Origin of the sequence: Undibacterium sp. Ren11W, assembly GCF_049340485.1 — a bacterium.
In the GTDB taxonomy this organism is placed as follows: Bacteria; Pseudomonadota; Gammaproteobacteria; order Burkholderiales; family Burkholderiaceae_D; genus Undibacterium.
Genome location: NZ_JBMPPB010000006.1, coordinates 115,344 through 289,688 on the forward strand (window position 1 = coordinate 115,344; position 174,345 = coordinate 289,688).

The following is a 174,345-nucleotide window of genomic DNA, read 5'->3' on the forward strand; positions in this document are numbered from 1 at the left end:
GCAGAGTAATTGGGGTTGTGCCGCTTAAAAATAGTAGCGCAGCAGCGCCTGCCAGCTGTATTTTTGCAAAGCGGCACCGTAGGTGCTGCTGAGTTCTCCACTGTTGCGCTGCCATTGCAGGGCGAGGTCCACGTGCTCCAGATGGTAGCGCGCTTCTAGCCACGACAGGCGACTGTGGTCGGCCAGATTGAGTTTTTGCATGGCGCTTAGATCGAGATGCTGGAGCATGGCATCTGGCCAGCTGGCATACAAAAATACTTCCTCTCTGGTGGCCAGTTCTTGTTGGTTTTGCTGCCACTGCCGGTATTGCAGATAGGGTAGCGCGGCGCCATGCTTGATGCCGTTTCGCAAGGCACTCCAGCCCTGATCGTTGAGGGCGCTGCCGTTGTATTCATATTCCAGCGTCAGCGACAGCTTGCTGGCTGTGGTGTAGGTGAGGCCGCTTGCCAGGCGATTGCGAAACGCACTATCGTCTTTGCCATGCAAAGCTTGCGACAGCATGGAACGGCTGCGGCCGCCCGAATATTCCAGGTACGCTACTGTAGCGTCGTTGAGCAGGGTGGTCAGGTTCATCCCGATTTGGGGCGCAGCCTGGGCCGCTCCATGGATTATCCATTGCGGAGTGATATCGCCCACAATACCGTCAGGCAGTTTTTGGCTGAGCGCGATCAGCCAGCGATCTTGCGAATTGGTCGCGCCCAGATCGGGATTAAAGCTGCCGGAATTGGGCTGCTGCGCTAATTGGGGCGAGTACAGGGCGGTGACGGAGCCGCTATCCCACAGATGTTGGCCGCGCAGCATGACGCTGCCCATACGGTTCTTTTTCAGGCTGGCGGGATCGACCGAGACTACCGAGCGCACCGCATTGCCGCGAAAAAAATCAGTTGGGTTATAGCCGCTGGCGACCCCGTAGGGGACGTTGATGCGCCCCAGATCGGCTAACTGCTGCGGCTGTGGCTGCCAGCTCAGATAGGCTTCTCTCACCGTGTTGACGTCGTTGGCAAGCGACTCATGAGCTTGTTGCTGTTGCCGGTTGAGATCGAGGCGGTCGGAGAAGACGGCACGCCAGCCGGGTGCAAAGCGCTGCTCAAATTGTAGGTCTAGCGAGATGCGTCGATTGCTGTTGTGCTTGCCCTGGCGTGGCTGGCTTTGCCCAAGCGCGCCTTCGATAAAGCTGTGCCAGTCGCTGACCGCAGCGGGGGCCTTATCGGCCGCGCTATCGGCTAATGTCAGGGCATCAAGATCATCAGGGGCTTGCGCCAGCGCCGTTGAAAAAAACGCCGACAAAAACGTAGAAAAAAACGTAGGAAAAAACGCAAAAAGACGGAACTTAAGCATGGCTTAATCGGGCTTGAAGCGTGACAGATAATCGCGTTGTAACCAGGCTTCCGGCACTTCGCGTTTGGCGTAGTCGGACAGGCGCAGTAGCGTGACCCATTGCGGATCGAGGCCGTCTATGATCACGGTTTCGGTAGGGCGCTCTTGTCCCAGCTGTTTTTGGTAATGGCGGAAATACGCCGTTTTCAAGAGCCGTGCGCTTTCTGTGTAATAGCGTGCCTTGATCGGGTGGTTGTTACTGGTGTCTATCCACAACTCGATGTGATGGTAGGTGACGTCTGGTGTGATGGCCGCCAGCGCCAGTTTGTAGCAGTGGCGGGTCTGGCGCTCGCCGTCTTGGGTATCTTCTTCGGCAGCCAGGCTGGCCTGATAATCCTTGGCCAGATTGACGGTGACAACGTCGCCGTTGGCGGCTTGCCCGAGTAGTCTTTGTTGCGGTGAGATCCGTATGCTGGCCTTGTTGGCAGGGTCGTAAAACCACAAGTCATTGCCGTTTTTCAGCATCAGTTTATTCGCGTCACGCGCCGGTGCCACAAAGCGTATCAGGTTGCGAAATTGTCCGCTCTTGGTATCAGCCCTGGAATATACCGCCAGCGTACTGCTATCGGTTTGTTTGCCGTTGCGATATTCGATCAGGGTAGTGGTCAGTCCAAACGGAAAATCGGGATTGCGCACTGCATCGCTGGCCGCTAGTATGCTTTGCGCATCCGGGGGCGCGGCGATGGCCGGGCTTAGTGTCAGACCCAGTGTCAAACTTATTGTCAGACTTATTGGCAGACTCAAGCTCAGGCTAGCCAGCGCCGATTTACTGAATAAATTTTTCATCATGATCTCTTTCTATACGTGGCGTAAGGCGTCAACGATCATCATTTTGGCGGCGCGATTGGCGGGCCACAAGGCTGAGATCACTGCCACCAGAAACAGGCCGCTGGCGCTGCCAAAGATCAAGCCCAGATCGCCCCAGATCCTGACCTTGAGCGGATAAGCGTACACATAGCCGGGTGGGGTCCAGGTTAAGCCGGCATGGTTGATCAGATAGGCGATCAACAAGGCCGCCAAGACACCCAGAACGGCACCTATCACGCCCAGCAACATGCCTTCGCAGACAAATAGACGGCGGATGCCGCCGCGCCTTTGGCCGATGGCACGCAGGGTGCCGATTTCTGTGGTGCGCTCGACGACCGCCATGCTCATGGTATTACCCACCGTGAACAGCACTATCACGCCTATCAGGGTGGCGATGAAGCCAAATACTGAATCAAAAAATTGTATGGTCTGGCCATAAATCGGTGCCAGCTCGGCAAAGCCCAGTAGCTCCATGGGGGCCGCGCTCTGTTTCAATAGTTCTGCCAGACGTGCTTTAGCGAGGGGCATCTGTGCCGTATGCTGCAGCTGTATTTGTATTGCGGTTACTTGCGGTGCATCGGCACCAAAGATCAGCCTTTGTGCCTGCGCTAAATGCATGACCATGTAGCTGTCATCGAATTCCTTCAGCCCCCAGTTCTCGGCCTTGATCACATTTAAGCTGGCGACATTCGGTGCGCCATGCAGATTGGCTGCCAGCATCTCTATGCTGGTGGCACCCTTGTGTTGTTCCTGATTGGTTTCCAGCTTTGAAAGCGCGGCGATGTCATCTGGCAGTGCCGCATTGGTAGATGCTGCTGCTGTGCTTGATGTAGTAGCGGTCTGGCTGCAATTGCTGACCTTGAGCGGGCCACACAGTTGCAGCATACGCGCCACGCCAGTGCCTATCACGACCGCGTCCTGGGCTGTGCCTGCCAGTGCTATCTGCGGCGTGTAGCTAGCGCTACCGTAATCGTCCCACAGGCGCATCTTATTTTGATCGTCTACCAAGACACCGCTGGCGATCACGTTCTTCGAGACCCCGGCGGAAAAATTGCCGGCGATGCCGCCCAGTTGCAGCTTGGGCGTGACCATGGTCAGCATCGGTGCCAGCACCGGGTCTTTTTTTACCTTATCCATCATGTTCTGATAATCGGCGATACCATACGCGGCCGGGTTACCGCTGCCATACAGAAAATAATCCTTGTGTTGAATTTGTAGATGGCCGTGCAATTGCACATAGCCGGTTTGCATTGCAAAGATCACGTTACGACTATAGCCGCCAAATACCAGAATGGTGACCAGGCCGATGATCATGGCAAGTAAAGTGGTCAGAGAGCGACGGCGGTTACGCAGCAAATTACGCAGGGCTAGCGATAGGGTCTTCATGCGGATACTCCGGCGGCGGCAACAACTGGCTTACGCTGTTCTATGTGGGTAATGCGGCCGTCGCGGATAAAGATGGCATCGTCGGCTTCGGCCTGCACTTGTGGGTCATGCGAAGAAAACACAAACGAGACCTGATGCTCACGCTGCATCTGGCGCATCAGCGCGATGATGGCGGCACCGGTCTGGCTGTCCAGATTGGCAGTAGGCTCGTCGGCTAACACCAGTCTCGGTGAAGTTGCCAGGGCCCGCGCAATTGCCACGCGCTGGCGCTGGCCGCCAGACAATTGGCCGGGACGGTTTTGCGCCCGATCCGACAAACCTACCGCGTCCAGCAGTGTCAGCACGCGTTGCTTGCGCTCGGCCGCTGGCATCTTACTCAGTAGCAGCGGGTACTCGATATTCTCATAGGTACTCAGCACAGGCAGTAAGTTGAAGTTCTGAAAGATGAAGCCCAGATGCTGGGCACGGAAATCCGATAAAGCGTCGTCGCTCATGCTGTTGATGTTTTGCCCTGCGACGATGACTTCGCCCTGATCTGGCCGGTCTATGCAGCCTATCAGATTGAGCAGACTGGTCTTACCACTGCCTGATGGACCGGAAATAACGGTGAAGCAATTGGGACGGATTTCCAGGTTGATGTCAGTCAGGGCCGGCACTGCAACGGCATCCAGATGGTAGATCTTGCTGACGTTTTTAAGAACTACGGGATTCATCATGCTCTCCAAAATATAAAAATTCTATTGCGATCAATAGTGCGGATTCTAGAGAGACTGTTGCGTAATTACTTGTATGGATCTGTCAAATTTGTACCGACCCGACATCAGACCGGTAAAAAAAGTTTCCTGGTATCTTGCTCGCTGAGGCGGTACAGCCAGTAGGCGGGATCGTCGCTGGCAATTTTTTGCAAGAGGGCGATCGGCGAGATGCCAGCCAGTTCCAGATATTCTTTATGCATATGGGCTTGATCGTAATAACCGGAGTCGTGTGCAATACGGGTCAGGTCACCCCAGCCTACCGGCATGCCTATGATGCGCAACAAAGACCAGCCAAAGCGCACCACTCTGCGGGTATCGCGCAAATTGACGCCGAAGGCTTCGCGCACACGGCGCTCCAGTTGCCGCTCGCCTATGCCGAAGGTCAGAGACAGGTCGATTAAAGGGGAAAACATTTTCTGATGCGCCGCCAAAAAACTGGCACCCATGCTGGGCTTTTTCTGGTGGTCCAACGTCTCCAGCAAAAAATCCTGAAACAGTGCGACATAGTCTGCGATCTCGCGCGCCTCATCAATGGCAGCTAGCAAGCGGCCGACTCGCAGGGGATCAGTCACTTCTTGCATAGGCAGATAACTCGATAGCACCGTGGCCGGCAGTATGCCGGTGGCCTGATGCAGCATGCCCGGCCGCAGCCCTACCGAAATCGACAGGGTCTTGGGTGCAGAAAATGAATGTACGACCCGATCGAAGGGCCCGCGCAAAATACAGCGTGGAACAGTCAGCAGGCTGCCGTCCGCTTGTTCCACTTGTACGCTGCCGCGTATCAGTAGCATTACCGACGGCGACAAACTGGCCGGGATAGATGATTCGCAGGCATCCAGTTCCAGCACCAGAATATGCATGAGTAGTTTGGCCAGTTTCGGGTGCGGCGGAAAAACGTGGAGTGTCATGGAGTCAGGGTGGGCCGGGCCAGAGTTGGTGCATGGAATGAATGGGCCTATTTTACCTAAGCGACGCGGCCAGCGATAGCTAGTCTGCGCAATGCTTGATAGCCAGGGGTAGAGCGGCGCTTGCAGGCCAGTTTTTGGCAGGTAAGATCAAGCTTCTTCTGGCTGCTCGGCACTTAAGGAGCGAGCCAGGCGTATCCCGCTCATTTGCCAGCGCGTCGTGGCCGGGAAAAAATTTCTGTAGGTGGCACGCGTGTGATGTGCTGGCGTTAAGGCCGAGGAGCCGCGCAATACATATTGGTTGACCATGAATTTGCCGTTGTACTCGCCTATCGCGCCGGCCGGTATCTGATAGCCGGGGTAGGGCGCGTAGCTGCTGCTGGTCCATTGCCAGCAATGATCGAATAATTGCTGTGGCGGCTTGGCTTGCTGCGCCGCGTATTCCCATTCGGCTTCGGTGGCCAGACGCGCCCCAGCCCAGTGCGCATAGGCGGCCGCTTCGAAATAACTGAGATGACAGACTGGCTTATGCAGATCCAGATCTTGTAGCCCGTGCAAACCAAATTCTTGCCATTGCGGCCCGTGTAAGTGCCAGTAAAGCGGATGGCGCACTTGTTCGGATTTGATACTGTCCCATCCTTCGGCCAGCCATAGCGCGGGATTTTGATAGCCACCCGCTTCTATAAAGGCTAGATATTCGCCATTATTTACCAGCCGGGTCGCTATTTCAAAGCCTTCGACAAATTGGCGATGGCGTGGGATCTCATTGTCAAAGCAAAAGTTCTTGCCACTGTGGCCTATCTCCAACAAGCTCGCCTGATAGCTTTGCCAGGTGAAAGGACTGGCCCAGTGCGGCTCCGGTAAAGCTGTGACAAACAGCCCCGGCAGCAGCGGGTTGCACGAGAACAGATGTTTGATATCGCTTAACATTAACTCCTGGTGTTGTTGTTCGTGCTGCAAACCCAGTTCCAGCAAATCGGCCCAAGGTGTTGACGTCTGTTGTTGCCACAGCGCTTGCAGGCGAGCATCTACATCATGCCGATACGCGATCACTTGCTCCAGGCTGGGGCGCGTCAATAAGCCGCGTTGTGCGCGTACTTGCTTTTCGCCGACCGCATCGTAGTAAGAGTTAAACAGCATACGAAATGCCGGATGAAAAGGCTTAAATCCAGGTTCCAGTGTTTCCAGAATAAAGGTTTCAAAAAACCAGGTGGTATGCGCCAAATGCCATTTGACCGGACTCGCTTCGGGCATAGATTGCGCCTGGCAATCTTCGGCTGACAAAGTCTCGGCGATGGCAAGTGAGCGGGCCCTGACTTGCTGCCAGCGCTTGAATAATTGCGTGTCCTGATTCATGTTTTGCTCGCTTAAAAAGCCTGAGCGTAGAACACGGCAAACCAGCCTGCAGGGTCGCACCAGTAACGCGCCCTGCCAAAGCCGGCCTGCTCTAATAAGTGTAGGAAAGAAGGGATGCTGTATTTATAGCTGTTTTCGGTATGGATGCGCTGTCCTTGCGCAAAATGGCGCTCTGCACCTGGCCAGCGTACTGTCACCTCTGAGCGCGCTTCCAGATACATTTCTATACGCGCCTGATCAGGATTAAAAAAGGCCACATGCTGCCAATCGCTGACCTTAAAATCGCTGGCTAACACGCGGTTCACATGACGCAGTAAATTCAAATTGAAGGCGGCGGTGACACCGAGCGCATCATCATAGGCGGCATCGAGTAGCTTGTGGTTTTTAATCAAATCCACGCCTATCAGTATACCTCCATCGACAACCGACCCATTGCCAGCAGTGTCAGTGACTTGGCAGGCGGCGTGCATCTGGCGTAAAAATGCGAGTGCCTGATCCTGGTCGAAATTACCTATCGACGAGCCCGGATAAAAGAACAGACGCTTATCGGGACGCACTTCATCCGGCAAGGCCCAGGGCGTAGAAAAATCTAGCCCTAAGGCGGTCATTTCTATATGTGGAAAACGCTGTTGCAGACGCTTGACCGATTCTTGTAAATGATCGACAGAAATATCGATAGGAACATATTGCTGAGGATGCAGTTGCGGAAACAGGCGTGCCGCTTTAGCGCAATTGCCCGCTCCCATATCAATGAGGGTGGTGCCGCTACCGATGACATGCGCCATTTCTGATAAGTGGCGGCTAAAAATATCGGCCTCGGTGCGGGTGGGATAATATTCCGGCAATTCGCAGATGGCCTCGAACAAGACCGATCCCACATTGTCGTAAAAATATTTTGGCGAGGTATGCGCCTTTGCTGCCAGCAAACCTGCTTGCAATTCTCGCTGTACGGAGCTGGCTGGCGACAAAGTGGCGGTGCTTGGTGGAGAAGCATGTTCTGGCGATGAGAAATGGTTCATAAATTAATCCTAAAGTAGAACTAAAGAAACCAGCTTAATTAACGCCCTGCCCATAATCAGCATGTAAAACGCGCATCAGGCAGGCTGCAAACTGCATCCAAGCGCCTATAATACATGGCAATTAGCTACTTGGTTTTTTTGCTACAAATTATCAGCTAGCTGCCACTACCTGCCTCCGCCTTGCTGATGCTAATTTCTAAGTTGCGCTGCTTTGCGCTAGCGCGTTGTCAGATGGTAATCTGCAGCGCGTAAAATACCCTTGCATGAATTTTTAATTATTTTTTTTACCTGTGTGCTATTGCCGGCTTAGAAAGTGAAAGTATGACGCTGTATGTATCTGATCTTGATGGAACCTTGCTGGACAGGGATGGTAAGCTCTCGGCACGTAGCCGCGCGGGGCTGACTAGCTTACTGCAGCAGGGTTTGTTGTTTACTGTGGCCAGTGCGCGCCATGTCTCGTCTATCCGCAGCATACTGGGCGATCTGCCTTTGTCCTTGCCTGTCATCTCGGGCAATGGCGCGTATATCGGGAATATGGACAGTGAGCGGCATGAACTAGTGCATGCAATGGAGCCAGCGCTGGCACAGGCTATTTTTGCGTTGATACGGCGCTTAGGGATGATGCCGTTTTTCGCCACCCACAACGGCGTGCGTGATCAATTGTTTTATCAGGTGGCGCAAAATCAGGGCCAGCAAGGCTTTGTCGACGAGCGTCTGCGTAATGCCGATCCGCGCCTGCGCCATACCGCGCGCTTGCAGGATCACTTGCACGATCCGGTGGTCACTTTCGTCATCATAGACCGTGAGCCAGCCTTGCTGGCGCTGCAAGCCGAGATCGTCGCCTTATGCGGCGATGCGGTCGAGACCCATGTGGCCGACGATCTGTATCTGCCCGGTTGGCCCTGGCTTACAGTGCACGATAAACGTGCCAGCAAAGATCAGGCGATACAAACGCTGGCGCAGCGCTATGGTTTGGCCGAGCGTGAGATTGTGGTGTTTGGCGACCATGTCAACGACGTCAGCATGCTGCGCGCCGCCCACCGTGGCATCGCTATGGAAAACGCGATCGCCGCCGTCAAACAAGAGGCACACACCGTAATCGGGCCACACTACGAAGACAGTGTGCTGAGCTTCATCGAAAGCGACTGGCGACGCTAGTTCTTGCACATATTTAGAAAAATAAAACAGGGTACGGCCAGCGCGCATATTCCATGCGCTTCTTCATACATGCCGCCAGCAGGCGCATGGGATATGCGCGTTGGGCCATGCCCATTTTCAAAATACCGGCAATCTGCTGGGCTTGCTTACTAACAGGGTATAAAAGTTAACTATTCTTTAAATTTTATTGGTGAAAGTGATACGTTTACTGGTATAACACGGCTCTAGCCCTAACAGCGATGGCCTAAGGCTATGCCCGGGTTTACTTTAAAAACTACTTTTAACTATGATGAAAAAATCGATACGCGTGTTTTCCGTGGCTGCTGCTTGCCTTTTGGCCTTATCCCTGATGCAAGGCTGCGCTACCAAAGTCAAAGCCAGCACTGCGACCAACCCAGCCCCTAGCGAGGCGTTTTCTTCCTATAGTCGGATTACTGTTAAACCAGCCGTGTTTAAAGCCGGCTACAAAGGTAGCGCTGCTGGCCTGGAAAAAATCCAGGCAAATCTGGCAAAAGATTTAGCACCATCTTTGGAAAGCTGGAACCAAAAGGCAGACAACGGACGCAGTCTGACCATAGAGCCTATCGTTGAAGAGCTGGAATTTACCCGTGGTGCTACGCGCGTATTCCTGGGACCGTTGGCAGGAAGTTCAGGCGTGCTGATGCGCGTCAAAATTACCGATGCGGATGGAAAAATAGTGGCGATACCAGAATTTTTTCAACGTGCAGATGCCATGGCTGCAGGCTTCCTGTTTGGCGTGCATGACAATCTGATGCTGACTCGCGTCGCGAACTTGGCCAGTGCCTATATCGTCACCAATTATGGTCGCGCCCAAGGTGGCCCGACTGGCGCTGATGATAAAGCGATCGCGCTGAAGTAAAAAATAGGTTCATTTGCTGGCGCCACTCTTTATCGACTATTGATGAATCAGTGTCTCCAGCAAAGCATTTGTCATAACTATTCCTGCTTACAATATTGATTTTCCATTTTCATTTATCCACCTATGCCCGCATTAACGATACAGCCGCCCACGCTCGCTGACATTGAAGCATTGTATGCATTCGAGCTAAGTAACCGGAGTTACTTTGAAACCTGGATCAACGCCCGACCGGCTGACTATTATTCCCTATCTGGCGTGGCGCAAGCCATAGAGAGCGCGCAGCACGATGCTGCCAAGGACCTCGCTTATCAGTTTTTGGTAAGAGAAAATGGTGTTCTACTAGCCAGAGTCAACCTGACGCAAGTTAAACGCCCGCATTTGCAGCAGGCCGCTTTGGGTTACCGGGTCGGCCAGGAGCATCAAGGCCGTGGTGTAGCCAAAGGAGCGGTGCGCCTGGCTTTGCAACAGGCATTTTCTGAGCTGGGCTTGTGGCGTGTAGAAGCGACTTCCAGGCCAGAGAATCCGGCTTCCGTCAAAGTACTGTTAGCGAATGGCTTTACGCAATTTGGTCATGCCAAACGCTGCTTTCAGTTGGGCACATGCTGGTATGATCTTTTGCATTTTGAAGCACACGCGGAACACTGAGTCAGCTTAACTTGTTGTAGTTAATCGGGATATGAAACTTCGTTTTTTTCAATTGTAATTTTAAGGAGAAATGAATCATGAGCGTGATCAATACCAGAGTCGTCAACATCGACGAATTGGAGCTGGAGCATTTTCAAAAGGGCGATATGTTCGAATGCAACGCCGTCCGTATCGGGCCGCAACTGGGTGCGAAAGAGCTGGGTTACTCCTATGATGTTGTGCCACCTGGAAAACGCTCATGTCCTTTTCACAGCCATAGAGCGGAAGAGGAGATGTTCTTCATCGTGAAGGGCAGTGGCTTGCTACGGTATGGTGAGGAGACACGAAAAATCCGCGCCGGTGACGTCATATGCTGCCCGACCGGAGGGCCGGAAACGGCGCATCAGATTATCAATGACTCGGCCGAAGAATTGGCCTATATGTCAGTCAGCACCATGCTGCCGGCCGAAGTCTGCGAATACCCTGATTCGAAGAAGATAGGTGCGTTCGGAGGCGGACTACGTCACATGACACGCACCGATAGCGATCTGGACTACTGGACCGATGAAGTTCCTTTGCTTCGATAATTACACTAAATGACAAGCGAGTTTTAAGAGTTTTCTCTTGAAATATTCTGCAAGCAAGGTCCAATTCGCCAAGCACGGTGGCGGACATTTCTAGGTATCGGAGATTCACAGTGGCACTTCCAGCGTCTTCTACAACTTTTTTGACTATCGGTATCGGCGCGCTCGTTGTCTGGCGTATTTACTCTCGCATTCGCCGCATGCTAGGTCGTCAAAAATTCTCGGGTGTGCGAGCCTGGATCACGATTGCTTTATTTCCTAGCTTGCTCGTGTTCTTACTTTTTTCTTCGCTGTCTGATCCCGTCAATGCCCTAGTCTTGCTATTGGGCGCAGTAGTCGGCGCAGCCTTGGGCCTATACGGTCTTCGACTAACAGTGTTCGAAGACCAGCCCGCTGGTAAGTTCTACACGCCGAATGCTCACCTTGGTATTGCGCTCTCTGTTTTATTGTTTGGCCGTATCGCCTATCGTCTGGTGCAACAGTACGGCCTTATGGCGTCGAGCGCAGCAATGCCTGAAGACTTCTTGAGGAGCCCAATCACTTTGTTGATCTTCGGTACTTTGGCCGCTTACTATGTCAGCTACGCCATTGGTCTGCTGCGTTGGCAATGTAGCTTGAGAGTCAGGGATTCCTCACCGTCCCAGCTACATTCATGAAATGCTCGCTCAGTTTATTTCTGAGTTAAAGCACGACGGAAAGAAAAAGGGCCAGTGATTTTCACTGGCCCTTTTCACACTTCAATCGACATTAGTTTGCAGTGGAATTAACCGCAAGCACCTACATAGCCGCAAGAAACGCAACGGCTGCAGCCGTCGATTTTTTGCAAGGCGTAGGCACCGCAATCCGGGCATTTTTTACCGGTTGCTGTATAGGTGATGGGTGCCGCATCTGCTTCGTAGGCAAGGTCGTCCATGCCGTAGGCTAAGGTTTTGTTTTTGAATTTGTCTGCCAGGACGGTGATCGGTACCTGGTTGCCAGCTGCATCCAAAAAGCCGCGTTTCATCAAGATGCGTTGCAGCGAGTAGCCGATGGCGGCTACTTCGGACTCATGGAACATTGGCGCTTGTGATCCGTCTTCTTTGGTGATCATGCCGCAACGTACCGTGCCCTTGTCCCATACCACTTCACGCATGTCGGCCAGCGCTTTGGCGATCGAGCCACCCGAACGGGCAGCCATCGACAATAGACGCATACTGGCCGAGATCCATTGCTGGCCATCATTCTTCTGACCAGCTGGCATGAAGAACTCGAAAGGCCTTTCGATAGTGGCGCGTTCACCGCCTACCATGCCCTGGATGTGGATGAAGCTGACCGTCAGATAGACCGTTTTCTTGCCTTCGTAAGTCATGTACTGCACTTTAGAGGTGACTGATTCTAGGTCGCCGAACGGGCGTCCATCGAATTGCTTGCGCAGCAAATCATCATCCGGCACGGTATTGACGACCGCTGCTGGCGTTGCCGACGCGACTGACAAGACGCTACCTAAAATACTGTTAGGGCGGTAGGTGGCGAGGCCTTTCAGACCTGCACGCCAGGCGTCCATGTACAGATCTTGGAAGTCTGCATAAGGGTAATCAGCCGGCACGTTGACGGTTTTTGAAATCGCTGAATCGATAAAGGGTTGCACCACTTCCAGCATCTTCATGTGATCGCTGGCCGACATATTGAGGGCAGTGACAAATTGATGCGGCAACTTACTGTCATCGCTAACGTCGTTACCCAAGTGGCGATACAGGCGCCAGGCGTGATCGGCGACTTCATAGATTTTGCTGTCGCCAACGGCCATACGTTTCTTACGGTTGTAGACCCATGAGAAAGCTGGTTCTATACCGTTCGAGGCATTGTCGGCGAAGGCCAAGGTGATGGTGCCGGTAGGCGCGATAGACAGCAGATGCGAATTGCGCAGACCGTGTTTGGACATGGCGCTACGGATAGCTTTTGGCAGACGCTTGGCGAAAACGCCAGCCAAGTATTTAGTGCTGTTAAACAGTGGGAACGCGCCTTTTTCTTTGGCCAGTTCTATCGATGCCAGATACGACGTGTCGCGCATGACCTCTGAGATTTTTTGTGCTAGGGCGCGGCCTTCGTCAGAGTCGTAACGCAGACCCATCATCACCAGCGTGCTGCCCAGACCCAAAAAACCCAGGCCGATACGGCGTTTCGACATGGCTTCGGCTTTTTGCTGTGGCAATGGCCATGCAGTGGCTTCCAGCACATTGTCCAACATGCGAATCGCCAACGTGACGACTTCTTTAAATGTTTCAAAGTCAAAGCTGGCAGTATTCCCGAATGCCGCTTTGACGAAACGCGTCAGATTGACCGAGCCGAGGCAGCAGCAGCCATAATCGGGCAAAGGCTGCTCGGCGCAAGGGTTGGTCGCTTCTATGGTTTCGCAGTAGTACAGATTGTTTTCTGCATTCATGCGCGACAAGAACAAGATACCTGGCTCTGCGTGATCGTAAGTCGACTTCATGACTTCGTCCCACAGATCGCGTGCTCTGACGGTCTGGTGTACCCACAGGCCATCTTCACGCAGATAGGCACCGGTTTCTTTTTTCTCGTCGCCAGGTTCTGCTTTGTGCACCAGACAGAAATCGGTGTCGTTGGCGACGGCGTTCATGAACTCGTCGGTAACGCCGATGGAGATATTAAAATTAGTCAGGCCGCCCTGGTCTTTGGAACGGATGAATTCAAGAATATCAGGATGGTCGCCACGCAACACGCCCATTTGCGCACCACGGCGCGCACCGGCCGACTCTACCGTGGAGCAGGATGCGTTAAAGACTTGCATGAAAGAGACCGGGCCGGAGGCGCGTGAGCGGGTGCCGCGAACCAAGGCGTCTTTTGGACGTATGGTGGAGAAATCGTAACCGACACCGCCGCCGCGACGCATGGTTTCTGCCGCATCGGACAAGGCGGTATAAATGCCAGGCTTGCCATTGGTGGTGGACGAGACCGAATCGCCTACCGGTTGTACGAAGCAGTTGATCAGGGTGGCGTGCAAATCCATACCCGCGGCGGAATTAATCCGGCCAGCTGGGACGAAACCATTTTTTTGTGCCCACAAGAATTTTTCTTCGTAGTAAGCCTGGAAATCGGGCTGCTCTACACTGGCTAAGGCGCTGGCAACGCGCGCTTGTACGTCCTGGATACTGCTTTCTTCGCCTTTGGCATATTTTTCGATTAATACATCGAGAGAGATTTCTTGTGGCGACATTTCTGTCAGTCCTAGCATTTTTTCGTTGGCGTTCATCTGGATGGAGTGGTAATGGTAAGTAGGGCGCTGTAATCTTAGTTGAATAGCGGGCAATTAACTTGTTACTGTGTAAATAGCAAAGGAAAATCTATGTATATCTTGCGGATGATCAATAAATAATAATGAACAAATAAGAGATAAATAATTTAAAAGTAACAAATAAAAACAGGTAAAAAGCGAAAAAATACCGGAAAAATAGTTCGGTATTTTATTTAATGTCGTGATTGTTTTGATTGAGTATTTAAGAGCATGTATTTAGGGCAATTGCCGCAAAACAAAGCTTGTTAAATTGCTTATTTTGAAGCCCGCTCGCGTCTGGCATTATAACCCTAGGCCCCCGCTTTTCCTTGATAGACCTCAAGAAATTCTGGGTACTTGGTATGCCGGAAAGATAAGTTAGCGTAAGCTTATTCTATGAAAAATTTGAATTAACACTAGGAAGAACATCGTGGAAATTAGCAGTTTTACCGATCTATTAGACGCCGCCAAAGCGCAATCGCAGCCGCAAAGACTGTTGTTTATGTTTGCCAAAGCCGAGCTGCCACCGGGGCTTAATGCGGAAGAAAAACAAGCGTTTGAAAACCGTCAGGGGGGCGCACTCACTGCCGTCATGTGTGTCGATAAATTGACGACTGAATTGCGCGATTTTGCCCATCTGGCAGCCGAGTCTGCACATACTGGCAAGCCTTGGGATATCGTCTTTGTGACGACGATGTCAGGCAAAAATGGACTTGCACCGAGCACGGAAGAAGCGAATCGTCCACTGGACATGATGGTGCAGTCTCTACGTAATGGCAATATCAGCCAGTATCTGGCTTTCAATCAGGCCGGTGAACTGGTGCAACTGTCTTAGATCCTTGTCATTTGTCAGGCGTAACTGTTCAGTCGGCTTATAAATTATTTTTGATGAAGTTCCATCTGGCTTTTTGCAGTGACCAGGTCTCCCAATCACCACGCACGCTGTGATCGCTATTGGGGTAGAGCTGCAACTCGTAGTCTTTACCATTTTTGATCAATGCATCGATCAGCATGATGGAATTTTGCGGGTGTACATTGTCATCCATGGTGCCGTGCATAATGAGTAGCTTGCCGCTCAGGTCTTTGGCGGCCTTCAATACGCTGGCCTGATCGTAGCCTTCGGCATTGTCTTTCGGCAGACCCATATAGCGCTCGGTGTAGATGCTGTCGTACAGACGGAAATCGGTGACTGGTGCACCAGCCAGACCGATCTTCCAGGCCTGGCTATGCGTCATGGCATACGAGGTGAAATAGCCGCCATAGCTCCAGCCATTGAGGGCGATACGTTCCATATCGGCCCAGCCCTGGCTCGCTAACCATGCCAACCCATCGAGTTGATCTTGCAGCTCTAGCTGGCCGAGTTTTTTGTGGATGGGCCAGGCGCTGGCAACGCCCTTATTGCTGGCGCTGCGGTTGTCGAGTATCCAGACTATATAGTCTTGTTGAGCTAAAAAGTGATGCCACAGATTGCTAGTCCAGCGATCGATTACTTGCGGCGCCATCGGTCCGGCATACAGATGCTGATACACCGGATATTTTTTTCTCGGGTCAAAATTGGGCGGTAGAAATAACAGGCTTTCCAGTAAGTGGCCATCGCGCGCCTTGATTTGCTGCTGCTTGACCGTGGCCAGTTTTAGTCCTCGCATGTTTTCAGGGATACCCTGATCGTCGACCAATTTGAGTAATGCACCGTTGTCGCTAAATAAGGCTTGTTTAGGCGTTTGCCTGAGGCCGCTCCAGCTATCGAGGTACTGGGTGTAGGTAGCGTTCCAGCGCACTTTATGCACGCCCCCTTCGGTGCTTAATCTTTGCGGATCGCCACCTTGCAGATTGACGGCGTATAGATCAACGCCGATAGGATTATGCGCGTTGGCGGAGAATAAGACTTTGCCCTTGCTTTGGTCTATGCCGTAGACCTGGCGCACATCCCAGTCGCCCTCTGTGATGGCTGCTTGCAAGGTGTATTTGCCTTGATCTAATCGATAGCGATACAGATGACGATGGCCAGTGCGATCCGATTCCCAGATAAAACTGCCGTCCTTGAGAAAGTGCGGCAATGGCAGGCGCTCGGTCCAGGCGGGGCTGGTTTCGCGCAGGATCAGCTTACTGTGATCGTTGAGCGTATTGATGCGCAAATCCAACCAGGTTTGTACGCGATCTTGCCAGGCGCTGATTAGTTTGCCATCGGGTGTCCAGCCGACCTGAACGATTAGACTTTCCTGGTCTGGATAGGGATCTGCGAGCCAGCTTACTCTGGCTTGCAGATCGACCACGCCTAGTTTGGCCAGCGGATTTGGATCGCCCGCTTTGGGATAGCGAGTGAGATTAGTTTTGAGTGGTTGTGCATGCTCGCCCGCCAGTGTGTAGAGCGGCACCTTAGTTTCGTCTAAGCTCAGAAAGGCGATGCGTTGCGAATCCGGCGACCAGTAGAAGGCGCGGAAAGAGCCGCGTCCGTAAACCTCTTCCTGATAGACCCAGTCTAGCCTTCCATTAAACACGGTCTCGCTGCCACCCGTAGTCAGGCGGGTTTCCTGGCCGCTGGCCAGATCGGTAACATATAGATCATTGCCTTTCAGGTAGGCGACAGTCTTCAAGTCGGGCGAGAGTAAGGGCTCATCTTCCGCTACCTCCGGAGTGCTAGTTAAGGCGCGAGCTTGCTGATTTTTTAGGTCGAGCAGCCAGATGTCGTTCCTGTAATTGAAAATGTAGACGTTGATTTCCGGGCTAATCTGTGGTGCGAGTTTTTCTGTAATTTTGAGCGCCTGTTTCTCTTCGATAGCGGCGCTCTTGAGTAGGTGCAATAAATTACCATCCAGAGGCAGTGCCTGTTTTTCCCAGGTCTGAGTATCGATCACGAATAACTGTAAGGCACCATCCCTTACTTGTGACTCTATCAGACGGTCTTGCTTATCCCAGGATAATTGCGTCAACGCAGCCATCTCGAAGCTGAGTTTTTTGGTGGGGTGATACAAGTTCTCCAAACTGAGCATGCCTTGCTTGATAGCGGTCTGCACAGGCGCTTTACTCGGTTCAGCGTCGCTGGCAATACTACTTGAAGTTGCGCAACTAAGTAGACACAATAGCGCGCTCATTGCGCTGCGTTTAATTGAAAAGCGTAGTGACATGCTTGGTAATCCAAAAATTGTTAAGCTGAGTTTAAGCTCAGTTCGAGGACGCGAATTTTACGCCTGCCCTGGCCATAGCTCTAGGATTTTATGTCTTGCTGTGCGATTGGCGGCGCTAAGTCATCAGAAAGTCTTGGAAGCACGGATCGACTTAAATGATATTAATTCTCATTTACACTTCAGTTAGACTTCGTTACAATACTAAAAATCGCAGCACCTTCCCGCCAGCCAACGAAGTATCAACGCCTGTCATTCGTCAGGCGTCGTATGTGAATAGCCAGCTACTCTTTTAACATTTTCAGAGAGATTTCATGGCTTTCATTACCAGTCGCAAGCACGCAACTAACACTCCCAAACAAAAAATTTCGGTACAGATGAGTAGCGCAGTAGCGCTGATGCTACTGCCTTTAGCGGCGCAAACAGCGCTGGCCGCCGATGTGCTTGCTAGCCCCGCAGCGACAAAAAACGAGAGAAGTACGCAGAGCCTGAAAGAGATCAGTGTCTCTGGCGAAAGAAGCAAAGCGGGGGTGAATGATTTCAAAGCCGATAAGGCTGCCTCGGTCAAGTACACCGAAGCGCTGGTCGATACTCCGCAAACCATCACCGTCATCAAGCGCGAGCTGATAGAGCAGCAAGGTGCAGTAACCTTGACCGATGCGCTGCGCAATACGCCTGGCGTGGGTACGTTTTTCTTGGGTGAAAATGGCAGTACCAGTACTGGTGACGCGGTCTACATGCGTGGCTTTGATACCTCGGGCAGTATTTATGTCGATGGTGTGCGCGATCTCGGTTCGATCTCGCGCGACATGTTTAATATTGAGCAGATCGATGTCTTGAAAGGCCCGGCAGGTACCGATAGTGGACGTGGTTCGCCAACTGGGTCTATCAATTTAAGTTCAAAACAGCCGACACTGGAAGATGCTTTTTACTCGCTGCTCACCGCCGGTAGCGGCAGTAATAAACGCGTTACGGCGGATTGGAATAAAGTCATTAACGCCGAGACCGGCACCGCCTTTCGCCTCAATCTGATGGATCAGGATAGTGGCAATCCAGCGCGTGACGAAGTGAAAAACAAGCGTTGGGCCATTGCTCCTAGTCTAGCCTTTGGTTTAAATGGCGCGACCCGCGTGAATCTGAATTATCTGCAAGTGAAGCAAGATAATTTACCCGATGGCGGTGTGCCTACCATAGGCTTGCCTGGTTACGCTAGTCCGGACCCTAAACGCCCGTTCATCGCCGCTGCACCTAAGGTCGACCCTAAGAATTTTTACGGAAGCTTGACTGATTTTAATAATGTCACTGCCGATATGGCGACGGTACGCGTAGAGCATGATTTTTCAGCTACTAGCAAATTGCAAAATACTAGCCGCTACGGTAAGACCAGTCAGAATTATTTACTCACTTCTTATCTGGCACGTGCCGACACTGTATTGACGCCATCTGCCACTAATTTGGCTAGCTGGGCCCTGATACGCACCATTCCTACCGTGAAAGATCAGATCAACGAAATACTCGCCAATCAGACCACGCTGAGCACACAATTTATCACTGGTGCCATTGCGCACTCCTTGGTGACAGGCCTGGAATTTATCAACGAGAAGCAAATAAATTATTCGTATAGCGGATTAGGAACTTTAGCGACGGTCAATTTGTATCACCCTGACCCCAGTGCTCCGGTTGCCGGTCTGAAGCTGCAGCGCAACGGCGCTCGCAGTGATGGCAGCACCAGTACCCAAAGTGCCTATGTGTTTGATACGTTGAAGCTGGGTGAACAGTGGCAATTTAATCTAGGCCTGCGCGCCGATCATTACAGCACTACTTATACCAGTATCACGGCTTTGACTGGCACTGGGATCCCAGCAGGCACCATGAGCGCGCTGGCAATCGACACCAGCGGTACTTTGATCAACGGCAAGTTGGCTGCTTTGTATAAACCAACTGCCGACAGCAGCGTATATGCGATGGTGGCGACTTCGAAACTGCCACCGGGCGGGAATAGTTTTGCCTTGAGTGCGCAAGCTAATAGTGCCGCAAATCCTAAGTTTGATCCGCAAGAAACCATCACCAAAGAGATCGGTACCAAATGGGATTTCTTGCAGCAAAAACTGGCATTCACGGCGGCGCTTTACCAAACTGAAGTGAAGAACGAAGTTGAGCAAGATCCGCTCGATTTGACCTATCGCCAGACCGGTAAAAAACGTGTGCAAGGGTTGGAGTTAGGCGTCACTGGAGAGGTGTTCCGTAATTGGCTGATCAGTGCCGGCTACGCGTATATGGATACCAGTGTGGAAGCGGGTAGTGTGGTCACCGCCAGTGGTGTAAATAATCTCAATTACACACCTAAGCAGACCTTTACCGCCTGGACCTCGTACACATTGCCTATGGGCTTGAAGCTGGGCGGTGGCGCACGCTTTGTAGATCAGCTAACGCGTGGTAAAGACGGCGCCGTTGGCACTCCTGTCAATACCGAAGCGTATTGGGTGTTTGATGCAATGGCCTCTTATCGCGTGACTAAAAATCTCGATTTGCAACTGAATCTATATAACCTTGCCGATAAAGAATACGTGGCATCTATCAATAAGAGCGGCTATCGCTACACACCGGGTGCGCCGCGCTCTTTTAGTGTGACGGCCAATGTCGCGTTCTAATCGAGCCTGAGCTACATCTATAGTGAGACGTAATTACTGCCCCAACGATGTGTCGTTTTCATTGTTGGGGCTTTTTGGTTTTTCAAGGAAATTTTTATGATGTTACATATCCCTCAGGTCTTGAGTGCCGAGCAGGTGGCGGCAATCCGTAGCAAGCTTGCGAATGCGGATTGGACCGATGGCCGCGCCACTGTGGGCGCGCAGGGGGCGCAAGTGAAGCAGAACCGGCAGTTGCCTGAACACTCGCCATTGAGTCTGGAATTAGGTCAGATCGTACTGGCAGCGCTGGCAAAAAATCCCCTGTTTTTCGCTGCCGCCTTGCCACGCACCACGATACCGCCGCTCTTTAACAGTTACGAAGGTGGTCAACATTACGGTTTGCACGTTGATGGCGCGGTGCGCAAATTGCCCGGTAGCGGCGTGAGCTTACGTACCGATGTATCATCCACGCTTTTCTTGAGTGAGCCGGACGAGTATGAGGGTGGCGAACTGGTGGTGGTCGATACCTATGGCACGCATGAGGTGAAGCTGCCCGCCGGCGATCTGATCGTGTATCCATCGACCAGCTTGCATCAGGTTTTTCCGGTGACGCGCGGGGCGCGGGTTTGTTCCTTTTTCTGGACCCAAAGCATGGTGCGCGACGATGCGCAGCGAACAATGTTGTTTGAGCTAGACCAGAATATTCACAAGCTCAGAGCCCGTTTGGGTGATTGCGCAGAGGTGATCGCTTTGACTGGGCATTATCACAATCTCTTGCGACTATGGGCCGAGCTGTAAGTACTTTTCTTGTTTGAAAACAGGCCGACCTGTTGCGCATATTCCATGCGCCTTGCAGGCCAATATGCCTTGGAAAGCCGCATGGAATATGCGAGTTGGCAGGGATGCTTTTGAAAAAATAATTCAGCGAAATTTACAGAAACTGTTCCAGCATCTGCATAGTTCTTGCAGTCGCACCCTGATGTTGCAGGAAGAAGGCGTGGGCATTATTCCCCATCGCATTACGCTTGTTCTGGTCGGCGATCAGTTGCTGTGCCAGTGCCATGAGCTCAGTAGCATCGGCGGCGCGCAGTGCGGCCTTGGCGGCGATCGCTTGCTCGGTGATTTCAGAAAAATTAAAGGTGTAGGGACCGGTGAGTACCGGTTTGCCCATGGCGCAGGCTTCAATCAAATTATGTCCACCTAGATTGACCAGACTGCCGCCGACGAAGGCGACATCGGCCGCTGCATAATACATATACATCTCACCCATGCTGTCGCCGAGGACGACGTCGATGGTATCCGCCAGCGCGCCTGGTGCTTGTTCCAACGCAAGTGCGGAGCGCCGCAGATAAGTGAGCTGATGTGCTGTCAGCATGGCCGCAACCTGATCGAAGCGCTGTGGGTGACGCGGCGTCAGTATCAGTAGCGGGCGAGGTTGAGCTAGTGCGACGAAGGCCTTGAGTATTAGTTCTTCTTCGCCGTCGCGCGTGCTGGCGCAGATAAACACCGGGCGCGTCCCTAATTGCTGGCGCAAGCGAGCGCCACGTTCTGCCATCTGCGGTGGCGGGCTTACATCAAACTTCATATTTCCAGTGACGCAGAGTCTTTGTACGTCGAGCTTGAGTAGTCGTTCTGCATCCGGTCCGGATTGCGCGGCGACGTAATGGATAGCTCTGGCTGCTGGCAAGATGAGGGAGGCAAGCTTGATCGCTTTTTTTAGAGATTTTTCCGAGAGGCGGGCATTCACCAGAGTCACCGGCAATCTGGCACGCTGGCATTGCGCCACCAGATTGGGCCAGACTTCTGTCTCTATCAGTATGCATAGCCGTGGCGAAAAATGGCGTAAAAAACGCCGTATCATAGAGTCGATGTCGTAGGGTAGAAAGACCGGCGTGATGCGCCCGGCGACATCGCTAAACAGGCTGATGCCAGTGGCGCGACCGGTTGGGGTCATGTGACTGAGTAAAATACGGTGATCCGGATAGCGCTGCAATAAGGCGCGTATCAGCGGCTCGGCAGCGCGGGTTTCGCCCGCCGATACCGCATGGACCCAGATCGTCTTGGTGTTGCGATCTGGTTTTCCAGAATAAAACCCGAGGCGTTCAAAGATGTGCTGGCGGTAGCCGGGTTCCTGGCGGCCGCGCAGCCACAGACGCAGTAAGACTATCGGTAATGCCAGCCACCAGACGAGAGAGTAAATAAGACGCATAGGGGAAACAGGTGGTGTCAATTTTTAAGAAGTAAGGCTGAAAGACGATACTTCCTTATAAGAAATTCTCGTGAAGCGTGGAATATACCCTAAAAGCAACTGCTTGTTGCGATTGTAGTCCGGCTTGCGCGGCGCCTTCGAAAAGCTGTACCAATGCCCGCCAGATCTGTCCTATTATAGCTGCTGTAATACTGCGTAAGCTATCCACATTTTCCGTAGAGCATTGCTCCTAAGTACGCCTATTTGGGGGCGATTCGCTTGCCAGTAGTGCAGTTTGTCTTTATCCTAGATTTAAAAAATAATACGTCCGTTCGTTTTTTAATGTTTGGCCTATTCTTGGGGGTAGTATGAAATTTGGGATTTGTATCAATCGTCGCTTGGCACAGTTATTCGCTGTATGCGCATTGGCCGTTGCCGTTCCGGCAGGCGCGCTGGAGTTGGCAGGTGTCAAGATCGAAGACTCGGCTCAGGTCGGCACGCAGCAACTCAAGCTCAATGGTGCAGGCATCCGCTATAAAGTGATTTTCAAGGTATACACGGCAGCGCTGTATATGACAGAAAAGAAAACCACGACGGCTGAGGTGCTGGCTTTACCGGGCGCAAAACGGGTGTCACTGGTCATCCTCCGGGATCTGAGTAGCGATGATCTTGGTCAGCGTTTTATGGATGGCATACGCAAGAATGCGGAAGTGGCTGAAAGAGCGAAATTGGTGAATGCCATGCTCAGCTTTGGACAGATGTTTGCCACTATTCCTGAGATGAAAAAAGGCGATGTCTTGACGGTAGACTGGCTACCCGGTACCGGCGTGGTGAGTCAGTACAACGGCAAAAAAATCGGCGACACCATACAAGATCCGAATTTTTATAACGCCTTGCTGAAAATCTGGTTAGGCGTCAGTCCGGCCGACGACAAACTTAAACATGCTCTTCTGGGTGAAGAGTCAAAATAAATAGAACCTACGCAAAACCGCTCCAGCGTCGTTGCATCCGCCTTGCCGTACTAATGTACTGTCTTCGGCGGTACGCCTAGCCGGAGCAATTTAGCGTAAGTTCTAATAAACCCAAGGCTACACGAATAAAAACGCGCTCGGAAGAGCGCGTTTTATTTTATTCAGACTTCTATTTAGCCTGGTATTTGGGTCGGGATTAAGCGTTGGATGGCACGTTCAACTTCTCCTACGCTGGCCGGTTTGCCCTGGTCGCCTAGATTGATAATCTTAGGCGACCAATTGCCCTCAGTTTTCCAGCGTGGCGAGTCGCAATAAATTTCTATGGTCGGGGTCTCGTAGGCCGCCGCGATATGTGTCAAACCGGTATCGACGCCTATCGCCAGGGCGGCGCGTTGCGCTAATACAGTCGCTTCTTGCATAGTTAATTGCGGCAAGACGCTGGCGTTCGGCATCTGTGCCGCCATCTGCTCGGCCTCGGCTTTTTCCGCCGGATTACCCCACGGTAGCAAGATGGGCATGCCAGTTTGCTTCAGTGTTTGAGCGATACTGATCCAATTGCTACGTGCCCATTTTTTAGAGGCACCAGCGGTGCCATGAAAAAACACCGCGTACGGTTTATCTGGCATCCATGCAGGATGCAGTGCTGAACCACGCAAACCGAAACTGGCCGGCGTAGTGACGCGGTAGCCGCAAGCTTGCGCCGCTACCAGGCGGCCACGCAAGACGGCGTGCGTGCGGCTATTCACTTTCACACTCTCGGTATGAAAAACACGCGAGATGGCTTCATAACCTGAGCCTTCGGTACCATTGGCCAAGCCGACTTTTTTGCCACCGGCTTTGATGCGCGCCAGGCCCATGATCAGACCGGTCTTCAGTAAACCTTGCGTCTCCAGTACCAGATCGTATTCTTCGCGGCGTAAATCCTTAAAGAAATTTTGTAGCTCTTGCTTGCCCAGTGCATCACCCAGATTTTTACGCCAGCGCCGCAAGGCAAACGGAAACACTTTGCGCACGCCGGGGTTGAGTTTGACCAGGTTGACATAGGCTTCCTCGACCACCCAATCGATCTGAGCCTCTGGGTAGTGCTGCAACAGGTCATCCACGATGGGCATATTGTGGAGGACATCGCCTAAGGACGAGACGCGAACAAGTAGAATTTTCACTATATGGTGGCTGAAAAAATGCTAGGAATTTACATATACTCCCCCGAAAATATTTAAAATCTAGTTGAATGCGCACGTATCTAGTGCGCATTCAAAAAATACCTGGGGGGAGTATGTTGTTTACACGTGCTGACTAGTTAGTATGGGAAGGCTGCATCGGGTTTCACCGCCAGCACCGCTTGCTTGATGGCTGCTTGTATGCGCGCCAGCGCTGCTGGTGTTTCGGCTTCAAAACGCATCACGATCACCGGTGTGGTATTGGACGAGCGGGCCAGCCCGAAACCATCCGGATACTCGACTCGCAAACCATCGATGGTAATGACTTCATCGGCACCTGGGAAATTGGCATTGGCTTGCATCTGCGCGATGATGGCAAAATTTTCACCTTCGCTTAATTGCAATTGTAGTTCTGGGGTACTGGCAGATTGCGGCAAGTTATTGAGGGTAGCAGTCATGTCGCTTACTTTGCTCAAAATTTCCATCAGGCGCGCGCCTGCGTACATGCCATCGTCAAAACCATACCAGCGGTCTTTGAAGAAAATGTGGCCGCTCATCTCACCGCCCAGTGGTGAACCGGTTTCGCGCAACTTGGCTTTCACCAGTGAGTGACCGGTTTTCCACATTAGGGGCACACCGCCGCGCGCCTTAACCCAGGCCGAGATATGGCGTGTGCATTTAACGTCGTACAAAATCTGCGCACCAGGATTGCGGCTTAACACATCTTCGGCAAACAGCATTAATTGACGATCCGGATAAATGATCTGGCCGTCTTTAGTCACTACGCCGAGACGGTCGCCGTCACCATCAAAGGCCAGACCGATTTCAGCGTCGCCATTTTGCAGGCAGCGTATCAGGTCTTGCAGGTTTTCAGGATGCGCCGGATCAGGATGGTGATTCGGGAAAGTGCCGTCGACTTCGCAAAACAATTCTGTCACTTCGCAACCCATGGCGCGATACATCTCGCCGGCGAAAGCACCTGCCACGCCATTGCCGCAATCAATTGCGATCTTCAAAGGACGCGCCAGTTTGACGTCATCTACGATGCGTGCCAGGTAGGCGGCCTTGATATCGTGCGTGCGGTAGCTACCGCTGCCAGTAACGACGTCGTTATGCAAGATGCGCTGATACAGCGCCAGTATCGCATCGCCATAGATCGCTTCACCGGCCAACACCATCTTGAAACCATTGTAGTCGGGAGGATTGTGGCTGCCGGTCACCATGATGCCGGAGGCCGCACCGAGTATATGCGTACCGAAATACACCATAGGCGTTGCGACGATACCCAGATCAATCACATCCACACCGGTCGATTGCAAACCTTGCGCCAGCGCGGCAGTCAGTTCCGGGCCGGAAAGACGACCGTCACGACCTATGACCACGGTTGGTTCGCCTTTTGCCAGGGCGGCCGAGCCGAAGGCCTGGCCGATTTGATAGGCGACTTTGGCATCGAGGGTTTTGCCGATAATGCCGCGGATATCGTAGGCCTTAAAAATACTAGGGGAGAGCAGGGACATAGTGGTTTACCAAGGGTTGAATTTTAGGTTGAATTTTAGGTTGAAATAATATTGGTGTTCTGAGAGCGAGCTAGTGGGGCCTCAATGCAGAAGGGCACTAGCGAGCGCCTGTTCGGCCGGTGCCAATTTGGCCTGCCAGATGAAATCTTCTATGCCGCATTGTGGCTCGTACTCGAGTACTAATTGTTGCAATAGCGCGCGTACTTGCTGGTGATCAAAGGCGCCGCAAGCCGCGTCTAGCTGTTGCAAAGATTGCTGTAACAGATCCCAGGGGATTTCTGATTCTTGGGCGCGCATGATGAGCGGGTGGCTGGTGCCTTCGACGTCGTCACCAATCAGCAATTCTTCATACAGTTTTTCACCGGGGCGCAGACCGACATGATTGATTTCTATGCTGCCTTCTGGGGTGCTTTCTGATTTTACTTCCAGTCCGCACAGATGCACCATGCGGCGCGCCAGATCGATGATGCGCACCGGTTCGCCCATGTCGAGCACAAACACGTCGCCGCCTTCACCCATGGCACCAGCTTGTAGCACTAATTGTGCCGCTTCCGGAATGGTCATGAAGTAACGTGTGATTTCCGGGTGGGTCAGAGTGATCGGTCCGCCTTGCATAATCTGCTTGCGAAACAGCGGCACTACCGAGCCGGAAGAACCGAGTACATTGCCGAACCTGACCATGCAAAAACGGGTGGCACTCTGACGCCGCGCGCAGGCCTGTAATATCAGTTCAGCCAGACGCTTGGTGGCACCCATCACATTGGTTGGGCGCACCGCCTTATCAGTAGAAATTAAAACGAAATGATTGACCTGCGCCGCCATCGCAGCCTGTGCCAGGCGCAAAGTGCCAAACACATTATTGCGTATGCCTTCGATCGGGTTATGCTCCACCAGAGGCACATGTTTATAGGCGGCTGCATGGTACAGGGTATTGATGTTATAAGTTCGGAAAATTTTGTCTAGTTTGGCGGCATCATGAATATTGCCAAGAAAGGGAATAATCTCGCAATTGATCTGGGTACTTTGGCGTAATGCGCTCAGTTCTTGTTCTATCGCATACAAGGCAAACTCTGACATCTCCAGCAGCACCAATTGGGCTGGGCGCTGGGCTAAAATCTGGCGACATAGCTCAGATCCAATAGAGCCTCCGGCACCGGTCACCATCACGTTCTTGCCTGTGATGCAGGCAGCTAGCAAGCGTGCATCGGGCTCTACCGTATCGCGGCCAAGCAAATCTTCTATCTCTACATCGCGTATATCTTGTACGCGTAATTCACCGTTGACCAGACTCTTGATGGAGGGGGTAACTTTGATACGAATTTTGTAGGCTTCCAAATGATCCAATACCTGTTTTTGGCGGGCTTTGGAAATGGTCGGCATGGCGAGTAATACTTCCTTGATATTTAAACGTGTGATCAGTTCACCAAGCTTATCGGGAGAGTGAATCGTGATGCCTGCAATTAAGGATCCATGCAAATTTTTATTGTCATCGATGAAGGCGACGCAGGTATAGGCACCGCTGCTGCGTAGTGCGGTGGCCAAATGCGCACCGGCTTGACCAGCGCCATAAATAGCGATTTTGACGGTATCTTCATTGCGGTCGACACCTACCAGATAAGCGCGCGCCAGAAAACGGCTAGCACCGACATACAGTAAGGCCCCAGCCCAATAAATCCCGAATACGGCACGCGAAGGCGCGATGATATGGGTCATGATGCCGATGAAGGCCAAGCCAAGTACCGACAGGGTGACGCCTAGCAATACCACACCGATGATTTTTTGATCGATATAGCGGATGACGGCACGGTAGAGTCCGATACGGATAAAAATCGGAACTGTCACCAGAGGCACCGCTGCGATCAGCCAAAAATACTGAGAGAATAAAACGAGATTGAAGCTGTCGTAGCGCAACCAGATCGCCAGAATAAAGGTAATGGGCAGACAGATGGCATCTACCATGGCAGTGATGAGCTGCTTTTTAAAGCGCGGTAGTACGAGAAGAAATTCCATGTGTTAGGTGTCCGAGTGCTGCAATAATCATATTGCCTTAATTATACGTGTGCTGCGTGACATACAGGTGTCTTTGCCGGTTAATCATCGATTAAGCCGCGACAAATGCGTATCAATGTGTAACACCATCGCGTTTGATTACTTTGAAAAACGTCAAGAGCAAGATGCGCAGATCCAGCCAGAAAGACTGATGCTCAAGATAGTAGGCATCCAGCAAGACTTTTTCCGGGATAGGCAGTTCATCGCGACCGTTGATTTGAGCCCAACCGGTTAGGCCGGGAACGATCAGGTGCACCTGCTTTTCTGTACGCAAGGCGATCAGATCGTCCTGATTATAGAGCGCGGGCCTGGGACCGACCAGACTCATGTCGCCCTTGAGTATGCTCCATAACTGGGGCAGTTCATCTAGACTCGATTTTCTGAGGAAAGATCCTATAGGCGTCAGATACTGATCCGGATTGCCTAATAAATGGGTGGCGACAGCGGGAGTATCGATGCGCATGCTGCGAAATTTTGGCATGCGGAATATGGCGTTGTTACGACCGACGCGGTCTGACCAATATACGGCAGGGCCGCGCGATGTCAGTTTTACGCATAACGCCACCAATAATATGGGTAACAGTAGCAGGCTGCAAGCGAGCAGGGCGATGATCAGGTCAAATAGTCGTTTTAAGTTCATGATGTCTTTATATTTTTTACTGTAGCCAATAAACCTTGCGCTACCGTGTAAGGCGGCACCCAGTCTAAGACCTGTTTGGTTTTACTGATATCAACTTGTAAGGACTGGCAAAGCCGATCGGCCATGGATTTTTTTCCGATTAAGCTGGCGGCGAGGCTCAGTAGCTTGGCTGGGAACGGGATTAAGCGGGATGGCACGTCCAGTGCTGTTGCACAAGCTTGCAGTAGTTCTGTGGTGGAAAGATCATGACCATCCGATGCCAGAAATATCTGGTTGTTTGCCTTGGGATTATCCAGGCAGCACAATACCAGGCTCACCAAATTATCGAGATAGATGAAACTGCGTTGGTTATGAATACTCGCCAAAGGCAATGGTATCCCGCGCCTGACACTTTGCAGTAAGCTCAAAAAGTTGGCACGCACGCCAGGCCCATAGACTAAAGGCGGACGGATTATCGTGATCGCCATGCCGGTATTTCGCCCTAATTCTAGCAAGGCAAGTTCGGCCTCATATTTGGAAATGCCATAGGCATCCTCAGGCTGGGGACTGCACTCTTCAGTGTAAGGCTGCCCAGGCGTGGTTTGCTCGCCATTCACCTTCACCGAGCTAATGAAAATAAATTGACGCACACCTGCTAACGTCGCCTGCCGTGCCAAGTTTAAGGTAGCAGCTACATTTACTCGCCGAAACAGAGTAAGTGGATCTGCACTTGTTTCTTCCATCACGTGTACGCGTGCAGCGCAATGAATTACGGTACTGATGCCGGATAAGGCGGCACTCCAATCGGTATCGGGTGCCAGTTCAGGCATGAGGATATTACGCATATTTCCGGTCGTGCCTGAGATCATTTGCATCGCCTTGCGGCTGACGCAGCATACATCTATTGATTGCAGTAGGGCTTGTTTGAGTATGCCTTGCCCGACAAAACCAGTGGCACCTGTCAATAAAATGGACGCATTTTGCTTAGATGTATTCATGCTCGTTTATCGAATTGCAGCACGTGCCGCATGTCTGGAATAGACGAAATATCTACGAGTTAAAAACGTCAAAAAACTCTGTATAAACCAAGATGCGTGGGGCGAGAATAAATTTCTACTCTGACGCGCTGCCAAATGCGTAGCTTTAAATTGAGGGTAGTAACGCACCCCTGAGTTAAATAATTTTTTGGAACGGTAACAAAGATCGACGTCTTCAAAGTACATAAAATAGTGCGTATCAAAGCCGCCTAATCTGGCGTAATGCTCAGCATCAAAGGCCAGCAAGGCACCAGATGCCCAGTCAACTTCACAGGCGCTGGTGATCTGCCTCTTGTCATAGGTTTGAGTCAGGGAGCGACTAAGGAGCATGCGAAAGGCAGAGCAAATATCAGGAAAGCGCCGTATATTGAGGTCTGGGTTTTCGTGCTCAGGATCTCGAAACAGATTGATGCTGGCAAGTAGTACATGGTCTTGCCGCATTTGTGCAATCAGCGTCGATATAGTTTCTGCTGCTATCGTGATGTCAGGGTTCATGACGACAAAAGCGTCGCCTGATTGAAAGCCCTGTTCTTGTTTGACATGATCGAACAAGTAATTGTTATTCTCACCAAATCCCAAGCCGGGGCACTTGTCGGTATAGGTAACGCCATGCTGCTGGCAATAGGCTTTTAGTTTTGCTGACGGCTTATTGTCCTTGACCCACACGCGAACTGGTTGCGGTGCATTCTGCAAGCCACCAAGTTGACTGGAAATTAACAAGTCTTCATGGCCGTGACTAATAATTGCGACGTGGATCATACTAAATCTGCTCTGGCATAGTGGGTGATGTGACTGCTGCTTGTTTTTGCGTTGTACGCAAGCTATGTTGCGTTGTTTCTGTTTAGCCAGTAGCCGATAAACAATCGCAGTAGAAGAATATTCGGGAGGGTGTGAACTGGCATGCTAAACAGTTTTTGATTACGCCAAATTTTTTCATAAAATTGAGTATCTATAGCGGCTGGATTGTCCCATAAGGTTCGAGCTTCCAGTTCTGTTGCACTCGCTGCGATCGCTACTCTAGCCGCCACTTTATCAGTATCGTGCGCTTGGTAAACCTGCTCCATCACCTCATCGAGATTGATGCCGGGGCGTTCCTGCGTAGCCAAAAAGTGCAAAAGCTCATCGGACAGTTTTTGCATGTTTGCTGACTTCAGTCTGTCTGCCGGTGTGTAGCCATGCGCGCCAGTTAATACGCCAAAACAGGGTACGCCGAGACTGAGAATTTCTGGAAAAGCAGTGCCACCTGTCATAGGAAAACTGTCGATATAAGCACTGGCATTACTCAGGTAGCTCACATATTTTTCATGCGACATTTTATTTGCAAATTGCAACCTAGGTTTGGGTTTAAATTTTTCTTGAAAAAAAATTGACCACCACCAAGGGCTATTCCAGGGATCTGCTCCAATTAAGATAAACGGTAGCTGGATTTTTTCAATCAGGCTAGCTACAAAATTCGGGAAGGAATAACCTTGCCCAGGTTTGAATTTATAGGCGGAACCGGCACTGGCAATATAGGCATCGCTTTCCGGTATTTTAGAGACCGTCGATTTCTTTGGAAGTGCCAGCGGTATACCGGTAAATGTGGACTTATTTTCCGACTCGCGTTTGTGACGTAAGGCCCAGCCAAAGTGACTAAGTTCGAGAGTCCTGTCGGCCACTCCATGACCAAAGGAAAAAACATGGTCGGCATGGTTGTAAAACAATACGCGAATGTTGAATTTTTTTTTCGCAATTGCTACTGCAATCGTCGTTTCAATATCGTGTGGATGTAAATGTAAAATTGCGACCTGACACTTCGCCAATTCATGAATAATCGCTTGGATTTTTAGCTGGCTATTGCCCTGTTTTTCAAGTCTGATACAGCCGTGTTTTGCATTAGAGAGTTTTTTTAAGGCACGTGGATCTACGCTCTCGGTCACTAGAATGGCAGAAGATTTCAAGGCATCCGAGTGTATTAGACGCTCGACAATGCGAGTATGCCCACCAGTCTCATAGGCTTTGGTGAGGAGGTGCAGGTAAGTGCTGCGATTCTCTATTTTGAAATCAGTGTCAAATAAATGGGCATATTTCTCTACGAGCGCATTTTCTAAGCTCGTTAGATGGTATTGCCCAAGATTATTTTTCCACAAAAGCTCACCAAAAAAACGTGCCATCTTGATGGCAGCGTTGAAATTTTTGGCTTGAAGTATCAGGGCCTGCGATTTTTCTATGTATGTTGTTAGCATGCCCTATTACCGATAATCTGTTTTATTTAAGATGATGGCGATACTGAGCCAATAAAGTACATAGTTGATGAAAAAAGCGATGACCGTGGCTTTCAATCCAAACCATGGTGTCAAGGCATAAGTAATAACGACTAATGTAATGCTGAAAATGATTTCCGTCAGAATATAAGCTTTTGTCATGGCTCTCGCTAGCATAACGAAACCCAAGACCCAACTGCCGATTTTGATTACGTCACCGGCTAGTTGCCACGCGAGTAAATCGAGCATGGGCAAAAAATCAGGCGTGAATAAAAATGAAATTAACCAATTTCGCAGCAAGTATACTGCAATTGCTCCGATGATCGTGATCGGTAAAATAAAGCGATAAACTTTGGCAATCTCTTGTCTTAATTGACCACGATCTTCTATCTCAGAAAGCCGCGGTAAGTAATACACAGTTAACGTGGTGGTGATCAGCATTAAGTACATATCACTTAATTTGGTGACCGCCTGCCAAAGGCCGGCATTGTCCCAACCAAATGCAAACACCAGATGGTTGCGTATCAATACCTGGCTTAATGGAATGGCAATTGCCGTGACAATTGCCATTAAGGCATAACTGGCTAGCTTGCGGGCTATTTCTATATCGATACGTCCAAATAGATGCTGCACTCGGAACCAGTCGCTACGTAGACAGAGAGATAGTGTAATAAAAAATACTATGGATTGGTTGATCGCTAATGCTACCAAAGCACCATACAAACCCCAAGCACGGGCTAAAGCCCAGGTCGCTAGGAGAGTTACGATACTGGTGCTGATATTGGCAATGATGTACAGGCTTACTTCTTTTTTTCCATTAAGAATTGCCATTAACAGCGCATTTAAAACGAACAACAAAAGTGTTGCAGAGAACCATAGAAAAACACCGCTCTGTTCCGCATCTTTTAAAACAATCAATGCTAATTGTTGATGGAATACTGCGATGATTGCGGATGCAATCGTTGCGCAAAGAATAGAGATGGTTCCCGCGGTGCGCCACACATTTTGCTGGGCGGTGATGTCAGCATGATATTCCGCAGTATATTTGGTGACGCCCGTGTTGATCGCGCCGCTGGCAAAGGACGTGATCATGGTAACGGCATTTTGAAACTGCCCTATTGCTGCATATCCAGCCGGACCGACATACAGTGCCAATAATTTGTTTAATCCCAGCATTGCCAGCATACGTATAGCAACGGCAATCGCATTGAGAAAACTCGTGTGTAACAGTGACATCAATACATCGGTCAGGCGTGGAACTGACGCACAGCTGTAATCACGCTAGTGACATCCTCTGTCGATAAATACGGATCTAGTGGCAAACTAATCACTTCAGCATGAATTTTTTCAGAGATCGGTAAAGAACCAGGACCCAGATTGAGTTCTGAGTACGCGCCTTGCAGATGCGGCGCAATCGGATAGTGGATGACGGTGCCTATGCCATGCGCGTGCAAATACTGTTGGAGTTCATCACGTCGCGTACTGCGAACTACGTATAGATGCCACACCGGATCGGCCCACTCTGGTACAAATGGCAGTGTTAGCGATGCGATGCCCTGCAATTCTCGCTGATAAATGGCTGCCAGTGTTTTACGTCGTTGATTCCAAAGTGTGAGTTTATGTAATTTAACTCTGAGAAACGCAGCTTGCATTTCATCTAGTCTAGAGTTAAATCCCTTCAGCTCATTTTTATACTTAACTTGAGATCCATAGTTGCGCAACATGCGCAGCTTGTCCGCCAAGGCATCATCGTTCGTTGTAATGGCTCCACCATCACCGAGTGCGCCGAGGTTTTTCCCTGGATAGAAGCTATGTCCTGCTGCGTCACCAAGCCCTCCGGACAAACGGCCCTTGTACAATGATCCTTGCGACTGTGCCGCATCTTCAATAACTTTTAGACCGTATTTGTTAGCAATATTATTGATCGCATCCATGTCAGCCACTTGGCCGTATAGATGAACCGCAATGATTGCCTTGGTGTTCGGAGTAATCGCTGCTTCTATTCGTTCCGCTGAAATGTTGTAGGTTGTCAGATCTGGTTCCACCGGAACCGGAGTAGCACCAGCATAAGATGCGGCAAGCCAGGTCGCAATATAGGTATTCGATGGAACAATGACCTCGTCACCAGCACCAATATCGTAGGCGCGTAAGATCAAATGCAGGGCATCCAAGCCATTGCCAACACCTACGCAATGTTTTGTGTTGCAATAAATTGCATATTCTTGTTCGAATAGAGCAAGTTGATCACCTTGAATGAACCAGCCCTTATCAAGAACCTCGGTGAAGGCCTGAGTCAATTCAATTTTAAGGTCTTGATGTTGTGTTTTTAGGTCAAGAAATGGGATAGTCATTTTAAAAGCTTATTTTTTGTGCTGCGGGCGGGATTGCCGACAACAATAGTGTTATCGGCAACATTTTTGGTCACCACGCTTCCAGCGCCTATCATTGCGTTAATCCCAATTGTAATGCCAGGAAGAATTGTTGCGTTAGCTCCGATGGAAGCGCCTTTCGAGATCCTAGTTTTTGAATATGACTCAGGGTAAACCTTAGATCTTGGAAAAATATCATTTGTAAAACTTACATTCGGTCCTACAAAAACATCATCCTCTATTGTCACGCCATCCCAAATTTGAACGCCACTTTTAATGGTTACTCTATCACCTATAACAACGTCATTTTCTATCAGGCAGTGAGAACAAATATTGCAGTCCTGTCCAATCGTCGCGCCGGGTAAAACGATGACGTATTGCCAGATTCGTGTGCGATCGCCAATTTTTGTGCTTTGTACGTCACTGTTTGGGTGTATCACTTAAAAGCTCCAAAAAATCGGAATAATTGCGAATGTAATCGCTTTCGATGTAATGTTGATCTGCAAATACTAACAATACGCAGTCTTCAGTAAAATTTTTCATAAAGTGCCAGAGCATGGTGCCAATATATAGGCCTTGGGTCGGATTGTTCAATTGAACTTCGACTTTTTCTACTCCATTATCCAGTACCATAGTGCATGACCCGCGCACCGCAACAGCAACTTGTTGTAAATTTTTATGCGCATGAAAACCTCGTTCTACACCCTCTTTTGTGCCAAAGATGTAATAGACGCGCTGAAGTTCAAATGGTAGGTCTTGATGTGTTTCTACCGCGACAAGACTGCCTCTATCGTCACCCATCATACGTAAAGGAATGATTTTTGGTTTCAATTAATTAGATTTCCAGATTGCATTTTATTTTGAATTGCACGTAGGCAATTTAACATGAATTTTGGCTAAATAGCGAGCAGTTCAGCATTAATGAAGTTGTACTCGATCGTTAGAGGAGACGGCTACTCAATTCAATTAACTCGGAATTTATATAAATTTGAAATTCACGCGAATCAAAATTAACAAAGTAACCCGTAATTTTACGCCAGAACTTGATAATTCCAGCGTGTCAATCCAACATATTATCGATTTATTGGAGGCGCAGCAGAGAGTAAATGCCAAAAGCTCTTAGAAATTTTCAAGAATTTCTCGGCTAGCCCTTGAAATGACATGAATATCCCCCCATTTCTGCCTCAATGTTTTTAATTTTGGAGATTGTTGATGCAAGAGCAAGAAAATCCGGTGGAAAACACCAATCCAGTTGAAGCTATCGTGGCTGACGTAGAAATCATGGCTGACGTTTTAGAAGTGTCAAAGGACACTTTGGCCCAGTTGGAGGCTAAGGTGTTGGAATTGCAAGATGCTTTCATGCGAGCTAAGGCCGAAGGTGAAAATATCCGACGCCGGGCACAAGAAGATATTTCTAAAGCGCATAAGTTTGCGATTGAGAGTTTTGCCGAAGCTATGGTTCCTGTGAAAGATAGTCTGGAAATGGCATTGAAAGTTGAAACTCCGTCTCTGGAATCAATTAAGGAAGGCGTCGAAATGACGCTGAAGCAACTTATTTCCGCTTTTGAAAAAAACCGATTAATAGAAATTAACCCGACTCAGGGCGAGAAACTTGATCCTAGCAAGCATCAGGCTGTTTCCATGGTTCCTGCGGAGCAAGACGCGAATACGGTAGTAGTAGTTTTGCAAAAAGGTTACACCATCGCAGATAGATTGTTGCGCCCCGCCTTAGTCACTGTCGCGCAAGCAAAATAATAAGAAGCTCGAAAAAATAGGCAAAATTATCTTGAAAAAGGGTGGTCTTGCCTAATATTAGAAATAAGCGGGTTCCAGTGACTCAGCAAAAATTCAAAAATAATATTAAATTTATAGGGAAATATCATGGGAAAAATGATCGGTATCGATTTAGGTACAACTAATTCTTGCGTAGCTGTCATGGAAAATGGCAAGCCTAAAGTAATCGAAAATGCTGAAGGCGCACGTACTACGCCATCAATTATCGCCTATCAAGAAGATGGCGAGATTTTGGTCGGCGCATCTGCCAAGCGCCAGGCAGTTACCAATCCTAAAAACACCTTGTACGCAGTGAAGCGTTTGATAGGTCGTAAATTCGACGAAAAAGAAGTACAAAAAGACATAGGCATGATGCCTTACGCAATTTCTAAAGCAGACAATGGTGATGCATGGGTGAGTGTGCGCGATAAGCGTTTAGCGCCTCCTCAGATCTCGGCTGAAGTTTTGCGTAAGATGAAAAAAACTGCAGAAGACTACTTGGGTGAAGAAGTGACCGAAGCCGTTATCACGGTTCCAGCTTACTTTAATGATGCGCAACGCCAAGCAACAAAAGATGCAGGTCGCATCGCTGGCTTGGACGTAAAACGTATTATTAATGAGCCTACTGCAGCGGCATTGGCTTTTGGTCTCGATAAAAAAGAAAAAGGTGATCGTAAGATTGCTGTTTATGACTTAGGTGGCGGTACATTCGACGTATCTATCATCGAGATTGCTGACGTTGATGGTGAAATGCAGTTTGAAGTATTGTCTACAAATGGCGATACATTCTTAGGCGGTGAAGATTTTGATCAGCGCATCATTGATTACATCATTGACGAATTCAAAAAGATTAATGGTTTGGACTTATCCAAAGATCCTATCGCTTTGCAACGTATCAAGGCGTCTGCTGAACGCGCGAAGATCGAATTGTCTAGTGCACAGCAAACAGAAATCAATGAGCCGTATATTGCGATGGCCAATGGCGCGCCGGTACATTTGAATTTAAAAGTTACCCGTGCCAAGTTAGAGGCTTTGGTAGAAGAATTGATCAAAAAGACCATAGAACCTTGTCGTATGGCAATTAAAGATGCAGGCGTTAAGACATCCGATATCGATGACATCATTCTGGTCGGTGGCATGACCCGTATGCCTAAAGTGCAAGAATTGGTAAAAGAGTTTTTCGGTAAAGAGCCGCGTAAAGACGTTAATCCAGATGAAGCGGTTGCTGTCGGTGCTGCAATTCAAGGTTCTGTATTGTCTGGTGACCGTAAAGATCTGCTGTTGTTGGATGTGACGCCTTTATCTTTGGGGATAGAAACTCAAGGTGGTGTGATGACCAAAATGATACAGAAAAATACCACGATCCCAACGAAGTTTAGCCAGGTATTCTCAACCGCAGATGACAATCAGCCTGCCGTCACTATTAAGGTTTTCCAAGGCGAGCGCGAAATCGCTGCAGGCAACAAGGGCTTGGGTGAGTTTAATCTGGAAGGAATTCCTCCAGCAGCACGTGGTACACCACAGATTGAAGTGACTTTTGATATTGATGCCAACGGTATCTTGCATGTGGGCGCGAAAGATAAGGCCACAGGTAAAGAAAATAAAATCACCATTAAGGCAAACTCAGGTTTGACTGAAGAAGAAATTCAAAATATGGTGAAAGACGCTGAGTTGAATGCGGAAGAAGATAAAAAAGCCAAGGAATTGGCTGAGTCCCGCAATCAAGGCGACGCTTTGATACATTCGACCAAAAAAGCATTGGCTGAACATGGTGAAAAGCTCGATGCTGGCGAGAAGGAAAAAATCGAAGCGGCAATTAAAGACGTAGAAGACGTTTTGAAATCGGGCGATAAGGTTGAAATCGATACAAAATTGGCTGCCTTATCTACTGCGTCACAAAAATTAGGTGAGAAAGTCTATGCTGATATGCAGGCGCAGCAAGCTGCGGCGGGTGCTTCTGGCGCCTCAGGTGCTGGCGCAACTGAGGCGCAAGCCAAGGATGATGATGTAGTTGATGCTGACTTCAAAGAAGTTAAAGACGCTAAATAATTTGTCCGGCGGCTTAGTCCCGCTATGACTCGCCGGGTAGTGTGATCGTGAATTCGACACTCTACTCGGCGTTTTTGCTTAATTTATGCAAGAGATAACAGGGTGTAATTGAGATGGCGAAGCGTGATTTTTACGAGATTCTGGGAGTAGCCAAGAATGCCTCAGAAGATGAGATAAAAAAATCTTATCGTAAGTTGGCGATGAAATACCATCCGGATCGTAATCCAGATAGCAAGACCTCAGAAGATAAGTTTAAAGAGGTCAAAGAAGCATATGAGATGCTTTCCGATCCGCAAAAACGTGATGCCTATGATCGCTATGGTCATGCTGGTGTAGATCCAAATATGGGCGGCGGAGGTGGCGGCGGCGGAGCTGGATTTGCTGATGCTTTCGGCGATATTTTTGGCGATATTTTTGGTGGTGGTCGCGGTCGTAGTTCGGGACCTCAAGTATTTCGAGGCGCGGATTTGCGCTATAACTTAGAAATATCCCTAGAGCAGGCGGCTAACGGTTTTGATACCACAATTCGTGTCCCTAGCTGGGATACTTGTGAGCCTTGTCATGGCTCTGGCGCCAAGCCTGGGACCTCCCCGGTCACTTGTACGACTTGCGGTGGGCACGGCCAGGTACGTATGCAACAAGGTTTGTTTAGTATTCAACAGGCCTGTCCGAAATGTCACGGCACTGGAAAAATGATCGCCGAGCCTTGCACCAGTTGTTCTGGTGTTGGCCGGATTAAGCGCAACAAGACATTGGAAGTGAAAATACCAGCTGGTATCGATAATGGCATGCGTATCCGTTCTTCTGGAAATGGTGAACCTGGCGTCAACGGCGGACCTCCTGGTGATTTGTATGTGGAAATTCACATTAAGCAGCACACTGTATTCCAGCGCGAAGGTGATGATCTGCACTGCGAAATACCAATTTCTTTTGTTAAGGCGGCACTTGGTGGTGACATTGAAGTACCAACTTTAAGTGGTAAAGCATCTTTTACGATACCGGAAGGAACGCAATCTGGAAAAACCTTCCGCTTGCGGAGCAAGGGTGTCAAGGGAGTGCGTTCTGGATATGCTGGCGATCTATTTTGTCACGTAGTCATAGAAACACCAGTCAAGTTGACAGAGAAACAGAAGGATTTATTGCGTAATTTCGAAACCTTGACGGTGGAAGGTGGCGCTAAGCATAATCCGCAAAGTAAGAGCTGGATGGATAAGGTCAAAACTTTTTTTGAGTAATTGGCGCTAATTATAGTTTAGCGTTATTCCTTATTTTCTTGCAAAATGCCTCGTCACTCTTTAAGTGAGGAGGCATTTTTATTTATGAATGAAAATTGTAATTTCGTCTGTTTTTCTCGCTTTATTTTGCAACTTGATCGCAGGAGAAATGAGTATTTCGAATGCGTTAAAACGCCTACATTTCGCAAGGCTATCCCTGTTTTTCGGCATAATTGCGCTAGACTAACAGCACTTTAACGGAGAATTGCATGAGTGCTACATTAGAAGATATCAAAGCCGCCTTATCCCTGGTCATAGATCCAAATACGAATAAAGATTTGATTTCATCCAAGTCAGCTAAAAACATTAAACTTGATGGTGCTGATGTGGCGCTCGATGTGGAGTTGGCTTATCCCGCCAAGAGTCAGTTTGATTTAATACGTAAGAGTGTGATTTCTGCTTTACGTACTTTGCCTGGAATGGGCAACGTCAGTGTCAATGTGAGTTCGAAAATCGTTGCACATGCTGTCCAGCGCGGCATTAAGTTGATGCCTAACGTAAAAAATATTATTGCGGTCGCATCCGGCAAAGGTGGTGTGGGTAAATCCACCACTGCTGTGAATCTGGCGCTGGCGTTGGCCGCCGAAGGTGCTGCGGTAGGTATTTTGGATGCAGATATTTATGGACCTTCTCAACCAATGATGATGGGTATTTCCGGGCGTCCGGAAACCATCGATGGCAAGACTATGGAGCCTTTGGAAAATCATGGCCTACAAGTATCTTCTATTGGTTTTATGATTGATCCGGACGAGCCTATGGTATGGCGTGGCCCTATCGTCACTCAGGCTTTGCAGCAATTGCTGGAGCAGACCAATTGGCGCGATCTTGATTACCTGATCGTCGATATGCCACCGGGCACCGGTGACGTGCAGTTGACCTTGTCGCAAAAAGTACCTGTGACTGGCGCTGTGATCGTCACCACACCTCAAGATATCGCCCTGCTGGATGCGCGTAAGGGTTTGAAAATGTTTGAAAAAGTTGGTATCCCTATTTTGGGTATAGTCGAAAATATGAGCACCCATATTTGTTCCAATTGCGGACATGCCGAAGCTATTTTTGGAGAGGGTGGCGGCGAAAAAATGTGCGCAGAATATGGTGTCGATTTTCTTGGTGGGTTGCCGCTTACGATGGAAATTCGTCAGCAGGCCGATTCCGGAAAACCTACTGTAGTCGCCGATCCTGATGGAAAAATTGCGTTGATTTATAAAGAAATTGCGCGCAAATTGGCGATCAAAGTAGCTGAGAAGGCTAAGGACATGACAAGTAAGTTTCCGAATATTACGATACAAAATACTTAATGGTGAGAGTGGCGAGTGTGATGATGGCGGTGACGGATGTTGAGGCGGATCTTGGATTCATGCAGAGGGCATTGGAACTCGCTTCCCGTGCCACGATGGCCACATCTCCGAACCCCAAAGTCGGCTGCGTTCTGGTCAAAGATAAGGTAGTCATTGGCGAAGGGTGGACGCAAGCCCTTGGTCAGGCGCATGCTGAGGTACAAGCTATGCGTGATGCTGCTCGGCGCGGTATCGATGTGCGTGGGGCCACTGTCTATGTGACGCTAGAGCCTTGCAGTCATTTTGGACGCACTCCACCTTGCGCGAATGCCTTAATTGATGCCGGAGTCCGACGCGTTGTTGCGGCTATTCAAGACGCCAATCCACAAGTTGCGGGCCGTGGTTTTTCTTTATTGCGCGATGCTGGAATATTGGTTGAGTCTGGCTTATTAGGCGACCAAGCCAGAGAGTTGAATATTGGTTTTTTCAAGCGTATGGAGACTGGGCGGCCTTGGGTGCGAATGAAAGTTGCAGCAAGCTTAGACGGACGCACTGCATTGCCAAATGGACATAGCCAATGGATTACCGCTCCTGAAGCGCGTCAGGATGGGCATTTCTGGCGCGCCCGAGCAGATGCAATCTTGACCGGTATAGGCACTGTGTTGGCAGATGATCCACAAATGAATGTGCGGGCGGTAACTAACTCGCATCAGCCTAAGAAAATTGTCGTGGATAGTAATTTACGCATTTGTCCATCCTCGAAAATGTTTCAAGACGGTGGTGCGACGGTGGTCTATGCCAATGAGGATGTGGGAAAGCGTGCTGTGCTGCAAAGTGTCGGGGCTGAGCTCTTAATGTTGGGAAATCAATCGGGTCAGGTTGATCTTAAAGAATTAATGCTAGAGCTTGGTCGGCGGCAAATCAATGAGTTGCATGTTGAAGCGGGCGCAAAACTAAATGGCGCTTTAATAGAGCAGGGTTGCGTAGATGAGCTGCTGATCTACCTTGCGCCAAAAATACTTGGTGATGGCGCAGGTCTCTTTGACTTGCCAGAAATGAGCACCTTAGATCAAGCCAAAAAAGTAACGTTCCATCAAGTTAGTACTGTGGGTGAGACAATCCGGATCGTGGCTAGATTTGTGGTGTGAATGCGCAATGCTGAATTAACTAGCGCGGATGTCGATAGATATGCAAATAAGAAAAAAGGATAGTAGAGAATTAACTCGACTATCCTTTTTATTTGGTCGGAGTACAAGGATTCGAACCTTGGACCCCCTGGTCCCAAACCAGGTGCGCTACCGGACTGCGCCACACTCCGAAACTGATGCGAAACTTGTTTAAAAACAAATTTCTGAAATTTTGTAAATTAAAAAGGATCACCAAGTTTTATCTCGATGATCCTTAAAATTTGGTCGGAGTACAAGGATTCGAACCTTGGACCCCCTGGTCCCAAACCAGGTGCGCTACCGGACTGCGCCACACTCCGAAGAGCAAGATATTACTCTGGCTGTTCAGTACTGTCAATAGATTTGTCGCTGGCCATGCATCTGCTGTGGCCACTTATGCTGTGATTACAGACTTTGTTGGCTTTCGAAGTGGCGTATTTCAGCGTTAATCGGATCGGTAAAAGAAATGGACTTTGCTAGTAGTTTTAACGGTCTAGAGAAGTCATCGCCTTTGCAGGGGAGCGCTATGGGATAAAAGCTATCGTTGACTATGGGGGCACCTAAGCTGGCTAAATGGACGCGTAACTGATGTTTTTTTCCTGTGCTTGGGTGTAGTCGATAGAGGCTTAATTCACCGCGACGTTCTATGATATCGATCTCGGTTTCAGAATTTGTGTTTCCTATGCCTTCCTGCATGACAAAAAATTGTTCGCTTTCCAGCATATGGCTGCGATAGATTAGTGGGAAGTGCAGGTTGGGCAAGTGCGGGGCCAGAGCGTGGTAGGTTTTTTGGATAGCGCGCTGTTGAAATAAGCGCTGATAAATTCCACGGCTTGTTGGCTCACATGAAAACAGGATGACGCCGGCGGTTTCTCTATCCAGCCTATGGATGGGAGTCAGATGTTCCAGTTTAAGTGTTTTCTTTAGGCGAACGAGTAGCGTTTCGTGCAAAAAACGACCGCCTGGTGTTACGGGTAAAAAATGTGGTTTGTCGACTACTAGTAGGTGTTTATCTTGGTGAATGATACGTGCTTCAAAAGGAATGGCTGTTTCGGCCTGCAATTCACGGTAGTAAAAAATACACATTCCACGTTTTGCCACGCTGTTTGCTTGTAACGTATTCCCCTGAGCGTCCAGAAGTTCATTTTTTTCCATGCGCAGACGCCAGGTGGATTCCTGTACATCAGGAAATTGCGCTAGCAAAAATTCCAGCATATTGTTCCAGCGTCCTTCCGGAAGCCATAGATAACTCGCTGCAACGCCATCGCGGATGGGGAGGGGGGATTTAAATTGCATAGGTGATTTTAATTCTCTGGACTAAACTTTCTGTACTCTGCAATACTAGCAGCTATGGATAAAAATACCTCGCTTCCTTTTGCTGTCAGCATCGTGATGCAGCGTGAAATTTTGCAAAATCGCTGGCAATCTTTTCAATGGAAGTTGATGGAGATACTACCGATCACATCGATTGCTCTTGAGCTTGAAAATGTTAATGTAGCGAGTCTGCAATTTGATATGCAAACCGGTCGTTGTGTGTCGTCGGGTTTTTCCGTTGAGCTCTTTGTCGACGAAACTCCTGGCTACTTCTTAAATCTCAGCGCGGATATGCCCTGTTGGTTTGTGATGTGGAGAATGGAGCCGGTGGGCGGTGAGGAATTGGCCGTTCCTAAGGCCATCACGCTCTCCTATAATGAGGCAGCGCGCTGGATGGACGCTGGGGAGCAAGTCGAAACTCTGGAACTTTCCGAGGAAATCGCGTCATGGTTGGCTGCATATACTCAGGAATATTTTCAGCCAGAAATTAAGAAAAAACGCAAACGCCCTTCATTTGAAGGTGGTGCTGGTGTAGATAAAATGGCACGCGCTGAAATGGATCGGGGTTAGGTATGGCTGCGGAGGAGTTCTTCAATCGCTGGTCTAAAGCGAAAAATAAAGCAGAATGCAAGACTACGGACCCGCTAGCCAGTCCACAGTTAGCTGTAGACAATGGTACAAAAGAGGCGCAGGTCGCAGAATCGCCGCCCTTGCCGCAAATGCATGATGTGGAGCAGCTCCATGCAGAGTCAGACTTTTCAGTGTTCATGCGTGATGGCGTGGATGAATCGGTGCGGCGTTCCGCGATGAAAAAACTATTTACCAATCCGCATTTTAATGTCATGGATGGTTTGGATATTTACGTTGCTGATTACAGTCAACCTGATCCGCTCCCGGAAGGAATGTTAGGTAGTTTGCGTCATGCAGAGATGTTGTTGAATCCATTGCGACAACTGGCCCAGCCTCTGCAGAGCTTATTGCAGCGTGTAGTAGAGCCTTCTGAACCTTCAGAATCGTCAAATGAGACTGTTAATCTCGATTTAATTGCCTTACCGGATATAGCTTCAACCCCGGTAGCGTTGCAGAACGTTGAGCTTGAGGACGAACTTAAAACAAAGGTCGATGCAACGTATTTAGCCAACTATAACGATAAAGACCCGATTCAGGTATGAGTACCCAATTTAAAATTTGTAGTTGCAATAAAACGATGCCACTTGATGCGGGCTCCGCCATTGAGTTGAAACAGTTTTTGGGTACAGAGGCAGTCACTGTCAGTGACGCTCTTTGTAGACGTGAAACTGGGGTCTATCTGGATGCGATCAAGGGCGCAGATGATGTCGTGGTTGGCTGCAGTCAGGAGCGAGCCCTATTCTCGGAATTGGCCCAGCACTCGGTGGCACCGCTACGCTTTGTGAATATTCGAGAAACTGCTGGGTGGTCTAAACAATCTAACTTGGCGCTGCCAAAAATGGCTGCATTGCTAGCGGCCGCTGCTTTGCCAGATCCAGAGCCGGTTCCAACTGTAAGTTATCGCTCGGGCGGTAATCTATTAATCATAGGCGGGGCGCAACAGGCCTTGGCATGGGCGAAACGTCTGGCGACACAGTTGGATGTGAACGTGTTACTGACTGATGGCGTAAGCGGTAATGAACGTTTGAATGCTAGAAGTTTCCCGGTGTTTTCAGGAGCCCAAATTGCTATCTCTGGCTATCTGGGTGCTTTTAAGGTGAAGTGGCAACAAGCCAACCCTATCGATCTGGAAAGCTGCACCCGATGCAATGCTTGCATAGAAGTATGTCCAGAAAGCGCAATCGATTTTTCTTATCAAATTGATTTGAATAAATGCAGTAATCACCTTGATTGCGTCAAAGCCTGTGGCGCTATTGGTGCCATCGATTTTAACCGCACACAAATTGCAAGAAGTTCCGAATTTGATTTGATTTTGGATTTATCAGCTCAGCCTTTGCTGCGCATGTCGCAGTCCCCGCAAGGCTACTTTGCTCCGGGCAAGGATTTGGATGAGCAATTTGATGCGGTTTTACGCATGACGCAAATGGTGGGTGAGTTTGAGAAACCAAAATTTTTCACCTACAAAGAAAAGTTATGCGCGCACAGCCGTAGCGCAAAAACTGGCTGTAATGCCTGCATCGATGTCTGCTCAACGGCAGCGATCAGTTCCAAGGGCGATAAGGTTTTGGTTGATCCTAATCTTTGCGCCGGTTGTGGTGCATGCACTACGGTGTGTCCGACGGGCGCTATGAGTTATGCGTATTTGCGTCCAGTAGATCAAGGTTTGCGACTAAAAACTTTGCTTTCTACTTATGCTAAAGCTGGCGGTAAAGCGCCAGCGCTATTGTTTCATAGCAAGCAGCAGGGCGCTGAGTTGTTGCTGCAAACTGGGCAAAATGCCGCGAAAAAAGGAAGAGGCTTGCCAGCGCATGTGATACCTGTGGATTTACATCATACGGCCTCGCTTGGTATTGACTTGTGGATGGCAGCGATAGCCTTTGGTGCTAGCAATATCGCCGTGCTAATGACTGACGAAGAAGCTCAAGAGTACCGACAAGCCGTGCAAAATCAGATGGAAGTGGCGCAAACTATTTTGACTGGTTTGGGCTACGTGGGTCAGCATTTTCATCTAATTCAAGCAGAAAGCGTGGCGCAATTAGATCAGGCCTTATTTGGCATGCAGCAAGCTCAGACTCCTGCAGTCACAGCGCTATTTAATGTCGCGGCTGAAAAACGGGGAACTCTCGATTTTGCGCTTGAGCATTTGTATAAGCATGCGCCCGTTAAAGCGGAAGAAATTGCTTTGCCAAAAGGCAAGGGTGCTATGTACGGGGAAGTGAAGATCAATAAGGACGCCTGTACGCTTTGCATGTCCTGTGTCGGCGCATGCCCGTCCTCGGCCTTGATGGATAATGCAAATGCACCGCAATTGCGCTTTATTGAGCGTAATTGCGTCCAGTGTGGTCTTTGTGAGAAAACTTGCCCCGAGAATGCGATTCAATTGCTGCCGCGATTATTGCTCACTGATGTCGCCAGTGAGGCGCGCGTATTGAACGAGGCGCAAGCCTTCCATTGTATAAAGTGCCAGACTCCGTTTGCCACAGCGAAAATGATGGAGACTATGTTACTCAAACTCGCTGGGCACGGTGCTTTTTCCGGCAATCTTGATAGGCTAAAAATGTGTTCGGATTGCCGCGTGATCGATATGATGCAGACTAAGGAATTAAGTCGGCCGCATTAATTACCTGATTATTTCTAGGAATTTAGTTGAGAAAAAAAGAAAGCTTCAATGACATCTGCACACGCTATTAAATTTGAAACTCAGGATCACGGCGAAGAAACAGCGAGGGCCGATCTATATGGTTTGCTAGCGACTTTGTTTTATGCGCCACCATCGAGCGCATTATTGGCGACATTGTCTTCTGCGCAGACCAATGGAGAGGGAGTGCTTGGTGCCGCATGGGCCGTATTGGTGGAGGCTGCGCGCATTGCTAATGCCGAAGCACTGAGAGAGGAGTATGAGCAGCTTTTTATTGGTGTCGGCAAACCTGAAGTGATGTTGTATGGCTCCTATTACCTGAGCGGTTTTTTGATGGAGAAACCTCTAGCGGCTTTACGCACCGATCTGGCACAAATGGGTTTACAAAGAGCCGACGCTATTACTGAAAGCGAGGATCACATTGCCTCACTATGTGAGGTGATGCGCTACCTGATCGCCTCGGATGATGTTTTACAAGCGAATGTGCTGAATCAAAAAAAATTCTTTGGCACACATATGCAAACTTGGATTTTGAATCTGTGCGATGCGATTAGCAGTCATCCAAATGCAAAATTTTATGCAGCGTTGGCTGGATTGAGTAAGGTATTTTTTGAAGTGGAGATGCAGGCCTTTGATATGGACTGAGATCTTGCCCTGAAATTTTCGATCGAATGAAAGCCAATAGTAAGTATTTTTAGTTATGGTGTTGCGGAGATGAAAAGGTTTCATTGTAAATTAATGTTCGTTGGGCAATTTCTTGTAATATGATGCAAGTAAGCTATATTTAGAAAATGTTGTTTAACCTGCTCAAAAATTTGTACAGTAAGGTGCCCAATAAGCACAGAGTGACGCGGAGGCACGGTATGCAGTATGCAAACCCTATCAGTCAGTTTTTGACGATCTGCCTCTAACCTTATTATCGCGCTAGAAAGAGATAAAAATGGAACAGAAAATCAAACGACGTGGTCTGTTAGTTGGATTAGGTGCGGCGGCCGCAGCAATCGTGGCGGTAAAAGTCACGGCAAGCCCGCAAAAATCAATGAATGACGTAATTGTTGCCAGTGAGCCTGAAGGCGATGGTTATCGCCTGACCGAGCATGTCAAAAAATACTACCGCACTACAACCATCTGACCAACGGGGTAAGCCATGTTGTTATCTCGCAAGGGTGACGCCGGATCGCGCGCACAAAATCGTTTTTCATCTAGTCTCGCAGACACTTTGTCGCGTGCCTTACCGACCATGGACAGACGCGGTTTTTTGAAGCGCTCGGGTATTGGTGTGGGGGCTGGTATTGCCGCCTCACAGTTGGGCTTGATACAAAAAGCTAAGGCTGCCGTTGGTGCAAAGGACGCTGGCAGTAAGATAGAAGTGCGGCGTACCGTCTGCACACATTGCTCGGTTGGTTGCGCGGTAGACGCGGTGGTGGAAAATGGGGTATGGGTAAGGCAGGAGCCAGTATTTGATTCGCCGATTAATCTCGGTGCACACTGTGCCAAAGGTGCCGCATTGCGTGAGCACGGGCACGGCGAATACAGGCTGAAGTACCCGATGAAACTGATCAATGGCAAATATCAGCGCATTAGCTGGGATCAGGCCTTATCAGAAATTTCTGCAAAATTATTAGATATTAAGAAAGTCTCCGGTCCGGATTCGGCTTTCTTCGTTGGCTCTTCCAAGCACAATAATGAACAAGCTGCTTTGCTGCGTAAATTTGTCTCGTTTTATGGAACCAATAATACCGATCATCAAGCGCGTATCTGTCACTCGACGACAGTAGCCGGGGTATCAAATACCTGGGGCTATGGGGCGATGACGAATAGTTACAACGACATGCAAAATTCCAAGGCCGCGATGTATATAGGCTCGAATGCGGCAGAAGCGCATCCGGTCTCTATGCTGCACATGCTGCACGCCAAAGAAAATGGCTGCAAGATGATCGTGGTCGATCCTCGTTATACACGTACCGCCGCCAAGTCCGACCAATATGTGCGGATACGTTCAGGCTCTGATATTCCCTACCTGTACGGCATGTTGTATCACATTTTTAAAAATGGCTGGGAAGATAAGCAGTACATCAATGACCGTGTGTATGGGATGGAAAAGGTCAAAGAAGAAGTCATGAAGTGGACGCCGGAAAAAGTCGAAGAGGCTTGTGGTGTGCCGGAAGCCGAAGTTTTCAAAGCGGCCGAAACCATGGCGAAAAATCGCCCATCTACGGTAGTCTGGTGCATGGGGCAAACCCAACACAGTATTGGTAACGCCATCGTCCGGGCCTCCTGCCTGTTACAACTTGCCTTAGGAAATGTCGGAAAATCCGGTGGCGGCACGAACATTTTCCGAGGTCACGATAACGTTCAGGGTGCCACCGACGTTGGCCCGAATCCTGATTCTTTGCCTGGCTACTATGGTTTGGCAACTGGTGCCTGGAAACATTGGTGCAATGTTTGGGGTGTCGACTATGAATGGGTGAAGAAGCAATATCCTTCGCAAGCCATGATGGAAAAATCCGGCACGACAGTGTCGCGCTGGATCGACGCGGTACTCGAAAAAAGCGAACTGATCGATCAGGAAAACAGTGTCAAGGCGATGGTGTTCTGGGGCCATTCTCCAAACTCACAAACCCGTGGTCTGGAGATGAAAAAAGCCTTTGATAAGCTAGATTTACTGGTGGTAATCGACCCGTACCCGTCCGCGACTGCTGCGATGGCGGCGATGACGACTGAAGGCCAGGAATTAAATATCAATAGACAAGTGTATTTATTGCCAGCAGCTACCCAATTTGAAACTTCGGGTTCGGTCACCGCCTCGAATCGCTCAATACAATGGCGCGAGCAAGTCATAGAACCCTTGTTCGAGTCGCGTACCGATCACATGATCATGTATCAGTTGGCGGAAAAACTCGGCTTTGGAAAAGAGCTGGTGGCCAAACTCAAATTGGTGCCAGGAAAAGGCGGCATGATGGAGCCTGAACCTGAATCGATGCTGCAAGAAATTAATCGCGGTACCTGGACTATCGGTTACACCGGGCAATCACCGGATCGCATCAAGTCGCATATGCGCAATATGCATTTGTTTGATGTGAAAACCCTCAAATGCAAGGGCGGTAAGGATGCCATCACTGGTTACGATATGACTGGTGATTATTTTGGACTGCCTTGGCCTTGTTATGGCACACCTGAGTTGAAACATCCAGGCACACCGAATCTTTACGATACCTCCAAGCACGTAATGGATGGCGGCGGTAATTTCCGCGCCAACTTTGGGGTAGAGCGCGAAGGTGTCAGTTTGCTGGCTGAAGATGGCTCCCATTCTTTGGGTTCTGACATCACAACTGGCTATCCCGAGTTTGATCACGTGCTATTGAAAAAATTAGGGTGGTGGAGTGACTTGACCGAAGCCGAGCAAAAAGCGGCGGAAGGAAAAAATTGGAAAACTGATATGTCAGGCGGTATTCAACGTGTGGTAATGAAGGTGCATGGTTGCTATCCTTTTGGGAACGCCAAGGCGCGAGCGGTGGTCTGGAACTTCCCTGATCCGGTGCCGTTGCATCGCGAACCTTTGTTCGGGACTCGTCCTGATCTGGTGGCGAAATACCCTACGCATGACGATAAAAAATCTTTCTGGCGTTTGCCTACCTTGTACAAATCGGTGCAGCAGAAGAATGTTGAGACCAAGATGCATGAGAAATTCCCTATCGTGCTGACCTCGGGTCGTTTGGTCGAATATGAGGGCGGCGGTGAAGAGACGCGATCTAATCCTTGGCTGGCTGAATTGCAGCAAGAAAATTTCGTTGAGATAAATCCTAAAGCAGCGGCCGATCGTGGCATCCGTGATGGCGAGTTCGTGATTGTGTCGACCCCGACTGGCGCGCGTATCAAGGTCAAAGCCCTGGTTACGCCGCGGGTAGATGCCGGTACTGCGTTTATTCCCTTCCATTTTTCCGGCTGGTGGCAAGGTAAGGATATGAAAGAATTTTATCCTGAAGGGGCAATGCCTATCGTACGAGGTGAAGCGGTGAATACGGCAACCACCTATGGTTACGATTCCGTCACCATGATGCAGGAAACCAAGACGACGATCTGCAACATCGAAAAATTCACGGCTTAATCGGACCGGGACAGGAGAATAAAATGGCAAGAATGAAGTTTATCTGCGACTCAGAGCGTTGCATCGAATGTAATGGCTGCGTAACCGCCTGTAAGAATGAAAATGAAGTGCCTTGGGGCGTGAATCGTCGTCGTGTCGTGACTGTCAACGACGGCGTGATAGGACAAGAAAAATCGATGTCGGTGGCCTGTATGCACTGTTCGGATGCGCCGTGTATGGCAGTGTGTCCGGTCGACTGTTTTTATCGCACCGACGAAGGCGTGGTTTTGCATAATAAGGATATCTGCATAGGTTGTGGTTATTGCTCTTATGCCTGCCCGTTTGGCGCGCCGCAATTCCCTTCGAATGGCGCTTTCGGTTTGCGCGGCAAGATGGATAAATGTACTTTCTGTTCCGGCGGGCCCGAAGAAGATGGTTCGCAAGCTGAATTTGAAAAGTATGGCCGTAATCGCTTGTCTGAAGGTAAATTACCTCTGTGCGCAGAAATGTGTTCTACCAAGGCCTTGTTGGGTGGCGACGGCGATGTGATCTCGGATATTTTCCGTAATCGCGTGGTGCGACGCGGTAAAGGCAGTGAGGTGTGGGGTTGGGGCACAGCCTACGGCAAAGCACCAAATTCCGACGCCAAGCCGGAGCTTGTATCTACCGAGAAAAAATTATGAAAACCGTGAAGAGTCTGAAAGGGCTGGCGGGGGTGACGACTATGGGCTTAGTTTTGTTGCTGAGCCTGACTGCTTGTGGTGAACGCAATCAAGCATTGAGTAATAAGACCGGCTCGCGCGGTGAAAAGGCGTGGGCTGGAGCGAAAAACGAGTATGTGGTTGCAGGTTGGACGGCAGGCAATGAAGAGAGTTGGCGAGCGCAAATTCGTAGTCGCGGGCAGAACCAAAACGAGTATCTCAAGACCAACTAGGATGGAATTTAATTGCGAGTTGACATGAAAACTTTATTTGCCGTTTTGAGCCTTGTGTGGGCCAGCACTACTGCCAGTTTGGCCGTCGCGCAGAACGCCGCTGTCAGCGCCCCGTCCGCAAGTGCCAGTGCCGTGGTCGCGTCCGGCAATTTGGGGGCGGTCGACTCTATTGATATTCTTAAGCAAAATCAAGCCGAACGTAGTCGCGATCAACCGGGTAATGCGGCGCCTACTTTTCGACTCGTCAACGACGGCACAAAACACTACTCCAGTTTGCCGGCATTAGAGGCGGGTGTTTTGATACAGGGTAAAACGCAATTTCCCGGGCAGGCGAGGGCGACCACTGCGGGCGAAGCATGGCGTCAATATCGCAATGGCCCTTTGACTATGATAGGTGGCTGGATATTGCTGATCGTTGCCACAATGATCGCGGGCTTTTATTTCTGGCGTGGCGAGATTAAGTTGCAGACTGCGCTCACTGGTCGCTTGATCGAACGCTTCACGCCGGGCGAGCGAACTTTGCATTGGAGTATGGCGCTGAGTTTTGCCTCGCTTGCTGTAACAGGCATCATCATTTTATTTGGCAAACACGTGTTACTGCCTGTGTTTGGATTAACTCTGTTTGGCTGGTTGGCTTTTTTGTGTAAAAACATACACAATTTTGTTGGGCCGATATTTAGCATTTCCATCATCTTATTCTTTATTAAATTCGTCAAAGATAATTTACCGAATGCCACGGATCTGCCATGGCTAGCAAAATTTGGCGGCTTGATCAGTGGCGAGCATGTCAGTTCTGGGCGCTTCAATGCCGGCGAAAAAATCTTATTCTGGGGCGCAGTGGTCGGTCTTGGTTTAGTCGTGAGTGCATCCGGTTTGGTGCTCGATATGCTGGTGCCTGCTTTGGAATATAGCCGTGCCAATATGCAAATCGCCAATATCGTTCACGTCGTCGCTGCGATTTTGGCGGCATCTATGGTGATGGGGCATATCTATCTCGGTACGCTAGGTATGGAGGGGGCCTACGCCTCTATGCGTACTGGTTATGTGGATGACGCTTGGGCTAAGGAGCATCATGAAGCCTGGTATGCCGATATAGAAAATGGCAAGATCGCACGCATTCGAAGCGAGCAAGCTACTGGGCAAAGCGAGGTAAGCGCTAATGCTCAAACTACCAATGTGAGCTCTTTGAGCGCTTGATGGAATCAACATGAAAAAAATAATTTTGTTCGTCGGTTTTTGTATTGCCAGTTTAGGCCTCGCCACTAGCAGCTTTGCCAAATTAGCGGCGCCTAGCGAAGAGGCCAAGTTAAAAGCCGCAGAGACTAAAGCTAAGACTGCCTGGTCGGATAAAGTGAGTGCGTATCAGTTGTGTAAGGCCCAGGATAAAGTGGCCGCAGGTTATTTGAAAGCCAAGGGCAGTGCGGCACCTACACCTCTAGCGATGCCAGCTTGTGCCGATCCTGGGCCGTATGTTGCCGCTCCTACAGTGCCTGCGCTAGTTGCAGCTGCGACGCCTGCATCCGCAGCGATGGTTACGGCTAGCCCTGCGGCTAACTCGCTGAAGAAATAAGTGTTTTAATCTGAATAATGTTTCTCTTAGGCCGTGCTCAGGAATTATAAATAATAGGGCTTTATATATACCCCCCTTAAATATTTTTTAATTCTGTCATTTGCGCATGATGTACGTGCGTGTTGAAATAATACTGGGGGTGAGTATCTGCTGTGCTTACTTTATTCTCTTTCTTAAGTGACTTATGCCAACCTTGCCTAGCCTGACGCAATCCCAGACGGCACTGACCAAAGAGGTAACGGTGCTCGATGAGCGCGGCCGCTCCTCGATCATTTCGATTCCTTGTGAGCGTGCCCTTACCGTGTATTTGGATAAGCGCGAGTTACTCACTTTGATGACGATAGGCGCGAATCCAGAAGCCTTAATCCTCGGATATTTGCGCAATCAACGCCTGATACGCTCGCTTATTGAGATCGCCGCGGTGCAGGTCGACTGGGAGGTGAATGCGGTAGCGGTAACTACGCATCAAGGTGTCAGCGACATAGAAGAGCGCACTGCCAAACGGGTGGTGACCACGGGTTGCGGGCAGGGCACGGTGTTTGGTGGCTTGATGGATGAAGTCGATCAAATCCATTTGCCGCTCGATGCCAAAATCACCCAATCTGCGTTGTACCGTGTGATTGACTGCATACGCACCCATCCTTCGATTTATAAAAAAGCCGGCTCTGTGCATGCCTGCGCCCTGTTTTCCGCTAAGGGTGATTTACTGTATTTTGTCGAAGATGTCGGCCGCCATAATGCGGTCGATGCGATTGCCGGCAAGATGTGGCTAGATAATATGCAGGGTGGCGATAAAATTTTTTACACCACCGGTCGGCTCACCTCTGAGATGGTGATTAAAGGGGCTCAAATGGGTATACCGGTTTTGTTATCGCGCTCCGGCACCACCGAGATGGGGCTGCAAGTGGCTGAACAGGTCGGGATGAGCTTGTTTTCACGCTGCACCGGACGCCATTTTTTACTCCTGACGCATCCACAGCGACTCGAGTTTGAATTAGAGGCGCCATCAGCTGCGCTTAATCCAGATTTGTTTAAAGTCTGAGGTGCTTGCGTCCACACGCAGGTGTCGGACGCAAGGCTTCACAGTGCAATTGTTCTACTGCCTAGGCCGGCTGCGCCTATCATCTGCTCTCCGAAAACGGTAAAATGGCGCTTTTAACTTTTACCGTCTTGCTCGCGCCTTTGATCTCTGTACTTGCCCAAGTATTTGATTATCGCCTTGCTAGCGCACCATCCCATGACTGCAGCCATCCCAACTACTCCCGTTCGCACCCGTTTCGCGCCTAGCCCGACGGGCTATTTGCATGTGGGTGGCGCACGTACCGCCTTGTTTAGCTGGGCCTACGCGCGTCACTTTGGCGGTACTTTTGTCTTGCGGATAGAAGATACCGATCTGGAACGTTCCACCCCCGAGGCGGTGCAGGCAATTTTGGATGGTATGAGTTGGCTCGGTTTGCAGCACGATGAAGGCCCGTTTTATCAAATGAAACGCATGGAGCGTTACCGCGAAGTGCTGGCCAAGATGTTAGCGGATGGCACTGCCTACCATTGCTATTCCTCGCCAGACGAAGTCGAAGCGATGCGTGAACGTCAGCGTATCGCAGGCGATAAGCCGCGCTACGATGGCACCTGGCGTCCTGAGGCTGGCAAGGTCCTGCCACAGGTACCAGCCGATCGTAAGCCCGTCATTCGTTTTAAAAATCCACTGGACGGTGATGTCAGCTGGCTCGATGTGGTTAAAGGTCAGATTACGATCAGCAACCGTGAACTCGATGATCTAGTGATTGCGCGCCCTGATGGCACGCCTACCTATAATTTTTGCGTTGCGGTCGATGATAATGACATGCAAATCACCCACGTGATACGCGGTGATGACCACGTCAACAACACCCCGCGTCAGATTAATATTCTGTTGGCGATAGGCGCTAAGCTGCCGCATTATGGCCATGTACCGATGATACTTGGTACTGATGGTCAGAAGTTATCTAAGCGTCGTGATGCGGTCAGTGTCATGGATTATCTCGATAAGGGTTACTTGCCTGAGTCTATGCTCAATTACCTGGCACGTCTGGGTTGGAGTCATGGCGATGACGAGGTGTTTTCTATAGAGCAGATGTGCAACTGGTTTGATCTTAGTCACTTGTCGGGATCTGCGGCGCAATTCAATCCAGAGAAGCTGGCGTGGCTGAATAATCATTACATCAAGGCTGCCGATAATCAAAGACTGGCAGAGTTGATCCGCCAACAGATGTTGGGTTTGGGAGCTGAATTTGAGAATGCCCCGGATCTTGCCGCGGTGGTCGGTTTAATGAAAGAGCGTGCCAACACCACCTTGGAGTTGGGCCTGGCTGCCATGCTGTTCTACCGCCAGCCACAAGCTGACGCTGCTTTGCGCGAGCAGCACATCAATGCCGCTGTTTTACCCGCCTTGCTTGAGTATGCGCAGGCCTGCCAAACGGTAGAGTGGAATAAAGCTGCCTTGGCTATCATGATGAAAGAAATTCTGGCCAAGTTTGCACTCAAGATGCCGCAATTGGCGATGCCTTTGCGCTTGCTGTTGACGGGGCAATTGCAGACCCCGTCTATCGATGCGGTCGTTGAGTTGTTCGGGCGCGAAGTGGTTCTGGCGCGTTTGAGTAAAATCGCCGAATAGTTCGAGATAAGCGCGACTAAGCCTTTACAAAACGAGAGAAATATTGGTATACTCTCGTTTCTGTTTTGCGCTGGGGGTGTAGCTCAGTTGGTAGAGCGCTTGCATGGCATGCAAGAGGTCAGCGGTTCGATTCCGCTCACCTCCACCAGTTCAAAGCAGAGTTTCATGCCTCTAGTTAAATGCAAGTAGTTTGCTAGTATCAAGAAAAGTGGTATATAATATTGCTCTTGCTTGTTTCAGTGCAGAGCAAGTTGTAAAAGGTCAGTAACACGGACAGATTATTGTCCCCATCGTCTAGAGGCCTAGGACATCACCCTTTCACGGTGAGTACAGGGGTTCGAATCCCCTTGGGGACGCCAAATTACTTTGATTTTTTAAATCAAAGTTTAAAAAAGCCCTGTTAGGTCGGGGCTTTTTTTATTTATGTCGACATGGCATAAATTGCTAAATAATATTTAGCTTGCAGCAAACAGGTCAGTAATACGGACAGATCATTGTCCCCATCGTCTAGAGGCCTAGGACATCACCCTTTCACGGTGAGTACAGGGGTTCGAATCCCCTTGGGGACGCCAAATTACTCTGGTTGAAGGTTGCATCAGAGTGTAAAAAAGCCTTGAGAAATCAAGGCTTTTTTATTTTCAATTTCATTTTTTTCGTCAAATTAAAGCCAAACCCATCGCCGACTAGTTTCTCGCTGAGACTACCGCCAGCGCGTTAACAGATGCGAAAAAAATATCCAAACGCATTCCTGCACTCTTGTTACACTTAGAACTTACACAAAATTGTACCAGCTAGGAGTACGCTTAAGTATGACATGGCGCTAGCAACAACCCTGCCCAACAAACGTTCAGAGATATGAAATTAATTTCGATAGTAGTTGCCACTAGCTTAGCTTTGGCTTATCCAAGTTTTGCTGCAGATCCGATCTCTGCAAAGTCTGAAAGCGCTGTGCACGCAGACATAGAATGGCGCAAAGATAATGATGTCGATGCTGCGTTTGCTTTCGCAAAGGCCAATAACAAGCCCCTGTTTTTATATTGGGGCGCGGTTTGGTGTCCGCCGTGTAATCAGGTCAAAGCGACTATCTTTAATCGCGCGGATTTCATCGATAAGTCGCGTCATTTCGTACCGGTTTATCTCGATGGCGATAGTCCTGGCGCGCAAAAGCTGGCGGCGCGTTTTAAGGTGCGCGGCTATCCTACGATGATTTTATTTAAGCCTGATGGTAGCGAAATCACACGTTTGCCGGGCGAGGTAGACGCCGAGCGCTACGTGCAGGTGCTGACGCGCGCCATGAGCGCTAGTCTATCGGTGTCCGATACCTTGAAGCTGGCCTTGGCAGGTAGCAAAAAACTCAATGTCGAGGATTGGAGTTTATTAGCCGATTATTCTTGGGATGATCCTGAGCAAAAACTCATTAGTAGTAAAGATTTAGCGTCTAGTTTGCTGCGCCTGTCTGACGCCTGCCCAGACAAGGCCAGTGCCACGCGCCTGTATCTGAAGGCACTGGTGCTTAGCGCTAGTGTTAAACCTGTTGAATCTGCGCCAGCGATCGATAAGCCGCAAGCGCTTGCCAAAGTGATTAAAGCGCTCTCCGAGAGTCGGGTTGCCAGAGAAAATATCGATCTTTTTACTGCGGCACCTGGCGAGGTCATAGTATTTCTCACAGCCGTCAATACCGAACCGCGTCGTAAATTAAGTCAGACATGGAATCTCGCTTTGATTAAATTGGCCGACGATACCAGCCTATCTAAAACCGATCGCTTAGGTGCGATCAGCGGGCAGATTGTTATTGCGACCTTAGCCAGCGCGCGCCCTGAGCTGTCTCTGCAAAAGAGTGTAGAAAAACGTGTAAATCAGATAGAGCGGGCCACCACCGATAGCTATGAACGTCAGTCGGTCGTCAACGCTGCCGCGCATGCTTTAGCGGATGCCGATTTACTCGATGCTTCCGACGTCTTGTTGAAGGCAGAGTTGAGTCGCTCACATTCGCCCTATTATTTCATGTCGAGTTTGGGTGCCAACGCCAAAAAACGCGGGGATAATTCGACTGCTCTTAATTGGTATGAGCAAGCCTACAACGCGGCTAAAGGGCCAGCGACACGCTTGCAGTGGGGTGTCAGCTATGTCAATGGCATTATCGAGTTGAGTCCGATGGACGAGGCCAGAATAGAAAAGACCGCGCAACAAGTCCTGGCAGAAGTGGCGACCACAGAAAATGCCTTCTTCGAACGCAATCGGACTGCCATGGAGCGAATGAGCAAAAAAATAGTCGAATGGAGTAAGGATGGAAAGCATCAGGCTACGCTGCAAAAATTGCGTAATCAACTCGATGGTATTTGTTCTAAATTACCAGCCAATGACAGTCAGCGCACTAGTTGTATGTCGTTGATGCAGAAGTCCTGATGAGCCTGCGTTAAAGAAAAAATCAGAAAAAAATCGAGTGAGTTGAATGTAAAAAAATAGCGGGGGACTATGGTTTTTTTTCAATGGACCGATGACATGAGAGTGGGAAATGGCTTGATTGATCAAGACCATTTGGAACTGGTGACGCTGGTCAATGAACTGTATGAGGCGGCCCGGGCGGGCAAGAGTGAAAGTCAGATAGCGATTACTTTGCAAAAGCTGTTTACCTATACGCAAGAGCATTTTCAGCGAGAAGAGTTATTGATGGAGCATATTCACTACTCTGAAATTGCAGAGCATAAAGAGCAACATCAGAAATTAATCGATCAAGTCTTGGTGCTGCAAAATGCCTTATCACGGGGCCGCGGTGAAGTCGCAAGCAGTACCGCTGAATTATTGCGTTACTGGTTGTTACATCATATACAGCGTACCGATAAAAAGTTAGCTACCGCGATCCAGCTTGCTGGATTGCCGGATTTGTAAAGCGCAGCTGACTAGATCACTGTTCGGCTAGCCTGGCTGTTTAGCGCACAGAATCAACACCGCGATTCGCGAGCTGATCGGCACGTTCATTGCCGGGATGACCAGAATGCCCTTTTACCCATTTCCAGTCTATCTTGTGGGTATTTCTTGCCTGATCCAGGGCTTGCCATAAATCGACATTTTTAACCGGCGTTCTGGCAGCTGTTTTCCAGCCCTTTGCCTTCCAACCTTGTATCCATTCGGTAATACCTTTGAGCACATACTGGCTATCGGTATGCAAAGTGATCTCGCAAGGACGTTTTAAAACTGTCAGTGCCTGTATGACTGCCATTAATTCCATACGGTTATTTGTACTGTCTTTTTCGCCGCCAAATAATTCTTTTTCTTTTTCTCCTGCGATCAATAGCGCCCCCCAACCACCGACTCCGGGATTACCTTTGCATGCGCCATCGGTGTAAATACTAATTTTATCCATCCTTAAAGCATCCTTTGTTCGTGTTCTGGTTTGTCAGTGCTTACTCAAAGCTACACCGCTGCAGGCAGTTTTTGAGACCTGCTATTTAGGTGTAAATTTATTCGCTTCGTTTGTTTTATTGGTCGCTGGTAATGCGCGCCCCCGCGGGAAGCGCTGAGTTTTCCATGCCGGGCCAATTAAGTGCATGCCTTTAACTCTTTTAATTGCCTGCATCATATACACAGAACCTAAATACGGCCACCACCGTGCGCCGAGATTTTCCATGAAGTTGAAGCGCTGCAGCCATAGTTCGGTTTGGAAAGGTGGTACATAGCATCCAAATTGGGCTGGCATGACCTCCATATTGAGTAGTTTTAGCCAATCCTTCATACGCAATGCGCTGATGAATTCGCCCTCTTTCGGCAAAAAATGATGACCCGTCATACGCCCCGTCAGTTGCCTGGCACCCCACAGGCTGGTGCGACTAAAGCCGCTAATAATTACGCGGCCCTCGGGTATGAGTATGCGCTCAACCTCGCGTAGGACTTGATGTGGTTCCGCGGCAAACTCGAGGACATGCGGCAATACCACCAGATCGATGCTTTGCGAGGCAAAGGGGAGTTCAGCAAAGTCGAGCAATAGGTCGCTCGTGGTAATGTTTTGCATGCTGGTGGTGGTGGCTAACCATTTGTTTGGCATGCGGCTGGCCGCGAGCGCTGCAATCTGTGGTTGCCCTATCTGTAGTGCGTTGTAGCCAAAAATGTCGGCGGTCAATTGATCCAGTCGCGCTTGTTCCCAAGCGCGGATATAGCTACCTGCTGGCTGCGCTAACCAAGTGCCTAAGTCTATAATGGGATGATTCACAGTTTCCAATATTGATAAGACCGTCTATGAAGAGTTCCCTCAGCATCTTAACCGTCCCTGCATTTGACGACAACTACCTATGGATTATCCATGATGGTCAACATGCTGTCGTAGTCGATCCGGGTGATGCGACTCCGATCTTAGCAGCATTGGCGCAGCATCGCTTGCAGCTCAGCGCTATTTTACTGACGCATCACCATGCAGACCATATCGGTGGTGTGCCAGAATTATTGCGACACGCTAAAGTGCCGGTGTACGGACCTAAAAATGACAAGATCGCTGTTGTTACCCATGCTTTAGTGCAGGACGATAGCGTCAGAATAGAGGACTTGGGTTTAGTTTTTAGAGTGCTTGATGTGCCAGGCCATACCGCCGGGCACATCGCTTATTTCGCGCCTGAGCAGCACTGGCTGTTTTGTGGTGACACCTTGTTTGCCGGTGGCTGTGGCCGCCTGTTTGAAGGCACGCCCAAGCAGATGCTGGCATCTTTGGATAAACTGGCGGCCTTGCCAGACGATACTTTGGTGCATTGCGCGCACGAATACACCTTATCCAATTTGCGCTTTGCGCTCGCGCTTGAACCTGGGAATGTCGCCTTGCAACAGCGCATGCTAAGCGCACAGACCATGCGTCAGCATGGCATCGCTACCGTGCCAAGTTTATTGGCATTGGAAAAACAAACTAATCCTTTTTTACGCAGTAGAGAAGTATCCATCGTCGCTGGCTTACTGGCTGCAGGGAAAATTCCCGCTATCCAGGATGAGCTTAGTCATTTTGCCGCCATACGCGAATGGAAGAACAATTTCGCGTAAGTTAAGAAACCCATCCTAATGAATATTCTTAGGCCAACGGCAAATAAAAAACCTTATCAGTTTCATCAAAAATGCATTTAGAAAAAGATACAACAAAATCCCTGGCGCTATTTTGTAAAGTCGTTGATAACTATGGCGACATCGGAATTTGCTGGCGTTTTGCCAGACAGTTGCAGCAGGAGCATGGCATCGTCGTGAGTTTATGGGTGGACGATTTAGTCAGTTTTCAACGCATTTGCCCGCAAGTCGCTATCGACCTCGAACAGCAAGTGATTGCTGAGGTACTGGTCAGGCATTGGCGCGATCAGGATGGGCGGTTTACGGTAGCTGATGTGCCGGATATCGTGATCGAGTTTTTTGCCTGCGATATTCCGCTGGGCTTAATTAGTGCCATGGCTGAGCGTACACCGCGTCCGGTCTGGCTCAATCTGGAGGGTTTGACGGCTGAAGAGTGGGTAGAAGGCTGCCATACTCTGTCGTCGCCGCATCCGCGCTTAGCGCTCACAAAATATTTTTTCTTCCCTGGTTTTACTGCAAAAACCGGGGGCGTGTTGCTGGAATCCGGCTTGCAGCAGGAGCGTCAGCAATTTCAGTCCGATCCAGTGGCTATGCATGCATTTTTGGCACAATTTGGTGTCACTGCGGCGCAGATGGAGAGTTTTAAGATCGCTTTGTTTTGCTATCCGCAGGCACCTGTCGCCGCTTTATTCGAGGCCTGGCAAACTGGTAATCGCCCGATTACTTGCCTGGTGCCGCAAGGTGTTGCGGTGGCGGCGGTGCAAGCCTTCTTGGGTGGTGAAGCGAGCGTGGGAGCCAGTGCCACGCGCGGCGCACTCAGTCTGCATGTGTTGCCGTTTATTCCCCAGACCGATTACGACAAGTTACTGTGGGCCTGCGATCTTAATTTTGTGCGGGGCGAAGACTCTTTCGTGCGTGCCCAGTTGGCTGCTAAGCCCTTTATCTGGCATATTTATCCGCAAGACGAAAACTTGCATCATATTAAATTACGCGCTTTCTTAGGTCGTTATGCGCTGGACGCCGAGCACTTATGCGCTCTGTCCTTAGCCTGGAATGCTGCCTCAACTGCAGACGCCAGCACCCTGGAGTGGTCGGACTTATGGCAACAATTCCTGGACGATATGCCAAAAATGAATGTGATGGCACTAAATTGGCAGCGCCAACTAGCCGCAAATGGTGATATGACCTCAAATTTACTAGACTTTGTCGACACACTTAAATTAGCTGGCGCGCAAAAATGAGGTAAAATGTGCGGTTAAATTTTAACGTATTTTAAAATTCAATCAAACGTGAGCTTGCGGTGTTGTTACCAGTAGGCGACAGATGATTTTTACGCAACCTACTTTTTACGTATATTTATTATGAAACCTGCAAAAGAAATTCGTGTTGGCAACATTATTATGGTCGATAGCAAGCCTATGATCGTGCTGCGTTCTGACGTCAATGGTTCAAGCCGCACGGGCTTCACCTACAAGTGGAAGATGAAGAGTCTGTTGACCAATAGTCCACAAGAAAACGTGTTCCGCGGTGATGACAAGTTTGATGTCGTGGTACTCGACAAAAAGCCAGTAACGTATTCTTATTTCGCTGATCCTTTGTACGTTTTCATGGATGCGGACTACGAACAGTTCGAAATCGAAGAAGAGAATTTGGGCGATGCACTGCATTACCTGAAAGATGGCATGGAATGCGAAGCGATTTTTTATGATGGCAAAGCAATTTCTGTTGAATTGCCAACTACTATTGTGCGCCAGATTATTTACTCTGAGCCTGCAGTCAAAGGTAATACTTCAGGCAACGTCTTGAAAGACGCGAAGATTGAAAATGCGGTTGAAGCGCATTGCCATAATGTTCAAGTGCCATTGTTCGTGAGCCAGGACGATATGATTGAAATTGATACTCGCACTAACGAGTACAAGCGCGTGATCCGCAACTAATTTTTTGCATTAAAAAACGCTGCCTATCCTTGCGATAGGCAGCGTTTTTTTTCGTCCGTCGCTTTCTGGCGGGGTAGGCGAATCTGGATATACTCCCCAACTTTTTTATGTAGATATCGTGGATGCGCATATCCTTTGCGCGCATTCAAAATATACTGGGTGGGAGTATTGCGGAGTAGGGGGTGATGCGCGACTGTAGCAAAGTAAAGGCTGATCGGACGAATTTAGCGGTAATGGCAGTTAACTTGAACATTCGCAAGAACTCTTCTATGCTGAATCTAGGCATTCCTCCGATCGCATTAGATTCAAAATAAGGGTGAGCATCATGGCAATCTCAGGCATTCAGGCAGCGTCAGCGCCACCTCCTGTCAAATCAGTTAGCACCACCGATATACAAAAAGCGGCGGCCGCCAAAGTCAATGCTCAGGTCAAACCGCCTGAGTCTACCCAAGCACCGGCAAAGCAAGCAGCGCCTGCTGCCAAGGCCGAACAAGTAAATAATCAGCCAGCGCCTAAACCGCCTGTGCCTTCTGTGAATACCAGCGGCCAAGTCACAGGGACCCGCATCAATACAACCGCATAAGCGCACTCTCAGCACTCTCCAGTGGTACCAGCAGGCATGCCGAATTAGCATCGCCTGTTTTTTTGTGTGCCTATGTTGGCTTGTGTGCGCTTATGAAAGCTTAAATTTAGGCTTCGGTATCCAGTGTCATCCATTCTTTCAGCCCATTTACCCAATACGGCGCCGGCAATTTGTAATTGACACGGATAATCGCGGCACGCTGGTAAAGGATAGTAAAGTCGATCGCTGGCGCACGTTTGAAGGCCAGCACCACAACATTGGCATCGTGTACTTCCGGCAACCATACTACTGCATCAAAGGCCGACTCCATCGCTGCCAGATTTTTAATGCGGTTCTTGGCACTGGAAAATAAATTCACCGTCATCATGCCGTCTTCGCTGAGACAATCGGCGCAGGCCTGATAAAACTCGGGGCTATCTAACACCGGGCCTTGTGCCTCAGCATCATACAGATCGACTTGCAGGATATCGAGCTTGCCATGGCGCGCCGGATTCATCACAAAATCGAGGGCGTTGGCTTCGATTACCTGCAGACGCGCATCGTTTTCGGGTAATTGAAATTGTTCATGGCAGATGGCGATCACATGCGGGTTGAGCTCAATCGCGCTTACTTTCGCTTCTGGAAAATAGCGGTAGCAAAACTTGGTCAGCGCCGCTGCGCCCAGACCGAGTTGCACGATGTGCGCCGGATTTTCTGCAAATAACATCCACATCATCATTTGCTGCACGTATTCCAGTTCTATCTGTTCGGGTACCGCCATGCGCATCGAGCCTTGGATAGCGGCATATGCGGTATCGCCGCTAAAATCATCGTTCAGGTGCAGCGAGCGTACGCCCCGAAATTCTGAGATGGACACTTCCGGATGGGTGGGATGTAATTCTGTTTTAGTACGAGATTTGCTGGACATGAGGTCTATCGAAGGCTGTCAATGGGGATACCGGGCGTATCCGCTGAAAGCGTAATTATCCCGTAAATTAAGGGATTCTAAAAAATATCGCACACATGGTGTTAAAAAGTTAATCAGTGTAAAATTCCTTCGCCAATTCACCTCCTTAATGATAGAAGCTGACATCCCATGACTGCGACTCCATCTGCGCCACCTTCGGCATTAAAGCAATTAAAAATCGACCGCGCTGGCAATGGGCCGGTCAAGAAACGCGCTTGGGGACGCTGGATAGCTCTGGCGCTAGTGTTGCTGGCGGCGGCAGGTTTTGTCCTCAAGCCGTCCAAGAATGAGGTGCAGGTGACTTCGGTAGTGACCACTTATCCCTCGCAGCAATATGCGCAATTAACCGCTTCCGGCTATGTCGTGGCGCAGCGCCGTGCAGCTGTTGCAAGTAAGGCAACCGGACGCTTAGTCATGCTCAATGTGCGTGAAGGCAGCCAGGTCAAACAGGGCGAGGTGCTGGCACGTCTGGATGCCAGCGATGTGCAGGCTGCTATCGCGCAAGCGCAGGCCGGCATCCGTCAGAGCGAGGCCGCAGTCGCGCAAGCCAATGTTGAACTGCTCAATGCTGAATCAGAGTTAAAACGTGCCATGGGTTTAAAAGCGCAAGGTTTCGTCTCGCCGCAAGCCTTGGATAGTGCGAACAATCGCGTCAATGCGAGTAGAGCGGCAGTGCGATTGAGTCAGTCTGCGGTGGCGGTGGCACAGGCGCAGCTTAAGGTGCAGCAGGTCAATCAGGATTTTACCGAGATTCGCGCCCCTTTTGATGGCGTAGTGCTTATCAAGAACGCCAATGTGGGCGACATTATCACGCCCTTTTCCAGCGCAGCCGGCAGTCAGGGCGCGGTCGTCACGATGGCCGATATGAGTACCCTGGAAGTCGAGGCCGATGTCTCGGAAAGCAATCTGGCCAAGGCCAAGATAGGCCAGCCGGTAGAAATTACTTTAGATGCCTTACCCGATACACGTTTTCGCGGCAGCATCGTCGGTATCGTGCCCACCGTGGATAGAGCCAAAGCGACTGTCATGACCAAGATCCGCTTTGAAAAACTGGACGCCCGTATCCTGCCTGAAATGAGCGCCAAGGTCACTATCCTGTCGCAAGCGGTAAGCGACGCCGATCAGCAAGCTTTGCTGGCGCTGAATCCCAAGGCGGTAGTCGAGCGCGATGGCAAAAAATGGGTGTTTCGCATCAAGGACGATAGCGTAGAAGCGGTTGCGGTGAGCTTGGGGCGTAAGATCGGTGACAATAGTGAAGTGACAGGTGCGCTCAAATCCGGTGATAAGCTCGTGCTGTCGCCCTCAGAAAAAATCAAGACCGGTGCAAAAATCGTGGTGGGGAGTAAATGAGCGCCAGTAGCGTCAACAGCGCCGACGCGCTGATCCGCATCCACCAACTCAATAAATCCTATGTGCGCGGCGGACAAGTCATTCCTGTGCTGGAGGGAGTCGACTTGGAGGTGCAGTCCGGCGAGTTTATCGCTCTGATGGGGCCTAGCGGCTCAGGTAAAAGCACCTTGCTCAATCTGATCGCCGGCATCGACAAGCCCACTAGCGGCAGCATACTAATCGGCGGCGTGAATATCGCCAATTTAAGCGAAGGCCAGTTGGCCGACTGGCGCGCCGCCAACGTCGGTTTTATCTTTCAATTCTACAATCTGATGCCAGTGTTGACCGCATTTGAAAACGTCGAACTGCCTTTGTTACTCACCAGTCTGTCACGCGCGCAGCGCAAGGAGCATGTCGAGGCGGCATTGGGGATGGTGAGTTTGACCGATCGCATGGATCACTATCCGAATGAACTTTCAGGCGGCCAGCAGCAAAGGGTGGCAATCGCGCGTGCGCTAGTCACTGACCCCACCCTGATCGTAGCCGATGAACCGACTGGCGATCTGGATAGGGTCACGGCGGGTGAAGTCTTGGATTTGCTGGAGGAGTTGCATAGCGATTTGGGTAAGACCATCGTCATGGTGACCCATGATCCTAAGGCGGCGGCACGCGCCAAACGCTTGATTCATCTGGAAAAAGGCGTCCTGGTGCCGGATGAAGCGGCCGTATCTGCGCACTAACGAAGCCGACCATGTTTATTTTTCGTCTGCTGCTCAAAAACGCTTTCCGGCATAAGCTGCGTACCTTGCTCACCATGCTGGGTCTGATCGTGGCGATCTGCGCGTTTGGCTTGCTGCGCACCATTATCGATGCCTGGTATGCCGGTGTGGACGGCACCTCAAGTACGCGCCTGATTACCCGCAATGCGATTTCGCTGACGTTTCCGCTGCCGCTCAATTATGCTGAGCGTTTAAAAACCGTTGAGGGCGTCACTGGCATCAGCTGGTCTAACTGGTTTGGTGGTATTTACATTACCGAGCGCAATTTCTTTCCGCAGTTTGCGGTCGAACCGGCCAGTTATCTGGCGCTGTATCCTGAATACGTGCTCAATGAGGACGAAAAAAAAGCCTTCATACTAGACCGTCAGGGCGCGATCGTCGGGCGCAAACTGGCCAATCAATATGGCTGGAAAATCGGCGATCAAATCCCGCTGCGCGGTACGATTTTCCCCGGCACCTGGACCTTTACCTTGCGCGGTATCTGGGATGGGGTAGACGCTAAAACCGACGAATCGCAGTTTCTGTTTCACTGGCAGTTTTTGGCGGAATCGGTACGCAAACGCAGCGCTAAAGGGGCAGATTATGTCGGTGTCTATGTAGTGCGCATCAATGAACCGAATAACGCGCCACTGATCTCAGAGCGTATCGATGCGCAATTTAAGAATTCGCTGGCAGAGACCTTGACCGAAACCGAGAAAGCGTTTCAGTTAGGTTTTGTTTCCATGAGCGAAGCCATCCTGGTGGCGATTAACGCCGTTAGTTTTGTGATCGTCATCATCATCATGGCCGTCATGGCCAATACCATGACGATGACGGCGCGTGAGCGCCTGGCTGAATACGCAACGCTCAAGGCGCTGGGGTTTTCACCTGGATTTGTGGTGAAACTCTTGTTTGGCGAGAGTCTGGTGATCGCCCTGATGGGCGGCGGGCTAGGCATGCTATTGACTTTGCCTATCGCTGCCGCTTTTGCTAAAGCCGTTGGTACTTTGTTTCCTAGTTTCGTGGTCTCGGAGACGACCATGGCACTGCAATTACTTGCCAGCGCGATAGTCGGCGTGGTGGCTGCCGCCTGGCCTGCCTGGAAAATGAGCCGCATCGATATCGTCAACGGCTTACGGCACGTTGCCTGAGGTCTTGCGCATGAACACGATATGAAAGCGACATGAAAACGACATGAAACAAATTCCTATCTCTTACATCGCTCGCAACCTCTGGGTACGCCGCGTAACTACGTTATTGACCGCTGGCGGCATGGCGTTGGTAGTGTTTGTGTTTGCCACGGTGCTGATGATGAGCGAGGGCATACGCGCCACCTTAGTGGCAACTGGTCAGGTCGATAATGTGCTGGTGCTGCGCAAGGGCGCAGGTGCCGAGATCAATAGCGGCATAGACCGGGGCCAAGCCGCCATCATCGAAAGCTTGCCCGGTATCGCGACCAACGGCAATGGTCTGCGCCTGCTCAGCAAGGAGCCGGTGGTGCTAAATAATCTGCCCAAGCGCAGCAATGGCAAACCGAGCAATGTGACGGTGCGCGGCACCTCGGCGCTGGCACTAGAATTGCGTCCGCAAGTGCAGCTAAAGCAAGGCCGTATGTTTCGGCCAGGCAGCTCGGAGATCATTGCGGGCCAAGCGATAGCTAGTGGTTTTCGTGGCGCGGGTTTGGGCGAGACTCTGCACTTCGCACAACGCGATTGGCTGGTGGTGGGTATTTTTGACTCAGGCAAGACTGGCTTCGACAGCGAGATCTGGGGCGATTCCGAGCAAATGATGGCAGCGTTCAGACGCAACGCTTACTCCACCATCGTGTTCCGTTTGGCCGATCAGTCTGCCTTCGATCACCTCAAAAGCGCGATCGAAGCCGACCAGCGTTTGCAAATCGAAGCTAAGCCAGAAATACAGTTTTATGCCGAGCAAAGCGAAGCGCTGGCCACCTTCATCCGCATCCTCGGGCTGAGTCTGTCGGTGATCTTTTCTATCGGTGCCGTGGTCGGTGCCATGATCACCATGTTTGCCGCCGTAGCGCAAAGAGTGGGCGAGATCGGGACTTTGCGCGCCCTGGGATTTCGGCGTACTGCCGTGTTATTGGCGTTTTTACTGGAATCTTTATTGCTGTCGCTGGTCGGTGGCCTGATCGGCTTGTTTGCCGCATCCTGGATGCAAACGGTCGATATCTCCACGACCAATTTCCAGACCTTTAGCGAGCTGGCATTTCAATTTAAGCTGACGCCGGAAATCGCCTTGAAAACTTTACTGTTCTCGCTATTCATGGGGTTTGTCGGCGGCTTCATCCCGTCCTGGCAAGCCGCCAGAATGAAGATCGTCGATTGCCTGCGCGCCAGCTGAAACCAGATAAGGTTTTACCAAGTGCCTGGCCGCACGCGCAATAAGCATGCGGGTTTCCAGCCAGTCTGGCTCGCAGGCCGCATGTGGTATGCGCGTTGGCGGTGGCTGCCTGCAAACCCGTATGGACGATGCGCACTGAGCCTATCCATAATTCGTTATCGCATAAAAAAAGCGCCGAAACATCCGGCGCTTTTTTTTATACAGTGAATGCTTAGAAATTCACTTTAAACTGCACGCCGTAGCTGCGCGGCTCGTTCAAAATACCGGTCAGATTATTGAAATCAATCGCCGCGATGACTTGCTGTTGATTGGTGATATTGCGGCCATAAGCAGCCACTTCGTATTTGCCATCAGCCCATTTATAACCTACGCGTAAACCACCTTCCAATAAGGATTTGGCAGTGTATTCCTTGGCTTCATACAAGAACATATTGTAGCTATCCTTGTAGGACCAGTCGGTGTAGGCATAGATCTCACCATCGCCCAAAGGTGCGTTGTAACGCAGCGTGAAGTTACCCACCCATTGCGGTGCGCGTGGTAACGGATTGCCACCGATTAGTACGGTACCCGCAACCGGTCCAGCTGGATTGGTCACGGTACAGCCGTTACCACAAGGAGCGACAAACAACTTGCCATCCTTGATCTCAGTATCGTTATAGCTCAGGCCAACGGTAGTCTTGAAGTAGCGGTTCAGGTTGGCTTGCAATTCTAATTCAAAGCCCTGGCCGCTGGCTTTTTCGGCATTCACCAATTTGTTTTGATTCACTGCGCCGCTGCCTGCCGTTAATTGCAGATCCTTGACATCGTAGTGAAATACCGTGGCGCTGATACGGGCGGTATTGTCGAATAAATCTTGCTTGATACCTGCCTCAAACGACATATTTTTCTCGGAATTGGCAACCGAAATATTGTCGCCAAACAGTACCCGACCTTGGATACTAGGAGCGCGATAACCGGTCGCTATACGACCATACACACTGGTGGCTTTGTTGACCGTGTAGTTGGCGCCCAGATCCCAGCTGACATTGGTGGATTCTGGATTTGCCGTCAATAATGGCGTGTTCTTGCCACCGAAAGGTGTCATGGTGCGTTGCGCATCAAAGTCTTTTTTGTCGCTGGTGTAACGAACGCCACCGCGCAGTTTTAGACTGTCTGTTAAAGCGTAGTTTAAGGAACCGAAAGTGGCCCAAGATTTAGCATTTTGATGCTGAAAAGCATAACCATCTTGTACATTACCGCCCAAAGAATTGAAGTCAAAACTGTCGACTTGTATTTTCTCGCTGAAGTAATACAGGCCCGCGATCCATTGCAAGGCATCTTTGGTATTTGACTCTAAGCGGAACTCTTGAGTCATTTGTTTCAGGTCCGGTAAGCCATCGGCGGTTTCTGCTGGGAACGGAATGAAACCAGGGCCCATGGTCGGCGCAAATGACGCGCCATATCCACCATCGACGTCAGCACGGCTATAAAATTTCGCCTTGTCGTAAGCGGTAATCGAATGCAACGACATGCCATCGAGATCCCAGCGCAGACGCATGCTGACGCCGCTAGAAGTCAGGGTCTGGGTATTGATACCGTCAGTAGGGTAACTGGCGTAATCGAAACCTGGTACCAGATCATTCGTGCCTTTTTTAATGATATTGGCGCGGAACAGAGTGGCGCTGCCGTCCATGTCACGTCCATGGGCATTGAAAAGAGCGCTGAAATTGCTGGTTTTGTACTGAAATTGCAGACGGGCCGCGTTATCGTGGTAACCCTCGAAATTTTTGGTGCCGGTGCTAAGTGGGTTGGTTACTCTATCATTGCGACTTTGTGCCTGGCCAGAAAAGCGCATGGCCCATTCTTTGTTCAATGGGACGTTGATGGCGCCTTCCAGGTTCACCGCCTTGTCATTGCCGTAACCGATGTTGGCATAGCCTTCAAAACGATTGCTCGGCTTGGCTGAGTCAAATTTAATCACACCAGCTGGCGAGTTGCGCCCAAACAGCGTGCCCTGTGGACCGCGCAAGACTTCGATCTGGTCTACGTCAAAGATAGGGAAGCCTTTTAGCATAGGACTTTCCTGCACCACGTCATCGTAGATCAGACCGACTGGTTGCGAAGCATTCAGATCGAAATCGGTATTGCCCAGACCACGGATGTAAAAACGCGGGAAGGAACGACCGAAATCGGATTCGACGTTCAGACTAGGAACGCGACTAGCCAGAAAACGGATGTCTTGACCGCTGGCGTTGTAAGTGTCCAGCGCTTCGCCTTTGATAGCGGAAATCGACAAAGGCACATCTTTCAGATTTTCTGAGCGACGTTGACCAGTAACGATCACTGTTTCCAGTTGTGTTGCCTGGTCTGAATCTGATTTCGCGCTTTGCGCAAAAGCTGCTGAAACTGGGAAGGCAGTGGCGAGCGCGATCGTGAGTAAAGTAAGCGTATGCTTCGTTGATCGAGGTGTGCTGCCGTCTGGGTGTGGCAAGCTAGGACTGGTATTACGCATGGGGTCAAACTCCGGTGGTGTGAATGACAAACATCTAAATGAGTGGGTGCGCCATTTTGGGGCGATTTATTAAGGTGCTCTAATGCTTAATTGGTGATTTATTAACAGCTAGCAATCCTTTGCGCAAACGTTTGCGTAGCCGATAAGTGTTTATCTCTTCTTGCTTGAGTCAAGTCAAGAATTTTCCTATGTGACGTTGATTTTTTTTAAGCGCAGACTTAATTCGTTGCGAATTGAAGACAATTTATGGTTGATTGATTATGTTTTCTCGGTGTGCAGCGATGCCAGCATTCGGAAATTTGTGCAAGCGCGCCTCTAAAGTGACGCACTGTTTTGTAGCAATTGTCATGTTCAATCGTAGCAATTAGTTGAGGTCATCCATTTTTACATTCACTTACAAAGTTGCCAATTTTAGGTCAACTCTTTACTGCATTGCAGCGTTTATTCAGGCATGCTGCACCCATTCATTTTTTTCAGGATTTACCATGACAGAGAACGCTACTTCTAAACGCATACACCCACTGGTCGCTGGTGCCGCCGTTTCCGTTATTTTAGTGAGCATGGTCGGCGTGGCAGCCATTACTGGTCTGCTTCCTAGTTCTAGCAGCACGCCCGCAGCTAATTTGCCTTTGGCCGCCTCGCTAGGGCCTAATGCGCAGCAGGGTGTGCCGGAATCTCAGTTGGCGTCAGCTGCAGAGCGTGAGACACAGCCCCAAGTTGCGCATGACGCAAATACAGAAAGCAAAAAAAATGCCAATCATGCAAGCAGCAAGCCTGTAAATCAACACGCGGCTAAGCCGGCTTATCAGTCTGACAATGGCTATGCAGCGAATTCAGCGCCAGTCCAGCAAATTTGCGAGTCTTGTGGCGTAGTTGAATCGGTGCGCGCAGTCGAGCACCAGGCAGAGCAGGGCAGTGGTCTAGGTGCTGTTGCCGGTGCGGTTTTAGGTGGCGTGCTAGGTAATCAGGTCGGCGGCGGAAATGGTCGTACCCTGGCAACAGTCGCTGGTGCTGTGGGCGGTGGTTATGCAGGGAATACAATAGAAAAACGCACTCACACTACGACCACTTATGAAGTCCGTGTCAAAATGGAAAATGGCAATACCCGCACCTTTACTCCGTCAACTCAGCCTGAATGGCATGCTGGTGACCGTGTCAGGGTGAATGACGGACGCTTGATTTCGCGCGGTTAATAATCTCAATGTAAGCGAAGCGCCGGCAGTGAGTTGGCGTTTCGCGCCGCCGGGCGACACTTTAAGTTCGGTAACTTCGCTTTGGTCGCAATTTACTCGCATCGACCAACCGCTGCAGGCAAACTGGGCTCCTTCATTCACTTCTAGGGACCACATCATGCTTGCTCAAATTCTCGCCAATACACCACGCTGGGTCTGGATTTTACTGATCGCTTTGTTGTACCTGGGGCTAAGCCAAACCCGCAATCGCAGCGTGTCCTTGAGAAAAATCACGATCATGCCGCTAGCCATGCTAGGTTTTTCATTATTCGGTATTTACAGCGCTTTCGGTAGTGGCTCCATGATTTTGCTGGCGTGGTTGGCTGCCGGCATTATCGTGTTTACCTCGATATTGAGTGTGCCCTTATCCGACGATGTCCGTTACGACGCCCAAACCAAGAAATTTGATCTGCCAGGAAGTTGGGTTCCGATGGCGCTTATTCTCGGAATTTTCTTTACGAAATACCTAGTCGGTGCGATCGCATCTAGTCATGCTGCGCTACTACATGAGTTGGGTTTTAGCCTGAGTTTCTCTGCGTTGTACGGGGCTTTCAGTGGCGCTTTTCTGGCGCGGGCTGCACGCTTTTGGCGCCTCGCCATGCAATCGCCAGATCTAAGCAGCGCACAAGCTGTCGTATCGTCATAATTTTCCAGTACCCTCGCCAGTGCGCATATTCCATGCGGCTTTCCGGCCTGCCTGCCCTGCAGCCCACATCCTGATTGCGTGTGCGGGCAGCCTGTTTTTTTATTGGAATTAGCTTGCTAGTAAGACGTAGGTACGAGTCGGCAAAGCTGAATCAGCTACAATCACGCCTGAATTCTATTTGAAGAAAAGCAGGCGATGACTAAGTTGGATACCAAGCTGGACAATAAGTTGGACAATAAGCATCATTACGATGTCGCAGTAGTTGGCGCCGGTGCTGCTGGAATGATGTGCGCGGCAGTGGCGGGCCAGCGCGGCTTGCGCGTGCTAGTGATCGATCACGCCAGTAAGTTGGCCGAAAAGATACGCATCTCTGGCGGCGGGCGCTGCAACTTCACCAATATAAATGCCGGACCGAATAATTTCATTTCTGAAAATCCGCATTTCTGCAAAAGCGCTTTATCGCGTTACACCGCGCAGGATTTTTTGAATTTGGTGAAGCGCTATAAAATTGCTTTTCACGAAAAACATAAAGGCCAATTGTTTTGTGATGAGAGTGCCGAAGACATTATTCGTATGCTCAAAACCGAATGCGATGTTGGTAAAGTCAACTGGCGTATGCCATGTAAAGTAATGCAAGTGCGCCAGGACGCTGCGGGCTTTGTTTTGGAAACCGAGCAAGGCGAGATACATGCTACCAAAGTGGTGATTGCCACCGGCGGTCTGTCCATCCCTAAAATTGGCGCTACCGATTTCTCATATAAAGTGGCGCAACAGTTCAATCTGAAAATCGTCGCACCACGCCCAGCCTTAGTGCCTCTGACTTTTGATGCGATAAGCTGGGAAGCCTTCGTTCCTCTATCTGGTATTTCGTTAGAGGTGGATATAGAGACTGGCGAAAAAAAGAACAAAGTGGTGTTTCGTGAGGATTTGTTGTTCACGCATCGCGGTTTATCTGGACCGGGCGTTTTGCAAATATCGAGCTTTTGGCAGGAGGGGCAGAGCATAAGGGTAAATTTATTGCCCGAAGTTGATCTCGCTCAGGATTTGATCGATGCTAAAACCACCAGCAAAAAAAATCTGGCAAATTTTTTATCCGCTTATCTGCCGGCGCGCTTGGTGGACGGTTTATTGCTGGCGCATGGCTTTGCTGGCGATTTGAAAATTGCGGATATGCAAGATAAACGACTGCGCCTGCTGGGTGAAAAAATCAACCGATGGGAGTTACTGCCGAATGGCTCTGAGGGGTATCGTAAGGCCGAAGTGACCAGAGGCGGTGTCGATACGCTGGAATTATCGCAGCAAAGCATGATGGTAAATAAAGTCCACGGCTTATACTTTATCGGTGAAGCGGTTGATGTCACCGGTTGGTTGGGAGGGTATAACTTTCAGTGGGCCTGGGCCTCAGGGGTTGCTGCCGGCCTGGCAATTTAGTGAATGACATGCTCTGGGTGGGCCCAGGAGAATAATTATTTTCGTTCTTCTGGCGCTATATCCTAGAGTGATTTTTCGGATTTTCGATGTGGGGTATTTGAGTAAGATTTAATCAATCTACTTCCCTATTTTAGAATTTACTGCTATTATCTCTTTCTTCCTATAATTTTTCATTGGTTCGAACTTACATGACCACAATTCGCCTTAAAGAAAACGAGCCGTTCGAAGTCGCAATGCGTCGCTTCAAGCGTACCATCGAAAAGACCGGTCTGTTGACCGAATTGCGTGCGCGCGAGTTCTACGAAAAGCCAACTGCAGAGCGCAAGCGCAAGCTGGCTGCCGCAGTTAAGCGTCACTACAAACGTATTCGTAGTCAGCAATTGCCTAAGAAGATGTATTAATTCAGAATTGCTACCAAGGTTTTCCTTGGCGCTTTTCATGTCTTAGTCTTCATTAGACTTGCATGCCCGCTCCGGTTTACCGCAGCGGGCATTATCATTTATATTTACTATTTTTGTTCGCTTACCTCGTGATTGGCTGAGGCGGCGGGGCTAAAAAAATACTTTTTCAGAGGATACTATGAGCTTAAAAGATCAGATCACCGAAGACATGAAATCAGCTATGCGCGCCAAGGAAGCAGTGAAATTAGGCACGATACGCCTGATTACTGCAGCCATGAAGCAAAAAGAGGTCGATGAGCGCATAGAGTTGACCGATGCCTTGGTATTGGCAATTATTGAAAAAATGATCAAACAGCGCAAAGATTCAATTAGTCAGTTTGAGGCTGGCGGTCGCCAGGATTTGGCGGATATAGAAAAAGCTGAATTAGCGATTTTGTCTGCGTATATGCCAGCCGGTTTGAGCGAGGCCGAAATGCAAGCGGCGGTGATTGCGGCGGTGCAGGAAACTGGCGCAACGGGCCCGCAGGATATGGGTAAATTGATGGCAGCACTCAAGCCTAAACTCGCTGGGCGCGCCGATATGGCGGTGGTTTCAGCGCTGGTGAAGGCTGCGTTGGCAGCGCGTTGATTTTGCTATTAGAGAGACCTTAGTTTGATTCCTCAAACTTTCATTCAGGATTTGCTGGCGCGCGTCGACATCGTTGATGTGGTGGGTAAATATGTGCAGCTCAAAAAAAGCGGCGCAAACTTCATGGGTTTGTGTCCCTTTCATAATGAAAAATCTCCCAGTTTTACGGTGAGTCCGACTAAGCAGTTTTATCACTGCTTTGGTTGTGGTGCGCATGGCACTTCGATCGGCTTCCTGATGGAGTATTCAGGAATGAATTTCGTTGATGCCGTAAAGGATTTAGCGCAAAACAATGGCATGATTGTCCCTGAGGATGATCGTATGCTGCCCGCGCAACGCGCCGAAGTCAATGCAAAGAGCCTGGCTTTAAGCGATGTTATGACTCGGGCTTGTGAGTTTTATCGCCAGGCTTTGCGAGGCGCTGAACCAGCGGTTGCCTATCTAAAACGGCGCGGTTTGACGGGTGAAATCGCGGCTCGTTTTGGTATGGGTTATGCACCCGATGGTTGGGATAGCTTGCGTAGCGTATTTCCGGATTATGCCTCTCCAGCATTGGTTGAGGCGGGTTTGGTTATTGATAAAAGCGATGAAGATAATTCCAATCGCAAGCGTTACGATCGCTTTCGCGAACGCATTATGTTTCCGATTCGCAATACTAAAGGCCAGGTTATAGGATTTGGTGGTCGTATCCTGGATCAGGGTGAACCTAAATATCTGAATTCGCCCGAGACGCCTCTGTTTCAAAAAGGCTATGAGCTGTACGGTCTGTTTGAGGCGCGACAAGCGATACGTGATGCCGGATATGTCCTGGTTACTGAAGGATATATGGATGTTGTGGCATTGGCGCAGTTAGGGTTTCCGCAAGTGGTGGCGACTCTGGGTACGGCTTGTACGCCAACTCATGTGCAAAAGTTATTACGTCAAACTGATCACGTCATTTTTAGTTTTGATGGCGATAAGGCCGGGCGGCGTGCAGCGCGCCGGGCCTTGGATGCTTGCTTGCCGCACGTGAATGACAATAAGGTGATTAAATTTCTATTCTTGCCTACTGAGCATGATCCGGATAGTTATGTGCGTCAGTTTGGTACTGACGCCTTTGAGGCTCAGGTGCAAGATGCGATGCCTTTGTCGGAATTTTTTATTAAAGAAGTTGTCGGTGACAGTGATTTGGCAACGGCAGAGGGGCGGGCTAGGGCGCAATTTGACGCGAAACCCCTTTTGCAGCAAATGGCTGCATCTAGTTTGCGCTTGCAGATGGTGCGCAGTTTAGCGCAGATGACGCAGACCACACCGGCGGAAGTGGAGGCATTGTTTGAGTTGGTGCAACCGGTGGCGCGCGCGAAACTGGCTCCGCCCAAAAATAAGCGTAGTGCACCTGTGGGTTTGGAGCGTCAGGTCATGCGCATTTTGGTGGCGCATCCTTCGTTGGCGAGCATGTTGACTGATGCAACCCTTGCGGATGCTGCAATGTTAGCGCCGGATGGAGCTGAAATGTTGATGCAGTTGGTTGGGGTGGCGCAGCAGATGGGCGAGCAAGCCAATTTTGCCGCATTGGCAGAGAATTTACGAACTACGGGTTCGGACTATGATCAATTGATTGCTGAAATCGCGGAGCAAACTGAAACTGAATTTGATGTAGTGAAGTTGGAGTTGGCCGGGGCTTTGCGTCAAATTAGCCATCAAGTATTGAAAAAAGAAAGTGAACAATTGGCCGCCTCAGGTCTGGCGGATCCTGTGCGCGCAGCTCGTTACCGCGAGATAATTCAATTGCAAAGTGCCATCCGGAGAGAGGCTGAGGCCGAAACGGCGCGTTAATCATGCTCAAGTACTTATGTTAAAAAGCGTTTAGTTAGATAGGATTTATTGTTTTTTAGTTAGTGTTTTACCTTAGTTGCGGCTCGGGGCTAGAGAAAATTTCCACCACGTGCTACAATTAAAGGCTTTCGATTCAAGGTCTTAGGTTGTTTTCGTTCTGCACGTGACCTTTCGGGTCATCGTTTGGGATGTGTTGTTTAGGTGAGCATGTGCTCCTCCGAGTAACCCAAAACACTGGCGCTGAGACTCTGGTAGTCTGACATTGAAAAATTTATTGCGCTGTACTGCAGGTCGCCAGACCTGAAGGCAGTGCATTATTTTTTATGCTGCGGGCTAAATCTCGGTTCCTGTTGGTTTGATTCAATGGCTAACGCAATGAAGAAACCCGCAAAAAAACTGGCATCTTTAACTGCACCGACTACAGAAAAAGTTGCTGCTATCAAGCCTGCAAGCAAGATGACTCCGAAATCTGCCGCAGCTGCGGCGGTTGACAAGCTCGTCCCAAAAAAGATGCCGGCAACAGGCGCAGTGAAGTCGTCCCCGCTTAAATTAGCTGCTAAAAAAGAACTTGCGAAAGATGTTAAAGCGCCTAAAGTGATAAAGACAGCAGTGGCGCGGTCGGTGGCTAAAGTCGCAAGTGATGTGGTTAAGACGGCAAGTAATATCAGTCAAGAACCAAAACCAGTTTCCAAAGTAGTCAAGCCAACTGGCAAGGAAATACAAGGCAAGAATGCAAAGCCAGCGGCGAAGCAAGCGCAAGAGCTTATAGCTCATACTTCAGGCAGGCAAACAGGTAAAAATGCAGACAAGCCACAAACTGCACCATTGAAAGCTTCTGTGACAATTAACAAAACCGACTCAAAGACCGTGATCAAGCCAACCAAGAGTTCAGCTAAGACTGAAAAAACACCAGAAGTGCAAGAGATTAAGACTGGTTCAGCTCCAACTGTAAGCCAGACTACCGATGCCGCTGTGTTGGCTGCTATTGATACTTCCGGCTATATTTTGCCTGGTGTTAAAGTGCCTGGTCGCCGTGGTCGTAAGCCTAAAGAATATCAGCCTGAGAATGAAGAGATGGCCGCGCTGAATGCTGTTGAGCGCGCAGAGATGAAGGCCATCGATAAAGCAAAAGCGAAAGATCGCAAAGCCAAAGAGAAAGCCTTGCTTAAAGATGCATTTTCAGCCGATCCAGAGACCACTGAAGAAGAATTAGAGCGTCGCCGTCAAAAACTCAAAACCCTGATTAAATTAGGGAAAGATCGTGGCTATCTGACGTTTGCCGAAATCAACGATCATTTACCTGAAAACGTTTTTGATCCGGAAGCGATCGAAGGGATTATCGGTACTTTCAATGATATGGGTGTCGCGGTGTATGAGCGCGCACCAGATGCTGAGGCTCTACTCTTATCCGATAATGTCGTTACTGTTACCAGTGATGATGATGAAGTTGAAGCAGCTGCCGAAGCGGCTTTGTCCACAGTCGATTCTGATTTTGGTCGCACCACTGATCCTGTGCGCATGTATATGCGTGAAATGGGCACAGTAGAGTTGCTGACGCGCGAAGGCGAGATCGTTATCGCGAAGAAAATTGAAGAAGGTCTGAAGGACATGATACAGGCGATCTCTGCCTGTCCTACTACCATTGCTGAAATCCTGACTGCTGCCGAACGTATTGCTAACGACGAAATCAAAATTGACGATATCGTCGATGGTTTAGTTGATCCGAATGCGGTCGAAGAAGTAGTCGTTAAGCCTGTCGTCGTAGTCGCTGAGGTCAGTGAAGAGGACGAAGAGGAAGAGGAAGAAGAAGAGGAAGAAGACGATGAGGGTGTCGAAGATGCTGCTGGCGTCTCAGCGGAGCAATTAGCTCAAATGCGACGCGATGCCCTTGCGAAATTCGATATTATTTCTGTTAATTTCGATAAAATGCGTAAAGCCTTTGAAAAAGAAGGCTATAACTCGAAAACTTATGTCAAGGCACAAGAAGCGATTTCCAATGAACTTCTGGGGATACGTTTTACGGCCAAAGTCGTAGAAAAATTATGCGATACCTTGCGCGGTCAAGTAGATGAAGTGCGTCACGTAGAGAAACAAATACTCGATGTTGCAGTGAATCGTTGCAATATGCCACGCGCTCATTTTATCAAGGTCTTTCCTGGGAATGAAACTAATCTGAATTGGGTCGTTGCTGAAGTCAATGCCGGGCACTCTTATAGTGCGATACTTGGGCGCAATGTGCCAACTGTGCAGCAATTGCAGCAAAAACTCATAGATTTGCAAGTACGTGTGGTCTTGCCTTTGCCTGATCTGCGCAGCATCAATAAAAAGATGTCGGCCGGTGAAATGAAGGCGCGCCGAGCCAAGCGTGAAATGACCGAGGCCAATTTACGTCTGGTTATTTCTATCGCGAAAAAATATACCAACCGTGGTTTGCAATTTCTTGATTTGATTCAAGAAGGTAATATCGGTTTGATGAAGGCGGTCGATAAATTTGAATATCGCCGCGGCTACAAATTTTCTACCTATGCCACGTGGTGGATACGTCAGGCGATCACGCGTTCGATTGCGGATCAGGCGCGTACCATACGTATTCCAGTGCATATGATAGAGACCATTAATAAGATGAATCGTATCTCTCGGCAAATTTTGCAGGAAACCGGCGCTGAGCCTGATCCTGCAACTTTGGCGATCAAGATGGAAATGCCTGAAGAGAAAATACGTAAGATCATGAAGATCGCCAAAGAGCCGATCTCCATGGAAACGCCTATCGGTGACGACGACGATTCTCATTTGGGTGACTTCATTGAAGACAATCATACGTTGGCACCAGCGGACGCGGCATTGCACGCTTCCATGCGTAATGTTGTGAAAGATGTTTTGGATTCCCTGACACCACGCGAAGCGAAAGTATTGCGTATGCGCTTCGGCGTTGAAATGTCTACCGATCACACTTTAGAAGAAGTCGGTAAACAGTTTGATGTGACGCGTGAGCGTATACGTCAAATAGAAGCAAAGGCCTTACGTAAGCTGCGTCATCCTTCACGTTCGGATAAGCTCAAGAGCTTCCTCGAAGGTAATTAACGCGACTGAATTTTCATTGCTTGGTGCTGCCAAGGTCCTATTCGTGCGGCACCAGTTTACGCGGTTTATCTCCCGCTATGTCAGCTCAGGGCTTGTGCTGATGCTATGAAATGTAATACAATGAGGGCTGAATTTTTTATAGCTTCAATTCGTTTTCTCTACTAAATCATTTAGTTCAAATTAAGTAAAAAACAGCTAAAAAAAATGGGCCTCTAGCTCATGTTGGTTAGAGCAGCGGACTCATAATCCGTTGGTACCGTGTTCGACTCACGGGAGGCCCACCAGAATATGTAGTAAAAACAAAGGGTTGCAGAGATGCACCCCTTTGTCATTTCTGCTCTTGTGACGAAATTGTGCCATAGAGTAGAGAGCCAACCACATCAGCGTGTTTCGACATTTGCGCTGGGGCTAAATGTGCGTACCTCCGCACCATTTCCGTGGACTTCCAACCGCCCATTTCCTGCAAGTCATACATAGGCGTGCCATTTTGCACTAGCCAACTTGCCCATGTATGCCGCAGGTCATGCCACCGAAAATTTTCAATCCCAGCACGTTTCAATGCTTCACGCCACGTTGTCGTGTTGATGTAGTTGATTGGCTTCCCAGCGTAGGTAAATACGCGTTCTTCATGCTTACCTAGCTGCCGTTGTAGTAGCTCAACTCCGAATTTACTCAATGAGATGTGAAGGTCTTCGTTTCCTTTCGCTTTATCGGCAGGTATCCATGCTGTATGCCTGAGTAAGTCAACTTGTTCCCAAGTCAGTCCCAGAATATTGGCTTGTCTTAATCCTGTCGATAGTGCAAAAAGTGTCGTATCTCGTTGATGCTGTGGAAGCTCTTGGCGCAATAAATTAACTTGCTCTGGAGTGATCCACCTCACGCGTCGTTTTGTTTCTTTGTATAGCCTTACCTTGGGTGCTTTTTCAATCCACTCCCACTCATAGCAGGCTTTACGAAGAATGGCCCTGATCAACGCTAAAAAACGATTTGCAGTTGCGCCACTTGATGCCAGTCTCTTTTTTTCACCAATTGCCGCAATTTCTTCACGTCCAATTTCTGCAAGAACACGACCTCTAAGAAATTGTTGAAGCCAAACCAATTTTCTAGCGTCTTCTAAATGCGTTTTTTTATGGCTCGTTTCGATTAACCATTGGCGTCCAGCGTCATCCCATAAGTATTTGCGCTTGTCGCCAAGTTTTTCAACTCGCCATGTCTCAGCCTTTAGCTTGTCGTGTAATTCTTGTGCTTGGATTTTGTTACTTGTTCCAGCAGAACGTCTAATGCGCTCGCCTGCTGGCGTGGTGAAATCGACCCACCACGTGTTACCGCGTTTGATAAGTGACATGATTGTTGCTCCTTTCGTGGAGTCACTTGCAACGCTTGCCGAGGTACAGCATATAACGAACGTACATACTCGGCAAGATCGTCCTCAAGAAAGATCCATGATTTCCCCGGTTTCGCACCAGGGAGTAGGCCCAATTTGGCGCGACGACGCACTTCCTCTGGGTGCATCTTGAGGAATGAAGCCGCTTCAATTAGGTCAAATGTGCGCATAGTGAGTGATAGATTGGCTTGTTTTTACTAGATTTCCAAGCCATGCGATTGAACATCTAATGCTGCTTCATTTTCTATTTCTCGACTCATTGCAAACGGCAATAGGTCGCGGTCGTCGGTATATATTTGTGCTTGATTTCGAGCGCGACTGATAGCAACATAGAATGTGTTTTCATTCGCAGTCAAGCTATGTGCATCTGCTTCAATCAATACTCTATTGCAGGTTTGCCCCTGACTGGCATACACCGTTGAACAGTACCCATGATCCAGTGCCAAAGGCCGTCGACCATCAAGTACCACCGTGCGCCCATCATCAAATTGCAAGGTCAACGTTTGCCTTTCCGCTGCGATGTCGCTCACTCGCGCCAGGTCGCCGTTGACCAGGCCGCGCGTGCGGTCGTTGGCGGTAACGCGCACCAGGTCACCAACTGCCAGCGAGCGCTTCACCGGCACATATCCGGTCAGCTTAGTGGTCAGCGCCGGCTTCCATGAAACACGTGAACCATCGCCTCGTTCGAGCATGATGCAGTGATCCAGCCGCTCCACCACAGCAGCCGTCTCGCCGCGCTTCATTCCCAACGAGGGGTAATCCATTTCCGCCAGCACCAGGTCGGCCGCCTCATAGCTAAGAATCGAACGCGCCTGCTGCGCCGTCAGGTCCTTACGATCTAGCAGTACGAAATCGTGGCCTTGCTCCGTCATGCCCAGCTTGGCCTGGATGCAGCGGTTAATCTCGGCACGTGCGTAACGCGTGCCGGCAATAACACGGGTCGCTGCACGTTCCGATTCTGACAAAGTTACATAATCGCTGGCAATGCGCTCGAAACGGTCTGACGCTTTGATGATCTCAATGATGTGTTTGTCCAACACTTCAATGGCCATAGAGGTCTGGCCGTCCACTGCCAATTCGACCGCGTGTTTCAGTAGTTGATTTTTCTGGCGCTGGATCTGGCTGACGGCAGCGGTGTGCATGCCGTGTGCCTGCAACTGCGCAAACGGCTTGCCAGCTTCCACCGACTGTAACTGCGCCGTGTCTCCGACCAAGACGACCCGGCAACCAGCGGCTGCGGCTTCACTGAGAATCGCGTGCATCTGACGGCTGGAGGCCATACCGGCTTCATCAACAATGAGTAGCGTGCGGGCGTCGAGCTTCTTTGCTTCCCGATGGCTGAATGCTGCAATCGTTTCCGCATCGATACCAGCACCGGCCAACTCACGCGCAGCACTGGCGCTCGGAGCCAGTCCCTTGACGATATAGCCGCACGCGCCCGCCTGCTCGGCTGCAATTTTAAGCAAGGTCGTTTTTCCGACGCCGGCGCGCCCCTGGATACCGATGATCTGGTTAGCCGTCAGCAGGACGCCCAGCGCGGCATCACGCTGCCCATCGGACAAGCCTGCCATTTGTTCAACCAACGTCGTGCGCTCGCCCTGGTAGATGGGGCTTAATGTCGCTCTCCCTCTTTTTTCAATGTTCAGGATATCGCGCTCTAGTTGCTGTGCTTCTGGTGTGGTGTAGCGCTCGCCTTCCCGCACCACCTGACCAGATCGGATCGCATCCTTTAGTGCCTTCTCAATGTCGCTTAAGGTTGCAACGCCCACGCCGCGCTCCAACGCAGTTTGGACGATGCCCTGTTGGCTAAACACGGATTGCCGCTCACTGACATGCGCGAGCGCTTGAACCAATATCGCTTTGGCATCCGGTTCAATGTTCAGGCTAGCGGCTGGTACCGGCACACTGTAGTCGATGCCTTGCGCTGCGCTCAAGTTATTCCACTCCTGGCGCAGGTCAGCTCGAGCCACAGCAGTTTTTTTTTCACGTGTGCGCACGGCCACCATTTTCTTGTCCCACGCGCTGGCCTCACTGCGCGCCAAACCATGATGCGTTTTCAAATACGCCTCGATGGCGGCGCTGCGCTGGCTGAAGGCTTTCACCTGGCGCTCGTTGATGTGACCAAGCTCGAAGCGCCCGTCAATGTGGGTCAGGCGCACCGTATAGCCAAGCACTTGCAGTTCACGCGCCAGCTCGGCGCGGTACAGTGCACCGAGCAGCATCTTGTGGCGGTAGATCGCCTCGTTATTGCTCGCCCGCCACTGCCCATCGGCGCGCCGTGTCGCGTTGATCATCACGCAATGCGTATGCAGTTGCGGGTCGCAAGCGCGGCTCAAGTCGTGATTGAAACGTGCCACCACCAGATTGCCGGTACGCTCGCTGCGCGTGATACCGTTCTCGGTAACGCGGCAGGCGACCAGGGTTTCAGCATAAGCCAGCGCCCGGTCTACGGCCAGACGATGCGCCTCAATGATGCGCCGGTCGCCACCGACCAACGCTTGGAGACTGACCGACTTTGGCGCACTAAAAGTGCCATCAGTAGCACCTCGCCTGCCCGCTGCAGCGTGGTGCAGAGTTCCTCCATTGGGTAGCCGACCATCGAGTAGTGCGGCGAATTCGCCCGAGCTCACTGCGCCTTGCAATCCCAGGTTGGTAGCACCAATTCCCCACCATTCACTCGGGCCATGGTCGCCCGTGTAGTAATCGTCGGCCGCTTCGTAGTAGCTGGCGGCCGTGCCGCCGTTTCCGACATTCGATAGACTCAACATATCAACGCTCCACGAATGGTTTGGCGTGCACAGGGTAGTCCTGATGCACCAGACGGATTTTGCCAATCGGGTAGTCACCGGCAAACTTCAGGAAACCATGCAGCGAGGGCAAGGACATCAGCTCGGCAGGCAACACGGCCGGTTCGACACTGTGCTGCTTGCTCGTCGAGCTGGTACTGCCATTTTTTTTATCGCTATAGGTTGTTTGGATGCGCTCGATTTCGCGCTGCCCCAAGCCATCCGAGATCTCCTTAGCTGTGTGCGGATCAGCATTCGAGCAGCCCAATGCAAGTAGATTTCGGAAGCAACTGCGCAAGGTTTTGGCATTGTGCGCGCCATACAATGTATCGAGTTGTGAGACTGATTGCAGGCCAGCCACCACGCGCAGGCCATGCTTGCGGCCCTTGGTCAATCCGGCCTCCAAACTGGTCAAGCGCTCAAGGCTGGCCAGCTCGTCCAACACCAGCCACAGCGGGCGCGAATGATCATCTGGCAAGGTCAAGATGGACGCAATCAGGATATCGGCCCATGCGCTCACCAGCGGGCGCAGCGTGGCCAGCATGTCTTCGCGCCAGGTGATAAATAGATTGCCTTTCCCTGATTCGAGCCAGGTGCGCAAGCTGAAGTCGCCAGGCTGCAAATATTGGAATGCTCCAACGTGATGCGACAAGATGAACCTGGTACTTGCCAGCGCCTTTTCTGCACCAGGCTCGAACAGGCCGCTGGCGGCAGAACCGGCCAGCAATACCTTCAGCTCTTCGGCCGGTGCTTGCGTTAGCCAATACAGCAGACGCTCTGTGTTTGTTTCACCGGTTTGCGTTAAGGCACGCGCCGTTTCTGCGAACAACTGCTGCGCATACCCATGCCATTGTTGTGCGCTCGAATCACCACTATCCGGGATCACGCTTTTAGCGAAGCGCTCTACGTCATACGGTTTGCGCAGCTCGTTGAAGATCGACCAGCCTGGTGCGCGTTTGTCGAAGGGATTTAGTACCACATCTCCCTTGCGCCCGAACCTCGCCAACGCATGCCCATTCGGGTCGATCACGATGGCACGGTCGCCACGCAGCAATGCAAAGTGCAGCAGTTCATTAATAGCCGTGCTCTTGCCTGTGTTCGTGCTCCCGGCCAGCAGCAGGTGATTCGGTTCGCAAGCCAGCGGCATCGCCACGCCGGCGATCTCGATTTGCGCCTGGCGTGGCTTGACCCTGGTCTTACGCGCCAATTCTTTGTCGCTGATGATGCGTGCGCCGCGTATCACGCGCACACTACGGCCGGTGTCGTCCAGCGCCTTGACTACATACAGAAAAGCAAACGCCGACCCGAATCCCTTGAGTAGCGACCATAGGGCCACAGGGAGCAGATTAGGATTGTTGAACGTGTGGACCAAGCTAACCGGCAATGAATGCCACCATGGATCAGGCACGGCAAAGGTATGGGTGACTGTCCAAGTCCAGCAACCCAGGGAAATGAGCAGACCGGCCAACAGAGCCAGGCCGATTAGAGGAAGTGTAATTTTCATACGAGTGCTCCTGGTTGTTGGCTTGCGAGTCTGGCGCGCACTTGCGCGACCAGTTGGGGGTTGAGGTGGGCGGCTGTGGCACGGCTGAGCAACAGGATTTCATCGAGTGCCGGCGATTGCGTTGTACTGACCAGTAGAGCTGCCATCAAACGGTTGAGTATGGCTAACAGCTCAATGCGCAAATTGGAAATTTGCGCGGCGTCGTGCTCCTGTTCGATCAGGCGGCGCACGTGTGCGGAAACGGGTACGCCCAGTTCGGCAGCGTTGGTGCACAGCTCGGAATACATCGGCACCGGGATGCGAATGGTAAGAATTTTGGTCGTCATCCTTAACTCCTTTATTTGGTTAATGTTTCGCTTTGTATGCTCCTCGCAATAGTTGCTATCAAGCTGCACGCTATACGGGCTGTAGCTTTACTCCGATTCAGCCAATTGCGTCCGGTGTGGAGTATTCACGAAATTTTTTTTGATTTAGATCTATTCTCAGAGTGGATTTACATAGACTCTATGCCGAATGCGCTAGCCACCATTTCAAAGTCTTGTGCGTTGATTAGACTTGAATATTCATGTCGAAATGACTGCTTCTTAGCATGAAAAAATAGAAACCGAGTTGGATTGAAAAATGTTGAAAATACCCATTCGTAAATTTCGGTTGGTTTACCTGGGCATGATTTTGGTAAATAAAAATAGCGAATTCTATCTTTCCGTAGTCCATTGAATTTATGGCTCATCAAGCTATTGATAATAAAATCAGGAATCCACAATGTATCGGTATTAGTTCCTTTTTCCGACTGATGAATTAAAATCAGCAATAACGGATTGAAGTCCGAGGGGGATGTCTGGATCGCAGTTTCGTAAACCGTACTGCAAGGGAGGTGGCAAATACCAGGATAAAAAATTTTTTCCATTTCATTCTCCACAAAAAATATCGATCCCGGAACTAGCGTTTGTTAATCCCGTCGATAGATTGGAGAATAAAAAATTATTTAAATTGGGTCTGGATACTTCTAATTATTTAGCCCAGAGATATTTTTTAATTAGAAAGGTTATTTCTATGAGTAGCACTTCCACTAGAGTGAAACTCTTCAAGGAAAGCTCCAATGATTCGAATGCCAACAGCGCCAGTGAGGAAGATGTTTACGATTGGCAAATTGAGTTAATTGAAAAAAATTGGAAAGAAATTGAAAAGGGTGACCGAAGAGCTTTGCTGGATCCGATAAATAACGAAAAACAGATGGATGATTTAATTTCGAGAACACTAATATCAGATTCGAATGAAATGCCTGATTGCTATTCTGATTGGTGTGATACGCACGATCGGTTAAAAGAAGTCAAACGAGAAATTAAAGTCCTAAATCATGAGCAAGTACTATTGGAACGAGAAATTAGATCTATATTGAAGCATTTGAAATTTGTAAAAACTAAGCATGATGGTCCAGGGAAACCAAAGCCGACAAAGGAAAAGGATCAATTTCTGAGAGCATGCACAAGATTATGGGCACATCAAATTATGATAGGACTAGAAGCTGAAAACCCAAATCAGTTATATTTAAAATATTCTGAGCTGCATCAACAGCACACAGTTAAGTTAATCGCAAAAAATGATTCAACTAGCAAAGAGCCGATTCCTGCAAGCAGATGGAGGGGGTATTGGAATGGCAAAGTTAAGGTGAGCGAGACAACCATGAGAGAAGTTGACGAAGTACTGGCATTGAGCTTACCTCTTGATAAACTTGCTGCCATTAGGAGGGTTGCAGTGATCATCTGAATAAGCTGAATTCTCATATATTTAGCCTAATATTTTTACTGATATCCGATTTTCACCCATTAACTGGGGATGTTTTTCTTGGCGTGATTACGTGGCTATCCGCTGATTTGTCGATTCTATATGCGCAAATAGCACCCTTCTTTTGCCATGTGTTTGCGCGCATGTTTCCAGTTATATCGACAATGGTCCTAATATTATCTAAATTGAAGTATTTTTCCGAGCAGATCGAAATACCGGATCCCCGAATGGCCGATCCTTATCACGCGATGATAAAATACAACGAATTCAAACTGAGTCTCAATTAATCCTATGAATCGTTGCCTAGTTGGTATTCGCCATTCAAATCAAGATACGTTTTGTAGTGCAGATAAAAATGCACCAACCGTCTGGTTTACTTCAATGGCGTCCTTAGCTGCAGTCTTATCTGAAGATAACCGCGCCTTGCTTCGCACTATTCGCGAGACGAAACCACGTTCACTGACAGAACTTGCCGAACTCACTGGCCGCAAGGTACCCAATCTTTCGCGCACGGTGAAGACCATGGCAAATCATGGCCTACTCGATCTGATGCGAGATAAAGGTGGGGTTAGACCTGTCGCCCTAGCGACCGAATTCACAATTATATTGGATTGAATCAGTCCCTGTACTCAATAACAATAGCCAATAATAATCAAGGAAACACCCATTAATGTCCGTCGCCAAACTTACTCTTGCAAAGCTAGAAAATCTGCTACTCACCGCCTGCGATGATCTTCGTGGCAGTATGGATGCAAGTGAATACAAGGAATACATCTTCGGCATGTTGTTCCTAAAGCGCGCCAGTGATTTATTTGATCAGCGCCGTGAGGAAATAAAACAGCAAGGAAAAACACAGGGTTTAAGCAGTGCTGACATCGCCACTCAGTTAGATGATCATGACCAATACTCAGGAAAATATTTTTTTGTACCTCCCCGCGCACGCTGGAGTGAAGCCTGGACTGATGAAAACGGAGCACAACAACCGGCACTTAAGCACACCAAAGAGAACGTGGGCTCTATGCTTAATAAGGCACTTGAAGAGCTGGAAGACTGTAACGTCGATGCATTGCAAGATGTATTGAAGGGGACGATCAACTTCAACCGCAAGATTGGTCAAAATACGCTTGACGACGATACGCTATCCAACTTCATTCAAAACTTTGACAAAATTCCCCTTAGAGATGATGACTTTGAATTTCCCGATTTGCTCGGTGCTGCGTATGAATGGCTGATTAAACATTTCGCCGATTCTGCCGGTAAAAAAGCGGGTGAGTTCTATACTCCGGCTGAAGTCGTACGTGTTTGTGTAGAGATCTGTGACCCACAAAATGATATGCGCGTTTATGATCCGACAGTCGGGTCGGGCGGCATGTTAATTCAGGTACGTGACTATGTACGTGAAAAAGGCCAGGACGCCACCAAAGTCTCGCTGTACGGCCAAGAAAAGATAGGTACTACCTGGTCCATCTGCAAGATGAACATGCTGCTGCATGGCATTCCAGACGCGAATATTCGCCAGCAAGATACCCTGCGGGAGCCGCAACATCAAGCAGAAGATGGTCAGCTAAGACGTTTTGATCGCGTACTCGCCAATCCCCCGTTCAGCCAAAATTACATTAAAAAAGACATTAAATTTCCCGGTCGCTTTCCGGTCTGGATGCCAGAAAAAGGCAAAAAAGCTGACCTCATGTTTGTACAGCACATGCTCGCAGTGCTCAAAGCGGATGGCCGCATGGCGACGGTCATGCCGCATGGTGTGTTATTTCGCGGCGGTGAAGAACGCGAAGCGCGGCAATATTTTATCGACAAAGGTTATCTGGAAGCGGTTATTGGCTTACCGAGTAACTTGTTCTATGGCACCGGCATCCCGGCTTGTATTTTGGTACTCAACAAAGCAGGCAGCCAGGAACGCAATTCGGTTTTATTTATCAATGCCGACCGCGAATACCGAGAAGGTAAAGCACAAAATCATTTACGCCCAGAAGACATAGACAAAATCGTCCATGCTTACCGTGCAGGGCACGACATACCAGCCTACGCACGCCGGGTAGCGATTAGCGAAATCAAGGCAGAAGAATACAACTGTAATATCCGACGTTACGTCGACAATGCCCCGCCGCCAGAACCACACGACGTACGTGCCCATCTGCATGGTGGTGTGCCGGTCAGCGAGATTGATAGCCTTGCACACTTTTGGCAAAACTATCCTGGCTTGCGAGAAAGCTGCTTTGTTCCCCGCTCCGCGCCAGCGGCAAATAGTACCCACGCTCACTTCGCAGACTTTGCTGAAAACGTGCAAGATAAACGTGCTATCGCTGAACATGTCAGCCAACACACCGGCATGACGCAACGTCAAACACAATTCATGGCTGAATTGCAGACTTGGTGGCAGCAACACTTACCACTGATAGAAGCTTTAGCGCCGGATGCAGATAATCAACATGCCACAACCCGCAATGTCTATGCGGTACGTGCCGCATTACTCGCCAGCATAGAACATCAATTTGCGGGTCAGCATTTACTGAATCGTTATCAGGTGCGCGGTGCGTTTGCCAACTACTATAAATTATTAGCATCCGATCTAAAATCGATTGCAGCCAGTGGCTGGGGGCCAGAACTAATTCCCGACGACGATATTCTGCAAAGTCAGTTCCCAGTGGTGCTGGTTGAATTAGAAGAAAAGCATAATCGTCTTGCAGAGTTGCAATCCCTGTTCGCGGCAGCGAGTGAAGAAGACTTTGAAGACACCGATGAAATCGGCGTGCTTCCTGCAGATCAGGTAAAGACGCTGAAGGATGAATTAAAAGAAAGTACCGGAATTTGGAAGGCACAACTGAAGTTGCTCAAAGGTGCAGCGACTGATTTATTTACTGAAATCAAGGTGGCAGGTAAGCTCGATAAGACCACGAATAAAACCTATTACTGCACTGATGGGTTCAATTTAAAAGAAGCCTTATTCGCAAACGGACAACGTGTACTGGAACTTGCTAAATCAGTAAAGCATAGTTCAACGTTCACCCCTATCGTTCAACAAGCGATAGAAAGCGGACAATTGGCGCGCAGTGCGGCATTGCAGATTGAAACAAAATTAGCTAAACATAAAGCCTTAGAAGACGAAGTAAAAACGATTAAAACGGCAATTAAATCGACAGAAACCAAGAAAGATGAATTGGTAGAGCAAGCACGCCTAAATATCAGCAAAGATGAAGCACGTGTAGTTATCGTAGAGCGGCTGGGACTAGTCCTATTTAACAGTTACCACCAATACCTTCGCGCCGATCAACGTGCCAGTGTCGCAGCGATTGAGAACCTTTGGAACAAGTACGCCGTAACTGCGAAGCAGATTGAAACTGAGCGCGATCACGCTGCTCAAGAATTGCAGGCGTTTTTGGTGGAGTTGGGATATGAGTGAGTTCAATGAAATTCCTGTTGGCACTTATCTTAAACTGACAAGTGGATTTCCCTTTGCATCCGAAAAGTTTTCCGATGAGGGTTTTCCTCTAATTCGTATTCGTGATGTTCTTACATCAAAAACGGAAACTTATTTTAACGGTCCATTTCCTCCGGGGTACGTCATAAAAAAAGGAGATATTCTTATTGGCATGGACGGCGATTTTCATGTCGTCAAATGGTTTGGTTGTGATGCGCTTCTAAACCAGCGAGTGTTAAAAGTGAATGTTTTCAACGAGTCCAATGTGATCTTAGATTATGTATTTCACTGGCTTAAGCCCTTTATAAAAAAGATCAATGACATCACTGCGGCGACTACCGTCAAACATTTATCGGTCAAAGATATTTTCAAGGCAAAAGCAAAATTCCCATCGGTTTCTGTGCAGCAACGTATCGCAATAGTTTTGACGAATATCGATACAGTGATCGAAAAAACAGAAGCGTTGATTGATAAATACCAGCAGATCAAAACAGGGTTGATGCACGACCTGTTTACCCGTGGCGTACTTCCTAACGGCAAACTTCGCCCGCAACGTGATCAAGCTCCAGAAATGTATCAGGAAACTTCAATTGGTTGGGTTCCTAGTGATTGGGATATTCAAACAATTGGGAAAACTCTAGAATCAATTTCCGATGGGCCATTTGGCTCAAATTTAAAAACTGAGCACTATGTAGTCGATCCTGGAGTAAGAGTTGTTCGCCTTCAAAATGTTGCAGAATACGTATATAGCGATCGTGATAAAGCATATATATCGGATCGACATGCGAGATTTTTATTGAGAAATAAAATAATTGGTGGTGACGTGTTGATTGCAGGCTTGGGTGAAGAGCGATATCCGGTGGGTCGGGCTTGTATATACCCCCTTGATCTTCCTCCTGCAATTAACAAAGCAGACTGCTTCCGTGCCCGATGCAATCCGGCGACGATGAAAAATAAGTTTTTCATGCTATTTCTTAATAGCGAAATGGCGCGTAGGCAAATACGTCGTTATGAACAAGGTGTTACTAGACCTAGAATCAATACCGGCAATATGAAGCGGCTCTCAGTTTGCATACCAAGTATTGATGAGCAAGTTCGTATTATTGAAAAATTTGAATCAATTCAGTTAAAAATTAGCATTCAGCATACGAACGTCAATAAGTTAAATCAACAAAAACACGGTCTTATGCAAGACCTATTGACTGGCAAAGTCTCCGTCAAAGTTGAAAAGCAAATCGCGGAGAGCGTAGATGGCTAACCCCTATCCAAGCCTAAATCCAGAAAAAGCCTTAATCTGGCGCATCGTTCATCGCGATAACTTGCCTTGGATTTTGGATAAAGGTTTGCATAGTGCTAATGCTCGCATACAGGCGCCCAACTACGTCAATATCGGCAATGTTGAATTGATTGATAAACGTAGGCACCGCGTCGTACCAATTGCGCCAGGCGGATGTTTAGCGGATTACGTGCCGTTTTATTTCACGCCATTTTCGGTAATGATGAAGAATATTCATTCTGGACGCGGTGTTCTTCAGCGTAAAAATGAAGAAATTGTTATTTTAGTATCAAGTCTGCCAAAATTAAGCAAACTCAACATTCCATTTGTTTTTACTGACGCGCATGCTTATACAGATTGGACTGATTATTATTCTGAGTTAAGTGATTTGCAAACGATCGATTGGGGTTTATTGCAACGCAGAGATTTTAAACGCGATGATGAAGATCCTCGTAAGATGGAACGTTATCAGGCAGAAGCTTTAGTGCATCAACACCTCCCCATTCTTGGACTACTTGGTATAGTTTGCTACACTGAGGCATTACAACAAAATATTGAACAGCAAGTGCAAGCTCGCGGCTTGACTTTGCCCGTTCATGCCCGACCAGGCTGGTACTTCTGATGATGAAATTTATACAAGGCAACTTGCTCGAATCTGACGCTCAAGCGTTAGTCAACACCGTTAACACAGTTGGTGTCATGGGCAAAGGCATTGCTTTGATGTTTAAAGAGCGTTTTCCAACTAATTTCAAACGCTACGCTGCTGCGTGCAAGGCTAAGGAAGTTCAGACCGGGCAGATGTATGTTACCGAAGTCAACGAATTGGATGGCCCACGTTGGATAGTTAATTTTCCGACCAAACAGCATTGGCGCGCAGCTTCTCAGATGACTTGGATCGTGCAGGGTCTGCAAGACTTACGCCGATTTTTAGTCGACAATAAGGTTAAGTCTATCGCCATTCCTCCCCTTGGGGCTGGCAACGGTGGCTTAGACTGGCCAGCAGTGCGCGAACAGATCGAATTGTCCTTGAGCGATTTGCCGGATATCGACATCATCGTATTTGAACCAACGCAACAATACCAAAACGTCGCTAAGCGAGCGGGCGTAGAGAAGCTCACCCCTGCGCGCGCATTAATTGCAGAACTCGTACGCAGGTACTGGGTACTAGGTATGGAATGCAGTTTCTTAGAAATTCAAAAATTAGCTTGGTTTTTGGAGCGTTCTATTGAGCACTTTGGGCTTGAGAACCCACTGGACCTACAATTTAATGCGCATAAGTTTGGCCCTTATGCTAATCGCTTGAATCATTTACTCAACAACTTGGATGGTAGTTACCTGCATTGCGACAAGCGAATTAGCGACGCCGACCCTTTGGATGTAATTTGGTTTGACGATGATCGCAAATTATTCTTGGACGCCTATATTAAAAGCGAAGCTAAACCTTACGCTGAAGCCTTGGAATATACGGCAAAATTGATCGATGGTTTTGAATCACCCTTTGGTATGGAGTTGTTAGCTACGGTTGACTGGCTACTATCAAAAGAAGGTGTTCCTGCCACGGTACAAGGTGTACAAGAAGGACTTAAAAATTGGCCCGCAGTTGGGGCTGCCGAGCGCAAAACACGTTTGTTTGATGCACGGGCAATTGGTATCGCACTCGATAGGCTAACTCAAAATGACAACCATGCCGTTGCCGCTTGAAATAGCACATGTCAGAATATACTGAAGTTGAACTCCCATTTCTTAAGCAACTTGCCGAGCAGGGCTGGACAATTGTCGACCTTGGCAATGGTGTGCCGCAAGATGCTTCTCTTAGCTTGCGCAATAATTTTCGCCAGTGGCTGCTTCCTGAAGTATTTGATGCGTCTGTACGTAGGATTAACCGCATTAATGATGGCTCAAATTCAGACAAGGAATGGCTGCTAGATCGGCAGCTTGAAGACTTACGCAATCAACTGCTACGCCAGCCTAATCGCACACTACTCGAAGCAAACGAAGCCATACAAGCACTACTATTTAAGGCGCAAGTTGATGTCAATGAGTTGACTGGCGAGAGCGATCCAGTGGTGCGTCTGATCGATTTTCATCATCCTGAAAACAATCAATTTCATGCGATTAATCAATTTCGCATCGACACGCCGGGCTGTGTAAAAAGCTTTATCATTCCTGACATCGTACTGTTTGTGAATGGCATTCCGCTATGTGTGGTCGAGTGTAAAAAAGGATCAGAAACCTGCGCTAACCCCATGCAAGAGGGCTTTATCCAATTGCAGCGCTATATGCGGAAGCGTAAAGAAACAGAGCTTGCAGGATTAAAAGAAGGTGAGCCTGGGCTTTTCCATACCAACATGGTGTTGATCCGAAGCAGCGGCAATGAGGCTGACTACGGCACGATCACTTCAGGTGATGAGCATTTTTACGCATGGCAAACACTTTACCCGCAAGATGATGTCGCTCTAGAGGGTAAAAATGCACAGCAGCGCCTCATCGCAGGCATGCTTACCAAACATAATTTATTGCAAATTCTACGCACCAGTGCGGTCTTTATGGATACCGATGGTGGCCCGCGAATTAAGGTGGTGTGCCGCTATCAGCAGTTTCGTGCTGCGAACAAAATTATGCAACGCTTGCGCACCGGCGAATCTGCCTTGGAGCGTGGAGGCGTGGTCTGGCACACTCAGGGTTCTGGTAAATCACTGACGATGGTCTTCTTGGCGCGGATGCTGCGCACCAGCCGCGATCTGAATGACTACAAAATTATATTGGTCAACGACAGGCAAGATCTAGAGGAGCAATTAGGTGCTACCGCAACTCTCATTGGCGGCAGAGTTAATGTTATTGAAAGTCGCCAGGAATTGCGCGACCATCTAGCGACCGATAGCTCTGACATCAATATGGTGATGGTGCATAAATTTTTGGAACGCAAAGAAGTATTAACCAATGCAGTGGCTGAGGCTTTGGGTACTTATCTTGCAATACCGTCCGGTAAAACATTTGGGGTCGTCAATACTTCCGATCGAATTATCTTGATGATTGATGAAGCGCATCGCACACAAAGCTCTGACCTTGGCGACAATCTATTTGAAGCTTTCCCCAATGCGACCCGGGTGGCGTTTACAGGCACGCCCCTTATCACAGAGCGCCACGGCGAAAAGAAAACCAATAAACGTTTCGGCGAATACATTGATACTTACCGGTTAATGGATGCAGTCAACGATGGTGCGACGCTGCAGATCCTTTACGAAGGAAAGACTGCAGACAGCGCTCTCAATGAGAAACATGCATTCGATGAAGCGTTTGAAGATTTGTTCAAAGACCGTAGCGAAGAAGACCTGCTAGCGATCAAAAAGAAGTACGGCGCTACTGGCGATATTTTAGAAGCAGAAAATAGAATCAACGCGATCGCCCGCGATATGGTGAATCACTATATCGATAATATCTTGCCCAATGGTTTTAAGGCTCAGGTCGTTTGCCATTCCAAGTTAGCCTGCGTGCGTTATCAAGTAGGAATCAAGGCAGCTCTTGCAGAACGAATTGAACAAGAAAACAATAAAGCTTCACTTGATCTTGATTTGATCAAACGTTTAACGTTCTTAAAGACCGCTGTCGTGATTTCATCAGATGGTACCAATGAAGCTGCTTTTATCACCTACGCGCGCAAGGAAGCTTCGCGTATGAACGCGGTCGATAATTTCTGTAGAAATTTCGATTTTGATGATGCGGATAAGGATAATACCGGCATTGCTTTTCTGATTGTCTGCGATATGTTATTGACGGGCTTCGATGCACCAATTGAACAGGTGATGTACATCGACAAAAAGCTGCGCGAGCATACTTTATTGCAAGCGATTGCCAGAACCAACAGGGTTAAAAAAGGCAAGAAACGCGGCTACATTGTGGACTACATAGGTTTGTCGAATCACCTAACGGATGCATTGACGCTGTATGCTGCCAGCGATGAGTTAGAGGAATTGCATAGCGGATTGAAAAACATTACATCCGAATTGCCCATTCTGGAAGAGCGTTATCAACGCTTGCTGCAGCAATTTGATGATCTTGGTGTGAAACAGATTAAGGCTTTTGTTACTGGTGCATTGCCAAGTCTGGAAGCGGATGCAGCGGTGGTACACGCTGCAGTAACTGTGCTTAAAGATGAAAAACACCGCGCCGACTTTGATGTTTATCTAAAAAAATTCCTGATGAGTATGGATATCATCCTTCCTCACCAAGCAGCGCAACCATATCGAGTACCGGCTAGTCGTTTCGGTTATATTTTGCAGGTAGCAAAGGAACGCTACAAAGACACGAGTCTCGACTTGGGAAGTGCTGGAGAAAAAGTTAAGGCGCTGATCAATGAGCATTTAATCAGTCTGGGGATCAATCCAAAGATTGCCCCAGTTGAGTTATTTGCGGCAGATTTTCTTGAAAAATTATCGGCACATGCAGGCAAAAACACAGAAGCAAAAGCGAGCGAGATGGAACATGCTATTCGCAAGCATTGCACCGTGCATCACGATGAAGATCCTGCATTTTTCAAAAGTTTATCCGCTAAAGTGGACGCACTGATCGAAAAACACCATGATGAATGGGACTTGCTTGCTGAAAAATTAACCGAGTTGCGAGGTATCGCGATAGCGGGTCGTCAAAAAGGTGAAGATGGCATGAGCAAGGAAGCGACAACCTTCTTCGATCATATCGTCCAGGTTGGTTTTACTGGTGGTGTAATAAGGAATGAGATCAAACCACAATTCAAAGAACTGATGGAAAATGTGGTGGACATTCTGCAGGAAACAATCGGCAGTATTGATTTTTGGGATAATACGGATAAACAAAAACGTGTTCGTGGCCTGATTAAGAACGAGATCAGCAAGACCAATATTGATGAGTTAAAAGAGAACCGCGAACGGGTTGCGATTGAGGTGATGAAGCTTGCCAAAAATCGCCATAATGAACTGATGCGCCCAGGTCATGCGGGAGGGACATAAATGCAACTACGTCAAATAAGAGACATTAAATATCAATTACTGCCAGGCGCTGATCGGCAAACGACGGATATTGTGATTGAGCGAGATGGATTAATTAGTGTACGCCCACCATTGCGAATGACCCCAGAGCAGGTGGACGAAACTGTATTTAGTAAGCGCATGTGGATATATCGCAATCTGGCCGAGTGGCGCGATTTGAATGCAACGCACGTCATCCGCGAATGGGTCAATGGTGAGTCTTTTCGATATTTAGGTAGTAGCTATCGCTTATTGTTTGTTAACGATCAAGACGAACCGTTGAAGCTGAAGGATGGGCGATTTCAACTGCAACGCTCTATCATTGAATCCGGCGGCAAAGATGCTGCACACCAATCGTTTATTTCCTTCTACAAGGAAAAAGGCTTAAGCCGATTAACGAAGCGAGTTTCGTACTTCGCTAGTAAAGTTGGAGTGATTCCCGGTTCTGTAACAATCAAAGATTTGGGTTACCGTTGGGCTTCATGCTTAAAAGGTGGGGATCTGCATTTCCACTGGAAATGTCTGATGGCACCCCTGTCGATTATTGACTACATCATTGTGCATGAGTTATGCCATCTACATCACCGTGATCATTCGGATGCATTTTGGAACGAGGTTGATAAAGTCATCCCAGATTACAGGGAGCGCAAAGAGTGGTTGCGGATTCGGGGAGTGGAACTGGATCTTTAATTTAAGTAAATAAACGTGAATCGCAATCAAACGCAATTTATTGTAATTTAATTAAATACAAGTTTTTAAGCCCCATTTACTCGTTTAAATTGTATTTCTAACTATTTTTTGAAGTTGCTTTTAAGGACATTTACGAAGGCGGTTGTTGAATTTAAATTGAACAGGCGCTGAATATAAGTTGAAATAGGTTTGAACACTGATGTGCCGTATTTGTGCCGGGAGAAGTTTGTCTTTGGTTCTGTCGTCCTTGGGTGATATTTGAAATGACGCTTGGCAAGCGATGTAAGTGATTGATTAATTTAAGTAAATTTTAAAGTATTTCTGACTCATAATCCGTTGGTACCGTGTTCGACTCACGGGAGGCCCACCAGAATTTAATGGCTTAGCGTTCGCGCTAAGCCTTTTTTATTTTCGAGAAATTATTTACATCATTAAAGTCATTTAACTTATTAATGCCGGAATGATTTTTTTGCGCGGCGCCGGCATGTTCTTGACTTCACTTTCCCCTGCTTTTATCGATAAAATAGGGCTGAGATACCGACATTATTCGGGTATTTTTTATGTGATGGTATAATATAAGGCTATTGTATTACTTCTACGCCTATACCTCTTGCGAGGCAAAAATAAAGGAAAGTTTTTCTATTCCCGTTTTATGCTTTGTTAGACCTACGAAAGGCTCACCCTGCAGACCATGACCGATACCACGCCGCATCCCGAGCAAATTTCTGAAATAACTCCTGACCCTGTCCGCTTTGATTCTTTCGGCTTGTCTCCCGATATCCTGCGTGCTCTGAATGATCAGGGTTATGTCCATCCTACCCCGATCCAGGCCGAGGCGATTCCTATCGTCTTGCAAGGGCGTGATGTGATGGGGGCAGCGCAAACTGGTACCGGTAAAACGGCTGGTTTCTCTTTGCCTATCATTCAACTTTTATTGGCGCATGCCAATACAAGCGCTTCGCCGGCGCGTCATCCGGTACGCGCCCTGATTTTAACGCCTACCCGCGAGTTGGCTGATCAGGTTGCTGAAAACGTCAAAGCTTATTCCCGTCACACGCCTTTGCGCGCCACTGTGGTGTTTGGCGGTGTCGATATGGGGCCGCAAAAAGATGCCTTGCGGTCAGGTATAGAGATTGTGATTGCGACCCCAGGGCGTTTATTGGATCACGTGCAGCAAAAAACGATTAATTTGTCGCAAACGCAGATTCTGGTGATGGATGAAGCAGATCGCATGCTCGATATGGGTTTCCTGCCCGATCTGCAACGCATCATTAATCTGTTGCCGGCGAAGCGACAAAATCTAATGTTCTCTGCGACTTTCTCGCAAGAAATTAAGAAATTGGCTGCCAGCTTTTTGACTAATCCAGTGACGATAGAAGTTGCGCGTAGCAATGCAACTGCAGAAAACGTCACACAGATTTTGTATAAAGTGGCGGAAGAAGAAAAGCGCGATGCCGTGTCCTTCATCATCCGTGAACGTGGCCTGAAGCAGGTCATTGTGTTTTCCAATACTAAAATTGGCGCTTCCCGTTTGGCTGTGCATTTGGTTAAGCAAGGCGTTAAAGCGTCTGCGATTCACGGTGATAAATCACAGGCTGAGCGCATGGGCGCGCTCGAGGCTTTTAAGCGCGGTGAGGTCGAAGTGCTGGTCGCGACTGACGTGGCGGCCCGTGGCTTGGATATCTCAGAAATGCCTTGTGTGATTAACTTCGATTTGCCGTATAACGCCGAAGACTATGTGCATAGGATAGGCCGTACCGGGCGCGCCGGTGCTAAAGGTGATGCGATTTCTTTGCATACAGATAAAGATGAACGTCTCTTAGTCGACATAGAAAAACTTATTAAGCAAAAAATCACGCGTGTGCAATTGGCGGGCTTTGTAGCGGCGTCATTGATGCCTGCGGTACGCAAACCGCGCGCGGCTGAGCCTGAAAAGAGCAAGCCCTACGAGCGTCCAACCCGTAGTTACGCGCCGCCGCGAGAGAAAGTTGATCCTTGGTTCTTGAAGCCTTACGAACCTAGTGTCAGCGCAGCGAGTTCGAATGCGACAAATGCTGCTACTGCCTCGAGTTTGAGCGCAAAGCCGCAAAAGAAAGCTTTCTTGTTGGGCGGGGCTCACAAGTAATATTATTCTTTAGGCTAGACTTGCACTACAATTTTAGTGTCAGCTAACTTGTCGGGGCTCTTGTCAGTTCGCTTGTCAGCTCACTATAAAAATCCATCAATACGTATTTGTTTGATGGATTTTTTTTGTCTTAGTCGCACTGTCCCAAACCGCTTGTTCAACAACATTATTTTTAAGGTGACAATATGCTGATCCTACGTAAATCTGAAGACCGCGGTTATGCCAATCATGGCTGGCTGGAGTCTTATCATAGCTTTTCTTTTGCTGATTATTATGACCCGGCTCACATGGGTTTTGGTCCTTTGCGCGTCATCAATGATGATTGGATAGATGCCGCTATGGGTTTTGGTACGCACGGGCATAAGGATATGGAGATCATTACCTATGTGCTGGAAGGTGAGATCGCGCATAAAGACAGTATGGGCAACGGCAGCACGATACGTCCTGGCGATGTGCAGCGCATGAGCGCTGGAACCGGCGTTCGGCACTCAGAGTTTAATCCTTCAAAAGAGCATAAAACCCATCTGCTGCAGATTTGGATACAGCCTGCAAAGATAGGGAATGCTCCCGGTTACGAAGAGAAAAATTTTAGTCGTGAGCAAAAAAATGGACGCTTATGCCTGGTCGCTTCGCCCGATGCCGCCGCAGGCTCGGTGCAAATTCATCAAGATGCGCGCGTGTATGTGGGTTTGTTTGATGCGGCCCAAACAGCAGGGTTGAGCCTGGCTAAAAATCGTCTGGCCTACGTGCATCTGGCGCGCGGTGCTCTGACGGTGAATGGACAGAGCTTGCAAGCTGGGGACGCCTTGATGCTGCATGACGAAGCGCAGCTTGATATTACCGATGGCGTCGCCGCAGAGGTGCTGGTATTTGACCTGCCTCAATAGGGCTAAGAGGGGAGTATAGGTAGGTGTCGGGTGTTTGCGCACGTGCTGATTGCGTAATCAGCTAGCGTTTACCGATACTGCGGGAGAGTATCCTGTAGCCGCCCGGTCTGGATAGGGGCTACAGGACGGGCGGGCCAGGTTTAGACTTGGGCTTCGACGGCATTTTTTTCTACCGACATTTTTTGACAATGCGGGCAGGATTTACCTTCTACGTACCAAGGTGAAATTTGTTCGCGTGGCGTGACGACAGCGCGGCAGGCGTAGCACTGGGTGGTATCGGTGGCTTGCAGTTGTGGATTGAGTGCGGTGCGATAATCAAACACAAAGCAATCGCCATGATAATGTGCGCCGCCGACTTCTTCGAAGTACTTCAGGATGCCGCCTTCGAGTTGGTAGACGCTCTCGTAGCCGACATTTTGCATGTGGATCGCAGCCTTCTCGCAGCGTATCCCGCCAGTACAAAATGTGACGACGGTTTTGTCATTCAAGGCATCGCGATTGGCTGCTATGACTGCCGGAAACTCGGTAAATTTAGTAATCCGATAATCTATCGTGTTATCGAAACTGCCGACATCGACTTCAAAATCATTGCGCGTATCCACCATCACCACCGTTTTGCCATTGTCGTCATGACCCTGGTCTAACCAGCGTTTTAAAGTGTGGGCATCGACCGATGGTGCGCGGCCATCTTCTGGTTTGATCAAAGGCATGCGCATGGTGATGATTTCGGCTTTGAGCTTGATCAGCAACTTGGTAAACGGCTGGTGATCTGACAGACTTTCCTTCGCGACCACATCGGCGAAACGCGGATCGGTATGCAGCCATGCCATATACGCATCGATCTCGTGGCGTAAGCCAGCCAGAAACATATTGATACCTTCAGGGGTCAGCAAGACCGTGCCTTTGAGGTTCAGTTCTTCACACTTGGCAATAAATTCAGGACGTTTTTCGGCGGTATCGTCGAAGGTGATGAATTTATAGGCGGAGATATTGACGTAATTATTCTCGCGTTTAGGTGTTGCAAGATCAGCGGAAGTAAGGGCAGAGGAGGGCATGTGAAATTCGGTAAGGTGTATAAGTCTTTGATTCGACAGCATTATAAGCCAAAACCCTAGCTCTGCGCCAGAGCCAGCAGCAAGCACGAAGTAGTGGATTTTTCGCTGCCAGGAATAAATTAATTTTTAAGACGCAAGTCCTTGCCAACGACAGAGCAAAAATACCTGGATGTCAAAACACTTTTTGCGGTGCGCAAACATGCAGACAGGCGCTAAATTTCGACTCAACACGGTAAAATAGCGGGATGAACACAGAACTCACACTTTCTAGCAATCCGGCTGTTGCCAGCGCCGTAGCAATAGTAAAAAAATCGCCGCAATTCGTCCACCTGCGTTTGCACTCCGAATATTCTATCGTCGATGGTTTGGTACGTATCGATGACGTCGTCAAGGCCGCCGCCAAAGACATGCAAGTCGCCTTAGCCATGACGGATCTGGCAAATTTGTTTGGTTTGATTAAATTTTATAGAGCGGCGCGTGGCAAGGGCATTAAGGCGATTGCCGGTTGCGATGTCTGGATCACCAACGAGATTGATAGAGATAAGCCTAGCCGTTTATTATTACTGGTAAAAAACCGTGCCGGTTATTTGCAGCTATGTGAATTGCTGGCTCAGGCTTGGTTAGAGAATCAACATCGCGGCCGCGCCGAACTGAAGTTCGAATGGCTACAGGCGATTTTTGAAAAAGGCGCGGAGCCTGGCCTGATCGTTTTGTCAGGCGCGCATTTTGGCGATGTCGGTATTGCTATCGATAACGGCAATCTGGAATTGGCCGAGTCGCATGCGCAGCGCTGGGCCAGCATCTTCCCCGGACATTTTTATATAGAGATACAACGCGCCGGTCAGCCGAATATGGAGGCGCATGTGCGGCAAGCGGTGACACTGGCGCATAAGCTGGGCTTGCCGGTCGTCGCCACTCACCCGATACAATTTATTCACAAAGAAGATTTTACGGCGCATGAAGCGCGCACCTGTATTTCGGAAGGCGAGATGCTGGCCAATGGACGACGCGTGCGGCGTTTCAATGATCAGCAATGCTTCAAGACCCAGGATGAAATGGCGGCCTTATTTAGCGATTTGCCAGGCGCTTTGCAAAACGCGGTCGAGATTGCCAAACGCTGCAATCTGACCCTGGTGTTGGGTAAACCTCAGTTACCGGATTTCCCTACGCCAGACGGCATGAGTATTAACGATTTTCTGGTGGCAGAGTCGAAAAAAGGTCTGGAATACCGGCTCTCGCAGATTTTTTTGAATGAAGAAAAGCGCGAGCAAGTTCGGCCGCGTTACGAAGCCAGGCTCAAGTTTGAGACCGACACCATTATTAAAATGGGCTTTCCCGGTTACTTTTTGATCGTTGCCGATTTTATTCAATGGGCTAAAAATAACGGCGTGCCGGTAGGCCCAGGACGCGGATCTGGAGCTGGTTCGCTGGTCGCGTACTCGCTGTTGATTACCGATCTCGATCCGCTCCAATACAATTTACTGTTTGAGCGTTTCCTTAATCCTGAACGCGTCTCTATGCCCGATTTCGATATCGATTTTTGTCAGGAAGGGCGCGATAGAGTCATCCAATACGTAAAAGATCGCTACGGCAAGCAAGCGGTGTCGCAGATTGCCACTTTCGGTACCATGGCTGCCAAGGGCGCGATCCGCGACGTCGGGCGTGTGCTCGATTTTGGTTATATGTTTTGCGATGGCGTCTCCAAGCTGATCCCTTTTAAACCGGGTAAGCCTGTGACGATTGCCGAGGCCATCATCGAAGAGCCTTTGCTGGCCGAGCGTCAGGAAAACGAAGAAGAAGTAAAAACCTTACTCGATCTGGCGCAGCAGGTAGAAGGCATTACCCGCAATATTGGTATGCATGCCGGTGGCGTGATTATCGCACCGGGTAAGCTCACCGATTTTTGCCCTCTGTACACTCAGGGCGGCGATTCCGGCGTGGTCTCGCAATACGATAAGGATGATGTGGAGGCCGTGGGCCTGGTGAAGTTCGACTTTTTGGGACTGACCACACTGACCATTCTTGATAGAGCGGTGCGCTATATCAAGATGCTCGATCCAGCGCAGGCCGATTTCGATCTGGCGAAATTGCCGCTTGATGATAGAGGCTCGTATGAACTGCTGACCAAGGCGAAAACAGTCGCTGTGTTTCAGCTGGAAAGCCGCGGCATGCAGGGCATGCTAAAAGATGCGCGCCCCGATCGATTCGAAGACATTATTGCGCTGGTAGCTTTGTATCGCCCGGGTCCTATGGATTTGATCCCAGATTTTTGCAAACGTAAGCACGGCGAAAAGTTCGATTACCCCGATCCTCGTACCGAAGGCATTTTGTCTGAAACCTACGGCATCATGGTGTATCAGGAACAGGTTATGCAGATGGCGCAGGTGGTGGGTGGTTACTCACTCGGTGGTGCCGATATGCTACGCCGTGCCATGGGTAAGAAAAAAGCCGAAGAGATGGCCGAGCATAGACAGATTTTCCGTGATGGTGCCGCCAAAGATGGATTGGGCGAGCAAAAGGCCGACGAAATTTTCGATTTGATGGAAAAATTCGCCGGCTACGGCTTTAATAAATCGCATGCCGCCGCCTATGCCTTATTGTCGTATCACACCGCGTATCTCAAGGCGCATCATCCGGCCGCGTTTATGGCAGCGAATATGTCGCTGGCGATGGACGATACCGAAAAAGTCAAAATTTTAGTCGAAGATGCGATCGATATCTGCAAGCTGAAAATGCTGGCGCCTGACATCAATGAATCGGAATACCGGTTTATCCCGGTCGGCGAAATCGGCAAGAAAGCCACGCAGATCCGTTACGGGATGGGCGCAGTTAAGGGATCAGGACAAAATGCGATAGAAAGCATAGTCGCAGCGCGTAAGGCCGATGGCCCATTTAAGGATTTGTTTGATTTCTGTAAGCGCGTCGACAAGCGCCAGGTGAATCGTCGCACCATAGAATCCTTGATACGGGCCGGTGCCATGGATTGTCTCAAGCAAGACCGCGCGGTGTTATTGGCAACCGTTAATTACGCGCTGGAAGCGGCAGTGCAGTTTGATGCGGCGGCCAACCAGGTCAGCCTGTTTGGCGACGACGACGACATGATACCGCCGCCCGAATACATCAAGGCCGAGGTCTGGTCTGATCGCCAGCGCTTGCTGGAAGAAAAATTAGCGCTGGGCTTTTATTTTTCCGGCCATCTGTTTGATGCGTATGCGCCGGAGGTAAGGCAATTCGTCAAGACCACCCTAGCCAAGCTCGATCCCTCGCGCGATTTGCGTTTGCTGGGCGGTGTGATTTCTGGCGTGCGTACCCAGATGACGCAGCGCGGCAAGATCTTGATCGTGACTTTGGATGACGGCACCGCCACGGTCGATGTGACGGTGTATAGCGAATTGGCGGACGAGTACAAGAAAATTTTTAAGGAAGACGAATTTCTGGCGGTGCTGGGCAAGGTCTCGGAAGACCGCTTCTCGGGCGGCTTGCGGATTACTGCCGAAAAAGTCATGGATATAGGTCGCGCCAGGGTGCAGTTCTCGCAAGGTCTACGCGTGACGTTGACTGATAATGCCGAGCCGGTAAAACTGGCCGAGGTGCTCAAACCGCATTTGAATCAGGATGGCTGCCCAGTCTTGATACGCTACCAAAATCTGGATGCCAGTGCCGAGTTGTATTTGTCGGATCAGTGGCGGGTGAATCCGGATGATGAGCTCAGACTCAAACTGGGGCAGTGGCTGGGACGTCAAAATGTACAGATAGAATATACCTGATGATGACTACCGCAAATAATCAAAATCAACTGCGGACTCAGTCGTCCTGGCGGGCCGCTTTGCCGCAACAGGTGCTTAGCTGGCTACCCCTGAGTTTGTTTTTTCCGGTTGGCGTTATGTATGCTGGCGTCTTGCTATTCGCACTGAGCCTGCTGATCTCAGGAGATTACGCGCACAAATGGCAGCGCATCAAAGCCAGCCCCATGCTGTTGCCGGTGCTGGCTTTGAGTGCGGTGACTATCGTGGTGGCGTTGTTTCAAACCAGACCAGTTGGCGAATTTTGGTCAGCGTTTTGGCATTATCAGACCTACTTGTTTTTACTGCCGTTTTTGGCAGTGGGCACCGGTGTCGTGGATGGGAAAGCCGGATGGCAGTCACGCGCCCAATTGGTATTCTTTGGCGGCGCGATTTATGCCGCTACGTTATTTTATCTGGGCGCTGCCGGCTTATTGCCACCGACTACTCTGTTCCGTAGTTATGTGGTGTACGAAGGGAATAAATCGATCTTGTTGGGGATCTTGCTGGCGATCAGCGCTGGCTGGATGCTGCATGCATGGCGCTGGCATAAGGATCATCAACTATTGCGCTTGTTGGCGCTGGCCTATGTGGTGCTTGCCTTGCTGTTGTTCGCTAAAACCCGTACCGCCAGCCTGATTTTTGTTTTGCTTTGCGCTCTCATCTTGTTGCGTAATCTGCGACTTAGCTGGCGCAGTATGCTGGCCATCGCTGGGTTGGGCTTACTGCTGGCCGCGGCCGTCCGTTATGTCGCTAGTTTGCCGCCACCGGCCACCTGCATCACCAAGCTCATGGTAAGCGAACAGCACCTCAATCCCGGCTCAATTTTGCTGCAAAGGGGCATCTGTACCGTGCATCAAATTCGCGATTTTAATCAAGGCAAAAAAATCGCTGAAGATGGCATGCGATTGGAAATTTACCAAGTCACCGCCGCTATCATTGCAGAAAAACCCTGGACAGGTCACGGTATAGCCAACTGGTTACTGATCTATAGGGAGCGTGCCAAAGGCATGATGAGTGAGGCCATGACCACGCCGCATAATGACTATCTACTGTATAGCACCGAACTGGGTGTGTTTGGCTTGCTGGCATTGGTATGGATTTTAAGTCAGCAATTGTGGGTGGCTAAGCAAATGGAACATAGCGAGCATCCCGAGCGCGCCATGTTATTGGCGATGTTGGGCGTAACGATGATCGTTGGCGCGATGTTTAACGCCATACTGCGCGATGGCGTGTTCGGCATGGCCTTCATGATCTTGCTGGCGATACCCTTGGCGGGTGTGGGTAAGAAACTCAAGTAGTAGACGTTCCCAAAAGTGATTGCGCAGTATCCATGCGGCCTGCAGGCCTAAAATGGCTGGAAAGCCGCATGGATACTGCGCAATAGAATTTAAAATGTGTACGTGCGCGCTGTATCCTGCGAAGGGTTGACAGCTGGCAATCTCAAGTAATCTCAAGTATTAACAACGGAAGCAATGAATAAACTTACTCTAGCCATCTTTCAGCGCCTGTGGCTCTCGATGCGTCAGCATCAACAAAAATTGTGGATCAGTTTGATCACCATGCTTGGTACCGCCCTGACCGAAGTCATGTTCCCTCGGGTGCTGGGCTATTTGCTTGATCATGGATTTAAAGGCGAACATACCACACTGGCCTTATGGAAAATCCCGGCCGCTATCATCGGCATATTTTTATTCCGCGGTATCTGCACCTTTACTACTAGTTATATGATGAGCTGGACCTCGACCCGCCTCCTGAATGATTTGCGGGCGCAGATTTTCGCCAAAATACTCAGCGTGCCAGTGCAGTTTTATCAGTCCGAATCGAGTGGGCGCATCATCAATACCATCATGACCGAAGCGCAGCAAATCGTCGACATGGTGAAAGTGTCGATCACGACCTTGATTCGTGATTCTCTGACCGTCATTGCCTTGCTGAGCTTTTTGCTCTGGCGTAACTGGCGCCTGACGCTGGTCACGCTAGTCTTGATACCAGCGATGGCTTACCTGGTGCGTAGCGTCAGCAAGCGTTTACGCAGGCTGAATAAGGATCAGCTCGATGTCAATGGCGAACTGACGCAAGTGATAGAAGAGGCAACCCGCGCGCATCAGGTGATACGCATCTTTGGTGGCCAGGACTACGAGCAACAACGTTTTGACGCCAAGAATGAGAAGCTGCGCGGCTTCACCATGAAGACCACGGTCGCGGTTTCCTCCACCACGCCGGCGACACAACTGTTAGCCGCCATTGCGGTGGCGATCGTGATTATGCTGGCGGTGGTGCAGGCCAAGTCAGGTGCGACCACGGTCGGTAATTTCGTTGAATTTATTACCGCCATGATGATGCTACTGACGCCGTTGAAACATCTGGCGGATTTGAACGGACCTATGCAACGCGGTCTGGCGGCGGCCGATTCGGTGTTCGGCATGATCGATGCACAAGGCGAGCAAGATAGCGGTCAGGCTTTGCAAGCCCGCGCACTAGGCAAACTGGAGTTCGTGCACACGCGTTTTACGTATCCGCAGCAAGAACAAGCGGCCTTGTCGGATATTAATCTGTGCATACAACCGGGAGAAACCATCGCCCTGGTCGGCATGTCGGGTGGCGGCAAGACTTCGCTGGTGAATCTGGTACCGCGTTTTTATAGTCCGGACTCCGGCGCTGTGCTGCTCGATGGCGTCTCGCTGCAAGATATTTCTTTGGCCAGTCTGCGCGAGCAGATCGCCATGGTGGGGCAGAACGTCATTTTGTTTGACGACACTATTAGCGCGAACATCGCTTATGGCGATGCCCAGCCTGACCCGGCCCGTGTTGAAGCCGCGGTACAGGCAGCGCACTTGAGCGAGGTGGTGCGCGATCTACCGGAGGGCCTGGCGACCACGATAGGCGATAACGGCATGCGCCTCTCCGGCGGCCAGCGTCAACGTCTCGCCATCGCCAGAGCAATCTATAAAAATGCGCCTATCCTGATACTCGATGAAGCCACTTCGGCGCTCGATAGCGAATCTGAACGCGCCGTGCAAGAGGCGCTCGATGAATTGATGTTAGGTCGCACCACCTTAGTCATCGCACATAGGCTCTCGACTATCGAGCGCGCTAGCCGCATCGTGGTGCTGGTCGACGGTGCCATCGTCGAGATCGGTAGTCATACAGAATTGTTAGCCAAAGAGGGCGTGTACGCCAATCTGTATCGTTTGCAGTTTGCCGGATGAGCCTCAAGCTCAATACGGATCTGATCGCTATGAAAAAAACCAAAGCTTTGCTGGAAACTGCGGCCGGCGTCGCCTTACCCGAATGGCAGACATTGCAAGCGTCGTTTCAGCTGCAGGCGTTTAGTAAAGGCGAGGACGTGTTCGCGCCCGGTGAATGGCAGCCGTATCTGTATGTGGTGCGCAGTGGCATCGTCAAGCTGACCTACCTGAGCGAAGACGGTCAGGAGTGGATTAAATCTTTCATCGGCGAGGGCGATTTTTTTGCCTGCCCGAATGTCCTGATTGCCGGATTAAAAACCGATTATTTCGCCACCGCTGTGGAAGACTGCTGGCTAGAGCAGGTTGATTACGCGCAACTCAAGCAATTGATGTTGCGTTACCCGGACTGGCAGAAAGCCACCCATCAGTTGCTGGAGTGGCATATCGTGCGTAAGGAGCAGCGTGAACGTGAGCTATTGACGATGTCACCGGAACAGCGCTATCAGTCTTTTTTAAAAACCTATCCGCTGTTGTCAGAGCGCATACAATTGCGCGATGTGGCGCATTATCTGGGGGTGACGCCGGAAGCGCTAAGCCGGATACGCAAGCGCTTACGGGCTGAAAAAAATTAAGCACTCTGCCAGCACGCAATCTACATGCGGCTCGCAGCAGTGATAGGCTGAAAAGCCGCATTCAAACAGCACTGTGTTACTGTAAATGGCCGAGCGCGGAGCTGGTTGAAAGATGTGTTCGGCACGTGCCTGGGACAATCCCGGCAGTATCGAAGTAGGCACTAAGTATCTGGCTCACATCCTGAAGAATAAGCCGTTCTCGAAAAATAAACCCTTGAGACGTTTGCGAAATAAGGCGATGGCAGCAGCTAGCATTACGACAATCAGATTAAAGCCAAAGATTTTTCTGCCACCAAGATCGACAAAGGGAGTGGCATTGGACGGCATGGTGGCCGCGTTCATGCCGTGATCGTATCGTGCGCCTATCACTTGTCCGGCGTCGTTAATCGCATTGGTCAGGTACAGACTTTTCCCAGCCGGGTGCAGAGCCATTTTATTATCCCGCCAGACGAAGCTTAAACGCATATCTGCACTATCAACCACCCCGACCACGTGGCCTTCGTTATTGATGCCCGTGGCGTAGCTGTTGCCAAAACCGATTTTGTTGCCCAGATCTATCATCTGGGTTCCGTCATGAACAAAGGCATGCAAGCGTCTGTCTTTCGTTTCCGAAGAGCCAACTACCACACCCTGGTCATTAATTGCAGTCGCCGAACTGTAGCGCCCACCCAGGGTGCCAAGGTCTGCCATGCCTGTGGTCTCGTCGTATAAAAAGGCGTGACGCGAACCATCGCTGGTTGTCGCCGTTCCAACCACTTTCCCTAGATTATTAATGCCGCTAGCGTAGCTGACTTTGCCACCCAAGGTGCCCAGATCTTTCAGTGGCTCACCAGGCGTGTATAGGAAAGCATGCCAGTCACGATTGGCGGTATCAGAAAATCCTACCGCCACGCCAGCGTTGTTGAGTGCCATACCATAACTATTGGGCCCCCCTAATGTGCCGAGGTCTTGCATGCCACGGCCACGAATGAAAGCTCGCCAAGTCTGGCCTGTTTTGGAAGAGCCGACAACCTCACCTTTGTTATTGATATGATTGGCTTCGCTTTCGGTTTCGCCCGGTATTTCAAGCTTAATCAGTTTGCCGTTTTCAAAAAACACGGCATGTGGCGTCCCATCCTTTTCCTTGATTACCGCTGCCACCTGCCCTGCCACATTCATATCGTAGGCGATAGATTCGCCATATTGTTTCGACTCTATACCCAGTAAATGACTCGTCGCAGCAGCATTGTTACCAATTAGAACAAGCAGAGAGAAACAATTACGCAAAGCATTATGCATACAAGTATTCTTTCGATAGGAGTTTTTTCGTTGAAAATTTCTAACGAATATACAGGATGCTTAATTATCAATAAAGATAAATTGTTGTTAATGTAGTTATTGTTGTTGTGTAATATCAACTACCCGTTTTGTACGCACGAGCATGATTATCTATTTGATTTATAAGGGTAAATGATTTTATTGCGGCGACGGATGGAATAACGGGGTTAAGTTCTAAAATTCCAATATCTTTAAATTACATTTTCGCAGCGTGTACTGCATGATTTAGCGTCAAGGAAACGGCTAATGTGGGGCTGCTTGCATATTACCTGGATTGGACGGTCATCTAGCTCCGCCTAGCTGAACACGCATATTCCATGCGGCTCGCAGCAGTGATAGGCTGGAAACCCGCATGGAATATGCGCGCTGGGCTAGGCGATACTTATTGCTGTGATCTAAAAACGCTGCAGTTCAGGGCTCCAGCACATAGCTGCCTGGTGCTATGCCTAATTCAGTATGTTCTTGCGGGTAGCGGGCTTTGATTTGCTTGGTTGATGAATGTTGAGCCAGCCATTGCTGCCAGTGAATCCACCATGAGCCCGGTTCGGTTGTGGCCGCCCTTAGCCATGCCTCCGGCGCGCTGTAATTCTTGCTGCGCGCCTCTGCTGGCAGATACTGATAACTGCGGCGCGCGTGACCTGGTTCTGAGACGATGCCGGCATTATGGCCACCGGAAGCGAGCACAAACTCTATCGGTGCATCGCTGAGTAAATTGATTTTATACACAGAGCGCCATGGCGATACATGGTCACGCGCCGTACCCACCACAAACATCGGCACGCGCAGATCGTTGAGTGCGATGGCCGCGCCATTGACTTCGTAACGTCCCTCGGCCAAGTCGTTATGCAAGAACAGATGTTTGAGATATTCGCTATGCATGCGATACGGCATGCGGGTCGTATCGGCATTCCATGACATGAGATCGTTGGCTGCAGTGCGGCTGCCTAACTGATATTCGCGCATGATCTTAGACCAGACCAAATCTCGCGAATTAAGAATCTGAAACGAGCCCGTCATCTGGTCGCCATCCAGATAGCCTTTTTCCCACATTTGGGCGTCTAACATGGCTAACTGACTTTCGTCGATAAACAGGCCTAGCTCACCGGGCTCACTAAAATCAGTCTGGGCGGCCAGTAAGCTGACGCTTTTGATGCTGGCACGACTAGGTTTTTGTGCCGGACTGGCTTCTTTCGCGAGTGCCGCAGCCCCCATCGCGAGTAGCGTGCCACCCAGACAATAACCAACAGTATGTATTTCTTTATGCGTCAGTTCGGCTACTTCGGCAAGCGCAGCGAACAGGCCGCTACTGAGGTAATCCTGCATGCCAAGGTCGCGTGCTTCTTTGCCTGGATTTTTCCAGGAAATCATGAACACGGTATGGCCTTGCGCCACCAGAAAACGCACCATGGAATTATGCGGAGACAGATCAAGGATGTAATACTTCATGATCCAGGATGGCACGATCAGTATTGGTTCTGCGTACACCTTATTGGTTTGCGGTGAATACTGTATGAGTTCGATCAGATGATTGCGAAACACCACTTTGCCAGGTGTGATGGCGACATCACGGCCAACTTGATACGCCAATTTTTTGGTTCCGGCATGGCCGCTGGCGTCTGTCGTCGCGTTCAACTCCAGGCCCTGATCTTGCAGCCAATGCGAGGCTCCGGATAGTAGATTTTTGCCACCCGTTTCTACGGTGGTCTGCAGCACTTCCGGATTTAACCATGGCAAATTCGAGGGCGAAAACATATCGAGCATTTGTCGCGAAATAAAATTCACGACATATTCGTGATGCGCCGACATGCCGCGCACACCGGTAGTGGCGGTCTGCCAAAATTGCTGATTTTTTAAAAAGCTGCCGCTGATGAGGTTGTAGGGCCAATTGTTCCAGCTAGTATGGGCGAAGCGTGTGTCGGCATCGGCTCCTGATTCCGAACTGGCAGGCGGGGTAGCAGGCAGGCTGAGCGTACTTGGTTTTTGCAGTAAAGCGAGCAATTCCATTTGTTTGCCAGGTGAGGCTGCCAGATGCATGACCCAATCGACAAATGCCAGAGTCACGCTGGTGGGCGAGACGCCAGCGGTGAATTTAGCGATCTGATTGTGCAGCAACATATCCAGAGGATTAGGCTCGGCTTCGTCGCCACTGAGGTAGCAGATGTGATGCGCAGGCACCGCATTGTGTGCATGCACTTCGACTGCGCTGCTTGGTGGCGTCATGGTTTTGCTGTTCATCTGCGATTCCTCATTGATTATTCTTCATTGTGGCGAACAAGTCATGCATACGGATTGATCCGGATCAATTCAATTGTGCAATTGCAGCAATACACTCAGTGTACCTATTTTTGTCTGACCATGATGAATCCTCTACTTACTTACTTTGGCGCTCATTTTGATGCTCATATTGATGTGTCTGCTCACGCACGTCGTGTTTTCTTTCATCGCTTGTTACGTAAACGGTGCCAGCATTCAGCTATATTTTCAGTGAAAAACACTCACTTACTCAAGAAAATAAGACGAAATGCAGTAAGTTTGATTTGCATCAATCTTTTTTGTTGGCCGCAAGTTTCTATCGCATCCGAGACCCTTGAACAAGCTTGGGTGATCGCGCTGCAACGCGATCATACGCTCGCTGCAGCACAGCAAAAAGAACGTGGCGCAGCACATCAAGTTGCTGCGGCACAAGCCAATTATTTACCGAAACTGGCCTTGGATGCTGGTTATCTCAGAACCGAGTCGGAACCTGCCGCCAAAGTGAATATCCCAGCCTTGCCTTTCTTAAAAGGCGCGGTGCTGCCATTCGCCCAAGATGGCGCGTATTTCGGCGGGGTGTCAGTGTCCGCTCCGCTGTATACCGGAGGCAAAATATCGTCCGGGGTAGGAGCAGCACAGGCACAGGCTGAAGCGGTGCAGGCGCGTAGCCAACTCAGTAAAAGTGAGCTCAAGCTGGCGCTGGCACATGCGTATATCATGGTCTTAAGAGCCGAGCACGCTGTCACTGTCGCGAATAGTCATGTCGCGGCGGTAGCCAGGCACGTGAGCGATGTGCAAGCTTTGTTCAATCAGGGCTACGTGGCGCGCCACGACTTATTGGCATCGCAGGTAGCGCTGGCAAATGCCCAGCAACTTGCTCTTCAAACCGACAATGGACTTGCCATGGCGCGCGCCGCGTATAACCGCTGGCTAGGCCGGCCGCAAGACGGTATGGTCGATATTCTCGATATCGGTGTCAGCAGCCAGCAAGCCGCGAGCGGCGATCTGGCCAGCTTGCTGAGTGCCGCCGATAGCCAACGCAAAGAATTGCAGGAACTAGATCAGCAAAGTCTGGCGTATAAAAAACAGGCGGCCAGTGTGGCGGCCGGCCATTTGCCACAAATTGGCATCAGTGCTGGCTGGAGTAAATTGGAAAACCGTTATCTGGCCGAAGACAAAGGTTGGTGGGTCGGCGTGGTGATGAAGTGGGAATTGTTTGATGGAGGCCTGATACGTCATCAGGCGGCGCAATTGAGTGCCACCTCGCAGGCGATACAGGAAATGCAGGAGGACACCAGAGAACGTATTGCCTTGCAAGTGCGGCAGTCGTGGCTGGCGCAGCAGGAGGCGCAAGCGCGTATGGCGCTGGTCGGCAAGGCCAGCGAGCAAGCCGACGAAACCCTGCTGCTGGCGCGTGAACGTTATCGCTCGGGTCTGGCGCCGAACAGCGAGGTACTGGATGCCGAAACCCGGCGTTTGCAGGCTTATTCAAATCGCGACAATGCTATTTACGACCGAGAGTTGGCACGTCTGCAGTTGCAGTATGCCAGCGGCCAACTATAATATTTTTCGAGAAATATAATGCAAACAAACATACAAGACAAACGTAAATGGTTAGGCCCTGGCCTGTTGGGGTTGGCCTTGGTAGTCATCGTGGGCGGATTTTTTTATTATCTGGCTCAGAGTAAAAAATTACCAGAAGGCCTGATCGCTGCCAGCGGCCGCATAGAGGGCGAGCGTATCGTGGCTGCCGCCAAATATCCGGGGCGAGTCGTGACCATTATGGCTAAGGAAGGCGAGACTGTCCGTGCCGGCGCGGTAGTGGCGCAACTGGAAGATACGACGTTTCAGTCCAGAGTGGAGCAGGCCAGGCAGGCGCTGAACGGCAGTGAAGCGCAATTGCGTGGCGCGCAGGCGGCACTCGACGTTACTCAAAAAGAAGTGCCGATGGCGATCAATGGAGCGCAGGCGGCGGTGAGTCAGGCGCGGGCTATGTCCGGCAAGGCTAGTGCGGTAGAGTTGCAGGCACGCCGCGATGCGCAAAGACATAAAGACTTATTTGAGCGTGGGGTGATAGAGCGCCATCGTTACGAACAAGCTGATCTTGCCTGGCAAGTGGCGCAAGCCGATCTGAAAGCGGCACAGGAAAGCGTTAGCCGGGCACAGCAAGGCGCTTTGCAGGCCGGTCTTGGCGGTGATAAAGTCAAAGCCAAACAACAGGAAATCGGCGCCTTGCAGGCGCAGCGAGAACGTGCGGTTGCCGCCGTAGCTGAGGCCAATGCGATCTTGGGCGATCTGGTAATCAAGGCACCCGCTACCGGTGTGGTGCTGGCGCGTTTGCGCGAGCCCGGTGAGGTCGTCATGCCTGGTAGCGCGATTCTCGATATGGTTGATCTGGATGCCCTGCATCTGAAAGTGTATGTGCCTGAATCGAAAATCGGCCAGCTGCGTCTGGGTTTACCGGTGCGCATTTACATCGATGCGCAGCCCGATCAATTTTATACCGCAAAAGTCAGTTTTATCGCTTCGCGTGCCGAATTTACCCCGAAAGAAGTACAGACTACGGATGAAAGGGTCAAGCTGGTGTATGCAGTGAAGCTGGCGATAGATAAAAATCCGGATCACAAGCTGACACCGGGTTTACCAGCTGATGCGGTAATACGCTGGAAGGACGATGCCGTCTGGCAAAAGCCTAGCTGGAAATGAGCTGGTTTTTACCTCCGCTGAAAGCCGCGCTGGCGTTGCCGCCTACCGACTTGGAGAACGGCCTTGATTTGGTGGTGGACGCGCAGGGTTTGTTCAAGCGCTACGGTGCCAGTCTGGCGATGGATGGCATCAATTTGCAAGTGCATTCCGGTGAAATTTATGGCTTGATCGGCCCCGATGGCGCAGGTAAGAGTAGCCTGCTGAAAGCGGTGGCCGGAGTATTGGCGCACGATGACGGTGATTTGAGGGTGTTCGGCTGTTTGCTCGACACTGAACGCGCCTGTGAACAGGTCAAGGACAGGATAGGTCTGATGCCGCAAGGTCTTGGGCAAAATCTGTATGGTGATTTGTCGGTAGAAGAAAATATCGATTACTTCGGTGGCTTGCGTCTGCTGACGGACGAACAGCTGAGTAGCCGTAAGGAAGCCTTGTTGCGTAGTACCAGGCTGGAGCGTTTTCGCGATCGTCCCATGAAAAATCTGTCGGGCGGTATGAAACAAAAACTTGGGCTGGTCTGCACCCTGATCCACGAGCCCAAGTTAGTGATCCTTGATGAACCCACTACCGGAGTTGATCCGGTATCGCGTCGCGAATTCTGGAGCATTCTGGCGCGTCTGCTTAAGGAAAAAGGCATCACGGCCCTGGTCTCTACGGCCTATATGGACGAGGCCAGTCGCTTTCATAGTGTGTCACTGATGCATGCCGGTAAGATACTCGCCTCCGGCGATCCTGAGCAGATCAAGACCATGGCCAGTGGTTGCATCGTCAGCACCGTGTGCCAGGACGCAGCGCAACAAGTAGAGGCGGTAAGGCGTCTGTCTGCGCAATTTCCGCAGATGGAAGTGTTGGGGCAAGACCTGAGAGTTTTTGTCGATGATGCTGATGCAGCTAAGGCACAGGCCGCGGTGCAGGTTTGCCTGCAAGGACTAGCACAAAGCGCGACCGAGGTGCTAGAACCGGAACTGGAAGACGTGTTTATCGCCTTACTGCGGCAACGCAAGCTTAGCGAGAGCAATACAGATGCCGAGCCAGTTGCGCTCAATGATAGCGCCTTGCACCGCCATGCCGATAACGGCGCGGCGATCGAGGCGGAAAATCTGAGTCGTACATTTGGCGAGTTTAAAGCGGTCGATCAGGTCAGCTTTAGCGTGCCGCAAGGCGAAATTTTTGGCTTGCTGGGGGCGAATGGTGCAGGTAAGAGTACCGTGATTAAAATGCTGACGGGAATCCTCAGCCAGACTGAGGGTAAAGGTCGGGTTGCCGGTGCAGATATGCGCACTGCCGGCCGTCAGATACGCGAGCGTATCGGCTATATGTCACAGGCATTTTCGCTGTATCTCGATTTGACGGTGCTGGAAAACATACGCCTGTACGCCGGCATCTACGGTCTGACGCGTCAGCAAACCGCAGAGCGTATGGACTGGATACTCGACATGGCAGGGCTGCGTCCTTTCGGTAAGGCGCTGGCGGCGAGCTTGCCTATGGGCTTGAGGCAAAGGCTGGCGCTGGGTTGCGCCCTGATACATAGACCCCAGGTCTTGTTTCTCGATGAGCCTACTTCCGGTGTTGATCCTTTAGGGCGACGCGCGTTTTGGGACGTACTATTTCGTTTGTCCCGCGAAGAAAACGTGACTATTCTGGTGACCACCCATTACATGTCGGAAGCCGAACATTGCGATCATATCGCCCTGATGTATGCCGGTCGCGTGGTAGCCGACGCATCGCCGGATCAGCTCAAGCTGGATGTGGAACAAGAGGCTGGAAAATTGTATGAGGTGCATGTAGCGCAGGCGGCGCTGGCACCGCAGGTGGTCGAGAAGCTGCAGGGCGCGGGTTTTGGCTCTGCCGCCTTGTTCGGCGCGCGCGTGCATGTTTTGTTGCTAGACCCTGAGCAAGAGTTGCCACGGGTTCATGCTGCTCTGCAGGATTTGCAGATACAGAAAATTTTGCCTAAACGGCTATCGATGGAAGATGTCTTTGTCCACATCGTTACCAAGCTAGAAGCGGCCGACGCCAAGGCCAGAGGAGAGCAAACATGAACTTACGCCGGATACGGGTAGTTGCTTACAAAGAGTGGCGCGAGATCGTACGCGATCGCTTATTTTTCGCTTTGGCGTTTGTGGTGCCGTCTTTGCTGATGCTATTGTTCGGCTATGGTTTGTCGCTGGACGTGGAAAATATACCTTTGGCCATTGTCGACTACGATCAGTCCGTGCAATCGCGTGACTACGCCCACAAATTTACCGATTCGCGTTATTTCTCTTTTCAGGGTTACGCGCAACGTGAACAGGAATTAGAAAAGCTGGTGATCGACAATAGCCTGCGTGCGGTGATTATCATCCCGCCGCGTTTCGGCGAAGATCTGCGTGCCGGGCGTTCGACCTCGGTGCAAACTTGGATAGACGGTACCTTTCCGTTTCGCGCCCTGACTGCCAAAGGCTATGTCACGGCGATCAATGCGGCGATCAACCTGGATGCCTTATCCGCGCATTTTTCCGCCTTGACGGGAGCTAGCCGCGACAGCATACGCGCTGCCTTACAACCGGTGCGTATGGAAACCCGCTACCTGTATAACCAGGAAGTGAAGAGTATCTGGTCGATCGCGCCTAAGCTGATCATGGTGATCCTGATGCTGTCGCCGCCGTTTCTGACCGCGCTGGGAGTGGTGCGCGAAAAGGAGTCCGGTGCAATTTATAACGTGTACTCCTCGACCTTGTCGCGTGGTGAATATCTGATCGGCAAGCTGCTGCCGTATGTCGCGATCTCGGTAGTGAACGCTTGTGCCCTGACGGCGTTTGCTTTGCTACTGTTTGGCGCGCCTTTTAAGGGCGATCCCTTGTTCTTTTTGTTGTCTACCATCCTGTATGTAGTGTGTACTACAGGCATAGGTTTGCTGGTGTCTGTGATGGTGAATACCCAGGTGGCGGCGATGGTGGGAACGGCGATAGTGACGGTGGTACCGGCGGTGCTGTATTCGGGCATGATCATACCGATTCCGTCCTTGTCTGCCGTGGCTAGTGTGATCGCCCATTTGTTACCAGGCATGTATTACGCGGAGATTGCTATGGGCAGTTTTCTCAAAGGCGTGGGCTTTGCATCGCTATGGCTAGACCTGCTGATACTGGCGCTGTATGCCACTGCTTTGTTTACGGCAGGCTTTCTGGCGTTTCATAAACGTCCTAACACTTGATGCTTGCGGAAGCTAGGAAAGGACCATATGGGATTTATCGTTGACCGGATTTGGTGGAGCCGCCTGCAGGCCATGATCTGGAAAGAGTTATTGCAGTTGTTGCGTGATCCGATATTGCTGGTGTTTGTCATGTATGCGTTTTCTGCCGATATCTACAATGCGGCTTCGGGGGTCTCGTTTCAGCTCAATAATGCGGCGCTGGTGTTGCTGGACATGGATAGGAGTGCCGCTTCGCGTGAGTTGGCGGGGCGTTTCATGCCGCCGGAATTTCACTGGTCGGGCGCGATACAACACGCTACGCAAGGACAGAAATTACTCGACGATGGCAAGGCCATGGCGGTGCTGGATATCCCGCCTGGCTTCGGTGCGGCTTTGGCGCGTGGCGAGGGCAGTGCAGTCCAGTTGCAGATAGACGCCTCCAATTCCGTCCAGGGCTTTTTAACCTCGGTCGATGCAACCCAAATCGTTGCCAGATTTGGTCTGGAACAGGCAGCAAAACGGCTAGGCGTCGGTCTTGGTGATACCGGTTCTATTGATGCGCCCATCATCAATAATCAATCACGCGTCTGGTTTAACCCAAATCAGAACGATGCCTGGTTCATGGGTATCTCAGAATTGCTTAATGTGATCACCTTATTTGCGATGTTGCTTCCAGCCGCTGCTATGGTCAGGGAAAAAGAGCGTGGCACCATAGAGCAATTGCTGGTATCACCCCTTTCCCCCTTGCAGATCATGATGCCTAAAATTATCGCGATGGTGGCGGTGATTTTAGGTGGAACCGCACTGGGCCTGTTTGGTATCCTGGTGCCGTTATTTGCTATTCCTATACAGGGTAGTCTGTTGCTGTTTTTTGCGCTTACCACGCTGTATACCTGCACGCTGGCTGGCATCGGTATCCTGATTGCGACGATGACTCGCAATATGGCGCAGGCTGGCATGATGGTAATCCTGATTCTGGCACCGATGATGTTTCTGTCCGGTGCCTGGACTCCGCCGGAAGCTATGCCAACCGTAATGCGCTGGGGGATGTATGTTTCACCCCTGTATTACTATATCAACGCCAGTTACGGCATTCTGATGAAGGGTGCGGGCCTGGCAGTACTATGGCCTATGATGTCTGGCATATTCTTGATCGCCGTATTGGTCAGTAGCGCCACCATCATGCGCTTTAAAAAACAGTTTGGCTAATGCTGAAAGTGACGATGTTAGATAATAATTGTGCATACCTCAATGAGCTTACCGACCAAGCTGGCGATCCGTCTAGAATCTGCGGTAAATTTTAGACAGTCTAGAAATTAAATAGTTAAATAATTACATAAGGAATACTCCATGAACGATGAAAAAAAATCTGATGGCATAAGCTCGAATGAGTCACAGAATCTGATCGTTAATGTGATCTATGACGATATTTATCTGGGACAGACAGCGACCCAAAGTCGCACCTTGAGCCAAACGGATATTCAGGCATTTGCGACGGTTTCCGGCGATGTTAATCCGGCTCATCTGGATGCCGAATACGCCAATCAGACCCTGTTTCATGGGGTGATTGCGCATGGAATGTGGGGCGGCGCTCTGATTTCGACCGTGCTGGGCACGCAATTGCCCGGGCCGGGAACTATTTACCTCGAACAAAATCTGCATTTTGTGAAACCGGTCAGGATAGGCGATACCCTGACTATTTCGGCAACCGTTACCGCCAAAGATGATGCAAAAAAACGGGTCACCTTAGATTGCCAGATCGTTAATCAACATGGTGAGCAAGTGGTATTTGGAAACGCGCTGGTGATCGCGCCGACCGAGCGTGTAAGCCGCTCGCGTACCCATCTGCCCACCATGACCATGTTCGATCTGGGCGCACGTCAGGCGGCTTTGTTAGCTAGCGTACGACAACTGGAAGCAGTGCGCTGCGCGGTGGTTCACCCATGTGATGCAGACTCACTGCAAGGTGCCCTCGATGCCGCCAGACAGGGTTTGATTATTCCTGTGCTGGTGGCGCCACTGGCAAAGCTGGTTGCAGTAGCGCAGGAGGCACAACTCGATATCAGCGGTTTTGAGCAGGTCGATGTCGCACATAGCCACGCGTCAGCCGATATGGCGGTTGCCATGGCGGCTGACGGTCGAGTCGAGGCACTCATGAAGGGCAGTCTGCACACCGATGAGCTGATGCGCGCTGTCGTAAATTGCGCCGCCTTGCGCACCAAACGCAGGTTATCCCATGTGTTTCATCTGGACGTGCCGATGTATCACAAGGTTTTGCTATTGACCGATGCTGCGTTAAACATCACACCGAATTTATTGGAAAAGGCCGATATTCTGCAAAATGTGATCGATCTGGCGCATGTCCTTAACATCAATGAACCTAAAGTGGCAATTTTATCGGCGGTAGAAACCATTACCCCGCAAATTGCCTCGACGATCGACGCTGCGGCCTTGTGCAAGATGGTACAACGCAAGCAGATTACCGGGGCTATTGTCGACGGTCCGCTGGCTTTTGATAACGCAATTTCTGTTGAGGCGGCGCGTATCAAGGGTATCGATTCTCCGGTTGCCGGTCATGCAGATATCTTGATGGTCCCTGATCTGGAATCGGGCAATATGCTCGCCAAGCAACTCGATTATCTGGCCGGTGCATCGAGTTGCGGCGTAGTACTGGGGGCAAGGGTGCCAATAGCGCTGACTAGTCGTGCCGATGGCGCCGCGTCTCGGGTGGCGTCAGCTGCCTTGGTAAAGCTGCTGGCGCATCATTACCGTAAGCTGGCACCGTAAGCCTATTTGCCTCCGGCTACTGTACAGATAAGGTGGAATATAGTGCTTGCTCTTGATTTCTGAATTACAAATAAAAAAACCGGTTCCCTTGAAAGTGAATCCGGTTCTTAGCGATAAGTACTTTTCAGACTTACATCAGAATAATGTCGTACTGTTCTTGATGGAATACATTTTCGACCTGCAGAGAAATCGGTTTTCCTATGAAATCGCCGAGCATCGCCAGATGTTGCGATTCTTCTTCCAGAAACATATCAACCACCACTTGTGACGCCATGATGCGAAATTCACGTGGGTTGAATTGTTTCGCTTCGCGCAGTAATTCTCTTAAGATTTCATAACAAATCGTACGTGCAGTTTTGACTTGGCCTTTGCCGACGCAGGCAGGGCAGGTCTCGCAGAGCACATGGGCCAGCGATTCGCGGGTACGCTTGCGGGTGACTTCAACCAGCCCTAATGCAGAAAAGCCCGAAATCGATAGTTTGGTACGGTCACGCGACAGTGCCTTATTTAACTCTGCTAACACGGCAGTTTTATGCTCTTCATTCTCCATGTCGATGATGTCGAGAATGATGATGCCACCTAAATTACGCAGGCGTAGTTGACGTGCAATTGCGTGTGCTGCTTCCAGATTTGTCTTAAAGATGGTGTCGTCAAAATTGCGTCCGGCCACAAAACTACCGGTGTTGACGTCTATCGTCGTCATTGCTTCAGTTTGATCGATGATCAGATATCCGCCTGATTTCAGATTGACCCGGCGACCCAGTGCCTTTTCAATTTCTTCTTCTACGCCATACAAATCAAATAGAGGTCGTTCGCCTGTGTAGTGCTGCAATTTGGGTAGCACTGAAGGTGTATAGGTTTTACCAAATTCGACCAGCATCAAATGGTTTTCTCTGGAGTCGACCTGGATGCTGTCAGTCTCTTCATTGACGAAGTCACGCAAGACGCGTTGCGCCAGATTTAGATCTTGATGCAGTAAGCTCGATGGTGGCCGAGTCTTGGCCAATTGCGTAATGGTGGACCAGGTACGGCGTAAATATTCGACGTCGGATTTCAGATCTTGGTCGGATGCGTCTTCCGCCATGGTACGTACGATGAAGCCACCTTTTTCATCTGGTTGCTGTAAAGCTTTTACTTTGTTGCGCAGGGCTTCGCGCTCAGCCTCATTTTCGATTCTTTGTGAAATGCCTATGTGGGAATCTTGTGGCAAATACACTAGCATACGTCCTGCGATCGATACTTGGGTCGAAAGCCGCGCACCTTTAGTGCCGATAGGATCCTTCACTACTTGTACCGTGACCGATTGCCCATCGTAGAGTAGTTTTTCTATCGGTGTCAGCGGTGTATTGCTGCCGTTGCCGTCTTGTGAACGTGCATCCCAGATGTCTGCAACATGTAAAAAGGCAGCGCGTTCCAAGCCTATGTCGATAAATGCCGATTGCATACCCGGTAGTACCCGTACTACTTTGCCCAGGTAGACATTGCCCACCAGACCACGCGATAGAGTACGTTCTATATGGAGTTCTTGTACTGCGCCTTGAAAAATGAGGGCGACACGGGTTTCTTGCGGAGTGATGTTGATGAGGAGATTTTCGCTCATAAATTAAAGAATTAGGGGAGTCGGATACCTGCCTGTCGTAACAAAGCAGTCGTCTCAAATAGAGGTAAGCCCATGATGCCAGAATAACTACCGCTAATGTGAGAAATATAACGAGCGGCTATCCCCTGTATGCCGTAGCCACCGGCTTTATCGTAGGGTTCTTGAGTTGCGCAATATGCCTGCAATTGTTCTTCGGATAAAGTCGCAAACGTGACTTCAGATGCCTGCGTGCAGTGTAAATTTTGGTCTTGATAATGTACCGCCAGGCTAGTGAGTACCTGGTGGGTTTGCCCCGAAAGTTGTCTAAGCATGGCGAGAGCCTCTGCTTGGGTAGCAGGTTTTCCGAGTATCTGTTGACCCAGCACTACTGTGGTATCTGCTGCCAGTACGGGGCGCAGTGGTAGGTGCCGCATTTGCAGGATATTCCATGCGGTGCTGGCTTTTTCCTGGGTGACTCTGGCAACGTAGATTTCCGGTAATTCGCCAGGCAAGACTAGTTCGGTGACATCCGGTCCGCGTGGTAGAGTATCGCGTAACAGTAGCAATTCAAAATCTATGCCAACCTGACGGAGCAATTCACGTCGACGAGGGCTTTTCGAGGCCAGATAAATTTTATTTGGGGCGGGAAACATATGCCCTCCTGCAAAATATACTGATAGTTAAGATCATACTCTATGATAGGGATGATTTTGTGTGATAGACCAGGCACGATACAGCTGTTCCGCCAGCAAGACTCTGACCATTCCATGTGGCAAGGTCAGGCTGGAGATGCGTATTAGCATATCCGCTTTGGCTTTGAATTGAGGATCTAAGCCATCGGCACCACCGATCACAAAGACGACGTCACGTCCGTCTTGCTGCCAAGACGTCAAATGCTGTGATAAAGCCATAGAGGTAAGGTCTTTACCATGCTCGTCTAAGGCGATGATGCGGGCATTCTTGGGAATCACCGCTTCGATTTTGGTGCTCTCCAAAGCCATCACGGTCTCTGCTGTTTTGCTGCCAGAGCGCTCTATAGGTTTGATTTCTTTGATATGGACACGGCATTCTGCGGGCATACGTTTGACGTATTCCTGATAACCGGTTTCTATCCAGGAAGGCATTTTGTGACCAACGGCGGCGATAATAAGCTGCATGGCGTGAAAAAAGAGTGAGGGGAGTGATTATGCTAAGGCTGGCTAAGCAAACAGGGAATAAAGCAGCGATGGACTACCTGCATCATTAAAACAGCAGCATCTACGCGGGATTTAATGGACGCCGACCGAGGGTCGGCGTCCGGCATCATTAGCCTGCTGTTTTGCTGCGTGTTGTAGCGCGCTTGGTAGCGGCTTGTTTGGCGGATGCTGTTGCTGTTTTAGTCGATGCCACTTTAACGCGGGCACCGGCTGGTGTTTTTACGCGTGGTTTTTTTACTGCTGGAGCAACGCTGGAGCTAGTTGTGCCAGCTAATTTTCCGGTGGCGGTTTTACGTGCTGGTTTAACCGGAGTCACATCGCTGGCGGCTTTCACTGCACGCGGTTTACGAACCGGTTTTTTGACATCGTCATCCAACGTGGTCTGGATTGCCATCATGTCTGGTGTGACTTCTACAGGTGCAGCCTTGCTGCGGCTAGCGCGTTTAGGTTTTGCATCAGCATCTTCAGTGTCGTCAGAGGCTTTGGCTAGACCCTTAGTAACGCGCTTAGCTGCGCCCAATTTAACTTCTTTATCGCCCCAAAGTTCTTCCAGTCGATAGTAAGCACGGATCGCAGGTTGCATGATATGGACCACGATGTCGCCCAAATCTACCAATACCCATTCACCGGTCACTTCGCCTTCGATGCCGACAATTTCGCCACCGTTTTCTTTAACTTTATCGCGCACCGAAGCGGCTAATGCCTTGGTTTGACGGTTCGATGTACCAGACGCGATCGCGACACGATCAAACAGGCTGGTCAGGTGCATCGTGTCGAATACTTGTATATCTTGGGCTTTGACGTCTTCGAGAGCGTCAACAACTAAGGCTTGTAATTTTTTGATGTCCATATTTTTCATGCTTATCTGTATAAATGATGTTGTTGAATGTAGTCTAACACCTCGGGCGGTATTAGCGATGTTGTTTGTTGAGTCTGCGGAGTTTGCGAAGTCCGTTTTAACTCATTTCGGATACTGGTTGCCGATACGTCCCACGAAAGATCTTGCGAAAAATACGATTTGCCCGATGGAGAATTCCGTATTTCTTGCAACGACCCTGCTCTTTGATTCCATTCCTGGGCTACTTCAAGGTTTAATCCAGCTTGGTCTAGTGAAAACCCTGGTCTGGAGGCAGCACAAATATGTGCTACATCAAACAATTGCCGCCACTGTCTCCAACTAGACAGGTTTTGCAATTGATCGGCACCAATCAAAAAAACGATGGAAGTATCGTCCCCCAATTCCTTGCGCAGATTTTCCAAGGTATCGATAGTAAAACTTGCTTCATGTTGTACAGCGCGTTTGATTTCCTGCTGGTCTATCACTACCGGCAGCTTAAAGCCAGTTTCGAAGGCTAGCTTTAACATTTGCACACGTTGCTCCGCATCTGCGATGAGGCGGGTTTTTTGCCAGGGTTGCCCGGCAGGCACAAGACGCAACTCTTGTGCCTGTAATAAATTCACATAGTGCTGAGCCAGAGCGACATGACCACCGTGTACGGGATCAAAACTACCGCCGAGTACCAGCACACAAGGGGCTGGGTTTATACCCATTCCTTATGCACCAAAAAATCTGTCGCCAGTTTCGCTTCTGCGCTACCGGCGTCTGGTTTCCAGTCGTAACGCCACTTCACTATCGGCGGCATGGACATTAGTATTGATTCCGTCCTGCCGCCTGATTGCAGCCCAAATAAAGTGCCGCGATCAAAGACTAAATTAAATTCTACATAGCGGCCACGACGATATGCCTGAAAATCACGCTCGCGTTCACCATAGGCGATATCTTTACGTTTTTCAAGGATAGCGGCATAGGCAGGGACAAATGCATCTCCCACGCTTTGCGTCATGGCGAAGCTAGTTGCAAAATCTAACTCGTTAAAGTCGTCAAAAAATATGCCACCTACACCGCGTGCTTCTTTGCGATGTTTCAGGTAAAAATACTCGTCACACCATTTTTTAAAACGTGGGTGCAAATCCTCACCGTAAGGCCTTAAGGCATTTCTGCAGGTCTGATGGAAATGCTGCGCATCCTCTTCGAAACCATAATAGGGCGTTAAATCCATGCCGCCGCCAAACCACCATATTGCGGGGCTACCCTCAGCATAGGTGGTGAAAAAACGGACGTTCATATGCACGGTGGGTGCGTAGGGATTGCGTGGGTGCAGTACCAATGATACTCCCATTGCCTCCCATTTTCTTCCCGCCAGTTCTGGCCGACTTGCCGCGGCAGAAGGTGGCAGATTATTCCCCATCACATGTGAGAAGTTCACACCACCACGTTCGAATACTTTGCCTTCTTCGATGACGCGCGAAACTCCGCCACCACCTTCAGGTCGTTCCCAACTATCGGTCAGGAAAGCCTGGCCGTCTATCGCTTCCATCGCAGCCACGATGTTTGCTTGCAAAGCAAGCAGGTATTTTTTTACGGATGCGGAGTCGGTCATTGTCTATATGAATGCTTATTTAATACTTACTTAGTGCTTTTTATTCAGTGCACGCCAGCCGATATCGCGGCGGTATTGTGCACCCTGAAAGCGGATTTTTTCTACCGTATCGTAGGCATGTTTTTGCGCTAGTTTGACAGTGTCACCCAAGCCAACCACGCATAAGACACGACCACCGTTACTGAGCAATTGCTTATCCATGATCGTGGTACCGGCATGGAAGGTGATGCAGTCTGGCGTTTCGTCCGGAATGCCAGAAATGACATCGCCTTTGCGCGGATCATCCGGATAGCCAGCGGCCGCCATAACAACGCCCATCGCAGTTCGCCTATCCCATTCCAGTTCGACCGCGTCTAAGGTGCCATTGACGGCATGTTCCATCACGTTGACCAGATCGGTTTTTAAACGCGCCATGATAGGCTGGGTCTCAGGATCGCCCATACGGCAGTTAAATTCTAAAGTCTTAGGATTGCCGTGTTCATCGATCATTAAACCAGCGTACAAAAAGCCAGTGAAGACTATGCCATCCTTGGCCATGCCTTGTACCGTAGGCTGGATGATTTCGCGCATCACACGTGCATGCAATTGCGGTGTCACGATAGGTGCAGGTGAGTAAGCCCCCATGCCGCCGGTATTCGGACCCTGATCATCATCTAGCAGACGCTTGTGATCCTGGCTGGTGGCCAGCGGCAAAATATTTTTGCCATCGACCATGACGATGAAACTGGCTTCTTCGCCCACCAAAAACTCTTCGATGACGACGCGTGCACCAGCGTCGCCTAGCTTATTATCCGACAACATCATATCGACTGCCGCATGTGCTTCGTCTAACGACATTGCCACCACAACGCCTTTACCGGCGGCCAGGCCATCGGCTTTGATGACGATAGGCGCACCTTTTGCGCTGATGTAGGCGTGTGCCGCCTGCAAGTCGGAGAATGTTTGATATTCTGCAGTTGGTATTGCATGTCTTTGCATGAAAGATTTAGCGAAATCTTTCGAACTTTCCAGTTGCGCCGCTTCCTTGCTAGGTCCAAAAATCTTTAAGCCCTTATCGCGGAAAATATTTACGATGCCAGCGGCCAACGGTACTTCTGGTCCAACTACGGTGATCCCTATCTGTTCTTGGATCACAAACTCAGCCAAAGCGACCGGGTCAGTGAGAGGGATGTTGATCAGGTAAGGATTGAGTTCTGTGCCACCATTGCCAGGCGCGACAAAGACGCTCTGAACGCGTTCAGATTGCGTCAATTTCCAAGCTAGTGCATGTTCACGACCACCGGAGCCGACTACCAGAATTTTCATATTGTGCTCTTGTTTTATCTTAAAAATTTCTAAAAATTGCCTACTGAATTGAAGACCAATTTTTTGATTAATCTTCGATGATGACGTTGGTATACACTTCCTGAACATCGTCCAGATTTTCCAGTGCATCGATCAGTTTTTGCATCTTTATTGCATCGTCACCGTTCACGATCGTTTCAGTTTGCGGCTTCATCGTTACTTCTGCCACTTCCGATTTGAAACCAGCTTTGGTCAATGCATCTTTGATCGCCGACAAATCGTGCGGTGGCGTGAGTACTTCGATACCGCCTTCTTCGTCGCTCGTAATATCGTCGGCGCCAGCTTCCAAGGCAGCTTCCATCAGCGCATCTTCATTGGTGCCTGGCGCAAAATACATTTGTCCGCAATGCGTGAACATGAAAGCTACTGAGCCTTCATTGCCCATATTGCCGCCATTTTTATTGAAGGCATTGCGTACTTCTGCCACGGTGCGCACCCGGTTGTCAGTCATGCAGTCAACAATGATGGCGGCGCCACCAATACCGTAACCTTCATAACGTACTTCTTCATAGTTCGCGCCTTCGAGCAGCCCGGCACCGCGCTGTATCGCACGTGTGACGTTTTCTTTCGGCATGTTCGCATCTGCTGCCTTATCCACCGACAGACGTAAGCGCGGATTGGTGGCGATGTCGTCACCGCCCATACGCGCGGCAACCGTAATTTCTTTAATTAAGCGCGTCCAGACTTTGCCTCGTTTGGCGTCTGTCGCTGCTTTTTTATGCTTGATGTTGGCCCATTTGCTATGTCCTGCCATGATCACTCTCTCTGGTTTTGCAATAGTTCACCGTAGCCTACCACCAGTTGTGGCAATTTTTCTAAGCTTTGGTTTTATAATGAAGGGCGCTATTCTAACATATTGATTTTATTCGAATTCCATAATAGAACTTTTAATACCATGTCAAAACCATTATATATAGCAAAATCTGTTGCGAAAAATCAAACTAGTGAACTAAATTTGCTGTCCGATTGGGCTAATCGACATGGTTGCATCACTGGTGCCACTGGTACCGGCAAGACCGTGACCTTGCAAGTGATGGCGCAGGCTTTTTCTGATATCGGTGTGCCGGTCTTTATGGCGGATGTCAAAGGCGATCTTTCTGGCATGGCGGGAGCCGGACAAATGTCGACGAAAATGCAGCAACGTTTAGACCAGTTGGAGCTGCCGGTGCCGCAATGGCAGGCATGCCCGGTCACTTTTTGGGATGTGTTTGGCCAGCAAGGGCATCCGGTACGTGCCACGATTTCAGATTTGGGTCCGCTTTTATTGGGCCGCATGCTCAACTTGAATGAAACGCAAGCTGGCGTTATGCAATTGGCCTTCAAAATTGCCGATGACCACGGCCTGCTATTACTCGACACCAAAGATTTGCGCGCCATGTTGCAACATCTAGGCGAAAACGCCAGTGAGTACCAAACCGAATACGGAAATATCTCGGCGGCCAGCATAGGTGCAATACAACGTGGATTGCTGGCAGTGAGCGAGCAGGGCGGCGATCAGTTTTTTGGTGAGCCCATGCTCAATCTTGACGATATGCTGCAAACCGATGCCAATGGCAAGGGCGTGGTGAATATCCTGGCGGCCGATAAACTGTTGCAATCACCGCGTCTGTACTCGACCTTCTTGCTGTGGATGCTGTCTGAACTGTACGAACATTTGCCCGAAGTGGGCGATCTGGATCAGCCTAAGATGGTGTTTTTCTTTGATGAGGCGCATCTCTTGTTTGATGAGGCGCCCAAGGTTTTACTGCAAAAAATCGAACAAGTGGTGCGCCTGATCCGATCTAAAGGCGTAGGCATCTATTTTGTCACGCAAAACCCGCTGGATATTCCCGATACGGTGCTGGGGCAATTGGGCAATCGCGTGCAGCATGCATTGCGCGCGTATACGCCACGCGATCAAAAAGCAGTGCAAGCGGCAGCCGCAACCTTTCGCCCCAATCCTGAACTCGATACTGCTCAGGTGATTGGTGAGCTGGCTGTCGGTGAAGCATTGATTTCTTTTCTTGATGAGAAGGGGCGACCGAACATTGTGCAGCGTGGCTTTGTGTTACCACCGGCTTCGCAGATAGGCCCGCTCACTGCAGAGCAAAGACAGAGCATTATCGCCAATTCGATGGTCGCCGGGATCTATGAAAAAGCGGTTGACCGGGTATCTGCCTACGAGAAATTAAAAGGTCGGGTGGCCGGAACGGCTGCGGATAGTCGCGCTACGACACCAGGCACAACGGGTAGCTTGAGTGACGGCTGGGGCAATTCTGGTGGCGCGCCTGCTCGCGATAGTGCTAACCCCGCTGCGGGCCAGCCGCGGACCTTACCAACGCCGACGGCAAGCAATCCTGAGCAAGGTGGGATAGGAGATGCCTTCAATTCCATGTTCGGCAATCTGTTTGGCGGCGACGATAGCGTACGTCGTAAGGATAATGTGGCGGAAACTATGCTGAAGTCGGCCGTGCGCACCATGGGCTCGCAGGTGGGACGAGAAATCATACGCGGCGTGTTAGGTTCGATTTTAAAAAAGCGCTAGGACGGCAGGCAGCACTTTAAATCAGACGGACCTGCAGCGCGAGTGAAGTAGCAGATTTGAAACGACCATGCCCAGCACGCATATTCCATGCGCTTCTGCGGGCATGCCGGCCTGAAAGCCGCATGGAATATGCGCGCCAGGCCGGCCTTGATTTGAATTTCATCATTCATCATACTAGATAGACCGCGCCCAGGCGTTAGCCTTTACAATGTGGGCTATGAGTTCACCCCTTTCCCCAACGCATGACCGGCGGCAATATCTGATCGGTCTGGCAATCGCGATTTCTGGCGCTATCCTGTTTTCCACCAAGGCCATCGTCGCCAAGCTGATTTATCGTTATCCAGTGGATGCGGTGACCCTAATCGCGTTTCGTATGCTATTTTCTCTGCCGATTTTCGCCCTGATCGCGCTATGGCAGGCACGTCAAGGACCACGTTTATCTAATGCCGATCGCTGGCGTCTGGTAGCTTTAGGTCTGGTTGGCTATTATTTATCCAGCTTTCTCGATTTTATGGGTTTGCAATATATTACTGCCGGATTGGAAAGACTGATATTGTTCCTGACCCCTAGCTTTGTGCTGTTGATTTCCGCGGTATTTTTGAAGCGTAAAGTACGGGCTATAGAATGGGCTGCGTTGAGCCTGTCGTACATGGGAATCGTGCTGGTTTTTGTACATGATTTGAAATTCGGTGGAGATCAAGTCTTGTTTGGCTCGGCTCTGGTACTTGGTGCGGCACTATCTTATTCCTTGTATCTGATACAGTCGGGGCAATTAGTCATGCGGCTAGGCTCGTTACGACTGGTGTCGTATGCGATGTGCGTCTCTAGCGTGGCCTGTATCGCGCAATTTTTTGCTTTGCGTCCGGCCAGTATGCTAATTCAACCGGCTCAGGTGTATTGGCTGTCGCTGATCAACGCGATTTTTTGTACCGTGTTGCCCGTGTTCCTCACTATGTTTGCTGTGCAAAGAATAGGCGCCGCGACCGCGTCGCAGGCGGGGATGATAGGGCCGGTGTCAACGCTGTTTCTGGGCGCGATATTCTTAAATGAGGCGGTCACCAGTTGGCAATTGGCCGGTACCGTTTTGGTTATTGGCGGCATGTATTTACTAAGTAAAAAATAGTGCGCGATCAGGTCGTCGCACCTGGCGGCTATATCGAAATACACGAAAAACAACAGCATGCTGTTGTTTCGTTCTGTAAATCAATAGTTTTTTTCCAGAGCTTTGCTCTGGTCTGTTAACATCCTCCGATTGAAATACCGAGACAGCAGATATAAAATGAATCAAACATCAGGATCAAAAGAGAGTAATAATTCAGCTTCAGTTCCAGTATCTGCCGAAGCGCAACAAGCCGCATTAGAGCCAGACGCTAGCCCTAAATTTGGTCGTTTGTTGGCGGTACTGTTTTTTGCGGTGATGCTCATTGTTGTGATTACCTTCGCCACAGAAGCGTATTATTCAAATTGATCTAGGCCTTTTACTTCCATCCCTTGGGTGAATCATGGATAACATACCGCTATCAAGCACGGTAAAAAAAGGCGAAGCTTCTAACTCCAGTCGCTTATTGATTTTGCAGGCCTTGGTGCCTATCGCAACGCATTTAGTGTCATCTCAATTAGAGGCATTTTCCGCGCGTCTGACTGATGCGCTTTTTAAACTTTCAGATCAAACCATACGACCGGAAGAAGCGAGCGCCAGTTTTCAGGCTTTTCAACTCTTAAAGCGAAACAATACTGCGTTTTATCGACTGGTGGTTGGTCAAATCAATGCTGCACTCACCAAAGAAGTTAGCACCATCAATGCCAAGAAAAAACCGGTGAAAAAGGAAGCGCAAGATTTTTCACTGGTGTCATTTGATGAGATGGAGAGTAAGCTCTTAATCCGAAATTTAAGCCAGGCCCTGGAAGTAAATAATGCGGATATTCTGGTCGCACTCAATATCCGCATTGGAAATGTGCTAAGACGCACACCGATCAATATTTCGCAAAATCCATTTCGTCCCGATGTTTTTGTACATGCGGTGTACCAGGCTTGGAAAGAATTTGATGCAACCCCAGACTCGCATCATTTAGTGTTGCGTTTACTACAGCCAAATATATTTTTGCAGTTGAAACCTATTTTGAATGAAATTAATGAAGGCTTAATCGCGCGTGGCATCATGCCCGATATTAGCGACGTTTATCGCAGTAAAAATAAAAATTCTGATCCGAATAGTGCGGACGAGATCGATGATAGAGATCCCTATTTGCATAATAAACTGAGAAGCATTTTCTCTGGACAGCCAATTTCTGGCGCTGGGAAAAGAACTGCAGGATCACTGGAGTGGAGCGGAACCGGCGGTGGTTTTTCGGGAGCGGGCAGCGGCGTGAGCAATGGTGCCCACGGAAATGCCGATACAGTCACGATAGACCGGCAGTTTTTCAATTACCTCACTAGCATACAAAAGAGCGGTCCGCTAAGCGAACAAGACATGGATCACGATGCTAGTGTTCAACCTGGTAGCCGAGGTGAGTCACCTCTGCGTCAGTTGTCGCGGCAAGCTCCGGCGGACAGTCTGACCGATGTTGATCAGAGCACGATAGAGCTGCTGGCCAGGATTTTTGATTTCGTCTTCAATGATCCGACCATCCCAGAAGATATCAAAAACCTGATTGGGCAATTACAGATTCCAACCCTAAAAGTGGCCTTGCTGGATAAAGATTTCTTTTTTAAAGAAACCCATCCGGCACGGGTCTTGATCGATACTTTAGCTAAGTCGGGTGCTTTACTCGATGCTGATGCCACCAGTGAAGACCCCTTGTACCACATGATAGAAGGTGTGGTAGAGCGCGTGCAAACCGAGTTCGATGAGCAAATTGATTTGTTCTCGGATGTGGTAGCGGACCTTGAGGCTTTCCTGCAAGAGGAAGAAGATAAAACCGAAGAGGCCATTACTCTACCGGTAGAGACAGCACTAAAGCAGGAAAAAATGCGACTGGCGCGCGAGTTTGCCGAGCATGATGTGGCGATTCGGGTAGAGACCGGCGAAGTAGCAGGTTTTCTTGAAACCTTTTTGCTGGAGCAATGGATACGCATCCTGACGATAGCTCATAGCGTTAAAGATAAGAAACCGCATGCGCTTGAGAATGCACTCAAGACCATGGATGACTTAATCTGGAGTCTGAAATCAAAAAACAGCGCGGAAGAACGTAAAGAACTGGTCAGCAAACTGCCCTCTATGCTGTCTTTGCTCAATGCCTGGCTCAATGCGATTAAGTGGGACGAGCCAGATCGAGTTTTCTTTTTCTCTAAATTAGCCGAGCGGCATGCTGCAATCGCCCGCGCCCCTTTGGAGTTGTCACCTAGACGGCAAGTCGAAATCGCGGTGAATATCGCACAAAGAGCCAGCGAACGTCGCCTTAACCGGCATGTGCAAAATCAGATTGATAAGCATCCAGACGAGTGGTCGCAGCAGGTCGAAATACTTAATCGTGGTGTCTGGCTTAATTTCGTTCAGCAAAATGATGCTCAGGCACGTTATAAGCTGGCATGGGTTAGCCCTAAGCGAACCCGCTATATCTTCACCAATCGTCAGGGGCACGACGCTTTTTCTATCTCAGGCGAAGAGCTGGTAGCAAAGTTTCGCTCTGGAACAGTGACGCAGATTGTTTCCGACTCCGTGGTCGACCGGGCCTTGATCGACGCCTTAAAAGACCCTATCGAATAAGGCTCGCCAATCAGCCCCCTGGGGACTTCTAAAAAACCTTAATCGAGATGCAGCGCAAGGCGCAAACCGGAGCTAGACGTCAGTATTGCGAGGATTTGCAACGCCGCGATGCGCTCGGGTATGGGGTTTTTAGAAGCTCAGTCCTGCCAATGCGCACTATTTATGCGCCTGTTGGCAGGTTTTCGGGCTGCAGGCCGCATAGGGATTGCGTACTGGCCTGTCTATTAGAATGTTTCAGAAGAATTCGCCTGTGCGCTTTTGGCTAACGGCTTTCTTGCTCTCACAAGTCCACCTAAGTCCACCCAAGGTCACTTCGGGTTTGACTTATCAGCCTCGGCTCTAAAATCAGTCAGCCGTAGGCTTATTTTTCCTAAGAGTTCAGAAATTGGTGTAAATACCAAATATTCTTTGCTTATGCGATATTCCTGTCATGTAGCCACGCTGGGCTTGGTAAAATAGTCGGCTAAGCAAAGCTTTGTTGAAACTTGAGTAAAACTTTGACTCTCATCTGACATTTACGAGAATATTCCCCATGCGCACAGACATCGCCAGCCAACCCCTTACTATTTTTCGCAAAGACTATGTTGCCCCAGGTTTTTGGGTCGATACGGTAGAAATGGGGTTTGATCTTGATCCGGTTGCTACCCACGTTGCTACCCGGATGACCATGCGTCGTAATCACGATAGTAGCGAGAAAAATCTGGTTTTATTCGGTGAGACGATCAAGCTCTTACAGTTACGCATGAATGGCGTGAACCTGAAAAAAAGCGCTTACAGCATCGCGGATGGCAAGCTGACTATCGTCAACGCGCCCGATGTGGTGACGCTGGAAATCGAGACGGTGATTGCGGCAGGTAAAAATACTTCGATGTCGGGCTTGTACGTCTCGAACGGTAATTTCTTTACCCAATGTGAGGCCGAAGGCTTCCGTAAAATTACTTATTACCCTGATCGTCCGGACGTCATGGGAACGTTCACCATCATGTTGCGCGGCGACAAGAAAAAATATCCGGTCTTGCTGTCAAACGGCAATCTGATCGCTGAAGGCGACTTGGGCGACGGCCGTCATTTTGCCAAATGGGAAGACCCATTTAAAAAACCTTCTTATCTATTCGCCTTAGTCGCCGGTAAATTGGTCTGTCAGGAAGAAAAATATAAGCTGAAATCTGGCCGCAAGGTCTTGTTGCAGGTGTGGGTAGAGGCCGGTAATCTGGATAAGACCCAGCATGCCATGGATTCTCTGAAAAACAGCATACGCTGGGACGAAGAGCGCTTTGGCCTTGAGCTCGATTTGGATCGTTTCATGATCGTTGCGACCAGCGATTTTAATATGGGCGCGATGGAAAATAAGGGTTTGAATATTTTCAATACCAAGTATGTCCTGGCCAATCCTAGTATTGCTACCGACGTCGATTACGCGGGCATAGAATCGGTAGTCGGTCATGAATACTTCCATAACTGGACCGGTAACCGTGTCACTTGTCGCGATTGGTTTCAGTTGTCGTTGAAAGAAGGTTTGACGGTATTTCGCGATCAGGAATTTTCCGCTGATCTGGTCGGTACAGAAACTGGCAGGGCGGTCAAGCGTATTGAAGATGTGCGCGTGCTGCGTCAGGTACAGTTTTCTGAAGATGCCGGCCCGATGGCGCATCCTGTGCGTCCGGATTCTTTCGTTGAAATTAATAATTTTTATACGGTCACGATTTACGAAAAAGGCGCGGAAGTGGTGCGCATGTATTACACCTTGCTGGGCCATGATGGCTTCCGCAAAGGCATGGATCTTTACTTTAAGCGCCACGATGGTCAGGCCGTCGCCTGCGATGATTTCCGTGCTGCCATGGCAGACTCCAGCGGTTGCGACCTGACACAGTTTGAGCGTTGGTATAGCCAGGCCGGTACGCCGCGCGTCAAGGCAGAAACCAGTTATGACGCTGACGCAAAAGTCTATCGAATAACTTTGAGTCAAACTTGCCCCGACACGCCAGGGCAAAGCAAGAAACTGCCTTTCCATATCCCGGTTGCGATCGGCTTGTTAGGTGCGGATGGTAAAGACCTCAAGCTGCAATTAGACGGGCAGGCTGCGACCAGTAACAGCACACTGGTACTGGAGCTGACGGCAGAGAGCCAGACTTTCCGCTTCAGTGGCGTCATGCAAAAACCTACACCTTCGATCTTACGCAATTTCTCCGCGCCGGTGGTGCTTGAGTACGCTTATACAGACGAAGAATTGGGGCATTTGTTGGCTAACGACAGCGACCCGTTCAATCGATGGGAGGCTGGTCAGCGCTTGGCAACGCGTCGTTTGGTGAAGCTAACTATTGCCGTGCAAAAAGGTGAGGAGCTGGAACTCGACGCGATGTTCATAGAGGCCTTACGTGCCACATTAAACGATAAGACTTTAGATCCTTCTTTCCGCGAAGTGGTGCTGACCTTGCCGTCTGAAGCAATGATCGCCGAAGAATTCGCCGTGGTTGATCCGCAGAGCATACATACGGCACGCCAATTTGTTCGCGCAAGCTTAGCGCAACATCTGAAATCGGATCTACTGAGTGCTTATGAAGATAATCTGACACCGGGTAAATATAGCCCGGATGCGGTTTCTGCGGCAAAACGTGGTTTGAAGAATGTCGCCCTTGCGTATTTATTGGCATGGCCGGATGATGCGACCTTTATGCTGGCCAAGACCCAGTTTGATGAAGCACAGAATATGACAGATAGACTGGCTGCATTGAGCGGCTTGACTAATTTTTCAGGCTCAGCCAAAAATGCCAAAGCCGCCGCGCAGTCTCTGCAGAAATTCTATAAAGACTTCAAGAACGAAGCTCTGGTAATCGACAAGTGGTTTATGCTGCAGGCCAGTGCTTACACTTGCGATGTCCCTAAGGTCAGAGAATTAATGAAGCATCCAGCCTTCACTTTGAGTAATCCGAATCGTGCGCGTAGTCTGATCTTTAATTTCTGCAATGCCAATCCAGCCCGCTTCCACGCGGCCGACGGCAGTGGTTACGTCTTATGGGCAGAAATGGTCATCGCATTGAATAAACTCAATCCGCAAGTTGCGGCACGCTTGGCCCGTAGCCTGGATAGATGGAAAAAATATCCACAAAATCTGCAAACGCATATGAAAGCGGCATTGCAAAAAGTGGCAGAGACTAAAAAACTCTCGAAAGACGTACTGGAAGTCGTTAGCAAAGCATTGGCGTCCTGATTTAATAGTAGAAATTCAAAGGAAAAACATGAAACGAGTAAGTCTGACGCAGCATCTGGTCGAAGAACAACGTTTAAACAATACGATACCGGCCGAGTTACGGCTCTTGATCGAAGTCGTCGCACGCGCCTGTAAAACTATTAGCCATGCGGTCGGCAAGGGTGCCTTGGGAGAAGTGCTGGGCACTGCCGACACCGAAAATGTGCAGGGCGAAGTGCAAAAAAAATTAGATATACTTTCCAATGAAATTTTACTCGAGGCCAATGAGTGGGGCGGCCATTTAGCCGCGATGGCATCAGAAGAGATGGAAAGCATACATCCGATCCCAAATCGTTATCCTATGGGCGAATACATGCTCTTGTTTGATCCACTCGATGGCTCTAGCAATATCGATGTGAATGTCTCTATTGGCACTATTTTTTCTGTACTCAAAGCGCCAGAAGGCATGGGCACGCCGACGGAGCAAGATTTCATGCAAGCCGGTAGTAAGCAGGTGGCGGCGGGCTATGCCGTGTATGGCCCACAAACCATGCTGGTCTTGACCACTGGACATGGCGTGAACTGTTTTACTCTGGATAGAGAAATGGGTTCCTGGGTGCTCACCGAGCGCAATATGCAGATCCCGGAAGACACTCAGGAGTTTGCCATTAATGCTTCAAATACGCGTCACTGGTTTCCTCCAGTCACCCGTTATGTTAATGAAATGATGGCGGGTAAGACCGGCCCTCTGGGCAAGGACTACAATATGCGTTGGGTTGCCTCGATGGTGGCGGATGTGCATAGAATTTTGAATCGCGGCGGTATCTTTATGTATCCAGCCGATGCGCGCGATGCCGACAAGCCTGGCAAATTACGCTTAATGTACGAGGCCAATCCTATGTCCATGATCGTCGAACAAGCTGGTGGCGCGTCCACAGACGGTAAGCAGCGTATGCTCGATATCGTACCGACTAAGTTACATCAGCGTGTACCAGTATTCCTGGGTTCGAAAAACGAAGTAGAGCGCGTGACGAAATATCATCAAGAGTAAGATCAAGCTTAAGATCAAGCTTAAGATCGAGATCGAGATCAAGATCAAGATCAAGATCAAGATCAAGATCAAGATCAAGAAGGACTGAGCTAGCTCTCCACTGCGTGGGCGTGGCGTAAAAAAAGCGGAGTTAGGATGCTCCGTTTTTTTATTGCTTATTCATATGAAAAACGTCTTAATGGCCTCAATAATTGCTATTTGACATATTGGTCTTGGCAGGGCAAGCTGTACTCATCACGACTAAGTCTAATTTTTGGAGAGTAAGCATGCCTGTATATCGTTCACGCACCACCACCCACGGCCGCAATATGGCTGGCGCCCGCGCGCTTTGGCGTGCCACCGGCATGAAAGACGGCGATTTTGATAAGCCTATCGTCGCCGTCGTCAACTCATTTACCCAATTTGTGCCCGGACATGTGCACCTCAAGGATCTCGGCCAGATGGTGGCACGTGAGATTGAGGCTGCTGGCGGTGTGGCTAAAGAATTTAATACCATAGCAGTCGATGACGGTATCGCCATGGGTCATGGCGGCATGTTGTATTCGCTGCCTTCGCGTGAATTGATTGCCGATTCAGTCGAGTACATGGTCAATGCGCATTGCGCCGATGCCATGGTGTGTATCTCGAATTGCGACAAGATTACCCCAGGCATGTTGATGGCGGCGATGCGTCTGAATATCCCGGTAGTGTTTGTTTCGGGCGGCCCTATGGAAGCCGGTAAGGTGCTAGAAACGCTACATCCTAAGCAAAACGGCGTACAAAAAATCATGAAGATTGATCTGGTCGATGCCATGATCAAGGCTGGCGACAGCAGTGTCTCGGATGAAGAAATTGGACGTATCGAGCGCTCGGCGTGCCCGACTTGCGGTTCCTGCTCAGGGATGTTTACGGCAAATTCCATGAACTGCCTGACCGAAGCTTTGGGCCTCTCTTTGCCGGGCAACGGCACTATCCTGGCCACGCATGCAGACCGTAAAGAGTTATTTTTACGCGCTGGTCGCGTGATCGTTGATTTGGCGAAACGCCATTATGAACAGGATGACTATACCGTCTTGCCGCGTTCGATCGCGACCAAGGCAGCGTTTGAAAATGCGATGGCGCTTGATGTCGCGATGGGCGGATCCACCAATACCGTTTTGCACATGCTGGCAACCGCCCACGAAGCTGGGGTCGATTTCAAGATGGCCGACATCGACAGGATTTCGCGTAAAGTACCATGCCTGTGCAAAGTAGCACCGATGACGGATAAATATCATATCGAAGACGTGCATAGAGCCGGTGGCATTTTTGCGATTTTGGGTGAGCTGGCACGCGCTGGTTTGCTCGATACTTCACTGCCTACCGTGCATAGCGAGACGATGGCGGCGGCGATTGCCCACAACGACATCATGGTCAGTAATCATGCGGCGGTACGCAAATTATTTAGTGCCGCACCGGGCGGTATCCCTACCCAAACCGCTTTCTCACAAGAACAGCGTTTCGACAGTCTGGATATGGACAGAGCAGAAGGCTGCATACGCGATAAGGCGCATGCCTATTCGCAAGACGGTGGTCTGGCGGTTCTGTACGGTAACTTGGCAGAAAAAGGCTGTATCGTTAAAACTGCGGGTGTGGATGAAAGTATTTTGAAATTCACCGGCAAAGCGCGCGTGTTCGAGAGTCAGGATGATGCGGTGGAGGCGATCTTGGGCGATACCGTGCATGAAGGCGATGTCGTCATCATCCGTTATGAAGGGCCAAAAGGCGGTCCGGGCATGCAAGAGATGCTGTACCCGACCTCGTATATCAAATCCAAAGGCCTGGGCAAGGCTTGTGCTTTGTTCACTGATGGCCGCTTCTCTGGTGGCTCCTCTGGATTGGTCATCGGCCATGCCTCACCGGAAGCCGCAGAAGGTGGCGCAATTGGTCTGGTAGAAGAGGGCGATATCATAGAAATTGATATTCCCGGACGTAGCATGCATCTGAAAATCAGCGATGCCGATCTGGCCGCCCGCCGGCTTGCCATGGAAGCCAAAGGCGATCTGGCATGGAAGCCTGTGAGCCGAGAACGTTATGTTTCGCAAGCTTTGCAAGCCTATGCGGCGCTGGCTACTTCGGCTGATCGTGGTGCGGTCAGAGATATTTCGCAGTTAAAGCGATAAAAAATAGTTGTATCAGTTAGCTGGGCACAGGATGGCGCGAATACGCTTTTCCTGTGCTTTTTTGTTGAACTTGTAATTTTGAATAATGCCCATAAATAACTTTAGCTAGTAGAAAAAATAGGACGACCGTTCGACTGACTTTAGTCAGGCTGCCGCTTTCGTTTATACTGTGAAGGTAAAACAAAATGGTTTGGTTTATTTCATTTTGTTTTGTTCGATGCAATTAATATAAGTTTTAAATAAGCTTTAACCCTCAAAAAGAATCCGTGAGAATTGTTATGCCTAGTAAGGACCTGTCTGTCAGTAGCCAAGATCAAACATTGGAATACGTCACGTCCTGCCAATTGCCAACGACCTGGGCAACTTTTCAGATGCATGCGTTTGTGGAAGTCGCTACCGGTAAAGAACATATTGCCCTCACTTTAGGCGATGTTGCAGATGGCAAGCCTGTGTTGGCGCGTCTGCACTCAGAATGCCTGACAGGCGATGCTTTATTTAGCCAGCGTTGTGATTGCGGTCCGCAGCTTGAGATGGCGATGCAAAAAATTGCCAAAGAAGGTCGTGGTGCCTTGCTGTATCTGAGGCAAGAAGGGCGTGGCATAGGCTTATTAAACAAAGTGCATGCCTATCGTTTACAAGATCAGGGCGCTGATACGGTAGAAGCGAATCAACAACTCGGTTTTGCAGCGGATTTGCGTAGCTATAGCTTGTGCGAGCCTATGTTGAGGCATCTAGGGATCGGTTCTTTACGGTTGATGACGAATAACCCTCGCAAGATTTCGGCGATGGAGGGGATGCAGATACGGGTTGAAGAACATATCCCCTTAATCATAGAACGCAATCAGTACAATGAGCGCTATTTAAGTACCAAGGTTAGTAAGCTTGGTCATTTGATGCAGCCGGATCTTTAATTTACTCAAACTCCGGATTAAGTAGCGAATGGTATTCCAGATCGATGTAATGATCGTGTCTCCATTCGCATTGCCTGCGTCGGCCCTCGAAGTGGAATCCGAGCTTGCCTAATAAAGCTACGCTGGCAAAATTTTCTGGCTCTACTTCTGCCTCAACTCGGTGCAAGTTCATTCCTGAAAATGCATACGCTAGTATGGTTGATAGACACTCGGACATTATCCCTTGCCCCCAACACTCCTCGTGTAGCCAATAACCCATATCGGTATTTCGATTATCTTTGTCGTAGTGATAAAAACCGCAAGTTCCCAATAGTTCAGTCGGATTTTCGGCGTGACAGATTGCCCACCAAATTCCAGTTCGCTCTTTTAGTATGCGGCGATACCATTTCATTTGGCTTTGTGTGGCACGTTTACTCGTGTAAGAAATTCCATACCAGGCGCTTACGCGAGGATTTGATAAGCCCTTGAAAATACTATCAATATCGCTACGTCGTATTTTTCGAAGGCGGTAGCTTTGTGTCTGTAGCACTGGGAAAGACTTCAGTCTGGACTTGAACATATTTTGATGCGGAATTTGTTCGCTTGCAAAAAAAGCGCCTGAAGCGGCGCGGTTTGCTGATTTAGCGATTAACGAATGTGGTGTCCCATGTAGTGCCGCGTGGTGTCGATATCTGTAAAAATCTTTCATTCTCGCCCTGGATATCGGTGATTTCCTTAATCACTTCTGCGGGAAATCCAGCGCGCTCTACGCCCCGGTCTTGCAAGAAGAGCGAGGCAAGGTATTTCTTGAGATGCTTGGGCTCGGTACTAAATAGACAAATACGCTGCCAGACGTGCGGGTAACGTGTTTTAAGATGTCCGTTTGGCGCAAGCTTTTCAAGTGCCGCTACCGACAAACCCATGATGTTACTTGGTTCAGGATCGGACTGATACATGACCTGTACTGTGTCTAAAGTCTTAGGCGCTTCCACATAAGAAGTTTTGATGATGGTGCTGGCTGCAATGTCTGGTTTCGGTGAAGCCAGGGAGGAAAATGGCGCCAGCGTTCTCAAAATCTGATCCGACGAGGGGAGTGGATTTTGGTTCCAGCGTATGCTTTTAATTCCCGCGCTTTTTAAAAATTCAGTGTTCGAGAGGTGATTATCCTCAGAATCGGCTTGTGTACTTAGCTCAATTACACACAGCAGGCCTAGACTAGCATCAAAAATTGCGTAGTCAACCTTGCGGCCTTTGAGTAGCTCAAGTTCGGCCACTCTTTGTTTCTCGCTCATGCTAATGGGTTCCATTAACGCGGATAACTCAACTTTTGGAAAGATATAGCAATTTGGCAATGCTCGCCGTAAGCGACCATAGAAAATTTCGTCTTCGTGACGAAAAAATCGTTTTTCTTCGTATGCAGGGGTGCTAGATTTATTTTTCTTCAGAAGGCGCGAAAACATGGAGAAGCTCAAATTGGGTTAAATAGCAAAAATTGGCCTCGTACTTTTCCGAATGGTAATGAAAAGCGAGTAACGCAAGTGTGTATTTATTTAGTTTCAAAAGCAAGACTAACTCTAAAACTGTTGTTATAAGAACTAACAATATTGTCTTTTTGAGAACTTAACCCGATATTTCATCTCTAAAACAGGAAAATATAAGAAATGACCTAAATTATTTAAATTTCGGTCATTACTTATATCCGTAGTGCTAAATTAATTCCTCAAAAATTAATATTGCCCCATGTAGTCACGTTTGCCGAGTTCTACACCATGATGCCTTAGGATGCCGTAAGCGGTCGCGACGTGGAAGAAAAACTGTGGTAAGCCATAGCTTAAGAGGTAGGCTGAACCGATTAAGGTCTTTTCTTTTGGCGTTCCCGGGCGCAATGTAATTTCGCGTGATTCAGCTCCTTCAAACTGGGCAGGAGTTAAATTTTCGATAAAGGCCAAAGTCTTGGCGATGCGCCCACGTAAGTCGGCGAAGCTGGCTTCATCATCGGCAAATTCTGGCAGTTCTGCACCGGCTAAACGTCCGGCTACACCTTTGGCAAAATCAGCTGCAATTTGCACTTGTCGTGTCAGCGAAAACATATCCGGGCTAAGACGTGCCTGTAAAAACACATTGGCATCGATGTTTTTTGCTGCTGCATGCTCTTCAGCTTTGCTCAAGATCACTTGCAGGCTATTTAGCATTTGCTTAAAGACAGGGATAGAGCTGGTGTACATCGCTTGATTCATAATTCTCTTTCAGTGGAAGGTAGAAGAATTATAAGAGTGTTTGCGATTTGCGTTTTTTTATGCGGGTTTTTACATAATAGTGTTAGCTGTTATTCTCACAATTTACTCGAAAATAGCTGATAAGATAGCTGAAAATAGTGCAAATTTACATAGGCTGCGCGCTTTTTGTGATGTCATATTTCAAACAATTAATCGAAATATAGAAGGACGCTTGAAATGATTTTTTTTAGATGTTGTTTATTTCTGTGCTTGATGTGTTGCGCGTTAAGCAGCAATGCCGTCGATAAAGCGCTCGTTGACGCGCAGAATACACAAAATACGCAGAGCAAAGAGAAGGAGGCCAGTCTTAGTATTTTTAATCGTGACATTCTGAGTTTCCGTGCATCCGTGCTAGGGATAGAGCCGGCTGATAGGGTCGCGCGCGCTCAACGCCGGATAAAGCAACAACTCAGTCCGAATGGCAATCACAAGGTGACGGCCTTGCCGATGCCACCAGGTATCCTGATACAAATTGATGGCGCGGGCAGTTTTTATATCGCACCAGATGACATCGATCAATTTCAACAGGAGACGCTGGAGGGAGTCGCTAAAGATGTGGTCGCAAAACTCAGTGCGGTAGTTGCGGAAACTCAGGAAAGCCGTAGCGTGGAAAATATGCTGCGTGCTGCTGCCTACGTTTTAATTGCCAGTATTATTTTCATCGTCTTGGTCTGGGGCGTACAGCGCCTACGACGCCTGATAGAAGCACGCATCTTGTCGTTCGCTAGTGCCAAATTGGATGACTTGGATTTAGTGCATGCAAAACTAATCAATCGCGAGCGTACCCTGTGGATTTTGCATCGTTTGTTTCAACTATTGTTATGGGTAATTGTTTTTTTACTGACTTACCAATGGCTCAGTTTAGTGATGTCGCAGTTTCCGTTCACCCGTCCTTGGGGCGAACATTTAAACGACTTCTTATTTAATTTGATTGCAAATATTGGCACCTCGATCCTTAAAGCGATACCGGATATATTTACTGCTCTGGTTATTTTCTTTTTGGCCAAGCTGGTCAATCAAGGACTGAGCGGCATTTTTGACAGCATACAAAACGGCGTGCTTCGCGTTTCATGGCTGGATGCCGATTTGGTTCGCCCTACGCGGCGGATCGCGACGACTGCCGTTTGGTTGTTTGCACTGGCTATGGCTTATCCATATTTACCTGGTGCCGGAACCGAGGCGTTCAAAGGTGTGTCGGTCTTGGTTGGCTTGATGATTTCTTTGGGGGCATCTAGTTTGATCGGTCAGGCGGCGAGCGGCTTGATTTTGACCTATTCACGGGTTTACCGTAAAGGTGAATTCATCCATGTGATGGAGCATGAAGGTACGATTAGTGAAATGGGGATGTTTACCACCAGAATTCGCAACGGCATGGGGGTGGAGTTGACCATACCGAATTCTCTGGTACTGGGCAATGTGACTAAAAATTATTCCCGGGTGGTGCAGGGCCAGGGTTTTGTGGTCGATACCAAGGTGACCATAGGCTACGACACACCATGGCGGCAGGTGCATGCGATGTTGATACAAGCGGCCTTACGTACTCCTGGCGTGTTAATAGAGCCGACTCCTAAAGTGTTTCAGACCGCCTTGTCGGATTTTTACCCAGAGTACTTGCTGATCTGTCAGGCCGTCCCTAGCGAGCCACGTCCCAGGGCTGAAGTGATGAATTTGCTGCATGCAAATATTCAGGATGTTTTTAATGAATATGGCGTACAGATCATGTCTCCGCATTATCTGGGTGATCCGGCGCAAGAAAAGCTAGTGGCCAAAGAGAATTGGAATCGTGCTCCTGCTGCTGCAAAATAAAATCGGGGGCTGGAAGAATACTCTTCCAGCCCCCGATTTAATGGTATTTGCGCGGACTAAAAAGCGGGAAATTGATAGCCTTCTACTTTTGCTGCTGCCAACAATTTTGCCAGATAGGCGTGGGTGGCTTTGCGACCGGCCATGTCAGTCAAAAATTCTTGCAGTCTTTCTTTGACATCGTCGTAGCTGACAGCTTCGCCGCCTTCACGCTCTGTGACTTGAATGATGTGATAACCGAACTGAGTTTCGACCAAACCAGGAGCGATCGCGCCGGGGGCGGTGCTAAACACCGCAGTCTCGAATTCAGGAACCATCTGGCCACGGCCAAACTTGCCTAAGGCACCGCCTTCTTTACCAGACGGGCAAGTGGAATGCTCGCGCGCCAGACTGGCAAAGTGACTAGGATTGGCCTGTACTTGCTCCAACACACCTTCAGCTTTTGCTTTGACTAAGCCAGCGCTGGCATCGTCATTGATCGCGAATAAAATGTGGCTAGCAGCAGCCATTTCGCCTTGTTGGAAATTGGAGGGGTTTTGATCGTAAAAGGCGCGGCATGTGGCATCGTCCGCATCTTCAAAATCAACTTCTTGATCCAACAGGGTGCCAACTGTTTCTTCATCGCTGGCAGCGCTGATGCCCAGGCGCGCTGCTTCATCGAGCATGAGCTTGCGCAAAATAAGTTCCTGGATGGCGCCATCGCGCAGCTCATCGCCCTCAGGTTGGCCGGCTGCGACCGCTTGGGCGATTTCTGTGGCGATATTGGCTTCGCTGATTTCAGTGCCGTTGACGCTAATTACCATGGGAAGTTTCCTATCTATGAATGAGGTTAGTGTGAGTGTGGGACATATTTAATTTTTACTAATTTTGCCAATTGCATGAAACAAAGTGGGTAAATCATGAAAATCTCGCATCCAATTATGGGCGAAAACGAAATTTTCAAGAGTAGGACTTACGCAAAACCACCCCGGCGTTGTTGCACTCGCCTTGCCGTACTAGCGTACTGTCTTCGGCAGTGCGCCTAGTTGGAGCGATTTTGCGTAAGTCCTAAAGAGTTCAGCGCAATTTGCCTCACTCACTTTAAGCGCTAATTTACGCCGCTTCGCGTGCGGCTTTGAGTGCCAAAGTTAATTCTGCTACCTGGGCTTTGAGTGATGTATTTTCCGCTACCAGAGAGGCCATTTTTTCATCCGCTGCACTGAGTGGTGCTGCTGGTTTTTCTTCACGTGGTTTGCTGCTTTGATTTGCCGCGCGCATTTCGCGTACTTGCTTGGCCGCTTGTTGCAATTCTTTTCTGCCACCGGCAACGGCGGCTACTTGTTGTTCGCTAGGCAGGGAGGCAACAGTGGCGGCCGCATTGATGGAGATGGTGCCGGAGCGCACCGCTGCGACTAATTCTGGGGTTGCGGTGCGCTGAATTTTTTCTATCTGGTTGATGGCGTTGCTACTGATGCCAGCGATTTTTGCCACCTCTTCGCGCGTCTGTTTAGGCGCAACTTCGACTGCCGGACTCTCGGCCGAAGCAGGCACTTCGTTCTGCTTGAGGCGGGCTGCGACGATTTCCTTTTTTCGCAAAGCCAGTACGCCGCGTTGAAAGTCGGAGACGCTACGGCGAGCCAGGTGATTATCTATCATCCAGAGCATCACATCTTCTATGCTGGTGAAGCGGGTATTTTGTACCGTTTTAAATTCTATACCGTGTTTTTGGCATATCGCATAACGGTTATGTCCGTCGATTAATACTTCGCCCCAGAGTACCAGTGCATCACGGCAACCTTCGGTCTGTATGCTGCGCTCCAAGGCCTGATACTCGTTGAACGTTAAGGGATCGATGTAAGCGCGTAGCTCTTCGTTGATGATGATAGTCATGGTTTTCTATGGTGGCTTGCGATGGCAGTGCTGATAGCTGCGAGTATACCGCTGATGCAAATTCGAGAGACGCTATCCTAACGAGGCTGGTAGGTTGATGCAAGCGCTTTACAGACGGGGCAGCGATTTTCTCAATTATTTTAGAGGCAAGCCCAGCGCGCATATCCCATGCGGGTTTCTAGCCTGCCTGGCCTGCAGCCCGCATGGGATATGCGCGCTGGGGCAGGTGCTAATATTTTTGGAAGTTCTTTTTTGGCTGGTTTAGTCAAAATACGACAAAAATCGCTGGATCGCGCTGTCAGGGATGAATATTTATCACTTATGCCATTTGCCACGGAGTAAAGCAGCGATTTGCTAGTAAACTAGAATGCATGCTCGGTATGATCTGCTGGCCGTTTTTTGCTGCTGACAGAACGGAATAGCCCAAGCTATTAAATCGATTTAAATAAAACTGTTTACACGGCTAGGCCAGAAGATTACCCCCATGCGTATTTTGCTCGCGGAAGACGATAGTGTACTTGCAGATGGTTTGACCCGTTCACTGAGGCAATCTGGTTATGCTACCGATTGTGTCAACAATGGACAAGAAGCCGATACCGCGCTGTCTACGCAAGATTTTGATTTGCTGATACTCGATCTGGGCCTGCCTAAGCTGAGCGGGCTAGAAGTTTTGCGCCGCTTGCGGGCCCGTAATTCACATTTGCCGGTGTTGATCTTGACGGCCGCCGATTCGGTTGAGCAGCGCGTCAAGGGCCTTGATTTGGGGGCCGACGATTACATGGCCAAACCTTTTGCCTTGTCCGAGTTGGAAGCGCGCGTACGAGCGCTGACACGGCGCGGTGCTGGCGGCGGTCCGGCTCTGATCACACATGGCCCGCTCACCTATGATCAGGTCGGGCGTATCGCCTACATCAACGATCAAATGCTGGATTTGTCGGCGCGCGAGCTCGGCTTACTGGAGGTTTTGCTGCAAAGAACCGGTCGCTTAGTCTCGAAGGAACAACTGGTCGATCATCTGTGCGAGTGGGGTGATGAGGTCAGTAATAATGCGATCGAAGTGTATGTGCATCGCTTAAGAAAAAAAATCGAAGTCGATGGAGTGCGTATCGCGACTGTCCGTGGTCTCGGTTATTGTCTGGAGAAAATCTTCACGCCAACGCTCACGACGACTCCGACTGCCGTGCCGCCTGCTAGCACTAATGAAACTTCATGACGAACAGCAGTCGCCTGGACGCCTCGCTTAATGGGGCGCATGCAGCATCTGCTTCCGAGTTAGGCTTGACGTCAGTTAGCGCTCACGAGCCAGACATAGATAACAGCGAGCATCCCGAAAATCAGCACGGGCAGCCGGCCGAAAAAATCCAGCGTTCGCTGTTTGGTGAGATCTTGGATTGGATGCTGGTGCCACTGCTGCTGCTGTGGCCGATGAGTATCGCCATTACCTATCTGGTCGCCAAGGCGATCGCGAATCAACCTTTTGACCGGGCACTGGAAGATAAGGTGCTAGTCTTGTCGCAACAAGTGCGGCAGGTCGACGCCAAAGTGGTGGTGCAATTATCCAGTCCCGCAAGCGATATTCTCAGGGCTGACGATCTTGATAATGTGTATTATCAAATCAAAGGCTACCAGGGCGAACTGATAGACGGCGACCGCGAACTGTCCTTGCCGGTGGATGAGGATAGACCGAATCCCGGCAATATTTTGTTTCGCAACGATAAACTGCATGGCATCGAGATCCGGGTCGCGTATAGCTATATTGACCTCAATCGCGCCAGCCCTGGCAATCCTGTGACGAGCAATTTTGAACCGCGTCTGGCGCTCATACAGGTGGGCGAAACGCTGGAAAAACGCGCCGTGCTGGCCAACGAAATCATCAAGGGTGTGATTTTGCCGCAGTTTATTATTTTGCCGGTGGCGCTGGCGCTGGTCTGGTTTGCTCTGAGCCGTGGACTGTCTCCGCTGGCAGAGTTGCAGCAACGCATACGTGCCAGAAAACCGGACGATCTCAGTCCTATCGATTCGCATCAGGTACCGGAAGAAATTACCCCGCTGGTACGCTCATTAAATGAGATGCTGGCGCGGCTCTCATTGACGATCGCGATACAGAAGCGCTTTATCGCCGACGCCGCGCATCAGATGAAGACGCCGCTGGCCGGTATGCGTATGCAATCAGAATTAGCCTTACGCCAGACCGATCAGCAAGAAATTCATCGATCCTTGCTGCAATTGTCTAAGAGTTCAGAAGCTGCTACCCGCCTCATTAATCAATTATTGAGTCTGGCACGTGCCGAAAATGCCGCTCCCGCCACCCAGCCTCTGGAATTGATCGCGCTTTCCGATCTGGCGCGCAGTACCGTGCAAGACTGGATACCCGCCTCATTTTCTAACCGTATCGATCTCGGGTTTGAACAGGCTGATGAAGCGATACAGATCTTTGGTAATGCGGTGATGCTGCGTGAACTCTTGAGTAATTTGATCGATAACGCGATCCGCTATACGCCGCAGGGGCATAGCGTGACCGTCAGAACGGCGCTCAATAAAGATCAGGCGTTGGCGATCCTGGAAGTGGAAGACAACGGCCCTGGCATACCGGAGAGCGAACGCGAACATGTGTTTGATCGTTTCTATCGCATCCTCGGTAGCAATGTTCAGGGCAGTGGCTTAGGTTTGTCGATAGTGCGTGAGATTGCCCAGCAACACTATGCGCAGATAGAGATAGTCAGTAATCCTCACAATCAAGATCCGCAATTTCCAGGATGTATTTTCAGAGTGTCGTTTCAGTTAAACCCACATGACAGTCTGATAGACGATGTGACTTAACAGTGTCATTTGCTCGCGTAATTTAGTAACGTAAATTAGTAACGTAAATTAGCAGTGTAATTTTGCAAGGTATAGACGTGAATAAAGAACCTAGTGCGTATTGGCGGCAAACACGGCGCTTGACTATGAGCCTCTTGCTCAGCTGGTTGCTATTGAGTTTCGGCATCTTGTTTTTTGCACGTGAGTTGAGTGGCTTGAGATTCTTCGGGTGGTCGTTTTCTTTTTACATGGCGGCGCAGGGTCTGACCTTGATATATGTGTTGATACTGGCGATTTTCTCCTTGAAGTCCCACCGCATCGCGGCCAGACAAAAAAATATGACGCTGCTTGCCGCCATGGAAAATCAACATGAGTGAGCGCGCATTTACCAAGCGGCTGGCGATTTATTATGGTTGGTACACCCTGCTGTTCGTCACCTTTCTCATTAGTTTGGCGGTGTTAGAAAAAGAAGGCGTACCACGTGCCTGGATAGGTTACCTGTTCATGTTCGCCACCATTATTTTGTATGCTGGTATTGGCGTGATGAGCCGCACTTCAGATATCTCGGAATATTATGTGGCGGGTCGACGCGTGCCTGCCATCTTTAATGGCATGGCGACTGCCGCCGATTGGATGTCGGCTGCCAGTTTTTTGAGCCTGGCTGGAGGCTTGTATTTACAAGGTTTTGATGGTCTGGCCTACATCATAGGCTGGACCGGCGGTTTCTGTCTGGTGGCGCTGCTGATCGCGCCCTATATACGCAAATTTGGCCAATACAGTATTCCAGATTTTTTAGGCACGCGTTTTGCTGGCCCTCACGGCAGCAATGTGGTGCGGGTACTAGCCGTGATTGCCACCGTGATTATTTCTTTTACGTATGTCGTGGCACAAATTTATGGAGTGGGCTTGATCACATCCCGGTTTACCGGTGTGGATTTTTCCGTGGGTATATTTTTAGGTCTCGCCAGTATTTTGGTCTGTTCTTTTTTGGGTGGCATGCGCGCCGTGACCTGGACTCAAGTCGCGCAATATATTGTCATCATTATCGCCTACATGATTCCGGTCACCTGGCTTTCTATCAAGCATACCCAGGTGCCGGTACCGCAAGTGGCGTATGGCGAGATAGTACCTAAGTTAGAATTTTTTGAAAAAATTTTTGCCCAGGAGCCCAAAGAGCAAGAAGTTAGACGAATATTTAAACAGCGCGCCGAGTCGTATCAAGTCCGAATTAATCAGTTGCCTGCCTCGTGGGAAACCGGGCGCTTCGAGTTACGTCAGCATTTAGATGAGCTCAAGTCGGGCAATGCTACGCTGATACAAATCAAGGCTGCCAGTAAGGCACTCGCCAATTACCCCAAGTCGCCCCAGGAGGCGCAAGCGGTTTGGCTGGAAGCGAAAAATGCTAATCTGGCGCGTGCTGAGCCGGTCGAGTCCAATTACACGCCATATGCAGCAAAAACAGCGGCAGAGTCGGATATCAAACGGAATAATTTCATGGCGCTGGTATTTTGCCTGATGGTGGGGACTGCCGCATTGCCGCATATTTTGGTGCGCTATTACACCACGCCATCGGTGAGCGAGAGTCGTGACTCGGTATTTTGGTCATTGTTTTTCATCATGCTGCTGTATATCAGTATCCCTGCATTGGCGATTTTGGTGAAGTACGATATTTATACTTCGTTGGTGGGCATGGATTTTAACAAACTGCCTTCATGGGTCACCTATTGGGCGAGTATCGATAAAAGCAATCCGCTGGTAAATATCGTCGATATTAATCATGACGGCATTGTACAACTGGCCGAAATCGCGCTCGACGCTGATATCGTGGTGTTGGCTACGCCCGAGATTGCAGGTTTGCCGTATGTGATTTCCGGTCTGGTGGCGGCCGGTGGCTTAGCCGCCGCGCTGTCGACGGCGGATGGTTTGTTGCTGACGATTTCCAATTCGCTCTCGCACGATATTTATTACAAGATGGTCGATCCCAGTGCATCGACCCAGAAGCGGGTCACCATCTCTAAATTATTATTATTGGTGGTGGCCTTGGTGGCGGCATATGTGGCGTCTCTTAAACCGGCCGATATTTTGTCACTTGTTGGTGCAGCTTTTTCCTTGGCGGCGTCCACACTTTTTCCTGCACTAGTTTTGGGCATTTTTTGGAAACGCGCCAATCAACCGGGTGCCATCGTGGGCATCATCACTGGTTTTGCGGTATGCGTGTTCTATATGCTCAGTACCCACCCCTTATTTGGTGGCAATGCGAATAATCAATGGTGGCATATAGCGGCGATCTCGGCAGGCGTGTTCGGCGTGCCTTGCGGTTTTATCACGATGTTTGCGGTGAGTTTGCTGACTCCGCCACCTGATGCCAGAACGATAGCTCTGATCGATTACCTTCGAGAACCCTAGTGTGCTGGTGCTGGATTTTTAAACTTGTAGGACTTACGCAAAGCCGCCCCAGCGGCCTTGTACTCGCCTTGTCGTACTAAAGTACTGTCTTCGGCGTTACGCCTAGCGGGAACAATTTTGAGTAAGTCCTAACTTGGCTTGCTTCTTGCTAGTAAAGTGTGAAACAACAGCGATCACACATCATGGCAAAATTCTTCAATGAAATGACGGCGGATGGCACTGGCTTCTCTGCCTTGACGGCGGCAGCGACGCGTGAACATTATCGTGAGTTCGCAAGCTGGCTCAGTGAACAAGCGCCCGAAACCATACAGCGTCAGCGTGCCGAGGCCGACATCTTGTTTCGCCGGGTCGGTATTACTTTTGCGGTGTATGGAGACGATGCCGGCACCGAGCGCCTGATCCCGTTTGATATCGTTCCGCGCATTATTCCGGCGACCGAATGGGCGCATCTGCAGGCTGGATTGGTGCAACGGGTAAAAGCCTTGAATATGTTCATTCATGATATTTATCACGATCAGAACATCATCAAGGCCGGCATTATCCCGGCCGAACAAATCTACAAGAACGCGCAATACCGGCCAGAGATGCACGGCATCTCGGTGGCGTCTGATATTTATGCGCATATCGCCGGCGTCGATATCGTGCGTGCCGGGCAAGGCGAATTCTACGTGCTGGAAGACAATCTACGTGTGCCCTCCGGGGTCTCGTATATGCTGGAAGACCGCAAGATGATGATGCGGTTGTTCCCTGAATTATTTGCCCGCAATAAAATTGCGCCGGTCGATCACTATCCCGATTTGCTACTCGATAATCTGCGTTCGGTGGCCCCGATGGGGGTAGAAAATCCTACCGTCGTGGTGATGACGCCTGGCATGTATAACTCTGCCTATTTTGAGCATGCCTTCCTGGCGCAGCAGATGGGGGTGGAGCTGGTCGAGGGTAAAGATTTATTCGTCAACGACAATGCCGTGTACATGCGCACCACGCGCGGGCCGAAGCGGGTCGATGTGATTTATCGTCGCATCGATGATGACTTTATGGATCCGCTAGCGTTTCGCGCTGATTCCAGCATCGGCGTACCAGGATTGTTGTCGGTGTATCGCGCTGGCCGGGTCACATTGACCAATGCGATCGGTACCGGGGTGGCGGACGATAAATCGATTTATCCCTTCGTGCCGGACATGATTAAATTTTATCTGTCGGAGCAAGCCATACTCAATAATGTCCCGACTTATCAATGTCGTAAGCCCGAGGATCTGGCCTACACGCTGGCGCATTTGCCAGAGTTAGTGGTGAAAGAAGTCCACGGTGCCGGTGGTTATGGCATGTTGGTCGGACCTGCTTCCAGCAAACAACAAATAGAGGATTTCCGGCAACGCCTGATCGCCAAACCAGATGCTTATATCGCCCAGCCGACCTTGGCCTTATCCGCTTGCCCTACCTATGTCGATAGCGGCATCGCACCACGTCACATCGACTTGCGTCCCTTCGTTCTGTCCGGCAAGAACATTACGATGGTACCTGGCGGCCTGACACGGGTCGCGCTGGAAGAAGGCTCGCTGGTGGTGAATTCATCACAAGGCGGCGGCACTAAAGACACTTGGATATTGGAGAATTAAGATGCTTAGTCGCACCGCAGATCATTTATTCTGGATGGCACGCTACACCGAACGTGCCGAAAATACCGCGCGTATGCTAGACGTGAATTTACAGACTTCGCTGTTGCCGCAATCGGCTGAGGATGCCGAAAAAGGCTGGCGTGCGATGCTGGGGATTTCTGAGTTACAAGCCGCCTATGACTATAAATATCCGCTGCTCAATGCCAAAGATGTACTCAATTTTATGGTGCGCGATCCTGACAATCCTTCCTCGATTGCTGCTTGCCTGACGGCGGCGCGCGAAAATGCGCGGGCTGTGCGCGGCACCCTCACCACCGAGGTGTGGGAGACCCAAAATGCAACCTGGCTGGATATGCAAAAGCGTCTGGATGGCGGCCTGCTAGAGCGCGACCCCAGTCAATTTTTTGAATGGGTCAAGTATCGCTCGCACCTGTCGCGTGGTGTCACCATAGGCACGATGTTAAAAGACGAGGCGATACATTTTATTCGCCTCGGCACTTTCTTAGAGCGCGCTGACAATACCGCGCGCATACTCGATGTGAAGTTTCATGCCGCCAAAGACAACGGACAAAGCGAAGAAATGACGCCGAGAGATTTCTATTATTGGGCGGCGCTGTTACGTTCAGTTTCGGCCTTCGAGATTTATCGTAAGGTCTATCGTGATGTGATTACGCCAGAACGGGTGGCTGAATTACTCATCTTGCGGGGCGATATGCCGCGCTCGCTGTTGGCGTGTATGGACGAAGTGGTGAGTAATTTACGCGAAGTGAGAAACGACGCTTCTGCCGATACCGAGCGTCTGGCTGGAAAACTGCAGGCCGACTTACAGTTTTCGCATATCGAAGAAGTCCTGGCGCATGGTTTGCATGACACCTTGAGCCAATTTTTAGAGCGTATTTTTGAACTTGGAAAGCGCATCAGCCGGGATTTTCTTGTGCCTATCGCGGTTTAACCGGAGCATTACTCCCTTATGCAGCTATCGATCAAACATCAGACTAACTATCGGTATACCGCGCCGCTGGCCTATACCATACAGCAGTTGCGCCTGACGCCACGCCTGGAGTCGCATCAACGGGTATTGTCCTGGCATATGCACACTTCTGGCCACCGGCATGGATACACCGATGCTTACGGCAATCTCTGCCATACCCTGACCATCAACGGTGTACACAAGGAAGTTGCTATCGTGGTGCAAGGCCTGGTCGAGACCACGCGCCCGCATCTAGGCCGCCTGATGGATGCCGAAACCCTGCCGCCACTAGTATTTACGGTGGCAACCCGACTGACCGAACCGAGCCCCACCATACGTGAATTTGTTGCCAAAGCCTTGCCTGATGCGAGCTCTTTTCATACCAGAGAATTACTCGCTCTGGCCGAGCAGATCTGTGCCGCCGTGGCGTATCGCAGCGGCTCCACCATCGTCACCACCAGTGCCGACGATGCCTTGCAACTGGGCTCGGGGGTCTGCCAGGATCATGCCCATTTATTTATCGCCTGTTGCCATGCACGTGGGATTCCGGCACGCTATGTGTCTGGTTATATAGATCCGGGTAACACCGAGCATGCCGCTAGCCACGCCTGGGTTGATGTCTGGGTCTGCGAAAAACTCTTCGCTGGCTGGGTCAGTATCGATGTCACCCATGCCCGCCTGATGAGTGATGCCTATTGCCGCCTGGCGGTGGGCCGTGATTATGATGCTGCAGCTCCGGTGCGAGGGGTCAGACACGGTGGTGGTAATGAGATGTTAAGTGTGCAAGTACAGATCGCCGCAGTGAGTAACGGCCACTCCCTGGTGTAAAATTGCGCCATTCACTCAACCAAGGATAGGCGAATTCTTCCGGCGCATAGTATCCAAGACCGTACGCCGGGCTCGTCTCATTCCGTAAACACTGACTATCATGACTTACTGTGTTGGCATGCGGCTGGACCATGGCCTGGTTTTTCTTTCCGATTCACGTACCAACGCCGGGGTTGATCAGGTCGGCAGCTTCCGCAAAATGAGCGTGTTTGAAAACCCTGGCGATCGCATGATGGTCTTGATGACAGCCGGCAATCTATCGATCTCGCAATCGATACGCGAGCTGGTGTCCGAGCATGTAAGCGAGGATGGCCGTAGCATTTGGAATGCCCCGAATATGTATGAAGCCGCCCGTATTCTAGGCGAAGCGGTGCGCAGCATCCATCAGCGCGATGCCAAAGCGTTGGCCGATTTTGGCATTGATTTTAATGTCAGCATGATTTTTGGCGGACAAATCAAGGGCGAGCGTTGCCGCTTGTTTCAGATTTATTCGGCCGGCAATTTTATCGAGTCGCATAACGAAAACACCTATTTCCAGATTGGCGAAGCCAAGTATGGCAAACCCATCCTCGATCGCGTAGTCACGCCCGCCACGACGCTGGACGAAGCCGCCAAATGTGCCTTGATCTCTATGGATTCCACTTTACGCTCTAACGTCTCGGTAGGTCTGCCGCTCGATTTGCTGGTGTATCAAAATAATAGTCTGGCAGTGAGCCGCTTCGTCACCATCGATGAGAAAAATCAATATTTTCAAATGATACGCAGCAGTTGGGGGCAGCAGCTCAAAACCATCTTTGAGGGAATCGCTGATCCGGTCTGGAATGCCCAACCCGAGGCCGGCGATAATGTGCTGTCCAGCGCAAATCGGCAGAGTGCGCCGGTACGTGTGGCCTTGCCAGAAAACCTTAGCGCTTCCGTCAACCTCGATGCCGCGCCACTGCAATCGCTGGCGCAACAATTCACTCACGCACAACATTGATAGCCATGCGCAGCCCCTCATGCAGGCTTGCTTGCGTATTTTTCACCTCGCCAAGGCGCATATCCCATGCCGCTTGCAGGCCAGGCAGGCTGGAAACCCGCATGGGCTATGCGCGCTGGGCTAGTGCCTAGTTTGAAAACCAGGTCCAGGCTTAAATCTTACTATTTTCTACAGTTTTCACCCACTGCCGCTACGGCTGCCTGGCGCATTGGAGTATAGTGAGTAAGTGTTTTTACTCGTTCGCGGTGGTTTTGTGCGACCATGGGTATAGTGCTCAACAGAATTAATGGCGATGTTTTCTATGCCTACTCCAGAGTCCCCACCAAGTATGCCGCTATGACAGCCATCGTCGATAGACTGAGTATCTTTTTTCGCTTGCGCCGGATCGGGGTGCGGCTGGCGCTGAGCTATGCCTTGCTGTTGGGGATTTTTGTGGTAGTGGCCAGTATCAGCGTGGCGCAGATACACAAGATGGCTGACCTGAGTGAAAAATTTGCCCGCAACGATATGCAGCGCCTGCTTAATGTGCAGGCGCTGAGCCTCTCCACCGAGGGCGCCAGCAATGCTTTATTGCTGTTATTGACGGCAGCGCGGACCCAGCGTGAGTCTGAATACGCAGCGGTCGATGAAAAAAATCGCCAGATCGATACCTTGATTACGGCACTCGCCAAGTCTTTTGAGGATGAGCAGCAAAAGCAAACCCTGCAAGCCTTGGTGCAATGCCGCGCGCAATATCAACGCGGTTTTTTTACTACGGTAGATCAATTAGAAGATGAGGGCCCGGAAGCTGCTAAACGTACTTTTGTCAAAGACGTGCAGCCGGCATTGTCGGCTTTACTGGCGGAGTCGAATTCTTTGCTGGCTCGTGAGCGTGACAGCATACAGGCGCATCAGCTGCAAGCGCAGCAAGATCTTGAACGTACCGGCCGCATCATCAGTTTGTTGGCGCTGTTGGCAGTGCTGGTCGCCGCTGTGCTGGCCTGGCTGACTACGCGCAGTGTGGTGCGCCCCCTAGCGCGCATGGAGAGCAGCGCCTTGCAAATTGCCGGTGGCGATTATGCAGCCAGAGTGCCGCCCACTAAAACCGAAGAAGTCGCACGTGTCGGCCTCGCCTTAAACACCATGGCCATTGCGATTGCCGCCAGAGAGCGCGAGATAGCGCATCTGGCGTATTACGATGCATTAACCGATTTACCTAATCGCACCCAATTGGTGAGTCAGTCTGAGCAGGACGCTTTTCCGCATAAATCGCTGATACTGATGGATCTGGCGCGCCTCAAGACGGTTAATGAGACCCTGGGTTTTGATACCGGCGATACCGTCATCAAGCAGACCGGTTTGCGTATCGCAGAGGTCTTAAGTAAAGATACTGCGCTGAGCAGCGCCCACGCAAGTTTGTATCGATTATCCGGGAATTGTTTTGCGATTTTGAGTAGCGGGCCGGATCGGCCAAAGATAGAAAATTTTAAAGAGTCGGTACAGGCAGCGCTGGTCGAACCTATTCGTTGCGGCCCACACACGGTCGATGTCAGCCTGGTGTTTGGGATTGCCGCTTCCGGCGAAGTGGCCTTGCCAGTGGTGGCCTTATTACGCAATGCCGAGATCGCCCTGTACGCGGCCAAACGTAGTGGTAACAGCACGGCCTGGTATAGCGATGCACAAGAAGCGTCTCGTCTGAGCCATTTAAGTCTCTTGTCCGATTTGCGTTCGGCCGTCAAGGCATCAGAATTGCAGATGTGGTTGCAACCGAAATTTACACTCGCTAGTGGCGAGGCGTATGGCTTTGAGGCACTGGTACGCTGGCAACATCCGCAGCGCGGTTTTATTTCGCCTGTCGAGTTTATTCCGTTTGCTGAGAGCACCGGCTACATAGGCATGATTACGCAATGGATGCTGGAGAGCGCCTTACTCACTTTGGCATCATGGAAAACCAGTCATCCTGCATTGAGCATCGCAGTCAATGTCAGCACTCATGATTTACGCGATCCACATTTTGCCGAACGCCTTAGCGCACTGATGCAGCAGTTTGGGGTCAAGCCCGCCTTATTAAAACTGGAGATCACCGAGAGCGGAATTATGGAAGATCCTAGCGCAGCGATCGCCTTGTTGCATCGCCTGCGTGCTACCGGCATCGGCTTGTCGATAGACGATTTCGGCACCGGTTATTCGTCGCTGTCTTATCTACAAAGACTACCGGTCAGCGAGCTTAAGATAGACCGCAGTTTTGTGATCGACATCGATCAACATCCGGCTACCCAGCGGCTGGTAAAAACCATAATAGAACTGGGACACGGCTTGGATTTAAGCGTGATTGCCGAAGGCATAGAAACCCAGGCCGAGCGCGACACCTTGCTCGCACTTGGCTGTGATGCCATGCAAGGCTATTTCGCCAGCCGTCCGCTGCACGGGCAGGGTTTGCAAAGCTGGTTAGATCAGCTTAATACCTAATTATTTTGCCAGTCCCAGCATGGCTGAATGTTTTTTAATGCTCCTCAATTAAACTCGCGAAATTAAACTTGTGACTTTAAACTGCTGCTTTGCGCTTGACTTAGAGTGCACTCTAACAAATACACTGTTTGCTATGACCACTTCTCTGACGATACAACAAGCGGCAGCCGCTACTGGCCTGCCTGTCCACACGCTACGCTATTACGAGCGGATAGGTTTGATCGATGCAGTGCCGCGTCAGGACAATAGCCACAGACGCTACCGCGAGGAAGATATTCTGTGGATAGAGTTTTTGCTGAAAATGCGCTCTACCGGTTTGCCGGTTAAGCAAATGTTGCGCTACGCCGAACTGCGCAGGCTAGGCAATCATCAGGAAAGTGTGTCTGAGCGCAAGGCGATGCTGGAGCAGCATACCTTGTCATTGGAAGTGAGGCTGGCAGAACTGCAGGGCAATTTGCATGTGATGTATAAAAAAATTGCCATGTATGCTGCTATGGAGGCCGATTTTAAATCTCAGCCCGAATAGCTTGCGAAGCCCACTTCATCTTTTGAGTGATTTTATCGAAGAAGGATGATGAGCATGAATACGAACATGAGCACGATCAATACCAGCAATACCAGCAATACCAGTAACATCAGCAATTCTGACAAGGACGTTACGGCTAGCGCAGCCATGCCACAACGCCAATTGGGGCGCAACGGCCCCATGGTGTCAGCCATAGGTTTAGGCTGCATGGGCATGAGTGACTTTTATGAAAACCGTGACGATGCCGAATCGCTCGCCACCATAGCTAGGGCGCTAGAGTTGGGCATCAATCTGCTCGACACGGCCGATATGTATGGCCCCTACGCCAATGAAGAGTTAATCGCCAAAGCCATCAAGGGCAAGCGCAGCCAAGTCTTTATCGCGACTAAATTTGGTATCGTGCGTAACAGTGCCGATCCGCATGCGCGTGGTGTGGATGGCAGCCCTAAGTATGTGCGTCTAGCGGTCGAAGGCAGTCTGCAAAGGTTGGGAATAGAGACCATCGATCTGTATTATCAACACAGAATAGACCCGCAAACACCGATAGAAGACACCGTAGGCGCGCTGGCCGATCTGGTTGCCGCAGGCAAGATCCGCTACATCGGCCTGTCCGAAGCGTCGTCGCACACCCTGGAGCGTGCGCATCAGGTGCATCCCATCACGGCCTTGCAAAGTGAATACTCTCTGTGGAGCCGCGATCCCGAGCAAGATGTATTGGCGACTTGCCGCCGCTTAGGCGTAGGCTTTGTGCCTTACAGTCCATTAGGTCGCGGCTTTTTAACCGGCGCGATACAGAGTCCCGAGCAATTTTCTGCCGATGATTTTCGCCGGCATAACCCAAGGTTTCAGGGAGAGAATTTTTTCAGCAATCTGGCGCTGGTAGAAAAAGTGGCAGAATTAGCCGCCCGCAAAGGCTGCACCCGCGGGCAACTGGCATTGGCCTGGGTGCTGGCGCAAGGCGACGATATCGTGCCTATCCCCGGCACCAAACGGCGCAGCTATTTGGAAGAAAATGTAGCGGCGCTGCAAGTGCGCTTAAGCGTTGCTGAGCTAGCCGAACTGGAAAATATTTTCCCGCTAGGCGCTGCCAGTGGTACCCGCTACGCCGAAGCCAGCATGCAGATGCTAAATCGTTGAACTTGCTTGGACCTTGGTTTGAACTTGCAAGAAGGCGGGCGGCCTGGTTTGCCAAGGCCGCCCGCGTAGGCGCGATTGCCCTTGGGTAAGCTGCTGCAGCTGATGATGGAATAAATAGTCATCCGCATCCGCAAACGCAGGACGCGGCAACCTACCAGTTCTGCCAAGCACCCCCGCCAGCGCGCATATTCCATGCGGGTTTCAAGGCAATGTGCTTGAAGAAGCGCATGGAATATGCGCGGTAGCCGTGCCTGGTTTTTAGAAAATTAATTCGCAGCGAGATTTAGATGTTGCTGCTTTTTTGGGGCTGCATACGGCGCGATGGATGAAGGTCATTGTGCCTTGCCGTATTGAGGTTTAACGTTTTATGTAAAGGGCGGCTCGCTTGCGGGACGGCCAGCGGAGGCCAAGGGCCGTAGCGGCTTTGACCGTAATGTTATGCGACATTTTTTGAGATGAACTCATCTAGTTTGTGCAACAAGCGCTCGCGATGGCGTTTGACTACAACATGCTTGGGAAGCCTACTAAGAAAGTAACGGTAGAGGCCGTCTTGCAAACACAGTTGCCGTTCAAAAACGCGGTCTCCGGCAACCTTGGCGCGAAGCACGAGCAGATATTTTTCGTTCCAAGCCCAAACACTACCGCCAGCGATTTCAGTTTGAAAATAAGCGTCTGTTGGCCACGAGATTTGCGAGGTTTGGTGCGCACATTTTGAACAGGCGCCTTTGCCTTGGATTTGAGTGTTGATTGGCTGCTTTATAACGGAATAGCCTCCGGATATTGGGTCTTTGACGTAGTTCTCGGGAGTGACCGCGTTGAATTCGATGCGACTGCGGCATTTTGGGCATTTTGCAACTATGTTTGTAGGCCACGAGTAATACTCATAGCGGTAGTCAATTGGGTGCCAGAAGCGATGCTGCCCTCGGCGCCTCAGGTCTAAATTAGGTGTGTTCATGGCGAAGGCTTTGTCGCATAACGTTAAGCTACCCGGGTCAACGGATTCATCGTTGATTCCGAGTTGAGCGGCAAGTTAGGCCGTGGCACGCTGTACACCGCAATGATCCTATAAGGACCTGGCTCCCCTGCGTTCTCAAATTTTTTCGTTTCAATTGCTGATTTAGCTTCTTCAAAGGTATCGAACAAGCAGTGTTTATTCGTCGGTATGCTTTCGGCCAGCGAGTTACACGATAGAGGCGAGCATTCTGGAGAGGTATGTGCCGTGAAGTTCGTAACGTCAAAACCTTCCAGCTGACATTCGCTAGGCTTGCGGACGTCCGTCTCGAATGAATTTTCTGGTTCATAGGGTACCCATTGATCAATTCTGTCGTCGAATTCTTCCTCGGACCCCTCGTAGTAGAACAAGCTCATTCCTTCGAGTGAAAAGGAATGCTCCTGGACTAAGGACTCAATGATCTCTGGTGAATTGAAGAGCCAGTAGCCGTTATGCTTCCAGTAAATTATATAGTCAGCAAAGTTTTCGGAAATGCATCCGCTCAAAGCATAAACGTCCTCTACTCGATCAGCCTTCAGCCAATCAGGTCGCTTTGCAACGCTTTTGTATAAATATCCTAGCGGGCGCATTCGTAATGCCTAACGTGTTTTAATTTTCATTTTGCAAAGATAACCTGCAAGAAGAAAATAGCTGATCGGTTTCTTTCTTCTGGAAAGCCTTATGGCGTCTAGCTCAAATCGTATATGCCCTGAAAATAGATGGAATAAACAAATCGACAAAACGTTCACTTTGACTAATTGCATCATGCTAACACACTAGATTAAGTGGAAACATCTCTTAACTCGCTAAGGCGTAATCAGCTTCATCTATTGCGCCGGCGGCAATCTCAAAACAGGCAGCGCCACTGCGCATATTCCATGCGCCTCTTCAAGCATGTTGGCCTGCGAGCCGCATGGGATATGCGTGCTGGCGGCATGCTGTTTTTGGTTTGCTGTGGCCTGGCCTTGTTTTTACTTCTTTCGTTTATGTAAGAACGCCGACCGGGGGTAGCCCGGTAGCTACTTACTTTTCTTGCTTCGCCAAGAAGAGTAAGCAAAAGAAGGCGACGCAAAGTCGCTGCCCTGCGGGTGCCCAATTATGCAGGTCGTAAAATGGGAAATGAAGCAAACTCGCTGCGCTCAGACAGCTTCACTTCTGATCCATTTTCCGCCCAGCACAATTGGCAGCGCCACATGCGAATTCGAGTCAAGAGCAGAGTCAAAATCCAGGTCAAAAGCCAAGTCAAAAGCCAAGTCAAAAGCCAAGTCAAAAGCCAAGTCAAAAGCCAAGTCAAAAGCCAAGTCAAAAGCCAAGTCAAAAGCCAAGTCAAAAGCCAAGTCAAAAGCCGCACCGGATTGCCGTAGTTCGATGTGCTTGGGCATCGCGTGTGTGAGAGAGGGCCGTCGCACGACGGATGTGTTGACCTTGGCCTTTCGCATGTGGCGCTGCCGCTTGTGCATGGCAGAAAATGGATTAGAAAGGTTCGTGTTTGAGCGTAGCGAGTTTCGAACTTTTCCCATTTTTTGACCTGCACAGGCGGGAACCCGTAGGGCAGCGACTTTGCGGCGCCTTCTTTTGCTTCCTTTTCTTGGCGAAGCAAGAAAAGGGAGTAGCCGCCGGTCTACCACCGGCCAGCAATCGCACAACAACGACCGAATTAAAAACAAGACCAGAACAACAGCACACAAAAACGCCACCAAGCCATCACGCATATTCCATGCGACTCGCAGCCCGGATACTTGAAGAAGCGCATGGAATATGCGCTGTGGCAGGGCGGGGTGGCGGCAAATAGAATTCCATTTAGCGCAGCATGCGGTCGATTACGCTGCGCTAATCGTAGCTACGTGGGCTATTTCCTTCGCGTCCATACAAGGCTGTTAGTCGTTAAATTATCACGGTAAATTCGATTTGTTGTGTGCGCTCGAAGACCTGGGCCTGTCATATAGACCTAGCCAGATACTCATACTCGTCATGCCGAAACATGCCAATAGAAACGTAAAATTGCTCAGCGCATTCGCGCCCTGAAAAATAATGAATGCGGCGAACAGCGTCAAGAAAAAGTAACTCAGGCTGGCAGCGAGAGCGCAGATCATAGCGAGGGTTTGCCAGAGTCGGGCTAGAGAAATGGCGCTTTTACTGTTGGTTTGCGTATGCAATCGCCCTTCGAAATACTTCAGCATCACGATTAAGAAGCCGAAGCCCAGAGTAAACATACTGAAGCCCAAATTAAAATCGGCGAGCAATATCATCAAGCCAAAAAAGCTTAGCAGCATGCTTAGTTTTAAACGCGTCATAGGTATTTAGAGAAGACACTGAACTGCCGCTTAGCTAGGTAATCATAAAACCTATGCATCACGGCAGAATTTGAGATAGTTGCTTCATTAGGCCAATATCGTAATCTGAATAGCGATAGTAATCGAAAAGTGGCTGGAGTCCTGTGAGAATACACTAAGCCTATAGCACTATTTTAAGCACCCCCGCCAACGCGCATATCCCATGCGGCTCCCAGGCCAGCATGCCTGAAGAAGCGCATGGAATATGCGCGCTGGGCTTGCCTGCTTTTGAAAATGCAAGACCAGCTAGACCAGGCTATCTACAACTTCAATGCTGCAAACCGCGTGGTATCGCTTTGAGTAGGGTCTTGGTGTAGGCGTGTTGCGGATTGCGATACAGTTCATCCGAGTTAGCCAGTTCTACCACTTTGCCCTGATTCATCACCATGACCTGGTCGGCGATGTATTTGACCACGGCCAGATCATGCGAGATGAAGATATACGAGAGCCCAAATTCTTCCTGTAAATCTTGCAGCAGATTGAGTACCTGGGCCTGCACCGAAACGTCCAGCGCCGATACCGATTCATCGCAAATCAATACTTCGGGTTGCATGGTCAGGCAGCGCGCAATCGCGATACGCTGGCGCTGGCCGCCGGAGAACTCATGCGGATAACGCTTGAAGGCAGCGGCCGGTAAATTCACCTTGTCTAACAGCGCATAGGCCAGCTTGGCACGCTCGCCATCGTTACTGCCTATGCGGTGGATTTGCATAGGTTCCATCAGGATCTGGCCCACCGTAAAGCGTGGATTCAGTGAGGCGTAGGGGTTTTGAAAAATGATTTGTATGCGGCGTTTGTAGGGTAGAAAATCTTTATTCGACATAGATAAAATATCCCGGCCTTCAAAGATCGCTTGTCCGCTGCTGGCTTGATGCAGGCGCATCAGGGTCAGGCCTACCGTGGTTTTTCCCGAGCCCGATTCGCCGACTACTCCCAGCGTTTTACCGCGTGCCAGTTTGAACGAGACGTTTTCTACCGCACGAAATTCTTTCTTGCCGAATAAGCCGACCCGGCTGAAAAAGCTTTTGCCCAAATTATTTACTTCCAGCACAGTTTCTTCATTGCCTTGCAGGCCGCGCGGCCTTTGTTTTTGCCCTACATCGGTCGCTTGCCCTCGCATGAAATCATCGATGACCGGCAAGCGCCACGGGCGGCTATCTAAACTCGGACGGCAATGCAGCAGGGCTTGGGTGTAACTGTCTTTTGGCTGCTCAAATATTAGTCTGACCGCACCAGCTTCGCGGATCTCGCCATGCCGCATGACGATGACCTGATCGGCGATTTCACCCACTAGTGCCAGATCGTGGGTGATGAATAGCACCGACATTTTGTGCTTGATACGTAGCGCTTCTATCAAGTCGATAATCTGTTTTTGTATGGTGACGTCGAGCGCGGTGGTGGGCTCGTCAGCGATCAGTAATTTTGGTTCGCAGGCGATTGCCATCGCGATCATCACACGCTGCTGTTGGCCGCCCGACATCTGGCTGGGATAGGCGTCGATCTTGCTGGCGGGGTCGGGGATGCCGACTTCTTCCAGCAAGGCCAGGCTGCGCGCACGCGCCTGTTTGGCGTTCATGCCCATGTGCAGGCGTAACACTTCGGAGATCTGAAAGCCCACGGTAAATACCGGATTGAGCGAACTCATGGGTTCCTGAAAAATCATGGAAATGTCTTTGCCGCATAGCTGACGTCTTTGCTCCATACTCATCGCCAGCAAACTCTTGCCTTCAAACAGGATCTGGCTGTCGGCCGCGATGCTGGAGGTATCGGCCGGCAATAATCCCATGATGGCTAAGGAGCTGACCGACTTGCCGCTGCCCGATTCGCCCACCAGTGCCACGGTGCTGTTATAGGGAATCTCAAACGAGATCCCTTTGACTGTCTCTATGCTGTCCTTTTTATTGATGCGGAAAGACACGCGCAGATTCTCTACCTTTAATAATGCATCTGTTGTCATGATCTGTCCTTATTTCAGCTTAGGGTCGAGCGCATCGCGCAGCGCATCGGTAAATAGCGAGAAGGCAGTCACCAGCACCGCCATGGCACCGGTGGCCGCCGCCAGTTGCCACCATTTTCCGAGGATTAATTCGTTCTGCGCCTCGTTGAGCATACTGCCCCATGAGACTACGCCCACCGGCACACCAAAACCTAAGAAGCTTAAGATCACCTCAGACTTAATAAAGCCGACTACCAAGATAGAAACCTGCACCAGCGCCACATGGCTGATGTTAGGGAAAATATGGATGAACATCTTGCGGAAATGGCTGGCACCGATGGCGTCGGCGGCCCACACATATTCGCGCGATTTGTGCTTCATGTATTCGGCGCGTATCAGACGGAAAGGCCCGGTCCAGCCGGTGAAGGCCAGGATTAGGATAATCGTTGTGATGCCTTTTTGTTGCAACACCGCAGCGACCGACAAGATCAATAACAAGTAAGGAATGGAGGTGAAGATACTGTAAAACCAATTGAAAAAATCATCGACACGGCCGCCGAAATAACCCGAGAACGCACCGAACAGCGTGCCCAGCAAAGTCGCCAGAAATGCCGCGACTAAACCCACCACGATCGAGGTTTCTGCGCCCTTGATGGTTTTTTTGATGATGTCGTGTCCCCATTTGTCAGCACCGAAGGGCAGGGTGCTGAGGCGCTCGGTCACGCTGGCTTTACCGGTCTTGGCTAATTCAGTATAAATTTCAGCCATCTCTTTGGCCAGCGGATCGGTGATGCCGTAGTCATCAACCAGCACCGGGATCTCGGTATTGGCGGTCTTACGCAATTGGCGCAGAATATCGCCTAAAGGGTCGAGCGGATTCTCTGGTAAGGGTGCTGCGGCTTGCGCTTTGACTGCGTTGCTGGCATCGGCACCGACAAAGCCCGGAGGCGCGTAACTGAGGCCGGTTTCCTGTTCCCAGTCGGCGGCGATCAAACCGGTTGCGGACAGTAGCAGTATCAGCATGAAGGAGCTGACGATAGCTAAGGCGAACATCGCCACTTTATCGGCACGTAGCCGACGCCATGCCAATGCCCACAGGCCAGGTGAAACGCTGTTATCTGAAGATGAATTCATTGCTGAGCCTTATTTTAAAGTGACGCGCGGATCAACGGCCTGATACATCAGATCAGTCAACAAGTTGAACAACATGGTAGCTGCGGCGACGTATACGGTAATGGCTTTAATCACAGGAAAGTCGCTACGCTCCACCGCCAAAATGACTTCTCTGCCTATGCCCGGTATAGAGAAAAATCGCTCGATCAGGAAGGCACCTATCAGCAGCGAGGGCAGGTTGGACATGACATGGGTGATGATAGGTATGGCTGCGTTGCGCAAGACATGCACCCATTTCACTCTATGCTCGGAGACGCCCTTGGCGCGCGCGGTACGCACATAATCCTGATTCACTTCGTCTAATATAAAGGTGCGGAATAGGCGTAGGTTGGGGGCGACGCCGACCGCCATCGCGATCAGTATCGGCAGCGCCGAATACTTGAACAGATTCTCTGTAAAATTATTCCCCCAGCCTTGCACAGGAAACAGGCCGAGTTTATACGCAAAGAAATATTGACCGACGATAATGTAGACCAAAATACTGATGGACATGCCAACAGTGCAGGCGATCATCACGCCGCGATCGCTGAAGCTGCCGCGCTTGAAGGCAATTGCCAGTGCCAGCGCAATCGCCACCGCAGTTTCTATGATGGTCAAAGGTATCAATACTGTCAGCGAAGGACCGAGGCGGCTGCCTATAATGGACGAAACCGCTTCGCCGGTGCTCCAGCTATTGCCGAAATCAAACGTCATTATTTGCTTAATGAAGATCCACAGTTGCACGTAATACGGCTGGTCTATTCCCAACTGGCTACGGATATTGGCGATCTGTTCGGCGTTCGACATCTTGCCGGCCAGGATATAGGCCGGATCACCGCCCACCCAATTAAACAGGAAAAATACTAGCAAGATAACGCCCAGCATAGTAGGAGCCATTTGCCATAAGCGGCGCAAGATATAGGCGATCATGAGGGGCTCTTTAAGTCGGTGATTAATGTGATTTTTTGTTTGAGTTGACGGCTCAACTTCTGGCTTAACTTCTGGCTGAACTTCCCGCTTAACTCGTGACTAAATGCAGCGCTCATTGTTTATCCTTGGCGACGTCGAAGTACATCCATTCGCCGTAAATGATGGGATGCTTCTTGTAGCCTATGACTTTGGCTTGCGAGAGCATATTTTTGTAGCGCGAAAATCCGACTCTTTGGGCCGCGTTGAACTCCATGATGCGTGCCATTTTGCGATATAAAACATCGCGTTCGGCACCCGCCGGCATGGTTTGGGTTTTGACGTAAAGCGCATCAAATTCCGGGATGCGTACGCAGCCATTATTGTTCGCGCCTATATTGCCGCCGTAAAACAATTGCATAAAATTGTCGCCATCCGGGTAGTCGGCGATCCAGGGCGCGTTGCGGGTCTGTAGCTGACAACTTTTTTCTGCTTTCAGTAGTTCCGAAAACTGCAGCAGATCCTCTTTCATTTTTATGCCGATAGAGTCATAGGTTTTTTTCCAGACCTCGGTTTGCATTTTTCCTACCGGGCCTGAGCGGGCCGTATAGCGTATCTCTAAGGGTTTGCCATCGGGCAGGCTGCGCCAACCGTCCTTGCCTCGGGCGTAGCCAAATTTATCCAGTAGGGCATTGGCTGCTGCCGGGTTATAGTGAATGCTGCTCTTGTAGTTGGGATCGTGTCCGACTACGCCAGGGGGAATGGGAAAGTCTAGGGCCAGGGCATTACCGTTGTAGACCAGTGCAATCTCTTCTTCGACGTTATGCGCCATCGCCACGGCGCGTCGCAAGGCGATTTTTTCTTTGCTGAGACCGCCCCAGACTGGGTCTTGCATGTTCCAGTAATAGGTAGTGACTTCAGGTTCGGTGATGCGCGACAGTTGTATGCCTTTCTTTTCCAAGGCAGGTTTTAACTTGTCTTTATCCAGGGCTTGCGGAGCCAGCGGTCCTTCAAGTTCGAACATGTCGACCTCACCGTTCTGAAAGGCCAACCAGCGCGACTGGTCTTCTATCATTACGCTGATTTCTATCCTGCCGATTTGCGGCATGCGCTTGCCCTTCATCGCGGCCATGATTTTTTGATCCTCAGTGCTGTTACTGCCTTGATGATTCCAGATGTCGCCACGGTAATCAGGGTTGGCCAGCAAGACAATTTTTGAACCGCGCACCCATTCGTTCAAGGCCAGCATGTAAGCACCGGTACCGACAGGATTCGACATTACTTGGCCTTGCGTGTCCTGATATTTTTCTATCACTTCGCGAGCGACCGCTCCGGTAGGGTTGTGTGCCAGGATCAGGCCCAGATTAAAATCTGGCTCATTCAGGTGTATGCGCAGCGTGTATTTATCGACCAGTTCCAGTCCCGCGATTTTTGTGTCGTAATCGAATTTATTGGTTTTTTTTGCCTGCTCCGCGAGCTTGTCGAGCCCGACAATTTTCCCTGCGAACAGCCACGAATGTGAGGACGCCAGACGCGGGTCTAACAGGCGCTTGAAGGTGTAGATATAGTCTGCCATCGTCAGCTCACGCGGTTTGCCTTTGAAGGCTGCGTCGGGCGTGAAGTAAATCCCCTTTTTGAGCTTGATGGTGTAAGTCTTATGGTCGGCCGAGACCTCGGGTAAGGCTTCTGCCGTCCTGGTCACCAGTTTGGCCGGGTTGGCCAGGTAGTCGTAGCTGTAAAGCGCTTCAAAAATCGCGTAATTGATGCCGTTAGAATATTGGTCGCGCGCCGCGCCCGGATCAAAGCCGGTTTCCGCTACGTTAAATACCCATTTGAGTACCTTATCTGGATCGGCCGGGCTACTTGCATAGGCCGGGACTAGTCGCACGCTGAGGGCGAGGGCGAGCCAGATAAAGAGCTTGCCTGTCTTCAATTTTGACTTCATGTTGTAGATGCTTTCGGACAAATTCAGGAAACCGCAAGAGCGGTGATTTACAGATGCGCTGCAAGGGTAAATCGCTAGGTCTAATGTTTCTCGACGTCGATATAGGCCCAGTCGGAATGGAGTATTGGGTGTTTCTTGTAGCCCTTGACCCATGGACGTATCAGCCAACTGCGTATCCGCGAACTGTGTAAGGCCCAGGGCGTATCGGCTTCCATCTGTCGGTTCATTTGGGCGTACACTTTATTGCGCTCTTCACCCAACGGTAGCGCGATGGCTTTTCTATATAGAGCGTCATAAGCGGCAGATTCATAACAGGCATGGTTGCCCTGGCCGGCTTTCGGGCCGTATAGCAATTGCAGGAAATTTTCGCCATCCGGAAAATCCGCCATCCAGGCGCCGCCCCAGACGGATAATTTGCAGCCTGAGGCAGCTTTCAGATTGTCGGCAAAATTGCCCGTTACAAATTCTATCTGCACGCCTAGTTGATCCATGCCGCGCTTGAGTATCTCGGCTTGCACTTTTCTATCGGTAGTCGGTTCTATGGTTTTTTTGATCAAGAGCGGGGAGCCGTCAGGCAGGCTGCGATAGCCATCTGCGCCACGTTGATAACCAAAATGATCGAGTAGTTTGTTCGCCAGTTGGATATCGTAGCCTATACTGCTGCGATAGTTATTATCATGACCGACTACTCCGTCCGGTATCATCGATTCTGCCTTGACTGCTTGCCCTAAGCGCATTTGCGAGATTTCGTCGGCATTGTTATAGACCATTACGATGGCACGTCGCAGGGCGATTTTCTCTTTGCTATAACCACCTATGACTGGGTCGCGCATATTGAACATGGTGTAGGTGATGCCAGCGTCGGTGACCCTATCCATCTTGATGCCCTGCGCGACAAAACTAGGTTTTAATTTGTCGCCATCGAGTACAGTGGGGGCGGCGATCTGCGGCATCTTATCGATGTCGAGCTGTTGATCCTGAAACGCCAGCCAGCGTGACTGCTCTTCTTCGATAATACTAATTTCTATCCTGCCCACCTGAGGCATCTTCTTACCCTTCATGTCTTTTACCACTTGATCATCCCAAGCTGTTCCCGATGACTTAAAGTCCCAGATATAACCGCGGTACTCGGGATTTGCTGTCATCACAATTTTGTGACGTGGTGCATAGCTCTCTATCATGTAGGGCCCAGTCCCCACCGGATGTAGACCACTCTGATCGCCATAGGCTTCGATGACTTCCTGTGCCACGGCGGCAAAGGCACCGTAAGCCACGACATACAGGAAGTTATAGTCAGTCGCTTTCAGTTCTATTCTTAAGGTGTATTTGTCGGGCGCAGTCAGGCCGGCAACAGGCAGTTTGTAATCGAATTTCCCCATTTTTTTAGCATTGAGCTGTAGCGCGTCCATGCCCAAAATTTTGCCATCGATAAAGCTAGCATTCGGCGAGCGATTTAGCGGGTCGAGCAGACGTTTAAAGCTGTATACATAGTCTTCGGCCAGCAATTCACGTTTGCGACCCTTGAAGGCGGGATCGGGAGAAAAATAGATACCGGGGGTGATCTTGAAGATGAAAACTTTGCCATCTGCACTCACCTCTGGCATTGCATTCGCCGTTTTGGGTATCAGTTTGGCCGGTCTGGCCAGATAGTCGTAGCTGAGTAGGGTTTCACTAATTGCCTCACTAACCCAGCCAGAGTAAAAATTTTGAGTCTTGGCCATATCGAAGCCGTCGTCGGAGGCTTCAAAAGCCTGACGAACGAGTTTATTTGGGTCGGCGGGATTTGCTGCCAGCACAGTGACACTAGTAAATAGAGCAACAGCGATCATGTTTGCGATGAGGCTAAACGGCCTTGGTATTTTGGGATGTTTCATTTTTCAATTTGTTATTGTCGGATTTTGGGAACCCTAAAAGAGCTATAACCATAGCGTAAGGTGATTATGCTGTGAATATATTTAATAGTTAGTTTCTATTTTTCGCACTGTTTTTGTGCGATATGTAGTTTTTACTGAAAATAAAACTATCAATTTAATTCCTAATCGTTTTTTTTATGTGAATGCGCAACAAATATTCAGATCGGATAGACGCAACTATTGGCCGCTTGTGGAAGCTTTTTTACATAAAAATTAAATTTATTCCGGTGTTTTGGCTCGAAGGCAAAATAAAAATAGCTTTCTTCAGAATTGATGTGTTTTATTTAATTTTTTTGCTGCTGCGCACCATTAGATTAGCCCTTCCATTAAGTAGAGGACTTGTGTCAAAATGAATGTTGTTTTTATGCAGGATAAAAAAAGCCTGCGTTGACTTTTACAAGTAAGAATAAATTTATTTAGATCAATAAAAAATTTGACACACTCATTTTCATTTGTAGTTAAAATACAGCCCTAATTACAAAAAAGATGGTGTTTAATCTGCGTTGTGATTCACGGCAAATTTTTAAGACCTTAAGGTTATTGAAGTTACAGACCCTGAGTAAATAATAATTTGTCTTGCACTATGCGACGTAGTTTGAAATAAGTAATGTAAAAATTGGCAATGCTTCTTAAATTTGCTTATTGTTTTGTTGTTTTATTGATTTGTGTATTGTTGATTTATTTTTTGATGTGTCTTTGACGCATTTTGCTGTTTGGATGGATGTGCTCTAAAAAGTAACGTCTATGGATAAATTTTTGCGTGTTTGACAAAAATAAGTAAAACATTGTGGTATTGGAGGGAGCAAGTATGGATTTTTCAGGACGCGAGGCCGAGCCGGGTAAGAAATTTACCGGTATAGGACTTGTTATATTATTTCACGTGGTCTTGGTCTGGGGTTTGATCAATGGCGGCGCAGCAAAAATCAAAGCTGTGATGCAAAAGCCGCTCGAGACCAAAATAGTAGAAGAGGTCAAGCCACCGCCGCCGCCACCTGATACGCCACCGCCGCCGCCACCAAAACTGGCTGCGCCGCCGCCACCGTTTGTGCCGCCGCCAGAAGTACAAGTGCAGCAGCAAGTGGTACCGACCAACGCGATTGCTGCGGTATCGAACGTCAAACCTGACTCGAATGCCAAACCAACCAGCGTACAACAGCCGGTGGCAGAAGCAAAATCGGTAGCACCAGCGACCGTTGCACCAGTGATCGATTTTAAGCAAGCTGGTTGCAAACCTGAGTATCCACGTGCTTCATTGCGTAATGAAGAAACAGGGACAGTCTTGCTGGCAGTTCTGGTGGGTGTCGATGGTTCTGTTTCCGACGTCAAGATAGAAAAGTCTAGTGGTTTCCGTGGGCTAGATAATGCAGTGCGTACCCATTTGTTAGCGGGCGCCTGCAAACACAAACCAGGTACTGTCGATGGCAAGCCACAACAGATCTGGACTAAAGTGAACTACGTATGGAGTCTTGAATAAAACACAGCCAATAAGTAATTAAAGCCAGAGACACCTATTTTATTCAACATATCCGTATTAACACCGAGCATTAATTAATTCTTTAAGGAAGTATCTACATGAAAACCAGCGCTAAGACTTTCAGCACATTCCTGGCATC

The 174,345-nt window shown here is 49.8% G+C and carries 142 protein-coding genes and 6 tRNA genes; 88 read left to right on the forward strand and 60 right to left on the reverse strand.

The genetic code is table 11. The features are described 5' to 3' along the window. Positions 1-24: 24 nt before the first annotated feature. The 7 genes from ACO0K8_RS14695 to egtD all read right to left on the reverse strand — a co-directional run bounded on the left by ACO0K8_RS14695 (position 25) and on the right by egtD (position 7,605). A complete protein-coding gene (locus ACO0K8_RS14695) occupies positions 25-1,338 on the reverse strand; it encodes a hypothetical protein (RefSeq protein ID WP_422947409.1) in 1,314 nt (437 codons plus the stop codon). A gap of 3 nt (positions 1,339-1,341) precedes the next feature. Beyond that, positions 1,342-2,163 (reverse strand): outer membrane lipoprotein-sorting protein, encoded by an 822-nt coding sequence (locus ACO0K8_RS14700; protein ID WP_422947410.1) that lies wholly within the window; start codon positions 2,161-2,163, stop codon positions 1,342-1,344. A gap of 12 nt (positions 2,164-2,175) precedes the next feature. Then, positions 2,176-3,570, reverse strand: coding sequence for an ABC transporter permease (locus ACO0K8_RS14705; protein ID WP_422947411.1), 1,395 nt, complete (start codon positions 3,568-3,570; stop codon positions 2,176-2,178). Further along, positions 3,567-4,283, reverse strand: a complete 717-nt coding sequence (locus tag ACO0K8_RS14710; protein WP_422947412.1) for an ABC transporter ATP-binding protein — start codon at positions 4,281-4,283, stop codon at positions 3,567-3,569. Before ACO0K8_RS14710 ends, ACO0K8_RS14705 begins: the two co-directional genes overlap by 4 nt. Before the next feature lie 107 nt (positions 4,284-4,390). Next, complete coding sequence (locus ACO0K8_RS14715; protein ID WP_422947413.1) at positions 4,391-5,233, reverse strand: helix-turn-helix domain-containing protein; 843 nt, start codon at positions 5,231-5,233, stop codon at positions 4,391-4,393. Positions 5,234-5,380: 147 nt separating this feature from the next. Next, complete coding sequence (gene egtB / locus ACO0K8_RS14720; protein ID WP_422947414.1) at positions 5,381-6,586, reverse strand: ergothioneine biosynthesis protein EgtB; 1,206 nt, start codon at positions 6,584-6,586, stop codon at positions 5,381-5,383. An 11-nt stretch (positions 6,587-6,597) separates the two neighbouring features. Next, on the reverse strand, positions 6,598-7,605 hold the full coding sequence (gene egtD / locus ACO0K8_RS14725; protein WP_422947415.1) for an L-histidine N(alpha)-methyltransferase: 1,008 nt from the start codon (positions 7,603-7,605) through the stop codon (positions 6,598-6,600). 321 nt (positions 7,606-7,926) lie between these two features. Between egtD and ACO0K8_RS14730 the strand changes: the two genes are divergently transcribed. The 5 genes from ACO0K8_RS14730 to ACO0K8_RS14750 all read left to right on the forward strand — a co-directional run bounded on the left by ACO0K8_RS14730 (position 7,927) and on the right by ACO0K8_RS14750 (position 11,507). Further along, positions 7,927-8,763 carry an HAD hydrolase family protein gene (locus ACO0K8_RS14730; RefSeq protein WP_422947416.1) on the forward strand — a complete coding sequence of 279 codons (837 nt, stop codon included), beginning with the start codon at positions 7,927-7,929 and terminating at the stop codon, positions 8,761-8,763. 286 nt (positions 8,764-9,049) lie between these two features. Further along, entirely contained in the window at positions 9,050-9,643 is a 594-nt protein-coding gene (locus ACO0K8_RS14735) for a hypothetical protein (protein WP_422947417.1), read from the forward strand. 123 nt (positions 9,644-9,766) lie between these two features. Next, positions 9,767-10,288, forward strand: a complete 522-nt coding sequence (locus ACO0K8_RS14740) for a GNAT family N-acetyltransferase (protein ID WP_422947418.1) — start codon at positions 9,767-9,769, stop codon at positions 10,286-10,288. A gap of 77 nt (positions 10,289-10,365) precedes the next feature. Then, entirely contained in the window at positions 10,366-10,854 is a 489-nt protein-coding gene (locus ACO0K8_RS14745; protein ID WP_422947419.1) for a cupin domain-containing protein, read from the forward strand. A gap of 110 nt (positions 10,855-10,964) precedes the next feature. Then, positions 10,965-11,507 carry a hypothetical protein gene (locus ACO0K8_RS14750; protein WP_422947420.1) on the forward strand — a complete coding sequence of 181 codons (543 nt, stop codon included), beginning with the start codon at positions 10,965-10,967 and terminating at the stop codon, positions 11,505-11,507. Positions 11,508-11,614: 107 nt separating this feature from the next. On the opposite strand, the gene ACO0K8_RS14755 is transcribed toward ACO0K8_RS14750, so the two are convergent. Next, positions 11,615-14,104 (reverse strand): adenosylcobalamin-dependent ribonucleoside-diphosphate reductase, encoded by a 2,490-nt coding sequence (locus ACO0K8_RS14755; protein WP_422947421.1) that lies wholly within the window; start codon positions 14,102-14,104, stop codon positions 11,615-11,617. 451 nt (positions 14,105-14,555) lie between these two features. Here ACO0K8_RS14755 and ACO0K8_RS14760 point away from each other — a divergent pair, with 451 nt between their 5' ends. After that, entirely contained in the window at positions 14,556-14,960 is a 405-nt protein-coding gene (locus ACO0K8_RS14760; RefSeq protein ID WP_422947422.1) for a ribonucleotide reductase subunit alpha, read from the forward strand. A 37-nt stretch (positions 14,961-14,997) separates the two neighbouring features. Here the strand turns inward: ACO0K8_RS14760 and ACO0K8_RS14765 are convergent, their stop codons facing one another. Continuing rightward, entirely contained in the window at positions 14,998-17,250 is a 2,253-nt protein-coding gene (locus ACO0K8_RS14765) for a DPP IV N-terminal domain-containing protein (RefSeq protein WP_422947423.1), read from the reverse strand. A 311-nt stretch (positions 17,251-17,561) separates the two neighbouring features. Between ACO0K8_RS14765 and ACO0K8_RS14770 the strand changes: the two genes are divergently transcribed. Together ACO0K8_RS14770 and ACO0K8_RS14775 are read left to right on the forward strand one after the other, a co-directional pair. After that, on the forward strand, positions 17,562-19,898 hold the full coding sequence (locus tag ACO0K8_RS14770; RefSeq protein WP_422947424.1) for a catecholate siderophore receptor Fiu: 2,337 nt from the start codon (positions 17,562-17,564) through the stop codon (positions 19,896-19,898). Positions 19,899-19,994: 96 nt separating this feature from the next. Then, a complete protein-coding gene (locus ACO0K8_RS14775) occupies positions 19,995-20,675 on the forward strand; it encodes a Fe2+-dependent dioxygenase (protein WP_422947425.1) in 681 nt (226 codons plus the stop codon). Between the two features lie 133 nt (positions 20,676-20,808). On the opposite strand, the gene waaA is transcribed toward ACO0K8_RS14775, so the two are convergent. Beyond that, the gene (gene waaA, locus ACO0K8_RS14780) at positions 20,809-22,086 is read right to left on the reverse strand and encodes a lipid IV(A) 3-deoxy-D-manno-octulosonic acid transferase (RefSeq protein ID WP_422947426.1); all 1,278 of its coding nucleotides are present in this window, start codon (positions 22,084-22,086) and stop codon (positions 20,809-20,811) included. Between the two features lie 347 nt (positions 22,087-22,433). Here waaA and ACO0K8_RS14785 point away from each other — a divergent pair, with 347 nt between their 5' ends. Beyond that, complete coding sequence (locus tag ACO0K8_RS14785) at positions 22,434-23,036, forward strand: chalcone isomerase family protein (RefSeq protein ID WP_422947427.1); 603 nt, start codon at positions 22,434-22,436, stop codon at positions 23,034-23,036. 173 nt (positions 23,037-23,209) lie between these two features. On the opposite strand, the gene waaC is transcribed toward ACO0K8_RS14785, so the two are convergent. From waaC to ACO0K8_RS14840, 11 genes are all read right to left on the reverse strand, one after another. Further along, positions 23,210-24,199 carry a lipopolysaccharide heptosyltransferase I gene (waaC, locus tag ACO0K8_RS14790; RefSeq protein WP_422947428.1) on the reverse strand — a complete coding sequence of 330 codons (990 nt, stop codon included), beginning with the start codon at positions 24,197-24,199 and terminating at the stop codon, positions 23,210-23,212. Between the two features lie 137 nt (positions 24,200-24,336). Next, on the reverse strand, positions 24,337-25,713 hold the full coding sequence (locus ACO0K8_RS14795) for a phosphomannomutase/phosphoglucomutase (protein ID WP_422947429.1): 1,377 nt from the start codon (positions 25,711-25,713) through the stop codon (positions 24,337-24,339). Positions 25,714-25,794: 81 nt separating this feature from the next. Then, positions 25,795-27,723, reverse strand: coding sequence for a polysaccharide biosynthesis protein (locus tag ACO0K8_RS14800; RefSeq protein ID WP_422947430.1), 1,929 nt, complete (start codon positions 27,721-27,723; stop codon positions 25,795-25,797). 112 nt (positions 27,724-27,835) lie between these two features. Beyond that, positions 27,836-28,402: a sugar transferase gene (locus ACO0K8_RS14805; RefSeq protein ID WP_422947431.1), complete on the reverse strand. Its 567-nt coding sequence runs from the start codon at positions 28,400-28,402 to the stop codon at positions 27,836-27,838. Beyond that, on the reverse strand, positions 28,399-29,379 hold the full coding sequence (locus ACO0K8_RS14810) for a UDP-glucose 4-epimerase family protein (RefSeq protein ID WP_422947432.1): 981 nt from the start codon (positions 29,377-29,379) through the stop codon (positions 28,399-28,401). The genes ACO0K8_RS14805 and ACO0K8_RS14810 overlap by 4 nt, the downstream gene beginning before the upstream one ends. Positions 29,380-29,385: 6 nt before the next feature. Beyond that, complete coding sequence (locus ACO0K8_RS14815) at positions 29,386-30,177, reverse strand: hypothetical protein (protein WP_422947433.1); 792 nt, start codon at positions 30,175-30,177, stop codon at positions 29,386-29,388. Positions 30,178-30,239: 62 nt separating this feature from the next. Beyond that, positions 30,240-31,571 (reverse strand): hypothetical protein, encoded by a 1,332-nt coding sequence (locus ACO0K8_RS14820; RefSeq protein WP_422947434.1) that lies wholly within the window; start codon positions 31,569-31,571, stop codon positions 30,240-30,242. 78 nt (positions 31,572-31,649) lie between these two features. Next, positions 31,650-32,897 carry an O-antigen translocase gene (locus tag ACO0K8_RS14825; RefSeq protein WP_422947435.1) on the reverse strand — a complete coding sequence of 416 codons (1,248 nt, stop codon included), beginning with the start codon at positions 32,895-32,897 and terminating at the stop codon, positions 31,650-31,652. Positions 32,898-32,908: 11 nt separating this feature from the next. After that, positions 32,909-34,012 carry a DegT/DnrJ/EryC1/StrS family aminotransferase gene (locus ACO0K8_RS14830; protein WP_422947436.1) on the reverse strand — a complete coding sequence of 368 codons (1,104 nt, stop codon included), beginning with the start codon at positions 34,010-34,012 and terminating at the stop codon, positions 32,909-32,911. Next, positions 34,009-34,470: an acyltransferase gene (locus tag ACO0K8_RS14835; protein ID WP_422947437.1), complete on the reverse strand. Its 462-nt coding sequence runs from the start codon at positions 34,468-34,470 to the stop codon at positions 34,009-34,011. Before ACO0K8_RS14835 ends, ACO0K8_RS14830 begins: the two co-directional genes overlap by 4 nt. Beyond that, complete coding sequence (locus ACO0K8_RS14840; protein WP_422947438.1) at positions 34,451-34,861, reverse strand: sugar 3,4-ketoisomerase; 411 nt, start codon at positions 34,859-34,861, stop codon at positions 34,451-34,453. The genes ACO0K8_RS14835 and ACO0K8_RS14840 overlap by 20 nt, the downstream gene beginning before the upstream one ends. Positions 34,862-35,242: 381 nt before the next feature. On the opposite strand from ACO0K8_RS14840, the gene grpE reads away from it, so the two are divergent. From grpE to ribD, 5 genes are all read left to right on the forward strand, one after another. Continuing rightward, on the forward strand, positions 35,243-35,785 hold the full coding sequence (gene grpE, locus ACO0K8_RS14845) for a nucleotide exchange factor GrpE (protein WP_422947439.1): 543 nt from the start codon (positions 35,243-35,245) through the stop codon (positions 35,783-35,785). 126 nt (positions 35,786-35,911) lie between these two features. After that, positions 35,912-37,852 (forward strand): molecular chaperone DnaK, encoded by a 1,941-nt coding sequence (dnaK, locus tag ACO0K8_RS14850; RefSeq protein WP_422947440.1) that lies wholly within the window; start codon positions 35,912-35,914, stop codon positions 37,850-37,852. A gap of 113 nt (positions 37,853-37,965) precedes the next feature. Then, the gene (gene dnaJ, locus ACO0K8_RS14855) at positions 37,966-39,087 is read left to right on the forward strand and encodes a molecular chaperone DnaJ (protein ID WP_422947441.1); all 1,122 of its coding nucleotides are present in this window, start codon (positions 37,966-37,968) and stop codon (positions 39,085-39,087) included. 248 nt (positions 39,088-39,335) lie between these two features. Beyond that, complete coding sequence (gene apbC / locus ACO0K8_RS14860) at positions 39,336-40,424, forward strand: iron-sulfur cluster carrier protein ApbC (protein ID WP_422947442.1); 1,089 nt, start codon at positions 39,336-39,338, stop codon at positions 40,422-40,424. Continuing rightward, complete coding sequence (ribD, locus tag ACO0K8_RS14865) at positions 40,424-41,551, forward strand: bifunctional diaminohydroxyphosphoribosylaminopyrimidine deaminase/5-amino-6-(5-phosphoribosylamino)uracil reductase RibD (protein ID WP_422947443.1); 1,128 nt, start codon at positions 40,424-40,426, stop codon at positions 41,549-41,551. Before apbC ends, ribD begins: the two co-directional genes overlap by 1 nt. Positions 41,552-41,644: 93 nt before the next feature. Here the strand turns inward: ribD and ACO0K8_RS14870 are convergent. The 3 genes from ACO0K8_RS14870 to ACO0K8_RS14880 all read right to left on the reverse strand — a co-directional run bounded on the left by ACO0K8_RS14870 (position 41,645) and on the right by ACO0K8_RS14880 (position 42,865). Then, positions 41,645-41,721, reverse strand: a tRNA-Pro gene (locus ACO0K8_RS14870). A 91-nt stretch (positions 41,722-41,812) separates the two neighbouring features. Then, positions 41,813-41,889: transfer RNA gene (locus ACO0K8_RS14875), tRNA-Pro, on the reverse strand. An 85-nt stretch (positions 41,890-41,974) separates the two neighbouring features. After that, positions 41,975-42,865, reverse strand: a complete 891-nt coding sequence (locus ACO0K8_RS14880; RefSeq protein ID WP_422947444.1) for a pseudouridine synthase — start codon at positions 42,863-42,865, stop codon at positions 41,975-41,977. A 54-nt stretch (positions 42,866-42,919) separates the two neighbouring features. On the opposite strand from ACO0K8_RS14880, the gene ACO0K8_RS14885 reads away from it, so the two are divergent. The 17 genes from ACO0K8_RS14885 (at position 42,920) to ACO0K8_RS14965 (ending at position 58,284) form a co-directional block, all read left to right on the forward strand. Beyond that, positions 42,920-43,453, forward strand: a complete 534-nt coding sequence (locus ACO0K8_RS14885) for a DUF3305 domain-containing protein (protein ID WP_422947445.1) — start codon at positions 42,920-42,922, stop codon at positions 43,451-43,453. 2 nt (positions 43,454-43,455) lie between these two features. Continuing rightward, entirely contained in the window at positions 43,456-44,055 is a 600-nt protein-coding gene (locus tag ACO0K8_RS14890; protein WP_422947446.1) for a DUF3306 domain-containing protein, read from the forward strand. Next, complete coding sequence (locus ACO0K8_RS14895; RefSeq protein WP_422947447.1) at positions 44,052-46,133, forward strand: 4Fe-4S binding protein; 2,082 nt, start codon at positions 44,052-44,054, stop codon at positions 46,131-46,133. Before ACO0K8_RS14890 ends, ACO0K8_RS14895 begins: the two co-directional genes overlap by 4 nt. 48 nt (positions 46,134-46,181) lie before the next feature. Beyond that, entirely contained in the window at positions 46,182-46,796 is a 615-nt protein-coding gene (locus tag ACO0K8_RS14900) for a TorD/DmsD family molecular chaperone (protein WP_422947448.1), read from the forward strand. 295 nt (positions 46,797-47,091) lie between these two features. Continuing rightward, the gene (locus tag ACO0K8_RS14905) at positions 47,092-47,283 is read left to right on the forward strand and encodes a hypothetical protein (RefSeq protein ID WP_422947449.1); all 192 of its coding nucleotides are present in this window, start codon (positions 47,092-47,094) and stop codon (positions 47,281-47,283) included. Between the two features lie 15 nt (positions 47,284-47,298). Next, positions 47,299-50,259: a formate dehydrogenase subunit alpha gene (locus tag ACO0K8_RS14910; RefSeq protein ID WP_422947450.1), complete on the forward strand. Its 2,961-nt coding sequence runs from the start codon at positions 47,299-47,301 to the stop codon at positions 50,257-50,259. 23 nt (positions 50,260-50,282) lie between these two features. Beyond that, a complete protein-coding gene (fdh3B, locus tag ACO0K8_RS14915) occupies positions 50,283-50,921 on the forward strand; it encodes a formate dehydrogenase FDH3 subunit beta (RefSeq protein ID WP_422947451.1) in 639 nt (212 codons plus the stop codon). Then, a complete protein-coding gene (locus ACO0K8_RS14920) occupies positions 50,918-51,172 on the forward strand; it encodes a hypothetical protein (protein ID WP_422947452.1) in 255 nt (84 codons plus the stop codon). The genes fdh3B and ACO0K8_RS14920 overlap by 4 nt, the downstream gene beginning before the upstream one ends. A gap of 24 nt (positions 51,173-51,196) precedes the next feature. Further along, positions 51,197-52,369, forward strand: a complete 1,173-nt coding sequence (locus ACO0K8_RS14925) for a formate dehydrogenase subunit gamma (protein WP_422947453.1) — start codon at positions 51,197-51,199, stop codon at positions 52,367-52,369. 10 nt (positions 52,370-52,379) lie between these two features. Beyond that, positions 52,380-52,742, forward strand: a complete 363-nt coding sequence (locus ACO0K8_RS14930) for a hypothetical protein (RefSeq protein ID WP_422947454.1) — start codon at positions 52,380-52,382, stop codon at positions 52,740-52,742. 184 nt (positions 52,743-52,926) lie between these two features. Beyond that, entirely contained in the window at positions 52,927-53,784 is an 858-nt protein-coding gene (locus ACO0K8_RS14935) for a formate dehydrogenase accessory sulfurtransferase FdhD (RefSeq protein ID WP_422947455.1), read from the forward strand. Positions 53,785-53,979: 195 nt separating this feature from the next. Further along, positions 53,980-55,395, forward strand: coding sequence for a glutamate--tRNA ligase (gene gltX, locus ACO0K8_RS14940; RefSeq protein ID WP_422947456.1), 1,416 nt, complete (start codon positions 53,980-53,982; stop codon positions 55,393-55,395). Positions 55,396-55,467: 72 nt separating this feature from the next. Then, a tRNA-Ala gene (locus ACO0K8_RS14945) sits at positions 55,468-55,543 on the forward strand. A gap of 135 nt (positions 55,544-55,678) precedes the next feature. Continuing rightward, positions 55,679-55,754, forward strand: a tRNA-Glu gene (locus ACO0K8_RS14950). A 137-nt stretch (positions 55,755-55,891) separates the two neighbouring features. Further along, positions 55,892-55,967, forward strand: a tRNA-Glu gene (locus ACO0K8_RS14955). Positions 55,968-56,250: 283 nt separating this feature from the next. Beyond that, positions 56,251-57,801 carry a thioredoxin family protein gene (locus ACO0K8_RS14960; RefSeq protein WP_422947457.1) on the forward strand — a complete coding sequence of 517 codons (1,551 nt, stop codon included), beginning with the start codon at positions 56,251-56,253 and terminating at the stop codon, positions 57,799-57,801. A gap of 69 nt (positions 57,802-57,870) precedes the next feature. After that, positions 57,871-58,284, forward strand: coding sequence for a bacteriohemerythrin (locus ACO0K8_RS14965; RefSeq protein WP_422947458.1), 414 nt, complete (start codon positions 57,871-57,873; stop codon positions 58,282-58,284). 40 nt (positions 58,285-58,324) lie between these two features. Here the strand turns inward: ACO0K8_RS14965 and rnhA are convergent, their stop codons facing one another. Continuing rightward, entirely contained in the window at positions 58,325-58,759 is a 435-nt protein-coding gene (gene rnhA, locus ACO0K8_RS14970) for a ribonuclease HI (RefSeq protein ID WP_422947459.1), read from the reverse strand. A gap of 81 nt (positions 58,760-58,840) precedes the next feature. After that, the gene (locus tag ACO0K8_RS14975) at positions 58,841-59,602 is read right to left on the reverse strand and encodes a class I SAM-dependent methyltransferase (protein ID WP_422947460.1); all 762 of its coding nucleotides are present in this window, start codon (positions 59,600-59,602) and stop codon (positions 58,841-58,843) included. A gap of 26 nt (positions 59,603-59,628) precedes the next feature. On the opposite strand from ACO0K8_RS14975, the gene gloB reads away from it, so the two are divergent. The 4 genes from gloB to ACO0K8_RS14995 all read left to right on the forward strand — a co-directional run bounded on the left by gloB (position 59,629) and on the right by ACO0K8_RS14995 (position 62,952). Further along, complete coding sequence (gene gloB, locus ACO0K8_RS14980) at positions 59,629-60,414, forward strand: hydroxyacylglutathione hydrolase (RefSeq protein WP_422947461.1); 786 nt, start codon at positions 59,629-59,631, stop codon at positions 60,412-60,414. 71 nt (positions 60,415-60,485) lie between these two features. Further along, entirely contained in the window at positions 60,486-61,673 is a 1,188-nt protein-coding gene (earP, locus tag ACO0K8_RS14985; RefSeq protein ID WP_422947462.1) for an elongation factor P maturation arginine rhamnosyltransferase EarP, read from the forward strand. A 120-nt stretch (positions 61,674-61,793) separates the two neighbouring features. Then, positions 61,794-62,369, forward strand: a complete 576-nt coding sequence (locus tag ACO0K8_RS14990) for an elongation factor P (protein ID WP_126128468.1) — start codon at positions 61,794-61,796, stop codon at positions 62,367-62,369. A 325-nt stretch (positions 62,370-62,694) separates the two neighbouring features. Further along, positions 62,695-62,952, forward strand: a complete 258-nt coding sequence (locus tag ACO0K8_RS14995) for a hypothetical protein (RefSeq protein ID WP_422947463.1) — start codon at positions 62,695-62,697, stop codon at positions 62,950-62,952. 106 nt (positions 62,953-63,058) lie between these two features. Here ACO0K8_RS14995 and ACO0K8_RS15000 read toward each other — a convergent pair whose 3' ends face one another. Further along, on the reverse strand, positions 63,059-63,859 hold the full coding sequence (locus tag ACO0K8_RS15000) for a spermidine synthase (RefSeq protein WP_422947464.1): 801 nt from the start codon (positions 63,857-63,859) through the stop codon (positions 63,059-63,061). Positions 63,860-64,027: 168 nt separating this feature from the next. Here ACO0K8_RS15000 and ACO0K8_RS15005 point away from each other — a divergent pair, with 168 nt between their 5' ends. From ACO0K8_RS15005 to ACO0K8_RS15020, 4 genes are read left to right on the forward strand one after another with little or no spacing between them, the layout of a single operon-like run. Beyond that, positions 64,028-65,248 (forward strand): efflux RND transporter periplasmic adaptor subunit, encoded by a 1,221-nt coding sequence (locus ACO0K8_RS15005; protein ID WP_422947465.1) that lies wholly within the window; start codon positions 64,028-64,030, stop codon positions 65,246-65,248. Further along, entirely contained in the window at positions 65,245-65,967 is a 723-nt protein-coding gene (locus tag ACO0K8_RS15010) for an ABC transporter ATP-binding protein (RefSeq protein WP_422947466.1), read from the forward strand. The genes ACO0K8_RS15005 and ACO0K8_RS15010 overlap by 4 nt, the downstream gene beginning before the upstream one ends. 11 nt (positions 65,968-65,978) lie before the next feature. After that, positions 65,979-67,136: an ABC transporter permease gene (locus tag ACO0K8_RS15015; RefSeq protein WP_422947467.1), complete on the forward strand. Its 1,158-nt coding sequence runs from the start codon at positions 65,979-65,981 to the stop codon at positions 67,134-67,136. A gap of 43 nt (positions 67,137-67,179) precedes the next feature. Beyond that, positions 67,180-68,349: an ABC transporter permease gene (locus tag ACO0K8_RS15020; RefSeq protein WP_422947468.1), complete on the forward strand. Its 1,170-nt coding sequence runs from the start codon at positions 67,180-67,182 to the stop codon at positions 68,347-68,349. Between the two features lie 211 nt (positions 68,350-68,560). On the opposite strand, the gene ACO0K8_RS15025 is transcribed toward ACO0K8_RS15020, so the two are convergent. Beyond that, a complete protein-coding gene (locus ACO0K8_RS15025) occupies positions 68,561-70,840 on the reverse strand; it encodes a TonB-dependent receptor (RefSeq protein WP_422947469.1) in 2,280 nt (759 codons plus the stop codon). Between the two features lie 485 nt (positions 70,841-71,325). Between ACO0K8_RS15025 and ACO0K8_RS15030 the strand changes: the two genes are divergently transcribed. From ACO0K8_RS15030 to ACO0K8_RS15065, 8 genes are all read left to right on the forward strand, one after another. Then, the gene (locus tag ACO0K8_RS15030) at positions 71,326-72,033 is read left to right on the forward strand and encodes a glycine zipper 2TM domain-containing protein (RefSeq protein ID WP_422947470.1); all 708 of its coding nucleotides are present in this window, start codon (positions 71,326-71,328) and stop codon (positions 72,031-72,033) included. Positions 72,034-72,190: 157 nt separating this feature from the next. Beyond that, positions 72,191-72,718: a DUF6622 family protein gene (locus tag ACO0K8_RS15035; RefSeq protein WP_422947471.1), complete on the forward strand. Its 528-nt coding sequence runs from the start codon at positions 72,191-72,193 to the stop codon at positions 72,716-72,718. Between the two features lie 195 nt (positions 72,719-72,913). Continuing rightward, positions 72,914-74,149 (forward strand): NAD(P)/FAD-dependent oxidoreductase, encoded by a 1,236-nt coding sequence (locus ACO0K8_RS15040; protein ID WP_422947472.1) that lies wholly within the window; start codon positions 72,914-72,916, stop codon positions 74,147-74,149. Positions 74,150-74,337: 188 nt separating this feature from the next. Next, a complete protein-coding gene (gene rpsU / locus ACO0K8_RS15045) occupies positions 74,338-74,550 on the forward strand; it encodes a 30S ribosomal protein S21 (protein ID WP_005877634.1) in 213 nt (70 codons plus the stop codon). Positions 74,551-74,728: 178 nt separating this feature from the next. Continuing rightward, the gene (locus ACO0K8_RS15050) at positions 74,729-75,178 is read left to right on the forward strand and encodes a GatB/YqeY domain-containing protein (RefSeq protein WP_422947473.1); all 450 of its coding nucleotides are present in this window, start codon (positions 74,729-74,731) and stop codon (positions 75,176-75,178) included. Positions 75,179-75,202: 24 nt separating this feature from the next. Continuing rightward, positions 75,203-76,993: a DNA primase gene (gene dnaG / locus ACO0K8_RS15055; RefSeq protein ID WP_422947474.1), complete on the forward strand. Its 1,791-nt coding sequence runs from the start codon at positions 75,203-75,205 to the stop codon at positions 76,991-76,993. Positions 76,994-77,368: 375 nt separating this feature from the next. Then, the gene (gene rpoD, locus ACO0K8_RS15060) at positions 77,369-80,074 is read left to right on the forward strand and encodes an RNA polymerase sigma factor RpoD (RefSeq protein ID WP_422947475.1); all 2,706 of its coding nucleotides are present in this window, start codon (positions 77,369-77,371) and stop codon (positions 80,072-80,074) included. A 206-nt stretch (positions 80,075-80,280) separates the two neighbouring features. After that, a tRNA-Ile gene (locus ACO0K8_RS15065) sits at positions 80,281-80,358 on the forward strand. Between the two features lie 44 nt (positions 80,359-80,402). Here ACO0K8_RS15065 and ACO0K8_RS15070 read toward each other — a convergent pair. The 6 genes from ACO0K8_RS15070 to ACO0K8_RS15095 form a co-directional block, all read right to left on the reverse strand. Then, positions 80,403-81,410, reverse strand: a complete 1,008-nt coding sequence (locus ACO0K8_RS15070) for a tyrosine-type recombinase/integrase (RefSeq protein ID WP_422947547.1) — start codon at positions 81,408-81,410, stop codon at positions 80,403-80,405. After that, the gene (locus tag ACO0K8_RS15075; RefSeq protein WP_422947476.1) at positions 81,296-81,628 is read right to left on the reverse strand and encodes a helix-turn-helix domain-containing protein; all 333 of its coding nucleotides are present in this window, start codon (positions 81,626-81,628) and stop codon (positions 81,296-81,298) included. Before ACO0K8_RS15075 ends, ACO0K8_RS15070 begins: the two co-directional genes overlap by 115 nt. A 27-nt stretch (positions 81,629-81,655) precedes the next feature. Beyond that, positions 81,656-84,226, reverse strand: coding sequence for a MobF family relaxase (gene mobF / locus ACO0K8_RS15080; protein WP_422947477.1), 2,571 nt, complete (start codon positions 84,224-84,226; stop codon positions 81,656-81,658). A gap of 1 nt (position 84,227) precedes the next feature. After that, a complete protein-coding gene (locus ACO0K8_RS15085) occupies positions 84,228-85,748 on the reverse strand; it encodes a type IV secretion system DNA-binding domain-containing protein (protein ID WP_422947478.1) in 1,521 nt (506 codons plus the stop codon). Further along, positions 85,745-86,074, reverse strand: a complete 330-nt coding sequence (locus tag ACO0K8_RS15090) for a hypothetical protein (protein ID WP_422947479.1) — start codon at positions 86,072-86,074, stop codon at positions 85,745-85,747. Before ACO0K8_RS15090 ends, ACO0K8_RS15085 begins: the two co-directional genes overlap by 4 nt. A 167-nt stretch (positions 86,075-86,241) precedes the next feature. Beyond that, the gene (locus ACO0K8_RS15095) at positions 86,242-86,655 is read right to left on the reverse strand and encodes a hypothetical protein (protein ID WP_422947480.1); all 414 of its coding nucleotides are present in this window, start codon (positions 86,653-86,655) and stop codon (positions 86,242-86,244) included. Between the two features lie 146 nt (positions 86,656-86,801). On the opposite strand from ACO0K8_RS15095, the gene ACO0K8_RS15100 reads away from it, so the two are divergent. The 10 genes from ACO0K8_RS15100 to ACO0K8_RS15145 all read left to right on the forward strand — a co-directional run bounded on the left by ACO0K8_RS15100 (position 86,802) and on the right by ACO0K8_RS15145 (position 100,944). After that, entirely contained in the window at positions 86,802-87,515 is a 714-nt protein-coding gene (locus tag ACO0K8_RS15100) for a hypothetical protein (protein ID WP_422947481.1), read from the forward strand. A 309-nt stretch (positions 87,516-87,824) separates the two neighbouring features. Next, complete coding sequence (locus ACO0K8_RS15105) at positions 87,825-88,148, forward strand: helix-turn-helix domain-containing protein (protein ID WP_422947482.1); 324 nt, start codon at positions 87,825-87,827, stop codon at positions 88,146-88,148. A gap of 55 nt (positions 88,149-88,203) precedes the next feature. Continuing rightward, the gene (locus ACO0K8_RS15110; protein ID WP_422947483.1) at positions 88,204-90,945 is read left to right on the forward strand and encodes a type I restriction-modification system subunit M; all 2,742 of its coding nucleotides are present in this window, start codon (positions 88,204-88,206) and stop codon (positions 90,943-90,945) included. After that, a complete protein-coding gene (locus tag ACO0K8_RS15115) occupies positions 90,938-92,221 on the forward strand; it encodes a restriction endonuclease subunit S (RefSeq protein ID WP_422947484.1) in 1,284 nt (427 codons plus the stop codon). The genes ACO0K8_RS15110 and ACO0K8_RS15115 overlap by 8 nt, the downstream gene beginning before the upstream one ends. Then, entirely contained in the window at positions 92,214-92,861 is a 648-nt protein-coding gene (gene darT / locus ACO0K8_RS15120) for a type II toxin-antitoxin system toxin DNA ADP-ribosyl transferase DarT (protein WP_422947485.1), read from the forward strand. The genes ACO0K8_RS15115 and darT overlap by 8 nt, the downstream gene beginning before the upstream one ends. Continuing rightward, a complete protein-coding gene (gene darG, locus ACO0K8_RS15125) occupies positions 92,861-93,940 on the forward strand; it encodes a type II toxin-antitoxin system antitoxin DNA ADP-ribosyl glycohydrolase DarG (protein ID WP_422947486.1) in 1,080 nt (359 codons plus the stop codon). Before darT ends, darG begins: the two co-directional genes overlap by 1 nt. A gap of 8 nt (positions 93,941-93,948) precedes the next feature. Then, positions 93,949-97,224 (forward strand): type I restriction endonuclease subunit R, encoded by a 3,276-nt coding sequence (locus ACO0K8_RS15130; RefSeq protein ID WP_422947487.1) that lies wholly within the window; start codon positions 93,949-93,951, stop codon positions 97,222-97,224. Continuing rightward, on the forward strand, positions 97,225-97,932 hold the full coding sequence (locus ACO0K8_RS15135) for a M48 family metallopeptidase (RefSeq protein ID WP_422947488.1): 708 nt from the start codon (positions 97,225-97,227) through the stop codon (positions 97,930-97,932). Between the two features lie 691 nt (positions 97,933-98,623). Beyond that, positions 98,624-100,057 carry a DEAD/DEAH box helicase gene (locus ACO0K8_RS15140; RefSeq protein ID WP_422947489.1) on the forward strand — a complete coding sequence of 478 codons (1,434 nt, stop codon included), beginning with the start codon at positions 98,624-98,626 and terminating at the stop codon, positions 100,055-100,057. Between the two features lie 185 nt (positions 100,058-100,242). Beyond that, positions 100,243-100,944 (forward strand): pirin family protein, encoded by a 702-nt coding sequence (locus ACO0K8_RS15145; protein WP_422947490.1) that lies wholly within the window; start codon positions 100,243-100,245, stop codon positions 100,942-100,944. A gap of 140 nt (positions 100,945-101,084) precedes the next feature. Here the strand turns inward: ACO0K8_RS15145 and ACO0K8_RS15150 are convergent, their stop codons facing one another. Then, positions 101,085-101,999 (reverse strand): sulfurtransferase, encoded by a 915-nt coding sequence (locus ACO0K8_RS15150; protein ID WP_422947491.1) that lies wholly within the window; start codon positions 101,997-101,999, stop codon positions 101,085-101,087. Positions 102,000-102,244: 245 nt separating this feature from the next. On the opposite strand from ACO0K8_RS15150, the gene dnaE reads away from it, so the two are divergent. From dnaE to ACO0K8_RS15170, 4 genes are all read left to right on the forward strand, one after another. Further along, positions 102,245-105,766, forward strand: a complete 3,522-nt coding sequence (gene dnaE, locus ACO0K8_RS15155) for a DNA polymerase III subunit alpha (RefSeq protein ID WP_422947492.1) — start codon at positions 102,245-102,247, stop codon at positions 105,764-105,766. Further along, entirely contained in the window at positions 105,766-107,082 is a 1,317-nt protein-coding gene (locus tag ACO0K8_RS15160) for an O-antigen ligase family protein (RefSeq protein WP_422947493.1), read from the forward strand. Before dnaE ends, ACO0K8_RS15160 begins: the two co-directional genes overlap by 1 nt. 174 nt (positions 107,083-107,256) lie before the next feature. After that, on the forward strand, positions 107,257-108,993 hold the full coding sequence (msbA, locus tag ACO0K8_RS15165) for a lipid A export permease/ATP-binding protein MsbA (protein ID WP_422947494.1): 1,737 nt from the start codon (positions 107,257-107,259) through the stop codon (positions 108,991-108,993). A gap of 29 nt (positions 108,994-109,022) precedes the next feature. After that, positions 109,023-109,604, forward strand: a complete 582-nt coding sequence (locus ACO0K8_RS15170) for a Crp/Fnr family transcriptional regulator (RefSeq protein WP_422947495.1) — start codon at positions 109,023-109,025, stop codon at positions 109,602-109,604. Between the two features lie 174 nt (positions 109,605-109,778). Here the strand turns inward: ACO0K8_RS15170 and ACO0K8_RS15175 are convergent, their stop codons facing one another. Together ACO0K8_RS15175 and ACO0K8_RS15180 are read right to left on the reverse strand one after the other, a co-directional pair. Beyond that, the gene (locus ACO0K8_RS15175) at positions 109,779-110,882 is read right to left on the reverse strand and encodes an HAF repeat-containing protein (protein ID WP_422947496.1); all 1,104 of its coding nucleotides are present in this window, start codon (positions 110,880-110,882) and stop codon (positions 109,779-109,781) included. Between the two features lie 450 nt (positions 110,883-111,332). Beyond that, a complete protein-coding gene (locus ACO0K8_RS15180) occupies positions 111,333-113,156 on the reverse strand; it encodes a PHA/PHB synthase family protein (protein ID WP_422947497.1) in 1,824 nt (607 codons plus the stop codon). A 249-nt stretch (positions 113,157-113,405) separates the two neighbouring features. On the opposite strand from ACO0K8_RS15180, the gene ACO0K8_RS15185 reads away from it, so the two are divergent. The 6 genes from ACO0K8_RS15185 to ACO0K8_RS15210 all read left to right on the forward strand — a co-directional run bounded on the left by ACO0K8_RS15185 (position 113,406) and on the right by ACO0K8_RS15210 (position 121,836). Further along, positions 113,406-114,737 carry a TolC family protein gene (locus ACO0K8_RS15185; protein WP_422947498.1) on the forward strand — a complete coding sequence of 444 codons (1,332 nt, stop codon included), beginning with the start codon at positions 113,406-113,408 and terminating at the stop codon, positions 114,735-114,737. An 18-nt stretch (positions 114,738-114,755) separates the two neighbouring features. Continuing rightward, positions 114,756-115,880, forward strand: a complete 1,125-nt coding sequence (locus tag ACO0K8_RS15190) for an HlyD family secretion protein (protein WP_422947499.1) — start codon at positions 114,756-114,758, stop codon at positions 115,878-115,880. After that, the gene (locus ACO0K8_RS15195; protein WP_422947500.1) at positions 115,877-117,919 is read left to right on the forward strand and encodes an ATP-binding cassette domain-containing protein; all 2,043 of its coding nucleotides are present in this window, start codon (positions 115,877-115,879) and stop codon (positions 117,917-117,919) included. Before ACO0K8_RS15190 ends, ACO0K8_RS15195 begins: the two co-directional genes overlap by 4 nt. Next, on the forward strand, positions 117,916-119,070 hold the full coding sequence (locus tag ACO0K8_RS15200) for an ABC transporter permease (protein WP_422947501.1): 1,155 nt from the start codon (positions 117,916-117,918) through the stop codon (positions 119,068-119,070). Before ACO0K8_RS15195 ends, ACO0K8_RS15200 begins: the two co-directional genes overlap by 4 nt. Positions 119,071-119,097: 27 nt before the next feature. Further along, positions 119,098-120,258, forward strand: coding sequence for an ABC transporter permease (locus ACO0K8_RS15205; protein ID WP_422947502.1), 1,161 nt, complete (start codon positions 119,098-119,100; stop codon positions 120,256-120,258). A 141-nt stretch (positions 120,259-120,399) separates the two neighbouring features. Beyond that, the gene (locus tag ACO0K8_RS15210) at positions 120,400-121,836 is read left to right on the forward strand and encodes a bifunctional enoyl-CoA hydratase/phosphate acetyltransferase (protein ID WP_422947503.1); all 1,437 of its coding nucleotides are present in this window, start codon (positions 120,400-120,402) and stop codon (positions 121,834-121,836) included. A gap of 130 nt (positions 121,837-121,966) precedes the next feature. Here ACO0K8_RS15210 and rng read toward each other — a convergent pair whose 3' ends face one another. The 8 genes from rng to ACO0K8_RS15250 form a co-directional block, all read right to left on the reverse strand. Continuing rightward, a complete protein-coding gene (rng, locus tag ACO0K8_RS15215) occupies positions 121,967-123,436 on the reverse strand; it encodes a ribonuclease G (protein ID WP_422947504.1) in 1,470 nt (489 codons plus the stop codon). Positions 123,437-123,447: 11 nt separating this feature from the next. After that, positions 123,448-124,068 (reverse strand): Maf family protein, encoded by a 621-nt coding sequence (locus ACO0K8_RS15220; protein ID WP_422947505.1) that lies wholly within the window; start codon positions 124,066-124,068, stop codon positions 123,448-123,450. A 33-nt stretch (positions 124,069-124,101) separates the two neighbouring features. After that, on the reverse strand, positions 124,102-124,572 hold the full coding sequence (gene rlmH / locus ACO0K8_RS15225) for a 23S rRNA (pseudouridine(1915)-N(3))-methyltransferase RlmH (RefSeq protein ID WP_422947506.1): 471 nt from the start codon (positions 124,570-124,572) through the stop codon (positions 124,102-124,104). Between the two features lie 148 nt (positions 124,573-124,720). Next, complete coding sequence (gene rsfS / locus ACO0K8_RS15230; RefSeq protein ID WP_422947507.1) at positions 124,721-125,461, reverse strand: ribosome silencing factor; 741 nt, start codon at positions 125,459-125,461, stop codon at positions 124,721-124,723. An 11-nt stretch (positions 125,462-125,472) separates the two neighbouring features. After that, positions 125,473-126,162 carry a nicotinate-nucleotide adenylyltransferase gene (locus ACO0K8_RS15235; protein WP_422947508.1) on the reverse strand — a complete coding sequence of 230 codons (690 nt, stop codon included), beginning with the start codon at positions 126,160-126,162 and terminating at the stop codon, positions 125,473-125,475. Beyond that, complete coding sequence (hemF, locus tag ACO0K8_RS15240) at positions 126,153-127,052, reverse strand: oxygen-dependent coproporphyrinogen oxidase (protein WP_422947509.1); 900 nt, start codon at positions 127,050-127,052, stop codon at positions 126,153-126,155. The genes ACO0K8_RS15235 and hemF overlap by 10 nt, the downstream gene beginning before the upstream one ends. Before the next feature lie 30 nt (positions 127,053-127,082). Next, positions 127,083-128,357 carry a phosphoribosylamine--glycine ligase gene (gene purD, locus ACO0K8_RS15245; protein ID WP_126126586.1) on the reverse strand — a complete coding sequence of 425 codons (1,275 nt, stop codon included), beginning with the start codon at positions 128,355-128,357 and terminating at the stop codon, positions 127,083-127,085. A gap of 67 nt (positions 128,358-128,424) precedes the next feature. Beyond that, positions 128,425-129,150, reverse strand: a complete 726-nt coding sequence (locus ACO0K8_RS15250; protein ID WP_422947510.1) for a YebC/PmpR family DNA-binding transcriptional regulator — start codon at positions 129,148-129,150, stop codon at positions 128,425-128,427. Between the two features lie 141 nt (positions 129,151-129,291). On the opposite strand from ACO0K8_RS15250, the gene ACO0K8_RS15255 reads away from it, so the two are divergent. The 8 genes from ACO0K8_RS15255 (at position 129,292) to ribA (ending at position 141,917) form a co-directional block, all read left to right on the forward strand. Then, on the forward strand, positions 129,292-130,920 hold the full coding sequence (locus ACO0K8_RS15255) for a helicase HerA-like C-terminal domain-containing protein (RefSeq protein ID WP_422947511.1): 1,629 nt from the start codon (positions 129,292-129,294) through the stop codon (positions 130,918-130,920). A gap of 217 nt (positions 130,921-131,137) precedes the next feature. After that, the gene (locus ACO0K8_RS15260) at positions 131,138-132,043 is read left to right on the forward strand and encodes a DMT family transporter (protein WP_422947512.1); all 906 of its coding nucleotides are present in this window, start codon (positions 131,138-131,140) and stop codon (positions 132,041-132,043) included. A 156-nt stretch (positions 132,044-132,199) separates the two neighbouring features. After that, positions 132,200-132,388 (forward strand): hypothetical protein, encoded by a 189-nt coding sequence (locus ACO0K8_RS15265; RefSeq protein ID WP_422947513.1) that lies wholly within the window; start codon positions 132,200-132,202, stop codon positions 132,386-132,388. 34 nt (positions 132,389-132,422) lie between these two features. Next, entirely contained in the window at positions 132,423-134,627 is a 2,205-nt protein-coding gene (locus ACO0K8_RS15270; RefSeq protein WP_422947514.1) for a DUF1631 family protein, read from the forward strand. A gap of 532 nt (positions 134,628-135,159) precedes the next feature. Beyond that, entirely contained in the window at positions 135,160-137,835 is a 2,676-nt protein-coding gene (pepN, locus tag ACO0K8_RS15275; RefSeq protein WP_422947515.1) for an aminopeptidase N, read from the forward strand. A gap of 28 nt (positions 137,836-137,863) precedes the next feature. Beyond that, positions 137,864-138,865, forward strand: a complete 1,002-nt coding sequence (locus tag ACO0K8_RS15280; RefSeq protein ID WP_422947516.1) for a class 1 fructose-bisphosphatase — start codon at positions 137,864-137,866, stop codon at positions 138,863-138,865. A gap of 266 nt (positions 138,866-139,131) precedes the next feature. Continuing rightward, positions 139,132-141,006, forward strand: a complete 1,875-nt coding sequence (ilvD, locus tag ACO0K8_RS15285; protein WP_422947517.1) for a dihydroxy-acid dehydratase — start codon at positions 139,132-139,134, stop codon at positions 141,004-141,006. A gap of 278 nt (positions 141,007-141,284) precedes the next feature. Further along, positions 141,285-141,917, forward strand: coding sequence for a GTP cyclohydrolase II (gene ribA / locus ACO0K8_RS15290; protein WP_422947518.1), 633 nt, complete (start codon positions 141,285-141,287; stop codon positions 141,915-141,917). A gap of 1 nt (position 141,918) precedes the next feature. Here ribA and ACO0K8_RS15295 read toward each other — a convergent pair whose 3' ends face one another. From ACO0K8_RS15295 to ACO0K8_RS15305, 3 genes are all read right to left on the reverse strand, one after another. Further along, complete coding sequence (locus ACO0K8_RS15295; protein ID WP_422947519.1) at positions 141,919-142,476, reverse strand: GNAT family N-acetyltransferase; 558 nt, start codon at positions 142,474-142,476, stop codon at positions 141,919-141,921. A gap of 61 nt (positions 142,477-142,537) precedes the next feature. After that, complete coding sequence (locus tag ACO0K8_RS15300) at positions 142,538-143,356, reverse strand: DUF2726 domain-containing protein (protein WP_422947520.1); 819 nt, start codon at positions 143,354-143,356, stop codon at positions 142,538-142,540. 267 nt (positions 143,357-143,623) lie between these two features. Beyond that, positions 143,624-144,133: a DUF1993 domain-containing protein gene (locus ACO0K8_RS15305; protein ID WP_422947521.1), complete on the reverse strand. Its 510-nt coding sequence runs from the start codon at positions 144,131-144,133 to the stop codon at positions 143,624-143,626. A 216-nt stretch (positions 144,134-144,349) separates the two neighbouring features. On the opposite strand from ACO0K8_RS15305, the gene ACO0K8_RS15310 reads away from it, so the two are divergent. Beyond that, the gene (locus ACO0K8_RS15310; RefSeq protein ID WP_422947522.1) at positions 144,350-145,978 is read left to right on the forward strand and encodes a mechanosensitive ion channel family protein; all 1,629 of its coding nucleotides are present in this window, start codon (positions 144,350-144,352) and stop codon (positions 145,976-145,978) included. A 56-nt stretch (positions 145,979-146,034) separates the two neighbouring features. On the opposite strand, the gene ACO0K8_RS15315 is transcribed toward ACO0K8_RS15310, so the two are convergent. Together ACO0K8_RS15315 and ACO0K8_RS15320 are read right to left on the reverse strand one after the other, a co-directional pair. Next, on the reverse strand, positions 146,035-146,778 hold the full coding sequence (locus tag ACO0K8_RS15315) for a peptidylprolyl isomerase (protein WP_422947523.1): 744 nt from the start codon (positions 146,776-146,778) through the stop codon (positions 146,035-146,037). 289 nt (positions 146,779-147,067) lie between these two features. After that, positions 147,068-147,844 (reverse strand): hypothetical protein, encoded by a 777-nt coding sequence (locus tag ACO0K8_RS15320; RefSeq protein WP_422947524.1) that lies wholly within the window; start codon positions 147,842-147,844, stop codon positions 147,068-147,070. A gap of 484 nt (positions 147,845-148,328) precedes the next feature. On the opposite strand from ACO0K8_RS15320, the gene ACO0K8_RS15325 reads away from it, so the two are divergent. The 8 genes from ACO0K8_RS15325 to ACO0K8_RS15360 all read left to right on the forward strand — a co-directional run bounded on the left by ACO0K8_RS15325 (position 148,329) and on the right by ACO0K8_RS15360 (position 157,445). Beyond that, positions 148,329-149,057, forward strand: a complete 729-nt coding sequence (locus tag ACO0K8_RS15325; RefSeq protein WP_422947525.1) for a response regulator — start codon at positions 148,329-148,331, stop codon at positions 149,055-149,057. Next, complete coding sequence (locus ACO0K8_RS15330; RefSeq protein WP_422947526.1) at positions 149,054-150,664, forward strand: sensor histidine kinase N-terminal domain-containing protein; 1,611 nt, start codon at positions 149,054-149,056, stop codon at positions 150,662-150,664. The genes ACO0K8_RS15325 and ACO0K8_RS15330 overlap by 4 nt, the downstream gene beginning before the upstream one ends. Positions 150,665-150,741: 77 nt before the next feature. Further along, positions 150,742-151,020 carry a DUF4212 domain-containing protein gene (locus ACO0K8_RS15335; protein ID WP_422947527.1) on the forward strand — a complete coding sequence of 93 codons (279 nt, stop codon included), beginning with the start codon at positions 150,742-150,744 and terminating at the stop codon, positions 151,018-151,020. Further along, a complete protein-coding gene (locus ACO0K8_RS15340; RefSeq protein WP_422947528.1) occupies positions 151,013-153,049 on the forward strand; it encodes a sodium:solute symporter family protein in 2,037 nt (678 codons plus the stop codon). The genes ACO0K8_RS15335 and ACO0K8_RS15340 overlap by 8 nt, the downstream gene beginning before the upstream one ends. Positions 153,050-153,231: 182 nt before the next feature. Next, positions 153,232-154,668: a circularly permuted type 2 ATP-grasp protein gene (locus tag ACO0K8_RS15345; protein WP_422947529.1), complete on the forward strand. Its 1,437-nt coding sequence runs from the start codon at positions 153,232-153,234 to the stop codon at positions 154,666-154,668. Between the two features lies 1 nt (position 154,669). Next, complete coding sequence (locus ACO0K8_RS15350) at positions 154,670-155,620, forward strand: alpha-E domain-containing protein (protein WP_422947530.1); 951 nt, start codon at positions 154,670-154,672, stop codon at positions 155,618-155,620. An 18-nt stretch (positions 155,621-155,638) separates the two neighbouring features. Next, a complete protein-coding gene (locus tag ACO0K8_RS15355; RefSeq protein WP_422947531.1) occupies positions 155,639-156,466 on the forward strand; it encodes a transglutaminase family protein in 828 nt (275 codons plus the stop codon). Between the two features lie 100 nt (positions 156,467-156,566). After that, a complete protein-coding gene (locus tag ACO0K8_RS15360) occupies positions 156,567-157,445 on the forward strand; it encodes a peptidase (protein WP_422947532.1) in 879 nt (292 codons plus the stop codon). On the opposite strand, the gene ACO0K8_RS15365 is transcribed toward ACO0K8_RS15360, so the two are convergent. Further along, the gene (locus ACO0K8_RS15365) at positions 157,426-157,548 is read right to left on the reverse strand and encodes a hypothetical protein (RefSeq protein WP_422947533.1); all 123 of its coding nucleotides are present in this window, start codon (positions 157,546-157,548) and stop codon (positions 157,426-157,428) included. The genes ACO0K8_RS15360 and ACO0K8_RS15365 overlap by 20 nt on opposite strands. Positions 157,549-157,706: 158 nt before the next feature. Here ACO0K8_RS15365 and ACO0K8_RS15370 point away from each other — a divergent pair, with 158 nt between their 5' ends. The 3 genes from ACO0K8_RS15370 to ACO0K8_RS15380 all read left to right on the forward strand — a co-directional run bounded on the left by ACO0K8_RS15370 (position 157,707) and on the right by ACO0K8_RS15380 (position 161,556). Continuing rightward, positions 157,707-159,893 (forward strand): putative bifunctional diguanylate cyclase/phosphodiesterase, encoded by a 2,187-nt coding sequence (locus ACO0K8_RS15370; protein ID WP_422947534.1) that lies wholly within the window; start codon positions 157,707-157,709, stop codon positions 159,891-159,893. A gap of 133 nt (positions 159,894-160,026) precedes the next feature. Beyond that, positions 160,027-160,419 carry a MerR family transcriptional regulator gene (locus tag ACO0K8_RS15375; protein ID WP_422947535.1) on the forward strand — a complete coding sequence of 131 codons (393 nt, stop codon included), beginning with the start codon at positions 160,027-160,029 and terminating at the stop codon, positions 160,417-160,419. 147 nt (positions 160,420-160,566) lie between these two features. Beyond that, the gene (locus ACO0K8_RS15380; RefSeq protein ID WP_422947548.1) at positions 160,567-161,556 is read left to right on the forward strand and encodes an aldo/keto reductase; all 990 of its coding nucleotides are present in this window, start codon (positions 160,567-160,569) and stop codon (positions 161,554-161,556) included. Between the two features lie 436 nt (positions 161,557-161,992). Here ACO0K8_RS15380 and ACO0K8_RS15385 read toward each other — a convergent pair whose 3' ends face one another. From ACO0K8_RS15385 to ACO0K8_RS15425, 9 genes are all read right to left on the reverse strand, one after another. Beyond that, complete coding sequence (locus tag ACO0K8_RS15385; protein WP_422947536.1) at positions 161,993-162,511, reverse strand: hypothetical protein; 519 nt, start codon at positions 162,509-162,511, stop codon at positions 161,993-161,995. Positions 162,512-162,534: 23 nt separating this feature from the next. Beyond that, a complete protein-coding gene (locus ACO0K8_RS15390; RefSeq protein WP_422947537.1) occupies positions 162,535-163,137 on the reverse strand; it encodes a hypothetical protein in 603 nt (200 codons plus the stop codon). A 549-nt stretch (positions 163,138-163,686) separates the two neighbouring features. Further along, positions 163,687-163,929 carry a hypothetical protein gene (locus ACO0K8_RS15395; protein WP_422947538.1) on the reverse strand — a complete coding sequence of 81 codons (243 nt, stop codon included), beginning with the start codon at positions 163,927-163,929 and terminating at the stop codon, positions 163,687-163,689. A 510-nt stretch (positions 163,930-164,439) separates the two neighbouring features. Then, positions 164,440-164,841, reverse strand: coding sequence for a hypothetical protein (locus tag ACO0K8_RS15400; RefSeq protein WP_422947539.1), 402 nt, complete (start codon positions 164,839-164,841; stop codon positions 164,440-164,442). Between the two features lie 307 nt (positions 164,842-165,148). After that, positions 165,149-166,837, reverse strand: a complete 1,689-nt coding sequence (locus tag ACO0K8_RS15405) for an ABC transporter ATP-binding protein (RefSeq protein WP_422947540.1) — start codon at positions 166,835-166,837, stop codon at positions 165,149-165,151. A gap of 9 nt (positions 166,838-166,846) precedes the next feature. Beyond that, positions 166,847-167,950: an ABC transporter permease gene (locus ACO0K8_RS15410; protein ID WP_422947541.1), complete on the reverse strand. Its 1,104-nt coding sequence runs from the start codon at positions 167,948-167,950 to the stop codon at positions 166,847-166,849. A gap of 9 nt (positions 167,951-167,959) precedes the next feature. Next, complete coding sequence (locus ACO0K8_RS15415) at positions 167,960-168,898, reverse strand: ABC transporter permease (RefSeq protein WP_422947542.1); 939 nt, start codon at positions 168,896-168,898, stop codon at positions 167,960-167,962. A 112-nt stretch (positions 168,899-169,010) separates the two neighbouring features. Next, positions 169,011-170,819 (reverse strand): ABC transporter substrate-binding protein, encoded by a 1,809-nt coding sequence (locus ACO0K8_RS15420; RefSeq protein ID WP_422947543.1) that lies wholly within the window; start codon positions 170,817-170,819, stop codon positions 169,011-169,013. A gap of 80 nt (positions 170,820-170,899) precedes the next feature. Further along, positions 170,900-172,693 carry an ABC transporter substrate-binding protein gene (locus tag ACO0K8_RS15425; protein WP_422947544.1) on the reverse strand — a complete coding sequence of 598 codons (1,794 nt, stop codon included), beginning with the start codon at positions 172,691-172,693 and terminating at the stop codon, positions 170,900-170,902. Positions 172,694-173,540: 847 nt separating this feature from the next. Here ACO0K8_RS15425 and ACO0K8_RS15430 point away from each other — a divergent pair. Further along, positions 173,541-174,206: an energy transducer TonB gene (locus ACO0K8_RS15430; protein ID WP_126126558.1), complete on the forward strand. Its 666-nt coding sequence runs from the start codon at positions 173,541-173,543 to the stop codon at positions 174,204-174,206. The last annotated feature ends 139 nt before the right edge of the window (positions 174,207-174,345 follow it).

Coding starts and splice junctions, on each gene's coding strand:
- ACO0K8_RS15255 (WP_422947511.1), top strand. CDS start 129,292: ATGTCAAAACCATTATATATAGCAAAATCTGTTGCGAAAAATCAAACT.
- ACO0K8_RS15210 (WP_422947503.1), top strand. CDS start 120,400: ATGAACGATGAAAAAAAATCTGATGGCATAAGCTCGAATGAGTCACAG.
- gltX (WP_422947456.1), top strand. CDS start 53,980: ATGACTGCAGCCATCCCAACTACTCCCGTTCGCACCCGTTTCGCGCCT.
- ACO0K8_RS15180 (WP_422947497.1), bottom strand. CDS start 113,156: ATGAACAGCAAAACCATGACGCCACCAAGCAGCGCAGTCGAAGTGCAT.
- ACO0K8_RS15150 (WP_422947491.1), bottom strand. CDS start 101,999: ATGCCCTCCTCTGCCCTTACTTCCGCTGATCTTGCAACACCTAAACGC.
- ACO0K8_RS15305 (WP_422947521.1), bottom strand. CDS start 144,133: ATGAATCAAGCGATGTACACCAGCTCTATCCCTGTCTTTAAGCAAATG.
- ACO0K8_RS15020 (WP_422947468.1), top strand. CDS start 67,180: ATGAAACAAATTCCTATCTCTTACATCGCTCGCAACCTCTGGGTACGC.
- msbA (WP_422947494.1), top strand. CDS start 107,257: ATGAATAAACTTACTCTAGCCATCTTTCAGCGCCTGTGGCTCTCGATG.
- ACO0K8_RS14770 (WP_422947424.1), top strand. CDS start 17,562: ATGGCTTTCATTACCAGTCGCAAGCACGCAACTAACACTCCCAAACAA.
- ACO0K8_RS15430 (WP_126126558.1), top strand. CDS start 173,541: ATGGATTTTTCAGGACGCGAGGCCGAGCCGGGTAAGAAATTTACCGGT.
- dnaJ (WP_422947441.1), top strand. CDS start 37,966: ATGGCGAAGCGTGATTTTTACGAGATTCTGGGAGTAGCCAAGAATGCC.
- ACO0K8_RS15380 (WP_422947548.1), top strand. CDS start 160,567: ATGCCACAACGCCAATTGGGGCGCAACGGCCCCATGGTGTCAGCCATA.
- ACO0K8_RS14795 (WP_422947429.1), bottom strand. CDS start 25,713: ATGTCCCTGCTCTCCCCTAGTATTTTTAAGGCCTACGATATCCGCGGC.
- ACO0K8_RS15100 (WP_422947481.1), top strand. CDS start 86,802: ATGAGTAGCACTTCCACTAGAGTGAAACTCTTCAAGGAAAGCTCCAAT.
- ACO0K8_RS15360 (WP_422947532.1), top strand. CDS start 156,567: ATGACTTACTGTGTTGGCATGCGGCTGGACCATGGCCTGGTTTTTCTT.
- ACO0K8_RS15405 (WP_422947540.1), bottom strand. CDS start 166,837: ATGACAACAGATGCATTATTAAAGGTAGAGAATCTGCGCGTGTCTTTC.
- ACO0K8_RS14990 (WP_126128468.1), top strand. CDS start 61,794: ATGAAACCTGCAAAAGAAATTCGTGTTGGCAACATTATTATGGTCGAT.
- ACO0K8_RS14730 (WP_422947416.1), top strand. CDS start 7,927: ATGACGCTGTATGTATCTGATCTTGATGGAACCTTGCTGGACAGGGAT.
- ribA (WP_422947518.1), top strand. CDS start 141,285: ATGCCTAGTAAGGACCTGTCTGTCAGTAGCCAAGATCAAACATTGGAA.
- purD (WP_126126586.1), bottom strand. CDS start 128,357: ATGAAAATTCTGGTAGTCGGCTCCGGTGGTCGTGAACATGCACTAGCT.
- ACO0K8_RS15400 (WP_422947539.1), bottom strand. CDS start 164,841: ATGACGCGTTTAAAACTAAGCATGCTGCTAAGCTTTTTTGGCTTGATG.
- ACO0K8_RS15325 (WP_422947525.1), top strand. CDS start 148,329: ATGCGTATTTTGCTCGCGGAAGACGATAGTGTACTTGCAGATGGTTTG.
- ACO0K8_RS15050 (WP_422947473.1), top strand. CDS start 74,729: ATGAGCTTAAAAGATCAGATCACCGAAGACATGAAATCAGCTATGCGC.
- ACO0K8_RS14820 (WP_422947434.1), bottom strand. CDS start 31,571: ATGGCACGTTTTTTTGGTGAGCTTTTGTGGAAAAATAATCTTGGGCAA.
- rpsU (WP_005877634.1), top strand. CDS start 74,338: ATGACCACAATTCGCCTTAAAGAAAACGAGCCGTTCGAAGTCGCAATG.
- ACO0K8_RS15300 (WP_422947520.1), bottom strand. CDS start 143,356: ATGTTTTCGCGCCTTCTGAAGAAAAATAAATCTAGCACCCCTGCATAC.
- ACO0K8_RS14775 (WP_422947425.1), top strand. CDS start 19,995: ATGATGTTACATATCCCTCAGGTCTTGAGTGCCGAGCAGGTGGCGGCA.
- ACO0K8_RS14965 (WP_422947458.1), top strand. CDS start 57,871: ATGGTTTTTTTTCAATGGACCGATGACATGAGAGTGGGAAATGGCTTG.
- ACO0K8_RS15420 (WP_422947543.1), bottom strand. CDS start 170,819: ATGAAGTCAAAATTGAAGACAGGCAAGCTCTTTATCTGGCTCGCCCTC.
- ACO0K8_RS15040 (WP_422947472.1), top strand. CDS start 72,914: ATGACTAAGTTGGATACCAAGCTGGACAATAAGTTGGACAATAAGCAT.
- ACO0K8_RS15410 (WP_422947541.1), bottom strand. CDS start 167,950: ATGAATTCATCTTCAGATAACAGCGTTTCACCTGGCCTGTGGGCATTG.
- ACO0K8_RS14885 (WP_422947445.1), top strand. CDS start 42,920: ATGGATAAAAATACCTCGCTTCCTTTTGCTGTCAGCATCGTGATGCAG.
- dnaE (WP_422947492.1), top strand. CDS start 102,245: ATGAACACAGAACTCACACTTTCTAGCAATCCGGCTGTTGCCAGCGCC.
- ACO0K8_RS14935 (WP_422947455.1), top strand. CDS start 52,927: ATGCCAACCTTGCCTAGCCTGACGCAATCCCAGACGGCACTGACCAAA.
- egtD (WP_422947415.1), bottom strand. CDS start 7,605: ATGAACCATTTCTCATCGCCAGAACATGCTTCTCCACCAAGCACCGCC.
- earP (WP_422947462.1), top strand. CDS start 60,486: ATGCATTTAGAAAAAGATACAACAAAATCCCTGGCGCTATTTTGTAAA.
- ACO0K8_RS15390 (WP_422947537.1), bottom strand. CDS start 163,137: ATGCGCCCGCTAGGATATTTATACAAAAGCGTTGCAAAGCGACCTGAT.
- ACO0K8_RS14800 (WP_422947430.1), bottom strand. CDS start 27,723: ATGGAATTTCTTCTCGTACTACCGCGCTTTAAAAAGCAGCTCATCACT.
- ACO0K8_RS15370 (WP_422947534.1), top strand. CDS start 157,707: ATGGGTATAGTGCTCAACAGAATTAATGGCGATGTTTTCTATGCCTAC.
- ACO0K8_RS15375 (WP_422947535.1), top strand. CDS start 160,027: ATGACCACTTCTCTGACGATACAACAAGCGGCAGCCGCTACTGGCCTG.
- waaA (WP_422947426.1), bottom strand. CDS start 22,086: ATGCGTCTTATTTACTCTCTCGTCTGGTGGCTGGCATTACCGATAGTC.
- ACO0K8_RS15235 (WP_422947508.1), bottom strand. CDS start 126,162: ATGGGTATAAACCCAGCCCCTTGTGTGCTGGTACTCGGCGGTAGTTTT.
- ACO0K8_RS15105 (WP_422947482.1), top strand. CDS start 87,825: ATGAATCGTTGCCTAGTTGGTATTCGCCATTCAAATCAAGATACGTTT.
- grpE (WP_422947439.1), top strand. CDS start 35,243: ATGCAAGAGCAAGAAAATCCGGTGGAAAACACCAATCCAGTTGAAGCT.
- hemF (WP_422947509.1), bottom strand. CDS start 127,052: ATGACCGACTCCGCATCCGTAAAAAAATACCTGCTTGCTTTGCAAGCA.
- ACO0K8_RS15145 (WP_422947490.1), top strand. CDS start 100,243: ATGCTGATCCTACGTAAATCTGAAGACCGCGGTTATGCCAATCATGGC.
- ACO0K8_RS14925 (WP_422947453.1), top strand. CDS start 51,197: ATGAAAACTTTATTTGCCGTTTTGAGCCTTGTGTGGGCCAGCACTACT.
- ACO0K8_RS14765 (WP_422947423.1), bottom strand. CDS start 17,250: ATGTCACTACGCTTTTCAATTAAACGCAGCGCAATGAGCGCGCTATTG.
- ACO0K8_RS15295 (WP_422947519.1), bottom strand. CDS start 142,476: ATGTTCAAGTCCAGACTGAAGTCTTTCCCAGTGCTACAGACACAAAGC.
- darG (WP_422947486.1), top strand. CDS start 92,861: ATGATGAAATTTATACAAGGCAACTTGCTCGAATCTGACGCTCAAGCG.
- ACO0K8_RS15170 (WP_422947495.1), top strand. CDS start 109,023: ATGAAAAAAACCAAAGCTTTGCTGGAAACTGCGGCCGGCGTCGCCTTA.
- ACO0K8_RS15090 (WP_422947479.1), bottom strand. CDS start 86,074: ATGACGACCAAAATTCTTACCATTCGCATCCCGGTGCCGATGTATTCC.
- ACO0K8_RS15095 (WP_422947480.1), bottom strand. CDS start 86,655: ATGGAAAAAATTTTTTATCCTGGTATTTGCCACCTCCCTTGCAGTACG.
- ACO0K8_RS14735 (WP_422947417.1), top strand. CDS start 9,050: ATGATGAAAAAATCGATACGCGTGTTTTCCGTGGCTGCTGCTTGCCTT.
- ACO0K8_RS15135 (WP_422947488.1), top strand. CDS start 97,225: ATGCAACTACGTCAAATAAGAGACATTAAATATCAATTACTGCCAGGC.
- ACO0K8_RS14710 (WP_422947412.1), bottom strand. CDS start 4,283: ATGAATCCCGTAGTTCTTAAAAACGTCAGCAAGATCTACCATCTGGAT.
- ACO0K8_RS15365 (WP_422947533.1), bottom strand. CDS start 157,548: ATGCGGGTTTCCAGCCTGCCTGGCCTGCAAGCGGCATGGGATATGCGC.
- ACO0K8_RS15320 (WP_422947524.1), bottom strand. CDS start 147,844: ATGACTATCATCATCAACGAAGAGCTACGCGCTTACATCGATCCCTTA.
- ribD (WP_422947443.1), top strand. CDS start 40,424: ATGGTGAGAGTGGCGAGTGTGATGATGGCGGTGACGGATGTTGAGGCG.
- ACO0K8_RS15315 (WP_422947523.1), bottom strand. CDS start 146,778: ATGGTAATTAGCGTCAACGGCACTGAAATCAGCGAAGCCAATATCGCC.
- ACO0K8_RS14825 (WP_422947435.1), bottom strand. CDS start 32,897: ATGTCACTGTTACACACGAGTTTTCTCAATGCGATTGCCGTTGCTATA.
- ilvD (WP_422947517.1), top strand. CDS start 139,132: ATGCCTGTATATCGTTCACGCACCACCACCCACGGCCGCAATATGGCT.
- pepN (WP_422947515.1), top strand. CDS start 135,160: ATGCGCACAGACATCGCCAGCCAACCCCTTACTATTTTTCGCAAAGAC.
- darT (WP_422947485.1), top strand. CDS start 92,214: ATGGCTAACCCCTATCCAAGCCTAAATCCAGAAAAAGCCTTAATCTGG.
- ACO0K8_RS15330 (WP_422947526.1), top strand. CDS start 149,054: ATGACGAACAGCAGTCGCCTGGACGCCTCGCTTAATGGGGCGCATGCA.
- ACO0K8_RS14815 (WP_422947433.1), bottom strand. CDS start 30,177: ATGATCCACGTCGCAATTATTAGTCACGGCCATGAAGACTTGTTAATT.
- ACO0K8_RS14805 (WP_422947431.1), bottom strand. CDS start 28,402: ATGAACTTAAAACGACTATTTGACCTGATCATCGCCCTGCTCGCTTGC.
- ACO0K8_RS15200 (WP_422947501.1), top strand. CDS start 117,916: ATGAACTTACGCCGGATACGGGTAGTTGCTTACAAAGAGTGGCGCGAG.
- ACO0K8_RS15385 (WP_422947536.1), bottom strand. CDS start 162,511: ATGAACACACCTAATTTAGACCTGAGGCGCCGAGGGCAGCATCGCTTC.
- ACO0K8_RS15115 (WP_422947484.1), top strand. CDS start 90,938: ATGAGTGAGTTCAATGAAATTCCTGTTGGCACTTATCTTAAACTGACA.
- ACO0K8_RS14905 (WP_422947449.1), top strand. CDS start 47,092: ATGGAACAGAAAATCAAACGACGTGGTCTGTTAGTTGGATTAGGTGCG.
- ACO0K8_RS15025 (WP_422947469.1), bottom strand. CDS start 70,840: ATGCGTAATACCAGTCCTAGCTTGCCACACCCAGACGGCAGCACACCT.
- ACO0K8_RS15015 (WP_422947467.1), top strand. CDS start 65,979: ATGTTTATTTTTCGTCTGCTGCTCAAAAACGCTTTCCGGCATAAGCTG.
- rng (WP_422947504.1), bottom strand. CDS start 123,436: ATGAGCGAAAATCTCCTCATCAACATCACTCCGCAAGAAACCCGTGTC.
- ACO0K8_RS15220 (WP_422947505.1), bottom strand. CDS start 124,068: ATGTTTCCCGCCCCAAATAAAATTTATCTGGCCTCGAAAAGCCCTCGT.
- ACO0K8_RS15415 (WP_422947542.1), bottom strand. CDS start 168,898: ATGATCGCCTATATCTTGCGCCGCTTATGGCAAATGGCTCCTACTATG.
- rnhA (WP_422947459.1), bottom strand. CDS start 58,759: ATGGATAAAATTAGTATTTACACCGATGGCGCATGCAAAGGTAATCCC.
- rpoD (WP_422947475.1), top strand. CDS start 77,369: ATGAAGAAACCCGCAAAAAAACTGGCATCTTTAACTGCACCGACTACA.
- ACO0K8_RS14890 (WP_422947446.1), top strand. CDS start 43,456: ATGGCTGCGGAGGAGTTCTTCAATCGCTGGTCTAAAGCGAAAAATAAA.
- egtB (WP_422947414.1), bottom strand. CDS start 6,586: ATGAATCAGGACACGCAATTATTCAAGCGCTGGCAGCAAGTCAGGGCC.
- fdh3B (WP_422947451.1), top strand. CDS start 50,283: ATGGCAAGAATGAAGTTTATCTGCGACTCAGAGCGTTGCATCGAATGT.
- ACO0K8_RS15000 (WP_422947464.1), bottom strand. CDS start 63,859: ATGTCCAGCAAATCTCGTACTAAAACAGAATTACATCCCACCCATCCG.
- dnaK (WP_422947440.1), top strand. CDS start 35,912: ATGGGAAAAATGATCGGTATCGATTTAGGTACAACTAATTCTTGCGTA.
- ACO0K8_RS14700 (WP_422947410.1), bottom strand. CDS start 2,163: ATGAAAAATTTATTCAGTAAATCGGCGCTGGCTAGCCTGAGCTTGAGT.
- ACO0K8_RS14910 (WP_422947450.1), top strand. CDS start 47,299: ATGTTGTTATCTCGCAAGGGTGACGCCGGATCGCGCGCACAAAATCGT.
- ACO0K8_RS14715 (WP_422947413.1), bottom strand. CDS start 5,233: ATGACACTCCACGTTTTTCCGCCGCACCCGAAACTGGCCAAACTACTC.
- ACO0K8_RS15195 (WP_422947500.1), top strand. CDS start 115,877: ATGAGCTGGTTTTTACCTCCGCTGAAAGCCGCGCTGGCGTTGCCGCCT.
- rlmH (WP_422947506.1), bottom strand. CDS start 124,572: ATGCAGCTTATTATCGCCGCCGTTGGTCACAAAATGCCTTCCTGGATA.
- ACO0K8_RS15175 (WP_422947496.1), bottom strand. CDS start 110,882: ATGCATAATGCTTTGCGTAATTGTTTCTCTCTGCTTGTTCTAATTGGT.
- ACO0K8_RS14785 (WP_422947427.1), top strand. CDS start 22,434: ATGAAATTTGGGATTTGTATCAATCGTCGCTTGGCACAGTTATTCGCT.
- ACO0K8_RS14930 (WP_422947454.1), top strand. CDS start 52,380: ATGAAAAAAATAATTTTGTTCGTCGGTTTTTGTATTGCCAGTTTAGGC.
- ACO0K8_RS15205 (WP_422947502.1), top strand. CDS start 119,098: ATGGGATTTATCGTTGACCGGATTTGGTGGAGCCGCCTGCAGGCCATG.
- ACO0K8_RS15355 (WP_422947531.1), top strand. CDS start 155,639: ATGCAGCTATCGATCAAACATCAGACTAACTATCGGTATACCGCGCCG.
- ACO0K8_RS15140 (WP_422947489.1), top strand. CDS start 98,624: ATGACCGATACCACGCCGCATCCCGAGCAAATTTCTGAAATAACTCCT.
- ACO0K8_RS15130 (WP_422947487.1), top strand. CDS start 93,949: ATGTCAGAATATACTGAAGTTGAACTCCCATTTCTTAAGCAACTTGCC.
- ACO0K8_RS15425 (WP_422947544.1), bottom strand. CDS start 172,693: ATGAAACATCCCAAAATACCAAGGCCGTTTAGCCTCATCGCAAACATG.
- ACO0K8_RS15030 (WP_422947470.1), top strand. CDS start 71,326: ATGACAGAGAACGCTACTTCTAAACGCATACACCCACTGGTCGCTGGT.
- ACO0K8_RS15075 (WP_422947476.1), bottom strand. CDS start 81,628: ATGCGCACATTTGACCTAATTGAAGCGGCTTCATTCCTCAAGATGCAC.
- ACO0K8_RS15085 (WP_422947478.1), bottom strand. CDS start 85,748: ATGAAAATTACACTTCCTCTAATCGGCCTGGCTCTGTTGGCCGGTCTG.
- ACO0K8_RS14745 (WP_422947419.1), top strand. CDS start 10,366: ATGAGCGTGATCAATACCAGAGTCGTCAACATCGACGAATTGGAGCTG.
- ACO0K8_RS15270 (WP_422947514.1), top strand. CDS start 132,423: ATGGATAACATACCGCTATCAAGCACGGTAAAAAAAGGCGAAGCTTCT.
- ACO0K8_RS15190 (WP_422947499.1), top strand. CDS start 114,756: ATGCAAACAAACATACAAGACAAACGTAAATGGTTAGGCCCTGGCCTG.
- ACO0K8_RS14705 (WP_422947411.1), bottom strand. CDS start 3,570: ATGAAGACCCTATCGCTAGCCCTGCGTAATTTGCTGCGTAACCGCCGT.
- ACO0K8_RS15005 (WP_422947465.1), top strand. CDS start 64,028: ATGACTGCGACTCCATCTGCGCCACCTTCGGCATTAAAGCAATTAAAA.
- ACO0K8_RS14895 (WP_422947447.1), top strand. CDS start 44,052: ATGAGTACCCAATTTAAAATTTGTAGTTGCAATAAAACGATGCCACTT.
- ACO0K8_RS14830 (WP_422947436.1), bottom strand. CDS start 34,012: ATGACTATCCCATTTCTTGACCTAAAAACACAACATCAAGACCTTAAA.
- ACO0K8_RS15035 (WP_422947471.1), top strand. CDS start 72,191: ATGCTTGCTCAAATTCTCGCCAATACACCACGCTGGGTCTGGATTTTA.
- ACO0K8_RS15340 (WP_422947528.1), top strand. CDS start 151,013: ATGAGTGAGCGCGCATTTACCAAGCGGCTGGCGATTTATTATGGTTGG.
- mobF (WP_422947477.1), bottom strand. CDS start 84,226: ATGTTGAGTCTATCGAATGTCGGAAACGGCGGCACGGCCGCCAGCTAC.
- ACO0K8_RS14810 (WP_422947432.1), bottom strand. CDS start 29,379: ATGAATACATCTAAGCAAAATGCGTCCATTTTATTGACAGGTGCCACT.
- ACO0K8_RS15395 (WP_422947538.1), bottom strand. CDS start 163,929: ATGCCCAAGCACATCGAACTACGGCAATCCGGTGCGGCTTTTGACTTG.
- ACO0K8_RS14995 (WP_422947463.1), top strand. CDS start 62,695: ATGGCAATCTCAGGCATTCAGGCAGCGTCAGCGCCACCTCCTGTCAAA.
- ACO0K8_RS15280 (WP_422947516.1), top strand. CDS start 137,864: ATGAAACGAGTAAGTCTGACGCAGCATCTGGTCGAAGAACAACGTTTA.
- ACO0K8_RS15010 (WP_422947466.1), top strand. CDS start 65,245: ATGAGCGCCAGTAGCGTCAACAGCGCCGACGCGCTGATCCGCATCCAC.
- ACO0K8_RS15110 (WP_422947483.1), top strand. CDS start 88,204: ATGTCCGTCGCCAAACTTACTCTTGCAAAGCTAGAAAATCTGCTACTC.
- rsfS (WP_422947507.1), bottom strand. CDS start 125,461: ATGGACATCAAAAAATTACAAGCCTTAGTTGTTGACGCTCTCGAAGAC.
- ACO0K8_RS14900 (WP_422947448.1), top strand. CDS start 46,182: ATGACATCTGCACACGCTATTAAATTTGAAACTCAGGATCACGGCGAA.
- ACO0K8_RS15250 (WP_422947510.1), bottom strand. CDS start 129,150: ATGGCAGGACATAGCAAATGGGCCAACATCAAGCATAAAAAAGCAGCG.
- ACO0K8_RS14740 (WP_422947418.1), top strand. CDS start 9,767: ATGCCCGCATTAACGATACAGCCGCCCACGCTCGCTGACATTGAAGCA.
- ACO0K8_RS14920 (WP_422947452.1), top strand. CDS start 50,918: ATGAAAACCGTGAAGAGTCTGAAAGGGCTGGCGGGGGTGACGACTATG.
- ACO0K8_RS15260 (WP_422947512.1), top strand. CDS start 131,138: ATGAGTTCACCCCTTTCCCCAACGCATGACCGGCGGCAATATCTGATC.
- ACO0K8_RS15160 (WP_422947493.1), top strand. CDS start 105,766: ATGATGACTACCGCAAATAATCAAAATCAACTGCGGACTCAGTCGTCC.
- apbC (WP_422947442.1), top strand. CDS start 39,336: ATGAGTGCTACATTAGAAGATATCAAAGCCGCCTTATCCCTGGTCATA.
- ACO0K8_RS15350 (WP_422947530.1), top strand. CDS start 154,670: ATGCTTAGTCGCACCGCAGATCATTTATTCTGGATGGCACGCTACACC.
- ACO0K8_RS15310 (WP_422947522.1), top strand. CDS start 144,350: ATGATTTTTTTTAGATGTTGTTTATTTCTGTGCTTGATGTGTTGCGCG.
- ACO0K8_RS14960 (WP_422947457.1), top strand. CDS start 56,251: ATGAAATTAATTTCGATAGTAGTTGCCACTAGCTTAGCTTTGGCTTAT.
- ACO0K8_RS14755 (WP_422947421.1), bottom strand. CDS start 14,104: ATGAACGCCAACGAAAAAATGCTAGGACTGACAGAAATGTCGCCACAA.
- ACO0K8_RS15265 (WP_422947513.1), top strand. CDS start 132,200: ATGAATCAAACATCAGGATCAAAAGAGAGTAATAATTCAGCTTCAGTT.
- ACO0K8_RS14695 (WP_422947409.1), bottom strand. CDS start 1,338: ATGCTTAAGTTCCGTCTTTTTGCGTTTTTTCCTACGTTTTTTTCTACG.
- gloB (WP_422947461.1), top strand. CDS start 59,629: ATGAAGAGTTCCCTCAGCATCTTAACCGTCCCTGCATTTGACGACAAC.
- ACO0K8_RS15345 (WP_422947529.1), top strand. CDS start 153,232: ATGGCAAAATTCTTCAATGAAATGACGGCGGATGGCACTGGCTTCTCT.
- ACO0K8_RS14880 (WP_422947444.1), bottom strand. CDS start 42,865: ATGCAATTTAAATCCCCCCTCCCCATCCGCGATGGCGTTGCAGCGAGT.